This window comes from Pseudoalteromonas sp. SG41-1 (assembly GCF_014164575.1).
In the GTDB taxonomy this organism is placed as follows: Bacteria; Pseudomonadota; Gammaproteobacteria; order Enterobacterales; family Alteromonadaceae; genus Pseudoalteromonas; species Pseudoalteromonas rhizosphaerae.
On record NZ_JACJFL010000002.1, the window covers coordinates 230,687 to 397,519 of the forward strand.

The following is a 166,833-nucleotide window of genomic DNA, read 5'->3' on the forward strand; positions in this document are numbered from 1 at the left end:
GTCGGCTGCAGATCTTGAGCAAATTAAGTCACTGACTCAGCCACTTGAGTTTGAAGTGTATATTTCATTAAGTTGTCAAACATGCCCGCAAGTCGTACAAGCGCTTAATTTAATGGCCGCTAATAATAGCAACATTAAAGCAACTATGATTGATGGGGCATTATTTCAAGATGAAGTAGAGCAGCGAAATATACTTGCAGTACCCGCGGTGTACTTAAATGGCCAGCCCTTTAGCCAAGGTGCGATGAGCTTAACTGATATTTTAAATAAAGTTGATAGTAAAGGGGCAGAGCGCCAAGCCGCTTCTCTCAATGAAAGATCACAATTTGATGTGCTTGTCGTAGGTGGTGGTCCTGCTGGTGCATCTGCAGCAATTTATTCAGCACGTAAGGGCTTAAATACAGGCATTGTTGCTGACCGGTTTGGTGGACAAGTAGCTGATACGCTAGCAATCGAAAATTTTATATCTATTAAAGCAACCGAGGGGCCTAAGCTCGTAGCTCAGCTTGAAGAGCATGTTAAAGAGTACGATGTAGATGTCATGCACAATCAACGAGCCGTCGGTCTTAGTTATAAAAATGGTTATGAAATCACGCTTGAAAACGGAGCTGTGCTCAGTACTAAATCGTTAGTACTGGCAACGGGCGCTCGCTGGCGTGAAATGAACGTAGCTGGTGAACAACAATACCGTGGTCATGGTGTAGCGTATTGTCCACATTGTGATGGACCGTTATTTAAAGGCAAACCTGTTGCCGTTATTGGTGGTGGTAATTCGGGTATAGAAGCGGCAATTGATTTAGCTAATATTGTTGAGCACGTTACGGTACTTGAATTTGCAGATACGTTACGCGCCGATGAAGTGCTTATTCGTAAAGCGAAAAGCTTAAAAAATATTACTATTATTAAGAATGCTCAGACTACAGAAGTACTCGGTGATGGTAAAAAAGTGACGGGCTTAAGCTATACTGATCGCATCTCAGGTGAGAACAAACAGTTAAACTTAGCAGGTATCTTTGTACAAATAGGCTTAATACCTAACACTGAATGGTTAAAAGACAGTAATGTTGAACTCAGTCAGTTTGGCGAAATAATAATAGATGCAAAAGGAGCGACATCTTTAGCTGGAGTATATGCTGCGGGAGATGCAACGACCACACCATTTAAGCAAATCATCATTGCGATGGGCAGTGGTGCAACAGCAAGCCTAGGGGCATTTGATTACTTAATTCGTCAAACACCTAGTGAAGAGCAACGCGTAGCATAAATCAAATTATAGTCTCTTGATATAACAGCTCCCACCCATAGCTGTTTGTTCACCCAAGCCGCCCTCTCCAAAGGCGGCTTTTTTGTATAAAAAATTGTGCTAGTATTTAGACTTATTTTTTAAAGAGTTTTAGCATGTATCAAGGAAGTTGTTTGTGTAACAAGGTCACAGTGCAAATTGATGGCCCGATCCAGAGCATTATTCATTGCCACTGCTCGTTGTGTCGTAAAGCCAGTGGTACTGCATTTGCAACCAATGGATTTATCTCTCGTGTTGACTTTAAAGTAACCAAAGGCAATGAGTGGTTAAGCAGCTTTGAATTTAAACTAGGGCGTATCCGCTATTTTTGTAGTGCATGTGGCAGCCCAATCTACAGTGAAAACCTTGATGATATAAGCAGACTAAGGTTGCGTCTGGGTATACTCGATAGCGATATTACAGAGCGTCCTATGAGCCATAACTTTGTTAGCTCAAAAGCGAATTGGGAGCAAATAAATGCTGATATCCCACACTATGATGGTTTTGAACCGACCCGCTAAGGTCGTTGGCTGATAGTGTTTTTATAATAAGTAAACTGGTAAATAGTCTGTGCCGCAACTCTCTGTTGCTTTTAAAGCAGTTGTTTCCCAGTACTTGTTCATTGGTACTGAGCCGCGGTTATAAATTGTTCAAAACTCTCACACCACACAATAACAGTGTTAAAGCGTGCAATATTAATATCGGCTGGCACCTTAATTATAAAACCATCGAATGTATTTATGCTTGCAACCCTTGTCATTGTGCCTTTATAGGCTAAAAAATCGGCTTCATTATCAATAAAGCGATTAGCTAAATAAAGTTGGTAATCTGGGCCTGGGCTCAAGGTGCCATCAAAAGAGATCATTGCATTGGTTAATCTGACTTGGCCGTTACCATAATGCAAAGCATCGGAGCCTGCGAGATCAGCTTTGAATTCACCACTATAAAGTGCTTGCTGAGCATGTGTGGCTAGCTCAAGTTTGCTGGGGGATGGTGGGGCCGTTAAAATTGGCAGTGTGTATAACCCCGCAACAAAGCCAACACAAAATATCATCAGATAAACGACTACCTGCCACAATTTACGCATCATAATAAGACCTTATCCATGAGAGTATTCAGTATATAGGGCAAAACAAGCGGATTCCTTCATCTATAGTTATAAGCTAGCTTACAAAATTGGATTGGGCGAGTTCAATCTTCATTTAAGTATTTACTTTATTAGGGTGCTTGACCCTATTGTGAACTGACTTAATTGTTAGCTCGCAATAAGTAATGTGAGCTATGGTGTCGCTAATTTAGGTGAAAAACTTTTCTCGATGATAATGCGAGATCTCGTTCTTTTTCACCAAAAAATTGTTGATAAAGCTGCGCAAACTTACCGTTTTTTTGAAGTTTTAGTAACCCTGCCTCTAACTCCATTAGTAAAGCATCGTTTTGTTTATGAGTGTAAAAATAATAATGACTCGGGTATTGCAACATGATCGTTGGTTCAATCATTAAGTTTTGATGCTGCAGTTTAGTCACCTCAGCGGCAATAGCTGATACCGAGCGAGGAAAATAATCTGCCAAACCTGTCTCGAGTGCTCTAGTCATGCCTTTATAATCTAGCTCACCATTAACAGTGAAGCCATTGCGGATAAGTACATCATAATCAGACCAACTTTGCTTTTGTAATGCGATTAAAGGCTTAAGCTGTGCTGAAGTTGATATTTCAGCGAAGCGCGGTTGTTGATTTTTATTAATTATTAGTAATCGCTTGCCGTGTAAACCTTGGTAAATTGACAATGAGGTATGATGTAAATCTGGGTAGCTATTAGCAGGGAGCGATAGCCAAGCTAAATTAATACTGCTTGCTTTTGACAACTCTTCCACCACGCGTTTTTTATTCATTGGTCTAATGGAGTATATAAAATCAACCTGTTTTCCTTGCTCAGCAAAGGCGAGCGTTAACAGCGCATGAATATAGTGATTACGAGGGGTATCGGTGTTGCTGGGGCTGGCTAAATGAAGATTAACGATTGCTTCATTTGCGTGTACAAAGCTAGTAAACGCCAAAGGCAATAACAATAACCAGAGCACGCCAAAATTATACAATTTCATCATTGAGCTATAACTTAAAATTTTATGACTCTAGTATAGCAAAATTATAATACCTTATTGTTGCAAAAAAATATTATAAAAACGTAGAGGCTTTTGAATTACGTATTATACTTGTAAATATTAAAGATGTAGCTTTGGAATACTATGTTAAATAATTATTTGGTCCGTTCCCGTTTAATTGTATTAGCGCTTTTACCTGTTGTAATATTTACGATTACTGCCATATATTCAATTAGTACTATGGGAGGGTTAGTCAAAGGAATTGACAGTTTATATGAAAACCGTGTCGTACCATTGAAACAGATAAAAACAGTGTCAGATAACTACGCAGTTAATATTGTTGATTTACTTCATAAATTTAGAGCTGGGACTATAAGCCAAAATGATTTATTAGCGGCAGTACAGCAGTCTCAAAATACAGCCGATAAAGAATGGAATACTTACCTTAGTACAGACTTAACCAGTGAAGAAAAAAGCTTAGTAAATACTGTTGAACAAAAACTTAAGCCAGTTCAAGCGCACCTCAAAAATTTGTTGAATAAAATACGCAATGGGGATTTCCAGTCACTCTCTCAACAGCAGTTTGTTACTGATCTATATGATGTATTCGATCCGTTAAGTGCGAGCTATCAAGCTTTAATAGAGCTGCAATTAAATGAAGCGAATCACTTTAAAAAACAAGCCGACGAAAACTTTGCGTTAGTAAGTCTAGTGATGAAATTATCAGTAGCACTGTTGATTTTTTTGTTGTTAGCCATTGCTTATTTTATTTATCGTTCAATTCAAAATCCATTGATGGCGCTGCGCGATACCATTACGCAAATTGCAAATAATGCTGACTTGCGAATACGAGCCAATGTACTTGGTGAAGATGAAATTGCAGATACTGCGCGAAACTTTAATAATATGTTGTCACGTATACATACTTTAGTAACCGATGTATCTGGGGCGACGTTAACTTTATCTTCTGCGGCAGAAGAAATGAACTCAATTAGTGAGCAAGTGGCCTCAACAGCCACAGAGCAAGAGCAACAGTCTACAATGATTGCGACAGCCATTACGCAAATGAGTAGTGCGATTGAACAAGTGGCACAAAATGCGATGGCCACATCAGAAAAAGCCACTAATGCAGATAGTAAAGCACAACAAGGGCAGCAAGCCGTTGCTGATAATATTAGCTCAATCCAAACGTTATCTAAGTTAGTAAATACAAATACACAATTAATAAACGATCTTAATACACAAACAAATGATATAAATCAGGTTGTAATGATGATCCAAGGCGTTGCAGAGCAAACTAACTTACTAGCTTTAAATGCTGCGATTGAAGCCGCAAGAGCAGGGGATTCTGGTCGTGGTTTTGCTGTTGTTGCCGATGAAGTAAGGCAGCTTGCTCATAATACCCAAAAAGCCACAGCGAGCATTAATGAAATGATCAGCAAGCTACAAGGTATGGCTCAACAAGCTGTTGTTGCTATGGGCAACGCTGAAAGTAGTGCACAAGAAAGTGTTGATCATGCAGAATATTCATCACAAGTTTTAACTGAAATAAATCAAGAGGTAACCGAAATTGCCGATATGAACACGCAAGTGTCAACAGCCACTGAAGAGCAAAAAATGGTGGCCAATGAATTAAGTAGTAACATCAACGAGTTTAGTTCTAGTATTGCATCAGTGAGTGAAAGTTCACAGCAAAACGCACAAGCATCACAGGAGTTGGCGTTACTCGCAAGTATGTTACAACAACAAGTAAATGAGTTTAAAATATAACACTGTAATGATTGTACCTTGTTATTAATAGAGTACGAATGACAAGGTACAGTCTAAATTTATTCGTTTTCACAAGGTTTGGTTCGCGCAGTTTTGTGACAACATCAGCAAAAACAATAAGCTGCCACACACTTTTTTATAAATAAAATCATTGTTCTATAGCTGTATGCTTTGCAAATGTTGCTGTGCAGCTACAATCCCCATTTGGTAACCATCGCTGAGCTTTTGATAGTTTTTAGTGGTGCGGCCAACGTTAAAGTCAGCAGGTGGTGCGATGATATTTATTTTACAGTCTGCAGGTGGATTATGAATAAACGCAATACTGGCATTATAGTTATCAGCACGAGCTAAAGATGCACTGGCAAGTGCCGGGTGGTTTTTATAAATGCGGCGTGTAAACCATGGGGCCTTACTGGTTTTTTTACGATATCCAAGTGGTTGTGATAAAACTACCGTGATTTCTTCAGCCCCCATTTGATAGGCTTTTCGGATCGGAATTGAATCAGCCACACCGCCATCGGTCATGGCAATACCATCTATGACTGGGTAATCTCGATAAGCAATAGGAATCGCACAGGAGGCTTTTAACTGCTGCTCCATTTGCTCTGCTGTCGCTTTTAAATACTGCGCTGATGCTGTGTCTATATCGGTAGCGACAATATAAAATTCACAGTTCTGTGTTGCAAATGTGCCAAGATCTAAACGAATATCAGCCATGGTGGTTTGCCATAACCAATCTAAGTCAAATAAATGCCCACCACGGATAAAGCGCGCTAAATTTATAAACTCGGGTCGGCATGAATAATCAGTGATCACTTTATGATTACGTTTAGCTTGTTGGCATAAATAAGCCGCAATATTCGTTGCCCCAGCAGAAACACCAAAGCAGCGATTAAATGGTTGGTATTGTGCCCCTAAGAACGCATCAAGTACGCCGGTGGCAAATATGCCGCGCATTGCACCACCTTCTACAACAAGGGTGTGTTTGTTGTTGCTCACCAAATTTTCTCCTTTAACTACTAACATTCGAGTTAATCACTTTGCAGTGCTTCAATAGGATCAAGCTGTGACGCTTTGATCGCGGGGTATACACCAAAAATAAGGCCGACTAACGCACAAATACTAAACGATAGCACGATGGCGGTCATTGACCACGATACCGCCCACTGCGAATACATAGAGATAATTTCAGACAAGCCAATACCAAATACCACACCCAGTAAGCCACCTAAAATAGAAATGGTAAAGCTCTCGGCAATAAATTGTATCCGAATGTCTTTTTGTGTTGCACCAATAGCACGCAGTAAGCCAATTTCTTTAGTGCGTTCAAGCACCGTCGCCAACATGATATTCATAATACCGATACCGCCAACCAAGAGTGAAATGCCTGCCACGCAGGACATCACAATATTAAATATTTGCTGGGTTTGTTTTTGCTGGGCTAATAACGCGGCAGGAATCACTAATTCAAAATCATCAATATCACTGTGGCGATTTTGCAGTAAATGTTCCAGTGCTTGTGCGGCAACAATTGGATCAACCGATTTATCAATGGCTAGTTTTAAGCTGCTGACTTCACTATCAAGTAAGCCACTTTCAAAGCGGTGTAATGCAGTACTAAGTGGAATAAATACTTGGTTTTGTTCGTTACCAAGTTTGACTCCTTGAAATTCTTTTTTCTTTAAATAAGGCGCTTGTAAAATACCGACTACTTTAAACCATAAGTGGTTAATTTTTATTTGTTGACCGAGTGCGTCACCTAACGGAAATAGTTGCTTGGCAGTATTTGCGCCAAGCATTGCCACTTGAGCAAACCGTTGTTGATCGTTTTTATTTAATATACGCCCAGCAAATAGTTGAAAATGTGACAGCTGAAAATAATTAGCGCTTACACCTACGGCATTGGCGTCGCTGTTATTGTATTGGCTAAAAATATGATACGTCTCGATGGTTTTTTGTGCGGCAAAATCGGTAACAAAAGGCAGCGAGTCGTGGGCAACTTGGGCATCACGCAGGCTTAAACCGGCCGAGTGCTTACGTTGCTCTTTGAGTTCTTTTTCATCGAACTCTTTGCCATTAACAATCAAATTATATAACCCCATAGAGTCAATCATTTTCATGGCTTCACGTTCAGCACCTTCACCAATATTGAGCATAGCAATGACGGCACCGACACCAAATATCATCCCTAATAAAGTCAGTAAAGTACGTAACTTATGCTGTGCAAGCTCTAAGGCGGTGTCGATAAATAAAGTTAAATATTTCATCAGATGTCCTTTATATCAATGAGTGAGATCACATCATTAGCAGCTAAACCTGCGAGGATCTCTACATGACTAAGGTTATGTTTGCCTAATAAAACGGTCTTTTTGACAAATTCGCCAGCTTCTTCAACATAAACATAATGCGCATTTTGTTCGGTAAAAACACTTTGTTTGGGTACCACTAAACGCTCACTTTGCGGTGTCACTAAAATAGTCGCATTGAGTTTTAAACCCGGGCGTAAAGCGTTATTTTGCTGATTTATCGTTGCTTTTAGCTCGTAAAATTTTTGTGGATCGCCGCGTTTTATTGATTTAGGAAACGGCGATACCGCGATTAACTCGCCGCTAAATTGCTGCTCAGGCAATGCAATAAGTTTGAATGTAAGTGACTGACCTACGGATAAATCGATTGCTTCACGTTCAGACACATATAACATCAACTGCATTTGGCTAACATCAGGCAGTGCTGCTATTTTTTGACCAGGCCATAAGGATTCACCCGCTCGCGGTTTTTCGCCGCGCCAATTAGTACTATGGGTTAATAAGCCATCGTGAGGGGCGATGATCTCAAGCAATGATAGGTTAGTGTTCAACGTTGCTAATTTTTGTTTGTATTGGTCTTCTTTCATTTTTAATAACATCAACTCTCCGGTGGCACTTTGCTCAAAACGGCCAGTTTGCCAGTCGTAGTAGTTATGTTTTGCATTTAAAAACTCAACATTTTGTTGTGACTCTAAAATATCTAATTTAGAGCGAATGCGTTCATCTTCAATTGAGTAATCTTCGGCAAATTGCTTTTCTTCATTAACCAATACAATATCGTGCTCTAAAATAGTCTTATCTTTATCTATTTCTCCTGATTTTTGTGCTAAATCTTGCGCTGCTAAAGCCGCTTGATTAGTGTTTTTTTGGCTTTGCCGACGCATTTGTTCGCCATCAAAACGAGCAATGACCTGACCTTTTTTAACTTGGCTATATTCTGGCATTAACCATGCTAAAGTTTGTGGCCCACGGCTTGATGCTGGCGCAACAATCAGGGTTTCATTTGCTGCGATCAAATGCCCTTTGGCTTCAACCTCAGTTTTAAAACTGTGTTCACTAACCGTATAAGTGAGCGCGTTTTGAATTTCATGTTCTTCTGAACAACCGCTGATAAATAAAGCCGTAACGATTAAGCTAAGTGCAAAGCTCGTTTTCATAATTTTACCTCGTCGCCTAGTTGTAGGCCGCTTTTAACTACGGCGAGATTATCGGTAAAGTGACTTATCTCTATAAATTGTTTGTTATTTTCAGTGGTTGCAACATAGGGACCTTGTTGATCATATTGCAAACTGGTTAAAGGAATACTTAATACTTGAGGTAGGCGAGCGGTGGTGATCTCTAAGCGCGCAGTAAGTCCTGGGCGAATAACACTGGTGTCAATATTATCAATACTAACAATGGCATCCACAATCCGACGCTTATCTTGATATGACTTTTCTCTAAATACACGACCCAAACTCTTTATTTTCCCTGACACAACTAGTTCGCTACTGCCATCAATGGTTATTTTAACGGTTTGCCCTGGGGCAATTTTACCGCTGTCGGGTTCATCGATTTGTGCTTTTACTTGCATATTTTTAAGTACAGCAAGCTCAATAACAGGCTGACCAAATTGCACACTTTCACCAATGGATGACTTTTCACCTTCATAATTGGTTTTATAAATTACCAGCCCATCAATTGGGGCTTTTACCTTAAGGCGTTCAATATCTTGTAAATACCCGTCTACCTCACTTTGCAGCCGTGCAACTTTACTCTGCACCATTTTTAAGTTTAGTTCTTTGCTCTGTTGCTGAAACGTTTGCTTACTTTTAGCAAGCGTTAGATCGTTGTTTGCAATAGTAAAATCAATTTGTGACTTTTTACGTTCAACTTCAGAGCGAGATTGATCAACAATCTCTGCTTTACGTTTAGCTTTATCGTAGTTCATTTTCATTTCGGCTACGCTGAGGGTCAGTTCTTGCTCTTTGATAAGCTCTTTATTTTGCGCATTTTCGAGTTGTTTTTTTGCTCGCTCTAATGAAGATTGTTTGTCGATTAGCTTATCGCGAACTTGTTTGTCGTCAAACGATACCACCACTTGGCCTTTTTTAACTTGGGTGTTCTCCGCTAGCATAGTCTTAATTTGGTATTGCCACATACGGGCAACTGACGGCGGGGCAATGATCGCACTGGTTGATGACTCCAGTTCGCCATTGGCATTAACCGTGATAGCAATATCACTCTTTTTCACTAGATAATGTTGTTGCTCATCGTCATTACATGCAGTTAATAGCAACATACTCAATATTATGCATAAAACGTTATGATTCATCAGAGTCTTCTCCGATTGTTAATTTTGCACTCATGCCCGGTAACAGTTTTAAATTCTGAGCGTTAAAGTTAAAGCGAGTTCTAAAGTAGGCATCTTTGCCCCACTGAAGGCGTTCTTCTGGCTGAGTTGAAATTTCGCTTAAAGTCGCATTGAGCGGCTGTTGTAAATAGGCGTCAAATAACAATTGCGCTTGTTGGCCAAGTTGTAAATGTTGATAATCAATTTCGTGTACCCAGGCTTCAATGTAGAGTTCACTCATGGCCGGTATTTCGACAATTTTCCAGCCTGGTTGGGCTGTCATACCAACAAATGCTTTTTCGCCATTCCACGGGTGGTTTGCATATAAAACGGGCCCTGTACGCTGTGCCTTAATGCTCATACTTGCCAGTTGCGTTTTATTGTATGCAAGGTCTGTTTTTAGTTGTTCAATAGTCAGTAGCTGCTTATTGCGCGCAACGGTATTTTCAGTTTTAACTTGGCTGAGTTCTTCGGATGATTTTTGTTTATTGATCATGGCTTTTTCAAGTTCGAGCTGATTTTTTTGATAATCATAGGTACTTAAGTTAGCGTGTGGAACAGCAGCATCAATACGGGCACGCGCTAGTAAAAGCTCAGTGCGCTTAAAGTTAAACTCAGCTTCTATTTGTTTTTCTTGATTGCTAGTGGTGATCCTAAGCAGCTCTTCTTCGGCGGCCTCCAAACTTACTTCATCTTGTTCAATTTCAGTGGCAATTGAGCCGCTATCAAACACCACAACAACATCATCTTGTTGCGCTATTTCGCCTTCTTTCATCATCCATTGCACTTGTACTCGCCAATTGTCTGATTTTGGAGCATAAAAAATTTGCTTATCGCTGGCTTTTAGCTCACCGCTGAGTAACAAACTTTGCGCATTGCTTGAGAAAGCTAAGCTGTAAAGTAATAATCCTAAACAGGCTTTGAAACATTGACTTTTTAACATCCGCTATCCTCTATGACTATGCCATCTTTCATCCGAATAATTCGCTTAGCATAAGCAGCAATATCTTCTTCATGGGTTACCATGACCAAAGTATGTCCTTGTTGGTGGAGTGAGCAAAGCAACTGCATAATTTCATGAGACGTTTTACTATCGAGGTTACCCGTTGGTTCATCAGCAAAAATGACTTTTGGCTCATTTACTAGTGCTCTGGCAATAGCAACTCGTTGCCGCTGACCACCGGACATTTCAAATGGTTTATGGTGTGCGCGATTTTGTAAGCCAACCTTATCCAGCATCGCCATAGCGCGCTCACTGGCTTGCTGTTTTGGGGTGTCAGTATAACGCAGTGGCAAAGCCACATTTTCTTGAGCACTAAGGCGAGTTAATAAGTGAAAGGTTTGAAATATAAAGCCAATTTTTTTATTGCGGATAGCTGACAAACTTTCGTCATCTATTTCTTTAATACTTTCACCAGAGAGCAAATAACTGCCTGAGGTTGGTGTATCGAGACACCCAAGGATATTCATTAAAGTCGACTTCCCTGAACCGGAAGCGCCCATCACGGCGACAAACTCACCTTCTTTAATATGTAATGAAACATTACTTAATGCAATGACTTGCGTTTCGCCTGCACCATAAGTACGGCAAAGATTTTCGACCCTGATCATACAGTTACTTTTGTTTTTATTATTATCTGATTGGTTAAACTAGCGAGTTTTATAGCGAGACACAAGTCCAAATCTAGTAGTTAAATATACGTCTATTTGCAGCCTTTAATTGTTTTAACATTTAAAGGCTAATTAAATCATCATCAGTTAACAATTGCGTGGTTTTATATTTTATTTATTGCGTTTTAGCTAAGAGTTGTGCGGGTTTAGCGAATATTTTTTGTTACAAAAAAGCCAAGTAATTCGATAAAAAACTACTTGGCTGGCTTTATGGTAAAATCATACAGCATATTCAGAGTGTTATACCCACATCTAGGTTAAATTGCTGCAACCCACATAACACCGACTTCTTTTTTTACCACTTTTACATGGGTGCCAGCACTTAGTGGTTGCTGGCTTTTTAGTTTCCAGCTCACTCCGGAATACGAGTAGGTACTAACACCTAACTCATCAACATCGCTAGTGAGCACAAAATCAAGCTCTGCAAAGTCACTTTTCACTTCTTTATTATCAACATTATCTTGCATGCGTTTTAGCGGTTTCCATAGTAAAACAGCGCATGCGGCGGTGATCAAGGTGTTACTCCAAAGTGCGGTGGTTAATGAGTCTTCTAACAGCGCGAAGTTCATCATTAATCCAGTTGCAAATAATGATATACCCAAAAACAACAATATAAAGGTCGACATTCCAAGCACTGCCACTTCAATTATCAGTGCCAGTACACCTAAGATCATCAGTGTTTGGGCTAAATTATTGGTAATGAACTCCATAGTTTGCTCCTTTACAGCTTAACCTTTTTGTTTGGTATTTAAGGTATTAATAATCGACATCGCTTGCGCTACCATAGAGCTGGCATCGGTGCCATTATCGGGTAATAAAACAACTGACGATTCCTTAGCAATGGCTTGTTTCGCGGCAATTGCTTTTGAGGCGAGGTCTAATTGAATGGCTTTTTGACCTTGCTCAGTATCAGCTGCTTCACCTACTTTACGTAGTGCATCAGCTTGTGCTTCGGCTACCGCAATAATGGCTTTAGCTTCACCTTCAGCACGCAGGATTTGCTCGGCTTTTTCTGCCTCAGCGGCTAGTACCTGCGCTTGTTTTTTACCTTCAGCGACATTGATATTAGCTTGACGATCACCTTCTGATTCTAAAATTTGTGCACGTTTAACACGTTCCGCTTTCATTTGGGCTTCCATCGCTTCCATTACTGATTGCGGTGGCACAATATCTTTAATTTCATAACGTAATACTTGAATACCCCAAGGATCTGCGGCTTGGTTAATTGCCGCAACAATATTAGTATTTAGTACATCACGTTCTTCAAAGGTTTTATCCAGCTCCATTTTACCAAGCTCTGAACGCATCGTTGTTTGCGATAATTGCGTAACGGCAAACACATAATCATCAACGCCATAAGTGGCTTTGTATGGGTCCATAACACGGAAATACAATACACCATCAACAATCAATGAAATATTATCTTTGGTAATAGCAGATTGCGACGGCACATCTTGAGCTTGCTCTTTTAAGCTACGATCAGCGGCAATACGATCAACAAACGGCACAATAAAGTTTAGGCCTGCTTCTTTAGTTGATTGATACTTACCAAAACGTTCAATGAGCCACGCACGGTTTTGCGGCACAAATTTAACACTGCTTTTTAGCAGTACTAGCACAAAAATGAGTAAAAACGCCTCAACAGTGAATAACATGTTGAGAACTTGCGTTATCGGGTCCATAGATACTCTCCTTTAATAGTGGCCAATATGGCGTGTCACATATTTATTTAATTTATATACGTTATAAACGTTACTAACCCTACATTACCATTGAGCTGTAAGCCCAGCTAGTGAAAAATCGTGACAAAGTATGTCGGTAAGTTAATTACGATAGCAATATTATGGTCATGTTTTTTGAAGATGCACACAGAAAGCATGTTTAATTTTTGATCTAAAGCAAATCGTTTAGGCAGCAAAGGAAGTCTGTTTGTGAGCCTCTCAGTTAATTTAAGATTAGCAAGATCAAGGTGAATACCTTACATAGTTAAACTCACCTTCATGTAAGGATAGAGCCCGCGCCATGTTTAGCTCAAAACAAAGTGCAGATTTTTTCAAACAATGTAAATATGTACTTGGTGCTGCTGATAATCCTTATCTAGATTTGTTCAGCGGTTCAACAGAACAAGTGCATCGCAAATTCTTCGCGTTTAGTGATTTAAAAGATAAACTTATTGATGGTAAGTTTGATTCTTATGGATTAAGTAAAGTTGCCACGATACCTTGGTTTTAACCCTTTATTTTTTCTCTTTAAAATTTTCTATAAAAACAATGGGTTATAACATGTCGTTTTTGATAAGGTAAAATAGTAATATTTAACCTAATGGCTTGTTGTAACTTATTTTTATGCTGATATTCTATAGTTTACTGCCGGACAGGCAGCTTAGAAAATTAACTAAAAAGAAGTTTTACCATTTAGATTGTTTACTGCCGCACAGGCAGCTTAGGTGACGAGGGACCGAAACGGAGTTTCGCAGCCTGAGGAAGTGAGGTCATGGATGACCGATGTAACCAAGCTCCATGGATGGATTCAAACGCCGATGTTAATTTAACAATAGTTCACTGCTGCACAGGCAGCTTAGGTGATGAGTGACCGAAACGACTTACCGAATAAAGAGTGCAGCGCGAAGCAGTGAGGTCATGGCAGATTTTTGTTCCCGACAAAATCTAAGTACCTAAATCCATTTAGGCAATGACCGATGTGACCAAGCTCCATGGACGGATTCAAACGCCGATGTTAATTTGAAGTATTGTGTATTGTCGCGCCAGCAAGCTTAGCGCCTATGGTGGATAATATTGAAAATAGTGTTGTATATTTGTGCCCCAGCAAGCTTAGCGCCTACGGTGGATAATATTGAAAATGGTGTTGTATATTTGTGCGCCAGCAAGCTTAGCGCCTACGACACAGGCAGCTTAGGTGGCGAGGCAGTGAAACGATTTTTTTGATCACTATTCGGCGCTAAAGCGCTCTTCTACAAGCCACACCACTGATGTTACGGCGACGATATGCTTAACGTGCTAAGCATGAGCTACAAATTATTTCATGGTTTCTCATTTACCCTAATTGTCTGTTTTTTGTGCAAAAAATCGTTAAGTTCTAGGAAAATGATTTGCAGAGCTGCATTTGTATGCGCTGAAGAACTGTTTTTAGCGAGTTCGGGCGATTTCTGATTGCTATTTATATTACATTTTGAGATATTATTTATAATATAATATTAACAGGAAATAGTAACAGATGACTCTTCCCAGTTCTCAATCTGCAAATGCAATTCGCATGCTTGCTGTCGATGCCGTTCAAAAAGCTAATTCAGGTCACCCAGGTGCACCAATGGGGATGGCCGATATTGCTGCTGTTCTTTGGCAAAACTTTCACCGCCACAATCCATTAAATCCTGATTGGCCTAACCGCGACCGTTTTGTGTTGTCAAACGGCCATGGCTCTATGTTGCAGTACGCATTACTACATTTAAGTGGTTATGATGTCAGTATTGAAGACATTAAACAGTTTCGCCAACTGCATTCTAAAACGCCGGGTCACCCAGAGTATGGTTATACACCTGGGGTTGAAACAACTACAGGGCCACTTGGTGCTGGTATTGCCAATGCTGTTGGTATGGCAATTGCTGAAAAAACCTTAGCTGGACAATTTAATAAACCACACTTTGATATTGTAGATCACTTCACTTACTGCTTTTTAGGTGATGGTTGTTTGATGGAAGGTATCTCTCATGAAGCATGTTCATTAGCGGGTACTTTAAAGTTAGGCAAACTAATCGCTTTTTGGGATGACAATGGCATCTCAATTGATGGCGAAGTAGAAGGCTGGTTTACTGACGATACCCCAAAACGCTTTGAATCATACGGTTGGCAGGTTATTAGTGGCGTTGATGGTCACGATATGGCCGCGATTGCCAGTGCTATTGAAGCTGCGCAAGCTAACCCAGATCAGCCAACGCTGATCTGTTGTAAAACGGTGATTGGTTTTGGTTCGCCCAATAAATCGGGTAGTCATGATTGTCACGGTTCACCACTGGGTAACGATGAAATCGCTGCGGTTCGTGAGCAACTAAATTGGCCACATCCAGCATTTGAAATTCCTCAAGATGTATACAATGAGTGGAATAGCCGTGCCAAAGGTCACGATTTAGAAAGCGCATGGCAACAAACCTTTGCCGCTTATAGCAAAGCGCACCCAGAGCTAAGTAAAGAGTTTAACCGCCGTGTAACGACTAAATCATTACCGAGCAACTTTGCCGAGCTTGCCGATCAGTACATTGCCAAGTGCCAAGATGAGATGCAAAACATCGCAACGCGTAAATCATCACAAAATGCGATCACCTTTTTTGCCAAGCAGTTACCTGAATTAATGGGCGGCTCAGCTGATTTAGCTGGTTCAAACTTAACTTTATGGCCTGACGCGAAAGGTTTGCAAGATGATGCTGCCGGTAACTATGTATTTTATGGCGTACGCGAGTTTGGCATGAGTGCGATAATGAATGGTATTGCGCTGCATGGCGGCTTTATCCCATTTGGTGCAACTTTCTTAATGTTTATGGAATACGCGCGTAATGCTGTGCGTATGGCGGCGTTAATGAAAGCGCAAAGCATTTTTGTGTACACCCATGATTCAATTGGTCAAGGTGAAGATGGCCCGACCCATCAGCCAATTGAACAAATTGCTAATTTGCGTATGACGCCAAATATGTCGACTTGGCGCCCATGTGATGAAGTTGAAACAGCGGTTGCATGGAGTCAGGCTTTAATCAAAGAAGCTGGCCCAAGTGCATTGATCTTTAGCCGCCAAGGCACTAAAGCAATGCCGCGCACTAAAGAGCAACTAGCGAATGTTGCTAAAGGTGGCTATATCTTAGTTGATAGCGAGCACACACCTGAGCTGATCATTATTGCTACTGGTTCTGAAGTTGAGTTAGCGGTAAATGCAGCAGCTGCTCTAACCGCACAGGGTAAACAGGTTCGTGTTGTATCTATGCCATGTACCAATCAGTTTGACTTGCAAGATAAAGCCTATCGCCAGAGTGTATTACCTGTTGGTATTGCTAAAATTGCGGTAGAAGCTGCGCATAGCGATTTTTGGTATAAATATGTTGGCCAAGATGGCGATGTACTAGGTATGACTACCTTTGGTGAGTCAGCGCCAGGACCAGTTCTACTTGAATACTTTGGCTTTACTGTGAGTAACCTAGTTGCTAAGGCTAATGCGTTACTAGATGCTTAATTGTTTTGAACTTGGGTTAAAAATTTACCTGAACAAAAAGCCCGCTGATTTAATTAAATCAGCGGGCTTTTTTATTTGCAGAATTGATTTTATATAACGACTGAAGCTTAGATCAGCTCAGCTAGAATGGCTTCTAGTTTTTCTTGGTCAATTGCAAATTGGCGAATACCTTGGCTTAGTTTTTCTGTAGCCATGGCATCTTGATTCATTTCCCAGCGAAATGCTTGCTCAGTCATAGGCGTTGGCGGGGCAACTGTTTCAGTGGTAGGAGCTAGTTGACGCGCTAATGGGGCATCTGTTGCGGCAAGTTCTGATAGCAGCCCTGGGCTGATAGTTAATCTATCACAACCTGCTAGCAACTGAATTTCGTTGATGTTTCTAAAGCTTGCACCCATAACGATGGTTTTATAATCGTGCTTTTTGAAGAAGTTATAAATATGTGCAACAGACTGTACGCCTGGATCATTAGCGCCGCTAAAATCGCTAGCAGTTTGGTTTGCTTTATACCAATCAAGAATACGACCAACAAAAGGAGAGATTAAATAAGCACCTGCTTCAGCACACGCACGAGCTTGAGCAAATGCAAACACCAACGTTAGGTTACAGCGAATACCTTGTTGCTCTAGTACTTTTGCTGCTTGAATACCTTCCCATGTAGACGCCACTTTGATCAGTACGCGCGAGGTATCAATATCTTGCTCTTTATACAGGGCAACAAGCTCAAGGGCTTTATCAATAGTTGCTTGAGTGTCAAACGATAAGCGCGCATCCACTTCGGTAGACACTAATCCTGGCACTTGAGCCATTAAATTTGCACCAATTAGTACCGACAGTTTGTCAGCAGCTTTGCTGATCACCTGTGCATTGTCACTTGTTTGTTGCTTAGCCCAAGCAACGGCTTTAACAGCCAGTGGGCGGTATTTTTCAATTTTAATCGCATTGAGCAATAACGATGGATTGGTTGTGGCATCTTGCGGCTTATATTGATCGATCGCTTCAAAATCACCGGTATCAGCAACCACAGTGGTCATGGTTTTTAATTGTTCTAATTGGCTAGACATAGACATCCTATTTTCATCATACAAAATAAATTAACGGCTTTTAGCATTGCTTATGACATGGTTTAAGCCCTTTATAAGTGCAAAACATTAGTTTAAAGGGCACAGGTGTCACGAATATTTCAGAATAAATCTGTTAATAATATTTTTATAATACCTTTACAACCCGTCATTATTGATATTATCATACAAATAACAGTAATGACTAACATTGTTAGTATCCAATTAGTGAAAGGTATTTATGTCTCGTTATACATTGGGCTTAGATTATGGCTCTGATTCAGTAAGAGCACTGCTTGTTGATGTAACCACAGGTAAAGAGCTGGCTAGCCATTTAGTGAATTATCCGCGTTGGGCGCAAGGTTTATATTGCGATCCAAGTAAAGATCAATTTCGCCAGCATCCACAAGACTACATCGACAGCTTGATTGAGGTCGTCAATGGTCTATGGCAACAAGTACCTGCGGGAACTGCGGATAAAGTAATAGGTATGAGCTTTGATACCACAGGCTCAACGCCAGTGGCGATTAATAACCAAGGTACGCCTTTAGCGCTGACTGAAGAATTTGCTGAAAACCCTAATGCGATGTTCATTCTTTGGAAAGACCATACGTCGATTAAAGAAGCGAATGAGATCACCAAAGCCGCGACCAATAACGAGGTTAATTATCTTTCACACATGGGCGGCATCTATTCATCAGAATGGTACTGGGCTAAAGCATTACATATTTTTAGAGATGATGCGGCTGTAAAAGCGGCAACTTACTCGTGGGTTGAGCATTGTGATTGGATGACGGCATTGATGTGTGGCACCACTCACCCAGAAGTATTAACACTGGGACGCTGTGCAACGGGCCACAAACAAATGTGGAATGAGCAATGGGGTGGTTTCCCACCGAATAGTTTCTTCAGCAATATTGACCCATTATTAGATGGTGTGGTTGATACGCTTAATGCAGCAACCCAACCAAGTGACCAAGTCGCTGGTAAATTAACAGCGCAATGGGCTGATAAACTTGGTTTATCACAGAATGTAGTTGTAGGTTACGGTGCGTTTGACTGTCACATGGGGGCAGTTGCTGCCAATGTGCGTCCAGGTGTTTTAACTAAAGTAATGGGTACTTCAACTTGTGATATTACTGTTACTTCAAAACAGCAACTTGGCGATACCTGTGTTAAAGGTATCTGTGGTCAAGTAGATGGCTCAGTGATCCCAGGTATGATTGGCCTTGAAGCGGGGCAATCTGCGTTTGGCGATTTATACGCATGGTTTAAAAACCTAATGCTGTGGCCAACTCGCCAGTTAGCAAATTTAAACGACGTTGAACAAAGCTTGATCAATAAAATTGAAGACTCAATTTTAGTTGATTTATCAAAAGCTGCCAGTGCGTTACCGGTTAAAAATACTGATGTAACAGCACTTGACTGGGTCAACGGTCGTCGCACACCTGATGCAGATCAAAGCGTAGCAATGGCCATGACGGGCATGAAAATGGGCACTGACGCGCCGCAGTTCTTTAAAGCATTAGTTGAGGCGACGGCCTTTGGCGCTCGTGCGATCACTGAACGCTTTCAAAATGAAGGCGTACCGATTGATTCAGTAGTGGTAATTGGCGGCATTTCAAAAAAATCAGATTACGTAATGCAAACCTGTGCTGATGTATGGAATTGCCCAATTGACGTACTTGAAAGCGAGCAAAGCTGTGCGCTTGGTGCTGCAATTATGGCTGCTGTGGCAGCGGGTGAATTTGCAACAGTGGCGGATGCTCAGCAAGTTATGGCTTCTGCTGTATGTCATCAGTATTTACCTAACCCAGAGCGGGTTGCGGTTTATAACGAACTCTATGCTAACTATCAAGCGTTAGCACAGTATGTTGATGGAGCAAAAGCATGAGCTACACAGAATTAAAGCGCGAAGTATTCGAAGCAAATATGGAATTACAACGTCGTGGTTTGGTGATTTATACCTTTGGTAATGTATCGCAAATCGACCGCGACAAAGGCGTGATTGCGATTAAACCAAGTGGTGTATCGTATGACCAAATGAAAGCAGAAGACATGGTGATTGTTGATTTAGAAAACAACATTGTTGAGGGCAGCATGCGCCCGTCTTCGGATACCAAAACCCATATTCATTTGTATCGTCATTTTAATGAGATCGGTGGCGTAACGCATACTCATTCAACGTATGCCACTGCATGGGCACAAGCAAAGCAGAGCATTCCTTGTTTTGGTACTACACACGCTGATTATGTGCACGGTGACATTACCTGCACCCGCGAGCTTACTGATGCGCAAGTAAATGGTGATTATGAGCTTGAGACCGGTATTCAAATTACCGATGCTTATAAAGACCGTGATCCGAAAGCGGCACCTATGGTGATTGTGGCAGGACATGCACCGTTTACTTGGGGTAAAGATGCTGCGCAGTCTGTGTATCACGCTGCACTACTAGAAGAAATTGCTCGCATGGCTTACTTAACTCGCACCTTAGATCAAAATGCCGGTGCACTTAAGAAGTCTGTGATGGATAAACATTATTTAAGAAAACACGGTAAAGATGCCTACTACGGCCAAAGTAACCGTGGCTAACAAGTACAAGAGGAATTTATATATGCCGTCGTCAATGAAAGAAGTTTGGTTTGTAACTGGGTCACAACATTTATATGGCCCAAAAGTGTTAAATACCGTTGCAGATAATAGCGCTGCAATTGTGGCTGGTTTAAATAGCGAAGCTAATTTACCAGTTAACTTAGTGTGTAAGCCAACGGTGAAAACGCCTGAAGAAATTCATGCCGTGTGCCAAGCAGCCAACACCGATCCTAACTGTGTGGGTTTAGTATTATGGATGCATACGTTCTCACCTGCGAAAATGTGGATTGCTGGATTAAACGAGTTACGTAAACCATGGTTACACCTTCATACGCAATTCAATGCCGCGCTACCGTGGGCTGATATTGATATGAACTACATGAATACCCACCAAAGTGCCCACGGTGACCGTGAATTTGGTTTTATCGGCACAGTGATGCGTAAAGAGCGTAAAGTGGTTGCAGGTCATTGGCAACGCGCTGACGTACAAAAGCAAATTGATGATTGGTGTCGCGCTGCTAAAGGTTGGGCTGAAAGCCAAACACTTAAAGTGGCACGTTTTGGCGATAACATGCGTCAAGTTGCGGTTACTGAAGGTAACAAAGTATCAGCACAAATCACGTTTGGTTATGAAGTACATGCCTTTGGCGTAGCGGAGCTAGTTAAAGTTGTTGATACCGTCACTGATGCCGAAGTAGATGCACAGCTTGAAGTATACAAAACTGACTATGTGATTAGCGATGAAACGCTGCAAGATGATTACAAAGTATCGATGCTACGCAACGAAGCACGTTTAGAGCTTGGTATGGAGCGCTTTTTAGAAAAAGGTGGCTTTAAAGCATTCACTAACTGTTTTGAAGATTTATCAGGTTTATCAGGTTTACCGGGCCTTGCAACGCAGCGCTTAATGGCGAAAGGTTACGGCTATGGTGGCGAGGGCGACTGGAAAACAGCTGCTATGGTTCGCATCATGAAAGTAATGGGTGAAGGCCGTGAAGGCGGTTGTTCATTCATGGAAGACTACACCTATAACATGGGTGATACTGACCAAGTATTGGGTGCTCACATGTTAGAAGTGTGTCCATCAATTGCAGCGCAAAAACCACGCCTTGAAGTTCACACGCACACCATTGGTGTGAAATGTGATGTGGGTCGTTTATTGTTTACTGCTAAAGCTGGTGCGGCAATTAACGTTTCACCAATTGATATGGGTAACCGTTTCCGCATCTTAATTAACGAAGTAGACACGGTAACACCACCGGCTGAATTACCACACTTACCAGTGGCGTCAGCATTGTGGGAACCAAAGCCAAACCTTTCAGTAGCGTCTGCTGCGTGGATCCATGCTGGTGGTGCACACCACACTGCATACAGCCAAGCGGTAACTACAGATATGATTGTTGATTTTGCTGAAATGGCTGGCGTTGAAACCATGATCATCGATGCTGATACCAACATCCGTGGTTTCAAAACAGAACTACGCCATAATGCAGCGTATTACATGCTAAAGCGCGGCTTATAATTTTATAGCGCAAGTAGACAATAATATGTTGTTTTCATAAGCCAGCCTAGCGCTGGCTTATGCTATTGTGGGCTTTTAATTTTAGGAGTAACAATGCTAAGTCTAACAAAATACCAAGGCATTATTTTTGATATGGATGGTACGCTAATCGATTCGATGGGCGCACATTTGCAAGCGTGGGAGCTGACCTGCCAAGCTTTTGGCTATCCGTATGACTACGACTACATGTATGGTTTAGGTGGCGTGCCAACGCTTGCAACCGTTGATATACTCAATGAAAAATTTGGCCTTAGCCATAATGCGGATGAAATTGCGCAGCAAAAACACCAATTTTGGTTAGGTTTAAACCAGCAACCAGAAATCATTACTGAGACAGTCGATATATTAAATTATTACCATGGCAAAATGCCAATTGGTGTAGGTACTGGTGCAGACCGCGAGCATGCCATTGATCATTTAACTCATACCGGGTTAATCGATAAAATAGACGCATTAGTTACTGCCAGTGATGTTCGCCACGGTAAACCACACCCAGAAACTTTTTTAAGCGTAGCCAAACAAATAAACATTCAACCACAAAATTGTGTGGTGTTTGAAGACACGCAAATAGGCTATCAAGCAGCTCAGGCTGGTGGTATGGACTGCATTTTAGTCAAAGACGGCAAAATACAACTAAAAAGTTAGGCGAATAAATTTGCAATCGATCACTTTATTGTATTATAAAAGTATAAATACAATTATAATAAGGTTATTGTCATGTCATTGCAATGTGTAACTCAGCGCCTAACAGCGGTTCATCAGTCGTCAACATCGATTAAAAAATTATCTCGCGGTATCTTTGCAATAGCAGTGTCCTTTGGGATTGCTTTAACCCCCGCGTGTGCTCACCAAGGAGACAATATGACCAATTCACCTTCTGCATTACTGCACGCTTATGGCAAGCTGGCAGACCAAACTCCGATCAACCAAGTTACCCTAACCAATAGTAATGGCGTGAGCGTTGATGTGATCAATTATGGCGGCATTATTACCCGTATCGAAACGCCAGACAGCAATGGCAACATGGGTAATATTGTTTTAGGTATGGATAATTTAGAAGATTACACTAATGCAACCACTTACTTTGGCGCGATCATTGGCAGATTTGGTAACCGTATTGCTAATGGTAAATTTAGCTTAAACGGCACAGACTATCAGCTAGCAACTAACGATGGTGCTAACCATTTACACGGTGGTGTGCAGGGCTTCGATAAAAAAGTCTGGACCATGGCTCCATTTAGTACAGAAAACAGTGCGGGTGTTACACTTAGTTTAGTGAGCCCTGATGGCGATCAAGGTTATCCTGGAGAGCTGACAACACAAGTTACCTACACACTGACCAACAAAAATACTCTAGATATGCAATTTGTGGCAAAAACAAATAAGCCAACCATCATCAATATGACCCAGCACAGCTATTTTAACTTAGCGGGTAAGGGCGATATTCTCGATCATCAAATGCAAATCAACTCAAACGCAATCACCCCTGTGGATGGCGGTTTGATCCCAACGGGTGAGTTAATGCAAGTGGCGGGTACACCGTTTGATTTTAGAAATCCAAAAGCAATTGGTAAAGAAATTAATGTCGATGATGAGCAGCTCAAGCTTGGCAAAGGTTACGATCATAACTTTGTACTGAAAAACAAGCCTAATCATGATTTAATTGAAGCTGCTAACGTCTATGAGCCAAGCTCAGGTCGAACCCTAACTGTGTATACCGAAGAGCCTGCGGTACAGTTTTACTCAGGTAACTTTTTAGATGGTAGCAGTAAGCAAGCCTCTGGTTTAGTACATAAATTAAGAAGTGGTTTTTGCCTAGAGCCACAGCACTTTCCTGATGCGCCTAATCAGCCTACATTCCCAACTACAACACTGTTGCCAGGTGATGTTTACTCAACACGTATCGTGTATGAGTTTGGTACTAAATAACCACGCTCAATACGCGTGTGGGGCAGTTTTTATACTGCCCTAACTGCATCGGACAACTGCAGTAATCTAAAAATAAAGCAAAGCTTTCAATTCAAATCACCGCTCAATATGAGTGGATAATAAAAACTAAGGGTGATAACAACAATGAATGCACAACATCACTTGCGCACTAAATTAAAGCGTACTGCTAAAGCAACAGGCCTTGTAGGTTTATTCGCTTTGTCATTAAGCTCACTTACAGGGTGTGAATCTACAACCCGCGCAGACACACAACAAACACAAGATGCAGCACCAATCGCGAGCGCAAAAGCACCCACGCAAGATGATGGCGTATTCACTAATCCATTATTTCCTAATGGTGCCGATCCATGGCTTGAGTACTGGGATGGTAACTATTACCTAACGACGACAACATGGACATCTGAATTGGTGATGCGTAAATCACCTACTTTAGCAGGACTTGCCGATGCAACCCCAGTAAATGTATGGTCAGCGACCGATCCTGCGCGTTGTTGTAACTTTTGGGCGTTTGAATTTCATCGTGTTAAAGGCCCTGACGGCTACCGTTGGTACATGATGTATACAGCAGGGACTGATGGTACTTTAGATAACCAACATCTTAATGTATTAGAAAGTGCCGGTGACGACCCAATGGGTCCGTATGAATACAAAGGCGCACTCATGCCTGATGTATGGAATATCGATGGTAACTATTTAAGCTATAAAGACAAACTCTATGTTATTTATTCCCAGTGGCAGGGCGATCAACAGTTAAACATTATTGCTGAAATGGAAAACCCGTGGACGCTGAAAAAGAATTCACCGCACACTGTGATCACACGCCCTGAACTTGATTGGGAGATCAGCGGACGTAAAGTAACCGAAGGTGCTGAGATTTTACAGCATAACGGTCGCACGTTTATGACTTACTCCGCAAGCTTTTGTAACACGCCAGATTATAAGTTAGGTATGTTAGAGTTGGTGGGTGATGATCCGCTAGATGCAAACAGCTGGAAGAAGTTTGATCAACCTGTATTTGAACGTACTGATGAAGTATTTGGCCCTGGTCACAATGGTTTCTTCACTTCGCCAGATGGCAGTGAAGATTGGCTGGTATACCACGGCAATGACTCAGTAGAACACGGTTGTAGTGCCACACGTTCTTTGCGTGCGCAAAAATTTACTTGGCATGATAATGGCACACCAAACTTTGCAAAACCAGTAACACCGGGTGTTGAAGTGGCTCCACCATCAGGTGAATACGGCCCGCTTGTAACTCGTGTGCAAGGTCAGCGTTATAACTTAGTTAATGCGACCAGTGGTTTATGCTTAGACATTGCAGCCGATCCTCAAGATGCGCGTGCTGTGCAACGTCAATGTGCAAGCACTAATGGGCAATGGGTGATTGATGCCACTACTGATGGTTTTGTACGTTTAGCGAACCGTGAAGACAGTAAGTTTTTAGAGCTGGCTAATTGCAGTGATGCTGATAATGCGAAAATACAATCTGCAGCGTGGCGTAATAACTTCTGTCAGCAATGGAAAGTAGCACCAAGCACTGATGGTAATGTCACTATTACTAACCGTTACACTGAAAAACCATTAGCCGTAGCAGGGTGTTCAGCCGCGCAAAATCAAGCGGTTTTACAACAAGGTAAAGATACTGCATGTGCTGATTGGCAGTTACAGCCTGTAGGTAGTGTCGCGGTAATGAGCCAACAAAGTGGTAAAGCATTGAGCGTTGCAGGAGCTGTTAAAGCGGGTACTAATGTTGAGCAACAAGCGTTTACTCACAGCGATGCCCAGCAATGGTTCTTTGCGCCAACAGACACAGGCTACGTTGCTCTAAAACAAGACCTAGATAGCGATTATTGCGCTGCTGTGGCAAACAATGCTTTAGTGCCTGGCGCTAACGTTGAAATGGCTTCGTGCGAAACTAAAACAGCACAATGGCGTATAACCCCTGTTGAAGGTGGCGGGGTGATGTTGATCAACCGTTATACAAAGCAAGCACTGGGTTTAAGTGATTGTGGCCTTGCAGATAAAACTAATTTTGCACAACAACCTGATTTAGGTAACAAGTGCCAAATTTTCCATTTACGAGAACCAAAGTAAATGTAAATAAGCGTTCGACTCTCACCAAGCCACTGTTTCGATAGTGGCTTTTTTATGTGTATGTAGCGTGCGTTTTAATTTTATGAACTTACATTTGAATAGTCGTGTTATTGCCATCATTAATAAAGTGCTCTCGCGGCCTGTACATTTAGTATTTTTTAACAAACTGCCAAAGTTAAGCGATTCGCTCAATATAAAAGGTGGTTGTATTTTAAGCTGTTGTCGCTAATTTAATTAGTGTAAGGTGACGCAGCAAAGGTACAATTTGATTGTCCATAATTGTAAGATACAGTGAACCAAGTGTAATGTTAGCGTAGGCTGCTAATATGTAAGGTAAAGCCAAAGATAATTATAAAATAAACTTAAAAAATAGCGCTTTTTATAGATAGAAGCAGGCACAGGAATAGGAAGCCTCATGATATTAAGAATGATTTTATTATTGAGTTTATTGTCAAATATAAATGCAAATGCTCAGGATCCAGAGCCTGAACTTACAATTTTGTTGAACGACTGGCCACCTTATAATTTTAACAAAGGTGGTAAGCTAGTTGGTATTAGCACAGAGTTAGTAGAAGCCGCGCTGCAAAAAGCGAACATCAAATACAAACTGTTAGTTTATCCTTTTAAACGCGCTTTATACACTGTCCAACAAACTCCTAACACTTTGCTTTTTACAGTAGCTCGCATTCCTGAGCTCGAAAATATGTATAAATGGATTGGCCCTTTGCACACCAGAGAGGTATATCTGTATAAATTAAATTCCCGATCTGATATACAGATCAACAAAATCGCAGATATCAAACAATATAAAACTAGTGTGCTGATGGGCGGTTCAGTTGAGCAATTCCTTAAACGTAATCACTTTCAAGAAAATATAGACTACTATGTTACTGTTAATTCAGAACAAATATTAAAAGCTTTATTTAAAAAAAGGACAGATCTGATCCCTGGAGATCCATTAGATTTAGCCTATCAAATGAAAACGCTGGGCTATGATCAGTCAGCAATTGAAAAAGCCTATTTACTGTCGAACGAAGGTGGCTATTACATGATAGCTAATAAAAAAACATCAGATGAAATGATAACAAAAATTCAGAAATCTTTAGATGAAGTGCTTGCATCAGATAAGAAAGATAAAACTATCGAAAAGTATCTACAAATAAAAAGCGGTTCCTTTAACTAAAAATCTATCGATTAAACAATCACTAATTATTTTGGTGATTAAATTGCAAAGCTAATTGCGCCTGGTAGCAGAAGGCATTTTAATGGCCGATTTACTTTTGTCAGTAAAAATTGCTGTAGCAAGGAAATACGAGTGCACCAATCTGCCTAGCGATTGGCCAGTTTTTATAACTCATAATTATGCCTAATTGTTGATATTGCGCTTATTTAAGTATAGCTAAAAACACGATTGCTAATAATAGAATATGAGCAGTACTACAATAGTAACAACTAATCGCGATTTCAGTTGATCACACCATGGCACTGACAAGTGCACCTGTGTCGGTAATACCAGCTTCTTTCATCGCTTCAGCGATGGTTTGAACTAACGAACCCATTTGAGCTTGCATTGATACAATCATATTAGTTTGCGCTTCGACTTGTGCTTTAACAGCTTCATCTTGCTGGTTATCTAGCGCTTTTAACTTTTCGAGTTGCTCTTTTTGTTGTTCAACCTGCTCTTTGATTTTTTTCAGCTGTTCGATCATTTTAGCGATATGATCGGGCATATCTGAACTGGCCTCTTTTTCTGCTTTCTCTTTAGTTTCCCGGCCTGATATATTGTCTAACTCTTTTTCTGATAAACGATAGCCAGTAGTATCGTTACTTTTTACCGTAGACTCTGATGGTGACGCAATTGGCTGTCCCAGTGGTTTATGTATCTGCATCATGGCTCTTTATAATGTGATTTAATCATACTTATCGGCTGAAAGAGGCGTTACTAAAGGGGAGACATGTAAATAAAAGCCAAATATTAATTTGGCTTTTATTTGGATAGCTGCAGACTAGCGAACTTGGTTAGCCCACTTTTCACCGGCTGGTGTGCGGCGCCATTTAAAATACTGATCAAGTGTTTCTAGCGCTTGTTTGTCGGGCACTGGGCCGACTTTTGGTTGCTGTTGAAAATACATAGTGCTGGGTTTGTCATTATTAAAAGCAGGCCAATTTGGTAATGCATCGTCATTTGGATTGCCATTTTTGGCAAAGTTAGTCCAGTAGGTTGCCATTATATCTGACATTTTTAAATCATTTTTAGTTACATTCGGATCTGCTTTATTAAGGTTTTTAAACATATAGGCTATTTCATGACCGTGGCCAGAGCCATGATCTTCGTCTTTGGCATCAGGTGTACGTTTAGGGTGGTGATCGAAGTAATAAAGATATGCTGGGGCTTTACCATACTGAGTTTGTAATTTAGCCCAGCTCCAGGTATGCCAACCAAATGCGGCATCACGTACTAGGTTTCGAGCACTGCGAGGGATGCTATTTTTTGCAACAGGGTAAGCTTCAAGTAAGCTAGGCGCAAATTGACCGAAACGAGTTTTTACTCCATCAACAAAATTATTAACATCAGGGTCCCACACAAAGCTGACGCCTTCATCGGAGTTATAACCAATTAAAGCGGGTACATCATTAAACTTGCCTTGCTGATAGAGCTTATATTGGTCGCCCTTGATCACATAGTCGTCAACAATAGGCCAGCCACCTGGTAGCGACCAACCTTTTGGTATAAAGGTGTCTGCGCTCATTTTACGCAGCTGTGCAATTGAGCTTGTGCCAAACTGTTTTACATAGTCGAAACCTTCTGCTTGAGCCTGCTCTAGGGTCGACATGTTTTCACCAGGGTAATTTTTTATGCGAGTAGGACCAAATGAACCACCACTTTGCGAGATAACTTTGTTAAATAACCCTTTAGCTAACGGTGAGGCGGCAAGCATGCTAACCGAAATGCCGCCCGCAGATTCACCAGCGATGGTAAGATTATTTGCATCACCACCAAACTCACTAATGTTTTGTTTAAGCCACTTTAAGGCGGCTAGTTGGTCGAGCAATCCATAATTACCTGATACGCCAACTGGGCTTTCCTTATTAAGTTCAGGATGGGCTAAAAAACCTAATTGACCAACGCGATAAGCAATAGACACTACTATCACGCCTTTATTGGCAAGCTCAGTACCATCAAAAATAGGATCGGATGAGCTACCAAAACTAAAGCCACCGCCGTAAATCCAAACTAATACAGGGAGTTTATCTACGCTCGATTCTGCCGACGTCCAAATATTTAAATATAAGCTATCTTCACTGATCCCAGATACAGGGTTGCCTGCTTGTATTGGGGCAGGGGCATACTCTTGTGCTTTACGTACACCTTGCCATTTTTCAGCCGGTTGCGGGGCTTTCCAACGTAATTCTCCCACGGGTGGTTTAGCAAACGGCACACCTTTAAATACCGCTAAGTTATGCTCTGCCGTGCCTTGAAGTTTACCTTGTGCCACAGTGACTTGGATGAGTGGCTCGGCGTTGACAGCGGTCACTGTTGCCGTTGTTGCAGTAAAAAATGTAGCCCATAAAAGCCGCTTAAGTGTTGATGTGTTCATAATCATTCCTTTTAAAATTGTTTTGCTTTTATATCCCAATTAACAAAGTCAGCTGTTTTACCCTGCAAAAATAGCGTTGCATTGGTTTGCTTATCTTTTAATTGCCAATCCAGCCACTTAATAGCTAGCTTTGAGAACGAACCACCAAACGGCTGTTCAAATGTTCCTGAATGCCCCGCGGTTTTATGATTAGCAAAGATCACGGGCACATGACTTATGCGTTGATAATCAAGCTTGGCATTGTCAGTGGCAATATCAGTGGGTCCACCAACAAGGTAGATTACAGGAGCATGCAAGTTTTGCAGTGACTTAACATCAGCGCTTGCCATGGTCATATCACCAATACCTGAATTAAACATTAAATAACTGCAGACTCTTTTATCTGCCCCAGTGGCAAGTAGTTGCGCGCCGCCACATGACTGGCCTGCAATGGCGATTTTCTCAAGATTTGCGCTTTGGTAAAATTCACTTAATGGATTTGCAGATTGCGCTGTGATCCAATCAATCGCGTGAGGGATCATGCTATTACTGGCCTTATTTAAGGGCCTGTCATCAAGGCTGTTTTGCATTTTGCCCAGAGCAATGACTAAGTAACCGTGCGAAGCAATGTCAGAGAGCATATGCTCAAATGGATAGGAGGTATCCATACAGCCGCCGTTAGCAAATACCATAACGGGTAGTTTTGGCGACGGGTTTTGCCCAGCGCTTAACTGCTTCGGGCGGTATATAACATAGTCACTTAACGAGGTTTCAGTGGCTGCAATGGCGCTAAATGGGCCACTGCCACCTTCGTCTATCACTTTATAGTTAGCAGTTTTCGCAAAGCATAGTGAGGGTATCAAGCATATTAAGGTGATGAAAAGACGTTGCATAGCTCCTTCCTTAGTTAATATTGTATTATAAATATCACTGTATATGATGTTGTGTATGTTGAAAATAAAAAGTTAAAAAAAAGCCAGACTCTTGTCTGGCTTTTTATGACAACAAACTATTGGGTAAGGCAGCTCACCCTAAATAGCTTACTCTTGTGCAGTAGCTGCATCGTAGAGTGCTTTGATTGCGTCAGCATCGATTGCGCCGTTAAATATTTTTAACTCATCAACCGCGCCGTTATACGGTGTATCCCAGTAGTTTACACCTAACGCAAATTCATTGGTTTCGCCTTCGACAGTGAATACGCGAGGGAAGCCACCAGCTTCAATTTTAAGTTCACCATTTACGTACATTTTCAGCGTATCACCGTTGCTGCCATCAACCGTGAAGGCAACATGAGTCCACTCTTTAGCAAGGATGCGCATGCCTAAATCACCATTATCAAAGAATGCACCGCCACCATTTGCCCATAGACGTGTAGTATTTGAATCAACCATTGAGGGTACTAAGCTGACCCACGTTGATGAACTAGCCCCTGCAAAAAATGCGGTGGTGTAATCTGAGAATGTTTCAGGTTTTAACCACATTGATACCGAGTAGTCGTTGGTGGTGATCAAATTATTTGGTAAACGCACGCCTGAACCTTGCAGGAATAACGCTTGGCCTTTAATGCCTTCAACAAAAGTGGCGTTACCACCGGTGTTATCAATACGGTCGCCAGTTGGTTTAGCACTTGCGTATGCATCTTTAAGCTCTGCTAAATCGCCTTCAAAGCTATATTCTGCAGGGGCAAGTGATTTAATGGTAACTGCAAAAGTTTTAGTATCTGTAAAGTCTTTATAGTTAATTGTTGCTGTTAAAGTAACAACTTGATCGCCAACATTGGCGCTTGGCTGATTAACAACGGCAGTGCCATTAACAGGTTTCAAGAACTCTTCATTATTCGATGTCCAGCTAATACCTGACACAAACGGTCCAACACGGGGTAATTCAAAGCTTTCACGGATAGCCGTTGTATCACCTAAATCAAGTGCATCAGTAATGAAGGTTTCAAACTTAGTTGGATCAGTTAGATTGTTAATCGCTGCACCATTAATATCTAAGCTGTTTAATGCGTAATCATAGACAATAAATTCATCTACTTGACCTTGGAATGGTGCATCCCAGCCAAAGTTTACACCCAGTGCAAACTTGGCCGTATCACTACTAAACATGTCAGGGCGTGGCATTGAACCAACAAGTGCTCCATTAGAGTAGTACTTCATTGTGCCGTTAGCATAAGTGATAGTAACATGACTCCACTGTCCAGCCGTAGCGCCTTGAGTCATTTCGATTTGATTCCACTGCTCTACTTCAGGCTCAACAAGGTAGCGGCTCCATAGTAGTGTATTAGTCGTGAAGTGAGGTGCGCCACCTGGAATATAGCTAATCCAACGGTCAGCGTTTTCTGCTGCAAAAAATGCGGGGCTGTAACCAGTTACAACGTCAGGCTTTGACCAAAATGAAACGGTGTAGCTGTCAGAATTGATAATGTCATCCGGTAAACGCACACCGGTTGAGCCATCAAAGTTAAATGCTTGGCCTGTTTGGCCCACGCTATAGGCAGCAGTGCCAGCACCTGTGTTGTCTAAGTTATTATCTGTGGTGACGGCATCAGCAAGGTTGCTTAAATTATCTGTTAAGCCGTTTTCAAAGCTATAGTGTGCAATCGCATTTTTATATACCGGACGAGCTTTAACATTAACATTAAAGCTCTTAGTGATGGTTTCACCGTTAAGTGACATACTAGCGGTTAATGTAACTGCTTGATCGCCACGATCAGGGGTGGGAATAAATACAGAGCCATTTGCATCAATGTAATATTCATTACTTGATTCCCAGCGAATAGTCGTACCCGCTTTCCCTTTGGTTGGTAATGAATAACCTTCATCAGCAATTGACAGCTCAGTCTTAATATTTAGCGCATCGTTCACGGTTGCTAATACACTGGCGGTTTCATCAATCTCAGCAATTTTACTGCCCCACACCGTGGCGTTTTCAAGTGATACAGCAGAGAAGGTGACCACTAAGTCTTGCTTACTATCATCCCATTGCCATTTAGCAACACCGTAATAAGTACCAGATCCAAGCTCAAGTTTGACGTTTGAATCATCAACCATATACCAAATACCCGTATCATCACCGGTCACTGAGTGATCAGCATTTAATGCTATGTAAGTTGAGCGCACCGCACTGGTATTAACATCAGTACCATGATTTATAAATTTGTAGTATCCGTACAATTGCTCAGCAACCACTAAATTATCACCCTCTAGTGGTACAAAACGTTGTGGTGAGGTGACAGGCCAACCTAACGAATTGATAAACATCTCATGCACGCGAACTTGGTGAGCTTCACTCGCTGTCGGAAACGGTGACGAGGTTTGTGGGAAGCGCGTGTGGGTAATCAATAAGTGACGGCCAGTCGCTTCGTCATAATGTGCTGAATTATGGCCCGGTGATTGATAACCCCAAGCAGGTGACGTTTCACCTAGCTCTTGAGTGTACTCAAAGCCACCTAATAGTTTTTCACCAATTTCTAGACCACCTACAGTGGCAATATCGTTGCCAGCGGTATCTAAGTATGGGCCATCTGGTGTTTTTGAACGTGCTACACGGATATTGTAACCACCGTTTACATCAAAACCCGCGACTGAATAAAACAAGTAATAGTAGTCACTTTCTGGGCTGTACATAGCAAATGCGCCTTCAATGGCTCTAAAGTCACCACCCACTAAGTGTTTACCATAGCCTTGCTCACCGTCAGGTATACCGGTTTCTTCATTCATTGCCAGTACAAAAATACCGCCAGAATATGAACCATAAACCATCCATAATTGGCCGTCTTTATCATAAAAGGCGGCAGGGTCAATGGCATTCGGGTCAACCGCACCATTCCACGTTGTTTGGCCATTATCTAGGGGATACTGCGCAAATTCTTCGTCATTGCGATAGCCACTGCGTAAGAATACACCTTTGTTTTTATATGGACCTTCTACAGAATCAGCTTCGGCAAGGCCTAAGTACGAGCGGTTCCAGCATACTTCATCAACAACGTCAGGTGTGTCAGGGTTATCTTGGGCGCAATGGTTATAGTAAAACCAAAACTTACCATTGGGTGCTTTCACCACATCAGCAGCCCAGTTACCGGTAAATCCATCAGTCCACTCAATACCTTCGGCGATTTCGCTAGTGTAATTAAAGTCAAAAAGCGGGCTTTCATTCACGGCTTCATTAGCGGAAAGACTTGAAATCATTTCCCAATTTAATAAATCAGTTGATTTTGCTACCGCTAAATGTGAACCAAAAATGTAATAAGTACCGTCAGTTTCAATTACGGAAGGATCATGTACGCCAACATAAGTTACCGCTACATTACCTTCTTCGTTGTACTCAACGCTATCACTGACGGTTGGTTTTGCACTTTGTGGCTGGGCAACTGCTGGTGATGACTCAAGCTTAGTGCCTTCTTCAGAGCATGCTGTAACAGCTAAAGCGCAGGTGATCACCATTGCTAATCTGGTTAGTTTCATTTTTGTGTGTCCTCTTATAACGGGGATTTTTGTTATTTAATGTTGTCGATAAAATTGCTGTACACCTAACGTAAAGTAGTAACTACGTAGTATTGTAATTTTATAGTACTATTTAAGATGTGCAAATACTTTTGCAAAAGTAATTAACATGTAAATTAAAAGTGCTTTGTTTACAATGATTACCGCGGTGTTTTAATTATTATCAAGCAATGGTTTGTGCTGCTTTTTCGCTGTTTTAATGGGAACACTAGATGTGTCTAGCAGGTAGGGGAAGATAAATCATAGTAATGAGGGCTCTGCAATAAGAGCCCATTTATTGACTGAGTTATTTACCTTTACTCAATCCTTCAGTGGTCATGATGATACGCTGCAAGGTGCCATCATCATTGTAGAGCAGTGGTTCAATCGCAACAGAGCGACGAAAGCGTCCGCCACTTGGTTTGCCGTCTTTTGGTGGTACTGCACCGGTATGGTAAATAAAGTAACTTTTACCTTTAAATTCGATAATTGATTGGTGATTGGTTTCGCTGTTACCGGCAATCTCATTGAGGATACCTTGGTACTGCCAAGGCCCATGGATACTTTTACTCATCGCATAACAGATCTTTTCAGGGAATTCACACGCATAAGATACGTAATAGTATTCTTCTTTCTTATGTACCCACAGTGCTTCAGTAAAGTTTGGTAAATCAATGGTTTTAATTTCACCATCCAAGCTGAGTAAGTCATCACTTAGTTTTACATATTTAGGCACTAAGTTACCAAAAAACATGTATGTATCACCGTTTTCTTCTACATAGATAGCCGGATCAATATCATCCCAGTCATTAGGTGTATGTTTGGTCATATCATCGGTTACTAGTGCATGACCGATGGCATCTTTAAATGGGCCAGTAGGGGATTTTGAGGTGGCAACCCCAATTGCAAAACCTGGTTTAGTATCATCATGGCGAACGGTAGTAAAAAAGTAGAAAGTACCGTCTCGTTCAATCATATGAGAAGCCCAAGCTTCACCTTTCGCCCATTTAAAGTCAGTGGCTTTCATAATTGGGCCGTGCTTTTTCCAATTCACCATATCGGTTGATGAAAAGGCAAGCCAGTCATGCATTTCAAAAAATACATCGTTATTGGGGGCTTCATCGTGGCCGGTATACAGGTAAACCGTATCTTTGTGCACCAATGCGGCAGGATCTGCAGTAAACACATCGGTAAATAATGGGTTTTGTGCAGCGGCCATAGTGCTAGATAGCAGTAACGGCAGTGCAAAGGCTGTTAATTTATTGTTCATTAGGTGTCCTTTGTGATTAATGATTGTAATTCAATATACGCTCTTCACGGTCACAGACTCAAATTGTATTATAAAGTACGAAAATGAGCTTAATTGGTACAAAAAAGTAAACATACAGTGAAAAACAATTCTTTATTGTAATATTGTATTTTTTATTATCTTAGCAGCAAAATTGCGAAGGTAAATATCTGGTTACTTATTTTTTGTAACTCGACAGCCTACTACTATGTAGATGTTTCGCTTTTTTAATTGTTTATACTGTTGTATTTTATTGTTTATTTTAATTTTTATGACGTATGCAAGCAAACCGGTAAGGTTTAATTGGGAGAGAACTTTAATATATTCTTTACGGATTGTTTTAATTTGGATTTTAGAGTTGACCGCTTATTAGTCATACAATATGATTAAAGTTCGGGCGCTAATCTATTAACAAAATAATATGTAGATCCCCGTGTACTGTTTTGACAACATCTCTGGACAATGCAGTGGTCACTCTTCGGTAGCTAAATGGAATAGTTCAGCCCGCCGATATAACTATAACTTGGAGAACACCGCTAATGTTTAAAAGAACACACATAGCAAGTGCGATAGTGTTGGCATTCACTTGTCAATTTGCCTATGCACAACAAGAAGCAATTAATACTCCTGAAGAAAGCGTTGATGAAATCGAGGTTATTCAGGTTACAGGTATTCGCGGCAGTTTAAATAAAGCGTTAGGTGAAAAACGTGCTAGCGTGCAAATCGTTGACGCTATTATTGCTGAAGATATTGGTAAGTTCCCCGATAACAACGTAGTAGAAGCATTGCAACGGGTAACTGGGGTGCAAACTACTGGCCGTGGTGCGGGTGAAGTGAGCCAAGTATCTATTCGTGGTTTGTCGGATGTGCATACCACTGTAAATGGTCGTGATATTTTTACTGGTGCAGGGCGTGATGTAGCGCTACAAGATATCCCAGCAAGCTTATTATCGGGTGTTACCGTTTATAAAACACGTTCAGCTGATCAGGTAGAGCGTGGTATTGCCGGTTCAATCGACATTAAAACTAATCGTCCTTTTAATTTTGACGGCAAAAAAGTTGTTTTAGCTGCACGTGGTATTTACTCCGATCAACCTGATAAAGTTGACCCAAATGTGAGCGCATTATTAAGCAACCGCTGGGAACTTGATGGTGGGGGTGAGTTTGGTGCACTGTTTAATGTGTCGTACTCTGAGACCCATTATCGAGATGATACGATAACAGCGGGTGCAGCGTTTCCATTTTTTACCAATAAACCGCAAGCAATGTATTCACCCTATTCACGTATTCCTGAATATGATTCGCAAGGTAATAAAGTTTGGCAAATAGGTCTAGAAAATGGCTTATCCTATGCTCCGGGCTCTACATTGAATGTTGAGGGTGAACCAACCGAGTATTTAATTGCCCGTGATGCGATATTTGGTACGTCTTTTACTGGTTTGCGTAAACGCCCTGCTGCTTCAATTTCACTTCAATGGGCGCCGGTTGATACCCTAGAAATTACCGCTGAAGGCTTTTACACCGGTTATGAAAATGAATCGCAAAATGCCATGTGGTTCTCTAATACGTTCGAAAACGGTAACGGCTTCATCGAAACGCCTGTTGTATTTGATGGCACTAACGTTGTAAAAGAAAAGCAAGCAATTGCTGTGGGTGGTTTCCAAAGTGGCGATTTCTCTTATGGTAAAACAGACAGCTATTTATACGCACTTGGTGCACAGTGGCAAGCCAGTGATTATTTAACTATTAACACTGAGGTCGTTTATCAAGAAAGTGAGTATGAAACAGACTTTTTTGCAATGCGCTTTGACCGTGTTGCAACTGGTTTAGATGTTGATTTTAATGACAATGATGGTGTTCCAGGTATCGCATTTTGGGATGATCCTAATACAGCTGTAAATGAAGCCGATATGGCTGCAATACAAAACTGGAATGCGGGAACAGCCTATGATAATGGAGGCGGGAATCGCGGCGACTCAACAACATTTACCTTTGATGCTGAGTATCTAGTAGGTGGTAACTTTTTCGATAAAATTAAATTTGGTGGTCGTTACGAAAAACGCACAGCTGAAGAATTCACTCGAACAAATGAAGGTGGGATCGGAAATAGTACAAGTGTTGAAAGCCTGATCCAACAACTTGGTGCAGCTGGTGCAGCAGGCGATGGCTCTGGAATAGTATTCCAAGTTGATGACTACTTTGATGGCCGTGCAGATACATTTAATAGCTTTATCACCGCAGATGGTGGCTATATGCTAGATAACGCTGGTGCAGTTCGCAGCGTGTATGATCTAGAAGCAGAAGATGTATATAAGACCTTTGATATCGAAGAAAACTCGTATGCGCTATATGCCACAACAAACTTTTTCTTAACTGAAAATATCAGCGGGGAGTTTGGTGTTCGCTATGTGAGCTATGAGCAAGAAATGGATTTTACTGCTGAAACAGGGCTAAATACCAATGTGTTTGAGTCAAGCTCTGCGAGCGCAGATGTCAGTAAATTACTGCCAAGCTTAGTTCTAAACTGGAATATAACCGATGATGTGATAGGGCGTTTTGCATATACTAATACCTTACGTATGCCTAATTTCACAGATTTAAATGCCTTGCAATACTGGACTGAACCATTAACTGATGGGACTAAAAACGGTACTGGGGTGGGGGGGAATCCGCAATTACAACCTGAGGAGTCTACAAACTATGATGTGTCACTTGAGTGGTATTTTGCAGATTCGAGCTCTTTATATGCAACGTACTTTTTACGTGACATAGATAGCCGGATTGTCCCTGGGCGTAAAATTGTAATGCGACCTAGAGCGTCAGATGGAGAGGTTATTCCCTTTGCATTAAGTGCGCCTGTGAATGCCAGTGAAGGTGAATTATCTGGTTTAGAGCTTGGTTTAGTATATTTCCCAGATAATTTACCGGAGATGCTTGACGGAGTTGGTGTACAAGCAAGTTTTACTGCGCTAGATTCATCTCAACAATTACCAGAATATAATGATGATGGAACTATTAGTGGTTATGTTGAGTCAAGCATGGCCGGTGTGTCGGATCAGTCATACAGTATTGTGGGTATTTATGAGCGAGATACGTTTGATATGCGTTTATCGTACGTATGGCGTTCAGAGTTCTATACCGGTAACGAAGCGGCTATTTTTGCGAACCCGCTACAATTTTGGAGCCGTCCTGAGCAAAGTTTAGACTTTCAATTTAGTTATGACGTGACGGATGATTTTGTGGTGACATTTGATGCAACAAACATCTTAGATGATGTGTATCAAAGCTATTACGGTGAAGGTAACGATAACCTATTTAACTTTAGCAACGGTATCTACTCTCGTACATTTGCAATTGGTGCACGTTACACTTTCTAATATTTATATAAGCCCAAAAGTATAAGCCCAAAAAGTCCCAGCCTGTCTGGGACTTTTTTATCCAACGGCACCTCTTACCTAGCAGTACCTAAAATGTTAATTTTTAACTGGGTTTTATGATGATTATCAAAATGAACTTGTTGTACAGAGCAATAAGTTGCCTTGGCTAAATTGTAATATAGTATCTTTATTTGCCATGTTAAATAAAATAAATTCATTTAATTGTTGCAAAAATATAGTTAAGCTCTTAATCCTTTCCATAATAAAATAACTAAGATTATGTTATTTATTGTTTTATTTTCTATTCTTCACAACTTTAAAGCCTGTATTTCGATTTTTTCAATTAACATTTATTTAGCGTTATAAGTTGACTGCTAATTAATCATACAATATTATCAATGTCAGGCAGCAAATAATTAACATAATAAAAGACAACCTTAATACAGGCTCTGACAACAAGCTTTGTACATAAGGGGGAGCAGAGGGTAATTAGCCTTCTGGGGGAAAAACAAATGGAGAACACCACTCATGTTCAAAAAAACACACATAGCTAGCGCAATTTTAATGGCAGTGTCATGCCAGTTTGCATATGCACAGCAAGAAGATAATACATCAGCAAATGCTGAGAAAGACGACATTGAAGTTATTCAGGTTTCTGGTATTCGTGGTAGCTTAAATAAAGGCCTGAACATTAAACGACAGTCATTCCAAGTTGTTGATGCGATTGTTGCCGAAGATATCGGTAAGTTTCCAGATAATAACGTTGTAGAAGCGCTGCAACGGGTAACCGGTATACAGGTTACTGACCGTGGTGCTGGTGAAGTAAACACGGTATCTATCCGTGGTTTAACGGACGTAACAACAACAGTCAATGGTCGACAAGTATTTACAGCTTCTGGTCGTAATGTAGCGCTTGCTGATATTCCGGCAGCTTTATTGGAAAGTGTTGATGTATTCAAAACGCGTTCCGCTTCACAAGTAGGTAGTGGTATTGCCGGTCAAATTGACATCAAAACCCAGCGCCCATTTAACTTTGATGGTTCAAGAGTGGTTGTTTCTGCCCGCGGTGTTTACCAAGACCAAGCAGAAGAGGTTGATCCAATTTTATCTGCACTAGCGAGTAATCGCTGGGAGTCTGGTATGGGGGAGTTTGGTGCCTTGATCAACCTTTCATACGCAGAGACTAATTACCGAGACCAAAATATGGCTGCAGGTGCAATGGTGCCATTTATGACCCTTAACCCGGCAGCAGGATTTGCACCGTTTGAGCGTATTTTCCCAAGCAATGGTAATGTAAGTGAAAGCCCAATATGGGAACCTGGTCTTGAAAACGGCCTACCATATCAATCGGGTTCGACATTGAATATCAATGGTGTGCCAACTGAATATTACTTGTCACGCGATGCCGTTTTTTCTAATGACTTAACTGGTAAGCGTGAACGCCCAGCTGCCAATCTTTCATTGCAATGGCGCCCTAACAGCGATTCACAATATACCTTTGAAGCCTTTTACAATGGCTACCGTAATGAGTCATTCAATTCGCTAAGCTTTACCTTCGTAGATTGGTGGGGCAATGTTGATACGCAAAATCCACCGACGACCTTTGACGGTACTAACATTATTAAAGAACGTTATGTTGATGCACCATACGGTTTTAATAGCGGTGATTTGAATGTAAGTAAAACCGACAGCTACGTGTTTGCATTAGGTGGTGAATGGACTATCAATGATAACTTTAATTTGTCGTCTGAAATTTATTATCAAGATAGCCAATACGAAACAGAATTCCTGGCAATGCGAAGTGATCGGGTAGCATATGGCTTAAATGTTGATTTTAATGATAAAGATGGTATCCCAGCATTAGGATATGTTGATAATCCAGATACCCCAGCGAATGAAGCTGATTTAACCGATACCTCGCAATGGAATGTTGCTCAACTGTATGACAATGGTGGCAATCGCAAAGGTGATTCACTTACCTTCACGCTGGATGGTGAACTGTTTGTAGACCGTTTGGGTTTCGATGAAATAGGTTTCGGTATTAAGTACGATAGTAAAGGATCTTCAGAAGCATCACGTGAATCCAAGTTCCTCGTTGAGACACTTGGGCAACCCTTTTCATCACTTGATGCTGGATTAGCCGCTGTTAATGAAGACTTTTTTGATGGCAAAGCTAATTGGCCATCATCGTGGGTTGCTCCAAGTGGCCACTACATTCAGGCGAATCGAGGCTATTTCCGCGAACTATATGGTATAGAGTCAGAAAGTTTAGTGTTAGAAAAAACATTCGATGTTGATGAAAAAGCTTATTCGGCTTATATTCAGGGTAATTTTTCAAGCACATTATTTGGTCGTGATATTGATGGTCAAGTTGGCCTTCGTTACGAAAATGCTAAGATTGATATGACATTTTTCGATATTGATCAAAATCCTACCGATGTTAGTTTTGCAGATAATAGTTCATCGGCTTGGTTACCTAGCTTTGTTGTACGTTATCATTTGAGCGAAGATTTACTTGCTCGTGCCGCTTATACTCAGACTATTCGTCGTCCTGAGTTTTCACAGCTAAACTCGTTTATTTATTATACTGAAGATGTCACAGATATTGGTTATGGTACTGCAAATGGTGGGAATCCAAGCATAAAACCCGTTGAATCGAAGAATTATGATTTAACTTTAGAGTGGTATTTTGCTGAAGCAAGCTCGCTGTATGGCACATTGTTTAAGCGCGATATAGAAGGATTTGTCTATGGCTCTAACCGTATCATTCAATATCAAGGCCCAGATGCGACTGAGCCTGAGGATTACATTCTTACTCAACCAAATAATTCGTCAAATGGTACATTAGATGGCTTAGAACTTGGTCTTGTATATTTCCCTGACAATTTGCCTGATTGGTTAATGGGGGCAGGTATTCAAGCCAGTGCTACTTTACTTGATTCAAAACAAGATTTACCGAAGTATAACGATGTAGGTGAGTTAGTTGGTACAGATTCGCGTGATATGTTTGGTGTGTCTAAGTCATCGTACTCAACTGTTTTAATCTATGAACGAGAAGACTTTGATATGCGTTTGGCCTATTTATGGCGTGATGATTTCTTAAATAGCTATGAGGCCGCACAATTTGCTAACCCACTGGGTATCTACCGTAGCCCAGAACAGAGTTTAGATTTTCAGGTAAGCTACGATGTTACAGAAGATCTGATGGTTACATTTGATGGTACTAACTTAACGCAAGAAACGTATCAAAGTTATTATGAGTATCCAACGACACATAATTCAAATAGTGCACTATATAGTCGCACATTTGCATTAGGTGTACGTTACTCTTTCTAATCACAGTTATATCAAATAAAAGCCTCGGATCGTCCGAGGCTTTTCTATTTTCTATTATATGACCTTTGTCTAACCGAAAATGGTTGCGTTACAAATAGTATGATAATACTATTAATTAGGTTATCATTAAATTTACAATAATAAGCAATACAATGGTCACCAATGTGATAAAACAAAGAATAGGTGACCTTTATTCTTTTAAATATGGCGTATTAAGGTACAACGTATTTTAAAAATCAGGTAGTTGTATGGAAAATCAAAAGTTATCAGTGGTAGAAAAAGTCGGTTTTGGTGCCGGTGATATGGCAGTAAACGTTATGGTTGCTGCATTATTTTATTTTATGTCGTTTTTCTACACCGACATTTATGGCCTCGACCCTGTTGATATGGGTATTTTATTTTTAGTTGCACGTTTTGTTGATGCGTTTACTGACCCATTAATGGGCGTGATTACCGATAAAGTAAAAACTCGCTGGGGGCAGTTCCGCCATTGGTTCTTATTTTTATCTGTGCCCTATGGTATTTCAATCGTCCTGCTATTTACCACGCCAGATTTTGATTACAATATGAAGTTGGTGTGGGCTTACCTTACTTATTTATTTGCCACCTTGATGTTTACCGGTGTAGCAATTCCTTATATTTCGTACATTGGCGTATTAACCGCAGATCCTAAAGAACGTTTATCAGCGAATGGTTATCGGATGTTTTTTGCCAAAATAGCCAATGTTATTATTGTATTTTCTGTACCTTTACTGGCGTCAATGTGGGGCGGTGGCGATATCGCTCATGGTTATAAACTGGCAATGATTTTAGTGTCTACCTGTGGTGTAGCATTGTTTCTGTTTTGCTTTTTTACTACTCGTGAACGTATTACTCATGAACCACAAACCGAAAGCATACTGACCCAATTTAAAGTGCTGATTAAAAACGATCAATGGTTGCTGCTATGCGCCGCATGTGTGCTAGGTACTTTAGGTTATGCAATTCGTGGCAGTGTGGCTATGTACTACGCTAAGTACTATTTAGGTGCTTCTGATCTGGCGGGTACTTTTACCAGTGCCGGTATCGCAGCATCAATAGTATCTATGGTGGCAAGTACGTGGATCACCCAACGTTATTGTAAGTTAAAACTATTTAGATGGTCACAAATCGCAGTGTTGTTTATTTCGCTGATAATGTTTTTTGCAGTGCAACCTGGTGACATCTGGTTGGCCTTTGTGTTGTATATCATTTTATCTTTCGTGGTTGATTTGCATGCACCGGTGTTTTGGTCCGCGATTGCAGAAGCGGTTGACTATGGCGAAATTAAAGACGGTGTTAGGGCATCAGGTTTGTCATTTGGCGGGATTTCATTTTGCCAAAAAGCCGGTGGTGGTTTAGCGGGTCTTGCCGGTGGTTTACTGTTAGCTTTTTTTGATTACCAGCCAAATATTGAACAAAGTCAATTTACCATGACTGGATTAGCATTAATGCTGACCATAATTCCTGGTGTGTTTCATGCCATTTTGGGCTTTGTGCTATTTAAATACAAAATTACCGATAACTATTATACCGATATGGTTAAAAACCAGCGGTTACCAGAATAATTTTAGGAGCATTTATGTCAACTTTACCTAAACCTTTGATCCCACAACGTGCTGATCCATATATTCATAAGCACACAGATGGTTATTATTACTTTACCGCGTCAGTGCCTGCCTATGATGGCATTGAACTGCGCCGTGCAAAAACCCTAGAAGGGCTTGCAACTGCAACGCCAAAAATGGTCTGGATGAAGCCACAAACAGGTCCATATTCTGAGCTTATTTGGGCTCCTGAGATCCATTTTAATGATGGCGCTTGGTATGTTTATTTTGCCGCAGCACCGAGTCGTGAAATTAAGCACGATTTATTTCAGCATCGTATGTATGCAATTAGCTGTAAAGATGCGGATCCGATTGAAGGCGAGTGGCAGTTTTGCGGTCAAATTGAAACCCCATGGGATACTTTTTGTTTAGATGCCACGACTTTTTATCATAATGATGAGCTTTATTATTGTTGGGCACAAAAAGAACCGGGTGTAAAAGGTAACTCAAATCTGTATTTGGCAAAGATGTCATCACCAACAGAGATCACTGGCGAAATCATCCGTTTAACCATCCCTGAACTTGATTGGGAAATAATTGGTTTTTGGGTGAATGAAGGCCCTAACGTACTTAAACGTAACGGTAAAATATTCTTAACGTATTCAGCCAGTGCCACCGATGAAAACTATGCTATGGGCTTGCTATATGCGGACCTAGATAGTGATTTATTAGATATAAATAGCTGGACTAAAGTGCAAGAGCCGGTATTTCGTAGTAACGAGCCTAAGTCGATGTTTGGCCCCGGGCATAACAGTTTTACGCAAGATGAAAATGGTAACGACGTGCTGGTTTATCACTGTCGTCAATATACTGAAATTGAAGGTGATCCACTGTGGAACCCAGATCGTCATACCTTCACAAAATCATTAAATTGGGATGATAACGGTATGCCTGTTTTTGGTAAGCCTGGCGAACAATAAAAATAACAAAAGGACTCTGTGTATGTTTGTTTTAGCAGTAAAAAAATTACCACACGTTATTAGTTTTTCACTTGCGGTAATGTTGTTATCGGCTTGCAGCGAACACCCTAATGCAGTCGATAAAACTGTTAATACGCATCATACACAGCGCACACCACAACAACTTTTTGCACTTGAGCAAGTTAGCTTAAGTGCAAGCCCATTTTTACATGCCCAGCAAACTAACGTTCGTTATTTATTGGCATTGCACCCAGATCAATTATTAGCCCCTTACTTACGTGAAGCTGGTATCGAGCCCAAAGCGTCATCTTATGGTAATTGGGAAGACTCGGGGCTTGATGGTCACATTGGCGGTCATTATTTATCGGCGTTAAGCCTTGCGTGGGCTGCAACTGGCGATGAAGAACTAAAGCGCCGTTTAGATTACATGTTAAATGAGCTACAACGCGCACAACAGGTTAATGACGGTTATTTAGGAGGCATACCAAATGGTCAAGCGATGTGGCAACAAATCCATGATGGCAATATTAAAGCCGATTTATTTAGTTTAAATGATCGTTGGGTGCCGCTTTATAACATAGACAAAATTTTCCATGGCTTGCGTGATGCTTACTTGATTGCAGGCAGTGAACAAGCAAAAACCATGCTGTTTGATTTAGGCGAATGGTTTTTAAACTTAACCTCTAAGTTAAGCGAGCAGCAGATTCAACAGATGCTGTATTCAGAATATGGCGGTTTAAATGCGGTATTTGCCGATATGGCGACGATCAGTGGCGATAAGCGTTATCTCAAATTAGCGCAACAGTTTACTCAAAATAGCATTGTCGATCCGCTGTTAAAAAAACAAGATAAGCTAACTGGCTTACATGCTAATACCCAAATTCCAAAAATTATTGGTATGTTGAAGGTCGCTGAGGCCACTGATGATAAAGCGTGGCAACAAGGCGCAGATTATTTTTGGCAAACAGTGACTAAAGAGCGCTCAGTGGCCATTGGTGGTAACAGTGCGCGTGAGCATTTTCACGACAAAAAAGATTTTACCGCGATGGTTGAAGACGTTGAAGGCCCTGAAACCTGTAACACGTACAACATGATGAAACTCAGCAAGCTGCTGTTTCTGAAAACCGCGGACACTCGCTATTTAGAATACTACGAGCGCGCAACCTATAACCATATTTTATCGTCACAACATCCTGAGCACGGTGGGCTTGTGTACTTTACGCCAATGCGTCCTGGGCACTATCGTATGTATTCATCGGTACAAGATTCAATGTGGTGTTGTGTGGGTTCAGGTATTGAAAATCATAGTAAATACGGTGAGCTGATCTACAGTAAAAATGACGATAACTTATGGGTAAATCTATTTATTCCAAGTACGCTTGATTGGCAGCAACAGGACTTAAAAGTAACTCAACAAAGCCATTTTCCGGATGCTAATAATATAACCTTAGTGATTAACACATTAGATAAAAAACATAACTCATCAGCGCAGCTGCATATTCGTAAACCAAGTTGGGTTACTGATGAATTGCAGTTTAAGCTTAATGGCAAAGCAATAAATGCCACTGCAGAGCAGGGGTATTACGCAATAAAACATGACTGGCATGATGGCGATAAATTAACTTTTTCTTTAGCGCCAAAACTGTACACAGAGCAGTTGCCTGATGACCAAGATTACTATGCGGTATTGTATGGTCCTGTGGTAATGGCAACCAAAGTACAAGCGTTTAAAAATGAGCATTTAAACTTTGTTGCTGATAACAGTCGCATGGGTCATATTGCAGCAGGGCCTACCTGTCCACCCGAAGCACTGCCTATCATGCTCAGTGAACCCGAGCAGTTTATTGCTGATTTAAAGCGAGCCCCTAGCGCAGAACTTGCATTTACCACAGATAAAAATGTCGCCATTGCTCAGCAGGGGATAGGGAGCACACAAACAACTCAGTTAATTCCGTTTTTTAGGCTTTATGATAGTCGCTATCAAGTTTACTGGCCGCAGCAAAGTGAAGCCGAATTTACTCAATTTGTTAAAGATTCAAAAGCGGCTGAACAAGCAAAAGAGCAATTACGATTATTGACCGTTGACCAAATTACACCGGGCGAGCAACAGCCTGAAGTTGAGCATGACTTTAAAGGTGAAAATACCCGTGCAGGTGTTAATAACGGCCATCATTGGCGTGATGCAACAGGTTGGTTTGAATATAAGCTAACTAACTCAGAGCAGCAGGCAGTTGCACTGCGTATCCGTTACTTTACTGCAGATGTTGGACGTAAGTTTACTATCACAATTAATGGTAAGGTGCTGGCAAAAGTTAGCTTACCTGCTAAGCAAACCGGTGCAGAATTTTACAGTATTGATTATCCATTAACTGATGAAATGAAAAAAGCTAGCTCATTAACACTGCGCTTTAGTGCAATAAAAGGATCGGTTGCTGGTGGTATTTACGGTATTCGTTTAATCAATAATAACTAGTAGGACGAGTATGAGTTTACAGCATTATGACGATGTGCATTCTAAAGTGAGTGTTCGGCGCTACCCGCTCGCAGAGCAATACATAACACAGCCTGGTGTGCATGTAACCGGCTCGGGTTTAATGTATCGAATTATTGAACTGGGAAGTGGCGAACCACCTTCATGGGATGCTACTGTTAAGGTGCAGCAACGCGTGATGACTGCAACAGGGCATGTGCTTTATGATACGCGGCAAATCGAGCAAGTGGCTGAGTATGAGATAGCAGAAGCAATTGAAGGTTTGCAAGAAGCACTCATGCTGATGCCTAAAGGCAGCCGTTATGAACTTTTGATTTTACCGCATCTAGCCTACGATATTTACAGTGTGGCACTGAATGAATCTTTAGCGACAAGCAGTGAGCAGCTTATTTTTATGGATATTAAACTCATTGATTTTAGCGAGTAATATTGGTGCTAGAGCAGTAATTCTTGTGTTAATAATGCGATATATCAAAACAAAAAACCTGCAAAAAATGCAGGTTTTTTAGTGGCTGTTCTTAAGTGTTACTTCTCAATCAGCTTAGTGGTGCGCTTGTTTAGATCTTTGCTATCAACTACTGGCCAGTTATCGTCCCAAGTCATCGGTAGAATACGTAATTTTTGTAAACCGTTATCAGCCGTTTCGTAAGCATGAAGTACTAAGTAATCTTTACCGTCAAAGGTATAAGCGGCATTATGACCAAGCGCTACCCAGTCTTTATTACCTTCGATCACCAGCGAACCACCGCCATTATTTAAGTCACGGCCTTCTTTATCAAGGTATGGGCCTTCTACGTTTTTACTGCGCCCTACACGGACATTGTAAGTGCTGTCTAAACCTTGGCAGCATTTATCAAACGACACAAATAGGTAGTAATAGCCATTCTTTTTAAAGATATATGGTGCTTCTACAGGTCCGTGTTCAGTGTTAGGGCGTGCTGAAATGCTATGCCATTCTTGTGGTTGTGCCAAACGTACCATATCATCGTCAAGTTTCACTAATTTAAGACCGCCCCAAAACGAACCAAAGCTCATCCATGGTGTACCATTGTCATCTTCAACAATCGCTGGATCTATGGCATTCCAGTTATCACGCTCAGGCACAGACTGTATAACTATACCGTGATCTATCCATTTATAATCTGGTGATTTAGGATCTAGAGTTTCGTTAACCGTTACACCGATCGCCGAGGTGTTTTTACCAAACGCAGACACAGAATAATAAAGGTAAAACTTGCCATCTTTTTGGTATACATCCGGCGCCCAAAGGTGGCCACCAAAGTCACTGGCAACTCGTTTTGCCCAGCTCGGCTCGTCTTTAAATACGCGCCCGGTAAGCTGCCAATTTTTCATGTCTTTGGATTCGTAATACGTGATCCCCATACCCGTGCTAAAGACGTAATAGGTATCGCCTTCTTTGGTCATTACAGGGTCGTGTACTTCAACTTGTTTAGCCATGGTATTACTTGCTAAACAAAGTAATGTGCTTGCACCGAGCAGTTTACATGTATGAGCGAACTTTTTTGCGTGTTTCATAGTTGCCTACCTTTTTATTTTAATCATTAAACTTATCAGCTACTATAATATATGTAATACAATATTAACAATGGAAATTAAACTATAAAAATAGGAAATACCATGGCCAAGAATCTGATTGCCACTGCAATTGTAAGCGTACTTAGTATGTCATGCTTTTACAGTGTTGCAGAGGCAAATAATAGCCCAACATTAATGCCAATTGATAACCCGATTGTTTTGCAACGCGCTGATCCTTGGTTGGTCCGCGATGAAAAAACCGGTTGTTATACCTTTATTGGTACATCCCCTAAGTTTGACGAAATTGAATTACGTCAAGCTTGTAGACTTAATGACTTGAAACTAGCAGAGCCAAAAGTGATTTGGCATAAAAATGAAAAAGGCCCAATGAGTACCAATATTTGGGCACCAGAGCTACATAAAGTTGATGGCAGTTGGTATATTCATTTTGCAGCGGGTGATGTAGAAAAGCCGTTTAGTATTCGTATGTTTGTGCTTAAAAATGACAACAAAAATCCGATGAAGGGCCAATGGCAAGAAATGGGGCAATTAAAAACCCACCTTGATAGTTTTTCGTTGGATGCCACAACATTTAGCCACAACGGCAAACGCTATTTAGTTTGGGCACAACAAAACCAACCCGCAACGTACAACTCTGCATTGTGGATTGCACAAATGGACTCACCAACATCGATAAAAGAGCCAATAGTTAATATTTCAGAGCCAACACTTGATTGGGAAATTCAAGGCTATAAGGTGAATGAAGGTGCAGCAGTCATTAAGCATGGCAATAAAGTCATGTTAACTTATTCTGCCAGTGCCACCGATGATCGCTATGCAATGGGCTTGTTATGGGCCGATGCAGATGCTGATTTACTCGACCCCGCAAGCTGGCATAAAAAGCCACAGCCAATTTTTGCAAGTAACGAAAAAGTAGGGCGCTTTGGTCCAGGTCACAATAGTTTTGTAAAAGCAGAGGACGGTGTTACAGACTTATTAATTTACCACAGCCGTGATTATAAAGAGCTTAAAGGAACACCGTTAACAGATCCAAATCGCCATGCGCGAGCGCGTATAATAAAGTGGGATGACCAAGGATTTCCTATTCTTTCGCCAGAGTTTCCGGACTAATTATAGAGCTGATAATAAAAAAGGAGCCTGTGGCTCCTTTTTAATGAATTAGGGCTGATTACTCAACAATAATCCCTACAGCATCTAAATAATAGTCTGTCCAACTATTATATTGCCCTTGTAACCACATAATCACTTTATGTTGATCAGAGTTGACTATCATAGGGCGTAAATTTTCATTGTGCTTATCATGTGTTAACTGCTGCCACTGAATACTTTTAGTATCATCATCAAGCCCAATGTGTGCGCTAAATATTTGATGCGGCATTGATAAAGACTCACCTGTCGTAGGATTTACATTACTTGAAATAACCACGTGAGAAGGGTCGCTAGGATCCACAGTGATTAAGCCTGTATAGCTGGCTTCACGGTCATATAAACGGCTTCCTGCAAACGCAACTTCACGGTCATGCCATTTTTTGCCATCCCAAGATGCAATACGATAGCGCTGATCTTGATTATTTAAATAATAAGTATAAGCAACGTGTGGATAGCCTTTATCATCAAATGCTACTGAGCTGGTCCAAGCGCTTTTTTCAACACTTAAATCAACACCGCGGAAGGTTCCGCCGCCACCTTGAAATAATTTCTCTGCTTCGGAGGGTTTTAGCGGACCTTCCTTTTTCAGGTTTTTAATCAATGTGCCATCCACGTTATAGAAATTACCATCTCGAAACTCAGAATAATAAATGCTGTTACCAAAATCACGCGGATGAGCGTCAGTAAATGACAAACCTATGGTGTCTTTGCCATTCCCTGCATAGCGTGCATACGGTCTTTGTACGCCTGGGACTTCATTTTGAATGAGATGAACATGTTCATCGCTCCAGGTAGCACCATCGTCTTTTGATGTAACATACGTTGGATTCCAATCAATACCGCGATAAAGGTTATAAAGTGTTCCTTCATCGGATAAGTCATATAAGTTCATGTAGGTTACGTTGGCAGGACTTTGTATCGTTTTCTCTTCGCCCCAATTTAAAAAATTGTCAGAATTTGAAATACGGTAGTAATGTGCTTTTTCACTATTATGACGTGCGTAAACGGTTAATACACTGCCATCAGGACGCGCATAAAAAACCGGTGAGTTATGATCATCATGGTCAAATTCAGTTTTTAATGTGGTACGACCGAGTAGTTGCTTTTTATCAAGGTCGTAGACACCTACCGCAGCGTCACCCACACCATTGCCAGCAACGCTACCGATAATTAGTTTACCGTTTTGGATAATGGCGCGGGGATCTTGAAACCAACACCACCCTGCATTATGCATTAACGTTTGAATTGTATTGTGAGCGACGTGTTTTTTTGGTTTTTCATCTTCAAGTAGTTTATACACTTCACTACCGGCTGCTAAAAATGCTCCAACACCATACACTTCAGTGTAATCTGGAAATGAATCTCCAGGAGCTGCGCCTACAGGCTGTACGAAGGCGAGCATGCCTTCAGCGGTGACTGAATTTTGCAGCGCTTGCCATGCTTTCATTAACGCTGGACGGTAAGTGACTTTATCTAAGTAACCTTGGTTGATACCCCATGCAATACCATATGCATAAAACGACGTACCGCTGGTTTCTTTTATTGGGTAACCTTCGGTTCCACCTAATAATCCCATTGACCATGTGCCATCTTCACGTTGGATTTCAATTAAACGTGCCGCCATTTTTTTATACAAATTAATGTAAAAATCGCGCTTTTCCCAAGTAACTGGTAAGTCAGGTATCATCAAAGCTAATCCACCAAATACCCAGCCATTGCCACGAGCCCAAAAAACGTCTTCGCCATTTTTTTCGTGTTTATCAAAGAAACTAGAATCACGCCAAAATAGCTGATCTTTCTCACTCCACAATAGGTCATACGTGGCGTGGTACTCTTGATCCATAAAGTCTAAGTATTTTTCTTCACCGGTAATTTTAGCTAAACGTGCCCATACAGGCGGTGCCATAAATAATGCATCACACCAGCCCCAACGATCATGGGCATGAGTATTTTCGGCAAGCCAATCAAGTGTGCCGGTTTTTGGGTGAGCCAAAATCCAATCAAATTGCTTACGTGTTGGTTCAAGCATTTCTGGTTGGTGGAAGTCTTCGTATAAAGACAGATAAAATTGACCTACCGTTTGATCATCGGCGTGATAAGGGCGCTGGTGAAGTTTCCAGTCATTTCGCTGACCAATTTCCATTAAAAAGTTTGTATATTTATCATCATCAGCAATTTTACGCCATTCGTTCATACCCGCGTAAAGGGCACCATGATGCCACTCTAAATCATGATATTGCTCGCGATTCATCCACTGTGGTGGTTTGCGTGGCAGCGCGCGGTATTTACCTTCTTCGTCAAAATGTGCAATTTGCCAGTCTGCTACTTTTTTCGTTAATGACTTTACAGATTCTGCGGTTACTTGTTTGTTTTTATCTTTGGCTAAATAGTTACTCGCATAATCTTGCCATTGTTTGAAGGTTGTTATATCACCCGCTTTTGACCAAGCAAAACCAGCATAATAGGTAATTTCACCCGCTTTATTCGTTTGCGCAACAAGCAGTGCATGCGAACGATCTTTCTTATCACTTTGTTGTAAAATATAGTGAGTGTGGGTAAATTTAGGTAATAGTACAGATGTACCCACTTGGCTACCGTCAATGGTTTCCCACGTTGTTATTGCATCACCTTCAGAGTTTACATGTGTTTGTGCTTTACCTTCATGGGTAGTGACACCCACAGCAACTTTAAGTTGAATGGGTTGACCATTGTGCGTAAATTGGCTGTGTACTTTATAAAATTGGCTACCTTTTTCAAGTGTGTAGCGTTTTTTCTCGGTGATGTCTTTATCGTTATACTGGTAAGTGAGCTCAAAAACGACTTTATCAGCGGTTTTTTCTATTATTGAATAATCAGTATACACATTGGGCTGTATCAGTCTGTCGCTTTTATCGGCATTTTCATCCCATAGGGCCATTGAGCCACAGCCTAATGAATTACCAACATGATAAGGGTCGTAACCTTCACCATGATCTTCATGATAAGAGATACCTTCTCGTTCTCCTTTATACCATTTATTAATAATTGGGTAATCAACCCGTTTAAGCCAGCAGTCAGTACCGTTGTTTTCAGCAGAGTCTGTTAAAGCAGGCCCATAAACGCGAAAGGCAACCTTATCATTTTCAAACGCAAAGTCGTCCATACGCTCAGGAACAAAGCGTGCTTCTACACTTTTTTGGGGAATTATTGAGGAGCAGCTACTGAGTAATACTAGAGAACTTATAGATGCAATTTTAAGCAGAGTGTTCATCATCACCACTTTATGATTGTTCATTAATTGGCACTGAGGCTAACAACACGAGAGGAAGCTAGGTAGCCTGATTAATGAGTGTCTTTATCTGTGTGCAAAAAAGGGAGTGATAACACTCCCTATAAACGTGGGAACAACTAATTAAGTTTTACCAGAAGCGGTAGTAAATAAACGCAGTGATACCGATGATCCCCGCAGTATGAATGTAATCCCACTTATCTAATCCGGCAGCCACTTCTTTTAAAGTATCTTTGCCGATACTTGAGAAGGTTAAGCCTTTAAGCTGCTCTTCACTGGCGGGTTTAGTGAAAAAACTCACCACAATCATTATCACTACCACCACTACAAACAGTAAAATACAGTAGTAAAGCCAATTCATGTCGGTGATCCACGCAAGCGGTGTACCGCTGATAGCATCTTTGAAAGGCAATAGTACTAATCTGATCATACCTAACACAAACCCAGACACTAAACCGATAAAACCAGCATCAGGAGTAAAACGTTTACTGCATATACCTAGCAAGAACACGGCGGCAATACCTGGGGCTATTAACGATTGAACGCTTTGTAAGTACTCATAAAGTACATCAGCAATTAAGCTCATAATGGGGATCCACAATAAGCCTAAAATAACAATTGCAACGGTTGCTAAGCGGCCAACTTTTAACAGATGCTTTTCGCTCGATTCGGGTTTGAATTTTTTATAGAAATCGATAGTAAATAACGTCGCTGATGAGTTAAATAACGACGCTAACGAGCTCATTAATGCGGCCACTAAACCACCAATTACGATGCCTTTGACGCCGGATGGGAGTAACTCGGCAACCAATGTGGGAAACGCTTGGTCCGCACTGTCATAACTAATAACGCCTTTAACTTTTAGTGCATAGGCAATCATGCCCGGTACTAAAAAGATAAAAATAGGTAATAGCTTTAAGTAACCTGCAAACATAGTACCGCGACGAGCTTCTTTAATGCCTTTCGCCGACAGTACCCGTTGTACAATATATTGGTCTGTACACCAGTACCAAAAACCAATGATAAATGAACCAAATACGATCCCCGGCCACGGAAACTCGGTATCTGAGGCACTGCGAATTAAATGCATGTTCATATCGTTTATGCGTTCAACTTCAGACCACCCGCCGACTTTATCCAAACCGACAACTAAGATCACCACAGAGCCAATAATAAGTACTGGCGTTTGTAAAACAGAGGTCCACATGATGGCTTTCATACCCCCGAGTACAGTATAGATACCGGTGATCACTACTAAAGCAATGGCTGAGATCCAGAAGAAATCAATGCCCCAAATGCTTTCAATTCCTAAAATAGTCTTAAAAGCGATGCCGCCAGCATAAACAGTCACTGCTACTTTAGTCAGTACATAACTGATCAAGGAAATAACCGATAAAAAAGTGCGTGATTTTGAATTATAGCGACGCTCTAAAAACTCCGGCATGGTATATACTTTACTGCTCCAGTAAAAAGGCACAAACACCCAACCAAGTAATAAAATAATCCAAGATTGCATTTCCCAGTGGGCTAATGCCATGCCTGATTGTGCACCTGCACCAGATAAACCAACGAGGTGTTCTGAGCCAATATTCGAGGCAAAAATTGACGCACCAATAACTAACCAACTCGCATTACGCCCAGCTAAAAAATAATCTGTAGTATCTTCTTCTTTTTGTCTCATCGAGACGACGACAACGGCTAATAACAAAACAAAAAATCCCGCTAACACTAGCCAGTCGAGTGTACTTAATTCGATCATCTTTAATTCCATCTAAGCCCGGAGATCAATCCGGATTATTTGTGTGTATAAAAATATTATAATACAAATTAGGCGAATGAAAGAGATTTGTTAAAAATTAGTAATGCTTTAAATTTTTATGTTTTCAGCAATTACACAGTTCAAACAGCGGAAAAAAGTATTTACAGTAGCATTGTCAAAGATTTGCCTGATGACGCGGTAAGGTTATAGTAGTATCATAGAATAAGTATTTTTAAAGGAACTGTTTATGGCACGCATTGAAAATTTAAATTTGTCGCAACAGGTAACCAATGAGTTAGGTAAAGCCATTATTAATGGTCATTACACTGCTGAAACGGGTTTACCTACTGAAGCAAAATTATGTGAAGAGTATGGCATTAGTCGTACTGCTATTCGTGAAGCAGTAAAAATGCTTGCTGCCAAAGGGCTTATTTCATCGCGCCCACGCCAAGGCATCCGCGTTGAACCAGCAAACACATGGAATTTATACGACACCAGCGTATTAAAATGGTTGCTCGATAGTAGCCCGACCTTATATGTGTTAAAAGAATTTTTACAAGTACGCTTAGCTATTGAACCGCAAGCAGCGGCACTTGCAGCAAGACGTGCTGATAAAGGCGCAATTGCAGAGATTGCGATTGCAGTTGAAAAAATGCAAGCGGCGGCTGATGCCTCCGATGGCGAAATCCATGAAAGTGATTTAGCTTTTCATACCGCAATTTTGTTTGCCAGCGGTAATCGTTTTTTCTTTCAATTGCGTGATTTTATTTGTACTGCTCTTAACGTTAGTATTCAGCATACAACACCCGCGAAAGGTAATAAAAAAGCCATTGCGGATGAACACTTTAAAGTGTATCAAGCAATTTTAAATGGTGAGCCTGAGCGCGCTAAAAACATGATGACGTATATGATTGACGAAGCTATGTCATTTATTGAAAAAGAAATAGCTGAAAAAGAGTCACAAAACGAATCGAAATAACCATGTTTTGTTAATGAATTATCTTAATACTTAAGGAAATCATGCCAGTCTCAACATCACACACAACAAGTTATCCAAGTCTCGCTGGTAAAAGTGTTTTTATTACCGGCGGTGCAACAGGGATCGGTGAAGTCATGGTAAAGCGCTTTTGTCAGCAGCATGCAAAAGTAACTTTTATTGATATTGCCAAACAGCAAGGTGAGCAATTGTGTAGCCAGTTAGCTGGCCAGTATCGCTTTGATCCGCAGTATATTTACTGTGATCTTCGTGACATTGAACAATTAAAAGCCGCTATTGAAACAACGGGCAAAACACAAGGTGAGATCAGCGTATTGATCAACAATGCCGCTGACGATACTCGCCACGTTGCCGATACCATGAGTGTTGAATACTGGGATGATAAGTTAGCCGTTAATTTACGGCCTTGTTTTTTTTCGGCGCAAGCTGTTGCCCCGCAAATGCAGCGAATTGGTGGTGGTAGTATTATTAATATGGGGTCAGTGAGTTGGCGTATTAAGCAAACTGGCATGCCTGCTTACACCACGGCAAAAGCTGGGATCGAAGGACTAACCCGTTCATTAGCTGCGACTTATGGTAAAGATAATATTCGTATTAACACCTTAGTACCTGGCTGGGTGATGACCGAACGGCAAATAACGCATTGGTTAACTCCAGATATGATTGAAGATGTTAGACATAATCAATGTATAAATGAAACATTACAGGCGGATGATATTGTTAATGCCGCATTATTTTTAGCCGCAGACGACAGTAAAATGATGACCGCACAATCACTTGTTGTTGATGCTGGTTGGACTTAAAATTCAGTAAAAAAAATTTACCTAACGCCAATGATATTATAATATTAGGATATTCTTGTCTGTAAATTAGTCAAACCTAGTTAAATAAGGTAGAAACGCGTTGCCCGATATCGTATTAGTTTATTTTATATTAATAATAGGCGCATGCTTGCAATGCGTGATTGGGTTTGGTCTTGGCTTATTGTGCGCACCTATTTTATACTGGCTTATGCCAGAGTTAGTGCCAGGGCCAATGATTTTAAATGCTTTATTACTCACCTCAATTCTTGCCATAAAGCACCGTGGCGCAATAGATCTAAAGCAAACCGGCTATTCAATTTTTGGTGGCGCCGTAGGAGTGTTAATTGCTGCAGCGGTAATGTTGCATGTTGATCCCCATCAGTATCGTATTTTACTCGGTTGTTGTTTACTAATTGCAGTTGCGTTATCACTTACAGGTTGGTCGCCTAAGCTTACCTTTATCTCTAATGTACTGGCATCACTAGCATCCGGTTTTATTGGTACTACCACATCCGCAGGCGGCGCTCCGATGGGACTACTTTATCAAGCGCAAAATAAAGATAAAATCAAAGCTAACTTAAGTATTTTCTTCGTGTTTATTAATTTATTTGGGATCACTGCGCTGCTGCTTACGGGCACCGCTGACTCTAATGACTTACTGCTATTTATTGAATGCTTACCCGCCATTTTAATTGGTTGGGGGCTTTCATACTTGTTAAATAATACAATTAATGAACAAGCCACGCGTATTTTAATTATTATTGTGGCGACTTTTTCAGGGCTGGCACTGATTTTCTTTCAACGTTAAAATAGCGCAATAAACTCACATGCTGTTTTAAGGTAAATAATGGCGATTAACTCGATTAAAATGATCATTCCTTGCCAATGTTTACTTGGCGAAGGGCCATATTACAGCGCATCGCTAAAGTGTTTATTTTGGGTCGATATTTTAGACAAACTACTTTACCGTTTTGATTGCCAGCAACAAACAGTGTGCCGTTACCCGATGGAGCAGGCTATTTGTTGGATAATGGAAACCACCGAACAGCGTTTAATCGCAGGTTTTGAGCGCGGCATTTATTACCTTGATAACAACACGTTCCAACCTAGTGAGTTGTATCCACTGGCTACTCTTGCAGTAAATAACCGTTTAAATGATGCCAAAACCGACCGCAACGGGCATGTGTTTTTCGGCACTATGGATAAACATGAACAACACAATACTGGGGCGTTGTATCGCTTTGGTCAGCAACAAACGCCAACCATTGTTGATAGCAATTATGTGATCAGTAATGGCCCTGCAATAAGTAAAAACGGCCGTATTTTATATTCAACAGAATCATCCACCCGCACTATTTATCAATTTGATTTAAATGAGCAAGGTGAGCTTAGCAATAAGCGAGTATTTGTAAAATTTGACGAGACAATGGGCTTTCCCGATGGCATGACAGTCGATAACGACAATCACTTGTGGGTCGCGTCTTGGAATGGCCACGGCCTTTATCGTTTTTGTGAAAATGGCACTATCGTGCATTTTTATCGACTTCCCGCACCTAGGATCACCAGCCTCACTTTTTTTGGCGATGATCTAACAACCGTCGCCGTTACCTCCGCCCGTACTGGCCTAGAACCTGAGATACTAAAACAATACCCCTACAGCGGCGCCGTATTTATTTTAACGGCAAACGTCAAAGGGATCGCAGAAAGCCCAGCACAACTGTAATTAAGTAGATCGCAAATAAACGATGTGTGCACTTGTCATTAGAGGCCGCACTCGAAAGAATGTTTAATTTTTGACCTACAACAAGCCGTTCAGGCAGAAAAGGAATTCTGCTTGTAATCAATGGTTTTTCTGATAACTTAAAATAACAATAAAAAATAATAGTGCAGGGAACGCATGGTTGAAACAACCGATCAAAATAGCCAGCCACTTAACTACAATATCCAACAACGCTTTCATTTTATAGAGCTCATTATTCAATGGGAAGGACGCCTGACAACCAATCATTTGCAGCAGCATTTTGGTGTAAGTCGTTCTAATGCATCCCAGTTGATTCAAGATTATTTAGCGCTCAACCCACACAGTTTAATTTACAACAACTCGCTAAAAGGGTATCAAGCAAGCGATAATTTTATACCCAAGTTTAAGCAGCTGGATCTAACCAATTACTTAAAAACCACACAAGCGAGTATGCAAGATCAAAGTAAGTATCTTACATGGCTAAACTCACCACTTGCACCCATACAACCAGATAAAGTAAGAGGCGTTTTACAAGCGCTGAAACAAAAGTTACGTGTTGATGTTGGTTATGCATCCATTGCTAGCCCAGAATTCGAATCAAGAATTATCAGCCCACATAATTTAGTGTTTGATGGTACTCGTTGGCATGTTCGAGCCTACTGTGAAAAAAACCAAGACTTTCGAGATTTTGTATTAACCCGTTTTAGTGGCGAATATGAATTTGAAGGCGCCGCCCAATTTGACCAAAAACACGACACATTATGGCAAACTCACCTCAACGTAATAATAGAACCTGATCCGCGTTTAGCCCAAAACAAAGCGCGTATTATTGCGCTCGATCACCAAATGCAATTGCAGCCCAATGGCCGATATCAGCGCACTCTAAAAATACGAGCAGCTTTATTACTTTACCTTTTAAAACAATTAGGTGTTGTTAGTTATCACGTTAATCCTGAAGCGCAACAAATCATATTAAGTCCTGAATGCTTAGCCCAGTTACAGCCTTATTTACCTCGTTGATTTAAATCAACTGACTATAAAATAACGAATAAAAGAATATGTACAACTAAGCGACAGGTGATAAATGTACAGTGTTGTTGAATTAACCTAGTAAGCGTAGGGTTTGATAAAACCCGTTAAGGAATAGAGTGATGTCGATACCAAGTTATTTTAAATATTGGGGAAAAGCGAAAAAAGATCCGTTACAAAGTGGCGCTGATTATCATTTATTACCTTATCATTGTTTGGATGTGGCAGCGGTTGCTGACATTTGGTTAACTGAATCTCGCACTTTGCTAAAGCAAATTGCTATACAAATTAACTGCCTGGAATCAGATGCTAAAGCAATAATATTGTTTTATGTTCTACTGCATGATTTGGGAAAATTTGATGCTCGATTTCAAAACTATGTAGAAGAAATAAGAGTTCAGTTACAAGGCGAAGAGTTTGAGGTTGAGCCTGAAAAATACGCACATGGCTCGCATGGTTATCTTCACTTTATGAAGTCTTACGGCCATAACGAGGCAATGAAAGCTGTAGCCGGTCATCATGGTTATTGTGATACATCGATTGACCGTAATTTAGCTGAACCTGACGCTGATGAAGAATTAGTTGAGTTAGATAAAGTTGCACGAAAAGAATGGATTGAATTTTGTTTGGCTTGGACAGGTTTAACAGAAATTCCAGATATCGGCGATATTCCAATGTTAGCTGGTTTATGCAGTGTTGCCGATTGGATTGGTTCTTCAATCACTAGTTTTAAAACTAAAGTTGAGGATTTAAATGAATATTATCAGTGCACTTTACCACGAGCTAAACAAGCGTTAATTGAAGCGGGTGTATTAAATAAGTTAAATGGTGCAGGTTTTGAATATTTATTCTCACCATACCAACCTCGCGGTATACAAACCCTATTGAATGATATGCCATTAGAAACAGGTTTAACTATTGTTGAATCTGATACTGGCTCAGGAAAAACAGAATTTGCATTAGCTTATGCATCTATGTTGATAGAGAAAAATTTAGCAGATGGAATTGTTTTTGGTTTACCCACTCAAGCAACCGCTAATGGTTTATTTGAACGCATAGGTGAAGCTGCTAGTAAGTTATTTCCAGATAGCACACTTACATTGGCGCATAGTAAATCTAAATACTTAATACCAGATGAAAATGGATTTTTACATCAATCAAGCAAAAGAGCTTTTTTAGGTTCTTTGTCAGTTGCAACCGTTGATCAAATATTAATGGGGGTGTTGGGTATTAAGCACCAGTTTATCCGTTCATTTGGTACTAGAAAGTCGGTCCTTATTTTAGATGAAATCCATAGTTTCGATGCTTATATGTACGCTTTAATAGAACGTGTGTTACAAGGGCAACATCAAGCGTATTCTAGTGTCATATTACTTTCTGCAACTTTGCCTTTGTCATTAAAAACTAAATTGGTTAAGCCGTACTCAGGTAAAGTCAGCAGTATTGAGTATCCACTGGTCACTCATGTTGGTATGGATGGAAAAACCCAAGAAATTGATTTGAAACAACCCATAGCACGAAAAAAAGTTTATTTAGAAAATTGGCTGTCCAATGACTTATTGCCAACTGCAGAACAACAACAAAGCTTAATTGAACACGCAAAAAATGGTGCAGTTATCGGTGTTATTTGTAATACCGTGCATGATGCACAAAATTTATATCAACAGTTAAAATCTCAAATTAATACCGAAGATGAACCATTAGAAATAGATTTATTACATGCCCGTTATACCTTTTCAGATAGAGCCAGAATAGAAAAGCAAATTTTAGATATTTATGGTAAACATGCTGGCCGTCAAGGCCGTATTTTAGTTGCGACGCAAGTGGTAGAACAATCCCTTGATTTAGATTTTGATCTTTTGGTGAGTCAAATAGCCCCCATTGAATTTTTAATGCAGCGTATGGGCAGACTATGGCGTCACGACCGTATAAATACCGAGTTAAGCCCTCGCAGTACACGTATAAAACAACCTACTTTTATTACCTTACTCCCAGATCAACCAATATCTAGTTGGAAAACGCATTATCAAGGTAGTGGTTTTGTTTACCGTAATATCCGCGTTTTATATCGTACAAATCAATACCTGAATAAAAACTCTAAGCTTACTTTTCCAGATTGTTACCGTGACGCTATCGAGTATGTTCACAATGAACAAGCATATACGGAAGAACCAGAAGAGTTACTCTCCTTATTTGAAAGTTATCAACAAGAACAAGATGGTTCTGCTTATACCGCCAAAATGTATAGCGTTCTCGATTCAAAACCATTAAATGATGTTGACCCACGCTGCGCTTTATTAACCCGTGAAGGTGAAATGACCGCAACCGTTGTATTGCTTAACGAACAAGGTGAATTATGGCATGGCGGTGATTATCAAGAGCAACAAGACAGAGAGTTAAGTACTGTAGCAATTGCAAAAAAACATGCAAAAGGCAAACAGGATCCTGATTTATATTGTGTAAAAGCGATTGTTAATCATGACATTAATTACAGTGAATTAGGGGTATTTTTGCCTCTAAAGAATGAATAATAAGATTAAATATTCTAGGGAGAAGGTATGTACATATCCATAGTTGCACTAAAAGCGACCGACAGTTATGAACAGCATCAGGCTATTTGGAGTTTGTTTCCCAATACCCCTGAACGTCGGCGAGATCATTTATTTCGAGTAGAAAATACAATGGCAACGGGTGAAGTGACGGTGTTGCTGCAATCGGCCACAGAGCCGGTCAGTAGCGAAGAATCTAACGTTTTACAAAGTAAACCATTTAATCCAACGGTGGAAAATGAAGAGTTCTATAAATTTAAATTAGTTGCTTATCCTACTAAATGTATTAGCCAAGGTAAGAAAGTGATTGAAATAAAAAATGAGAACGAACAAATCGCTTGGCTGCATCGAAAACTCTCTGGGGCAAATGTCACCGTTACAGCACTTGATAGTTTTTTAGTGAAAAACAAAAAGAGCTTTAATAATCGCTTTGTTTGTTTTGAAGGGGTTTTACAAATTACTAATGCTGATCAAATTTATCAGGCGCTGGTTATGGGTATTGGCCGACAAAAACATGCTGGTGCCGGTTTATTATCTTTAGCGAAAGCAAGTTAACTTAGGGGAATTTATGTATCAACGTATTTATAACGCTTACAGTAGTTTAAGCAAAGGTGACCAAGCGGAGCTGAAAAGATGCAATCTAAGCAAGCTAGCAAATTGCCCTGCTTACTTTAGAGTTTTGAGGTTTTCTGGTGCTAAAGATACTACGCAAACACAACGTATTTTATTTTTGATGACATCAATTGATGTTTCTCAAGAAAGTGAAGCGCAATCTGTAGCTCTTGCTCTTTTAAAAGCAGGCGTAAAAGAGTCACAAATTATTCAAATAACCCGCAGCGGTGACAATGCAATTGAGTATTTAAAACGTCAATTAGTGCGTTGTAAACAAGTGCAATTAGAAAGCTTAGGGAAGTTAGCACAATTTTGGGGTGAAAACTCCCGCCGCCAACTTTTAAAAGAATTTATTTTAGCAGAACAAGATTAATCTTATTCAAATTTAAGTATTTAAAAAATTTTAAAAAGGACATTCAAATGACAACTTTTATTAATATCCATGCGTTAATTTCTCATCCATCATCAATGATGAACCGTGATGATTCGGGCTTACAAAAAACTGCCGTATTCGGTGGAACAATCAGAAGTCGCATATCAAGTCAGTGTTTAAAAAGAGCAATTCGCCAAAGTGATCTATACAAAGAAAATGTTGAAGAACTATCAATTAGAACGAACAAGTTTGATGATTTATTCGCTTTGTGTATTAAAGAATTGCCTGAATTTGAAGCTAAATTAATTGAAGACGTTTTAGAAAATATGGGCTCAAAAGTAAAAACTGAAACGAACAAAGAAACAAAAGAAAAACTCCGTTTTTTTGATGCGGTACAACCTTACTCTATTGGAGCGATCAGAGAAGCTATTAATATGGTTCAAGCAGGAACTGAATTAAAAGATTTAAAGAAAATCGTTCAAATACCCACTATAGATGTTGCACTATCGGGAAGAATGGACGCAAGTTGCCCTGAACGTAATGTTGAAGCAGCAATGAGCGTAGCACATAGCTTAACAACTCATAGCGCAGATATTGAAGTTGATTGGTTTACAGCGTGTGATGATTTGGCTGAACAAGGCTCTGGTCATATTGGCACCCATGAATTTAGCTCTGGCGTGTTTTATCGTTATGCTTCAATAGATGTGGAGCTTTTAGCAAAAAATACCAAAAAAACGGTCAGCGAAACTAAACACATTGTAAATACAATAGTAAATTGCTTTGCTCAAGTCTCACCATCAGCTAAACAGAAAACATTTGCAGCACACAATAAAGCTGATTTCGTTTTATGTACAAGTTCAAATCAACCTCTGTCATTAGCAAATGCATTTAGGAAGCCGATCAAAAATACCGGTGAAGTCATGGAAGAATCAATAAAAGCCTTAGTATCTCATTACGAAATGTTAGTTGATGGCTACGAATTACAATCACAAGCCAAAGCATTCGATTTAACTCAAACAGCATTGAGTGAAAAAATAACCTTAGTCAGTAAAATTAGTGAGTTAACGTTTTAATTAGTTTCACAACATGGGAGTTGTTTATGAAAACGTTAATTCTAAAAACTGAAGGTTTATCAGCTTATGGCTTGCAAACCTTTGATGTCCATAGGCGAGCAAATCATTTTCCTACCCGTTCAGCCATTGTGGGGTTATTGGCTGCGGCACTAGGTATTACCCGTAAAGAGCAACAAGCACTTTATGAGCTGTCAGAACAAATTACGACAGCGGTGCAAGTAAATCAAGCAGGTGAAAAAATGATGGATTATCATACAGTGCAAAATTTCCGTAGCCCTGACGGTAAAATTCAAAAAGGCACAAAACCCACATACCGTGAATATTGGTGTGACAGCGAGCACACCTTTGCTATTAGTGCTGAATGTGAACTAATTAGTAAATTAGAAGCGGCCGTTAAAGCGCCTAAATTCACCTTATTTCAGGGACGGAAATGTTGCCCATTAACTAGACCGTTATTTGATCGTGTAATGGATGAAAGTAACCCAGCAATCGCATTAAAAAAATTGGCGAATAAAGGTCAAATTTTTAGTGATATTGAAGGTGAAAACCAAGTAGCTCGAATACAAGTAAGGGATAAGTTAACACTTGCATCTAGAAAGTACGCGATGCGAATGGTGTATGTCAGTGGTGAAATGATTAAACCTGAACAGGAGTTGGCTAGTGAACTTACTTAAAGATCCCTTTATTTCAACGACTGATGGCAAAGTGTCATTAAAAGATATTTTGACCTCAAATAAAGACTATCAGTTACAGTATTTTTTTGATGAAACACAGTTGGCTATGTTGCAAATGTTGTCATCACTTTCAACAGTAGTGTTAAAGCCAACAATATCAGATTTGAATGATTATTTAGCAAATGGATTAAGCCCTGGACAATATGATGCACTACTTGAAAAAGTCGATAGCCAGTGGTTTGAAGGTGAGCGTTTTATGCGTTCAGCTTTTCCTAGTAAAGCAAAAATAGCCGATGGGCCTATTACCAAATTAGTCTCTGGCATTGAATGTGGCGGTTCAGCAAATGCCCTAGGGTTATTTTCAGAGTCTAGCGAAGTGAGTATTTGCTGCACCGACTGTACACATGTTTTAAATTATAATTTACACATGAATATTAAAGGTGAGTGTTTTGGGCCAACAGGTGCTACAGGTATTCGTGGTGGTGGTTCTATAAGCACTCTTATTTCTGGTGAAAATTTAAAGTCGACAATTTTATTAAATACTGTTTGTATTGATTACTTTAATGAGCAAGCCCAACTAGATGATGATGCCGAAAGTCGTTTTATGTGGGATATTCCGCCGATATCAGACATTTATTCTGCACCCAAAATTGGTTTAGAACGTGGTTTATTTGCACTTGCTTATCATATTGATTTTCCAGTAATTGATACTCCATGTACTTGTGATATATGTGGCAACACAGCAGATCAGAGTGTAACTACTTTTCAGCGCGTTAAGTATAGTGGATCGTATGGCTCCACCAAAAAAGGTCGTGATAATGGTGCTGGCTGGTGGTTACACCCTTATACACCAAGAAATGTAAAAGAAGATGGTATATATGCCGTTTGCGCACGAGATCAATATTGGCAGTCATGGCAAGAATTAACATCATATGTTATCGGTAAAGAAACAGATAAAACATCAGTTAAACCAGCATTCATTATCAACCAATTTCAAAATAAATTGGGTGTAGATTTGTGTTTAAGTCTCCTTGTAGGTGGAAATATTGCCGATCAAGGCTCGATCGCTGGGCGAGTCTATGATTTATATTCAATGCCATCATCATTATCTAAAAACAATTCAAGAATATCGTTAGTTATCAATGCAGGTTTAACTCAAAAGGAAAAACTCTCATTAGCGTTCAATAAAATATTCGGTGTGGGTTACGATAAAAACTTTGTTGGAGGTATTAAAAACCAGGCAATACAAAAATTTACATCGAATGCGCAGCAAATTGTTCAGCAGATCTTATTAGATGTTAATCGAAAAGAAGCTACACAGTTAAGAAAAGAGGCTATTGAAGCGTTAAACAAAGAAGCTAAATCGATTTTTAAATCAGTACAACGTAAGTACCAACACGACTTGCCTTTATTTAAAGCATTAGTAAAAGGTGAGTTCATTTTATATAAAGCAGATAGTTAACAATGGCTTTTCTCCAGCTTAAACCCATACCAATTAAAGATCGTAATTCGATGATTTTTGTAGCGATGGGGCGCATTGATGTTCGTGATGGTGCATTTGTTGTGATTGACGAAGTCAATGGTGAGCGAATGCATATACCCGTTGGCTCAGTGGTGTGTATTTTACTCGAACCCGGCACACGTATAAGCCATGCTGCGGTAAAGCTTGCAGCCACGACAGGCACATTGCTGATCTGGGTCGGTCAAGCTGGGGTCAGGCTCTATTCCGTAGGGCAGCCTGGAGGTGCAAGATCAGATAAATTACTATATCAAGCAAAGCTAGCGCTTGATGAAACTTTACGTCTAAAAGTAGTGCGAAAAATGTTTGAATTGCGTTTTGGTGAAGTCGCGCCAGAGCGACGTAGTGTTGATCAACTCCGAGGAATCGAAGGGGCGCGTGTTCGTAAAACTTACGCATTACTAGCTAAACAATATAATGTCGAATGGAAAGGACGCCGTTACGATGCAAAAGATTGGCAAGCTGGTGATATTATCAACCAATGTATTAGTGCCGCCACATCATGTTTATATGGTGTAACTGAGGCTGCTATTTTAGCCGCAGGTTATGCCCCTGCAATTGGCTTTTTACATTCCGGTAAACCGCTGTCATTTGTATATGATATTGCTGATATTATTAAATTTGATACGGTTGTACCCGCTGCCTTTAAAGTAGCAAGTAAAAGACCAAAACAGCCAGATCGAGAGGTACGAATAGCGTGCAGAGAAGCATTTAGAAAAGATAGAACCTTACAGCGGTTAATTCCTTTAATCGAAGAGGTATTAAGCGCTGGTGAGATCACGCCACCTAAACCATATGAAGATGCCCAACCGCCAGCACTACCAGAGCCTGAATCTATTGGCGATGACGGGCATCGCACTAATTAGGAGTGGATTATGAGTATGTGTGTTGTTGTAACTGAAGCTGTACCACCCAGATTAAGAGGGCGATTAGCTGTATGGTTACTAGAAATTCGCGCAGGTGTATACGTTGGTGATGTAGGTCGAAAGATTAGAGAAATGATTTGGTTTCAAGTCTCTGAGTTGGCAGAACAAGGAAATGTGGTTATGGCGTGGGCTACAAATACTGAATCGGGTTTTGATTTTATTACTTATGGTAAAAATGCACGGATGCCTATAGATTTAGAAGGATTAAGGCTGGTCAAGTTTACACCAGTAAACAACGAAACATTAAGCTAAAAATAACTGTTACGCTCTTTAAAAATTTGGTAGATTTGAACTAGCTGTTTTTATTTATAAAAAACAAGCATATACTATTAGAGTGTTCCCCGTACTCACGGGGCTGAACCGATTGACAATAGGAACCTAGCCATGCGTAATATGTGTTCCCCGTACTCACGGGGCTGAACCGGCAGCATATTATTTCTGACTTACTACCCGCAAGTGTTCCCCGTACTCACGGGGCTGAACCGCGATTAAACCACTTGCAGACCAACTAACCGCAGTGTTCCCCGTACTCACGGGGCTGAACCGTTTTCGTTGTAGCTGTTTACGTGGTTAAGCTCGTGTTCCCCGTACTCACGGGGCTGAACCGAAAACGACCGTCTTGAGGGGTTAATTAACGCCGTGTTCCCCGTACTCACGGGGCTGAACCGTATGGCCCCAGTAGTGTCCTTAGCATTATAGTGTGTTCCCCGTACTCACGGGGCTGAACCGTATTTGTTCGTAACTGGTGTTTTTTTCAATCGGTGTTCCCCGTACTCACGGGGCTGAACCGGAAAAAGCATGGCAATAGCCAGCGCTATACTTACGTGTTCCCCGTACTCACGGGGCTGAACCGGCGCAAATGCCAACCGGGGAAATAGTTGTACTGTGTTCCCCGTACTCACGGGGCTGAACCGACGCCCTAAAAAAGCTCAGCATAGTCGGCAAAGTGTTCCCCGTACTCACGGGGCTGAACCGAGATAGATAATTTAACGTCAATTAATATTATTGTGTTCCCCGTACTCACGGGGCTGAACCGCTGATAGCTGAAAAGTACGGTTTGCCGCTTGAGTGTTCCCCGTACTCACGGGGCTGAACCGGTGTAGTTTTCATTCAAAATGTAGCGCCGGTGGTGTTCCCCGTACTCACGGGGCTGAACCGTTTGGTACGTGGCCTGTGTTTAGTTGTAAAAAGTGTTCCCCGTACTCACGGGGCTGAACCGAGTGCTTAACGAATTATCAGGCCAAAACGGTAGTGTTCCCCGTACTCACGGGGCTGAACCGCAATGTTCGAGTATTAATTTCAGTCAGTCCGTGTGTTCCCCGTACTCACGGGGCTGAACCGAATCTGAACCTGTTGAGAAAGCTAAGGCTGAAGTGTTCCCCGTACTCACGGGGCTGAACCGAAAATGAAGTAGGTGGGTTCTTAAATCCAATTGTGTTCCCCGTACTCACGGGGCTGAACCGAAAATTGGGATGACTTAAACAAATACGCCATAGTGTTCCCCGTACTCACGGGGCTGAACCGCTTGACGTTCTTGAAACGCAGACAGATTACAAGTGTTCCCCGTACTCACGGGGCTGAACCGCAAAAAAACTAGCACGAACACTGACACCACCAGTGTTCCCCGTACTCACGGGGCTGAACCGATTCAAAAAAGTCATTTGATAGCTCACTGAACGTGTTCCCCGTACTCACGGGGCTGAACCGGCCATAAACCCCATGTGTTACCTACGCCCTTTGTGTTCCCCGTACTCACGGGGCTGAACCGCTAAACAGCTTTGTTTCATCTATAGAGTTATCGTGTTCCCCGTACTCACGGGGCTGAACCGGTGATTAAAATGTTAGATACTATTCAATTCATGTGTTCCCCGTACTCACGGGGCTGAACCGCTGATACATTTATACCGTCAATTAATACAACGGTGTTCCCCGTACTCACGGGGCTGAACCGAAATAGACTTTAATCATTTAATAAATAAAGGAGTGTTCCCCGTACTCACGAGGCTGAACCGTACGGGTGTTAATTTCAGTTAGACCATCAGTAGTGTTCCCCGTACTCACGGGGCTGAACCGTGTTAGCGTTAACGATATGTTTGTCGATGAAAGTGTTCCCCGTACTCACGGGGCTGAACCGCAGGGGTCTTAACTATGCTTAACAATATAAAAGTGTTCCCCGTACTCACGGGGCTGAACCGAGCGATGATTGATTTCCAAATTGCTCCCCTAGGTGTTCCCCGTACTCACGGGGCTGAACCGCCTACACTGATGCGTGTCATGGGTGTAACAGAGTGTTCCCCGTACTCACGGGGCTGAACCGTAGATTGTCGATATTAACGCCGAGTGACGTTAGTGTTCCCCGTACTCACGGGGCTGAACCGTTGATATAACAATAGATAATTTTAGGGGTGTTGTGTTCCCCGTACTCACGGGGCTGAACCGCGTTAATATTGCTTACTATTTAGCTAGTGGAGGTGTTCCCCGTACTCACGGGGCTGAACCGCGAAGAGGAGGCTTTGAATTGTAAATCCATAGGTGTTCCCCGTACTCACGGGGCTGAACCGTGATCACCTGATTTAATCCAGCGGTATAGCGTGTGTTCCCCGTACTCACGGGGCTGAACCGATTACATCGCTGAAAAAGAAGTGCCTACAAATGTGTTCCCCGTACTCACGGGGCTGAACCGTGTGAAATAAGTTCCAAAAACACCCATCGCGCGTGTTCCCCGTACTCACGGGGCTGAACCGGCCTCCATTTCATCTACATCTCTGAGTGAAAAGTGTTCCCCGTACTCACGGGGCTGAACCGCTCATTTTCAATTTTTTCATTAAATTTATTTAGTGTTCCCCGTACTCACGGGGCTGAACCGCATGGAGACTGCATCATTAACAAATTTAGTTGGTGTTCCCCGTACTCACGGGGCTGAACCGTGATGATGCAAGTAGCTGCCATCATTTGTCGCGTGTTCCCCGTACTCACGGGGCTGAACCGGTTTGGCTCAATCAGCGTTTAAACCTGGTCAGGTGTTCCCCGTACTCACGGGGCTGAACCGCCTATGCAATACTTGAATCATTAGACTACGAGGTGTTCCCCGTACTCACGGGGCTGAACCGCGCTTAATGAATGAGCGAGACAATGTTTGCGGGTGTTCCCCGTACTCACGGGGCTGAACCGTATGCTGCCAGTGGGTTTGTGCATTTTGGCAAGTGTTCCCCGTACTCACGGGGCTGAACCGCTATTTGCAGTTGATGCGGTTATAGTTAATGGGTGTTCCCCGTACTCACGGGGCTGAACCGAGAGTCAGCCAGCTTACTGATTGAATTAGCCTGTGTTCCCCGTACTCACGGGGCTGAACCGACGTTGAGGGGCTTGATCCTATCACCGCCTATGTGTTCCCCGTACTCACGGGGCTGAACCGTCATTGCTCGGATGGTTGATTAACTTCATTTTGTGTTCCCCGTACTCACGGGGCTGAACCGAAGTCGAGCAAACACTACAAAAGATAAAAGAAGTGTTCCCCGTACTCACGGGGCTGAACCGGATGGGTGATGTTGCGTAGTTTATGAATTTAAGTGTTCCCCGTACTCACGGGGCTGAACCGAATATTTAACATACAAAAAGGCAAGTGAAGCAGTGTTCCCCGTACTCACGGGGCTGAACCGCTGTTAGTTAAAGAGCAAAAACAGTTTCAAAGGTGTTCCCCGTACTCACGGGGCTGAACCGTCATCGAGCTTACTTGTGCCGCCCGCTTCTTTGTGTTCCCCGTACCCACGGGGCTGAACCGCAACAATGAAAGCCAATGCTGACACGTCAGGAGTGTTCCCCGTACCCACGGGGCTGAACCGCCCTGCGCTTGTTGCCCAAGCTCTAGCCCTTGGTGTTCCCCGTACCCACGGGGCTGAACCGTACCAGAGGCTATCTGTTCTTTTTATGAAAAAGTGTTCCCCGTACTCACGGGCTGAATTGGTGAATTTAACTGGCTAAGATTTCACTTGCTGAAGTGATCATTTTGCGTTGCGGGTGACATTTCGCGCTAAAGCACGGCCTACAGTACAGGACATTTGGAGTATTGTTGAATTTATAAAGGGAGGGGTTAAGCAACATGTAATACTTTGATTTGTCGCGAGGTAAACTCGCTGCTACGAATACATGGCTCTAATGCTCTTCATCAAAGATTTGAATTTGATTGCGGCCTGATTTTTTTGCTACGTAGAGTGCGCTGTCGGCGGCGAGGATCATCATATCTGCGGTGGTATGTTTATCTGGTGTACAGCTGTAACATCCGATGCTGAGGGTGAGGTGGTCGGCGATGTTTGAATTTGGGTGCAGGATATTTAGTTGACTGATTTGCTGTTGCAGTAATTTGGCAAATTTTAAACAGTGGGTTTTATCAATGCTGGGTAACACAATTGCAAATTCTTCTCCGCCGTAGCGGGCTGCTAAATCACCTTGTCGCTTACATAAGTTATGTAGTGCATGGGCAACTTGTTTGAGCGCTTCATCGCCTTGCTGGTGGCCATGATTGTCGTTATAAAGTTTAAAATAATCGATATCACAAATGACTAAACTCAATGGTTGATTTGAGCGTGTTGCACGTTGAATTTCATTAAGTAATGTTTGATCAAAACAGCGACGATTGGCGATATTTGTTAGGCTGTCGAGGTTTGCTTGTGATTGCAGTTCTTGGTTGACCAATAGTAATTGTTGTTGAGCTTGCTCTAAGCGTTGTTTATACAGAACGTTTTTGAGTGCATTGGCAATAATTTCACCCACCAGTTTGATCCGCATAAGATCGGTGTCGGTCCAGTGGCGTATATGTGTTACGCAATCACAGCCAATAAAACCAAACAAGGAGTTCTCAGAGCGAAGCCCAATGCATAAAACAGATTTGATCCCTTCGGATTCAAATTCAGCTTTTTCGGCTGCAGCGGCTGGAGGGAGTAAATTAACATTCGGTACCTTAAAAACGTGCTTTTCGTTCATCATAGTAAAAAAGTACGGTAGTAAATCTTGCTGAATACCTTGCAGCTTTTCTTTAAATGGCTTGATCTGTGTATTAACCCATTCATGGGTATTACTCATTTCTTTGCCGTCTTCGCTAAATTGAAATAAATAGCTGCGGTCAGCATCACAAAATGTACCTATGGTTTTTAAAGCACTTTCGATTTGTTGGTCTAGATTATCTATCTGTATATCAATTAGTTGCGTTGATATTTTTGCTATTACTTCGTCAAAGTCAGCTTGCACAGAACACGATGAGTGTGATTTTAACACCAGCATCATTAATTGTGGGCCAATTAGACTGTAGGTGACTGTTACACAGGATATTGTGTGTTTTGTGGCGATATTATAGGTTTGTTCGGTGTTATTTTGGGGAGTTAAAAAGGTGTGATAATCAACAATCGTGTGGTTTTCTGTTTGTTTAATAGATAAGTGCTGAAACGCTTTTTCTACTGGACTTATTGCCGGCATTAAATTTAGTAACTGTTGGCTCAATGCATTGGCGTGCAGCGTGTCTGTTTGTTGATCAAACAATACGATTGCAAGTGGTAAGGCTTGTAAAGATTGCCAAATTTCGTCTACAGAATACTGTCTCACTGGATTTCCAACTTCCTATTAACAAATTAAGCTTACATTCAATTTTAAGAAAATGGTACTTTAATTAGCCGTTTTATATATAAATTAACTCGATATTAAGTTTTTAGTGCGTTTGACTGATGGAAGTACTACAATTGATACTGTATATCATTACTCTTTTAACGTTTTTTAGAATGATGACTCTTAGCACACTAAAGCACAGGTAAAACCGCCTTTCATGACCGACATTACAACTCACCAAGCATCACGACGTAGATTATTAATTGCATTAGCCATCACTAGCTCATTTATGATTATCCAAGTGATTGGTGCCTATTATGCAAACTCTCTTGCTGTATTAGCCGATGCAGGGCATTTATTTGTTCATAATAGTTCTTTATTTATTGCTTTGATCGCATCGAGCTTAGCGATTCATTTAGCTAAAAACTACAACGATGGTTATCAAAAAGCAGAGTTGACCGGTGGTTTGATCAATGGCTGTTTATATTTGGCGATCAGCCTGGTGATTTTATACGAAGGCGGCGAGCGCTTTGTACATCACCATGAAGGACAAGGGCCAGTTGTAAATAGTTATTTAATGTCGGTTATTGCCGCCACTGGATTTTTATTTCACGGTGCCGCAGCATGGGTATTATATAAAGGTAGAAAGGCCAGCTTTAATGTTTATGCGGTATTTTTACATTCATTTTTTGATTTGATTTCAACCGTGTCTACGTTTATCGCCGGTATACTTATTTATCTAACGGGTTGGAGTGTTATTGATATTTTATCAAGCATGTTGATTGCGTTATTTGTTTTGTTTACAGGCGTAAAAGTAATTGTTGGTTGTGTTAAAGGTCTGCGTTTAAATAAAGCAAAACTACCTGATGTGGCCGATATTGAAAGTGCCATAGGGCAAGTTGAGCACGTAGAAAATGTACATAATGTTACGGTTATGCGCCGCGATAAGGAGTTAGTTGTAGGGGCGCATGTGGTACTTAAACAACATTGCACAAAAGAAAAACATGATGAAGCATGTCGACTTAAAGTTGAGCAATTGTTAGCCCAGCAATTTAATGTTGGTAATAGCGTTTTACAAATCGAAAGCCATGGTTGTCAGCATTAAATACAAGTAGTTAACTTGGCAAAATGCGTTTTTTCTTTTACTTTTAGATATAGTCTATTTTATTCGGAAGCAAACATTGCCGTTTTCTCAGCATCGATACTTTGCATTTAGCTGCACCATACTTTTGGGCGTGTTGGCCGGCTTTGTTAATTTACTGCCATTTTGGTTTCTAGACAGCTCTGAATTTTTATTTGGTCAGCTTTTTGTTTTAATTTGTTTGTTGCTATTTGGCTTACGCTACGCGTTAATTGCTTGCGCTATCAGTGCGGCTTTTATTTTTTATCGCTGGGGGCATTGTTGGCCATCAATCGTATTTGTTGGCGAAGTACTTTGGCTGTATCATTTTAGCTTTAAAGCCGCACGGCTGCTGTTTATCCGCGGTATTATTTATTGGCTGTTAATAGGTATTCCACTGCTGGGGCTAATTGGTTATTTTATCATTGAGCTACCCATACTTGCTATAGTAACAGCCTTAGTTAAGTACTTCTTAAATGCCGCTATTGTTTTATGTGTTATTGATTTATTGAGCTTTTTCTTTATTCAGCAGGTATGGCAAAAGCGACCAAATTCGTTGTATAAAATTCTTAATTACATTGTAAGCATTCTCATCATTTTAGTGGTGTTATTAACCTCCATTGTACTTACCAACAATCATTACGCGCGTATCGAATACGAAGTGAAGGCGCAGCTTTCTGAAAAATCTGAAGACATTGCCGAAAAAATCGACCTGTATTTAAATGACTATCGCCGTGGCATCGTATTAACTGCAAAAGCCATAGAGCAGGGGGTTGATAAACAGTTAGCACTGAGTCATTTGATGGCACTATACCCTAACTTTCTTACATCAATGGTTACGGATGAAAACGCAATTGCGCGGATATTTTACCCACTTAGTTTACAAGAAAGCTTAAAAGGTAGCGATTTATCGGTTGCCGATCGGGATTACTTTACAATAGGTAAAGACTCGCCAACAGGCTATATTTCTAATGTTTTTAGGGGCCGAGGATTTGGTAATGAACCTATTGTTGGTGTTTCTGCACCAGTGCATATTAACGGGCGTTTTCGGGGAGTTGTTGAAGGCTCGTTAGTGTTGGGCTCATTTTTGCAATTTAGGCCAACCATATTTGATAATGATGGTGAATTGATAATTCTTGATGCCAAAAAACAAGTGGTATTTAGCACCTTGCCTAATCATTATTCGGTATTGACTCAGCTCACTGAAGATAAATTTACCCAGTTAAAAGGTGATCAACAAGCCATTATGACCACCGACATTGATGGTGAACAATATTACGTAAAAATATATTTATCACAGCATCAAGGCTGGTATGTGGCAAGCTTATTAAAACGTAAATACGCTAATCTTGTGGCGGCAAGTGCGTGGGGGCAATCACTGTTACTGACTTTTGTGGTGATTATTTTGATCAGTATTTTTATCACCCAGTTGAGCCGTTGGTTGGTAAGGCCAATAGAAGAGCTTACCGAACAAATCGATGCCTTTGATCCTAAAGCTGATATCAGTGATTTACAGACTCAAAATAATGCGTGGCTGGAAGTACTGAGTTTACAGCAGCAATTTGCAACTTTAGCATTTAAATTGACCAGCAACTTTAAAGATCTAGAACAAGTAAATACTGAAAATGCAGCACTTAATCTGCATTTAAAACAGTTTAATGTAGAGTTAGAGTATCAAGTAAATGAAAAAACAGATGAATTAGTTAAAGCTGTGGCAACTGCAAATCAGGCCAGTAAAGCTAAATCACGATTTTTAGCGAATATGAGTCATGAAATTCGCACCCCGCTGAACGGTATTATGGGGCTGACTGATATTTTACTTAATGCTGATGACGTGAAGTTGGAATACCGTGAACAGTTGCAAATGATACAGCAAAGCGCAAAAAATCTATTATTGATTTTAAACGATATTTTAGATTTTTCTAAAATTGAGGCGGGGGCGGTCAAACTAGATATTCATATAGTTAATGTACGAAAACTGCTTACCCAGTTAGCGCAGGTGTTTACAAATACTGGCGTACAGCCAGGCGTTGAATTTGTATTAAATATTGCCCCGTCAGTACCAGATGTAGTGCAGTTAGATTCACTAAGGTTAAGCCAAATTGTCAATAACTTGTTGAGTAATGCAGGGAAATTCACGAAAACTGGTAGTATAACTATGAACATTGATTATGCTGATAATCATTTGTTTGTGGCTGTAATAGACACAGGTATTGGTATTTCTGGGCAGCAGCAATCATCGTTGTTTAGTGAGTTTACTCAAGCCGATATTTCAACCACGCGGCAATATGGTGGTACTGGTTTAGGCTTGGCTATTTGTAAGCGAATAGTTCAGTTAATGGGGGGCAAGCTTAAATTACACAGCGAGATTGGCAAAGGCAGTTGCTTTACTATCACCATTCCTGTTGAGGTGGCGCAACTCAGTGACGAAGTTGACATACAGCAAAACATCCCTGATTTAACTGGATTGAAAGTATTACTGGTAGAAGATAACCAAATCAATCAAATCGTTATTGCTAAAATGCTCAGTGATACTCATTGCACCTTAGAGGTTGCTAACGATGGTGAAAAAGCACTGGCGTGCTTACAACACAACATGGCCGATATTATTTTGATGGATTGCCAAATGCCTATTATGGATGGGTACCAGTGCACAGCTGAAATCCGTAACAATGGTGCTCAATTTGGCCCTGTGGTTATTATAGCCATTACTGCTAATGCTTTTGAAGACGATCAAAAACGTTGTTTAGAAGTGGGTATGGACGATTTTATTGCCAAACCGGTCGATCGTGCCCAACTTTTTCAATGCCTTAAAAAGTGGGCTGATACATTGAGTTAACTAGCTATGTAGTTTGCAATTTCTCTTGCAGTGCTTGGATATACGCATCGCTAATGAGAATCTCGGCAGTTGTTGGTTTTGCAAAGTAATAGCCTTGAAGGTCATCGCAGCCGATACTGTTTAAAAAGCGTATTTGCTCAATTGTTTCTACACCCTCTGCAATGCAATACAGATTTAGGTTTTCAGCTAAGGTATGGATTGTTCTGATAATTGACTCATTATTGCTATCTCGCCCGATATTACGCACAAAGCTTTGATCAATTTTAATCACATCAATTGGAAATTGACTTAAATACGTTAAAGAAGAATACCCGGTGCCAAAATCATCCAATAACAATTTAAAACCAGCGCTTCTGAGTGCTTGCAGCTGCTTAGCCGCTTTGTTTTTGTCATCAAGCAAGGTGTTTTCGGTGATCTCTAAACGTAACTGAACAGGTTTTATATGATGCTGATTTAGAATAAGTAATAAGCGTTCGGCTAAATTAGACTTTAAAATATGCACCGGTGATAAGTTTAAAGATAGATAAAACCGCGGATTAGCTTTAAATAATGGTGCGAGATCTTCAAGTGCACGGGTCAGCGCTTGTTCGGTTAGTACATCGATTAAACCAGTTTCTTCCGCAATAGGAATAAACACTGCTGGGGATATCAATTCAGCCTGATGCTGCCAACGCATTAAGAGCTCTACACCTTTGATTTTTTTACTTTTATTGTTAACAATTGGCTGGTAATTATTAAAAAACAAATCGTCCTTGTAGGCGTCTTTTAAAGCATTTTCGAGCAGCAGCTTTTGGGTGATTTGGTTATTCATTTGTTCAGTGAAAAACTTAAAGCCGTTGCGGCCTGATTGTTTAGCATGCATCATCGCTATATCGGCATTACGAATAAGCTCATCGGTGGTATCGGCATCAAATGGGTAGAGTGCAACACCGATACTGGCCGAGATATTAATTGCAAAATCGTTGATCACCACCCGTTTTGCAAGCTCTGCAGTTAGGCTACGTACTAAGTTACTTAAACTTTGTGGTGAGTCTAAGTTTTTAATCAATAACAAAAATTCGTCACCACTTTGACGCCCGACAATGGCATTATTATCAAGCATGCTATTCATTCGATGGGTAATATCACATAATAGCTGATCGCCAACCGCATGACCAAACGAGTCATTCACCGGTTTGAATTTATCTAAATCTATAAACAGCAAAGCAACAAGGCTCGCGCGCGTATCGGCATCTTTTATCGCATGCGATATCTTTTGATACATTAATGTTCTGTTTGGCAGCTTAGTTAATGGATCATAGTTTGCCAGATAACGAAGCTCATTTTCAGCGCGTTTTTGCTCAGTTAAATCAGAAATAACTACCACATAATAGCTCACCACATTACTGTCTTTTGCCACTGCGGTAATACTGATATGAATGGGGTGCGACGGATTTATCTTAGTTTTTATATATGCGTCACCGCGCCAGTTCTGCTTTGGCTGCAATGATTTTAGAATATTGATGAAGTCGACATATTGTTTTTTACCCAGTGCCGCTAAAAACCTTTTTAGCTCAAGCTTTGCTGGTTTTTTTTGCATTGAGAAGGCTTCAGCAAAGCTATTATTAACAGAAAATGGAATGAGTTGACTGTCTAAAATAAGTAGCCAATCGTTTATTTGACTAAAGGCTTCACCTAATACCGCAGCTTGATGTGCTGTAGCACGCTGCTCTGTAATATTAGTATAAATTCCAGCTAATCTTGTAGGATAGCCTTGCTCATTCGTTTCTATCACTTTACCTATGTCGTGGTACCAAAGCCAGTTTCCATTAGCATGTTGAAGCCGATACGTGACCTGCCATTGTTGAGCATTTTTTTGAGTGATGAATATATGCCAATCATGCAGTATTTTGCGCTTATCATCAGGGTGTATTAATGCGCAAAAATCGTCAAAATTAAACTTCTGAGGCAAAGTTTGATAGCCTAGTTCGTGTTTTAAGCGCTGCTGTTTTATCCAATGTGCGCCAATATCAACTTCCCATACACCGCTTTTACTACTGTTTAAAGCAAGCTCAGTTTGTTGTTGTGATTGCAGTATTTCATCATGAGTATGCTTAATAATGCGCTGACGAGAGCGGTATTGCCAAAAAATAACAAATAGCACTAAAAACGTAAGTAATAAATAAAGACTTATTGCAAGAGGAGAACGCCACGGGGCATAAGCAACGTTAAAGTTAAGCGTTTTTTCATCACCGAGGCCTGAGTCATTTAAGTTATATGCTGCGATTGTAAGTTGATAATCACCAGCAGGGAGTTTAGTAAAAAAGACTTTATTGTTATTTAGCTTTTCATAGCTTAATTTACTTGGGCCAGTTAATGACACCTTATAGCGTGTTCTATCAACATTTTGAAAATCAAAGTTGGAAAAACTAACTTCTAAACCCATGTCTTCATCAGTCAGTTGTAAAGGCTGGTTGGCGTATTGCAATGGATGATAATTAAGTGAGCGTGAGAGTAACGATATATCGGTGATTTCAGTCACAGTGCTGTCACGATCATTAGGGACGGATAAAAAGTCTTGTGGGGCGAGTGTTAGCACGCCACGTGTGCTGCCAAAGGCTAAGCGGCCATCGTTTAACAGTGTATGTGAGTCGATATTAAATTCATTCACAGTTAAGCCATCTTTAACAGTATATGCATTGAGTTGCATTGAACTTAAATCGAGCCGATAAAGGCCATTTTTACTGCTGATCCATAAAAAGCCAAATTGGTCGATTTGCAAAGCGACAATTGTTTTAGTTTTAATGCCATTACTGAGATTTATACGGTGTTTTACTTCATAGCTGTTGGCGTCAAGACCAATTAGCCCTTCTTGGGAAGAGGCAAGCCATAGCGTATTGTTATAATCGATCACCCAGTCATCAATAGTGACATAATTTATTGGGTTATAATTTTCAACTTTGTATATTAAGGTGAGTTTTTGGCTAGACTCATTATAACGATATAACGCCCCAGATACGCTGATCAAATAGTCATCGGGTTTATTAGGTAACGGTTTTAAAAAGGTGTGCACGTTGACGGGATCTAACTGCTCTTTGAGACCTTTAATTACGTTAGTCTGACCACTGTTTCCATCATACAGGAAATAATCATTCTCGCTAAAAAATGCAAAGGTATCAGTCGTGATTTGGTGATAGCCATAAGCTGGGCCGCTGTCGATAATGGCTTGTGTATTGCCTTGCATTGGTAGAGCTATTTTTTGTTCGGTTTTTTTGTCAAATAAAGCAAGACCATCATAAAGTAGTAACCACAAATAACGATCTGGCTCATTTAAGTGTGCCGAGGCAATGCCATACACAGCAAATTGGCCATAAAACGCTTTAGTGTCATTGCTGACTAAGTAAGTTTTCTCTGTTGTCCCATCTTGGCGCATTTTGGCAAGACCATTATCGGTGCCCAGCCAAACGTTATGATTGTCTTGGTAAACAGCAAAGATCACATTACTGTGCAATTTATCATTACTGGTGATTTGAATATTGCCAAAACGCCTTGCTAAAGTTGACCAAGTAAAAACACCTTGTGAGCGCGAGGCAAGCCACATAAGCCCTGTTTTATCGACCATTACATCTAAAATCGTGTTGTCGGTCATGTTGAATTTACTTTGATCAAAACGAAAAAGAAACTCATTGTGATCAGTATGGCGATGGTATTCATACAGACCATCCTCGGTGACTATAAATTCACCATAAGGGGTATTAACGTAGTCCCAAATATTATGTTCTGCAAGCAGCGTTTTTACGTTGTTGAAGTCTAGTAACTCATTGTTATTAAATGCAATAGAATAAAAACCTTCGACCGTGCCAACCAGCAGGCCAAGCTGCGAGTCGACGGTTAAAAACTTGATATTATTGTTATCGAGGTTGAGCTTATCCTTGGCAACTAAAGGTATTTTAGTTATATGTTCATCAATTAATGATTTAGAGTACAACCCATCAGTGGTGGCAATATACAAAAAGTCATTATGAACAGTAATTGCGCGGACAAAATTATCATCTTTACTGATTGAAAACTCATGGGTATAGGTATTTTTTTGTGGATCAAAGGCATACACATGTTGGTTAATGGCGTAATAAAACAGCTGCTGATGTTCGGCGATGGCAAAAATAGGAGAAAAGTGTTTATCTTCAGCGTTTAACTTACCTGAATAAACTTTACTGACTTTAAGTGTCACAGGATCTATAAGAAACGCACCAGAATATTCAGTTGATACAAAAATATCGCCATTGCTTGTTTCAAACAACAGAATAATCGAGAGTTGATCCAGTGTGTATTCACCAGAGAATATTTTTACTTCGTAGCCATCAAACCGGTTTAAACCTTGCATCGTTCCGATCCAAATAAACCCTAGTTTATCTTGCAGTGTGCTAGTAACGTGGCCTTGTGATAACCCTTCATCAGTGGACAAGCGTTGTAATTGCTGAGCATAGCTTTGAGCACTGGAATTAACACTAAACAAAGTGCATAAAATACTAAATAAAATGAAAAAAAAGTTATTCAACCGCACTTATGATACAGCTCCCCTGAGGTAAAATAGTTGTTATCCGTTAGTAAATATAGCATAACAACTTACAGTTTAATTAAAGAATTAACTTTATATAACAAATCACTTATGCTGTTAGTTATGTTTAGATTACAGGATGTTCACATTGCCTCACTCATTTAATACACACACCATGCAAAGTCTGCTGTTAGTTGTCGATATTCAAGACAAATTAAGTCCGGCGATGCCTCGTTATGAACAAGTAAAACAGGTCACAGTGCAATTAGTAAAAGCCGCACAATTGTTGCAAATTCCTATCTTAGTCACCGAACAATATAAACAAGGGCTTGGCGAAACTGATCAGCAATTAAAAGCTCAGATTGGGCAGGCTGAATACTTTGATAAAACCCACTTTAGCGCGTGTAAAGAGGACGGTTTTTTAGAGCTTATTGCTAGCTATAAGCGCACGCAAATCATTGTAGTTGGTATGGAAGCGCATGTATGCGTATTACAAACTTGTTTAGATTTATTGGCGCAAGGTTATCAGGTGTTTTTAGTCATGGATGCGATTAGTTCGCGTAATGATCTGCACCGCGATTTAGCCATCGCTCAGTTAAGACAAGCCGGTGCTGTGATCAGCTGCGCTGAAAGTGTGATTTTTCAATGGACCGAAGTGGCAGCGACACCTGTATTTAAAGAGATTTTAAAGATTGTTAAATAAGCTTTGCAACAAGAAGAGAATAATTCCACTTCAGCATTGTAAATGATAGTGGTTTTTATTATCATGCCGTAAATTATTTTGATTGCTGTATAAATATCAATGAAACCTTCTTTAATAGCATTAGCCCTAAGTTATATTACCATTGCGCCTGTTGTCGTTGCTGCGCAAACAACAGCAGCAGGATCTGCAACTGATGAGTCTACTGTTGTAAAAAACGACATAGAAACCATTTCAGTCGTTGGACGAGCGTTTTCACTGTATCGCCCAACAGAATCAACGTTTGGTACTCGTACCGATACGCCGCTAGAGAAAATTCCACAGTCAATCCAGGTTATTCCGCAAGCGTTAATCAGCGATCAGGCTGCACGTCAAGTAACTGATCTATACAGTAATATCGCGGGTGTTAATGGCTTTAGTTACTCAGGTGTTACGTTTCGTGGTTTTCGCCAAGATGAAATTTTATACGATGGTGTAAAAGGTGACCCATTTAGTGGTTTTGCGGTACCACAGTTGTTTAATATTGAGCAAGTGGCTGTTTTAAAAGGCCCTAGTGGCGCTGTGTACGGCAGTGGTAACCCTGGCGGGATCATTAATTATATGACCAAAAAGCCCAGCTATGATAGTAAAACAACCGTTGCAGTTGAACTGGGTAATGATGATTTTTTTAGTGCCGCAATCGAATCAACGGGCAGTGCCAATGACGCACAGACCCAAGCCTACCGTGTTGGTGTTTATAAAGATTCAGATAAACCGTTTCGTGAAAATACCAGCGAAGATAATACCATTATTGATTTAGGCTATCGATTTGATTTTAGTAACGATACTAATTTGGTATTGCAATATACCCATGTTGATCAAGATTTAGGCGGCGCTAGATTACGTGGGGTGCCAGTGGATAAAAACGGTAACTTCATTGCCGACATTAGCTGGAATCATAATGAAGCAACGGATTATCAAACCGTTATTGCTGACGTGTTTCAAGCAAGTTTTCAGCACCAATTTAATGAGGTATTTCGCAGTGATATCACTGCGCGTTATTTTAGTAACGATGCTAATCAAAACTATCATGAGCCGCGTGGACTAAGTGACACAGATGGCGATGGAGTACTGGATTGGAGCGAGCGCGAATTTCGTGATCAACAACGCGAAAATACCGGGCTTAGTTTTACTACCAATTTAATTGCTGACACTGAGCTTGCCGCTATGCAACATGTGATGCTGGTGGGTGTAGATTGGTATAAGCATGAGTTTGAATCAGCATATAGAACAGCTGTACAAGCCAGTAAAGGCGGCCCAGTCCCAGGGATCTCAATATTAAATCCTGTGTATGGACTGACTTCAAAAGATGATTATGATTTAGCAAACGTAACACCGCGTTTATCAAGTACTGAGTCAACACGTATTGGCCTGTATGCACAAGACCAAGTTGATGTTACCGATAAATGGAATGTTACGGTTGGCTTACGATACGATCGTTTTGAAGACACCGATGTGCTTAATAACACCGAGTTTTCAGACAGCGATGTGACGTATCGTATTGGCACAAGTTATAACTTAAACGATACCTTTTTCCCTTATGCGCTGTATGGCACAGGCTTTATGCCACAATCAGCCAGTAACCAAAATCAAGATGTAGGCGGGCCATTTAAACCTGAGCACAGCAATATTCGTGAACTTGGTTTACGTACTAAGTTACTTGATGACTCGTTGGCTGTGAACATGGCAACCTATCGCATTATCCGTAACAATATTTTACAAGCCAGCACTGAGATATCAGACACCGGCGTTGATCAAATGGAAGCGTTAGGCGAAGTTGACAGCCAAGGCTTTGAACTTGAGATTGTTGGTGATATCACTGAGCGATTAGTGATCACAGCAAGTTACGCATACAACGACACGCGTATTGTTGAGCAAAGTGAAAAATTTTCCGCGCAAGCAAAAGGCAGCGATAAATTTGCCAATGCGCCACAAAATACCGCAGGGTTGTGGACGCGTTATGAGTTACCGCAGTTGCACTCATCAATCGCGGCAGGTCTTGATTATGTTGATGAACAAGTCAGTTTAGACGGTGATAAAGTACAGCCGTATACCGTTTATAACATGGCTTGGAAGACTGAATATCAACAATGGGTTTGGCAGCTCTCAGTTAAAAACGTGTTTGATAAAGAGTATGCATCAAGTGGCTTTATAACTCGTGCTGGGCATTTCCCGGGGGAACCACGCCGCGTGTATTTGTCGGCTAAGTACACATTCTAAACTGACAATTACGGATTATGAAAGCAAAGCAGTGGTTTAACTTACATGCTTGGGCTGGGCTCTTGGTTGGCAGCTTGTTATTGATAACGTGTTTATCTGGCACGTTGGCAACCTTGAGCCACGAAATTGAATATCTTAGTGATAGTAAATTTCGTGCCCTCTCGCATTTCCCTAATACTGACTTTGCTGCAATTGAGAATACACTTGCCCAGCGTTATCCTGGCAGCCAAATCATTAGCATATTGCGCCATCAGCAACCTTACTTAGCAACCGAAGTGTCGCTTAAGTGGCAGCAACAGTTTTTGTTTGTGTATGTTGATGGTGCGACGGGGCAATGGCTTGGCGAAGGTCAGTGGGGGCGAGTATCGCGCTTTTTACGTAACTGGCACATGAATCTATCGATGGGTTGGACTGGTAAGTTGATCGTCACGAGTTTAGCCATTCTCTTGGTTATTTTAGTGGTTACTAGTCCGATTGTTTATCGCCAGTGGTGGCGACATTTTTTAAAAAAGCCACGGCAATTAAAAACAACCAATCGTAGCAGCTGGGCTGATTGGCATAAATTACTGGGGCTTTGGAGTTACTGGTTTATTGTGGTCATGGCCATTACTGGCGTGTGGTACTTAGTTGAACACACCCTACAAACAGCCAAAATTGACCATTATATAAAACCCCCCGCAGAGGTTACGGATCTACAAACTGACGCCGCGCATCCGCCAGCGATAAGTGCCATGGTAAACGCGGCGCAATCAGCGTTTCCAAGTTTACAGATTCGCGCTATACAATACCCAAGCAAAGCAAATAAACCGGTTGTGGTACTGGGCGATAATGATGACATTTTAGTACGTTTACGAGCTAATAAAGTGTATTTAGATCCAGCTTCAGCAGATGTACTGGCAATTCAAAAAGCCGCAGATTTACCTGTTATCGCGCGCATCAAAGATACCGCCGATCCTTTGCATTTTGGCAACTTTGCAGGGCTAGGTACGAAGTTAATTTGGGCTGTATTTGGTTGTTTAATGACCTGTATATGTATGGCTGGATTGTATATGAATTGGCTGAGAGTAAAGCGTAAGCAGCCTTCATTATTGCAATGGTTTGGTATCATGGGTGCAGTTAGTGTTTTATTAGTATGTTGTTCGCTACTTCTCACAACGCAAACATTTAGTGTACGCCAAGCACCAGCAAAACTATATTCGCCGGTGCTGTAACGTGCAGATAAAGTTAGCTAGTAACTAGGCCGTAACAACCCAAAGCAACAAACACTATTGCAGCAAGCATTCTTACTTTTGCCATTGGAATACGTTTTAGCAAGGCATTGCCAGCATAAATAACCGGCACATTGGCAAGTAACATACCTACAGTGGTTCCTATGGTTACCCACAACACTGATTGATATTGAGCGCCAAGCAATACTGTTGCTATTTGGGTTTTATCGCCAATTTCGGCAATGAAAAACAGCACCAAGGCAACTAAAAAAGCCCCGTATTGATCGTACTTATTGCTTACTTCTTCATCTTTATCTGGGATCAGTAGCCATAAGCCAACGACAATAAAACAGCCGTTCACAATCCAAGGCAGGTACGAAGAGGTAAAGCTTTGCGATAAATAATCGCCCAACCATGCAGATAAACCATGATTGATAATAGTAGCGACTAAAATACCTAAAATAAGTGCAGGTTTATTGGTAAAGCGGGCAGCTAACAGCAGGGATAAAAGTTGCGTTTTATCGCCTATTTCAGCTAAAGCAACGGTGACGGTTGATGTGATAAATGTATCCATTTTACTTCTATAAGGCGGGAACATTAAACCAAGGTAAACGCCTATCTCCCGCCATGAGGATAGTGTTTACCCAAGTCTTGCCGATAATGCTTGCTACATTACAAACTTACCATGCACATGAGGTGCAATTATGTTGATAAGTTTACTTGCTGCGCTTTAAGTTAAAAGGCATCAAGCAGGCTACTCCCCCGAGAAGTGCGCACTTTGCCACATTTCTTTTTTAGAGTAAAGGTACAACAACAGGTTTTGTGGTGCGGCTGAGGGTGAACTCTGTAATTGAATATAAACGTATGCTTAAAACCATGCTTTTACTTTTTGCATATTATTCCTACTTACCAACACTTTATCATCATTGCTCATGAGTAGTGTTGCTTGGCGACCTTTACTCTTTACACTGCGAATATACGCCCGATTGACCCAATAACTACGGTGAGTTTGACTCATTGTATGTTGTTCATCAGCTTCGGCCAAAGCCGATATGGCATCTTTTAAATTAAATAAGATCAGTTTTTCGAAATCATGTGCAACGACTTTTAAATAATGTAGCTCAGCTTTTAAATAGACTATTTCATCCACGTTATTTACAGTAGCGAGCTGTAAAAATGCGGTAAGCTTTTTTGTTTCTGGTTCTATTACTTCTGCAGCTTTGAGTGGCGCTAAGGGAGGGGATATCGGTATTGTGTGAGCAATTGCTAAAGTTGGCGTGTCGGGCGGCGTTTCTGGTAAAGGTGTTCTTCTTTGCAAAGAAAGCCCAGTTAACCAAGGTAGGTTTACAACTAACCAAGAAAACATTGCCGTGGGGATCATATCACTGCATTCTTGGACTAAAGCTGCGAGGGTATAATCAGTATCATGTAGCCAATAAACATCAAATAGCAGTGAGACGGGGGCATAAAATAGAGAGGCAATAAATGCGCTCACTAGCAACTTTAAAGCACTGTTAAGTCCTGATAATCGGCTAGTTAAAAATAGGTGAGTGGCGATAAAAAATAATGATCCGCTATGAACTTGAAGCTGCCACTGTAAAAAAACTTCAACAACATGACGTGTTTCATCATCGTTAACGAGGGTAAATAAGCTTGCTAAAATAAACCCCAAGATAAAAAAATATCGCCAAGGATTTATCTCACCTAACGGAAAATGCCCATTCATACAAAAAGCTGCCCATTCGTTCAAAATCAACAAACTTAATTAAAGCAAATTCAATCCATGGCGTAAATTGTTGTCATCACAATTTATACAAGGAATGGATACTATGAATAAAATGACACGATTATTACCTTTAACAATCTGTGCTTTGGCAGTCATTAACGCTCAGGCTAGTGATGAAAAAGAGCTCGAAGAAATAACGGTGATCGCAGTAAAACCAGATGGTTTAAAGATCAGTTCAGACAAGCTCTTATCATTACCAGGCACCGGTAATGATCCATTAAAGGGCTTAGAAGCACTGCCGGGGGTTGTACTTGCAACTCCCGCCACCGGAGGCCCGGTTGCGCAGCCTGCAATACGTGGTAGCTCGAGCAATGACAACTTATATCTTACCGATGGCTTGGAGATGGGGTATGTTTTTCATAATGACGGGTTAAGTGTTTATAACCCACTTCTCGTTGAGAGTTTTGAGTTAAAAACGGGGGCTTGGAGCAGTCAATACGCAAATGCGAATGGCGGAGTGATATTAACCAATTTAAGAGATCCCAATGGTGTGGAGCCGGCACGAGTGATCGACTTAAGCTTTTTTAGAAGTGGGTTTTTATATGAACAGGCCTTATCAAGCAACGCAGCGTTCTACGTTTCTTTTCGAGAAAGCTTAGTTCATACTTATGTTGATAATTTTATAGAAGACGAAGACTTTTCTTTCGCGGTACCACCGAGAAATCGAGACTATCAGGCAAAATTTATTTGGGATTTTGACGCAAACAATATTATTCGATTCTCCGCCAGTGGCGCAAAAGATTATATCGAAATAGCGTTTGATCAAGACGGTAGAGATATTGCTAAAAATCCTGATCTAGCCAGCGGCGAAAGATATCAAACTTACTACCACAGTCAAGCGGTGAGTTTGCAACATTTTGGCGATGTAATAGAGACTAATTTTAGTGTTAATTTATTGACTCAAAATCAGCAAGAGCGTGAAGGGGAGGTTTTTAGATGGGATGCAGATATCACAAAATTGATTTTCAAAACTGAAAACCAATACGTAGCAGAATCCTTTACGTTAAATTTTGGTGCCACCTATAGAGACACGTCTGTAGACTATCTAGCCAGTGGCCGGTTGATGCCGTGTAATACCGAATTTGAAATGTGCCCACCTAGCTACTTTAGTCCTAAATTTAATGAGCAAGGGACTTTAACTATTTCAGATTATCATGCTTACACCCATCTTACGGGGCAAATCACTGCTAAACTTGATTATCAAATCGGCATTGCTGTTGTTGGCACAGACAATAACAGCCAAAGTTATGTTGAACCAAGATTAGGGATTGGCTTCGACCTCGATGACAATCACACGCTCAGACTAAACTACGGGATCCATCATACCTTTATAGATGACTATCAATTTTTAACCGCTCAATATGGAGAGCCAAGCCTTGAGGCGAGTAATTCATCGCAATGGGTTTTAGGCCTTGATTCACAATTAGCTGATGGAATAGCTCTACGAACAGAGCTTTTTTACAAAGAATTGAAAAACCTCGTTGTTGCAAACCCGCAAGCACAAGCTCGCAGCGAAAACGATGTAGCACTCAGTGATCTGCTTTTTGATGATGTTGCCAGTGGCGAAGCGTATGGGATTGAAATACTTGTAAATAAGCAACTGTCGAACGACTGGTTTGGCTGGGCAAGTATTGCTTATAGTAAAACAGAGCGAAATAACCCATTAACAGCAGAGGCGTTTAATTCTGAATTTGACCTGCCTTGGGTTGCAAACTTGGTTTTAGATTATAAATGGAATGATCACTGGCAAGTCGGTGCAAAATGGCGATTTCAAAGTGGCAGGCGCTATACGCCAGTATTATCTGCACAGCCTTATAAAGAAACTGGCAGTCAAAATGCGCTCTTTTATATTCCAAAATACAGTGAATTTAACAGTTCACAATGGAGCAATTACCACCGTTTAGACATTCGTGCAGATTATAAAACACAGCTCTATGGCTTTGATGCTAATTTATATTTTGAAGTGTTAAATGTTTATGCTTCACGCGCAGTCCAGGAGCTAGAATACAATCAAGACTACAGCGAGTTTGAAAAAGACTACCAGTTCCCTGGTATGCCTTTACCATCTATTGGCATCACAATTAACTTTTAAAGATGATAACCCTCTTACTTTAAGTGTGAGAGGGTTGAGCATCTGAAATATAAATTTAGCGTTTTATGGTTGATAAAAAATTTAGAAAATCTAGCACTAAATGAAATTAAAGGGGTTAAGAATTTTCAATAAGTTGAAATTTGCCAGCAGTTATTAGCGTTTAAAACCCAAGCAGAAAATAAGCTACAAAGACTAAGACTGCATAGGCCCTCTTTTTACAGTTGGCTGCGTTCGGATAGCGGTCGTTCATTGATAACTATTTTATCTGACTTGACTAAACCTCTATCTTGCAGGCCTTCCTAATACGCTTTTAAGTACCGATACAAATTCTATATTTAAACCTTTTCGTCTTTTGTCTCGTCTAAATAATAGTTTAATTATTTATAAAGGAAAAAAATGAAACTCTTATCCATTATTTTACTAACAGGCGCTTTGCTAGCCACAAATGCAATAGCAGAGCCTAAAAAGAAGGTACTGATAGTGGCATCTAATATGATAAATATGGGGGATCCTGAACAGCATGACGCAAGAAATAATTTATGGGAATTTGCACCTCCGTATCACATTTTTTTTAGCCACGGCTTTGAAGTTGACTTTGTATCACCTAATGGTGGAGAAGTTAAGTTTATGTTGGAGCCTTTAGGTATAAGTAGTTACACCATCAAATATGAAGGCTTCTTAGAAAAAGCAAACAGCTCATTCAAACCTGCTCAAATTGACCCAAATGACTATTGGGGCGTATTCATAGGTGGTGGCTATGGAGTAATGTTTGACGTTACAGATAACAAACAAATCCAATCCATTATCAGTAGTATTTATGAGTCAGGTGGTATTTTAGGTGTTGGTGGTCATGGCTCAGCGGGCATTGTAAACGTGAAATTATCTAATGGGGAGTTTTTGGTGAAAGGAAAAAAAATAGCTGGTTTTCCTAACTCTACTGAAACATCGAAACCATGGGCAAAACAAGGAACACTTTTACCTTTTCTTATTGAAAATCAACTTAATAAGAATGGTGCTATTGCTCAAAATAAAAAAACATTAAAAGATAAACACGCTGTGATTGCAGATCAACGTATTATCTCAACAATGTTTTTGCCTTCAGCTGCACTTGTAGCAAAAGAAATGATAACCTTAAGACAGTAATAACGGCGCTTAATAAGCTAATTAAGGCGGAACTGCTAAAGTTTGACTCGGTTTCGCTCAGCTACGCACTTTACTTTTTAGGGCGTTACCACCGTCCGCTAAATGCACTTTTGAGTAGTTCGGCTTTGAGCGTGAAGGAAAAATTCACGGCTTCACTCCATCAGAATATAAAAGAGAAGTGAAAATGGAAAATATGAGGCATTATATATTTTGATTTTATGAAAAATGACGTTTTATTTTACCTACACTCAACACATTACTAATGGCTTTACTACTATGAACTCAGCGTTAAAGAATACAATGCGAACATTTATACATTCGGTCTCAGTTATGTGTGCTGCGCTGTTACTGACAAGTTGTGTGAGTTGGATTGCACCAACTGTTAAATCTGAGTTGATAGCGCTTCAAGCGGGCGAATATCAGCTAGACAGTCAACATGCTGCATTAATATTTAAAATCCAACATTTAGGGTTATCAACCTATGTAGGGCGTTTTAATAAATTTGATGCACAACTCAACTTTGATCCTAATAATATGACTGCCGCGTCATTAAACGCAGTGGTGGATATTAGCTCTATTGATATTAATAATGCTGACTTAGCAGAAACCTTACAAAATGACACTTGGTTTAACAGTGAACGTTTTGCGCAGGCATCATTTACTAGCAACACTGTTACAGTTATATCTGATAACAGTTTTAATTTCTCAGGTGATTTAACTCTTAGAGGTGTTACCAAACCTGTGACGTTTAAAGCCACATTTCACGGTGGAGCAGACAACTGGATGACAGGAAAATACACCATTGGTTTTAGCGCGGTAGGTCAAATCAAACGTTCTGACTTTGGCATGGACAGTTATATACCGATTGTTGGGGATCAAATTGACTTAGAAGTTTATGCGGAATTTCTTAATGTTGGTAAGCAATAAGAAGTAAGTAGATAGCTACTAAATCGTCAATGAGTGAAATTTGCAGATAGAATATAATCCCTGAATGACCGCTAGGGCACATATCAGTTAACCGGATTGCGGTGATCATCTAAAACTATATGAAATTAAGCAAATAAAAATAATTCTCAATTTTATGCGATTATTAATTGCGAACCGTTTACGTTTAGATTAATATACAAGCTCGAATGTAATTGAGAGTAGTTTGTATTCATGTATATCTGTTTATGTCACGGTGTGACAGATAAAAAAATTGAACAAACAATCGACGAAGGCGCGACTACAATGCGCGAGCTTTCTAAAGAGCTTAAAGTCGGTAGCCAGTGCGGCAAATGCTGCGGCTGTACTAAAAAGATCCTCAACCGTAAGCTTATTCAAATTGCTGATATTACTGAGCAAGTGGCGTAGCTATTGCTTATTGGTAATCGTTTAAACTCAGTGACATTTATCTGTATTATAAAAACTAAAAAAGCAGCCTAAGCTGCTTTTTTGGTATTAACCAAACGTTACATTTGCGACTGCAGGTAGTTTTCAATACCGGTGCTTTTAATTAACTGTTGTTGCGTTTCTAGCCAGTCAATTTGCTCTTCTTGCTCAGATAAAATGTTATCGAGCGCTTCGCGGCTAATATAATCTTTTTTACTTTCAGCAAGTTTGATCGCATCTTTTAGATCAACCAATGAATCTAGTTCAAAACTCATGTTGCAGGCAATCATTTCTTCGCTGTTTTCGCCAATGCGTAAACGGCCAAGATCTTGAAGATTAGGTAAGCCTTCTAAAAATAAAATACGCTCAATTAAACGGTCAGCGTTTTTCATTTTTTGAATCGAGGTTTTGTAATCGGCTTTGTCTAATGCGCTAAAACCAAAATCTTTAAACATACGGGCATGCAAAAAATATTGGTTAATGGCTACTAATTCATTTGCCAGTATTTTATTTAATGCAACAAGAACGTCTTTATCGCCTTTCATAATTTAGCTCCTATTCGCCCATTTGTGATTGGTGATAGTTTTGGCTACCAATTTTATCAATCAAACCAAGTTGTTGTTCAAGCCAGTAAACGTGATCTTCTTCGGTATCGAATAATAGCTTTTCAAGGATCTCACGTGACTGATAGTCTTTTTCTTGCTCACAGACTGCAATTACTTCTTTAACACACTCAACGACTTCAAGCTCTAGGGTTAAGTCATTTTGCATCATTGATTTAACATCATGACCAATAATTAGATCACGACGTTTGGTCATGTTCGGTACGCCTTCGAGGAATAAAATACGCTTAATTAACCAATCAGCGTGATCTTTTTCTTCTTCCATTTCATGATTAAGGCGTACATAAAGTTTATCTAAACCCCAATCATCGTACATACGTGAGTGGATGAAATATTGATCGATTGCTGCAAGTTCATTTGCAAGCAATGTGTTAAAGCTGTCGATAACTTTTTGATTACCTTTCATAACGGCCTACCTTGAAATTCATAATTGCGACAAGTTTAGTGTAAAACCACAAAATTGCAAGTATTTTCCTTTTAAATCATATGGTTAATATTGCGTGTGATTCTCGTTTAAGTTTGCATTGTTGGTTGCTTTATGAACAGATTGCTATTTATATTTAAGGTTAAAGGTTAAATTAAGAAAGGCTCGTTCATTGCACAGCGCAATGAACGAGTTTAATGATGCTTAAAATTTATATTTAACGCCAACAGTTGCTGTTGTTCCTAAACCTTTGATGTTATAGCCGCCGAATGTATATGACTGAGCGCGGGCTGGAAAGTAATCTTCGTTAAATAAGTTTTCAATACCTGCAAACCCTTGCCAGTTATCAGCAAATTGGTATTGGCCAGTTAAGTTAAAAATATTATAACTTTCGACAGGGCCCTGATCGCCCACATATTTGCCATCGTCATTTGCTGCAAAGCGTTTTCTATCGCCGACATACAGGTAACTTAATGTTAGAGACATAGCATCACTGGGTTGCCAGTTTAGGTTAGCTGTCGCTTTTGGTGGGCTGATCTGTTTAGAACCTAAATAAACATCTGCTTCGGTGTTTTTACCTTCAACATAGCTATACGTTGCCAGTAATTTTAGGTTTGCAGAAATTGTATAATCTACCAGTGTTTCGTAGCCCCAAATTTCCTGTGGTGCTCGTACTGGTTCATATACGCCGGTCACTTCATTAAATTTATTGGTTGTGCCAAGTTCAGAGGTACTACGATAGGCGGCAACTTCAATACGTACATTATCAAATTGTGAATTAAAACCAATTTCATAGTTGTCGATGATCGAGGCTTCAGTTTGGATCTGTCCAATATCGTTTACCGTGGCAGCACGCAACAAACGGCCAATGTCTGAAATATCGGAGCCTTGTGAGTAGCTTAAAAATGGGCTGAATTTTTCATCAAGGTTGTACTTAATACCAACATTATAGGTTGTCGCATCGTAATCTATAGTGTCGCCTTTAACGTTAATAGGTACTGAGCACTGAGTTGGCGTTTTACATAGTTTAAGTGTGCGGTAGTCGTCTACCGTTAAATCAATGCTTTCTTTGCGAACACCGGCTTTGACAATAAGGTCATCAGCAATCACCCATTTGGTTTGTAAAAAGCCAGCAACACTTTGCATATCCATCTCTGGAACCCAGATACGGCCATCAACAAGTGGCTGCGAAGTCACATCGGTTAATGCATCGATACCATAAATAAATGAGGCTTCGATAGAATCAAAATCTATTAGGGTATTAAATGTTGCGCGTGCGCCTTTTTTCTCTGATCTTATAATTGACTGGCCGCCGTCATAATTTTCGTCTTGATTAGCAAGATTGGGGGAGAAGAAAAACACGTTTTCTATATCTTGCATATAAAGATCTAAGGTCATTTGGGTGTTATCAAATAGCGCGTAGTCTATGTACTTTAGGGTGATATTTTCGTTGCCTTCGGGGCCTTGTGGTTTACCTTGTTTTTGTAATTCAGGTGGTACATGGATTGCGTAGGTTTTTTCGCCTAAGCTGATATCGCCAGCAACATCGCCAAGGTCAGTTTTTTGCTGCGAACTGAAGTAGTTATAACTAAATTGTAGCTGTTTTTCGTCATCAAAATCATAGCCCAATTTAGTAAAGTAGTTTTGTGTAACTGCGTCAGATAAACCATATTGTAAACCGAGTATGTCACCCTGGGCATCGCGTTGTACGCCATTTTCTTCATAGCTGGCAGTAACTAAATAGCTAAATTTGTCAGCACGGCCATTAATGGCTGCTGATAGCCTTGCACCGGCACTTTCCTCAAGTTTTACCGCACTAAAGCGACTCGATAAACTTATTTCACCTTCGGTTTTACCATCACTTTTTGCTTGTTTAGTGATGTAATTAATAATACCGCCTGATGCACCGTTCCCGTAAATAGAGGTGGCACCTTTGATCACCTCAATGCGGCCGATAGCACTTGGGTCGAGGCTCTTTATACCTAAAGAGCCATTACGCAGTGGGGTTGATTGCGGCACGCCGTCAATCATTATAAGTGGTGCGCGACCACGCAGCGTTTGCCCGGTATTACTCGAACTACCTGTATCAGGGGCAAGGCCCGGCACCATTTGCGCAAGTAAGCTTTGTAGCTCTGGATTTACTTTTAAATGCTCTTCGATTTGCTGTTGATTGATAATAGTAATTGATGCGGGAACCTCATCAATGCTTTCAAAAACACGGCTACCAGAGACAACCACACGCTCCATTTGCGTATCGGTTAATTGGTTTTTATTGATTGCTTCATCGGCAAAAGTGGCAGTGCTTACAGCGAGGGCTAATAAAGTGAAAGAGGTTTTAAACATGAAGATCCTTTACGACTATGTAATTATGAGATATTGCTGTTTTTATTGGCGCAATAATAAGTGTAAAGAAGTGTAAAGGCAAGGGTATTGATAGTTATTATCAATTGCATTTTGTTTTTTTTGCTATTCAAAAAAGTTAAACATCAGCATTATGCTTGCAAAAAATGCCAACCAAAGCGGCGCACTTGCTTGATATTTTCCGACATTAAAAAGTTGATAACAAAAACCAATAAGCAGTAGTAGCTCAATAAGTAGCTGGAGTGGAAAACCCACAAAGGCATAAATGATTCCTATCACTGAGAGAAAGCTATTACCTGATAGTTTGCTCAAGGTGCCAGTAAAAAACTCGGCTGCTATAAAAAAACACAGGTGGTTGATTATAAATAATAATAGAACACTTTTCATAGCTCTCGTCCTTAAGCTTTTTTCCTGATGCGCTAATAAGTGATTAATTCCATGTAATTGGTACGATTAATTTTAGGAGCTAAAATAGGAAAAATAAAGCAACATCACTTGTTTAAAGTATGAGTTGCCACAAGGCAAAAAGTACATTTACATCGAGTCAGGAACGGCAGTTATTTGAAAGGTAAGGGTGGCATGAGTTGATCTGACAGTGTTACTGGTGGTGTGAACTTAAAGTTATTGTTCAACATCACCACCAGTGCGAGCTGATTTATTAAAACGTTATAATGCTGAGTTATCTATAATGGCGTTTATACCAAAAGTAACCCCCGCTGATAGTAAAAAAAGCAGGCAGTAGTGCAACCAATAGCCATAACATTTGCACCAAAAAACCGGCAAAATCGCCAATATGAAATTTGTATTTAAAATTCCACGCGCGAGTTGTAAGGTTGGCCTTTGAGGCATCGTAAGATTGCAGGACTTGACCGGTGTATTGATCGGCCCATACCCAACTATAAGCATGACTTTCATCAGGGTTTCTTACTCTAAGTGCAACTGGGTCGCTGGCTTTTTTAGGCAAATAGATACGAAATAATTCAGCCTTAGGAAATACAGCTAATGCGTTTTGTATAGCCACTGCAAAGTTATCGCCATTGATTATATTTGGCACCTCGAGTTCCGGCGCTTTAGGGCGTGCCTCTACATTATTTTGTGTTACAAACTCAAGCACTGCTTTGGTCTCGTCTTTCCAGTGAAATGCCATACCAGTAAAGGCAATTAAAATAAGAGGGATAAACAGATACATGCCAATCACTGTATGGAGTTGGTAAAGCAAAATACGTAATTTAGCCTTGGGTTTTATTACTAAACGTTTTAGGCGATTTTTAGGTTTAAGCCACATGTATACGCCAACGAATATATTGATAATAAAAATTAACGCACAGATAGAGACCCAATTGCGCAGCGGCTTTTTGCCATCTGTATCTTGGTATAATAGCCAACGATGAACGGCCATGGTAAAGCCATACACTGTACTGTAATAATCATATTTGAGCAGTACTTGTCCGGTATATGGGTTAACGCTGATATAGTTTTTATCAGCAAGCTGGGCTTGCCATGCAACAGTGGGCTGCTGCTCTGGCATAAGTAAAGTGACATTTTGTTTGGAGTGAACAGCCAGCGTATTGATAAGCACCGGATAGGCCAGTGGTGTTGATTGCGGGGTTACTGTCCAATATTGCGGATTAATGATTTGCTGAATGTCTTTTGCGTAAATTAAAATAGCGCCGGTGATGCTTAAACAGATCAAAAACAGCCCACTAACTAATGTCAGTATTAAATGAGTACGGCGTAACCACAGCTTTAACAACACAGATATCCTATGATATTTATAAAAATAAAGATGCGATGATAAATGAGAACGCGAGCTGTTTTCAATAAAAATCCGATTAAATGCAATTATGAGTTCGCATCATGGTTTGTTATTGTGGCTGTTTATATTCAATAATACATTGCTCAATAGCAAATTCATGGTGTAAATAGTCTTTAATTGCGTCAATATCAAGTGGCTGTGTAGCTATGATCACCAGTTCACAACAGGTTGTTTTCTCATCAATTTGCCAGGCTTTAATGCTGTGTACTTGGCTAATTGTAAAGTGCTTTTGTAACGCATTAGTGATTGCTTCACGATTAAAGTTATTGGGCGCAGCTTGCATAAGAATTTTGCAACTTTCAATCAGTAGTAATACCCCGTGATAAATTACATATGCCGAAATGAATACTGTGGCAATCAAATCAACAATATACCATTGATAGAGAATAATTAAGGTACCAGCCACAATTACCACGATCGAGGCCATAGCATCAGACACATTATGAATAAATGCAGCGCGAATATTCATGCTATTTTTTGCCCCCGCACGAAAGGTCAACACCGCCGTCGCAACATCAATTACTAGTGCTAATGCTGCCACCCACACTACAATCCAGCCATCGATTGGGGTTGGGTTAAAATAGCTGTCAATGGCTTCTAGTATTAAAAAACCACCAATAATGATTAGCGTAGTGCTGTTCAATAGGGTGGCTAAAATTTCAGCTCGTTTATAACCAAAGTGGTAACGTTCATCAGCGGCTTTACTGCCAATTTTACGGGCGATGAGGGCGATAAAAATGGCTGCTGCATCACTTAAGTTATGCAGTGCATCAGCAATTAGCGACAAGCTACCTGAGACTACACCGCCAATAACTTGAGCTATTGTTAGCAGCACATTGATAAACACCGCAAAGCCTAACTGGCGGTTGCTTTGGTTGTCAGTGTCATGACTGTGAGAATGTTGATTTGCCATATTTAGCGCTTCTATGTATTTTTATTATGTTGATTTATATTAAGTGAGCGTTATTAAATTAGCCAGTGCTGGCATAATAATTAATAAAACTGTCTTAAATTCTTTGCAGAGGGATTAAGTTCTGTTAAAGTTATTTGCATATCGTTTGTATGGGGTTATTGCTTGAAGCAATCAGTGTTGTTAATTTTAGCTTTATTACTACTTCAGCCCGTGCTGGATAGTTTTGACGTGGCTGATCATAACACTGCTATTAATGTAACCTCGCAATTATTACATCAGCAAAGTCAATTAGACGAACACTGCTCTGTCAATAACGATCATGATATTCACCAACTGCAACATCAGCAATTAAGCCAAGCCTTAGCTGATAACGCCGATGATGCGCATTGTCATGTATGTCATATCCCCGCATTTTTTACTGAGCCGTGGCAGCAGCATGTCAATTTACCAAGCTACGACATTATTAGTTTGAACGCCCCTGTATTTAATTCGCGTCTGCTTATTCCTGATCTACGCCCTCCAATTACTCACTCACTAAGTTAATTTTTAGCTGGCCAATATTATGGTCACCGATTTATTTAGTAAGAGTATATGTTATGAATTTATACAAACCATTTGGGTTTGCTTGTCTGTGTGCGACTGTATTAGCTGCACCACCCGCATTGGCTACGCCAACGCATAATACCGCCGATTTAACCTGGTTGTTGTCGCAATTGAAACAACACCCAAATTTACAGGCTGATTTTCAGCAGCTGCAAAGTGCCACTGCATCTGTGCGAGCTGCAGGGCAATCTCTATATAATCCAAACCTTGAGTCGAGTATTGAAAAAGAAGGCGATGCTAATAATTTTAGTATTGGGCTGAGCCAAACATTTGATATTAATGATCAACAACAGGCACAACACAGTGCGGCGCTACTGACACTGGTTGCACAGCAGCAGCGTATGCAATTAACGTATTTACAATTAGTTGAACAAACCCTGATTGCGCTTATCAATTGGCGCAGTAGTAAAGCAGCTTTTCAGTTAGCGCAACAGCAAGAGCAGCAATTAGAGCGTTTAGTTACCGTGGTTAAGCGCCGTCGAGCGGCCGGAGAAGTCGGGTTGCTGGATGAACAATTAGCATTGTACTCACTATCAGAAATTTTGAATCAAACCGCCCAACAAGCCAGTGCTTATGCAGATGCTAAATTAGCTGTGCAGGCACTGTTACCAACGTGGCACGAAGATGGACAGCTGACACCTGAACAGTTACTCAGTGGTATTAAACTCACTACAGATACTGAAAATGTGGTCCAACATCCACAACTTTTGCTGGTGAAATCACAATGGCAACAACAGCGTCAGCAAGTAAAGGTGATCAAAGCCGAACGAGCCGTCAAACCAACCATTGGGCTTGTAGCAGGTAAAAATGGTGATGATAACCTTGTCTCTGTGAGTTTTTCTATGCCGCTGAATATAGTGAATAATTTTAGCGATGAATACCAAGCCGCTGAATTTACGGTGATGTCAAAAGAAGCCGAATATCAAGCTTTAAAGCGCACTATGACGTTTCAAGCACAAGCCAGTAAAGAGGTGATGCAAGCGTACGCTCAGCGCGTTAAGCGTTGGCAGTCGATTAACCAAGCAAATGCAGATAGCAGCCTTGCGTTGATAGAGCAACAATGGCAAAGCGGTGATATCAGTACCGCTGAGTACTTAACCATGCGCCAACAGCGTATTTCAGGATTACTTGCTGGCATTGAAATTGTTCAGCAGAGCCAACTGGCGAGTGTGAATTGGTTAACGCAAAGTGGTCAACTTAGCCATTATATTTCTACCTTTACGGATCCCCTAACTGATGGAGCTGCACTATGACGCGCTTAAAAATTATTCTTTCTGCTCTGCTATTTATTTTTAGCAATTTAGGGCAGGCAACCACTGTTGCACAACAAAAGTTTGATGATACAAAAACAGGTCATCAACACAGTGAAGAAGCACCGCACGCTCATACACCAGATGCAGCCCTTGATCATAGTGCTACCACAGCAGTACAACCGAGTGAGAATGTTGCACATGATCAAGCCGGCGGGGTACGTTTAACCCCGACACAAATGCGTTTAGCAAATGTGCAGATCAGCCCATTAGAAAAGCACACTTATCAAGCGCAGTTGTATGCCCCTGGTGAAATCAAAGCTAATGGTTATAGCAGTTATGTGTTGTCGCCACGAGTAGATTCAATTGTGGTGAAACGTCACGCAACCTTAGGACAACATATTCAAGTAGGCGCACCGTTAGTGACTTTATTTAGTGCTGAGGTCGCCAGTGCACAAACCACTTATCGATTAGCTAAAGCACAGTGGCTGCGGGTGCAAAAAATGGGCAAAGGTACGGTGAGCGAAAAACGCTTACTCACAGCCAAGGCAGAATATGAAGTGGCTCACAGTCAACTTGTGGCGTTTGGTTTATCGGCTAAAGCAATTGCGCAAAGTGCGGTAAGCCCAGCCGATAAACTGGGGGAGTACACATTATTTGCTGGTACGTCAGGGGCTGTGCTCAGTGATAATTTTGCACAAGGGCAGCGGGTCGATGCAGGAATTGAACTTATGCTGATTGCTGATGAAAGTCTACTATGGGTTGAAGCGCAATTGTCGGCAAATCAAACCATTAATATTGATACAGGCACAATAGCGCAAGTGAAAGTGAATCAATTCACATACCCAGCCAAGGTGATCCAAGAAGCACACACTATAGATCAGATCACTCGTTCACGGATTGTGCGTTTAAGTGTACAAAACAGCCAGCATCAATTACACCCGGGGATGTTTAGTGACGTGTATTTTGAATTTTCAACTGAGCAACAAGTGTTGGCGGTACCAGAGCAAGCTCTACTTAGGAACCCAGATGGTGATTGGGCGGTATATGTGCAAGGTGAAGACGGTGAACTTATAGCAACTGAAATTGAACGTGGCCGGCGGTTTGGTCAGCTTCGTGAAATTAAAGGATTGGCTGAGGGCACTAAAGTCGTTACTCAAGGAGCATTTTTTGTCGCATCAGAACAAGCTAAAGGCGGTTTTGATCCGCACAACCATTAGGAGCTAACACTATGTTTAATAATATAATAGATAGTGCGATTGCTAATCGACTACTGGTTTTGCTGACTCTTTGTGTATTAATTGTCACCAGTGTTGTGGTGATCCCAAAACTCAACCTTGATGCTTTTCCAGATGTTACCAATGTGCAAGTGGCTGTTAATACCGAAGCACCAGGTTTGGCTGCCGTTGAAGTTGAGCAGCTGATCACTTACCCAATTGAAGCGGTCATGTATGCATTACCTGATGTAGAGCAAGTTCGTTCGATTTCTAAAACGGGGCTTTCTGGTGTTACCGTGGTGTTTAAAGAAGGGGTGGATATCTATTTTGCCCGCCAACTGGTATTTGAGCGTTTGCAAGCAGCGAAAGAACTGATCCCGGACGGGATTGGCTTGCCAGAAATGGGCCCGAATACGTCAGGGCTCGGGCAGGTTTACCAATACTTATTAGCGGCATCACCTGAGTCTGGCTTGGATAGTATGGCGCTGCGCAGCTTAAACGATTGGATTGTGAAGTTACTCATCTTACCCGTTGATGGGGTTACCGAAGTACTGTCGTTCGGTGGTGATGTGCGTCAATACCAAGTAAATCTTAACCCAAATAAGTTATTGGCTTATCAGCTCGAGCAACAACAAGTTGTAACTGCACTGGAAGAAAACAACACCAATGTAGGTGGCTGGTATATGAACCGCGGCCAAGAGCAGTTAGTTATTCGTGGAACAGGTTGGTTTAATGCCGGCACACTAGGGCTGCAAGAAATAGTACAAACGCCATTGAAAACCATCAATGGCACAGTGATCACCATTGCCGATGTGGCAGAGGTGACGCTTGGCAGTGAAATTCGCCAAGGTGCCGCTACGATGAGTAAAAAAGATGGTCAAGGTAGTGTGCAATCATTAGGTGAAGTGGTGACAGGAGTGGTATTAAAACGCATTGGTGCAAATACCAAGCAAACCATTGATGGTATTAGCGCGCGGATTGCGATGATCAATCAAGCACTACCAGAGGGGGTAACGTTTGAACCGTTATATGACCAAGCCGATTTGATCACCAAAGCGGTTGATACTGTGGTAGATGCCTTGCTATTAGCGTTTGTATTTATTGTGGTTGTGCTGGCGTTGTTTTTAATGAATTTACGCGCCACATTATTGGTTTTATTGTCTATACCAATCTCCATTAGTATGGCTTTATGTGTCATGTCGTGGTTAGGGCTCTCGGCTAATTTGATGTCACTCGGTGGTATTGCTGTGGCAATTGGTATGCTGGTGGATGGCTCGGTGGTGATGGTGGAAAATATTTTTCGTCACTTAACTAACAATACTGATGCTGATCACTCACCGGCTAAATTGATTACTATGGCGGCTAAAGAAGTTGCCAGGCCGGTATTTTTTGCTGCACTAATTATTTTAGTCGTGTTTATGCCGCTGTTTAGTTTTGAAGGTGTAGAAGCTAAATTATTCCAGCCAATGGCTATAAGTATCATGTTAGCTATTATTTCTGCTGTGATTGTTGCGCTAGTAATCGTGCCAGCAATGGCAGTGTATTTATTTTCTAAAGGTGTCACAGTTAGGCGCAGTGTATTACTTGAACCGTTAGATAAAACTTATCAAACATGTTTACGCTGGGCAATGAACGCACGTAAAACGGTGATCTCCCTGGCGGGAATATTAGTGGTGATTGCTGGTATCTTATTGCCGCAACTAGGCACTGAGTTTGTGCCAGAGCTTGAAGAAGGCACTATTAACTTACGGGTAACGCTGGCACCTTCGGCAAGCTTGGATACAGCATTAATGGTCGCTCCTAAGTTGGAAGCGATATTATTGGCCTTTCCTGAAGTTGAGTATGCACTTAGCCGAATTGGTCGCCCAGAAGTCGGGGGGGATCCAGAGCCAGTTAATAATATTGAAATTTACTTAGGTTTAAAGCCAGTGAGTGAATGGCAATCAGCTGCTAATCGTGCACAACTGCAAGTGTTAATGGAACAAAAATTAGCGCAGTTTCCTGGTTTATTGTTTAACTTTTCACAGCCGATAGCCACGCGGGTGGATGAGCTACTATCAGGGGTGAAAGCGCAACTAGCGATTAAGCTGTTTGGTGCTGATTTAGATGTGTTAGTCGCTAAAGGGCAGCAAATTGAGCAAGCTGTAAAAGGTGTTGCTGGCGCTAAAGATGTGGCAATGGAACAAATTGCTGGTGAAGCACAATTAGTGGTAAAACCGAACCGCTTAGCACTTTCTCGCTATGGTTTATCTGTGGGGGATTTAATGTCGATAGTGCAAGATGGCATTGGCGGCACTGCGGCAGGGCAAATTATTAATGCCAATGAGCGGTATGATATTTATGTGCGCATTGGGGCAGAGTTTCGTGACAGCCCAGAAGCCATTGCAGACCTACGTTTATCCTCACCGACAGGTGCCGTGGTTAGGGTTGGAGATGTCGCAACGGTTAATATTGAATCTGGTCCGCCACAAGTGCGCCGTGATGACGTTCAGCGCCGAGTAGTGATCCAAGCCAATGTACAAGGGCGCGATATGGGCTCAGTCGTCGCGGATATTCGCCTTGCCATAGCTGAGCAAGTTGATTTACCCGCAGGTTATGGTGTGAATATCGGCGGTCAATTTGAAAACCAACAACGGGCGCAGCAACGTTTATCTATCGTGGTGCCTATTTCGCTGGCTTTGATTGCATTACTTTTGTATTTTGCATTTGGCTCAATAGGCCAAGCATTGCTGATTTTAGTCAATGTGCCGTTAGCAGTTATTGGTGGAGTGGTTGCACTTTACGTATCAGGGCAATATTTATCAGTGCCAAGCTCTGTGGGTTTTATTACCTTGTTTGGGGTGGCAGTGCTTAACGGCGTGGTGATGGTTGAGAGTATTAATAATCGCGTTAAAGCGGGAGATAGTCTACAAAGCGCGGCATTTAATGGCGCACTATCTCGGCTGCGACCGGTACTAATGACAGCGTTAACCTCAGCGCTTGGTTTGATACCCATGTTGATATCAACAGGCATCGGTGCTGAAATTCAAAAACCATTAGCAACGGTTATTGTTGGCGGATTATTTACCGCAACCTTTCTTACTTTATTTGTATTGCCGGTACTCTACGCTCAATTTAGTCAGCAGTTTTATCGTGTCAATGGGAATAAAAACTAGCTTTACTGCAGTACCTTACACAAGGCGCATAAACTTGCGTCTTGTGTTATTTAGTGCATTAATATATGTAAGTAAGTGTCTAAAACAATAAAAAGTTGATTATGGAAATACAATGCTGAATAGCCTGTTAAAAAATAAAAGCCAATCTATACGGACGAAACTGATTGTTACTTTTATTGTCATTGCGCTAGCGCCATTGTGTTTACTGTCGTGGTTTAGTTTACAACATGTTATTGATTCTCTGGAGCAAAGTGCTGAGGTGCAACTAGTTGAATTGAGTAGTATAGGTAAGCAATTTGCTGATATTTGGTTTGCAGATCATATTAAAGATTTGTACCTGTTAAATGATCAACTCAGCCATAAGCAGTTGGATAAACAATCACTAATCAACGAATTTGTTGCGCGCTATGACTTTGTAAATGACATTGATATTATTATTGACCCTCTTAATCGTACTAATTTAGTTAATAATGCTGCATTCTCTGAGTTAGATAGCGAACAGCTAAACGCTATGCTTACCGATTTAGAGCGAGGCGCAGCGAGTGTATTTATCTCAACGCAAGCAAAGCCGCAACGACACTTTGTGGTGTTGTCAGTAACCAATACCCAACAGATATTAAACTCTATTATTTTGGTTGAGGTTAATTTTCAAGGGTTGCTCGAAAACTTAGCTCATGTTCATGAAAATAATGAAGAGTTGACCTTTCATATTATCAAAAGTGGCGTTGTACAAGATGCAACGCACACCTCACTTTCTGAGATGTTAAGTAAGCATTTAGCAAAGTTTGATCATGTCTTTACTTATCATAAAAGTGATAACACCAAGCACTACGCGATACTTACACAATTAAACTTTGCTAGTGCAACTGATTGGCAACTACTGGTGGAAAAGCCTGCGGTGGTTATGCTCAAAGGCGCCACTACTTATAAAAAAGCGGCGATGTTAGTTAATATTATTGCTTTATTAGTCATTCTGGTGCTGTCGTGGTGGTTCGCTCGGCGGCTATCACGGCCACTTATTTCGCTTGCTAGGGCATCGACTGAGATTAGCAATGGTTCGCGAAGCCGCATACCTATTTTAGCGGATAGCAGTGAACTGCAGCAGTTGTCGATTGACCTCGATCATCTGGTTAGTAGTAAATTACAGCAGCAATCAAGGTTGCAAATGCAAAGTGAAGCACTGCAATTAGCACTTAAGCAACTAGCGGAACAAAAAAGCGCACTTGATGAACATGCAATTGTTGCAGTGACCGATATCAAGGGCACGATCACCTTTGTTAATAAGAAATTTTGTGAGATCAGCGGTTACTGCGAAAGTGAATTGTTAGGAAAAAATCACCGTATTTTAAACTCCGGGACTCACCCTAAAGATTTTTTTAAAGGCATGTATAAAACCTTAATCGCAGGCAATGTATGGCATGACCAAATCTGTAATCGAGCAAAAAATGGTGACTTTTATTGGGTCGATACCACCGTAGCGCCTTTTTTAGATGAGCATGGGCAACCGCAAAGTTATATTGCTATACGCACAGACATTACCGCATTGAAATTACAAGAATTTGAACTCGAACAGCATAAAACACAATTGCAATTAGTGCTGGACAGCACTGCAGTAGGGATCTGGGACTGGTATGTAGATACCGGCAAAGCATATTTTAATAACCGCTGGGCGAGTATTATCGGCTATAAATTAGAAGAACTACAACCAACTGATTTTAATACATGGAACAAATATACTCATCCAGATGATCTTGTTACTTCAGGGCAGCTTTTAGAACAGCATTTTGCGGGTGAGAGCGATTATTATGTCTGCGAAGTTCGTATGTTGCATCGTCTCGGACATTGGGTGTGGGTACTGACCACAGGACGTATCGTTGAGCGCAATAGTGATGGCTCTGCAAAACGAATGATAGGTACTCATCTTGATATTACAGAGCGAAAAGAAACAGAAGCACAATTGCAATTGAGTCGCGACCGATTTGTGTCTCTGGTTGGCAATATTCCAGGCATTGTGTATCGATGTAAATACGATGCCCAATGGAGCATGCTCTATCTGAGTGAACAAACAAAAGTTATTACCGGCTATGAACCAAGTGATTTAGTTGATAATCATAAGCTGAGCTTCATTGAATTAATTCACCCGGATGATGTCTCAAGCGTGGCAGAGAAAGTGAGAGTCGATGTTGATGCTCGTCAGCCATGGTCATTAGAATACCGTTTGGTCGCTTCTGACGGCAGTATTCATTGGGTACATGAAAAAGGTCAAGCAGTGTATGATCAGGCTGGCAAAGTATTGTATTTAGATGGTTTTATTCATGATATAACCGAACGTTATCATACTCAATCAACACTTTATCGCCAACAAAGTTTACTTGAAGCAATGAGTAAACAAGGCCAAATTGGTGCCTGGGAAGTGGATTTAGAAGCACAGACTATGTATTGGTCCGATGAAGTCAAAGCAATTCATGAAGTCGCTGATGACTACCAGCCAGTAATAGGGCAAGCTCTTGATTTTTATAAGCAAGGTGAACATCGTGATAAAATTAGCGAACTGTTTGAAGATGCTGTTCTTAATGGTAACAGCTGGGAAATTGAGTTAATCCTTGTCACAGCGTTAGGCAATGAAAGGTGGGTTAAGTCGATAGGCCAAGTTGAATTTAAAAATGAACGTTGCGTGCGTGTGTATGGTTCATTTCAAAATATTGATACTTATAAACATCTCGAATTAGAGAGTAAAAAAGCCAACCAATATAATAAAAACCTAGCGAGTTTAACCGTCTCACCTGAGTTATTGGCAGGTAATTTCGATGTAGTAAAAAATTTAGTGACGCAGTCAATGTGTGAAGTACTTGATGTGCAACGCTCAGCAGTGTGGGTGTTTGATGAAGCTAGCGATGAAATGACGTGCGTGAGTTTATTTATCGATGATCAAGGTTTTGTTGAGCAGCCTTTAGTGCTTAAAGCGAGTGAATTTCCCGCTTATTTCAAAGCAATATTTGCACAAGGTTTAGTGGCAATTAATGATGTTAATAGCCATCCTGCAACCGCCGAATTGATTGACACTTACACAACACCATTAAATATTAATTCGATGCTCGATGCCGTTATATCTACCGGTGAGGGTATATTAGGAGTGCTATGTGCGGAAAGTGTCGGTAGCTATCGCTGTTGGAGCCAAAATGAAGAAACCTATTTACGCTCTTTAGCGACATTAGTGGGCAGCGTGTTAATGTCGCAAAGGCGAAAGCAAACCGCCCAAGAGCTGAAAATTGCATTAGTCAAAGCCAATGCTGCTGCAACAGCAAAAAGTCAATTTTTAGCAACCATGAGTCATGAAATCCGTACCCCAATGAATGGGGTGTTGGGTATGCTTGAGCTGATCGAACTTGAGGCGTTGACCAAGCCGGTGCGAACGAAAGTCGCGATAGCAAAAAATAGCGCGCATTCTTTATTGTCGGTGATCAATGATATTTTAGATTTTTCGAAAGTTGAAGCCGGTAAAATCGAGCTAGAAAGTATCAACTTCAATGTCTGTAATTTACTCGGAGAGGTGGCGGAATCTCAAGCCCTTGCGGCGCAAGATAAAGATATCGAAATCATTATTGATTTAGTGGCTGTGACACCGGTGCAATTTAAAGGCGATCCGGGGCGTATTCGCCAAGTGCTGACCAATTTACTGAGTAACGCTGTTAAGTTTACTGCGCAAGGTGAAGTAGTGATCCGCGCATCAGTAACTCCTATTGAACAACAATATCAGCTCAGTATTAGTGTAAAAGACTCTGGCATCGGAATTGATCTAACCAAGCAAAAAGATTTATTCAGCCCTTTTTCACAAGTTGATGCGTCGACTACGCGCGAATATGGCGGTACTGGCTTAGGTTTAGCAATTTGTATGCAGCTGTGTGAGCTGATGGGCGGAACTGTCACTTTAACCAGCGAAGTTGGCCAAGGCTGTGAATTCACAGCGACGATTATGCTACAAGAGGGGAGCGAAACCGAACGCAGTATACCGACCATAGATCTGACCAAGCTCACTATATTGGTGGTTGATGATAACGAAACCAACCGGATTGTGATAAGCCAACAGCTTGCTCATTGGGGAGCTAAAGTAGAGCTTGCATGTAATGCAAGGCAGGCGCTTGAGCTGTGTGAAAAGCGTATAGCTGCTCAACAGAGTTTATATGATATAGCGTTATTAGACATGCAAATGCCAGAAATGGATGGCTTAGCGCTGTGTCGAAAATTAAAAGCTGATGATGATTTTAAAGCTATGCCATTAGTAATGATGACCAGTATTGCGGGGATGGAAGGCGCGCAGCGGTTTAATGATGCTGGATTTCAAGCGTACTTTCCAAAACCGATTACCACTGCTGATTTGATTTCAACAATAGCAGTGATCGCTGATGAACAGTGTTCGACAGACTTACCTTTAGTGACATCAAGTTATATATCCTCACTGCGTAGTGATCAGCATAGAGCAAATAGCCATATTTTATTGGTTGAAGACAATCCGATTAACCAGCAAGTATCTAAACTAATGTTAAGTAAACTGAATTTTACCGTAACGCTAGCGGAGAATGGTCAGCAAGCTCTTGATATTTTAGCGAAAGTACCTGCAGAACACTTTAATTTAGTGCTCATGGACTGCCAAATGCCGGTGATGGATGGATTTGACGCTACTCGCGCAATTCGTGCCGGTGAGGCGGGTGCTAAACATCAACAGATCACGATTATTGCACTCACAGCCAATGCAATGGATGAAGACAAACAGTTGTGTTTAGCATCTGGAATGGATGACTACTTGGCTAAACCGATTCAACTACAAATATTAAAAGATAAACTAGATCAGTATTAAACAATGCAGTAATAAATAAGAGAGCTTATGACAGACCAAAAAACGATTACCTTAAGAGATGCGCAGCCTTCGGATGCTGCTACTATTTTGCATTTTATTACCGAATTGGCAATTTATGAAAAAGAGCCCGATGCAGTTAAAACCGATGAACAGGCGATTTTAAAAACCCTGTTTAGTGAAGGTGCAACAGCGCATAGTTTAATTTGTTTTGAAGGCGATACGCCAATTGGCTTTGCGGTGTACTTTTACAATTACTCGACTTGGCTTGGCAAGAATGGCCTGTACCTTGAAGACTTATATGTTAGCCCAGATAGCCGAGGTAATGGTGCGGGTAAATTGATTATGCAACATTTGGCACGCCAAGCTATCGCAAAAGATTGTGGCCGTTTTGAATGGGTGGTACTTGACTGGAATCAACCTGCGATCGATTTTTACAATAGTATGGGGGCAGAGCCACAAAATGAGTGGATCATTTATCGACTTACAGGACAAGCATTAATTGATTTTGCCGAGAAATAAAAATACGAAAATATAAATAAAAATCATTTGCATTAAGTTGTTTGGCTGTGTAAATTAATCACATCATTTAATTTTGTGCAGGTGATTTTTATGTCACACCCACAGTTTCACAGCAGTAATAAATTGTCTCAGGTTGAGCAAGTATTAAGTCCTTGGCAAGCCAACATTATTGCTGGAAATACAGCGTTTGAACGCGGTGCTTTAATTGAAGCTCGCGATAAATACACGACAGCACACACCCTCGCAGCTCGTTTATTAAGCCAATTTAGCCAAGCAAAAATATGCCAGTCAGTTATTAGCGCAATTGAACATTGCTGCCCCGCATTCGTTGTTGCCGCTCATAATTTAGCGGATACATATCGAGCGATGAATCAAGCAGAGCAAGCGTGTCAGTGTTTGTGTGATGTGCATATAAGTTTAAGTCATTTGCTCCAGCATCCATGCGATACGGTGCGTACAGTGGTTGTGCACCATCATCACAAAACCTACACAGAGTTAGTACAGTTTGCCAAATTGCACAGTCATTACCCGCAATTAATAGAACAAATCAATCAGACGTTAAGTTACACCCCAGATCAAAGTGCCACTGTGCATTGATCACTTATTCTTAATCCGACAAGGAACAATTATGGCGTTTACATTACCCCCATTACCATATGAGTACGATGCGTTAGAGCCACATTTAGATGCTAAAACTATGGAGATCCACCATACTTTGCATCATCAAACATATATCAATAAAGCCAATGCGGCACTTGAAAATACCCAGTATAGCGATACTGATGTACATGAGTTACTCGTAAAGATTGACACGTTGCCAACTGAGCTGCAAAAAGTAGTGCAAGAGCATGGTGGCGGACATGCAAACCATTCATTGTTTTGGACAGTAATGAGCCCCAATGGTGGGGGTCAGCCAAAAGGGAGTTTATTAGATGCGATCATAGAGCAGCTTGGCAGCTTTGATAACTTTAAAGAGGCATTTACAGCAGCAGCTGTTAGTCGCTTCGGCAGTGGCTGGGCGTGGCTAAGTGTTAATAAAGATAACCAGCTTGTGGTGGAAAGTAGTTTAAATCAAGACAGTCCATTAATGCACGGCAACACGCCGATTTTAGGTTTAGATGTGTGGGAGCACGCCTATTATCTGAAATACCAAAACCGCCGCCCGGAGTATATCGCAGCATTTTATAATGTTATTAATTGGGCTGAAGTTGAGCGTCGTTATTTAGCTGCTACCAGTAAATCAATCAGCGAATAAAGGTTGAGTGCCGAAAATGGCTAGTAAACTGTGTTTTTTCACGTACTCTATTAGCAGATGTATAGTTAAGAGCACCTTATGGATACTAGCCATTGGCAACTTGCCAGACAAAGCCGCGACCATCGTTTTGATGGACTCTTTTTCATCGGTGTTAAAAGCACCGGTATTTATTGTCGGCCAATTTGTCCTGCCCCTACTGCAAAAGAGCAAAACGTAGAATACTTTCAATATGCCCATAATGCTGCCCAGGCTGGATTTCGCTCGTGCATTCGTTGTCGCCCAGATAGCGCCCCTGGAAGTAGCGCATGGCAAGGAACAAAAACCACAGCGCTGCGAGCCAAACATCTGATAGACAGTGACTTAACAACACAACAAAGCTGTGAACGGTTAGCTGAGCGACTAGGCGTGAGTAGCCGCTATTTAAGGCAGTTATTTCAGCAACATTTTGGTATCTCAGTAACTCAATATCGGTTATTTAATCAATGCCATTTCGCTAAAAAATTATTACAAGAAACAAGCCTGTCGGTATCCCAAGTTGCTTTTGCAGCGGGCTTTAATAGTATTCGTCGCTTTAATGATGCTTTTTTACAGCAGTTACATATTTGCCCGTCAAAAATGCGTGGTGAGCGTAGTACATCACGTGCGATGTTGACGCTTAAATTACCTTTTCGGCCCCCTTATAATTGGGCTGCGTTACAGCAATTTTTAGCTAAGCGGTTAATTTCACCTCTTGAGTGGCTTGGTGAGACATATTATGGTCGCAGCTTTAAAAACCAGCATTGCCAAGGCCAGTTTACGGCTGAGTTTGTAGAGCACAAACATCATTTTTTAGTCAGCATTGATATTGATCAGCCACGCTTTTTACAGCCTATTTTAAGTGAAATTCGCAGGGTGCTCGATTTAGATGCCGATACTGCGCAAATCGAACAACACCTAACAACTCAACTTCAAGGGGCAATTGTGTTAACCCAAGGGCTGCGGTTACCGGGTATTTGGTCGGTATTTGAGGCTGGTATTCGTGCGGTACTTGGCCAACAAGTCAGTGTGACTGCCGCGCATAACTTAGTGACTCAGCTGGTGGATGAACTGGGCGAACAAGATGGCGAGCGAGTGTATTTTCCAACCCCTGAGGTAGTGGCAAACAGTGAGCTGGCATTTTTTAAAATGCCTCAAGCGAGAAAGAATGCGCTGCGTAATTTAGCGCAATTCTGCGCCGATAACCCTGATTGTCAACAGCTTGATCAATGGCTGCCACTCAAAGGGATTGGACCTTGGACAGTAAACTATGCAAAATTACGCGGCCAAAGTCAGCCCGATATTTTATTAGCAGGAGATTTAGGTGTAAAGAAAGCACAGGCGGGGGCAAAACCATTTAATGATGAGATGTGCGCGCCATTTCGCTCCTATTTAACCTTTCAACTATGGCAGCAGCTAACATGACTATTATTCAAACCCGAATACCCAGCCCAATTGATGAGATTATTATTCAAGGTAACCAACACGGAGTGAGTTATGTGGGCTTTTATCCAGTTATAGAGTGCTCAGAAACCCCATTTTCAGAGGTTGAGCAGCCACATATTTTAAATTGTGCTGCGCAGCTTAATGACTACTTTACAGGCAAGCGAACAACCTTTGATGTCACTCTAGCCACCCATGGTACTGCTTTTCAACAAGCGGTATGGCAAGCGCTCACCGCGGTGCCATTTGGACAAACACAGAGTTATTCAGATATTGCTCATGCACTCAATAATCCCAAGGCAGTTCGCGCAGTGGGGGCTGCTAATGGTAAAAACCCAATCAGTATTATTGTGCCGTGTCACCGTATTATTGGTGCCAACGGTAAATTGACAGGCTATGCGGGTGGGCTAGAGCGCAAGCAGTGGTTACTTGAGCACGAAGGGCTGATTTAATCTTCAAAAAAGGGTCAATAGACTCCAGGAATTAGTTTTAGCACGGGTAAAAAAGGTGATGTTCAATCAAGATTAAGGTAGCATTAGCGCACTTTTTTCAGGGTAGGCATTTTCATGGCTCAGCTGTACTTTTATTATTCTGCAATGAACGCAGGTAAATCTACCACGCTTTTACAATCGGCATTTAACTATCGCGAACGCGGCATGGAGCCTGTTATTTTAACGGCTGCATTGGATGATCGTGCCGGTGTTGGTAAGGTATCTTCTCGAATTGGTTTACAAGCTGATGCACATATTTTTGATGCTGACAAAGATGTTTTTGAACTGATCAAACAGCTTAATAGTGAACAAAAACGTCACTGTGTGCTGGTGGATGAATGTCAATTTTTATCACGTCAGCAAGTAATGCAACTGACCGATGTGGTGGATGAATTAGGCATTCCGGTGTTGTGCTATGGCTTGCGTAATGACTTTAGAGGCGAGTTATTTAGCGGCTCGCAGTACTTACTGGCGTGGGCTGATAAACTGGTTGAACTTAAAACGGTGTGTCATTGCGGTCGCAAAGCGAACCATGTATTGCGTACGGATGAGCAAGGCAAAGCGATTGCCGATGGTAATCAAGTGGAAATTGGCGGCAACGACCGTTATGTGTCGGTGTGCCGCAAACACTATAAAGCTGCGTTAAACATGCAGCGCCGAAGTTAACGCTGCTATAAATTGATCAATATCGGCTCGAGTGATCTGTAAATGAGTTACTAAACGCAAAGTTTTGCTTGGGCTGAATACTATCCCTTGTCCTTTTAGTTGCTGTGCAATGGCATTAATATCAACATTATCAGCAACATTTGCATAGACCATATTGGTTGTATCGCGCGACAAGTCAACGTTAAAGCCTTCAATGGCACTGAGCTGCTGCGCTAAGTAACGCGCATTGCTGTGATCGTCGGCTAAACGACTAACATTGTGCTCAAGTGCATAGTGGCCAGCGGCTGCCAGCATACCAGCTTGGCGCATAGCGCCGCCAAGTACTTTACGCCAACGCCTTGCTTTATTGATCAGTTCAACAGAGCCAAGTAGTAATGAGCCTACTGGTGCGCCTAAGCCTTTTGATAAGCAAATAGACACGGAGTCAAAGTGTTTGGTTATCTCGGTAATATTTACCTTAAGCGCAACCGCAGCGTTATAAACGCGAGCACCATCCAAATGCAGTGCTAATTGATGGCTGTGAGTGAACTCACGCGCTTGGGCTAAATAACTTAATGGCAGCACTTTACCGCCAATGGTGTTTTCTAAACTGAGTAAGCGGGTATTAGCAAAGTGAAAGTCTTTGGGTTTGATAGCGGCGCGTATTTTGTCAAAGCAGAGGCTGCCATCATTTTCATTCTCGATAGGTTGCGGTTGGATTGATCCAAGCACTGCCGCGCCACCGCCTTCAAATTTATAATTGTGTGCATTTTGCCCACAAATATATTCATCACCACGTTCGCAATGAGCCATTAACGCTAATAAGTTTGCTTGGGTGCCGGAGCTACAAAACAATGCACTGGCAAAGCCATGACGCTGTGCTGCAACGCTTTCTAATTTATTAATACTGGGATCATTACCATATACATCATCACCTAAAGGGGCGTTGAACATAATTTCGCGCATTTTAGCGCAGGGCTTAGTGACAGTATCAGAACGAAAATCAATCATGATATCTCCGGTTGTGTAAATTGCTGGCTGATCTCTTGGCGAGTTTGTTGATCAAAATAACTCCACGCAATAAAGCGACTCACTTTTTGCCCTTGCGCCATTTCAATGATTTTAACTTCAGCCACAGGGTGTGTTTTTAATTGTGCTTGTAACGTGGCTAAGTTTTCTTTTTTTGAAACTAAAGAGGTAAACCACATACACTGCTCAGCAAATAGGGCACTTTCATCGATCATGGTACAAATGAATTGCGCTTCGCCACCTTCACACCAAAGCTCATTATGTTGCCCGCCAAAATTTAAAGCCGATTTAGGGGCTTTGCCTAAGTTTTTCCATTTCCGCTCGCTACTTTGAGCTGCTTGTTGTTCACTGGCATGAAAAGGAGGGTTACACAATGTAATATGAAAAAGCTCTTTTGCATTTATTACCCCCTGAAAAATATGCTGCGACTGCTTTTGTAGCTTGACGGTAATTTTGCGATTATTAAATTGTACGATTTGTTTGGCTAATTTTACAGCGCTCGGATCTATATCTGAGCCTGTGACGCTCCAGTTATATTCATGGCTTGCTAGTAACGGGTAAATTATGTTCGCACCAGTACCTATATCCAACACTTTAACTTGTCTGCCTTGAGGTATAACGCCTTGATTATCGTTTGCTAGTAAATCGGCTAAGTAGTGAATGTAATCAACGCGTCCTGGAATCGGTGGGCAAAGGTTGTGTTCAGGTATATCCCAAAAATCAACGTTATAGTACGCTTGCAAAAGTGCTTGATTAAGCGTTTTTACTGCTTTGTTATCACTAAAATCAATACTTTTAGTACCATTGGGAGTAAGCACGATATATGGTTTTAAAGTGGGCACTTTAATACTTAGGTAGTCTAAATCATAGCCTTTGTTATGGCGATTTCGAGGGTGTAGTTTTGATTTTAATGGTGTTGATTTCATAACAAATAATTAGCTTAACAAACAAAAAAGTTATTTTACCAGAGAAACACATTGACGTGTGATCTTGTTTAAATTACTGGTAGGATGAGTTGCGGTTCATAACAATGACAACAAGGAACTGAAATGGCGATCGTACAAGAATCAGTATTTATTAAACTAACTGAGCTACAAACATTACATTTGCGCCGCATAGCAGATAACAGCAAAGCCGCTGGGCCAGCTGTGTTGTTTATGCATGGTGCTGTTGAAAACGGTAAAATATTTTATACGCATTCAAATAAGGGGTTAGCACCTTTTTTAGCTGAGCAAGGATATGTGTGTTATGTGGCTGATCTACGAGGTCGTGGTGACAGCAAACCGGCTATCTCAAAGCATGCTCACTATGGCCAAACCGAAGCTATTATTGAAGATATTCCCGCTTTTATTGCTAAAATTACCGAGCGTGAAGGTAGACCACCAGCGTATTGGGTAGCCCATTCCTGGGGTGGTGTATTAATGAACAGTGTGTTTGCGCGTTTCCCACAGTATATCAATGATGTAAAAGCATGTGCTTACTTTGGTACTAAACGCTCGCTTTATAATCATCATCCACAAAAATACCTTCAAGGAAATTTGATTTGGTATTTTTTAGCGCCAATACTGGCTAAAAAACATGGTTATTTACCCGCCAAAAGACTCAAGTGGGGCAGTGATGATGAAACTAAAAAGTCGCATTATCAAAGTATGCAATGGGCTAAACGTAAACCATGGTTAGATAGCGACGACGGGTTTGATTACGCGCAAGCTGTGGCTGGCTTAAGTTTGCCACCGACCTTACACATCGGGGGGGTGAAAGACAAAGCGCTTGCACAACAAATTGATATTGAAAAATTTATTGCCGAGTCAGGTACTGGTATTCAACACCTGCAAATGTACGGGAAAAAACACGGCCATCAATATGATTACGATCATATTAATATGTTAACGCACGCTAGTGCTAAAGCAGATCAATTTAAGGATCTAGTGACGTGGTTTGAGCGTCATTCAGCAACGCCCTGAGTGGCGTTTCAAAACGTTTCCAGTGTTCTATTGCACGGTTATGTAGCGGTTTTCGTACAGCTGCTTTGCTAAGCGTGGTAACTGGTTTTTTTGATTTATAAAAGTCTAAACATTGTGCTTCAAATGCGGTACCTAAAAATGTAAATACGCTTTTTAACGTATCGCGCGGCTCGCTGATCAGTTGCTCATAATGAACATCTAAGATAGCCGAAGGTATTGCTTGTTGCCAATGCGTCATCAAACCTTGGTATAAATCATAGTAACGTTTAAATTCAGGTAATGAGCAAAAATAAGGTTCATTTTCTGCAAAGTAATTACTATAAACGGACCAAGCTGTGGCATTAAAATCGCGCTGCAAGTTAATAAACTTAGCATTTGGAAACAATAAATAGATAAGCCCTAACGATTGATAATTAGCGGGCAATTTGTTGATCATGAACGCGCGAATAGGTTTTGCTTGTTTTAACCGTGCGGTATAAAGAGCCCGCGCTTGCTCAATCAGTTGCGGTGTTAGTGCGCTGATACATTCAGGGTAGGACAACTTGGTTTGTTGTTCTATGAATGCAACAACTTGCGAGCTAATACAGCGATCTTCCCCAAGGCTTGCAAATTCACTATGTGAAGCTAACATTTGTTCTAATAATGTTGAGCCACTGCGTGGCATGCCAATAATAAAAACGGGCGTAACAGTACCAGTAAATCCAGGCTTGATAGTGGCAAATAAACGTTTTGGGTTATAACGTATAATACTTTGATAAAACGGCGTTAATTGTTCAGTGTTGAAGCTACTCAATTGCAGCTGCAATTTATTGGCTAGTTTATAATAATTTACAGCTTGTTCTATATCATTGAGTTGATCATAACTTTTTGCCAAGGCGTAATAACAAACCATTTTTAAACGTAAGTTATTGGTTTGTGTGAGTAAATGATGCAAGTTACTGATGTAGTTATGCTGTTGATCAAAGCGGCCAAGTTGTACCAGTTCAAATAAAATATAAGCAGTGACCGGATATAAACCAATACTTAGTGCTTGTGCAAAGGTGGTATGTGCTTTATCTAATTCGCCATGGGTTAAATAATGTTGTGCGAGATAATAGTGTGGCTCTGGGTTATGACTAGCAATGCTTTTTGCATACTCCAGTACGGTTAATGCATCATTTGGCGAATTAACGCCATTAAATGCATCCGCTAACGCGTGCAGTGGCTCCAACATATTAGGTAGACGTTCACAGCTTCTTTGTAATAAATAAACTGCAGCATCAAAGCGCTCTAAGCGCAGGGCAATACGGCCCAAACCAAATAGCGCTTCGCCATTTTGGGGATCACTTTCAAGCAAGGTTTTATAGTGAAACTCCGCTTCTTGGAGTTTGTTTTCGGCAAGTAGTTGGTTAGCTTTTTTTAGCAACATACATCACTTTTTTTATTTTTTAATTACTATATTTATTATTTGGGTATAGCACGAAAAAGGCGAAATGTCTTGAGCATTTCGCCTTTCTTTTCAACGCTTAATTATGATTAAAACGTATAAGTTGCTTTGGCATAATAGAAGCCGCCGTTTATACCATATGGCGAAGTTTCATAGTATTTACCACCCCAGTTATTATTAGGTGCCACGGTAAAATCAAGTTTCTCTGCTTCTTGGTCGAGCAGGTTTTGTGCGCCGACTGAGAAACTAATCGAATCATTCAAAAAGTAAGTTACTTCAGCGTCGAGCGTAATTGCCGCATCTGCCATTTTTGCTGTATCGTCATAATCTACATGCACACCTTGGTATTCACCAAAATAATTTGCACGAGTAAACATTGAGAAACTTTCCCATTGTTGTGACCAACTAAGCGTACCACGGTGATTTGGTAAGTCATTTTCTAAACGGCTTACTTTAAACACCCCAGTAATATTAGTTGAGCGAGTAACCTCAGTTTCATTCCAGTTGTAAGCTAAACTAAATGTTGAGCTACCACCGAGTAAATCTGTGGCATAGTTTGCTACAAAGTCTATACCTTGAGTTGTGGTATCAAAGTCATTAGTAAAGAAGCTTACTTGCGCTAAGCTTTGCACGTTTGGCACACCAGCGGCTTCAAGCGTATCTTTATCAGCTTGACTCAGCTCGATTTTATCAGATTGACTAATACGGTCATCAACTTGGATATTGTAATAATCAATGGTTAGAAATACTTCACCGATGGTGTATACCGCGCCAAAGGTATAACTTTGCGACTCTTCAGGCTCAAGCTCTGTACCGCCTAACTGTACCGCAATTGGATTGGTCGGTGGTAGTAAAGCAGAGTCGACCAATACGCCACTGCTTAGGTTTGTTTGCACGTTACTGACATTGGCTTGGCCAACTGTAGGCGCGCGAAAGCCTGAACTGATTGAACCACGAACATTTAAATCATCGGTTAAGTGATATTGAGCCATCAATTTATAGTTAACAGTAGAGCCAAACGTATCATAGTCTTCATAGCGTAGGGCTAAACCCATTAAGAACTCTTCAGTAAATGGGGCTTCAATATCAAGATAAGCCGCGTAGTTGCGACGAGTATATTCACCAGCGTCAGATGGTTTAAAGCCAGGGAAACCATTTGAACCGATACCAAAACCTTGATCCGTTAGTGGGCCTGCTGTAAATGATGCTACATCGCCAGAGGTAACTGTAAATGTTTCCTCGTGCCATTCAAGGCCACCGGCTATGTTCACATCGTATGCTAGATCAAAATCAAAGCCTTTTGATAAATCAAAATTAAAGTTTTTCTCTAATTGTGAGTATTTACCTGGGCTAAAATCACGCGGGCTATCAGGGCCTAATGACGCATTAATAGTGTCGTAAATAAAGTAACGAGATTCATTAAAGCCGACCGTACCACTTAAGTCGTAGTACGCACCTTCTAACATACCACCAGTGAACTCGCCTTTAGTACCTATTGTAAGCGAGGTATCTGTAATGTTGCCACCAAAGTTAGGCGTAAAACCGCCAGGTAACATTTCATTGAAGGCAAAACAGTCTGGATTATTAGCTACTTGGTTGATGTAAACTGGGTTATCTAATACGTTGTCATCAATCATGATGTTAGTAGGGCAGTTACCACTCATATCGCCAGTTAAATCGCCAACTAACAATGTTTCACCACCATCGTTTGAATAGACCCCAGGGCGAGTGTGAGGATTACGATAGTAAAAACCACCGCGTACATCACGCTCTGAATAGTTACCAAACATGTAAAATTCGGAGTTTTTAGTCAGCTCAAGGCCGACATTACCAAAAATAGAGATATCGTCATCAACTTCTGGTGCGCCCCATATTTGTGTAATCGGGGCAATGTCAGGAACACCAGCCTCAATTAAGTTTGCTGCATCAAAACGTTGCACTGAACGACTAGTTGCGTCAGCCGTTTTGTATTGGAAACTTAAATTTGCGAAGCCATTGTCGGTAAATGGTAGACCAATGTTACCGGAAATCTGTGTTGTATCACCGTCGCCTTCATAGTACTGACCTTGGCGTACTTCGAAACTGCCGCCTTCCGAGGCATCTTTTAGTACAAAGTTGATAACCCCAGCAATCGCATCTGAGCCGTACTGAGCGGCTGCGCCATCTCTTAGTACTTCAACTTGTTTTAGAGCGATACTTGGAATAACTGAAATGTCCGCACCTTGTGCGCCATCGTTTATGCCGCCACCTAAAAAGGCAATAACAGAGGCACGATGACGACGTTTACCATTGAGTAATATCAATGTACTGTCAGAAGGTAAGCCACGTAAGTTAGCTGGACGAACCAAAGATGCTGCGTCACTAATAGGCATTGAATGTACGTTTAATGATGGAATTGAGCCTTTTAATAGCTCGAGCATATCCGTATTACCTGATTTACCAAGTTCTTCACCACCGATGATATCGATAGGTACCGGTGAATCACCAATAGAACGCGGTGCAGAGCGAGTACCCACTACGGCTATTTTTTCTACATTTTTATTTACTTTAGTTACTTCAGCTTGTTCATCTGCAGCTAAGGCAGTCCCCGAAATAAATAAGCCTGCGGTGGTTGTCGTTAATGCAAGTTTAACTGCATGATTTAATATGTTATTTCTAAATTTCATTCTAATTTCCCCAGTTAGAATTATTGTAATTTCGTAACTATATGATTTTTAAAAAGCCAAATAGTCTATTAAAGTTATACAACTTGTTAAATAATTGTGCAAGGTGTTAAATGATTTGGTTTTTTTTGGTTTTTCTATAGAGGAAATTAGAGGTTTACATACCTATATGAAAAGTAATGATATTTTGAAAAGGGAAATTAGAAATAAAGTAATAAGTGGGATTTTTTTATAAGTAAATGAAATAATAATTTTGTAAATAAATCTTTAGACTAAGTAAAATTCAATAAAGTTCAATAATTATTAATGATCAGTTTGTTCAGGATTTTGTTGTCGCCAAACTTTTAACGCTTCTCGGTATTCATCCCAAACACATGGGCAACAACTGCCACCACCGCAGCACTGATCAGCAGTCGGTCTGGTTGGTTTTGTGTCGTCAACTCGGTATGGTATATCGGCTGTGTTTTGCGGCATTTTATTCATTATTTACAGATTTAATAGCATGGGCTGTTTATTGGCCCGTGATTATACTTAATCATGGCTTTTTTGCTAGTTGAGAAATGATGTTGATCTGTTAATCGGTGATTGTATTAAATTATGCTTTGTGAAGCGTTAAGGCTATGTGAGAATAGCGTTATGCGACTATATAAAGTTATTCATCGTGCCCCAATTCGAGTGGCAAAAATTAGTACAAAACGCCAACAGTTGCGTTTTAAGCGCGCTATGGTAGCACTTAAAATTGCACTGGCGCAGGAAAAGCAAGAAACCAAAGAAATGCTCACAATTTATCGTCGCTACACCCAAGGAGATGTGAGTAAAGAGGATCTGCAAAAAGCGAATGCCCAGTTTGTTGATATTCTCAAAGGATTGGGTTTAGGTGTTTTTGCTGTTTTACCTTTTGCACCTGTGACTATTCCACTGGTTGTTAAGTTGGGTCAATGGGTTGGAGTTGATGTACTGCCAAGTTCATTTAATATAAATAAATCACTTAAAGATATTGACCAGCAGATCGCTGATGAAGAGCAGCAACACCACCACGCTGAAAAAACGGCAAAATCAGACGTAAAACCACCTGTAAAAAAATAATGCCATGCAGTTTAAAGGATAGTCTTTGTGCTATACCTTTTATGCTGAGTTATTGATATGCTTGATCATCATATAATTTTAAACGAGTCATTTAATGAGTACATTAATTCGTCATAGTTCTACGGGTATTCCTTTATCTTTTATTGTTAAAAATGACTTAGCTACATGGCAAGCACAGCAGCCAATTTTTTTACAAAACTGGCTAAATAGCTGTGATTTTGCAAAACAAGGTTTAGCCTTGGTGGTCAATCCACAAAGTGGAGCGCTAAGTCAGGTGTATTGTTTAGTTAATAGCGTTGATGACTTTTGGCTCGCGGGTGAATTAGCCAGCAAACTGCCAGCAGGAATTTACCAAGTTCAAGAGTGTGAACAACAATTAGAACAGATTGCTCTGGGTTTTATACTTGGTGGTTATGAATTTAGCGAATATAAAGCCAAAGGTGCTGTAAAAGCACAATTAGCAATTGCCGATGAAGCATTGTTTGCGCGTATTACACGCCAAGCAAATGCGATTAACTTAGTTAGAGATCTAGTTAATACTCCCGCCGTAGACATGATGCCACAGCACTTATCACAAGTGATGGCTGATTTAGCACACACTTACAATGGTCAATTCAATGAATGGATAGGGGATGAATTATTAGAACAAAACTATCCAACTATCCACATGGTAGGCCGCGCCAGTGAAAATAAACCGCGTTTACTTGATTTACACTGGGGCGCTGCAGATGCTCCTTTGATCACCTTAGTCGGCAAAGGTGTTTGTTTTGATTCTGGTGGTTTAGATCTTAAACCAAGCTCAGGTATGCGCAATATGAAAAAAGACATGGGCGGCGCAGCTCATGTAATTGGTTTAGCGCAGTTAATTATGGCGGCAAATTTACCAATTCGTTTACGCGTGTTGGTACCCGCTGTTGAGAATGCGGTATCGCGCAATGCATTTCGCCCTGGCGATGTAATTAAAACACGTAAAGGCATTATGGTCGAAATCGATAACACCGACGCAGAGGGGCGTTTAGTGTTATGTGATGCACTCACGGAAGCACAAAATGACAATCCTGAGTTGATCATTGATTTTGCAACCTTAACCGGTGCTTGTCGTATTGCGTTAGGCACTGAGTTACCAGGGTTTTTCTCAACTGAGCGTGATGTTGCCAATGGCATTATTGACGCCGGTATTGCAGTAAGCGACCCTGTTTGGCAATTACCGCTTTTTGAGCAATATAAAAGTTTATTAAAAAGTGATGTTGCTGATATGGCTAACTGTGCAAGTACCCCATTCGGCGGGGCAATTACTGCTGCACTTTATTTAAAAGAATTCGTAGAGCCAACCACACCATGGGTACATTTTGATGTAATGGCATGGAATATCCGCTCATTACCAGGTCGTCCAGTCGGTGGTGAAGCACTCGGTATTCGTGCCGTATTTAACTACTTACAAAGTCGTTTTAAATAAATTTATTGAGCTTTGTGAGGTTATGCCTCATAAAGCTCAAGCGGTAACCCATCAGGATCTGCAAAAAAGGTAAATTGTTTACCTGTGTATTCATCAGTTCGAATCTCTTCTACTGCCACACCTTGGCTTTGCAAATACACTTTACTTTGCTCAATATTGGCCACTTTAAATGCTAAATGTCGTAAACCTTGTGCTTCTGGGTAACTAGGTCGCTTTGGTGCATTATCAAATGAAAATAGCTCTATTTGGCTACCATCAGGCAAGGCTAAATCTAATTTGTATGAGTGGCGATGTTGGCGAAAATGCTCTGCAATTATGGGCAGCTGTAAGATCTGATGATAAAAATGTTTTGAGCGGGTGTAATCGCTGCATATAATTGCAGCGTGGTGAATTCCTAGCAATTGCATCATTTTTAGCTATCTGTGGTAAATGGCGCAGTATAGCTGCGCCATATTGAGTATGTTATTGATCACTACCTTTGCAAGCTGCTACTGCGGGGGCCACTAACTCTAAACCGGTTTTATCACACGGTAGTAGTGCTGCATCGCTAACGCTGATTGGCGTGACGCGTTCGCCCCATTTTATGTAACTAGCAGCCCAAGTTAATCCGGCACCAAATGCTGCAGACATGATATTAGCATGTGGTTTAATTAATCCTTGCTCAACAGCTTCGCATAATGCGATTGCAATAGTTGCTGCCGATGTATTGCCGTATTCGCCAATGTTAACCATTACTTTTTCATCTGGTACTTTTAAGCGATGTTGAATGGCTTGAATGATACGTAAATTTGCTTGGTGTGGCACAAGTACATCGATATCATCAAGGCTCAAATTTGCCTGTGTGAGCACATCGTCACAGGCTTCACTCATGCCCTTTACTGCGCGCTTAAAGATTTCGCGACCTTCAAATAATAAATCAGATGGCCCAATAGGCACATATTTATTTAAGTCACTACCAAAGTTAGTGATATGCAAGATATCACGGTCTTCGCTATCACAGCCTGTTTTTGTCGCGAGTAAACCCGCTGGCGTGTCTGCTGCTTCAAGTACTACGGCACCGGCGCCATCACCAAATAACACCGCACTGTCACGGCGATCCCAGTTTACATACCAGGTCATACGTTCAGCAGCAATTACTACAGCTTTTTTGATCATACCGGCTTGAATTTGTGCAGTCGCTGCTTGTATTGCATATAAAAAACCAGAGCAAGCTGCATTGGTGTCCATAGCGGCAGCGCCAACTGCACCAATGTTTTTTTGTACTAACGAAGCTGTGTTTGCCACCATAGTAGAGGGCGTACATGTTGCTAATAACACTAAGTCAATGTCTTTAGCATCAATGCCAGCACAGGCTATTGCATGTTTAGCTGCTACAGTGGCAAGCTCTGCAGTACTAACGTGGCTTACTCTACGGGCTTTTATACCAGTGCGGGATGTGATCCATTCATCATTGGTATCAACTAATTGGCTAATTTCATCGTTGCTAATACGCGCTGGTGGGATACATTTACCCCAACCCGTTATGTGTGCGTAGGTCATAGTGTGCTCTCTTTAAGTGGTCAGACATGTGTCATCTATGTTTGATTTATACCAAAAATCCAGTTCTAAGACTAGTTTATAACTTAGCTTACGTCGTAAATAGTGGTAATTAAACGTAATTTAGGCTAATGGTAGTAGAAAAGTGAGGTAAACATGAAACAAAAATTAATTACTATCTTGGCTGCATTGGGTACGACGGTATATTCTGCGGCGAGTTTTGCAACACAAACTCAGGTTATTTACGCAGGATCAATGTTAGCAGGTGCTGAACAAATACTAGAAAAGCAACGCACTATTGTTATAGAAGACGCTATCATCACGCGCATCGAAAAAGGCTATGTGAGTGTTATTGATCTAGCATTGCCCGATGCAAAGATCATTGATTTAAAAAATCAATTTGTTATGCCTGGATTAATTGATATGCACGTACATGTTACATTTGAGCGTGACGCAAACGCAAACCCTCATCAATGGCTTACAGAGTATGAAGCGGACTATGCGCTGCGCTCAATTAAATATTTACAGCGTAGTCTTGATGCCGGTTTTACCTCGGTACGTGATTTAGGTAGCAGTTATAAAGTGATCTTTCCACTACAGCGTGCCGTTGAGCGTGGAGATATTCAAGGGCCACGTATTTTTGCTGCAGGAGATACAATTACCCCAACGGGCGGGCATGCTGATCTGCACGGTTACCGTAAAGATATTAGTGATGTGATAAGTGGAGGGTTAGGGGTGTGTGATGGTGCTGATGATTGTCGCCGCGCGGTTCGTGAAGTAATTAAATCAGGTGCTGATGTAATTAAAATTACCGCAACGGGTGGGGTGTTAAGTAATACCGCAGCGGGTGTCAATCAGCAGTTCACAGATCAAGAGTTGATGGCGATTGTTGATACTGCACATAACTTAGGGCGCAGCGTAACAGCGCATGCTCATGGTACATCAGGGATCAAAGCGGCATTACGTGCAGGTTTTGATTCAATTGAACATGGGTCTTACCTAGACAAAGAGACTGTAAAGTTATTTAAGCAATACAACGCTTATTTAGTGCCCACGTTATTGGCAGGCCAAACGGTCAGTCAAGAAGTACTCAGTAACCCAAATATGCCAACAGCTATTGCTGATAAAGTACGCACCGTTGTACCAAATGTTGCAGCTTCATTTAAGCTGGCATTAAAAAACAATGTTAATATTGCTTTTGGTACAGATTCTGGCGTATCACGCCATGGTAATAATGCTGATGAGTTTTTATGGTTAGTTAAATATGGCATGACTGAAAAGCAGGCTATTATGTCAGCAACAGTTAATGCCGCTAAGTTACTCGGCCAACAAGACCGACTAGGGCAGTTGAGTGTTGGTAAACAAGCAGATATCATCAGCGTTAATGGCTCTCCTCTTGATGATATAACGACATTGCAAAATGTACAATTTGTGATGAAAGCAGGGCAAATATATAAACACCAATTGTAGGATACAGTATGGGCAGCAAAATCAAGGCATCATTGTTTAATCATTTGATTGACGCTGAGCGCCAGTTATTAGATCCTGAGATCCGTCAATCTGAGCAGGCATTGGATGCTTTGCTCGATGATGATTTTATTGAAATTGCCGCTAATGGTACTGTATTTAATAAATATCAAGTATTAACGCGGTTACCTACCGAAGTCGTGCCGCAGTTTTACAATCAGCATTTTAAAGGCCGAATGCTTAGTGATGATATTGCCCAACTAAGTTATCAAGCGGCATATCGGCGCTCTGCGCGCGCTGAGTTTAACTATTCGTTACGGATGTCGCTGTGGCGATTAACCGAAGGCCAGTGGAAAATGGTGTTTCATCAAGGAACGCCGTGTGCTGTGTTTAGTATCTCTATGGATGATGATTAGGTTAACCTTCTTTAATTAGGCATTTTTTATTAGGTAGTTATGTATGGCGTTTTTAATGCGCACTGATCCTGCGATTAGCCGTTTACTGATGTTACGCAGTGGTGCAATTGCAATTCAACTATTGGCCGTTGTAGCAGTCTATTTTTTACTTGAGCACCAAATCCCTTTATTGCCTCTACTGGTAGTGATCTCCCTTGAAGCCGTATTCCAAATTTTAAGCGTGATTGCTTATCGTAATGTCAGTAAAGCGAAAGAACTTGGGATGTTAATGCAGCTTACGGCCGATGTGCTTTTTTTATCGGTATTGCTGTCTTTGAGTGGTGGTGCGACCAATGCATTTGTGTCGTTACTGTTGTTACCAATAATGATTGCTGCGGTGAGTGTCAGTGCTCGCGGCTTAGCTTATATTGCTGTATTAGCGATCACCGCCTATAGCGTGCTGCTATTTAAAATGCCTCAGCACAGCATGCATCATATGCAAATGACCAGTCACTTTGTGGGTATGTGGGTTAACTTTGTGATCAGTGCTAGCGTTATAGCATTCGTTATCGGCACTATGAACCGTGCACTGCATTCGCGAGAGCGCACAATTGCAACTGTGCGAGAAAAACAATTACGAGCAGAGCAGTTAGTCACGCTTGATGGTGCTGCGGCACAAATTACTCATCAATTAGCCAGCCCAATCGCCAATTTACAATTATTGTATGAAGAGCTTCTTGAAGAGCAGCCCGATAATGAGATTGTGAAAGACATGCAGCAGCCCTTGTTGCAATGCGCACAGCAGTTAAAACAGTTTCGTACCCTGTCATCTGAACTACGCACACAAACGGTTGCAGCGACTGTATCGTTAAACGCATTAGCTCAACAAATTAGCGATACAATGCTATTACAGTATCCCGATCAACAGCTTAATTGGCTAAATGCAGCGCCTGCTAGCTCGGTTACTAATGATGCTATGTTACTGCCAGCGATATTAAACTTGTTGCAAAATGCTGCTTTTGCCAATCAACAGGCACAGCAACAAACACTGGAATTGAACTGGCAACAGACTCCAGATAACCCTAAAACAGTGAGTTTAGTTATACGTGATTTTGGTAAAGGATTTAGCGCAGCACAATTGGCAGAGTTAGGGGGTCAGTTAATGCCTAGTGAAACGGGGATGGGGCTTGCAGTTATGCTTTCAAATGTAACATTTGAGCGTTTACAAGGCTCTTTAACATTATTTAATCACCCACAAGGTGGCGCGGTTGCCAAAGTACAATTAACCATTGATGAGCCACAAGTCGAGCCTGTATGAAGCTATTAATTATTGAAGATGATATTAATCTTGCCAATACGTTAGCGCGGCGCTTAAACAAACACGGTTTTGCATGTCAGCTGGCACATGATAAAGCCGAGGCTATTGGCATAGCTAAAAACTTCGCACCGACACATATTCTGTTAGATATGAAATTAGCTGACGATAACGGTTTAGCTCTTATCGCACCACTGAGAGCATTACTAACAGACGCACATATTGTATTATTAACAGGCTATGCCAGTATTGCCACAGCGGTAGAGGCTATGCGCCTAGGTGCAAATGATTATTTAACAAAACCCGTTGATATGCTCACGTTATTACGAGCCTTAACAGGCACATGCGTGCCAACTACTGAGTTAATTGCAGATGATATTGTAACTATGTCGCCAGAGCGTCTTGAGTGGGAACATATTCAGCAAGTGCTGCATACCAATCAAGGCAATATTTCAGCAACTGCTCGGCAACTTAATATGCATCGGCGGACTTTACAGCGTAAGCTACAAAAAAAACCAGTTCAGCAGTAAATCCTAGCGTAATAGTGAGCGTTATTTCGGATCACGGTTTCCGGTTTAGTAATGCTCAGTAAGTTTATTGTTGCCTTTTAGGCAATAAGTTTTACCCGGTCAACTAAGTAATACAGTCGCCTTTAGTCACTTTAAATGGAGCTCAGGTTACTTTAGTGTATTTATATTTTGGCACCAGCCACGCATCATAGATAGTTTTGCAGTTTAGATAGTTGCTGCAATGGCGTTCATTAACTACAGTAAAAATATCATTGTATTTTTTGCAATCAGCATAAGTAGTCATTATGGATTTATCACAACTGGATTTTGTAGCCGTATTATTAGCTGCCATGTCTTCTTTTATGTTAGGAGGCGTTTGGTATTCACCTTGGTTGTTTCAACGAGCCTGGTTAGAAGGCTGTGGATTAACGGAGCTGGATTTAAAAGCAACAAATCCAAAATGGGTATTTGGTGGCGGTTTTGTTTTATCTTTATTTATCGCTTTTGGCTTATCACTGTTTTTAGGACCACATCCACATTTAGGGGTTGCGGTAGGCGTTGGCTTTGCGGTTGGACTATGTTGGGTAAGCAGTGCCTTAGGGATGAGCTATATTTATGAACAACGACCACTAAAGCTGTTTTTAATCAATAGCGGTTACCATATTTTACAGTTTACTTTAATGGGCTTAATCTTTGGACTTTGGCCATAAGCTGTTAATCTATTCGCGTGTTTGTAGTAAAAGTAACAAAATAATGGCAAAACCGAATAAAAAAGGCCCTACTAAAACGGTCGATATTTTTTGTAGTCAATGTAAAGCTCCCCTATTCAAATATCGTAAAGGCGGCAAAGGGGCATTGGTTAAATGTTTTATCGAACGGATCAGTCAAGATTTCACCACTATTCCTTGCGTATGCCCCAACTGCTCACGCCCTTTTGCTCGAGAAGCAATTATCCGAGGCGCACCCGCGTATAAAATGATCGGCGGCAAAGTTACGTTTAAATGAACTCGCTAAAGCGGACATTTATCCTGTGCGCTTTTGGCGAGGCTGCTAAACTTACCCGGTTTGCTGTTTCAATGATTGAAAACAACCCTCCCCATGGAATGGGCCAGTTTGTTGGGTATGATTAAAAAGGATAGGGGACACCCGTGATTGCACTTTTATTTGATATTGTTGGTATGACAGGTACGTTTTTAGTGGTTGGCGCGTTTTTTATGCTACAACTGGGTAAAGCCACGCCAACAGGGCTTTTATATAACATGATGAATTTATCTGGCGCTATTTTGTTGCTTATAAGTCTTTGTTATAACTTTAATTTAGCAAGTTTTGTGATTGAAATATTTTGGATCGCAGCCTCATTAATTGGTTTATATAAATACCTAAAAGCTAAGCAGATTTCAGCTGTAGCCTAAATTTATAAATTAATAGAGAAAAACTCTCACGCCGTCGCGTATTTGTATTAATATTGTAAATAGCACGTTACTTATGATGTGCTAACTCCAATGAAAAATATAGGTGTAAAGCGGCGTAATGATTTTGAAGCAAACAGCATGTCTTTTTTTGTGTGTTTATACAACTCCCTTATTGGCGAGCGAGGCTGAGGATTTATTTGCGCTTAGCTTTGAGGATTTACTTGACGTTCATGTCGATATTGCCTCAAAAACCTTAGAAACTCTCGCTTCAGCACCTTCAACCATCACAGTTTTTAATCGCCAAAAAATAGCCTCGCTTGGGGTGAATAATGCGTTTGAATTGATGAATTTTGTTCCTGGTATGCAATCTACTCGTGGTGACTGGGTAGGCGCTGTACCAAAAGATCACGCAAGAGGTGTTTACCTTGATAGCGGCAATATCTTAGTGATGATCAATGGTGAACGTTTAAATGAGTCATCATTTGGCAAAGCGTCAGTTTATATCCCTTATATACCTATAGAAATTATTGATAAAGTTGAGTTCATACGTGGCCCTGGGTCTGCTTTATATGGCAGTAATGCATTCTTAGGGGTGATGAATATAGTGACTAAAAGCCAAAATAATGAAATGTCGCTGGCTGTGGGAAATGTAGGTCAAACCGGCGCTGCATTCTCGGTTAGTCATCAAGTTAATCAGCAAACACATCTATTTGCTAATGGCGCGTATAACCAGAAAAGTGGTAAGCGTTATCCACAAGGGGTAAACGATCCACTGCAATCAGTTTACTTTGAAGCGGGTGTCGATATCAATAAACTGGCTTTGAGAGCGCGTTATAATCAGGTTGAACTGAATGAGTTTTTAAACCTTGGTGGTTATTCTGACAGTAATCAACATCGTAGTGAGAATACTTTCCTATCTGTAGGTTATGATTGGCTTGAAACTGATACACGTACTTTGGCTACAAAAATAGCGTATGCACATCATCAAATACAAAGTGCTGGATTAATCGCACCTGCAGTAGCCTTACCCAATGCCAGTTATGATTTTTTTATTGGTCCTGATTGGCATACGACGGATTTAACAGTCAGTGTAGAGGCCAGTCAGCAATTTAATAATGGTTGGTCAATTAATTCAGGCTTGCAATATAGCCACGCAGAGCAACATAAAGCGGACTTACGTGTTAATTATTTTGATATTAACAGCGGTGAAATTATTGTTGAAGATCCGTTTTATCAAGGGGGGATTGTTACAATCAGTAATTATGCGCCATTTCAGAGTTTGCAATCTACCTTTGAAACCCGAAGTATTTATGGGCAAATCAAAGTGCCTTTTGCTGAGCAATTGACCTTATTTTTAGGGGCACGTTATGATGATGTTAAAGCGATAGACAGTAAATTATCGCCTCGCATTTCCGCAATCTATTCACCAACTCGCGCGCATACTTTTAAATTACAATACGGTGAATCGTTTCGCACTCCTGTGACGAATGAATTGTATTCAGATGATGATGTGACTAAGGGCAATCCAAACTTAAAGTCTGAATATGTTAAAACCACAGAGCTTGTTTGGCGCTACGAGGGACAAGATTGGCATATTAATTCGGTGCTTTTTTATAATCAACTTGTTGATTTTATTAATCTAGTGCCAAATTCAGCTGCCAATAATCAGTTTACCTTTGAAAATCAATTAGATGACATTAATCGTGGTGTTGAATTAGATAGCATGATCCACATTACTAGTGATTTATCAGTGGAAGCGACCTACAGCGAGTATTTTGATACGCCAATTAAGCCAACGTTTAAGCGCTTTGCTAGTGTGATTGCTAATTATCATCATCAGCAATGGGTGCTGAGCCTCAATAGTGTTTGGCGCGATGCCGTCAGTGGCCCGACAATGACAAGCGACTTTACTCAACCGGCTTACTTTTTGCTCGGCGGGGCTGTGAGTTGGCAATTTTCTGCACGCAGTGAAATTAGTTTTAAAGCCCATAATCTCTTAGATAAGCACTACCGTGTGTACGATCCAAGAGTCACAGATGGTGCTGTTGCTGGTGTCGGCAGTGAATACTCGTTACACTATCAAATCAAATTTTAAGTTTTAGGGACGCTCAGGTGTGCCCTTTGGTTGAACATGCTGCGTTTTCCCCGAAAAATATTAATCGCTGTTGCCATTTTAATCAGTGTATTGTTGCTTAGTTTTCTATTTGGCCGACACTATGATTTAAGTCATGCCAAGCAGCAAGCTGAACTCCAAGTGGGTCAATTGCGTAATTATCTTGATACCGAACTCTCTCGTTTTGCAACTATTCCTCATTTAGTTACTGATAACCAGTTACTCACTGCATTTCTCAGTGATACTGATCAGCCCGTGCAGCCTATTAATAATTACTTGGCTGATATCCAACAAGCCAGTGGTGCATCAGACGTCTATGTACTTAATCGTGAAGGGGATGTTATTGCATCGAGCAATTGGCAACTTGATTACAGTTATATCGGTAATAACTTTGCATTTCGTCCGTATTTTTCTCAGGCATTGGCGGGTAACAAAATTGCCTATTTTGCTCTTGGTTTACGATCTAAAGAGCGTGGCATTTATTTTTCTGAACCGATTTATCGCGATGGCCAAGTAATAGGTGTGGTCACCTTAAAAGTGAATGTATCTAAGTTTGAAACTGATCGACAATTACTGAATGCGTCCCACGCTAGCCATTTTTATTTAAGCTTAGACGATAATATTATTGCTATGTCCGATAGCCCATCATGGCGACTCAATTCGTTGCATAGCCTCACAGCAGCAGACTATCAACACTTTACGACAAGCCGACGCTACCTAGAGTATGTACCAAAAGTTATCACTGCTGAGCACATTACTAGCCAAGGGATGCCCCTGTTATACGTTAATGATGCGAATAAACGCAGTAAATATGTGCCTGCAAGTGCGCCGATTGAGCGACTTAATGCAAAAATAACTGTGCTTGTTGATATATCGTCGGTGAATATTAATCAACTAGGACGATTGTTTTGGTTGAGTGTGATTTATGCTGGGGGGTTAATGCTTTTTTACAGTTTAATGGCACGTTTTGCTGGCTATAAAAAATTACTTTTTTCTCGTCATAGCCTTGAGCAAGAAGTTATAGAGCGCACCCATGCACTCGAAAAAGCACAAACAGCGCTGGTGCAAACAGCCAAATTGGCCACCATAGGTCAACTTAGTGCTGGTATCAATCATGAGATTAACCAACCCTTGAGTGCTATGAGTACGTATTTGGTTAGTGCTAAGCGCTTGATTGCCAAAGGTGATATTGCAAAGGCCGCTGAAAATATTGTTATTGTGCAATCGCTGATCGAACGAGTACATAAAATTGTTGGACAATTAAAGCACTTTAGCAAACCAGCACAAACACAGTTAAGGGAGCAAAGCTTAAGCCAGCTACTTAAAAATGCCATGGTGATCGCCTCCGCGCAATTAAAGCAGGATGATGTCAACGTTAACGCCGCTGATATTGCTGACACTGTAAAAGTATGGGTTGATGGCATTAAATTTGAGCAAGTATTAGTGAATGTGATCACCAATGCCAGCCAAGCAATGGCTGACAGCACAGTGCGAGAGCTGAGTTTTGAGATAGAGCAGTTTGACGACCGCGTTAAGCTGTCTATTTTGGATACTGGGCCTGGTATCGAGTTACATGCGCTTGGGACTATTTTTGAGCCTTTTTATAGCACTAAATCAACTAATGGCCTTGGCTTAGGGCTATCTATTTCTAAGCAAATTATTAATTCATTTAATGGCTGTTTAAGTGCGCATAATCGCCCTGGCGGTGGTGCTCAATTCATTATTACCTTAGCAAGTACTAAAGGAGCGTTATGAATACGTTAGCAACTGATTGTAAACAGGTCATTGTTATTGATGACGAAGCGATGATCCGCGATTCACTTGACCAATTGCTGACACTCGAAGGCTATCAAGTACAGTGTTTTAGCGATCCAATGAGTGCTTTATCAAAACTTAATCGTCGTTTTAACGGGGTGGTGCTCAGTGATATTAATATGCCGAAAATGGATGGACTGGCTTTTTTAGAACAAGTTCAAGCATTTGATAGCGAATTACCGGTGATCTTTCTGACTGGATTTGCTGATGTATCAGTGGCTGTTAAAGCAATGCAATTAGGGGCTTACGACTTATTTGAAAAACCTCTCACTGAGCAGTTATTAGATTGCATTGCCAGAGCGTGCGATAAGCGTGCCTTGGTAATGGAAAACCGTGCTTTAAAATTAGCGGTAGAAAAAACGTCAGCCCCAGGTGTGCGGATCTTAGGGGAAACCGTGCAAATGCAGCAAATGATGCATCTGCTCAATGCGGTGATCGACACTCCCGCAGATGTGATGATTGAAGGTGAAACTGGCACCGGTAAAGAGTTAGTTGCACGCTTTTTACACGATCAAAGCAGTCGTTCAAACTGTAATTTTGTGGCAATTAACTGTGGTGCCATACCAGAGCAACTGATTGAAAGTGAACTATTTGGTGCGGCCAGTGGCGCGTTTACAGGGGCAACACACAGTCGCCAAGGTAAGTTTGAGTTTGCTCAAGGTGGTACGGTGTTTTTAGATGAGATAGAAAGCACACCGGCATCATTACAAGTAAAGTTACTTCGCGTTTTAGAAGAGCGAAAAGTGACCCCCGTCGGCGCTAATACCGCGGTTGACTTAGACATACGTATCGTTGCGGCAACCAAAGTTGATTTATTATCCTTGGTCGAAAAAGGGGACTTCAGAGCTGACTTATATTATCGACTCAATTTAGTGAGGGTAAGTATTCCGGCATTGCGTGATAGGAAAGCTGATATTCCTTTATTATTCAAACATTTTAGCTCTATTGCCGCGACTCGTTTTCATAAACCTCCGGCTCCTCTAAGTAGCGATATATTACAGCGTTTACTTAGTTACCAGTGGCCAGGTAATGTCAGAGAGCTTAGAAACCAAGCTGAACGAGCGGTGCTGCTGGGTGCTGAATTAGCGTTCGCCAATACCGAAAATAATAATGGCAGTGAGTTATCGCCCGATCTGAGTTTGGCGGAAAAAGTGTGCTTTTATGAGCAATCTTTAATCGAAGAAGCCCTTGAGCGCCACCAAGGTAGTATTAAAGAAACTATGAATACCTTACAGATTGCTCGTAAAACCTTGTATGACAAAATGAGTAAATATGGCCTCAATCGTGACATGTTTATTGATTAACCAGAGCTTTGCTTAAGTGATTTACCTGCTCAGCTTAATTTGATGGGTGGAAACAGTGACACAGACGCTTTGATAGTGTGTGGGATCCCGCACACTTTATTGTAAGTATAATTTAATTTTAAATTTAACTATCTGAATATATTAAACTTTACTTTTTTATAAGCAGTTGGCAGTAAACTTGCGTTTATTAGCGGGAACAACAAATGATCCTAACAATAAGGGCACACAATGATAATAATAGACAAAAAGCTAACCTCTGTTTTTGTAGCAACGAGTTTTGCAGCAGCTTGCTTTGGACAAAGTGTTCATGCTGCAGAGTATGACATTTATGGTAAAGCAGAAGTACAAATTGCTAATACTGACAACGGTGTAATGCGCTATGCTAAAAAAGGAACGCAAATCGATGCGCCTTTTTCACGCATTGGTGTGAAAGGGCAACATGTACTCACTGACTCGTTAAAAGCGGTATTTAAATACGAAGTGCAAGTAAAGGGCTTTGAGCACGATGATACCGATGAGCCATTTAGTACCCGTAATACATATTTAGGTTTAGCGGGAAATTTTGGTGAAGTTGTAGTTGGTCGAAACGATACACGCTTTAAGTATTCAGAAGGTAAAGTTGATAACTTCAATGAAACTCAAGCCGATATTGCTCAATTACTACCGGGTCAAGATCGCCTTGGTGATACCATAACGTATAGTTCAAAATCATATGCGGGTGCTCAGCTATCACTTACCTATGCTTTGAAGGATGACAGTGCCAATAATGAAGCCGGTTATGCCGCTACGTTAATTTATGGTGACCGTGGTTTAAAAAATAAAAATTATTATGTGGCGATCAGCCATATTGATTCACTCAATAATATCAACGCCAGTCGCATCGTTGGCGCGTGGCAAAAAAATGATTTACAACTAGGTGCTATTTACCAGCACAGTGAGTCAGTAGATGGTACTAAATCAGGAAACGGCTATGTGTTGAGTGCCAGTTATACCATTGACAAATGGCAGCCAAAACTACAATTTGCCAGTGATGACTCAACTATTCGCCAAAGTACTAAGGGCAGCCAGTGGACTGCAGGTGTGGATTATTTATTTGATAAACAAACTACCGCGTACTTATTCTATACTGACTTAGATTTGCAACAGCAAACGGATAGTAGCTTAGCCCTTGGCTTAAAGTATAAATTTTAAAGGGGTTGAATATGAGCACACAAACTTTAGACGATAAACCTGAAAAAAATCCAATGATACAGATCTTGCTGCTGTTATTGGGCCCTGCGGTCATGTTACTTACGTGTTTGATCGATCCTCCTGCTGGCATGAGTACCGCTGCTCTTCGTACTTCAGGATTAGCATTTTGGATGGCATCATGGTGGGTGAGTGAAGTAGTTCCTATTCCAGCTACGGCGCTATTGCCGTTGGTATTTTCTCCGTTGGCTGACATTGCTGCGATAAAAAGTGTCGCTGCACCGTATGCGCACCCCTTAATATTTTTGTTTTTAGGTGGCTTTTTAATTTCCATTGCGATGGAACGTTGGGGCTTACACAAGCGCATTGCTTTACGTACTATGCTCTACGCGGGCTCAAAACCGAGTTTGCAGATATTAGCGATGATGTTAGTAACGGCATTCTTATCAATGTGGATGTCAAATACTGCAACAGCAGTGATGATGTTACCTATTGCTATGTCTATCACCCATTTAGTGCAAAAATCTAATCCAAATAATAATGGTTTTGGTAAAGCACTGTTACTTTCTATTGCTTATGGTGCCAGCATTGGCGGCATTGCAACATTAATAGGTACGCCACCGAATGCATTGATGGCCGCTTATTTATCAGATAGTTATAAAATTGAAATTGGTTTTGCGCAATGGATGATGGTGGGTGTGCCATTGTCACTGACTATGTTGATCATCTGTTGGTTGTGGCTGACCAAGTTTGCTTACAAAGTTGATAAAACGGATGAAAAATCTAAAAAAGTCGACACCAAGTCACTATTTAGCTCGCAGTTAAAAGGTCTTGGCACCATGCAACGCGCTGAGAAAGGGGTGTTATGTGTGTTTTTATTTGCAGCTGTGTGCTGGATATTTAGACCTCTGATCGCTGATTTTTCTGGTTTAAAAATATCGGATACCGGTATTGCCATTGCCGCAGCATTATTATTATTTGTTTTGCCTGCTAATAAAGGCAGTGATGAACGTATTCTTGACTGGCAAAGTGCGGCAGGAGTTCCTTGGGGAGTGTTATTGTTGTTTGGTGGTGGCTTAACCCTAGCGGCACAAATAAAGTCATCAGGTTTGGCTGAATACATAGCTCATATGATTGAAGGCGTCAGCGCCATTCCATTAGTATTGAGTGTATTAGCAATTGCAACCTTAATCACTTTCTTAACTGAGATCACCAGTAATACAGCAACCGCAGCTGGATTTTTACCACTACTTGGCCCTGTCGCTGAGTCAGTCACAGGTTCGCCATTGGTCTGGGTTATTCCTGCGGCTATAGCCTGTAGTTGTGCGTTTATGATGCCTGTAGCGACCCCGCCTAATGCCATTGTGTTTGGCTCTGGGCAAATTCAAATGCGGGATATGATCAAAGCTGGCTTTGCATTAAATATTGTTGCAATTGCGCTGATCACATTTGTCACTATGACCCTTGCTGCATCGGTATTTAATTTTTAAGTAATTCAAAGTTACCCAACCGGAGCGCTATTCGTTTGTTGATAGCGCTCTATATTGCCCCTGCTAAGAAACAAAGTTATAGTGGTTAAATCTTTATTTTGTTTATGAGTATGCTTTTGTCTGACACTGGCACTGTATGTAACCCTGAGCTAAAAGCGCAATTTGATGAAATGCAGCTGCATTTTGATGCCCAGCCATATTTAGCATTATCACAGCGGATCCGTTTATTAAAATCTTTAAAACGTGAACTGTTGGCATTAGAGGCTGAATTGGTAGCTGCAAGCTCGAAAGACTTTGGCTTTCGCACTGCTTTTGATACGATTTTGGGTGATATACTGCCTACGGTCAAAACGATCAGCCACACCATCAAGCATTTACCTAAATGGGCAAAAAATTCTCCACGAAAAGCGGGTTTGAGCCTAGCGCCATCAAAAGTTGCTGTGAGCTATCAACCCAAAGGAGTGGTGGGAATAATTTCTCCATGGAATTACCCAATTCAATTATCAATCGTGCCGGTGATAACCGCAATTGCCGCAGGTAATCGGGTATTATTAAAGGTCAGTGAATTTACTCCGCACACCAATCAAGTAATCAAAAAACTATTTATCGGCGAGCTTAGCGAACATTGCGCAGTGATCGAAGGTGAAGCGCAATTAAGTCAACAGTTTAGCTGTTTGCCATTCGCACACTTATTTTTTACCGGCTCTACAGCTGTAGGGCGCCATGTTATGGCCGCTGCGAGTAAAAACCTTACCCCAGTAACTCTTGAGTTAGGTGGCAAATCGCCCGTTATCATTACCGCGCAAGCGGATATAGATAAGGCGGCTAAAGCTATTTTATTTGGTAAAATGACCAATGCAGGGCAAATTTGTGTTGCCCCCGATTATGTTTTAGTGCCGGAAAACTTACAGCATCAGTTAGTCAGAAGTCTCTGTAGCTTATATAAAAAACATTATAACTTAGGTGTCGAGGGTAAAAATTTAACCTCGGTTATTAATCACCACCATTTTCAGCGTTTAACCGATTTATTGGCAGATGCACAGCAACAGGGCGCACAGATAATTAAGCCGTTAGATGAAAACCAAAGCGACGAACATAAGCATCGTCTTGGTTTGCACATTGTGACTGATGTGAATGACAATATGAAGTTGATGCAAGAAGAACTGTTTGGACCAATTCTTGCGATTGTCAGTTATCAAGCTTTACCTCAGGCGATTGCATACATAAATCAACGTCCTCAGCCGTTAGCTTTGTACATAATGGGGCAAGATAAACAAATCAATGAAGGTATTCAACAGCAAACACAAAGTGGTACCTTCGCAATAAATGACACCTTAATGCAGGTGACTGCTGATGATGCGCCATTTGGTGGCTTAGGTCCTTCTGGGATGGGAAACTATCACGGTATAGAAGGCTTTTTAACCTTTAGCCATGCACGTAATACATTGAAAACGGGTGGTTTTAATCCTAAATTAGGATTGTTGTTGGCGCAAAATAAGATATTGATTAAAATACTTAAATGGTTGTACTTGCGGCCATAAATTGGCGTTAAGTACAATCCAATAGCGTTTTAACTGGCAGTTAAAACATCCGATCTTCGCCCGCATACAGCCCAGCTTGGATTTTTTCATACAATGCATCAGCTTTTTCTTTGGCTTCTGCAATTTGCGCAGGCATCAGCTTGCGCTCATCTAGCTTGCGACTGTGACTGGCATCTAAATTACCATTATACTCAGCAACAGTGTTCCAGATGTATGATTTTTCGATGTTTTTTTCGACTCCATGGCCTTCAAAATACATCAGCGCCATATTAAACTGTGCTAGCGTATAATTATTACCAGCGGCTTTTTCATACCATTTAATAGCTTCTTTATAATCTTGCGCAACGCCATCGCCGTTGGCGTACATCACACCCAAGTTAAACTGAGCAGCAGGTAAGTTTTTTGCCGCGGCTTGCTTAAAGAGTGAAACTGACATTTGTTTATCAAGTTTAACGCCTTTACCTTCTTGGTAAAGTACAGCTAATGCAAACATTGAGTCGACGTGGTTCTTTTTAACGCCTTGCTGGTAAAGTTCAGCAGCTTTGTGATAGTCGCGCGTTACGCCGTGGCCACCTTCATATAGCTGCCCTAGCTCGTAAATTCCTGGTGCAAAGCCTTTTTCTGCAAGGTAGTTAAACTCTCTAAGTGCATCTTCAAATTGACCTTCATTGGCTGCGCGGATCCCTTCTTCAAGTCCCGCATGAGCAACACCACAGATGCTAAGTGCACCGACCATCAACAATATCTTAAACTTCGGCTGCCACATGACAATACCTCCAATTAGCGTGTTACTGTTTAATTTTAGTCCCAACAACCACAATTGCCCAGCTTTGCACTATAAATGATAAAACTTAGACATAAGATACAGATATTACAGAAAATTTAAAGGAATAAAAAAAGCCCCTGATGGGGCTTTTTGGGTCATATCAACCGTCACCGATATGAACAATGTAGCAAGTGAGTGTGATCTTTTAATTATATTACTTGGGTCGAGTAAATAATATGCTCGAAGCGTCACCATCTTCATCAACAACTTTGTACTAAAGGGGCCCAGCATCCTTACTGGTCGATCTTCCCTAGGGCACTGAGGTCGGTACGTTCAATTCTTACAAGAAGCGCAAACGTGTCGTGTTGGGCTGCTTGGTGTTGATGCGATCGATTATTACTTGTATTTGAATGTGCGTCAATAGCTAAATGATAATTATTTCCATTTATTCGGTTTTATTTTAATCCCCTCATTTACATAATGCGCTAAGTTGATTAACGTAGTGCTATAAAGAACCGTAAGAAAAATAAAAATGTCTATAAAAAACATGTGCTTGAATTATAAATCCGCAGTGGTTGGTGTGTTTCTATTAGCTCTGACTGGATGCTCAGCTACATTTACCTACAATAATATAGGCTGGTTATCGGCGTTTTGGATTGATGACTACGTTGATTTATCGAAGCAGCAAAGCAAACAAGCTAAAGACTTAATTAAGAAAAGTCGGGATTGGCATCGTAAGACGCAATTACCTTTGTATCGACAGGATCTGTTGGCATTACAAAAGCTACTTGATGAAGACCCTTCAGAGCAAGCATTATTAACGTATTTTCAAGGCTTTAAAACACATTGGCAATCGTTAGTTATGTATGTAAGAGACGATCTTATTGAACTTGCTATTGGTTTATCCACGGAGCAAAGAGAAGCATTTGTTGCTGCCATTGCAGAGGATATAACAACAGAAAGTGACGAGTATAATGAACAAACCCCAACACAGCGTGAGCAAGATCGCCTTGAACGTCAGTTAGATACTTATAAACAGTGGCTTGGTAAACTGAGTGAACAACAAGTGTCTTTGATCACCCAAGCGAACAGCGAATTTCAAGCAACATTTTTATTAAGGCAAGCTTACAAGCAAACTCGGCTGGATAAACTCAAACAGGTATTTTTTGACAGCCAACTTAGCCGCGATCAGTTTATTAGCCAATTATCAGCTGTCATTACTGAGCGAGAGGTGTTTATGAGTGACGAATTAATTCGCTTAGATGCTGAAAATTCAAAGCGCTATGCGCGTTTACTTGTGAGTTTAAGAGCCACGTTGACAGCAAAACAGCGCCAGCATGCTAATGCTGAGTTCTCCGATATGTTAGAAGATATAGAACAATTAATTAATGATGAATAGGCTGTTAGTTGCTAAGATCTTAATTTTAAAAATTTTTTATAAAAATGAATATATCAAAAACAAATAGAGCTTGTACTCTTTCAATTAACCGTTAGACTGACTTTTTTTCGTTCGAATTAAAGTTAATCAATGGATATCGCAGCCTTAGATAGCGCTCAAGTATTACGTGAAAATTTACTGAAATGGATTTGTTTCTGTTTCGGAATTTTAGCGAGTGTTTTTACCTATTTTAATCTTTTTATTAATGACTTTTACTCATTAGGGATTTTAGAAGGGGTTTTTGCTATTTATTGTTTTTATACTTTTAACTATGCTCGGACACGAAAATTTCAGACTTGGCAGCCGTTATTATTGTGCCTTTGTATTATGCTATTAGTAATCTTGGGCACTTACCTTGCTGTTGTTAAGAGTGGCCTGTTCGTCTGGACTTTTACTTTACCTATATTATTTTATTTATTGTTAGGTTGTAAGTGTGGTTTTTACCTATCGTTGTTATTAGTTTGTGTACAAACGGCTGTGTTTATTAGTAAACCCTCCTTAGCACCATTTTCAGAGCTTAACCTGTACCTAAATATGAGTTTTAGCTATGTGATAGTTTGGGTTACTGCGCATATTTTTGAAGCGAGCCGAGCACAATTTTCAGAGCGACTAGAAAACCTTGCCTTGTTAGATCCGCTGACAAACACCGGCAACCGTTTAGCAATGAACCATTACTTTGAAGTTGAGTTGGTAGACAAAATTAATTTATTTATTATGGTGCTAGATCTTGATTACTTTAAAAAAGTAAATGACGAATTTGGTCATGATGTGGGCGATCAAGTTCTGGTTGAAATTGCCACTATATTAAGAGAAACACTTAACAAGGGGCGAGTTTTTCGTACTGGCGGCGAAGAGTTTGCACTGTTCATTCCTGATTCAAATCAACAAGAGTCTTATCAAATTGCTGAAAATATCAGAGTCGGTTTGCAAAGTACGGCTATCAATGTTGGTGCGCGTGAAATAAGTTTAACAGCAAGTATCGGTTTAGCTGCTTATCGTGATGGCGATAGCCTAAAACAAGCGATTAAAGCAGCAGATGAGCAACTTTATTATGCAAAAAAACATGGTCGAAACAATGTTTATTTTGACTCGCAGAAATACTCAGCAAAACTAGAACAGGTTTCTTAACCTAGATACATGTGCTCGAAACCGGGAATGTTACTTTCCCAAAGTGGTGTTTCTTTACCTAAGTGATCACGTATCGCATCAAAAAATAATCGTGTTCTTACAGGTAAATCACGGTGTGGATATACCGCGTACATCGCACTGTATTCTTGTAATTTGATGTCTGTTAATAAGGGCACTAAACGTCCTTGCTTTATTTCATCATTAATAATAAATGCTGGCGCGAGCACATAGGTTGTTCCAGAAAGCGTTTTATCGAGCAGTACCTCGGCATCATTGGCTCTAAACACACTCTTAATTTTTTGCTCTTGCGGTAGACCATATTGATCTACATAACGAATACCCTCAACGCGCAACGAAGTGCTGGAATAACTGGCTGCGGGTAAATCAATTAAGTCCTCTATTTTACTTGGCAATCCATACGTTTGAATAAACTCAGGTGCGGCTAATATTAGTAATCTATTGCGCGCAATTTTACGTGCGATCAGTGATGAGTCTTTTGGCTCACCGACCCGAAAAGCAAGATCAAAGCCTTCAGATACCAGATCAACTAACTTATCATCGAGTCTTAGTTCAACTTCTACTTGCGGGAAGCGTTTTTGAAAATCATTAATTACAGGTTGTAGATAACGCCTGCCGATAATGGTTGATGAAGTGATTTTTAATACACCGCGTGGCTCTTGGTGATAATTCTCGGCTAAACGTACAGTTTCACCTAGTAGTTGCCTCAACTCACTGGCCTTTTTAATCATTTCGGCCCCTGCAGCTGTCAGTGAAAATGAGCGGGTGGTGCGGTTCAGTAAACGTACTCCTAAATCATCTTCGAGACGACTTATTTGTTTTGAGATCACTGAACGATCAATATTACGGGTTTCTGCTGCTTTAGCGAATGAGCCTCGCTCAACGACTTCTAACAACATCAATAAGCGACTTGTGGTATCCATTAATTACTCACCAATATTTAATTGATGCCATATTGGCATTAATGAATTTAAAAATCTATGGTTTTTGTCCACAAAAATGTTCCGTAACATAGAAAAATACACTAAATGGAGCGTCGTCATGAACAAACACTTAATAGCTATTGCAGTTTTAGGGGCATCACTTGCCCTCACCGGTTGTGCAGAAGAGCCTGCTCAACAGAGCAATCAACCACATCTTCAACCAATAGATGTTGCCTCAGTGATCATTAAGCCAGTGCAAAACTGGCACACCTACACTACGCGTTTAGAAGCGCCGGAAGAAGTATCACTTATGCCACGTGTTGCCGGAGTTATTGAGCATATTGCGTTTAATGAGGGCGACGAGGTTAAACAGGGTGACTTACTGTTTAAACTTGACGCTCGCCCATATGCTGCGGTTGTAGCAAGTTTAGAGGCACAAGTAGTCAGTGCTGAAGCCGCTTTATCGCAAGCGCAAAGTGAAGCTAAAAGAGCGGTGCGATTAACCGAGCGAAAAGCGATTTCAACAGAGCAAGCGGAATCACGTACCTCAACGTTACGCCAACGTGAAGCACAACTTGCGGCCTTAAAAGCCCAGCTAATTGCAGCTAATTTAGATTTAGAATTTACAGATATACGTTCACCCATTGATGGTGTGATCTCGCGTGCAAATATTACCAAAGGTAATAATGTGCTTGCAGGGCAAAGTGTACTGACTTCAATCGTATCAAATCAAACTATGTATGCTTACTTTGATGTTGATGAACGTACTTGGAATAGTTCATTTGATGAAGTAACCGCCGCTGCTCATCAGCAAGTAGTCATGCAAAAAGTGGGTCAAAATGGCTTTGCACACACCGGTTATATCGACTTTATTGATAATCAAATCAATGCAGCAACAGGTACTTTGCGAGTTCGTGCACGATTTGATGAAAATACCGCCTTACGCGCCGGTTCATTTGCACGTATTAAGTTAGCGGCCAATGACGTTACAGAGCAAGTTATTGTGCCTGATAGAGCAATTGGCACCGATTTGAAAAATCGCTTTGTGCTCACTGTAGGTGAAGGCAATATTCTTGAATATAAACTGGTTACAACCGGTGAGCGCTATGGCAGTTTTCGCGCTATTACCTCGGGCTTAAAAGCTGGCGATGTGATTGCGGTTAATGGTCCTGCGCGTGTTGGACCTGGCATGCCGATTTCACCTAATACAGTGACCCTAGACACCACCGGTGTTGCTTTTACGTTATCGCCAACGGCGCAGCACACACTTATGGCTAAGAAGTAGGACGAATAATGAAATTTTCTCACTTTTTTATTCAACGACCGATATTTGCAGCCATGCTGTCATTGGTGATTTTAATTGCCGGTGGTATTTCGTTGTTTCAACTGCCGGTCAGTGAGTATCCTGAAGTTGTTCCGCCGACAGTTGTGGTAACTGCGAACTACCCAGGAGCAAATCCAACCGTAATAGCACAAACTGTGGCCACTCCATTGGAGCAAGAGATCAATGGTACTGAAAACATGTTGTATATGTTTTCCCAGGCGACCAGTGATGGGCGTATGACACTGACGGTAACGTTTTCATTGGGAACGGATTTAGATCGTGCGCAAGTACAAGTACAAAATCGGGTTAACAGTGCTTTGCCGCGACTACCACAAGAAGTGCAGCGCTTAGGCGTCGTCGCTGAAAAATCATCACCGGATCTAACCATGGTGGTGCACTTATTCTCACCGGAAAAAACACATGATACAGCGTATCTATCTAATTACGCTGACTTATATGTGAAAGACCAAATTGCACGTTTGAGTGGCGTAGGCGATGTAAAATTATTTGGTGGTGGTCAATATTCAATGCGAGTGTGGCTTAATCCCGATGCATTAGCGGCACGAGAATTAACCGCAATGGACGTCGTCAACGCATTGCGTGCGCAAAACCAACAAGTTGCAGCGGGTAGCTTAGGTGCACAACCTGCTTCAACAGACAGTCAATTTCAAATATTGTTAAATGTAAAAGGACGCTTAAACAGTATTGAAGAGTTTCAGCAAGTGATCATTAAAGTGGGTGAACAAGGTCAATTAACACGTCTAAGCGATGTTGCACGTGTCGATTTAGGCCAAAATACTTACTCACTTAGAGCTGAACTTGATAATCAACCAGCACTGGCGATGCCGATATTTCAACGTCCTGGCTCTAATGCGATTGAGCTTTCAGATCAAGTACGCGAAACCATGGCGCGTTTATCGAAAGATTTTCCAGCTGGTGTTGAGTACGACATTGTCTACGACCCTACGGTATTTGTTCGCGGTTCGATTGATGCGGTGATCAAAACGTTACTTGAAGCTATCGCGTTAGTGGTAATTGTAGTGGTGTTATTTTTACAAACCTGGCGTGCTTCGATTATTCCGCTTATAGCTGTGCCAGTTTCACTAATTGGTACTTTTGCGGTGATGCAGTGGTTAGGGGTCTCGATCAATACGCTGTCGTTATTTGGTTTAGTACTTGCCATAGGTATTGTGGTCGATGATGCTATTGTGGTGGTCGAAAACGTTGAACGTAACATTGAACAAGGTTTATCACCTCTGGAAGCAACGCGCGTGGCGATGACTGAAGTGACAGGGCCTATAATCGCGATTGCGTTAGTGTTGTGTGCAGTGTTTATTCCTACCGCGTTTATTAGTGGTTTATCAGGTCAATTTTATAAACAGTTTGCGTTAACTATTACTATTTCAACGGTTATCTCAGCATTTAACTCATTAACTTTATCACCGGCGTTGGCGGCACTATTACTTAAAAGCCATGATGCTAAACCGGATGCGCTGACGCGTTTATTAAATCGTTTATTTGGTCGCTGGTTATTTGCACCCTTTAATCGAGTATTTGACCGTGGCGCCAAAGGCTATCAAAAGCTGGTACAAAAACTAATGCGCATGAGCGTGGTAGTGGTGATTGCATACGTGGTTTTATTAGGCGGAACAATTAAGCTATTTGATGCCGTGCCGGGTGGTTTTATTCCTGCACAAGATAAGCAGTATTTAGTTGCGATAGCACAATTACCTGATGCAGCGAGTTTAGACCGTACTCAAGATGTGGTTAGGCAAATGCAAGAAATTGCACTGCAAGTACCTGGTGTTGCAAACACAGTTGCCTTTCCTGGCTTGTCGGTAAATGGTTTTACTAACAGTCCTAATAGCGCCATTGTATTTACACCGCTAGAAGCCTTTAGTGAGCGAAGCGATCCGAGTAAATCGGCGATGGCTATTGCGGCACAGTTAAACCAGCGTTTTAGTGCCATTGATGAAGCATTTGTGGCTGTATTCCCACCGCCGCCAATTCAAGGTTTAGGCACCACGGGTGGGTTTAAACTGCAAATTGAAGATCGCGGTAATAAAGGCTTTGAAACACTATTTAACAGTTTGCAAACGGTGATTACTAAAGCTCAGCAAGATCCTGCGTTAATGGGGCTCTATTCAAGTTTTAGAATTCAAGTACCACAAATGGATATTGATATCGACCGAGAGCAAGCGCTTATTCAAGGTATTCCATTGGATGAAGTATTTAATGCGTTGCAAGTGTATTTGGGCTCAATGTACGTTAATGACTTTAATTTATTTGGCCGTACGTACCAAGTTAATGCCCAAGCTGATGCTGATTTCCGCCTTGATCCAGAACAAATATTGAATCTAAAAGTGCGCAATAACCAAGGGAATATGGTGCCATTGGGCTCGGTATTAACGGCAACGCCTACAACAGGTCCTGATCGAGTGATGCATTACAATGGTTACCCAAGTGCAGAGCTTAATGGTAGTCCAGCGCCTGGTTACAGTTCAGATCAAGCACAGCAGGCAATTGAGCTGATCTTGGCTGATAATTTACCTACGGGTATTGAGTACGAATGGACCGAAGTTACTTTTCAGCAAATTCTTGCGGGTAATACCATGGTCTACGTATTCCCATTAGTGGTGTTATTAGTGTTCATGGTATTGGCTGCGCAGTATGAAAGCTTACGTCTCCCACTGGCTATTATTCTTATTGTACCAATGACAATATTCTCAGCATTAATGGGTGTATGGTTGGTTGGCGCTGATAATAATATTTTCACGCAAATAGCATTGATTGTATTGGTTGCCTTGGCTTCTAAAAATGCCATTTTAATGGTGGAGTTTGCACGCGATAAAAATAACCATGGGTTGAGTCATTTTGACGCTATTTTAGAAGCTTGTCGGATGCGTTTACGACCTATCTTAATGACGTCAATTGCCTTTACTGCGGGTGTCATTCCCTTAGTATTAGCAACGGGAGCTGGAGCAGAAATGCGCCATGCAATGGGCAACGCAGTGTTCTCGGGTATGATTGGTGTAACCGTGTTTGGTTTATTATTTACCCCTGTATTTTATATTTTGGTAACTAAAACCCGTAAAGTGACTACGCAGGAGCAAATTAATGAGTAAGTATAAGTTAACCGCTCTTGTTGTGGCGGGTTTATTAAGTGGCTGCGCCAGTAAAATTGATGAGCAGCAACAGCAAAATCAGCTACAAGAATTTGTTGCAACAACACAAATCGCAGCACAATTACAAGGTCAAGATGAGCTTAACTGGTGGCAACAATTAAATTCAACCCAGTTAAATAATCTTGTGATCAGTGCGCGCGCTAATAATCATGATTTGCACACTAGTCAGTTGCAGTTACAAAGCGCGCTTGCTCGTTTAGGTGGGCAAAAAGCACAGTATCTTCCCCAAGGTGCAGTGGCAGTTGATGCCACTCGCTCAAGTACTGGTAACGTTAACACGCGTCAATCGGAAGCCAATGTTAACCTTGATTGGCAACTTGATTTATTTGGTAAAGTAACTGCGCTTGTTGATGCTGCGAATGCAGGGGCAATGAGTCAAGCGGAACAATTGCGCGCTTTGCATATTGAAGTTGTTACCTCTGTGGTAAAAGGGTTTGTCAGTTTTCAAGGTAATAAGCAAAAACAGCAGATCATTAACCTACAAATTGAAGCATTAGAGCAAAGTATTGCGGTTCTGCGGGCTCGCGTTGAGGAAGGGGTCGCTAATGAGCTTGATTTAAATCGAACCTTAGCACAATTGAAGCAGCAGCAAGCTTTGTTGCCAGATATTGAATACGCGCAATTTCGTGATCTAGCAACGCTTGCGACGTTAACAGGGCAGTTACCTGCTGATCTAACCTTAGTTGATGAGCAAGCGCTGTTTGAGCATGCATTTACTGTAAGTTTAGCCACCCCAAGTGATGCCATTGCACTGCGTCCTGATATTAGCCAAGCATTATTTGAATTTAGCCAAGCTAATTCATTAAGCGTGGCTGCGAGTAAAGCATTATTACCTGATATCAGTTTAACGGCGTTTGCAGGTGTATTGAGCTTAGATAACAACCAGCTTTCTGACACTACGCAGCAATGGCAAGTTGCCCCAAGCATTCAGTGGTCATTATTGAGCTACCCTGCGTTATTGGCGCAACGTGATGCTCAGCAATATCTCAGTGAAGCCGCTTACAGCCAATATCAACAAGTGGTGTTGGAGGCATTAGCGCAGAGTGAACTTTCACTGCAGTTATTAGTCAAACAAACTCAACAACTAGGCTATGCCAAAGCACGTTATGAGTTTGCTAATAATGCCTTTTTACAAGCGCAGGCGATGTACCAAGAAGGGCAAATACCTTACTTAGAGTTGTTAGATGCGCGACAGGATGTTTTAATAGCGCAGGAAAATGCAATTGACTCAACGATTTCATCATTACTTGCTAAAGTAGACACTTACCAAGTATTTAATGGTCGTTGGAGTTATGCGTTAGTTAATTAAGTTAAGTTGAGTTTTTGATGCCACATACTGATCTTTTATCAACAATCCCCGCGACAATGCGTGCGATTGCGTTACTTGAACCTAATGAACAGATTAATTTATCTGAGCTTGAATTGCCGGTGCCTGATGTTGTAGACAACGAATTGTTGATAAAGGTTGAGTATGTTGCGTTGAATCCGGTTGATGCGTATTTTGCTAAACAAGGTTTTTGTAAATGGCACTATCCTCATACCCTAGGCCTTGATGCTGTAGGGGTGGTGGTAAAAGCCACTAAAGGGGTATTTCCAAGTGTCGGTACTCGGGTTATGTGGCATGGTAATGTTGGCGACCAAGGGGTGTTATCACAATACGCTAAAGTGCCTAACTTTGCTGTATCGCAAATTCCTGATAGCGTTACGTTACAGCAAGCCGCGACATTACCCTGCGCAGGGATGTCGGCATTAATAGCTCTTGATAAACTGCAATTAACCGAAGGTGATTCACTTTTAATTGAAGCTGGTGCGGGGGCCGTCGGTCAGTTCGCCATTCAATTTGCCAAACAACGTGGTGCTACGGTATTTACCACCGCGAGCAAACGCAACCATAAGCTTGTTAAACAATTGGGTGCTGATGTGGTGTTTGATTACAACGATAAAAAGCTTAGCGATAAAATTCGTAAAGAACTTGGTCCACAAGGCTTTGATGCGGTGCTCGATTCGATTGGTGGTGAAACCACGGTGCGTAATGTTGAATTAATGCGTTTTTGTGGCCGTATTGCGTGCTTAAATCCACTGCCTAAGTTTGAGCAGGAGCTGATGTTCAGACGTGCGCCAAATATAGGTATTGTTTCTTTAGGTGGAGCGTGGTTAGCAAACAGTTTATGTGCTCAGCAAAAAATGAGTTTTATGGGCAATTTATTGCTAGACAATTTAGCCAGTGGCAGTATCAAAATACCGCAGATCATTGAGGTTGAATTTAACGCCAGTAGTATTTCACAGGCGCTGAATAAACAAATTGCTGGTGGCTTTACCGGAAAGCAGGTAGTGAAAATTAGCCATGATTAATTATTAACCGTGATTCATAATCTTTAAGCCTCGCAATTGCGGGGCTTTTTGTTATTGTTTAAGGTTATCAACTTAGGGGGAAAGATGGCATTTACAGATTTTTATCGACTCAGCGCCCATGGGGTGATCACTAATGCCAGCGGGGAGGTTTTGCTGCTAAAGGCAAGCTATGGCGAGCTAAGCTGGGGATTACCTGGTGGCGCCTTAGATGTCGGTGAAACTGTACATCAAGCACTCATACGCGAATGCCAAGAAGAGCTCGGCTGTGAAGTGAAAATTGAACACTTAACCGGTATTTATTATCACAAAGCGTTTAATTCTCATGCTTTTATTTTTAGAGTTAGTTTGTTAAAAGATGCTGTGATCACGCTCAGCGATGAACACTTAGCACATCGTTATTATAAATTGTCGGAGCTTTCCAAGGTTCAACAATATAGAGTCGCAGCCTGTTTAAATTATACTGGTACAGTTGATAGTGCTGCATTTTAATTTAGCTTAAACGATCACTATCATTAATAGGAAAACGAGATATGAATACGCAACGTTTAATTCTTCGCCATGGCCAGCTAAGTGATGCGTCGTTTATCTTGAGTTTATTAAATCAGCCGAGTTTTTATCGTTATATTGCTGATAAAGGCATTTATACCAAACAACAAGCCGAAGATTATTTACAAAAAACCTTTATTGATGGCCACCAACAGCAAGGTTTTGGACCTTATATTGCGGCAAATAAACAAGGCATTGCCATGGGCATGGTGGGCTTGTTCCAACGAGAAGCACTAGCAGTGCCTATGAAGCGGCTGCAAAACTATTACACGCGTATCAAGGTAAGTTCAGCTACATTGCCGCGATAGCCGATGCTGACAATACCGCTTCGCATGGGTTATTAAATAAACTCGGGTTTGGGTATATAGGCAAAGCAGTGCTTAATAATGATGGCACTGCTTTAGTGGTGTTTATTCTTGAATAAGAACGCTCAGGGTGGTTGCTACCTGTTGATTAATATTCTGCCAGTTTTGCTCTAAGCTTTCGACAAGGCCTTCGTAATCATCACCAGTTAAAGGGTTAACCTCACTAAAATAATGAATTGCTTTTAAAGAGCGGCCACTTTCAAACGACGTATAATACAGGCGCCACAAACCAGAAATATCCGCATTACCTTGGTTATCACCATTGAAATGATGTAGCTCATATTCTAATTCATAATAACTTTGCTGATCTTTGTCTGTTATAACAGGTAATCCTTTGACCACCATCCAGTTATCAAGCGTGGTAAATAATGTTTGATGGGCGCTTGCTGTTAGCATTTGATCTGGCGCTTCACTCCATAAGTGATAATTAGCAGCATTGACCTGATTATTATCCATTTTCATTGCAATACCACGGTTATTTAATGCGCCTCGTAAACTTACTGTATTGATCCGTAATTGAGCTGATGTGTCAGTGCTACTGCGCTGCATTGGTTTAATACTTTGCTCAAACTGGTAGTATTTAACGGGTGTATTAAGTGATTGGCTACAACCTGATAATAATAGCACCCCAATAACAGCAAAAAATTGTATACGTAAAAATGTCCGCATTATTGTTTCCTCGGCGTTGGATCGGCAGGCAATGATTTATCAAAAATAAACATATTTGGTTGCTCATTTAAGCCACGCGAGAGTGGCTGTAGCTCTTCACTTAAACGCTTAAACTCTGAGAGTGTTTGTTGTAATTGCTGATGAAATGAGGAGCCTTGTTGATAACTGGCCATGGTTTTTTCAAACTGTTTCATGGTGACATCAAATTGCTGCATACTTTTTGTCATTTCAGCAAAATTACGATTAATATCACCGGGTAAATTTTGGGTATCTTGTTTACTTAACAATGTACGCATTTCATTCGCCAGCGCTTGGTAATCAGCAAACGCGGAATCAATTTGCGCTAAGCTGTCTTCAATTTTTAAATTATTTACTTTATTTAATACGTCAGACACTTGATCTGCTAATACGGTAATGCCACTGGAGACACTCGGAAATACTTGATATTGAGACAGTGTTTCTAACTTAGCAGCTGGGGCATCGTGGTAGATATCAAAATCGACATACACAGCGCCAGTAAGCAAATTGCCTGGTTTTAAAGAAGCGCGCATGCCATTTTTGATCCAACCATCAACACTGCTTTGCCAAAATTGTTTGGCTGAGGCATTGTCATGGTAAATACGGCCATACTCTATTTTTATTAAAGCGGGCACTGCAGTATTATCAGTTCTAAAGTGTGCGGGTTTGCCATCGATCATCACATTCGCAGGTGCTTCTACAACAGTACCTACGCGCATGCCACGATATTCAACCGGTGCGCCGGCACGTAAACCTCGAATAGACTGCTCAAACTCAATTAGGTAATAATCAAAATTATAAAAGCGTTCCTCAAGAGCATCTTTGTAACTATTACTAAGCGAAAAGCTATGACCTTCTTGAGCAAAATCACCCGGCGATTGTTGTTCAGGCAAACCAACCGAGATCCCTCCTTTTAATAACCTGCTTAATGAACCTGTTTTTACATTAATGCCATCGGCAGATAAATCAATTTCAACACCCGTATTGACCCAGAAAATAGAATTTAAGGTGATCAGGTTTTGATAAGGTTCGTTGATGAAAATACCATACTTCATCGCTTGATTCTTCCAATCAAATGTCGCTGTTTCAACTTGACCAATTTTATAATTCTTAAAAAATATACCGGTGCCGACATCCATAACCTCAGCATCATAGCTGAGTAATGAAAAGCGACCGCCTTTGACATCTTTATCAATCAGCGCTGGCTCTTCTTGTAATTTAAAATGCTCTTTTGTTTTACTACTTTCACCTGGTGAAAATTCTAAATATACACCCGATAGTAACGTGCTCATACCGCTGATACCCGTTTCATCAATACGTGGTTTTACTACCCAGATGTTGGCGTCTTCCGTGAGTAAGCCATCATAATGTTTATCAATTTGAGCTCGAGCAATCACACTGTTTTTAGTATCAGAGAGGCGAACGTGATCAATTTGGCCGATTTTCACACTACGTACTTTTATTTCAGTCTTGCCTGCCACGATACCCTCAGCATGAGGCATTGAAATATAAATGGTTGCGCCTTTATTAGCTTGGTATTGGTAAAGCATCCACACACCAACGAGCAAAGCTATAACCGGTATGATCCAAATCGCAGAAATAATAGGTTCTTTTTTTATATTAGCCGTTTCACTCATGCTGTTTCTCTAATTTATGGTCTTTTTATCATTGTTTGGCGAATCCCATAATAGCCGAGGGTCAAACGCGTGTGCTGCAAGCATTTGGCAAATCACCATGATAGTAAAAAATACAGTGCCTAAACCTGGCGTTACTGACATTAAATTTCCTAATTGCACTAAGGCTACTAGAATCGCGACAACAAATACATCGATCATAGACCACTTACCAATAAACTCGGTTAATTGATAGACTTTCGTATAGCCTTTTGTCTGGCCGTTAGCGGGTTTGCTAACCAAAAAGCATAAAAATGTTAAAATGAGCGCTTTAGCTAATGGTACTACTACACTCGCTAAAAAAATGATTAATGCAATAGGGTATGAGCCAGCTTGCCACAGTGTTATTACCCCACCAATTAATGTTGAGGGGGATTCATCCCCCAAACTAGTGGTGTACATTATTGGCAATAAATTTGCCGGAATATAACAGGCAATTGAAGTTATTAACCATGCCGTTGCTTTTTGTACGCTGTGGGGGTTTCTGATATGGGTTTTGCTATTACAGCGAGAACAGTATTCGCTATCGCTTAGTTGATGGCAGACATGACAGGCTCGAATGTTACTATCTATGGCACGATAAGAAAGTTTTGCGGCTGCAATTTCAGCCTGAGGCTGTACTTGATCCCATAATCGGGCACGATTCAAGTGTGCTAATGAGCCAATATAGAAGAGTACAAACGCGGCATAGGCCCAAAAACTAACGCCAAAGCTGACTTCCGCTAACGACATTATTTTTACCATGCTGACCAATACACCGATTAAAAATATTTCTGACATTATCCATGGCTCTAGCGCTAAGGTGAATTTGAGTAAGCGTCTGGCAATCGTTTGTGGAAGTACTTTAAGTAAGCCTAAATGCAGTGGGATCAAAATAGTGAGTAATGCCATTGGTAAACCAATAATACTAACATCAATAAAAATGCCTAATAAATTGCTGTCGTAATTAAACAAAATACGAGCGGCATCGGGCAAGGTAATCGTCTGTGTAATGCCATTACTACTAAATGAGATAAATGGATAAAACATACTGCTTAGCAGCATGAGTAAAGCACTAATACTAAGTGCTACAATACGGCTGTCATAATTTATATTTGCTGCGCATAGTTTACTGTGACAATGTGGACAGACAGCCATTTGTTTTGCAACTATGTGCGGGATATCAATAATCAAGTCACAATTAGGGCAGGCAGTTTGCAAATTAATAACCACTTAGAAGTATCTTAGATCAAGTTTGCATCAATTATATGCTAAATACAAATGCGAAATTGGTTTAACTAGGCTAGCCTAATAAGAAAGTTGTCATGTAATTTTACAGTTGCTAAAAAGCATCTATCTGTGGGTGGTGAATGAAGTATTTTATAGTGTTTTTTTTTGTTTTATATAGCACTTTTGCATTGAGTTTAGCTGCGCCAAAATCTAGCGACATTATTACCGTTGCGGTAAGCCCTTCTTTGCCTCCTTACGTCTTTAGTGAGGATGATACCGGCTTGCAGTTGCAGATTTTAAAATCTGCGTTTAAAGATCAAGGTATAACAAATCTAGATATAGTCTATATGTCTAATAAACGTGCAGGGCAATCCTTAGAACAAATGAAGGTCGATATTGCGATGAATTATGCGGGGCTCACCACTTCTGCGATTTATCCAAGCCAAAGCTTATTGGCGTATCAAAATGTGGCAATTAGCTTACGTAAAAATAATTTTAAAATTAATACTGTCTATGATCTACTGGGGAAAAGTGTTGTTGCCTTTCAAAACGCCACCGAATTTCTGCCGCCGCCATTTAAAGCATTAACGACTAAATTAAGCGCTTATGAAGAAGTCGTATACCAAGCTGCGCAAGTGGATCATCTAATGAAAGAGTGGGTTGATGTGGTGGTACTAGAAAAACGGGTGTTTTTATATTATCTACAGCAATATAAAGAATCGCACCCAATCAAGCCTATTACTGTACACCCGATATTTCCTGAGGCTCCTCGACCAGCCTATTTTAACAGTAAAGTGTTACAAGAGATTTTTGATATGGGACTTGCCCATATCATTGAAAATGGGCAATACAGTAAAATAATGGCTTTTGATGGCAGTGATTATGCTCAGGTTGTAGAACCAAGCTCAATCAAATAATGCTACGGTTTGGCGGGTAAGCGCAAGCAATTCGCCGGATTGTGACCAAATACAACCATCCTCTAAACCATAGCCATCTTTACAGTGATGAGTTTCTGCTTCAAATCCAAGCCACTCATCGGCTGCCAACTGCGGTGTTTTTACAAACTCTAAATACCACGACATACTACTGGCGGGCGCTGGTTGGTTAAACATTTGTAATAAAGTAGGCGGCCATGCATCCGTTAAGGCAATAATATGTGCTTCACTAAGTTCTGCTGGCGATTGTTTTAACTTCATCCATCCGCCTAAATGCGACGTTTGGGCTGCTGAAAACGGCATTCCACCTTGCTGAGGGCAAAGCGCGACGTGTTGGAAAAATTCCGGCATGGCACCTGATTTAAATGGCAGTGTGTAACGTTCGTTAACCGGTTTTAGGCTCATTGTTTTTGTCACTGGTACTTCAATGGCTGAATCTCGCGATTTTGCAAAACACGCTTGTACGACCACGCTTACTTGGCCGTTCTGCAACGCTTTTGCCAGTACTTGTGTGCTACTTTTTCCTTCCCGTAAAATTTCAACTGAGAGGGAAAAATCAGTATCTGCTAACAAAGGACCTACAAAATTTGTACTAATAGACAACAAACGACGACTTGGTTCTATTTGTTGACGCATTGCCTGATACAGTAGTGAGGCTGATAAACCGCCAAAAGCAGTTCGACCTTGACACCAGTTTGCAGGAAATTGCATCGTTGCGTGAGCTTGTTCAGAATGGGGCAGCTGGCCTATGAGTGCCGCTTGCTTTAATAGTTGATCAAAATGCATGGTGATCCTTTGAGACATTTTTTAATTATTAGTGATTTTATAACACATAAAAACTCATCAGACCAGATTGTGAAATGGCCCCTAATGATGCAAAAAAAGACAATCCACACATTAATTAGGGTTATTTGCAAAATAAATTACAAAAAAGCACTTTTTTTTCATTTTTACAGTTGAATTAAGTTTGTGGCATCCCTATCTACTAGTCATCGAACGTATTAATGAATTTTGAAGTTGGAGATATTTCATGGGTAAAATTATCGGAATCGACTTAGGTACTACTAACTCTTGTGTTGCAGTACTTGATGGTGGCAAAGCACGTGTTATTGAAAACGCGGAAGGCGATCGCACCACTCCGTCTATTATAGCTTACACGCAAGACGGAGAAACTTTAGTAGGTCAATCTGCTAAACGTCAAGCGGTTACTAATCCGACAAACACATTATTTGCAATTAAGCGTTTAATTGGTCGTCGCTTTGAAGACGAAGAAGTACAACGTGATATCGGCATCATGCCTTTTAAAATTATCAAAGCAGATAATGGTGATGCATGGGTTGAAGCGGGGGGCGAAAAACGCGCTGCACCACAAATCTCAGCTGAAGTTTTGAAAAAAATGAAAAAAACAGCTGAAGACTTTTTAGGTGAAGCAGTAACTGAAGCGGTTATTACAGTACCTGCTTACTTTAACGATTCACAACGTCAAGCTACTAAAGATGCTGGGCGTATTGCAGGTCTTGAAGTTAAACGTATCATCAATGAGCCAACTGCTGCTGCCCTTGCTTATGGCATGGACAAAAACAAAGGCGAAAACGTTGTTGCAGTATATGACTTAGGTGGTGGTACTTTCGATTTATCAATCATTGAAATTGATGAAGTTGAAGGTGAGCACACATTTGAAGTACTTGCTACAAATGGTGACACTCACTTAGGTGGTGAAGATTTCGATAACCGCGTAATCAACTATTTAGTTGCTGAATTCAAAAAAGATCAAGGTTTAGACTTAAAAACTGATCCACTTGCAATGCAACGTGTTAAAGAAGCAGCTGAAAAAGCAAAAATTGAATTATCATCTGCACAATCTACAGAAGTAAATCTTCCGTACGTAACTGCTGATGCAACTGGTCCTAAGCACATGAACGTGAAACTAACACGCGCTAAGCTTGAGTCACTAGTTGAAGATTTAGTAATGAAGTCACTAGAGCCATTAAAACGTGCCCTTGCTGATGCTGATTTATCAGTAAGCGACATTGACGACATCATCCTTGTTGGTGGTCAAACACGTATGCCTTTAGTACAAAAAACAGTTGCTGATTTCTTCGGTAAAGAGCCACGTAAAGATGTTAACCCTGATGAAGCAGTAGCCGTAGGCGCAGCGATTCAAGGTGGTGTACTAGCTGGTGATGTGAAAGATGTACTATTACTAGATGTTTCGCCATTATCTCTAGGTATCGAGACTATGGGCTCTGTAATGACGGCGTTAATTGAGAAAAATACGACTATTCCAACGAAGAAATCGCAAACATTCTCAACTGCTGAAGATAACCAAGCTGCGGTAACTATTCACGTATTACAAGGTGAGCGTAAACGTGCTAGCGACAACAAGTCACTAGGTCAATTTAACCTAGAAGGTATTCGTCCAGCACAACGTGGTACACCACAAATCGAAGTTACTTTTGATGTGGACGCTGATGGTATCTTACATGTATCGGCAAAAGATAAAGATACAGGTAAAGAGCAAAAAATCACCATTCAAGCATCTTCAGGCTTAAGCGATGAAGAAGTTGAAAAAATGGTTCGTGATGCCGAAGCACACGCAGAAGACGATAAAAAGTTTGAAGAGCTAGTTGCAGCTCGTAACCAAGCTGATGCATTAGTGCATGGTACGCGTAAGCAAATCGAAGAAGCGGGTGATGCATTACCAAGCGAAGACAAAGAAGCGATTGAAGCGGCTGTTGTTGAGCTAGAAGCTGCGATTAAGAGTGACAAAAAAGACGAGATTGAAGCAAAAACTCAAGCGCTTGCTGAAAAGTCACAAAAGTTAATGGAAATCGCACAAGCTAAAGCACAACAAGGTGGTGACGCCGGTGCCGAGCAGCAACAATCTGCGAAGAAAGATGACGACGTAGTGGATGCTGAGTTCGAAGAAGTTAAAGACGACAAGTAATTGTTGTTAGCGCTTCGCCTAACTGAAAACACGATGACTGATATCGCAATTTAAGTTAGGATGAACAACTAAGGCGCGCGGGCTAAAGCTTGACGCGCCTTTTGCATGTAAATTAGATGATAAATCGATACGATTTATCGATTTATCCGCAGCAATGCTGCAGTAAGAAAAGAGTAGTGTGATAGATATGTCAAAACGCGATTATTATGAAGTCCTTGGAGTGGCAAAAGACGCCAGCGAAAGAGACGTAAAAAAAGCGTATAAACGCTTAGCGATGAAATATCATCCAGATCGTACCGCAGGCGATAAAGAACTTGAAACTAAATTCAAGGAAGTAAAAGAAGCTTACGAGATCCTCACTGACAGTCAAAAACGTCAAATGTATGATCAATACGGCCATGCTGCGTTTGAACAAGGCGGTGGCGGTGGTGGTCATGGCGGCTTTGGTGGCGGTCATGGTGACTTTGGTGATGTATTTGGTGACGTGTTCGGTGATATTTTTGGAGGCGGTGGTGGCCGTCGTCAATCGCGTCAGCAACGAGGTTCAGACCTACGTTACAACATGGACTTAAGCTTAGAAGAAGCGGTTCGTGGTAAAGAAGTAGAAATTAAAGTACCTACGTGGGTAAGCTGTGAGCCATGTGACGGCAGCGGTGCAAAAGCGGGTTCTAAACCGAAAACATGTACGACTTGTCATGGTGCAGGCCAAGTGCAAATGCGCCAAGGTTTTTTTGCTGTGCAACAAACCTGTCCAACCTGTCAGGGCACTGGTCAGATAATTTCTGATCCATGTAATAGCTGTCATGGTCAAGGCCGTGTGGAAAAAACCAAAACATTATCGGTTAAAATCCCAGCCGGGGTTGATACTGGCGACCGCATTCGTTTATCTGGTGAAGGTGAAGCAGGGGTACATGGTGCACCCGCTGGTGACTTGTATGTGCAAGTATCGGTACGTGAACACCGTATCTTTGAGCGTGATGGTAATAACCTATATTGTGAAGTGCCGATTGGGTTTACAACGGCTGCTCTTGGTGGCGAAATTGAAGTACCGACTTTAGATGGTCGTGCTAAATTGAAGATCCCAGCTGAGAGTCAAACGGGCAAAATGTTCCGTATGCGCGGTAAAGGTGTTAAGTCTGTCCGTAGTGGCGCAGTTGGTGACTTGATCTGTAAAGTGGTAATAGAAACACCCGTTAAGTTAAATGAACGCCAACGCGAGTTATTGCAAGAGCTTGAGCAAAGCATGGGTAAGGATGGTTCTAAAAACCGTCCAAAAGAAAAAGGCTTTTTTGATGGTGTAAAAAAGTTCTTTGATGATTTAACTAAGTAATCACTCATTACTTATATAATGGCGCTAATTAGCGCCATTTTTTATTGGCTAACAAAAGCTTATTAATCTGAACTCTGGTTAAGAGATTGACCCTCAAGAGTTCAGGTTTTTATTTGGCTACAGCTTTGCTGAAAACCACGCAGTAATACCAATCGACTTAAATATTTAACCATTCTAGCGAGCTAAATAAAGCGCTAACTGCGTTATAATTTTTTCAAGTAGAACAACTACATGTCAAAATTTACGTCTTGTTATCACTGTATTTATCTGTCGCTATAAATGGTCAGCAACTTAACACGATTGGTATAATACATATTCATAATGCTACCTTTACAGAGCGATTAGGCTTCTTAAGCACTTGTCACTAAACGGCTATTTTTATCTTATCAAATGAGATTTAGGATCCAATATAGGTATAATTCTGCCATTGCTGCTTTATTTTGCATTACTTATCGATATGATAATTAGTCTCACTTGCATGATTGAATAATCGGCGTAAAATCAGCGCCATTGATGTATTAAATGAAATGAGATGGCATGTTAACGTTAGACAAATTAGTAATTGGCCAACATGGCTCTGTTGTAAGCATCGATCCTAATGCGAGTTTGTTGCGCCAGAAATTACTTGCAATGGGTTTAACGCCAGGCGCTCCTGTCCACGTATTGCGCTTTTCTCCATTTGGCGATCCGATGATTGTTAAAGTTCGCGGTACCGTGCTTAGTCTTCGTAAATCCGAGGCACAATCAATTAATTTGGAACTCGCAGTATGAATCCAAACATTGCCGTAATAGGTAACCCAAACTGTGGTAAAACTACACTATTCAACGCGTTAACCGGTAGCAAACAGAAAGTAGGTAACTGGTCAGGGGTGACCATCGATAAGAAAATTGGTCAATTTAAAGTGGCTGATCAGACTGTCGAATTAGTTGATTTGCCTGGCACTTATTCTTTAGATGTAAATGCACAAACCCCTTTAGATGAAAAAATTGCGCGTGACTATGCACTCAGTGGTGAATCACAACTGATCATCAATATTCTTGATGCATCAAATCTTGAACGCAATTTATACCTCACCGCTCAGCTGCTTGAGATGAAAGTACCTTTACTTGTCGTGCTAAATATGGTCGATGTGGCAAAACGAAATGGTTTAGTAACGGATCCAAAGGCGCTAGAAAAGCAACTTGGATGCCCTGTGATTGCCTTAAGTGCAAATAATAAAACAGACATTACAGGTTTAAAAGAGTTTATTGCACAAGGGCTTAAACTTAAAAAAGTATCAATGCATACCCCTAGTTATGAGCAAAAAATAACGCAAGCGGCCAACAACATTGCAGCCAGTTTTACTGCCAATAATAAACCGATAGAAAACATCGACACTGATTGGTTGTCATTGCGGTTATTAGAGCAAGATGAAAGCTGTTTTGGCTATGCTGATAAACAAACACTGGCAGTGGCAAAAGCTGAATTTGAACAGTTTGCCGATCACCATGAACTTGATGTGCTTTTTGCCAATGGTCGTTATGAGTTTGCCCATCAACTGGCTGAACTTGCTCAAAATACTAAAGGCATCGCCTCTGAAACCATTAGCGATAAAATAGATGCGGTAGTGATCAATCGTTTTTTAGGGATCCCAATATTTTTAGGGATCATGTATTTAATGTTTTCTGTTGCGGTAAATGTTGGCGGCGCATTTATAGACTTTTTCGATATTGCTGTAGGCGCGATTTTAGTCGATGGCTTTGGTGAAATATTAACTTCATTAGGCGCACCTGATTGGCTACGCGCATTGCTTGCGGACGGTATAGGTGGTGGTATTCAGCTTGTTGCCACCTTTATCCCGGTGATTGGCTTTTTATACTTTTGTTTAGCCTTTATTGAAGATTCAGGTTATATGGCGCGTGCTGCTTTTATCATGGATAGATTAATGCGCGCCATTGGTTTACCGGGTAAAGCGTTTGTGCCTTTAATTGTTGGCTTTGGCTGTAACGTGCCATCAGTAATGGCAACTCGTACTTTAGAAACCCATAAAGATCGCTTACTGACTATTGCCATGTCACCATTTATGTCATGTGGCGCGCGCTTAAGTGTGTATGCCTTGTTTGTCGCTGCCTTTTTTACCACTAATGGCCAAAACTTAGTATTTGCACTGTATATTTTAGGTATTGTTATGGCGGTATTAACCGGTTTGGTACTTAAAAATACCTTGTTTAGTCCAACGCTTACCCCGTTTATTCTCGAATTACCTGCGTATCATATGCCAACGGCAAAAGGCGTACTTTACAAAGCATGGGAGCGCTTAAAAAGCTTTTGTATGCGCGCCGGTAAAACTATAATTGTGGTGTTTGTTATTTTAAAAATATTAAGCTCCATAGGTACTGATTTTACCTTTGGCAATGACAACACAGATAAATCGATGCTCAGTGAAATTTCAAAAATTGCAACACCGGTGTTTGCTCCTATCGGGGTAGAGCAAGATAACTGGCCTGCCACGGTCGGTATTTTTACTGGCGTATTTGCTAAAGAGGCAGTAGTTGGTACTTTAGATAGTTTATATTCAAATTTAGATGGCGCAGCGGCTGTGAATGAAGAGCCAGTTAATGTCATCGATAAATTGGCTGAGGCGTTCGCGAGTATTCCTGCAAACCTAATAGACGTATTCGGTAATTTACTCGATCCACTGGGTTTAAATGTCACTAATGTGAGCGATCAAAGTAGTGCGGCCATTGATCAAGAAGTGAATGTATCGACCTTCGCAACCATGGAAAACCTATTTAGCAGTCAACTTGCTGCATTCAGTTATTTAGTTTTTGTATTGCTTTATACACCTTGTGTGGCGGTGATGGGCGCTATGTACCGAGAAGCTGGAATGAAATGGATGCTATTTGTTGCAACTTGGTCAACAGGGCTTGCTTACATCACAGCCTCTGTGGTGTATCAAGTGGGTAACTTTAAGCAATCTCCGATGTTTTCGGCATTTTGGTTACTCGGGTGCGCTGTCGTTATTGCATTGGCAATAAGCTCTATGCGGATTTATGGTAATAAAATGGCTGCAAAGAGTCGTTTAATCCCTGTTGTTAATATAATTTAGCGAGTGAATATAGTTAAAAAAAGAGTACCTTGGTACTCTTTTTTTTGTTAATTTTAAAGCAGTTAACAATTCAATGGAGTTAGTCATGACGCCAGCCACACAATTATTAAAAAAACACAAGGCCACTTTTGAGCTGCTCAGTTATGAGCATAACTCAAGTACACATAGCTTTGGTTTAGAAGCTGTTGAAAAGTTAAATCTAGCCGCTGAGCAGGTTTTCAAAACCTTGGTATTTGAAACCAATGAATTGCAGTTAGTAGTGGCAATTACGCCTGTGAGTCAACAAGTTAACTTAAAGCTCTTAGCAAAAGCATGTGGTGTTAAAAAAGTACATATGGCCGCTGCACAAAAGGTAGAAAATAGCACCGGATATATTCTTGGTGGCGTAAGTCCATTAGGGCAAAAAAAACGCTTAGCAACTTACCTCCATAGTAGCGCAAAGCAGTTTGATATTATTTATGTAAGCGCTGGTAAACGCGGCCTTGAAATTGCACTTGATCCCAATACATTAATAAAACTATGTAATGGCAAATTAGCCGACTTTTAGTGGTGATTAACAGTGTTAGTTAACAGTCGATAAGCTTACACTACTTACCTTGCACAAACTTTAACATATCTTTATTTTCCCTCATTTTGTTTCTATTGTTGCTGAGGTTTAATTATTTTAGCGTTTTTTAGTAAAAAAAAATCAACTAAATACTTTTCAGCGTACAAGTGTTAGCTCTTTTTATTCAATGGCTTAGATAGCCTAAAAATAAATAAATTGAAAAAACTGTTAAAAAATTGCTTAGAGTAATTGATCTAAACCATTTTTTATGACGTAATGTAGGTATTATTGTCTGGTCGGATGAGTTGATTATGAGTTTACGTACAAAATTAAAAAAAGTATTACCAAGTATTTCTATCACTGAACAAGAAGCCCTTGATGCGGGTGATGTGTGGTTAGAAGGCTCTATTTACCAAGGTAAGCCTGACTTCAACGCACTTCGCGCAGTCCCTGCTGCTGTATTGAGCGCAGATGAACAAGCATTTATCGACGGCCCATTACAAGAGCTATTGGGTATGATCGACGATACAGAAATTCAAAATGGCATTCATTTACCTGAATACATTTTAGATTTTCTGAAAAAGGAACGTTTCTTTTCACTGATAATTCCTAAATCATTTGGTGGTTTAGAGTTTAGCCCTTACGCAAACTCAACTATCGTTGGCACAATCGCCACTAAAAGTTCTGCTGTTGCAGTAACCGTTATGGTTCCTAACTCGTTAGGCCCTGGTGAGTTACTACTGCACTTTGGTACTAAAGAGCAGCAAGCACATTATTTACCACGCCTAGCCAATGGCCGTGACATTCCATGTTTTGCACTCACAAGCCCAGAGGCTGGTTCTGATGCCGGTGGCATTCCAGATTTAGGTACTGTGACTAAAGGCATGTACAACGGCGAAGAAGTACTTGGTCTTGAGATCACTTGGGACAAGCGTTATATCACCCTTGCGCCAATTGCCACCGTACTTGGTTTAGCATTTAAAGTGGTTGATCCAAATGGCTTGCTAGGTGGTAAGGAAAACCTCGGTATTACGTGTGCACTTATTCCAAAAGAGCACCCAGGTGTTGAACTTGGTAATCGCCATGATCCAATGGGGATTCGTTTTTACAACGGTACTACGCGTGGCAACAAAGTATTTGTACCAATGGACTTCATTATTGGTGGGCAAAAGAACATCGGCCGTGGCTGGCAAATGTTGGTTAGCTGTTTAGGCGCTGGCCGTGGTATTTCATTACCTGCATTAGGTGTTAGTTCATCTCAGGTAGCATTTAAAGGTGCGTCTGAATATGCTGCGGTACGTGAGCAATTTGGCTTAGCAATCGGTCAATTTGAAGGTATTCAAGAAAAACTCGCTGATATTGCTGGTAAAACATACCTACAAGAAGCAATGCGTGTACTTACAACCGAAGGTTTAGGCATGGGCTTAAAGCCATCGGTTGTGACTGCAATTGCAAAATATCACATGACTGAAATTGGTCGCGACGTGCTTGACTCAGCAATGGATATTCAAGCTGGTAAAGCAATTCAGAACGGCCCGCAAAATACGTTAGCAAGCGGCTATGTTGCACAGCCAATTGCCATCACGGTTGAAGGCGCCAACATTCTTACACGTAACTTGATGATCTTTGGTCAAGGTGTAATGCGTTGTCACCCATATTTACAATCGATGGTTGAATCAATCCACAGCGAAGATAAAAATGCAGATAAAGAATTTAACCGCATTCTGCGTAAAACAGTGGGTTATAGCGTAGCAAACAGTTTACGTGCATTTCGTTTAGGCGTATTACCATTTACAGCAGGTGCTAATTCACCACTTCCAGAAGTACGTGAATATGAAAAAGCAGCTCATAAATTATCAGCTAAATTAGCAGTATATGCAGATTTTTCGTTACTGGTACTCGGCGGAAAACTTAAACAAGCGGAAATGCTATCAGCCCGTTTAGGCGATGTAATGAGCTTCTTATATGCGGCAATGGCATCAATTAAATATTATGAGCAAAAAGTGGCAAGCAGTGAACGCGAGCAAGCAGCGCCATATTTCCACTACGCAACACGTTTTGCATTACAAAGCGCCGAACAAGCATTGCATAAGTTTTTAGACAACTTCCCTGCAAGTGGCACACGTAAGTTTATGCGTTTTATTACCATGAACTATTCGACTAAAATGCCAAAAATTAGCGATGACTTAATTCGCGAATTAGCTACACAGGCGCAACTTGACACGGCATTTAAAAAGCAAATCACACACTTAGTTAAACCTATTGAAGGTGATGGACATTACATTAACGAGCAAGCGTATAAAGCGAAAATGGGCTGTTTAGATTTACTCGCAAAAGTGAAAAAAGCCTTGCGTGCTAAAACAATCAAACCAGGTATTCGTTTTGCACTTACTCTTGATAATGCACTTGTAGCAAATGTAATCACTGAAGAAGAATACGCTAAACTGATTGATTACAACAAAAAACGTGAACGCGCAATTCGTGTTGATGAGTTTGATTTTGATATGAACTTATTAGACGAAAATGCAAAACCGATAAACCCACTGAAAAGTGTTGTTAATCAGTAATATTTTTTAATTCAACAATGTAAGCGCCCAGAAGTTCGGGCGCTTTTATATTTAAAGCCCATACAGTTTTGTATGGGCTTTTTACGTAATTCGCTACTTGTTCTTAATTTAATGCCTAAGAATTTAAATTAACCATCTTGTTTCGCTCGTTTTTCTATCTCTATTATTTGTTTGTCTATTTGATCGGCTTCAAAGGAGAGTTCTGAGTATTTGCGTATATCGCCGTTACGTTGGGCATGCATTGCTTGTTCTAGTTTTATAGAAAGCTGCTTATGTAACTTTTTAGTTGGGTCTTTCTTAAATAATGAAAACATATATTACTCGTATAGTAACTGGTGCAGATTGATACGTTTCAATTAATGTATTGGTTTACATTATGTTGAAATAGTAAGCTGGCAAAAGATAATGATTGCTAACATGTAGTTAAGTAGTGAGCTGTGTTGTCTATAAGCGCTTTAATCTTAAAATGTTTATGTCATACTAGGGTCTGTTGACCTTTCAAGGTTAAATTTGCAGCAGTCTGTTTGGTATTTAGGCAAAGCAGAGCCTATGTGGTGTGGTCATTCCCCATAAATAGGCGATAACGCAGCATCAATGCCAAACAGGAGCTGCCCGAAGGGTTCTTCCTAGAGGTAATTAACTCTTTGTTACTTACATGGATGTAAGTAAGGGGCGTGAGCAGGACGCGGAAGCTTTGCTCGGTTTTTACTTAGCCCACTAGGTTACAAACCTCGCGCCGCGATTAAATTGCCCCTAGTTTGAACAAATATTAATCCGCAAA

At 40.9% G+C, this 166,833-nt stretch carries 126 protein-coding genes and 1 CRISPR repeat array (1 of these 127 running past the window's edge); of the genes, 83 read left to right on the top strand and 43 right to left on the bottom strand.

What is annotated here, in order from left to right; all coding sequences use genetic code 11:
- Nucleotides 1-1,264, top strand: partial view of an alkyl hydroperoxide reductase subunit F gene (gene ahpF, locus H5203_RS02520; RefSeq protein WP_145234203.1) — the 3' portion only. 311 nt of this gene lie to the left of the window's left edge; only the last 1,264 of its 1,575 coding nucleotides appear in the window; the start codon falls outside the window, past its left edge; the stop codon is at nt 1,262-1,264.
- 134 nt (nt 1,265-1,398) lie between these two features.
- The gene (locus H5203_RS02525; RefSeq protein WP_145234201.1) at nt 1,399-1,803 is read left to right on the top strand and encodes a GFA family protein; all 405 of its coding nucleotides are present in this window, start codon (nt 1,399-1,401) and stop codon (nt 1,801-1,803) included.
- Between the two features lie 98 nt (nt 1,804-1,901).
- Here H5203_RS02525 and H5203_RS02530 read toward each other — a convergent pair whose 3' ends face one another.
- Together H5203_RS02530 and H5203_RS02535 are read right to left on the bottom strand one after the other, a co-directional pair.
- Entirely contained in the window at nt 1,902-2,372 is a 471-nt protein-coding gene (locus tag H5203_RS02530) for a DM13 domain-containing protein (protein ID WP_145234199.1), read from the bottom strand.
- Between the two features lie 200 nt (nt 2,373-2,572).
- Nucleotides 2,573-3,385: a transporter substrate-binding domain-containing protein gene (locus H5203_RS02535; protein WP_246175458.1), complete on the bottom strand. Its 813-nt coding sequence runs from the start codon at nt 3,383-3,385 to the stop codon at nt 2,573-2,575.
- Between the two features lie 141 nt (nt 3,386-3,526).
- Here H5203_RS02535 and H5203_RS02540 point away from each other — a divergent pair, with 141 nt between their 5' ends.
- Nucleotides 3,527-5,152, top strand: coding sequence for a methyl-accepting chemotaxis protein (locus tag H5203_RS02540; RefSeq protein ID WP_145234197.1), 1,626 nt, complete (start codon nt 3,527-3,529; stop codon nt 5,150-5,152).
- A 156-nt stretch (nt 5,153-5,308) separates the two neighbouring features.
- Here the strand turns inward: H5203_RS02540 and H5203_RS02545 are convergent, their stop codons facing one another.
- The 8 genes from H5203_RS02545 to H5203_RS02580 all read right to left on the bottom strand — a co-directional run bounded on the left by H5203_RS02545 (nt 5,309) and on the right by H5203_RS02580 (nt 13,143).
- Nucleotides 5,309-6,154 (bottom strand): patatin family protein, encoded by an 846-nt coding sequence (locus H5203_RS02545; protein ID WP_259399199.1) that lies wholly within the window; start codon nt 6,152-6,154, stop codon nt 5,309-5,311.
- Between the two features lie 29 nt (nt 6,155-6,183).
- On the bottom strand, nt 6,184-7,419 hold the full coding sequence (locus H5203_RS02550) for an ABC transporter permease (protein ID WP_145234192.1): 1,236 nt from the start codon (nt 7,417-7,419) through the stop codon (nt 6,184-6,186).
- The gene (locus tag H5203_RS02555; RefSeq protein WP_182819324.1) at nt 7,419-8,615 is read right to left on the bottom strand and encodes an efflux RND transporter periplasmic adaptor subunit; all 1,197 of its coding nucleotides are present in this window, start codon (nt 8,613-8,615) and stop codon (nt 7,419-7,421) included. Before H5203_RS02555 ends, H5203_RS02550 begins: the two co-directional genes overlap by 1 nt.
- Entirely contained in the window at nt 8,612-9,772 is a 1,161-nt protein-coding gene (locus H5203_RS02560; RefSeq protein ID WP_145234188.1) for an efflux RND transporter periplasmic adaptor subunit, read from the bottom strand. The genes H5203_RS02555 and H5203_RS02560 overlap by 4 nt, the downstream gene beginning before the upstream one ends.
- Nucleotides 9,762-10,733 carry an efflux RND transporter periplasmic adaptor subunit gene (locus H5203_RS02565; protein WP_182819325.1) on the bottom strand — a complete coding sequence of 324 codons (972 nt, stop codon included), beginning with the start codon at nt 10,731-10,733 and terminating at the stop codon, nt 9,762-9,764. The genes H5203_RS02560 and H5203_RS02565 overlap by 11 nt, the downstream gene beginning before the upstream one ends.
- Nucleotides 10,727-11,401 (bottom strand): ABC transporter ATP-binding protein, encoded by a 675-nt coding sequence (locus H5203_RS02570; protein WP_145234184.1) that lies wholly within the window; start codon nt 11,399-11,401, stop codon nt 10,727-10,729. Before H5203_RS02570 ends, H5203_RS02565 begins: the two co-directional genes overlap by 7 nt.
- 317 nt (nt 11,402-11,718) lie before the next feature.
- Nucleotides 11,719-12,171, bottom strand: a complete 453-nt coding sequence (locus H5203_RS02575; protein WP_145234181.1) for an NfeD family protein — start codon at nt 12,169-12,171, stop codon at nt 11,719-11,721.
- An 18-nt stretch (nt 12,172-12,189) separates the two neighbouring features.
- Complete coding sequence (locus H5203_RS02580; RefSeq protein ID WP_145234179.1) at nt 12,190-13,143, bottom strand: slipin family protein; 954 nt, start codon at nt 13,141-13,143, stop codon at nt 12,190-12,192.
- Between the two features lie 340 nt (nt 13,144-13,483).
- Here H5203_RS02580 and cas6f point away from each other — a divergent pair, with 340 nt between their 5' ends.
- Nucleotides 13,484-13,693, top strand: a complete 210-nt coding sequence (cas6f, locus tag H5203_RS02585; RefSeq protein ID WP_145234177.1) for a type I-F CRISPR-associated endoribonuclease Cas6/Csy4 — start codon at nt 13,484-13,486, stop codon at nt 13,691-13,693.
- 1,002 nt (nt 13,694-14,695) lie between these two features.
- On the top strand, nt 14,696-16,696 hold the full coding sequence (tkt, locus tag H5203_RS02590) for a transketolase (protein WP_182819326.1): 2,001 nt from the start codon (nt 14,696-14,698) through the stop codon (nt 16,694-16,696).
- A 107-nt stretch (nt 16,697-16,803) separates the two neighbouring features.
- On the opposite strand, the gene tal is transcribed toward tkt, so the two are convergent.
- On the bottom strand, nt 16,804-17,757 hold the full coding sequence (gene tal, locus H5203_RS02595; RefSeq protein ID WP_182819327.1) for a transaldolase: 954 nt from the start codon (nt 17,755-17,757) through the stop codon (nt 16,804-16,806).
- A 238-nt stretch (nt 17,758-17,995) separates the two neighbouring features.
- Between tal and H5203_RS02600 the strand changes: the two genes are divergently transcribed.
- The 7 genes from H5203_RS02600 (at nt 17,996) to H5203_RS02630 (ending at nt 27,134) form a co-directional block, all read left to right on the top strand.
- Complete coding sequence (locus H5203_RS02600; protein WP_145234171.1) at nt 17,996-19,648, top strand: ribulokinase; 1,653 nt, start codon at nt 17,996-17,998, stop codon at nt 19,646-19,648.
- A complete protein-coding gene (locus H5203_RS02605; RefSeq protein WP_182757395.1) occupies nt 19,645-20,346 on the top strand; it encodes an L-ribulose-5-phosphate 4-epimerase in 702 nt (233 codons plus the stop codon). The genes H5203_RS02600 and H5203_RS02605 overlap by 4 nt, the downstream gene beginning before the upstream one ends.
- 22 nt (nt 20,347-20,368) lie before the next feature.
- On the top strand, nt 20,369-21,868 hold the full coding sequence (araA, locus tag H5203_RS02610) for an L-arabinose isomerase (protein WP_064665184.1): 1,500 nt from the start codon (nt 20,369-20,371) through the stop codon (nt 21,866-21,868).
- 93 nt (nt 21,869-21,961) lie between these two features.
- On the top strand, nt 21,962-22,552 hold the full coding sequence (locus tag H5203_RS02615) for an HAD family phosphatase (protein ID WP_182819328.1): 591 nt from the start codon (nt 21,962-21,964) through the stop codon (nt 22,550-22,552).
- A 216-nt stretch (nt 22,553-22,768) separates the two neighbouring features.
- The gene (locus H5203_RS02620) at nt 22,769-23,836 is read left to right on the top strand and encodes an aldose epimerase family protein (RefSeq protein WP_259401895.1); all 1,068 of its coding nucleotides are present in this window, start codon (nt 22,769-22,771) and stop codon (nt 23,834-23,836) included.
- Between the two features lie 144 nt (nt 23,837-23,980).
- Complete coding sequence (locus H5203_RS02625; RefSeq protein WP_182819329.1) at nt 23,981-25,951, top strand: RICIN domain-containing protein; 1,971 nt, start codon at nt 23,981-23,983, stop codon at nt 25,949-25,951.
- A gap of 415 nt (nt 25,952-26,366) precedes the next feature.
- Nucleotides 26,367-27,134, top strand: coding sequence for an ABC transporter substrate-binding protein (locus H5203_RS02630; protein ID WP_182717785.1), 768 nt, complete (start codon nt 26,367-26,369; stop codon nt 27,132-27,134).
- Between the two features lie 289 nt (nt 27,135-27,423).
- Here the strand turns inward: H5203_RS02630 and H5203_RS02635 are convergent, their stop codons facing one another.
- From H5203_RS02635 to H5203_RS02655, 5 genes are all read right to left on the bottom strand, one after another.
- Nucleotides 27,424-27,843: a hypothetical protein gene (locus H5203_RS02635; RefSeq protein ID WP_246175461.1), complete on the bottom strand. Its 420-nt coding sequence runs from the start codon at nt 27,841-27,843 to the stop codon at nt 27,424-27,426.
- 114 nt (nt 27,844-27,957) lie between these two features.
- The gene (locus H5203_RS02640; protein ID WP_182819330.1) at nt 27,958-29,550 is read right to left on the bottom strand and encodes a carboxylesterase/lipase family protein; all 1,593 of its coding nucleotides are present in this window, start codon (nt 29,548-29,550) and stop codon (nt 27,958-27,960) included.
- 11 nt (nt 29,551-29,561) lie between these two features.
- A complete protein-coding gene (locus tag H5203_RS02645; protein ID WP_182819331.1) occupies nt 29,562-30,422 on the bottom strand; it encodes a chlorophyllase/cutinase-like alpha/beta fold protein in 861 nt (286 codons plus the stop codon).
- 147 nt (nt 30,423-30,569) lie between these two features.
- Nucleotides 30,570-33,995: a LamG-like jellyroll fold domain-containing protein gene (locus tag H5203_RS02650; RefSeq protein WP_182819332.1), complete on the bottom strand. Its 3,426-nt coding sequence runs from the start codon at nt 33,993-33,995 to the stop codon at nt 30,570-30,572.
- A 325-nt stretch (nt 33,996-34,320) separates the two neighbouring features.
- Nucleotides 34,321-35,283, bottom strand: coding sequence for a glycoside hydrolase family 43 protein (locus H5203_RS02655; protein ID WP_145234152.1), 963 nt, complete (start codon nt 35,281-35,283; stop codon nt 34,321-34,323).
- Between the two features lie 557 nt (nt 35,284-35,840).
- On the opposite strand from H5203_RS02655, the gene H5203_RS02660 reads away from it, so the two are divergent.
- From H5203_RS02660 to H5203_RS02685, 6 genes are all read left to right on the top strand, one after another.
- Nucleotides 35,841-38,678, top strand: a complete 2,838-nt coding sequence (locus tag H5203_RS02660; RefSeq protein ID WP_182819333.1) for a TonB-dependent receptor — start codon at nt 35,841-35,843, stop codon at nt 38,676-38,678.
- A 528-nt stretch (nt 38,679-39,206) separates the two neighbouring features.
- Nucleotides 39,207-42,014, top strand: coding sequence for a TonB-dependent receptor (locus tag H5203_RS02665; RefSeq protein WP_182819334.1), 2,808 nt, complete (start codon nt 39,207-39,209; stop codon nt 42,012-42,014).
- A gap of 248 nt (nt 42,015-42,262) precedes the next feature.
- Nucleotides 42,263-43,600 (top strand): MFS transporter, encoded by a 1,338-nt coding sequence (locus tag H5203_RS02670; protein ID WP_182819335.1) that lies wholly within the window; start codon nt 42,263-42,265, stop codon nt 43,598-43,600.
- 14 nt (nt 43,601-43,614) lie between these two features.
- Nucleotides 43,615-44,559 (top strand): glycoside hydrolase family 43 protein, encoded by a 945-nt coding sequence (locus H5203_RS02675; RefSeq protein WP_182819336.1) that lies wholly within the window; start codon nt 43,615-43,617, stop codon nt 44,557-44,559.
- A gap of 22 nt (nt 44,560-44,581) precedes the next feature.
- Entirely contained in the window at nt 44,582-47,032 is a 2,451-nt protein-coding gene (locus H5203_RS02680) for a glycoside hydrolase family 127 protein (protein WP_182819337.1), read from the top strand.
- Between the two features lie 10 nt (nt 47,033-47,042).
- Nucleotides 47,043-47,477 (top strand): FKBP-type peptidyl-prolyl cis-trans isomerase, encoded by a 435-nt coding sequence (locus H5203_RS02685; protein ID WP_182761407.1) that lies wholly within the window; start codon nt 47,043-47,045, stop codon nt 47,475-47,477.
- 98 nt (nt 47,478-47,575) lie between these two features.
- On the opposite strand, the gene H5203_RS02690 is transcribed toward H5203_RS02685, so the two are convergent.
- On the bottom strand, nt 47,576-48,586 hold the full coding sequence (locus H5203_RS02690) for an arabinan endo-1,5-alpha-L-arabinosidase (RefSeq protein WP_149980056.1): 1,011 nt from the start codon (nt 48,584-48,586) through the stop codon (nt 47,576-47,578).
- Between the two features lie 102 nt (nt 48,587-48,688).
- On the opposite strand from H5203_RS02690, the gene H5203_RS02695 reads away from it, so the two are divergent.
- On the top strand, nt 48,689-49,717 hold the full coding sequence (locus H5203_RS02695; RefSeq protein WP_182819338.1) for a family 43 glycosylhydrolase: 1,029 nt from the start codon (nt 48,689-48,691) through the stop codon (nt 49,715-49,717).
- A gap of 58 nt (nt 49,718-49,775) precedes the next feature.
- Here the strand turns inward: H5203_RS02695 and H5203_RS02700 are convergent, their stop codons facing one another.
- Together H5203_RS02700 and H5203_RS02705 are read right to left on the bottom strand one after the other, a co-directional pair.
- Nucleotides 49,776-53,030, bottom strand: coding sequence for a glycoside hydrolase family 88 protein (locus tag H5203_RS02700; RefSeq protein WP_259401896.1), 3,255 nt, complete (start codon nt 53,028-53,030; stop codon nt 49,776-49,778).
- Between the two features lie 124 nt (nt 53,031-53,154).
- Complete coding sequence (locus H5203_RS02705; RefSeq protein ID WP_182819339.1) at nt 53,155-54,783, bottom strand: sodium:solute symporter; 1,629 nt, start codon at nt 54,781-54,783, stop codon at nt 53,155-53,157.
- 247 nt (nt 54,784-55,030) lie between these two features.
- On the opposite strand from H5203_RS02705, the gene H5203_RS02710 reads away from it, so the two are divergent.
- The 13 genes from H5203_RS02710 to cas2e all read left to right on the top strand — a co-directional run bounded on the left by H5203_RS02710 (nt 55,031) and on the right by cas2e (nt 67,331).
- Nucleotides 55,031-55,762 carry a FadR/GntR family transcriptional regulator gene (locus H5203_RS02710; RefSeq protein ID WP_145234132.1) on the top strand — a complete coding sequence of 244 codons (732 nt, stop codon included), beginning with the start codon at nt 55,031-55,033 and terminating at the stop codon, nt 55,760-55,762.
- A gap of 41 nt (nt 55,763-55,803) precedes the next feature.
- The gene (locus H5203_RS02715) at nt 55,804-56,583 is read left to right on the top strand and encodes an SDR family NAD(P)-dependent oxidoreductase (RefSeq protein ID WP_149980061.1); all 780 of its coding nucleotides are present in this window, start codon (nt 55,804-55,806) and stop codon (nt 56,581-56,583) included.
- Between the two features lie 100 nt (nt 56,584-56,683).
- Nucleotides 56,684-57,391, top strand: a complete 708-nt coding sequence (locus H5203_RS02720) for a sulfite exporter TauE/SafE family protein (protein ID WP_145234128.1) — start codon at nt 56,684-56,686, stop codon at nt 57,389-57,391.
- Nucleotides 57,392-57,430: 39 nt separating this feature from the next.
- On the top strand, nt 57,431-58,306 hold the full coding sequence (locus H5203_RS02725) for an SMP-30/gluconolactonase/LRE family protein (RefSeq protein ID WP_145234126.1): 876 nt from the start codon (nt 57,431-57,433) through the stop codon (nt 58,304-58,306).
- Between the two features lie 174 nt (nt 58,307-58,480).
- Nucleotides 58,481-59,344 (top strand): WYL domain-containing protein, encoded by an 864-nt coding sequence (locus tag H5203_RS02730; RefSeq protein ID WP_145234124.1) that lies wholly within the window; start codon nt 58,481-58,483, stop codon nt 59,342-59,344.
- Nucleotides 59,345-59,475: 131 nt separating this feature from the next.
- On the top strand, nt 59,476-61,884 hold the full coding sequence (gene cas3 / locus H5203_RS02735; protein ID WP_182761399.1) for a CRISPR-associated helicase/endonuclease Cas3: 2,409 nt from the start codon (nt 59,476-59,478) through the stop codon (nt 61,882-61,884).
- A gap of 27 nt (nt 61,885-61,911) precedes the next feature.
- Nucleotides 61,912-62,457, top strand: coding sequence for a type I-E CRISPR-associated protein Cas6/Cse3/CasE (cas6e, locus tag H5203_RS02740; protein ID WP_145234122.1), 546 nt, complete (start codon nt 61,912-61,914; stop codon nt 62,455-62,457).
- Between the two features lie 13 nt (nt 62,458-62,470).
- Nucleotides 62,471-62,887: a type I-E CRISPR-associated protein Cse2/CasB gene (locus H5203_RS02745; RefSeq protein WP_145234120.1), complete on the top strand. Its 417-nt coding sequence runs from the start codon at nt 62,471-62,473 to the stop codon at nt 62,885-62,887.
- Between the two features lie 47 nt (nt 62,888-62,934).
- Nucleotides 62,935-63,960: a type I-E CRISPR-associated protein Cas7/Cse4/CasC gene (gene cas7e / locus H5203_RS02750; protein ID WP_145234118.1), complete on the top strand. Its 1,026-nt coding sequence runs from the start codon at nt 62,935-62,937 to the stop codon at nt 63,958-63,960.
- A 26-nt stretch (nt 63,961-63,986) separates the two neighbouring features.
- Nucleotides 63,987-64,634 (top strand): type I-E CRISPR-associated protein Cas5/CasD, encoded by a 648-nt coding sequence (cas5e, locus tag H5203_RS02755; RefSeq protein ID WP_145234116.1) that lies wholly within the window; start codon nt 63,987-63,989, stop codon nt 64,632-64,634.
- Nucleotides 64,621-66,096 carry a type I-E CRISPR-associated protein Cse1/CasA gene (locus H5203_RS02760; RefSeq protein ID WP_145234114.1) on the top strand — a complete coding sequence of 492 codons (1,476 nt, stop codon included), beginning with the start codon at nt 64,621-64,623 and terminating at the stop codon, nt 66,094-66,096. The genes cas5e and H5203_RS02760 overlap by 14 nt, the downstream gene beginning before the upstream one ends.
- Nucleotides 66,097-66,098: 2 nt before the next feature.
- Nucleotides 66,099-67,019: a type I-E CRISPR-associated endonuclease Cas1e gene (cas1e, locus tag H5203_RS02765; RefSeq protein ID WP_145234111.1), complete on the top strand. Its 921-nt coding sequence runs from the start codon at nt 66,099-66,101 to the stop codon at nt 67,017-67,019.
- 9 nt (nt 67,020-67,028) lie between these two features.
- Nucleotides 67,029-67,331 (top strand): type I-E CRISPR-associated endoribonuclease Cas2e, encoded by a 303-nt coding sequence (gene cas2e, locus H5203_RS02770; RefSeq protein ID WP_145234109.1) that lies wholly within the window; start codon nt 67,029-67,031, stop codon nt 67,329-67,331.
- Nucleotides 67,332-67,413: 82 nt separating this feature from the next.
- Nucleotides 67,414-70,982: direct repeats of the CRISPR family, unit length 29 nt; unit sequence GTGTTCCCCGTACTCACGGGGCTGAACCG.
- 249 nt (nt 70,983-71,231) lie between these two features.
- Here cas2e and H5203_RS02775 read toward each other — a convergent pair.
- Entirely contained in the window at nt 71,232-72,674 is a 1,443-nt protein-coding gene (locus tag H5203_RS02775) for a diguanylate cyclase domain-containing protein (protein ID WP_182758493.1), read from the bottom strand.
- A 217-nt stretch (nt 72,675-72,891) separates the two neighbouring features.
- Between H5203_RS02775 and H5203_RS02780 the strand changes: the two genes are divergently transcribed.
- Together H5203_RS02780 and H5203_RS02785 are read left to right on the top strand one after the other, a co-directional pair.
- Entirely contained in the window at nt 72,892-73,779 is an 888-nt protein-coding gene (locus tag H5203_RS02780) for a cation diffusion facilitator family transporter (RefSeq protein ID WP_145236287.1), read from the top strand.
- A 76-nt stretch (nt 73,780-73,855) separates the two neighbouring features.
- A complete protein-coding gene (locus tag H5203_RS02785; protein ID WP_182819340.1) occupies nt 73,856-76,633 on the top strand; it encodes an ATP-binding protein in 2,778 nt (925 codons plus the stop codon).
- Nucleotides 76,634-76,637: 4 nt separating this feature from the next.
- Here the strand turns inward: H5203_RS02785 and H5203_RS02790 are convergent, their stop codons facing one another.
- Nucleotides 76,638-81,176, bottom strand: a complete 4,539-nt coding sequence (locus tag H5203_RS02790; RefSeq protein WP_404936099.1) for an EAL domain-containing protein — start codon at nt 81,174-81,176, stop codon at nt 76,638-76,640.
- Nucleotides 81,177-81,309: 133 nt separating this feature from the next.
- On the opposite strand from H5203_RS02790, the gene H5203_RS02795 reads away from it, so the two are divergent.
- From H5203_RS02795 to H5203_RS02805, 3 genes are all read left to right on the top strand, one after another.
- On the top strand, nt 81,310-81,873 hold the full coding sequence (locus H5203_RS02795) for a hydrolase (protein ID WP_182730866.1): 564 nt from the start codon (nt 81,310-81,312) through the stop codon (nt 81,871-81,873).
- Nucleotides 81,874-81,972: 99 nt separating this feature from the next.
- On the top strand, nt 81,973-84,129 hold the full coding sequence (locus tag H5203_RS02800; protein ID WP_182819341.1) for a TonB-dependent siderophore receptor: 2,157 nt from the start codon (nt 81,973-81,975) through the stop codon (nt 84,127-84,129).
- 17 nt (nt 84,130-84,146) lie between these two features.
- Nucleotides 84,147-85,340, top strand: coding sequence for a PepSY domain-containing protein (locus tag H5203_RS02805; RefSeq protein ID WP_182819342.1), 1,194 nt, complete (start codon nt 84,147-84,149; stop codon nt 85,338-85,340).
- A gap of 13 nt (nt 85,341-85,353) precedes the next feature.
- On the opposite strand, the gene H5203_RS02810 is transcribed toward H5203_RS02805, so the two are convergent.
- Both H5203_RS02810 and H5203_RS02815 read right to left on the bottom strand, forming a co-directional pair.
- Nucleotides 85,354-85,911 (bottom strand): TMEM165/GDT1 family protein, encoded by a 558-nt coding sequence (locus H5203_RS02810; protein ID WP_182819343.1) that lies wholly within the window; start codon nt 85,909-85,911, stop codon nt 85,354-85,356.
- Nucleotides 85,912-86,205: 294 nt separating this feature from the next.
- The gene (locus H5203_RS02815; protein ID WP_182819344.1) at nt 86,206-87,063 is read right to left on the bottom strand and encodes a LytTR family DNA-binding domain-containing protein; all 858 of its coding nucleotides are present in this window, start codon (nt 87,061-87,063) and stop codon (nt 86,206-86,208) included.
- Nucleotides 87,064-87,166: 103 nt separating this feature from the next.
- On the opposite strand from H5203_RS02815, the gene H5203_RS02820 reads away from it, so the two are divergent.
- The 4 genes from H5203_RS02820 (at nt 87,167) to H5203_RS02835 (ending at nt 91,711) form a co-directional block, all read left to right on the top strand.
- Nucleotides 87,167-89,215 (top strand): TonB-dependent siderophore receptor, encoded by a 2,049-nt coding sequence (locus H5203_RS02820; protein WP_182819345.1) that lies wholly within the window; start codon nt 87,167-87,169, stop codon nt 89,213-89,215.
- A 396-nt stretch (nt 89,216-89,611) separates the two neighbouring features.
- On the top strand, nt 89,612-90,358 hold the full coding sequence (locus H5203_RS02825; protein WP_145236262.1) for a type 1 glutamine amidotransferase domain-containing protein: 747 nt from the start codon (nt 89,612-89,614) through the stop codon (nt 90,356-90,358).
- Nucleotides 90,359-90,658: 300 nt separating this feature from the next.
- Complete coding sequence (locus H5203_RS02830; RefSeq protein ID WP_259397088.1) at nt 90,659-91,285, top strand: YceI family protein; 627 nt, start codon at nt 90,659-90,661, stop codon at nt 91,283-91,285.
- A gap of 231 nt (nt 91,286-91,516) precedes the next feature.
- The gene (locus tag H5203_RS02835) at nt 91,517-91,711 is read left to right on the top strand and encodes a (2Fe-2S)-binding protein (protein ID WP_145236256.1); all 195 of its coding nucleotides are present in this window, start codon (nt 91,517-91,519) and stop codon (nt 91,709-91,711) included.
- Nucleotides 91,712-91,809: 98 nt separating this feature from the next.
- Here H5203_RS02835 and bfr (H5203_RS02840) read toward each other — a convergent pair whose 3' ends face one another.
- From bfr (H5203_RS02840) to H5203_RS02865, 6 genes are all read right to left on the bottom strand, one after another.
- Nucleotides 91,810-92,274: a bacterioferritin gene (bfr, locus tag H5203_RS02840; protein ID WP_145236253.1), complete on the bottom strand. Its 465-nt coding sequence runs from the start codon at nt 92,272-92,274 to the stop codon at nt 91,810-91,812.
- A 10-nt stretch (nt 92,275-92,284) separates the two neighbouring features.
- Nucleotides 92,285-92,758: a bacterioferritin gene (bfr, locus tag H5203_RS02845; protein WP_149980077.1), complete on the bottom strand. Its 474-nt coding sequence runs from the start codon at nt 92,756-92,758 to the stop codon at nt 92,285-92,287.
- 222 nt (nt 92,759-92,980) lie between these two features.
- On the bottom strand, nt 92,981-95,119 hold the full coding sequence (locus H5203_RS02850; RefSeq protein WP_145236246.1) for a TonB-dependent receptor: 2,139 nt from the start codon (nt 95,117-95,119) through the stop codon (nt 92,981-92,983).
- A gap of 123 nt (nt 95,120-95,242) precedes the next feature.
- On the bottom strand, nt 95,243-95,524 hold the full coding sequence (locus H5203_RS02855; protein WP_149980079.1) for a hypothetical protein: 282 nt from the start codon (nt 95,522-95,524) through the stop codon (nt 95,243-95,245).
- Between the two features lie 292 nt (nt 95,525-95,816).
- Nucleotides 95,817-96,890, bottom strand: a complete 1,074-nt coding sequence (locus tag H5203_RS02860) for a PepSY domain-containing protein (RefSeq protein WP_182730923.1) — start codon at nt 96,888-96,890, stop codon at nt 95,817-95,819.
- Between the two features lie 112 nt (nt 96,891-97,002).
- Nucleotides 97,003-97,866: a cation diffusion facilitator family transporter gene (locus tag H5203_RS02865; protein ID WP_182819346.1), complete on the bottom strand. Its 864-nt coding sequence runs from the start codon at nt 97,864-97,866 to the stop codon at nt 97,003-97,005.
- A gap of 162 nt (nt 97,867-98,028) precedes the next feature.
- On the opposite strand from H5203_RS02865, the gene H5203_RS02870 reads away from it, so the two are divergent.
- The 11 genes from H5203_RS02870 to H5203_RS02920 all read left to right on the top strand — a co-directional run bounded on the left by H5203_RS02870 (nt 98,029) and on the right by H5203_RS02920 (nt 113,335).
- Nucleotides 98,029-98,409: a hypothetical protein gene (locus tag H5203_RS02870; RefSeq protein WP_182819347.1), complete on the top strand. Its 381-nt coding sequence runs from the start codon at nt 98,029-98,031 to the stop codon at nt 98,407-98,409.
- A 53-nt stretch (nt 98,410-98,462) separates the two neighbouring features.
- Nucleotides 98,463-99,722, top strand: a complete 1,260-nt coding sequence (locus H5203_RS02875; RefSeq protein ID WP_182819348.1) for a TolC family protein — start codon at nt 98,463-98,465, stop codon at nt 99,720-99,722.
- Nucleotides 99,719-100,939 (top strand): efflux RND transporter periplasmic adaptor subunit, encoded by a 1,221-nt coding sequence (locus H5203_RS02880; protein WP_182819349.1) that lies wholly within the window; start codon nt 99,719-99,721, stop codon nt 100,937-100,939. The genes H5203_RS02875 and H5203_RS02880 overlap by 4 nt, the downstream gene beginning before the upstream one ends.
- An 11-nt stretch (nt 100,940-100,950) precedes the next feature.
- Nucleotides 100,951-104,091 (top strand): efflux RND transporter permease subunit, encoded by a 3,141-nt coding sequence (locus tag H5203_RS02885; RefSeq protein ID WP_182819350.1) that lies wholly within the window; start codon nt 100,951-100,953, stop codon nt 104,089-104,091.
- A 112-nt stretch (nt 104,092-104,203) separates the two neighbouring features.
- Complete coding sequence (locus tag H5203_RS02890) at nt 104,204-108,946, top strand: PAS domain-containing protein (protein WP_182819351.1); 4,743 nt, start codon at nt 104,204-104,206, stop codon at nt 108,944-108,946.
- Between the two features lie 27 nt (nt 108,947-108,973).
- Nucleotides 108,974-109,465 (top strand): GNAT family N-acetyltransferase, encoded by a 492-nt coding sequence (locus H5203_RS02895; RefSeq protein ID WP_149980086.1) that lies wholly within the window; start codon nt 108,974-108,976, stop codon nt 109,463-109,465.
- 90 nt (nt 109,466-109,555) lie between these two features.
- Nucleotides 109,556-110,062 carry a hypothetical protein gene (locus H5203_RS02900; RefSeq protein WP_182819352.1) on the top strand — a complete coding sequence of 169 codons (507 nt, stop codon included), beginning with the start codon at nt 109,556-109,558 and terminating at the stop codon, nt 110,060-110,062.
- A gap of 31 nt (nt 110,063-110,093) precedes the next feature.
- Nucleotides 110,094-110,720: a superoxide dismutase gene (locus tag H5203_RS02905; RefSeq protein WP_145236217.1), complete on the top strand. Its 627-nt coding sequence runs from the start codon at nt 110,094-110,096 to the stop codon at nt 110,718-110,720.
- Nucleotides 110,721-110,798: 78 nt separating this feature from the next.
- Entirely contained in the window at nt 110,799-112,160 is a 1,362-nt protein-coding gene (locus H5203_RS02910) for a DNA-3-methyladenine glycosylase 2 family protein (protein ID WP_182819353.1), read from the top strand.
- Complete coding sequence (locus tag H5203_RS02915) at nt 112,157-112,630, top strand: methylated-DNA--[protein]-cysteine S-methyltransferase (RefSeq protein WP_145236211.1); 474 nt, start codon at nt 112,157-112,159, stop codon at nt 112,628-112,630. The genes H5203_RS02910 and H5203_RS02915 overlap by 4 nt, the downstream gene beginning before the upstream one ends.
- A 114-nt stretch (nt 112,631-112,744) precedes the next feature.
- Entirely contained in the window at nt 112,745-113,335 is a 591-nt protein-coding gene (locus H5203_RS02920) for a thymidine kinase (protein ID WP_145236208.1), read from the top strand.
- On the opposite strand, the gene ltaE is transcribed toward H5203_RS02920, so the two are convergent.
- Entirely contained in the window at nt 113,312-114,325 is a 1,014-nt protein-coding gene (ltaE, locus tag H5203_RS02925) for a low-specificity L-threonine aldolase (protein ID WP_182819354.1), read from the bottom strand. The genes H5203_RS02920 and ltaE overlap by 24 nt on opposite strands.
- On the bottom strand, nt 114,322-115,269 hold the full coding sequence (gene rlmF / locus H5203_RS02930; protein ID WP_182785173.1) for a 23S rRNA (adenine(1618)-N(6))-methyltransferase RlmF: 948 nt from the start codon (nt 115,267-115,269) through the stop codon (nt 114,322-114,324). Before rlmF ends, ltaE begins: the two co-directional genes overlap by 4 nt.
- Before the next feature lie 123 nt (nt 115,270-115,392).
- On the opposite strand from rlmF, the gene H5203_RS02935 reads away from it, so the two are divergent.
- Entirely contained in the window at nt 115,393-116,307 is a 915-nt protein-coding gene (locus H5203_RS02935; RefSeq protein ID WP_145236199.1) for an alpha/beta hydrolase, read from the top strand.
- On the opposite strand, the gene H5203_RS02940 is transcribed toward H5203_RS02935, so the two are convergent.
- The 3 genes from H5203_RS02940 to H5203_RS02950 form a co-directional block, all read right to left on the bottom strand.
- On the bottom strand, nt 116,261-117,715 hold the full coding sequence (locus tag H5203_RS02940; RefSeq protein ID WP_182819355.1) for a sulfotransferase: 1,455 nt from the start codon (nt 117,713-117,715) through the stop codon (nt 116,261-116,263). The genes H5203_RS02935 and H5203_RS02940 overlap by 47 nt on opposite strands.
- Before the next feature lie 107 nt (nt 117,716-117,822).
- Complete coding sequence (locus H5203_RS02945) at nt 117,823-120,399, bottom strand: TonB-dependent siderophore receptor (RefSeq protein ID WP_145236193.1); 2,577 nt, start codon at nt 120,397-120,399, stop codon at nt 117,823-117,825.
- Nucleotides 120,400-120,699: 300 nt separating this feature from the next.
- Entirely contained in the window at nt 120,700-120,870 is a 171-nt protein-coding gene (locus H5203_RS02950) for an oxidoreductase-like domain-containing protein (protein ID WP_145236189.1), read from the bottom strand.
- 162 nt (nt 120,871-121,032) lie between these two features.
- Here H5203_RS02950 and H5203_RS02955 point away from each other — a divergent pair, with 162 nt between their 5' ends.
- Together H5203_RS02955 and H5203_RS02960 are read left to right on the top strand one after the other, a co-directional pair.
- Nucleotides 121,033-121,482 carry a hypothetical protein gene (locus H5203_RS02955; RefSeq protein WP_145236186.1) on the top strand — a complete coding sequence of 150 codons (450 nt, stop codon included), beginning with the start codon at nt 121,033-121,035 and terminating at the stop codon, nt 121,480-121,482.
- Between the two features lie 94 nt (nt 121,483-121,576).
- Complete coding sequence (locus H5203_RS02960) at nt 121,577-122,938, top strand: M17 family metallopeptidase (RefSeq protein ID WP_145236183.1); 1,362 nt, start codon at nt 121,577-121,579, stop codon at nt 122,936-122,938.
- A 20-nt stretch (nt 122,939-122,958) separates the two neighbouring features.
- Here H5203_RS02960 and H5203_RS02965 read toward each other — a convergent pair whose 3' ends face one another.
- Together H5203_RS02965 and H5203_RS02970 are read right to left on the bottom strand one after the other, a co-directional pair.
- A complete protein-coding gene (locus tag H5203_RS02965) occupies nt 122,959-123,345 on the bottom strand; it encodes a VOC family protein (protein ID WP_145236314.1) in 387 nt (128 codons plus the stop codon).
- A 55-nt stretch (nt 123,346-123,400) separates the two neighbouring features.
- On the bottom strand, nt 123,401-124,477 hold the full coding sequence (locus H5203_RS02970) for a ketoacyl-ACP synthase III (RefSeq protein ID WP_182819356.1): 1,077 nt from the start codon (nt 124,475-124,477) through the stop codon (nt 123,401-123,403).
- 153 nt (nt 124,478-124,630) lie between these two features.
- Here H5203_RS02970 and H5203_RS02975 point away from each other — a divergent pair, with 153 nt between their 5' ends.
- The 13 genes from H5203_RS02975 (at nt 124,631) to H5203_RS03035 (ending at nt 139,023) form a co-directional block, all read left to right on the top strand.
- Entirely contained in the window at nt 124,631-125,944 is a 1,314-nt protein-coding gene (locus H5203_RS02975) for an amidohydrolase family protein (RefSeq protein WP_182819357.1), read from the top strand.
- A gap of 8 nt (nt 125,945-125,952) precedes the next feature.
- Nucleotides 125,953-126,357: a DUF4440 domain-containing protein gene (locus H5203_RS02980; RefSeq protein WP_145236175.1), complete on the top strand. Its 405-nt coding sequence runs from the start codon at nt 125,953-125,955 to the stop codon at nt 126,355-126,357.
- A 55-nt stretch (nt 126,358-126,412) separates the two neighbouring features.
- On the top strand, nt 126,413-127,654 hold the full coding sequence (locus tag H5203_RS02985) for an ATP-binding protein (protein WP_145236312.1): 1,242 nt from the start codon (nt 126,413-126,415) through the stop codon (nt 127,652-127,654).
- Nucleotides 127,651-128,181, top strand: coding sequence for a response regulator transcription factor (locus H5203_RS02990; RefSeq protein WP_145236172.1), 531 nt, complete (start codon nt 127,651-127,653; stop codon nt 128,179-128,181). Before H5203_RS02985 ends, H5203_RS02990 begins: the two co-directional genes overlap by 4 nt.
- Nucleotides 128,182-128,465: 284 nt before the next feature.
- Nucleotides 128,466-128,870: a DUF1761 domain-containing protein gene (locus tag H5203_RS02995; protein WP_145236169.1), complete on the top strand. Its 405-nt coding sequence runs from the start codon at nt 128,466-128,468 to the stop codon at nt 128,868-128,870.
- 43 nt (nt 128,871-128,913) lie between these two features.
- A complete protein-coding gene (locus H5203_RS03000) occupies nt 128,914-129,165 on the top strand; it encodes a hypothetical protein (protein WP_149980101.1) in 252 nt (83 codons plus the stop codon).
- Between the two features lie 143 nt (nt 129,166-129,308).
- The gene (locus H5203_RS03005; RefSeq protein WP_145236163.1) at nt 129,309-129,572 is read left to right on the top strand and encodes a hypothetical protein; all 264 of its coding nucleotides are present in this window, start codon (nt 129,309-129,311) and stop codon (nt 129,570-129,572) included.
- A gap of 118 nt (nt 129,573-129,690) precedes the next feature.
- Nucleotides 129,691-131,667, top strand: a complete 1,977-nt coding sequence (locus H5203_RS03010) for a TonB-dependent receptor (RefSeq protein ID WP_182732495.1) — start codon at nt 129,691-129,693, stop codon at nt 131,665-131,667.
- Between the two features lie 36 nt (nt 131,668-131,703).
- Nucleotides 131,704-133,440 (top strand): ATP-binding protein, encoded by a 1,737-nt coding sequence (locus H5203_RS03015; protein WP_182819358.1) that lies wholly within the window; start codon nt 131,704-131,706, stop codon nt 133,438-133,440.
- Nucleotides 133,437-134,804 carry a sigma-54 dependent transcriptional regulator gene (locus H5203_RS03020; RefSeq protein ID WP_145236154.1) on the top strand — a complete coding sequence of 456 codons (1,368 nt, stop codon included), beginning with the start codon at nt 133,437-133,439 and terminating at the stop codon, nt 134,802-134,804. The genes H5203_RS03015 and H5203_RS03020 overlap by 4 nt, the downstream gene beginning before the upstream one ends.
- A gap of 228 nt (nt 134,805-135,032) precedes the next feature.
- Nucleotides 135,033-135,995: a porin gene (locus tag H5203_RS03025; protein ID WP_182819359.1), complete on the top strand. Its 963-nt coding sequence runs from the start codon at nt 135,033-135,035 to the stop codon at nt 135,993-135,995.
- 11 nt (nt 135,996-136,006) lie between these two features.
- The gene (locus H5203_RS03030) at nt 136,007-137,482 is read left to right on the top strand and encodes a DASS family sodium-coupled anion symporter (RefSeq protein WP_145236148.1); all 1,476 of its coding nucleotides are present in this window, start codon (nt 136,007-136,009) and stop codon (nt 137,480-137,482) included.
- A gap of 110 nt (nt 137,483-137,592) precedes the next feature.
- Entirely contained in the window at nt 137,593-139,023 is a 1,431-nt protein-coding gene (locus tag H5203_RS03035; protein WP_259398280.1) for a coniferyl aldehyde dehydrogenase, read from the top strand.
- A 40-nt stretch (nt 139,024-139,063) separates the two neighbouring features.
- Here the strand turns inward: H5203_RS03035 and H5203_RS03040 are convergent, their stop codons facing one another.
- Entirely contained in the window at nt 139,064-139,789 is a 726-nt protein-coding gene (locus H5203_RS03040) for a tetratricopeptide repeat protein (RefSeq protein ID WP_145236141.1), read from the bottom strand.
- A 532-nt stretch (nt 139,790-140,321) separates the two neighbouring features.
- Here H5203_RS03040 and H5203_RS03045 point away from each other — a divergent pair.
- Nucleotides 140,322-141,188 carry a DUF6279 family lipoprotein gene (locus H5203_RS03045; protein ID WP_182819360.1) on the top strand — a complete coding sequence of 289 codons (867 nt, stop codon included), beginning with the start codon at nt 140,322-140,324 and terminating at the stop codon, nt 141,186-141,188.
- A 129-nt stretch (nt 141,189-141,317) separates the two neighbouring features.
- Nucleotides 141,318-142,355 (top strand): GGDEF domain-containing protein, encoded by a 1,038-nt coding sequence (locus tag H5203_RS03050; protein ID WP_182734103.1) that lies wholly within the window; start codon nt 141,318-141,320, stop codon nt 142,353-142,355.
- Here H5203_RS03050 and H5203_RS03055 read toward each other — a convergent pair.
- Nucleotides 142,352-143,296, bottom strand: coding sequence for a LysR family transcriptional regulator (locus H5203_RS03055; protein WP_145236132.1), 945 nt, complete (start codon nt 143,294-143,296; stop codon nt 142,352-142,354). The genes H5203_RS03050 and H5203_RS03055 overlap by 4 nt on opposite strands.
- Nucleotides 143,297-143,414: 118 nt before the next feature.
- On the opposite strand from H5203_RS03055, the gene H5203_RS03060 reads away from it, so the two are divergent.
- The 6 genes from H5203_RS03060 to H5203_RS03085 all read left to right on the top strand — a co-directional run bounded on the left by H5203_RS03060 (nt 143,415) and on the right by H5203_RS03085 (nt 151,011).
- Nucleotides 143,415-144,581: an efflux RND transporter periplasmic adaptor subunit gene (locus H5203_RS03060; RefSeq protein WP_149980115.1), complete on the top strand. Its 1,167-nt coding sequence runs from the start codon at nt 143,415-143,417 to the stop codon at nt 144,579-144,581.
- An 8-nt stretch (nt 144,582-144,589) separates the two neighbouring features.
- On the top strand, nt 144,590-147,745 hold the full coding sequence (locus tag H5203_RS03065; protein ID WP_149980116.1) for an efflux RND transporter permease subunit: 3,156 nt from the start codon (nt 144,590-144,592) through the stop codon (nt 147,743-147,745).
- Nucleotides 147,738-149,114, top strand: a complete 1,377-nt coding sequence (locus tag H5203_RS03070; protein WP_182819361.1) for a TolC family protein — start codon at nt 147,738-147,740, stop codon at nt 149,112-149,114. Before H5203_RS03065 ends, H5203_RS03070 begins: the two co-directional genes overlap by 8 nt.
- A 17-nt stretch (nt 149,115-149,131) precedes the next feature.
- The gene (locus tag H5203_RS03075) at nt 149,132-150,157 is read left to right on the top strand and encodes a zinc-binding dehydrogenase (RefSeq protein ID WP_145236115.1); all 1,026 of its coding nucleotides are present in this window, start codon (nt 149,132-149,134) and stop codon (nt 150,155-150,157) included.
- A gap of 84 nt (nt 150,158-150,241) precedes the next feature.
- Nucleotides 150,242-150,646 carry an NUDIX hydrolase gene (locus H5203_RS03080; protein ID WP_182819362.1) on the top strand — a complete coding sequence of 135 codons (405 nt, stop codon included), beginning with the start codon at nt 150,242-150,244 and terminating at the stop codon, nt 150,644-150,646.
- Between the two features lie 41 nt (nt 150,647-150,687).
- Nucleotides 150,688-151,011 (top strand): GNAT family N-acetyltransferase, encoded by a 324-nt coding sequence (locus H5203_RS03085; RefSeq protein WP_182758521.1) that lies wholly within the window; start codon nt 150,688-150,690, stop codon nt 151,009-151,011.
- Between the two features lie 102 nt (nt 151,012-151,113).
- Here H5203_RS03085 and H5203_RS03090 read toward each other — a convergent pair whose 3' ends face one another.
- The 3 genes from H5203_RS03090 to H5203_RS03100 are packed head-to-tail and all read right to left on the bottom strand — an operon-like array spanning nt 151,114 to nt 154,628.
- Complete coding sequence (locus tag H5203_RS03090) at nt 151,114-151,737, bottom strand: membrane integrity-associated transporter subunit PqiC (protein WP_182758522.1); 624 nt, start codon at nt 151,735-151,737, stop codon at nt 151,114-151,116.
- Nucleotides 151,737-153,392 carry an intermembrane transport protein PqiB gene (gene pqiB / locus H5203_RS03095; protein WP_182734109.1) on the bottom strand — a complete coding sequence of 552 codons (1,656 nt, stop codon included), beginning with the start codon at nt 153,390-153,392 and terminating at the stop codon, nt 151,737-151,739. Before pqiB ends, H5203_RS03090 begins: the two co-directional genes overlap by 1 nt.
- 9 nt (nt 153,393-153,401) lie before the next feature.
- A complete protein-coding gene (locus H5203_RS03100) occupies nt 153,402-154,628 on the bottom strand; it encodes a paraquat-inducible protein A (RefSeq protein WP_145236310.1) in 1,227 nt (408 codons plus the stop codon).
- Between the two features lie 149 nt (nt 154,629-154,777).
- Between H5203_RS03100 and H5203_RS03105 the strand changes: the two genes are divergently transcribed.
- Entirely contained in the window at nt 154,778-155,554 is a 777-nt protein-coding gene (locus H5203_RS03105; protein WP_145236099.1) for an ABC transporter substrate-binding protein, read from the top strand.
- Here H5203_RS03105 and H5203_RS03110 read toward each other — a convergent pair.
- Nucleotides 155,543-156,358 (bottom strand): thioesterase family protein, encoded by an 816-nt coding sequence (locus H5203_RS03110; protein WP_182819363.1) that lies wholly within the window; start codon nt 156,356-156,358, stop codon nt 155,543-155,545. The two genes, H5203_RS03105 and H5203_RS03110, sit on opposite strands and share 12 nt — an antisense overlap.
- Nucleotides 156,359-156,602: 244 nt before the next feature.
- On the opposite strand from H5203_RS03110, the gene dnaK reads away from it, so the two are divergent.
- The 6 genes from dnaK to H5203_RS03140 all read left to right on the top strand — a co-directional run bounded on the left by dnaK (nt 156,603) and on the right by H5203_RS03140 (nt 166,052).
- Nucleotides 156,603-158,519, top strand: coding sequence for a molecular chaperone DnaK (gene dnaK, locus H5203_RS03115; protein WP_182732509.1), 1,917 nt, complete (start codon nt 156,603-156,605; stop codon nt 158,517-158,519).
- A 187-nt stretch (nt 158,520-158,706) separates the two neighbouring features.
- Nucleotides 158,707-159,849: a molecular chaperone DnaJ gene (gene dnaJ, locus H5203_RS03120; RefSeq protein ID WP_145236090.1), complete on the top strand. Its 1,143-nt coding sequence runs from the start codon at nt 158,707-158,709 to the stop codon at nt 159,847-159,849.
- A 537-nt stretch (nt 159,850-160,386) separates the two neighbouring features.
- Nucleotides 160,387-160,620, top strand: a complete 234-nt coding sequence (locus H5203_RS03125) for a FeoA family protein (RefSeq protein WP_145236087.1) — start codon at nt 160,387-160,389, stop codon at nt 160,618-160,620.
- Nucleotides 160,617-162,938 (top strand): Fe(2+) transporter permease subunit FeoB, encoded by a 2,322-nt coding sequence (gene feoB / locus H5203_RS03130; RefSeq protein ID WP_182819364.1) that lies wholly within the window; start codon nt 160,617-160,619, stop codon nt 162,936-162,938. The genes H5203_RS03125 and feoB overlap by 4 nt, the downstream gene beginning before the upstream one ends.
- Nucleotides 162,939-163,023: 85 nt before the next feature.
- Complete coding sequence (ybaK, locus tag H5203_RS03135) at nt 163,024-163,485, top strand: Cys-tRNA(Pro) deacylase (RefSeq protein ID WP_145236081.1); 462 nt, start codon at nt 163,024-163,026, stop codon at nt 163,483-163,485.
- A gap of 311 nt (nt 163,486-163,796) precedes the next feature.
- Nucleotides 163,797-166,052: an acyl-CoA dehydrogenase gene (locus tag H5203_RS03140; protein WP_145236077.1), complete on the top strand. Its 2,256-nt coding sequence runs from the start codon at nt 163,797-163,799 to the stop codon at nt 166,050-166,052.
- Between the two features lie 128 nt (nt 166,053-166,180).
- Here the strand turns inward: H5203_RS03140 and H5203_RS03145 are convergent, their stop codons facing one another.
- A complete protein-coding gene (locus H5203_RS03145) occupies nt 166,181-166,366 on the bottom strand; it encodes a DUF6435 family protein (RefSeq protein WP_182819365.1) in 186 nt (61 codons plus the stop codon).
- Nucleotides 166,367-166,833: the final 467 nt, after the last annotated feature.

Bases quoted from the DNA above. Each gene is read 5' to 3' on its own strand.
- H5203_RS02875 (WP_182819348.1), top strand. From the start codon at position 98,463: ATGAATTTATACAAACCATTTGGGTTTGCTTGTCTGTGTGCGACTGTA.
- H5203_RS02890 (WP_182819351.1), top strand. From the start codon at position 104,204: ATGCTGAATAGCCTGTTAAAAAATAAAAGCCAATCTATACGGACGAAA.
- H5203_RS02940 (WP_182819355.1), bottom strand. From the start codon at position 117,715: ATGTTGCTAAAAAAAGCTAACCAACTACTTGCCGAAAACAAACTCCAA.
- H5203_RS02805 (WP_182819342.1), top strand. From the start codon at position 84,147: ATGAAAGCAAAGCAGTGGTTTAACTTACATGCTTGGGCTGGGCTCTTG.
- H5203_RS03125 (WP_145236087.1), top strand. From the start codon at position 160,387: ATGTTAACGTTAGACAAATTAGTAATTGGCCAACATGGCTCTGTTGTA.
- H5203_RS02830 (WP_259397088.1), top strand. From the start codon at position 90,659: ATGCGAACATTTATACATTCGGTCTCAGTTATGTGTGCTGCGCTGTTA.
- H5203_RS02540 (WP_145234197.1), top strand. From the start codon at position 3,527: ATGTTAAATAATTATTTGGTCCGTTCCCGTTTAATTGTATTAGCGCTT.
- cas5e (WP_145234116.1), top strand. From the start codon at position 63,987: ATGAAAACGTTAATTCTAAAAACTGAAGGTTTATCAGCTTATGGCTTG.
- H5203_RS02710 (WP_145234132.1), top strand. From the start codon at position 55,031: ATGGCACGCATTGAAAATTTAAATTTGTCGCAACAGGTAACCAATGAG.
- H5203_RS02895 (WP_149980086.1), top strand. From the start codon at position 108,974: ATGACAGACCAAAAAACGATTACCTTAAGAGATGCGCAGCCTTCGGAT.
- H5203_RS02780 (WP_145236287.1), top strand. From the start codon at position 72,892: ATGACCGACATTACAACTCACCAAGCATCACGACGTAGATTATTAATT.
- H5203_RS02580 (WP_145234179.1), bottom strand. From the start codon at position 13,143: ATGGACCCGATAACGCAAGTTCTCAACATGTTATTCACTGTTGAGGCG.
- H5203_RS03065 (WP_149980116.1), top strand. From the start codon at position 144,590: ATGAAATTTTCTCACTTTTTTATTCAACGACCGATATTTGCAGCCATG.
- H5203_RS03080 (WP_182819362.1), top strand. From the start codon at position 150,242: ATGGCATTTACAGATTTTTATCGACTCAGCGCCCATGGGGTGATCACT.
- H5203_RS02535 (WP_246175458.1), bottom strand. From the start codon at position 3,385: ATGATGAAATTGTATAATTTTGGCGTGCTCTGGTTATTGTTATTGCCT.
- H5203_RS02640 (WP_182819330.1), bottom strand. From the start codon at position 29,550: ATGAACACATCAACACTTAAGCGGCTTTTATGGGCTACATTTTTTACT.
- H5203_RS02915 (WP_145236211.1), top strand. From the start codon at position 112,157: ATGACTATTATTCAAACCCGAATACCCAGCCCAATTGATGAGATTATT.
- H5203_RS02820 (WP_182819345.1), top strand. From the start codon at position 87,167: ATGAATAAAATGACACGATTATTACCTTTAACAATCTGTGCTTTGGCA.
- cas6e (WP_145234122.1), top strand. From the start codon at position 61,912: ATGTACATATCCATAGTTGCACTAAAAGCGACCGACAGTTATGAACAG.
- H5203_RS02910 (WP_182819353.1), top strand. From the start codon at position 110,799: ATGGATACTAGCCATTGGCAACTTGCCAGACAAAGCCGCGACCATCGT.
- H5203_RS02900 (WP_182819352.1), top strand. From the start codon at position 109,556: ATGTCACACCCACAGTTTCACAGCAGTAATAAATTGTCTCAGGTTGAG.
- H5203_RS02855 (WP_149980079.1), bottom strand. From the start codon at position 95,524: ATGAAAAGTGTTCTATTATTATTTATAATCAACCACCTGTGTTTTTTT.
- cas6f (WP_145234177.1), top strand. From the start codon at position 13,484: ATGTTTAGCTCAAAACAAAGTGCAGATTTTTTCAAACAATGTAAATAT.
- tkt (WP_182819326.1), top strand. From the start codon at position 14,696: ATGACTCTTCCCAGTTCTCAATCTGCAAATGCAATTCGCATGCTTGCT.
- H5203_RS02850 (WP_145236246.1), bottom strand. From the start codon at position 95,119: ATGTTTAAAACCTCTTTCACTTTATTAGCCCTCGCTGTAAGCACTGCC.
- H5203_RS02970 (WP_182819356.1), bottom strand. From the start codon at position 124,477: ATGACCTACGCACACATAACGGGTTGGGGTAAATGTATCCCACCAGCG.
- cas3 (WP_182761399.1), top strand. From the start codon at position 59,476: ATGTCGATACCAAGTTATTTTAAATATTGGGGAAAAGCGAAAAAAGAT.
- H5203_RS02565 (WP_182819325.1), bottom strand. From the start codon at position 10,733: ATGTTAAAAAGTCAATGTTTCAAAGCCTGTTTAGGATTATTACTTTAC.
- ybaK (WP_145236081.1), top strand. From the start codon at position 163,024: ATGACGCCAGCCACACAATTATTAAAAAAACACAAGGCCACTTTTGAG.
- rlmF (WP_182785173.1), bottom strand. From the start codon at position 115,269: ATGAAATCAACACCATTAAAATCAAAACTACACCCTCGAAATCGCCAT.
- H5203_RS02680 (WP_182819337.1), top strand. From the start codon at position 44,582: ATGTTTGTTTTAGCAGTAAAAAAATTACCACACGTTATTAGTTTTTCA.
- H5203_RS02625 (WP_182819329.1), top strand. From the start codon at position 23,981: ATGAATGCACAACATCACTTGCGCACTAAATTAAAGCGTACTGCTAAA.
- H5203_RS02815 (WP_182819344.1), bottom strand. From the start codon at position 87,063: ATGAATGGGCATTTTCCGTTAGGTGAGATAAATCCTTGGCGATATTTT.
- H5203_RS02655 (WP_145234152.1), bottom strand. From the start codon at position 35,283: ATGAACAATAAATTAACAGCCTTTGCACTGCCGTTACTGCTATCTAGC.
- H5203_RS02685 (WP_182761407.1), top strand. From the start codon at position 47,043: ATGAGTTTACAGCATTATGACGATGTGCATTCTAAAGTGAGTGTTCGG.
- cas1e (WP_145234111.1), top strand. From the start codon at position 66,099: ATGGCTTTTCTCCAGCTTAAACCCATACCAATTAAAGATCGTAATTCG.
- H5203_RS03055 (WP_145236132.1), bottom strand. From the start codon at position 143,296: ATGGATACCACAAGTCGCTTATTGATGTTGTTAGAAGTCGTTGAGCGA.
- H5203_RS02705 (WP_182819339.1), bottom strand. From the start codon at position 54,783: ATGATCGAATTAAGTACACTCGACTGGCTAGTGTTAGCGGGATTTTTT.
- H5203_RS02600 (WP_145234171.1), top strand. From the start codon at position 17,996: ATGTCTCGTTATACATTGGGCTTAGATTATGGCTCTGATTCAGTAAGA.
- H5203_RS02990 (WP_145236172.1), top strand. From the start codon at position 127,651: ATGAAGCTATTAATTATTGAAGATGATATTAATCTTGCCAATACGTTA.
- H5203_RS03015 (WP_182819358.1), top strand. From the start codon at position 131,704: ATGCTGCGTTTTCCCCGAAAAATATTAATCGCTGTTGCCATTTTAATC.
- H5203_RS02995 (WP_145236169.1), top strand. From the start codon at position 128,466: ATGGATTTATCACAACTGGATTTTGTAGCCGTATTATTAGCTGCCATG.
- H5203_RS02955 (WP_145236186.1), top strand. From the start codon at position 121,033: ATGCGACTATATAAAGTTATTCATCGTGCCCCAATTCGAGTGGCAAAA.
- dnaK (WP_182732509.1), top strand. From the start codon at position 156,603: ATGGGTAAAATTATCGGAATCGACTTAGGTACTACTAACTCTTGTGTT.
- H5203_RS02905 (WP_145236217.1), top strand. From the start codon at position 110,094: ATGGCGTTTACATTACCCCCATTACCATATGAGTACGATGCGTTAGAG.
- H5203_RS02615 (WP_182819328.1), top strand. From the start codon at position 21,962: ATGCTAAGTCTAACAAAATACCAAGGCATTATTTTTGATATGGATGGT.
- H5203_RS02525 (WP_145234201.1), top strand. From the start codon at position 1,399: ATGTATCAAGGAAGTTGTTTGTGTAACAAGGTCACAGTGCAAATTGAT.
- H5203_RS02945 (WP_145236193.1), bottom strand. From the start codon at position 120,399: ATGAAATTTAGAAATAACATATTAAATCATGCAGTTAAACTTGCATTA.
- H5203_RS03000 (WP_149980101.1), top strand. From the start codon at position 128,914: ATGGCAAAACCGAATAAAAAAGGCCCTACTAAAACGGTCGATATTTTT.
- H5203_RS03010 (WP_182732495.1), top strand. From the start codon at position 129,691: ATGATTTTGAAGCAAACAGCATGTCTTTTTTTGTGTGTTTATACAACT.
- cas2e (WP_145234109.1), top strand. From the start codon at position 67,029: ATGAGTATGTGTGTTGTTGTAACTGAAGCTGTACCACCCAGATTAAGA.
- H5203_RS02570 (WP_145234184.1), bottom strand. From the start codon at position 11,401: ATGATCAGGGTCGAAAATCTTTGCCGTACTTATGGTGCAGGCGAAACG.
- H5203_RS03140 (WP_145236077.1), top strand. From the start codon at position 163,797: ATGAGTTTACGTACAAAATTAAAAAAAGTATTACCAAGTATTTCTATC.
- H5203_RS02650 (WP_182819332.1), bottom strand. From the start codon at position 33,995: ATGAAACTAACCAGATTAGCAATGGTGATCACCTGCGCTTTAGCTGTT.
- H5203_RS02745 (WP_145234120.1), top strand. From the start codon at position 62,471: ATGTATCAACGTATTTATAACGCTTACAGTAGTTTAAGCAAAGGTGAC.
- H5203_RS02810 (WP_182819343.1), bottom strand. From the start codon at position 85,911: ATGGATACATTTATCACATCAACCGTCACCGTTGCTTTAGCTGAAATA.
- pqiB (WP_182734109.1), bottom strand. From the start codon at position 153,392: ATGAGTGAAACGGCTAATATAAAAAAAGAACCTATTATTTCTGCGATT.
- H5203_RS03045 (WP_182819360.1), top strand. From the start codon at position 140,322: ATGTCTATAAAAAACATGTGCTTGAATTATAAATCCGCAGTGGTTGGT.
- H5203_RS03070 (WP_182819361.1), top strand. From the start codon at position 147,738: ATGAGTAAGTATAAGTTAACCGCTCTTGTTGTGGCGGGTTTATTAAGT.
- H5203_RS03030 (WP_145236148.1), top strand. From the start codon at position 136,007: ATGAGCACACAAACTTTAGACGATAAACCTGAAAAAAATCCAATGATA.
- H5203_RS02885 (WP_182819350.1), top strand. From the start codon at position 100,951: ATGTTTAATAATATAATAGATAGTGCGATTGCTAATCGACTACTGGTT.
- H5203_RS02975 (WP_182819357.1), top strand. From the start codon at position 124,631: ATGAAACAAAAATTAATTACTATCTTGGCTGCATTGGGTACGACGGTA.
- H5203_RS02665 (WP_182819334.1), top strand. From the start codon at position 39,207: ATGTTCAAAAAAACACACATAGCTAGCGCAATTTTAATGGCAGTGTCA.
- H5203_RS02530 (WP_145234199.1), bottom strand. From the start codon at position 2,372: ATGATGCGTAAATTGTGGCAGGTAGTCGTTTATCTGATGATATTTTGT.
- H5203_RS03060 (WP_149980115.1), top strand. From the start codon at position 143,415: ATGAACAAACACTTAATAGCTATTGCAGTTTTAGGGGCATCACTTGCC.
- H5203_RS02715 (WP_149980061.1), top strand. From the start codon at position 55,804: ATGCCAGTCTCAACATCACACACAACAAGTTATCCAAGTCTCGCTGGT.
- feoB (WP_182819364.1), top strand. From the start codon at position 160,617: ATGAATCCAAACATTGCCGTAATAGGTAACCCAAACTGTGGTAAAACT.
- H5203_RS02635 (WP_246175461.1), bottom strand. From the start codon at position 27,843: ATGATGCAGATACATAAACCACTGGGACAGCCAATTGCGTCACCATCA.
- H5203_RS03085 (WP_182758521.1), top strand. From the start codon at position 150,688: ATGAATACGCAACGTTTAATTCTTCGCCATGGCCAGCTAAGTGATGCG.
- H5203_RS02660 (WP_182819333.1), top strand. From the start codon at position 35,841: ATGTTTAAAAGAACACACATAGCAAGTGCGATAGTGTTGGCATTCACT.
- H5203_RS03090 (WP_182758522.1), bottom strand. From the start codon at position 151,737: ATGCGGACATTTTTACGTATACAATTTTTTGCTGTTATTGGGGTGCTA.
- H5203_RS03105 (WP_145236099.1), top strand. From the start codon at position 154,778: ATGAAGTATTTTATAGTGTTTTTTTTTGTTTTATATAGCACTTTTGCA.
- H5203_RS03110 (WP_182819363.1), bottom strand. From the start codon at position 156,358: ATGCATTTTGATCAACTATTAAAGCAAGCGGCACTCATAGGCCAGCTG.
- H5203_RS03075 (WP_145236115.1), top strand. From the start codon at position 149,132: ATGCCACATACTGATCTTTTATCAACAATCCCCGCGACAATGCGTGCG.
- H5203_RS02825 (WP_145236262.1), top strand. From the start codon at position 89,612: ATGAAACTCTTATCCATTATTTTACTAACAGGCGCTTTGCTAGCCACA.
- H5203_RS02950 (WP_145236189.1), bottom strand. From the start codon at position 120,870: ATGCCGCAAAACACAGCCGATATACCATACCGAGTTGACGACACAAAA.
- H5203_RS02550 (WP_145234192.1), bottom strand. From the start codon at position 7,419: ATGAAATATTTAACTTTATTTATCGACACCGCCTTAGAGCTTGCACAG.
- H5203_RS02670 (WP_182819335.1), top strand. From the start codon at position 42,263: ATGGAAAATCAAAAGTTATCAGTGGTAGAAAAAGTCGGTTTTGGTGCC.
- H5203_RS02960 (WP_145236183.1), top strand. From the start codon at position 121,577: ATGAGTACATTAATTCGTCATAGTTCTACGGGTATTCCTTTATCTTTT.
- bfr (WP_145236253.1), bottom strand. From the start codon at position 92,274: ATGAAAGGCGATAAAGACGTTCTTGTTGCATTAAATAAAATACTGGCA.
- H5203_RS02965 (WP_145236314.1), bottom strand. From the start codon at position 123,345: ATGCAATTGCTAGGAATTCACCACGCTGCAATTATATGCAGCGATTAC.
- H5203_RS02800 (WP_182819341.1), top strand. From the start codon at position 81,973: ATGAAACCTTCTTTAATAGCATTAGCCCTAAGTTATATTACCATTGCG.
- araA (WP_064665184.1), top strand. From the start codon at position 20,369: ATGCCGTCGTCAATGAAAGAAGTTTGGTTTGTAACTGGGTCACAACAT.
- H5203_RS02725 (WP_145234126.1), top strand. From the start codon at position 57,431: ATGGCGATTAACTCGATTAAAATGATCATTCCTTGCCAATGTTTACTT.
- H5203_RS02795 (WP_182730866.1), top strand. From the start codon at position 81,310: ATGTTCACATTGCCTCACTCATTTAATACACACACCATGCAAAGTCTG.
- H5203_RS03040 (WP_145236141.1), bottom strand. From the start codon at position 139,789: ATGTGGCAGCCGAAGTTTAAGATATTGTTGATGGTCGGTGCACTTAGC.
- H5203_RS02695 (WP_182819338.1), top strand. From the start codon at position 48,689: ATGGCCAAGAATCTGATTGCCACTGCAATTGTAAGCGTACTTAGTATG.
- H5203_RS03050 (WP_182734103.1), top strand. From the start codon at position 141,318: ATGGATATCGCAGCCTTAGATAGCGCTCAAGTATTACGTGAAAATTTA.
- H5203_RS03025 (WP_182819359.1), top strand. From the start codon at position 135,033: ATGATAATAATAGACAAAAAGCTAACCTCTGTTTTTGTAGCAACGAGT.
- H5203_RS02620 (WP_259401895.1), top strand. From the start codon at position 22,769: ATGACCAATTCACCTTCTGCATTACTGCACGCTTATGGCAAGCTGGCA.
- H5203_RS02985 (WP_145236312.1), top strand. From the start codon at position 126,413: ATGCGCACTGATCCTGCGATTAGCCGTTTACTGATGTTACGCAGTGGT.
- dnaJ (WP_145236090.1), top strand. From the start codon at position 158,707: ATGTCAAAACGCGATTATTATGAAGTCCTTGGAGTGGCAAAAGACGCC.
- H5203_RS02730 (WP_145234124.1), top strand. From the start codon at position 58,481: ATGGTTGAAACAACCGATCAAAATAGCCAGCCACTTAACTACAATATC.
- tal (WP_182819327.1), bottom strand. From the start codon at position 17,757: ATGTCTAGCCAATTAGAACAATTAAAAACCATGACCACTGTGGTTGCT.
- H5203_RS02700 (WP_259401896.1), bottom strand. From the start codon at position 53,030: ATGAACAATCATAAAGTGGTGATGATGAACACTCTGCTTAAAATTGCA.
- H5203_RS02835 (WP_145236256.1), top strand. From the start codon at position 91,517: ATGTATATCTGTTTATGTCACGGTGTGACAGATAAAAAAATTGAACAA.
- H5203_RS03035 (WP_259398280.1), top strand. From the start codon at position 137,593: ATGCTTTTGTCTGACACTGGCACTGTATGTAACCCTGAGCTAAAAGCG.
- H5203_RS02980 (WP_145236175.1), top strand. From the start codon at position 125,953: ATGGGCAGCAAAATCAAGGCATCATTGTTTAATCATTTGATTGACGCT.
- bfr (WP_149980077.1), bottom strand. From the start codon at position 92,758: ATGAAAGGTAATCAAAAAGTTATCGACAGCTTTAACACATTGCTTGCA.
- H5203_RS03020 (WP_145236154.1), top strand. From the start codon at position 133,437: ATGAATACGTTAGCAACTGATTGTAAACAGGTCATTGTTATTGATGAC.
- H5203_RS02555 (WP_182819324.1), bottom strand. From the start codon at position 8,615: ATGAAAACGAGCTTTGCACTTAGCTTAATCGTTACGGCTTTATTTATC.
- H5203_RS02880 (WP_182819349.1), top strand. From the start codon at position 99,719: ATGACGCGCTTAAAAATTATTCTTTCTGCTCTGCTATTTATTTTTAGC.
- cas7e (WP_145234118.1), top strand. From the start codon at position 62,935: ATGACAACTTTTATTAATATCCATGCGTTAATTTCTCATCCATCATCA.
- H5203_RS03145 (WP_182819365.1), bottom strand. From the start codon at position 166,366: ATGTTTTCATTATTTAAGAAAGACCCAACTAAAAAGTTACATAAGCAG.
- H5203_RS02865 (WP_182819346.1), bottom strand. From the start codon at position 97,866: ATGGCAAATCAACATTCTCACAGTCATGACACTGACAACCAAAGCAAC.
- ltaE (WP_182819354.1), bottom strand. From the start codon at position 114,325: ATGATTGATTTTCGTTCTGATACTGTCACTAAGCCCTGCGCTAAAATG.
- H5203_RS02920 (WP_145236208.1), top strand. From the start codon at position 112,745: ATGGCTCAGCTGTACTTTTATTATTCTGCAATGAACGCAGGTAAATCT.
- H5203_RS02690 (WP_149980056.1), bottom strand. From the start codon at position 48,586: ATGAAACACGCAAAAAAGTTCGCTCATACATGTAAACTGCTCGGTGCA.
- H5203_RS02645 (WP_182819331.1), bottom strand. From the start codon at position 30,422: ATGCAACGTCTTTTCATCACCTTAATATGCTTGATACCCTCACTATGC.
- H5203_RS02935 (WP_145236199.1), top strand. From the start codon at position 115,393: ATGGCGATCGTACAAGAATCAGTATTTATTAAACTAACTGAGCTACAA.
- H5203_RS02575 (WP_145234181.1), bottom strand. From the start codon at position 12,171: ATGGAGTTCATTACCAATAATTTAGCCCAAACACTGATGATCTTAGGT.
- H5203_RS02560 (WP_145234188.1), bottom strand. From the start codon at position 9,772: ATGAATCATAACGTTTTATGCATAATATTGAGTATGTTGCTATTAACT.
- H5203_RS02675 (WP_182819336.1), top strand. From the start codon at position 43,615: ATGTCAACTTTACCTAAACCTTTGATCCCACAACGTGCTGATCCATAT.
- H5203_RS02630 (WP_182717785.1), top strand. From the start codon at position 26,367: ATGATATTAAGAATGATTTTATTATTGAGTTTATTGTCAAATATAAAT.
- H5203_RS02605 (WP_182757395.1), top strand. From the start codon at position 19,645: ATGAGCTACACAGAATTAAAGCGCGAAGTATTCGAAGCAAATATGGAA.